209 protein-coding genes and 4 tRNA genes (1 of these 213 only partly in view) are annotated in these 230686 nt (G+C 38.2%); 108 read left to right on the top strand and 105 right to left on the bottom strand.

Annotated features, from left to right (window positions below; genetic code table 11):
* Positions 1 to 29: 29 nt before the first annotated feature.
* The 14 genes from ABD676_RS05580 (at position 30) to ABD676_RS05645 (ending at position 7789) form a co-directional block, all read left to right on the top strand.
* Entirely contained in the window at positions 30 to 908 is an 879-nt protein-coding gene (locus tag ABD676_RS05580; protein WP_344673606.1) for a Ppx/GppA phosphatase family protein, read from the top strand.
* 56 nt (positions 909 to 964) lie between these two features.
* Positions 965 to 1048: transfer RNA gene (locus tag ABD676_RS05585), tRNA-Leu, on the top strand.
* 324 nt (positions 1049 to 1372) lie between these two features.
* Positions 1373 to 1921: a DUF3885 domain-containing protein gene (locus tag ABD676_RS05590; protein ID WP_344673607.1), complete on the top strand. Its 549-nt coding sequence runs from the start codon at positions 1373 to 1375 to the stop codon at positions 1919 to 1921.
* Positions 1922 to 1964: 43 nt separating this feature from the next.
* On the top strand, positions 1965 to 2570 hold the full coding sequence (locus ABD676_RS05595) for a hypothetical protein (protein ID WP_344673608.1): 606 nt from the start codon (positions 1965 to 1967) through the stop codon (positions 2568 to 2570).
* Positions 2571 to 3127: 557 nt separating this feature from the next.
* Positions 3128 to 3451 (top strand): hypothetical protein, encoded by a 324-nt coding sequence (locus tag ABD676_RS05600; protein WP_344673609.1) that lies wholly within the window; start codon positions 3128 to 3130, stop codon positions 3449 to 3451.
* A gap of 158 nt (positions 3452 to 3609) precedes the next feature.
* Complete coding sequence (locus tag ABD676_RS05605) at positions 3610 to 3915, top strand: hypothetical protein (protein ID WP_344673610.1); 306 nt, start codon at positions 3610 to 3612, stop codon at positions 3913 to 3915.
* 10 nt (positions 3916 to 3925) lie between these two features.
* Positions 3926 to 4525, top strand: a complete 600-nt coding sequence (locus ABD676_RS05610) for a hypothetical protein (RefSeq protein ID WP_344673611.1) — start codon at positions 3926 to 3928, stop codon at positions 4523 to 4525.
* 31 nt (positions 4526 to 4556) lie between these two features.
* Positions 4557 to 4946 (top strand): hypothetical protein, encoded by a 390-nt coding sequence (locus ABD676_RS05615; RefSeq protein WP_344673612.1) that lies wholly within the window; start codon positions 4557 to 4559, stop codon positions 4944 to 4946.
* A 199-nt stretch (positions 4947 to 5145) separates the two neighbouring features.
* Entirely contained in the window at positions 5146 to 5451 is a 306-nt protein-coding gene (locus tag ABD676_RS05620) for a hypothetical protein (protein WP_344673613.1), read from the top strand.
* Positions 5452 to 5520: 69 nt separating this feature from the next.
* Positions 5521 to 5973: a NucA/NucB deoxyribonuclease domain-containing protein gene (locus ABD676_RS05625; protein WP_344673614.1), complete on the top strand. Its 453-nt coding sequence runs from the start codon at positions 5521 to 5523 to the stop codon at positions 5971 to 5973.
* Positions 5967 to 6278, top strand: coding sequence for a hypothetical protein (locus ABD676_RS05630; protein ID WP_344673615.1), 312 nt, complete (start codon positions 5967 to 5969; stop codon positions 6276 to 6278). Before ABD676_RS05625 ends, ABD676_RS05630 begins: the two co-directional genes overlap by 7 nt.
* Before the next feature lie 52 nt (positions 6279 to 6330).
* Positions 6331 to 6804, top strand: a complete 474-nt coding sequence (locus ABD676_RS05635; RefSeq protein WP_344673616.1) for a hypothetical protein — start codon at positions 6331 to 6333, stop codon at positions 6802 to 6804.
* Positions 6805 to 6883: 79 nt separating this feature from the next.
* Positions 6884 to 7357, top strand: a complete 474-nt coding sequence (locus tag ABD676_RS05640; protein ID WP_344673617.1) for a hypothetical protein — start codon at positions 6884 to 6886, stop codon at positions 7355 to 7357.
* A 75-nt stretch (positions 7358 to 7432) separates the two neighbouring features.
* The gene (locus ABD676_RS05645; RefSeq protein WP_344673618.1) at positions 7433 to 7789 is read left to right on the top strand and encodes a hypothetical protein; all 357 of its coding nucleotides are present in this window, start codon (positions 7433 to 7435) and stop codon (positions 7787 to 7789) included.
* Positions 7790 to 7942: 153 nt separating this feature from the next.
* Here ABD676_RS05645 and ABD676_RS05650 read toward each other — a convergent pair whose 3' ends face one another.
* A complete protein-coding gene (locus tag ABD676_RS05650) occupies positions 7943 to 8113 on the bottom strand; it encodes a helix-turn-helix domain-containing protein (protein WP_344673619.1) in 171 nt (56 codons plus the stop codon).
* Positions 8114 to 8696: 583 nt separating this feature from the next.
* Between ABD676_RS05650 and ABD676_RS05655 the strand changes: the two genes are divergently transcribed.
* Positions 8697 to 9683, top strand: a complete 987-nt coding sequence (locus tag ABD676_RS05655; protein WP_344673620.1) for an alpha/beta hydrolase — start codon at positions 8697 to 8699, stop codon at positions 9681 to 9683.
* 125 nt (positions 9684 to 9808) lie between these two features.
* Here the strand turns inward: ABD676_RS05655 and ABD676_RS05660 are convergent, their stop codons facing one another.
* The 3 genes from ABD676_RS05660 to ABD676_RS05670 all read right to left on the bottom strand — a co-directional run bounded on the left by ABD676_RS05660 (position 9809) and on the right by ABD676_RS05670 (position 13661).
* Entirely contained in the window at positions 9809 to 11401 is a 1593-nt protein-coding gene (locus ABD676_RS05660; RefSeq protein ID WP_344673621.1) for a sulfatase family protein, read from the bottom strand.
* A 160-nt stretch (positions 11402 to 11561) separates the two neighbouring features.
* Positions 11562 to 12356: a (Fe-S)-binding protein gene (locus tag ABD676_RS05665; RefSeq protein ID WP_344673622.1), complete on the bottom strand. Its 795-nt coding sequence runs from the start codon at positions 12354 to 12356 to the stop codon at positions 11562 to 11564.
* Between the two features lie 12 nt (positions 12357 to 12368).
* Positions 12369 to 13661 (bottom strand): 4Fe-4S dicluster domain-containing protein, encoded by a 1293-nt coding sequence (locus ABD676_RS05670; RefSeq protein WP_344673623.1) that lies wholly within the window; start codon positions 13659 to 13661, stop codon positions 12369 to 12371.
* Positions 13662 to 13960: 299 nt separating this feature from the next.
* On the opposite strand from ABD676_RS05670, the gene ABD676_RS05675 reads away from it, so the two are divergent.
* The gene (locus ABD676_RS05675) at positions 13961 to 15652 is read left to right on the top strand and encodes a GMC oxidoreductase (protein WP_344673624.1); all 1692 of its coding nucleotides are present in this window, start codon (positions 13961 to 13963) and stop codon (positions 15650 to 15652) included.
* 68 nt (positions 15653 to 15720) lie between these two features.
* Here the strand turns inward: ABD676_RS05675 and ABD676_RS05680 are convergent, their stop codons facing one another.
* The 6 genes from ABD676_RS05680 to ABD676_RS05705 all read right to left on the bottom strand — a co-directional run bounded on the left by ABD676_RS05680 (position 15721) and on the right by ABD676_RS05705 (position 22226).
* Positions 15721 to 16290 (bottom strand): OmpH/Skp family outer membrane protein, encoded by a 570-nt coding sequence (locus ABD676_RS05680; protein WP_344673625.1) that lies wholly within the window; start codon positions 16288 to 16290, stop codon positions 15721 to 15723.
* 91 nt (positions 16291 to 16381) lie between these two features.
* Positions 16382 to 16915: an OmpH/Skp family outer membrane protein gene (locus ABD676_RS05685; RefSeq protein ID WP_344673626.1), complete on the bottom strand. Its 534-nt coding sequence runs from the start codon at positions 16913 to 16915 to the stop codon at positions 16382 to 16384.
* A 64-nt stretch (positions 16916 to 16979) separates the two neighbouring features.
* On the bottom strand, positions 16980 to 19553 hold the full coding sequence (gene bamA / locus ABD676_RS05690; RefSeq protein ID WP_344673627.1) for an outer membrane protein assembly factor BamA: 2574 nt from the start codon (positions 19551 to 19553) through the stop codon (positions 16980 to 16982).
* A gap of 121 nt (positions 19554 to 19674) precedes the next feature.
* On the bottom strand, positions 19675 to 20412 hold the full coding sequence (gene uppS / locus ABD676_RS05695; RefSeq protein WP_344673628.1) for an undecaprenyl pyrophosphate synthase: 738 nt from the start codon (positions 20410 to 20412) through the stop codon (positions 19675 to 19677).
* A 212-nt stretch (positions 20413 to 20624) separates the two neighbouring features.
* Complete coding sequence (locus ABD676_RS05700) at positions 20625 to 21518, bottom strand: NAD kinase (protein ID WP_344673629.1); 894 nt, start codon at positions 21516 to 21518, stop codon at positions 20625 to 20627.
* Between the two features lie 45 nt (positions 21519 to 21563).
* On the bottom strand, positions 21564 to 22226 hold the full coding sequence (locus tag ABD676_RS05705) for a CBS domain-containing protein (protein ID WP_344673630.1): 663 nt from the start codon (positions 22224 to 22226) through the stop codon (positions 21564 to 21566).
* 414 nt (positions 22227 to 22640) lie between these two features.
* On the opposite strand from ABD676_RS05705, the gene glsA reads away from it, so the two are divergent.
* The 6 genes from glsA (at position 22641) to ABD676_RS05735 (ending at position 33404) form a co-directional block, all read left to right on the top strand.
* Complete coding sequence (gene glsA, locus ABD676_RS05710; protein WP_344673631.1) at positions 22641 to 23474, top strand: lyso-glycine lipid O-acyltransferase GlsA; 834 nt, start codon at positions 22641 to 22643, stop codon at positions 23472 to 23474.
* A 3-nt stretch (positions 23475 to 23477) separates the two neighbouring features.
* Positions 23478 to 24443, top strand: coding sequence for a glycine N(alpha)-acyltransferase GlsB (gene glsB / locus ABD676_RS05715; RefSeq protein WP_344673632.1), 966 nt, complete (start codon positions 23478 to 23480; stop codon positions 24441 to 24443).
* Between the two features lie 1491 nt (positions 24444 to 25934).
* A complete protein-coding gene (locus tag ABD676_RS05720; protein WP_344673633.1) occupies positions 25935 to 27077 on the top strand; it encodes an Sb-PDE family phosphodiesterase in 1143 nt (380 codons plus the stop codon).
* 20 nt (positions 27078 to 27097) lie between these two features.
* A complete protein-coding gene (locus ABD676_RS05725) occupies positions 27098 to 30331 on the top strand; it encodes a SusC/RagA family TonB-linked outer membrane protein (RefSeq protein WP_344673634.1) in 3234 nt (1077 codons plus the stop codon).
* 11 nt (positions 30332 to 30342) lie between these two features.
* On the top strand, positions 30343 to 31863 hold the full coding sequence (locus ABD676_RS05730; protein WP_344673635.1) for a SusD/RagB family nutrient-binding outer membrane lipoprotein: 1521 nt from the start codon (positions 30343 to 30345) through the stop codon (positions 31861 to 31863).
* 17 nt (positions 31864 to 31880) lie between these two features.
* Positions 31881 to 33404, top strand: a complete 1524-nt coding sequence (locus ABD676_RS05735) for a DUF5689 domain-containing protein (protein ID WP_344673636.1) — start codon at positions 31881 to 31883, stop codon at positions 33402 to 33404.
* Between the two features lie 628 nt (positions 33405 to 34032).
* Here ABD676_RS05735 and ABD676_RS05740 read toward each other — a convergent pair.
* From ABD676_RS05740 to ubiE, 4 genes are read right to left on the bottom strand one after another with little or no spacing between them, the layout of a single operon-like run.
* Positions 34033 to 34485 (bottom strand): GNAT family N-acetyltransferase, encoded by a 453-nt coding sequence (locus ABD676_RS05740; RefSeq protein ID WP_344673637.1) that lies wholly within the window; start codon positions 34483 to 34485, stop codon positions 34033 to 34035.
* A gap of 10 nt (positions 34486 to 34495) precedes the next feature.
* Positions 34496 to 34951 carry a GatB/YqeY domain-containing protein gene (locus ABD676_RS05745; RefSeq protein WP_344673638.1) on the bottom strand — a complete coding sequence of 152 codons (456 nt, stop codon included), beginning with the start codon at positions 34949 to 34951 and terminating at the stop codon, positions 34496 to 34498.
* Between the two features lie 14 nt (positions 34952 to 34965).
* Entirely contained in the window at positions 34966 to 35727 is a 762-nt protein-coding gene (locus tag ABD676_RS05750) for an SDR family NAD(P)-dependent oxidoreductase (RefSeq protein WP_344673639.1), read from the bottom strand.
* A gap of 39 nt (positions 35728 to 35766) precedes the next feature.
* Positions 35767 to 36504 (bottom strand): bifunctional demethylmenaquinone methyltransferase/2-methoxy-6-polyprenyl-1,4-benzoquinol methylase UbiE, encoded by a 738-nt coding sequence (gene ubiE / locus ABD676_RS05755; protein WP_344673640.1) that lies wholly within the window; start codon positions 36502 to 36504, stop codon positions 35767 to 35769.
* Positions 36505 to 36908: 404 nt separating this feature from the next.
* Between ubiE and dnaB the strand changes: the two genes are divergently transcribed.
* Complete coding sequence (gene dnaB / locus ABD676_RS05760; RefSeq protein WP_344673641.1) at positions 36909 to 38495, top strand: replicative DNA helicase; 1587 nt, start codon at positions 36909 to 36911, stop codon at positions 38493 to 38495.
* 318 nt (positions 38496 to 38813) lie between these two features.
* On the opposite strand, the gene ABD676_RS05765 is transcribed toward dnaB, so the two are convergent.
* The 3 genes from ABD676_RS05765 to ABD676_RS05775 form a co-directional block, all read right to left on the bottom strand.
* Complete coding sequence (locus ABD676_RS05765; RefSeq protein WP_344673642.1) at positions 38814 to 39425, bottom strand: OmpA family protein; 612 nt, start codon at positions 39423 to 39425, stop codon at positions 38814 to 38816.
* Positions 39426 to 39427: 2 nt separating this feature from the next.
* Positions 39428 to 39976 (bottom strand): hypothetical protein, encoded by a 549-nt coding sequence (locus ABD676_RS05770; RefSeq protein ID WP_344673643.1) that lies wholly within the window; start codon positions 39974 to 39976, stop codon positions 39428 to 39430.
* Positions 39977 to 40074: 98 nt separating this feature from the next.
* Positions 40075 to 40755: a M15 family metallopeptidase gene (locus ABD676_RS05775; protein ID WP_344673644.1), complete on the bottom strand. Its 681-nt coding sequence runs from the start codon at positions 40753 to 40755 to the stop codon at positions 40075 to 40077.
* Between the two features lie 223 nt (positions 40756 to 40978).
* Here ABD676_RS05775 and ABD676_RS05780 point away from each other — a divergent pair, with 223 nt between their 5' ends.
* From ABD676_RS05780 to ABD676_RS05805, 6 genes are all read left to right on the top strand, one after another.
* Positions 40979 to 43255 carry an ATP-dependent helicase gene (locus ABD676_RS05780; protein ID WP_344673645.1) on the top strand — a complete coding sequence of 759 codons (2277 nt, stop codon included), beginning with the start codon at positions 40979 to 40981 and terminating at the stop codon, positions 43253 to 43255.
* Positions 43256 to 43304: 49 nt separating this feature from the next.
* Positions 43305 to 44042 carry a DUF4290 domain-containing protein gene (locus ABD676_RS05785; RefSeq protein WP_344673646.1) on the top strand — a complete coding sequence of 246 codons (738 nt, stop codon included), beginning with the start codon at positions 43305 to 43307 and terminating at the stop codon, positions 44040 to 44042.
* Between the two features lie 185 nt (positions 44043 to 44227).
* Positions 44228 to 45553 (top strand): UDP-N-acetylglucosamine 1-carboxyvinyltransferase, encoded by a 1326-nt coding sequence (murA, locus tag ABD676_RS05790; protein ID WP_344673647.1) that lies wholly within the window; start codon positions 44228 to 44230, stop codon positions 45551 to 45553.
* 107 nt (positions 45554 to 45660) lie between these two features.
* Positions 45661 to 46290 (top strand): YceI family protein, encoded by a 630-nt coding sequence (locus ABD676_RS05795; protein WP_344673648.1) that lies wholly within the window; start codon positions 45661 to 45663, stop codon positions 46288 to 46290.
* A 109-nt stretch (positions 46291 to 46399) separates the two neighbouring features.
* Positions 46400 to 46873: a 23S rRNA (pseudouridine(1915)-N(3))-methyltransferase RlmH gene (gene rlmH, locus ABD676_RS05800; RefSeq protein ID WP_344673649.1), complete on the top strand. Its 474-nt coding sequence runs from the start codon at positions 46400 to 46402 to the stop codon at positions 46871 to 46873.
* 54 nt (positions 46874 to 46927) lie between these two features.
* Entirely contained in the window at positions 46928 to 47059 is a 132-nt protein-coding gene (locus ABD676_RS05805) for a hypothetical protein (protein WP_344673650.1), read from the top strand.
* Positions 47060 to 47384: 325 nt separating this feature from the next.
* Here ABD676_RS05805 and ABD676_RS05810 read toward each other — a convergent pair whose 3' ends face one another.
* Both ABD676_RS05810 and ABD676_RS05815 read right to left on the bottom strand, forming a co-directional pair.
* Complete coding sequence (locus ABD676_RS05810; protein WP_344673651.1) at positions 47385 to 47846, bottom strand: NUDIX hydrolase; 462 nt, start codon at positions 47844 to 47846, stop codon at positions 47385 to 47387.
* 89 nt (positions 47847 to 47935) lie between these two features.
* The gene (locus tag ABD676_RS05815; protein WP_344673652.1) at positions 47936 to 48673 is read right to left on the bottom strand and encodes a hypothetical protein; all 738 of its coding nucleotides are present in this window, start codon (positions 48671 to 48673) and stop codon (positions 47936 to 47938) included.
* Between the two features lie 139 nt (positions 48674 to 48812).
* On the opposite strand from ABD676_RS05815, the gene ABD676_RS05820 reads away from it, so the two are divergent.
* The gene (locus tag ABD676_RS05820; protein WP_344673653.1) at positions 48813 to 51230 is read left to right on the top strand and encodes an alpha-ketoacid dehydrogenase subunit alpha/beta; all 2418 of its coding nucleotides are present in this window, start codon (positions 48813 to 48815) and stop codon (positions 51228 to 51230) included.
* Between the two features lie 38 nt (positions 51231 to 51268).
* Here ABD676_RS05820 and ABD676_RS05825 read toward each other — a convergent pair whose 3' ends face one another.
* The 5 genes from ABD676_RS05825 to ABD676_RS05845 all read right to left on the bottom strand — a co-directional run bounded on the left by ABD676_RS05825 (position 51269) and on the right by ABD676_RS05845 (position 56499).
* A complete protein-coding gene (locus tag ABD676_RS05825; RefSeq protein ID WP_344673654.1) occupies positions 51269 to 52138 on the bottom strand; it encodes an ROK family protein in 870 nt (289 codons plus the stop codon).
* Positions 52125 to 53210, bottom strand: a complete 1086-nt coding sequence (gene aroC, locus ABD676_RS05830) for a chorismate synthase (RefSeq protein WP_344673655.1) — start codon at positions 53208 to 53210, stop codon at positions 52125 to 52127. Before aroC ends, ABD676_RS05825 begins: the two co-directional genes overlap by 14 nt.
* 63 nt (positions 53211 to 53273) lie before the next feature.
* Positions 53274 to 54524: a 3-phosphoshikimate 1-carboxyvinyltransferase gene (gene aroA, locus ABD676_RS05835; protein WP_344673656.1), complete on the bottom strand. Its 1251-nt coding sequence runs from the start codon at positions 54522 to 54524 to the stop codon at positions 53274 to 53276.
* Position 54525: 1 nt separating this feature from the next.
* The gene (locus tag ABD676_RS05840; RefSeq protein WP_344673657.1) at positions 54526 to 55632 is read right to left on the bottom strand and encodes a chorismate mutase; all 1107 of its coding nucleotides are present in this window, start codon (positions 55630 to 55632) and stop codon (positions 54526 to 54528) included.
* A gap of 36 nt (positions 55633 to 55668) precedes the next feature.
* Entirely contained in the window at positions 55669 to 56499 is an 831-nt protein-coding gene (locus tag ABD676_RS05845; RefSeq protein ID WP_344673658.1) for a prephenate dehydratase, read from the bottom strand.
* 907 nt (positions 56500 to 57406) lie between these two features.
* Here ABD676_RS05845 and ABD676_RS05850 point away from each other — a divergent pair.
* The 3 genes from ABD676_RS05850 to ABD676_RS05860 are packed head-to-tail and all read left to right on the top strand — an operon-like array spanning position 57407 to position 59726.
* Complete coding sequence (locus ABD676_RS05850; protein ID WP_344673659.1) at positions 57407 to 58261, top strand: EamA family transporter; 855 nt, start codon at positions 57407 to 57409, stop codon at positions 58259 to 58261.
* Complete coding sequence (locus tag ABD676_RS05855; RefSeq protein WP_344673660.1) at positions 58258 to 58875, top strand: IMPACT family protein; 618 nt, start codon at positions 58258 to 58260, stop codon at positions 58873 to 58875. Before ABD676_RS05850 ends, ABD676_RS05855 begins: the two co-directional genes overlap by 4 nt.
* Positions 58872 to 59726 (top strand): nucleoside phosphorylase, encoded by an 855-nt coding sequence (locus ABD676_RS05860; RefSeq protein WP_344673661.1) that lies wholly within the window; start codon positions 58872 to 58874, stop codon positions 59724 to 59726. The genes ABD676_RS05855 and ABD676_RS05860 overlap by 4 nt, the downstream gene beginning before the upstream one ends.
* 83 nt (positions 59727 to 59809) lie before the next feature.
* Here ABD676_RS05860 and rodA read toward each other — a convergent pair whose 3' ends face one another.
* From rodA to ABD676_RS05925, 13 genes are all read right to left on the bottom strand, one after another.
* Positions 59810 to 61081 (bottom strand): rod shape-determining protein RodA, encoded by a 1272-nt coding sequence (gene rodA / locus ABD676_RS05865; RefSeq protein WP_344673662.1) that lies wholly within the window; start codon positions 61079 to 61081, stop codon positions 59810 to 59812.
* 1 nt (position 61082) lies between these two features.
* Positions 61083 to 63059, bottom strand: coding sequence for a penicillin-binding protein 2 (gene mrdA / locus ABD676_RS05870; RefSeq protein ID WP_344673663.1), 1977 nt, complete (start codon positions 63057 to 63059; stop codon positions 61083 to 61085).
* A 21-nt stretch (positions 63060 to 63080) separates the two neighbouring features.
* The gene (gene mreD / locus ABD676_RS05875; RefSeq protein WP_344673664.1) at positions 63081 to 63608 is read right to left on the bottom strand and encodes a rod shape-determining protein MreD; all 528 of its coding nucleotides are present in this window, start codon (positions 63606 to 63608) and stop codon (positions 63081 to 63083) included.
* Complete coding sequence (gene mreC / locus ABD676_RS05880; RefSeq protein WP_344673665.1) at positions 63601 to 64437, bottom strand: rod shape-determining protein MreC; 837 nt, start codon at positions 64435 to 64437, stop codon at positions 63601 to 63603. Before mreC ends, mreD begins: the two co-directional genes overlap by 8 nt.
* A gap of 81 nt (positions 64438 to 64518) precedes the next feature.
* Positions 64519 to 65541: a rod shape-determining protein gene (locus ABD676_RS05885; protein WP_344673666.1), complete on the bottom strand. Its 1023-nt coding sequence runs from the start codon at positions 65539 to 65541 to the stop codon at positions 64519 to 64521.
* A gap of 151 nt (positions 65542 to 65692) precedes the next feature.
* Positions 65693 to 67360 carry a M1 family metallopeptidase gene (locus ABD676_RS05890; RefSeq protein WP_344673667.1) on the bottom strand — a complete coding sequence of 556 codons (1668 nt, stop codon included), beginning with the start codon at positions 67358 to 67360 and terminating at the stop codon, positions 65693 to 65695.
* Positions 67361 to 67374: 14 nt separating this feature from the next.
* Entirely contained in the window at positions 67375 to 69039 is a 1665-nt protein-coding gene (locus tag ABD676_RS05895) for a DNA polymerase/3'-5' exonuclease PolX (protein WP_344673668.1), read from the bottom strand.
* 320 nt (positions 69040 to 69359) lie between these two features.
* Positions 69360 to 69683: an SdpI family protein gene (locus tag ABD676_RS05900; RefSeq protein WP_344673669.1), complete on the bottom strand. Its 324-nt coding sequence runs from the start codon at positions 69681 to 69683 to the stop codon at positions 69360 to 69362.
* Positions 69684 to 69825: 142 nt separating this feature from the next.
* Positions 69826 to 71148: an NAD(P)/FAD-dependent oxidoreductase gene (locus ABD676_RS05905; protein ID WP_344673670.1), complete on the bottom strand. Its 1323-nt coding sequence runs from the start codon at positions 71146 to 71148 to the stop codon at positions 69826 to 69828.
* Between the two features lie 189 nt (positions 71149 to 71337).
* Positions 71338 to 71667 (bottom strand): 2Fe-2S iron-sulfur cluster-binding protein, encoded by a 330-nt coding sequence (locus tag ABD676_RS05910; RefSeq protein ID WP_344673671.1) that lies wholly within the window; start codon positions 71665 to 71667, stop codon positions 71338 to 71340.
* A 3-nt stretch (positions 71668 to 71670) separates the two neighbouring features.
* Complete coding sequence (locus ABD676_RS05915) at positions 71671 to 72675, bottom strand: NAD(P)/FAD-dependent oxidoreductase (RefSeq protein ID WP_344673672.1); 1005 nt, start codon at positions 72673 to 72675, stop codon at positions 71671 to 71673.
* A 2-nt stretch (positions 72676 to 72677) separates the two neighbouring features.
* The gene (locus ABD676_RS05920) at positions 72678 to 73115 is read right to left on the bottom strand and encodes a MarR family winged helix-turn-helix transcriptional regulator (protein ID WP_344673673.1); all 438 of its coding nucleotides are present in this window, start codon (positions 73113 to 73115) and stop codon (positions 72678 to 72680) included.
* 230 nt (positions 73116 to 73345) lie between these two features.
* Complete coding sequence (locus ABD676_RS05925; protein WP_344673674.1) at positions 73346 to 74338, bottom strand: acyl-ACP desaturase; 993 nt, start codon at positions 74336 to 74338, stop codon at positions 73346 to 73348.
* 219 nt (positions 74339 to 74557) lie between these two features.
* Here ABD676_RS05925 and ABD676_RS05930 point away from each other — a divergent pair, with 219 nt between their 5' ends.
* A complete protein-coding gene (locus ABD676_RS05930) occupies positions 74558 to 75781 on the top strand; it encodes a SufS family cysteine desulfurase (RefSeq protein WP_344673675.1) in 1224 nt (407 codons plus the stop codon).
* 17 nt (positions 75782 to 75798) lie between these two features.
* Positions 75799 to 76221, top strand: coding sequence for a SufE family protein (locus ABD676_RS05935; protein WP_344673676.1), 423 nt, complete (start codon positions 75799 to 75801; stop codon positions 76219 to 76221).
* Between the two features lie 59 nt (positions 76222 to 76280).
* On the opposite strand, the gene murI is transcribed toward ABD676_RS05935, so the two are convergent.
* Both murI and ABD676_RS05945 read right to left on the bottom strand, forming a co-directional pair.
* Positions 76281 to 77105 carry a glutamate racemase gene (murI, locus tag ABD676_RS05940; RefSeq protein ID WP_344673677.1) on the bottom strand — a complete coding sequence of 275 codons (825 nt, stop codon included), beginning with the start codon at positions 77103 to 77105 and terminating at the stop codon, positions 76281 to 76283.
* A gap of 63 nt (positions 77106 to 77168) precedes the next feature.
* On the bottom strand, positions 77169 to 78587 hold the full coding sequence (locus ABD676_RS05945; protein WP_344673678.1) for a glycoside hydrolase family 125 protein: 1419 nt from the start codon (positions 78585 to 78587) through the stop codon (positions 77169 to 77171).
* A 193-nt stretch (positions 78588 to 78780) separates the two neighbouring features.
* Between ABD676_RS05945 and ABD676_RS05950 the strand changes: the two genes are divergently transcribed.
* Together ABD676_RS05950 and aroQ are read left to right on the top strand one after the other, a co-directional pair.
* Positions 78781 to 80421, top strand: coding sequence for a gliding motility protein RemB (locus tag ABD676_RS05950; protein WP_344673679.1), 1641 nt, complete (start codon positions 78781 to 78783; stop codon positions 80419 to 80421).
* Positions 80422 to 80454: 33 nt separating this feature from the next.
* Positions 80455 to 80874, top strand: a complete 420-nt coding sequence (gene aroQ, locus ABD676_RS05955) for a type II 3-dehydroquinate dehydratase (protein ID WP_344673680.1) — start codon at positions 80455 to 80457, stop codon at positions 80872 to 80874.
* 69 nt (positions 80875 to 80943) lie between these two features.
* Here the strand turns inward: aroQ and ABD676_RS05960 are convergent, their stop codons facing one another.
* Together ABD676_RS05960 and lgt are read right to left on the bottom strand one after the other, a co-directional pair.
* The gene (locus tag ABD676_RS05960) at positions 80944 to 82149 is read right to left on the bottom strand and encodes a multidrug effflux MFS transporter (protein WP_344673681.1); all 1206 of its coding nucleotides are present in this window, start codon (positions 82147 to 82149) and stop codon (positions 80944 to 80946) included.
* 44 nt (positions 82150 to 82193) lie between these two features.
* Positions 82194 to 83048, bottom strand: coding sequence for a prolipoprotein diacylglyceryl transferase (gene lgt / locus ABD676_RS05965; RefSeq protein ID WP_344673682.1), 855 nt, complete (start codon positions 83046 to 83048; stop codon positions 82194 to 82196).
* Between the two features lie 93 nt (positions 83049 to 83141).
* On the opposite strand from lgt, the gene ABD676_RS05970 reads away from it, so the two are divergent.
* The 3 genes from ABD676_RS05970 to ABD676_RS05980 all read left to right on the top strand — a co-directional run bounded on the left by ABD676_RS05970 (position 83142) and on the right by ABD676_RS05980 (position 86290).
* Complete coding sequence (locus tag ABD676_RS05970; RefSeq protein WP_344673683.1) at positions 83142 to 84257, top strand: M42 family metallopeptidase; 1116 nt, start codon at positions 83142 to 83144, stop codon at positions 84255 to 84257.
* Between the two features lie 18 nt (positions 84258 to 84275).
* Positions 84276 to 84596, top strand: a complete 321-nt coding sequence (locus tag ABD676_RS05975) for a DUF3467 domain-containing protein (RefSeq protein ID WP_344673684.1) — start codon at positions 84276 to 84278, stop codon at positions 84594 to 84596.
* A gap of 185 nt (positions 84597 to 84781) precedes the next feature.
* Positions 84782 to 86290: a carbon-nitrogen hydrolase family protein gene (locus ABD676_RS05980; protein WP_344673685.1), complete on the top strand. Its 1509-nt coding sequence runs from the start codon at positions 84782 to 84784 to the stop codon at positions 86288 to 86290.
* Between the two features lie 790 nt (positions 86291 to 87080).
* On the opposite strand, the gene ABD676_RS05985 is transcribed toward ABD676_RS05980, so the two are convergent.
* Positions 87081 to 87818 carry a 3-keto-disaccharide hydrolase gene (locus tag ABD676_RS05985; protein ID WP_344673686.1) on the bottom strand — a complete coding sequence of 246 codons (738 nt, stop codon included), beginning with the start codon at positions 87816 to 87818 and terminating at the stop codon, positions 87081 to 87083.
* A 76-nt stretch (positions 87819 to 87894) separates the two neighbouring features.
* Here ABD676_RS05985 and folB point away from each other — a divergent pair, with 76 nt between their 5' ends.
* The 7 genes from folB (at position 87895) to ABD676_RS06020 (ending at position 95824) form a co-directional block, all read left to right on the top strand.
* Positions 87895 to 88263 carry a dihydroneopterin aldolase gene (gene folB, locus ABD676_RS05990; RefSeq protein WP_344673687.1) on the top strand — a complete coding sequence of 123 codons (369 nt, stop codon included), beginning with the start codon at positions 87895 to 87897 and terminating at the stop codon, positions 88261 to 88263.
* Between the two features lie 223 nt (positions 88264 to 88486).
* Positions 88487 to 88930 carry an Hsp20/alpha crystallin family protein gene (locus ABD676_RS05995; RefSeq protein WP_344673688.1) on the top strand — a complete coding sequence of 148 codons (444 nt, stop codon included), beginning with the start codon at positions 88487 to 88489 and terminating at the stop codon, positions 88928 to 88930.
* A 168-nt stretch (positions 88931 to 89098) separates the two neighbouring features.
* Positions 89099 to 89725, top strand: a complete 627-nt coding sequence (locus ABD676_RS06000) for a TetR/AcrR family transcriptional regulator (protein ID WP_344673689.1) — start codon at positions 89099 to 89101, stop codon at positions 89723 to 89725.
* A 32-nt stretch (positions 89726 to 89757) separates the two neighbouring features.
* A complete protein-coding gene (locus ABD676_RS06005) occupies positions 89758 to 91119 on the top strand; it encodes a TolC family protein (RefSeq protein WP_344673690.1) in 1362 nt (453 codons plus the stop codon).
* Positions 91120 to 91124: 5 nt separating this feature from the next.
* Positions 91125 to 92180 carry an efflux RND transporter periplasmic adaptor subunit gene (locus ABD676_RS06010; protein WP_344673691.1) on the top strand — a complete coding sequence of 352 codons (1056 nt, stop codon included), beginning with the start codon at positions 91125 to 91127 and terminating at the stop codon, positions 92178 to 92180.
* A 14-nt stretch (positions 92181 to 92194) separates the two neighbouring features.
* Positions 92195 to 95269 (top strand): efflux RND transporter permease subunit, encoded by a 3075-nt coding sequence (locus ABD676_RS06015; RefSeq protein WP_344673692.1) that lies wholly within the window; start codon positions 92195 to 92197, stop codon positions 95267 to 95269.
* Between the two features lie 51 nt (positions 95270 to 95320).
* Positions 95321 to 95824 (top strand): PepSY-like domain-containing protein, encoded by a 504-nt coding sequence (locus tag ABD676_RS06020; RefSeq protein WP_344673693.1) that lies wholly within the window; start codon positions 95321 to 95323, stop codon positions 95822 to 95824.
* Between the two features lie 146 nt (positions 95825 to 95970).
* Here the strand turns inward: ABD676_RS06020 and ABD676_RS06025 are convergent, their stop codons facing one another.
* Positions 95971 to 98586, bottom strand: coding sequence for a valine--tRNA ligase (locus ABD676_RS06025; protein ID WP_344673694.1), 2616 nt, complete (start codon positions 98584 to 98586; stop codon positions 95971 to 95973).
* Between the two features lie 172 nt (positions 98587 to 98758).
* On the opposite strand from ABD676_RS06025, the gene ABD676_RS06030 reads away from it, so the two are divergent.
* The gene (locus ABD676_RS06030) at positions 98759 to 100639 is read left to right on the top strand and encodes an LTA synthase family protein (protein WP_344673695.1); all 1881 of its coding nucleotides are present in this window, start codon (positions 98759 to 98761) and stop codon (positions 100637 to 100639) included.
* An 11-nt stretch (positions 100640 to 100650) separates the two neighbouring features.
* Entirely contained in the window at positions 100651 to 102576 is a 1926-nt protein-coding gene (locus ABD676_RS06035) for an LTA synthase family protein (RefSeq protein ID WP_344673696.1), read from the top strand.
* A 2-nt stretch (positions 102577 to 102578) separates the two neighbouring features.
* Here ABD676_RS06035 and ABD676_RS06040 read toward each other — a convergent pair whose 3' ends face one another.
* From ABD676_RS06040 to ABD676_RS06055, 4 genes are all read right to left on the bottom strand, one after another.
* Positions 102579 to 103550, bottom strand: a complete 972-nt coding sequence (locus ABD676_RS06040) for a hypothetical protein (protein ID WP_344673697.1) — start codon at positions 103548 to 103550, stop codon at positions 102579 to 102581.
* A gap of 141 nt (positions 103551 to 103691) precedes the next feature.
* Positions 103692 to 104930: a 2-oxoglutarate dehydrogenase complex dihydrolipoyllysine-residue succinyltransferase gene (gene odhB, locus ABD676_RS06045; protein ID WP_344673698.1), complete on the bottom strand. Its 1239-nt coding sequence runs from the start codon at positions 104928 to 104930 to the stop codon at positions 103692 to 103694.
* Between the two features lie 66 nt (positions 104931 to 104996).
* Entirely contained in the window at positions 104997 to 107735 is a 2739-nt protein-coding gene (locus ABD676_RS06050; protein WP_344673699.1) for a 2-oxoglutarate dehydrogenase E1 component, read from the bottom strand.
* A 204-nt stretch (positions 107736 to 107939) separates the two neighbouring features.
* Complete coding sequence (locus ABD676_RS06055) at positions 107940 to 109169, bottom strand: deoxyribodipyrimidine photo-lyase (protein ID WP_344673700.1); 1230 nt, start codon at positions 109167 to 109169, stop codon at positions 107940 to 107942.
* 257 nt (positions 109170 to 109426) lie between these two features.
* On the opposite strand from ABD676_RS06055, the gene ABD676_RS06060 reads away from it, so the two are divergent.
* From ABD676_RS06060 to asnB, 3 genes are all read left to right on the top strand, one after another.
* Entirely contained in the window at positions 109427 to 110251 is an 825-nt protein-coding gene (locus ABD676_RS06060; protein WP_344673701.1) for an SDR family oxidoreductase, read from the top strand.
* 60 nt (positions 110252 to 110311) lie between these two features.
* Positions 110312 to 112150 (top strand): UbiD family decarboxylase, encoded by a 1839-nt coding sequence (locus ABD676_RS06065; protein WP_344673702.1) that lies wholly within the window; start codon positions 110312 to 110314, stop codon positions 112148 to 112150.
* Positions 112151 to 112836: 686 nt separating this feature from the next.
* Positions 112837 to 114531 (top strand): asparagine synthase B, encoded by a 1695-nt coding sequence (gene asnB, locus ABD676_RS06070; RefSeq protein ID WP_344673703.1) that lies wholly within the window; start codon positions 112837 to 112839, stop codon positions 114529 to 114531.
* A 93-nt stretch (positions 114532 to 114624) separates the two neighbouring features.
* Here the strand turns inward: asnB and ABD676_RS06075 are convergent, their stop codons facing one another.
* From ABD676_RS06075 to ABD676_RS06095, 6 genes are all read right to left on the bottom strand, one after another.
* Positions 114625 to 115380 carry an SEL1-like repeat protein gene (locus ABD676_RS06075; RefSeq protein WP_344673704.1) on the bottom strand — a complete coding sequence of 252 codons (756 nt, stop codon included), beginning with the start codon at positions 115378 to 115380 and terminating at the stop codon, positions 114625 to 114627.
* Positions 115381 to 115453: 73 nt separating this feature from the next.
* Positions 115454 to 116122: a lysoplasmalogenase gene (locus tag ABD676_RS06080; RefSeq protein WP_344673705.1), complete on the bottom strand. Its 669-nt coding sequence runs from the start codon at positions 116120 to 116122 to the stop codon at positions 115454 to 115456.
* Between the two features lie 11 nt (positions 116123 to 116133).
* Positions 116134 to 117570, bottom strand: a complete 1437-nt coding sequence (locus tag ABD676_RS06085; protein WP_344673706.1) for an amino acid permease — start codon at positions 117568 to 117570, stop codon at positions 116134 to 116136.
* 195 nt (positions 117571 to 117765) lie between these two features.
* Positions 117766 to 117912 carry a FeoB-associated Cys-rich membrane protein gene (locus ABD676_RS18190; RefSeq protein WP_425565271.1) on the bottom strand — a complete coding sequence of 49 codons (147 nt, stop codon included), beginning with the start codon at positions 117910 to 117912 and terminating at the stop codon, positions 117766 to 117768.
* The gene (gene feoB, locus ABD676_RS06090) at positions 117913 to 120015 is read right to left on the bottom strand and encodes a ferrous iron transport protein B (protein WP_344673707.1); all 2103 of its coding nucleotides are present in this window, start codon (positions 120013 to 120015) and stop codon (positions 117913 to 117915) included.
* On the bottom strand, positions 120015 to 120254 hold the full coding sequence (locus ABD676_RS06095) for a FeoA family protein (RefSeq protein WP_344673708.1): 240 nt from the start codon (positions 120252 to 120254) through the stop codon (positions 120015 to 120017). Before ABD676_RS06095 ends, feoB begins: the two co-directional genes overlap by 1 nt.
* Before the next feature lie 109 nt (positions 120255 to 120363).
* Between ABD676_RS06095 and ABD676_RS06100 the strand changes: the two genes are divergently transcribed.
* On the top strand, positions 120364 to 120837 hold the full coding sequence (locus ABD676_RS06100; RefSeq protein WP_344673709.1) for a MarR family winged helix-turn-helix transcriptional regulator: 474 nt from the start codon (positions 120364 to 120366) through the stop codon (positions 120835 to 120837).
* Here ABD676_RS06100 and ABD676_RS06105 read toward each other — a convergent pair whose 3' ends face one another.
* Together ABD676_RS06105 and ABD676_RS06110 are read right to left on the bottom strand one after the other, a co-directional pair.
* Positions 120838 to 121701 (bottom strand): ZIP family metal transporter, encoded by an 864-nt coding sequence (locus ABD676_RS06105; protein WP_344673710.1) that lies wholly within the window; start codon positions 121699 to 121701, stop codon positions 120838 to 120840. It abuts the gene before it with no gap.
* The gene (locus ABD676_RS06110) at positions 121694 to 122299 is read right to left on the bottom strand and encodes a phosphatase PAP2 family protein (RefSeq protein ID WP_344673711.1); all 606 of its coding nucleotides are present in this window, start codon (positions 122297 to 122299) and stop codon (positions 121694 to 121696) included. The genes ABD676_RS06105 and ABD676_RS06110 overlap by 8 nt, the downstream gene beginning before the upstream one ends.
* Positions 122300 to 122558: 259 nt before the next feature.
* Here ABD676_RS06110 and glmM point away from each other — a divergent pair, with 259 nt between their 5' ends.
* The 4 genes from glmM (at position 122559) to ABD676_RS06130 (ending at position 126432) form a co-directional block, all read left to right on the top strand.
* Positions 122559 to 123941, top strand: a complete 1383-nt coding sequence (gene glmM / locus ABD676_RS06115; RefSeq protein WP_344673712.1) for a phosphoglucosamine mutase — start codon at positions 122559 to 122561, stop codon at positions 123939 to 123941.
* Positions 123942 to 124164: 223 nt separating this feature from the next.
* Positions 124165 to 125112, top strand: coding sequence for a hypothetical protein (locus ABD676_RS06120; protein ID WP_344673713.1), 948 nt, complete (start codon positions 124165 to 124167; stop codon positions 125110 to 125112).
* A gap of 155 nt (positions 125113 to 125267) precedes the next feature.
* Entirely contained in the window at positions 125268 to 125771 is a 504-nt protein-coding gene (locus ABD676_RS06125) for an RNA polymerase sigma factor (protein ID WP_344673714.1), read from the top strand.
* Positions 125761 to 126432: a hypothetical protein gene (locus ABD676_RS06130; RefSeq protein WP_344673715.1), complete on the top strand. Its 672-nt coding sequence runs from the start codon at positions 125761 to 125763 to the stop codon at positions 126430 to 126432. Before ABD676_RS06125 ends, ABD676_RS06130 begins: the two co-directional genes overlap by 11 nt.
* On the opposite strand, the gene ABD676_RS06135 is transcribed toward ABD676_RS06130, so the two are convergent.
* The gene (locus ABD676_RS06135; RefSeq protein WP_344673716.1) at positions 126429 to 127235 is read right to left on the bottom strand and encodes an SRPBCC family protein; all 807 of its coding nucleotides are present in this window, start codon (positions 127233 to 127235) and stop codon (positions 126429 to 126431) included. The two genes, ABD676_RS06130 and ABD676_RS06135, sit on opposite strands and share 4 nt — an antisense overlap.
* A gap of 251 nt (positions 127236 to 127486) precedes the next feature.
* Here ABD676_RS06135 and rplU point away from each other — a divergent pair, with 251 nt between their 5' ends.
* A complete protein-coding gene (gene rplU / locus ABD676_RS06140; protein ID WP_099367640.1) occupies positions 127487 to 127798 on the top strand; it encodes a 50S ribosomal protein L21 in 312 nt (103 codons plus the stop codon).
* A gap of 43 nt (positions 127799 to 127841) precedes the next feature.
* The gene (gene rpmA / locus ABD676_RS06145) at positions 127842 to 128105 is read left to right on the top strand and encodes a 50S ribosomal protein L27 (RefSeq protein WP_344673717.1); all 264 of its coding nucleotides are present in this window, start codon (positions 127842 to 127844) and stop codon (positions 128103 to 128105) included.
* A 264-nt stretch (positions 128106 to 128369) separates the two neighbouring features.
* Here rpmA and ABD676_RS06150 read toward each other — a convergent pair whose 3' ends face one another.
* The 8 genes from ABD676_RS06150 to ABD676_RS06185 all read right to left on the bottom strand — a co-directional run bounded on the left by ABD676_RS06150 (position 128370) and on the right by ABD676_RS06185 (position 137270).
* Positions 128370 to 128843 (bottom strand): hypothetical protein, encoded by a 474-nt coding sequence (locus ABD676_RS06150; RefSeq protein ID WP_344673718.1) that lies wholly within the window; start codon positions 128841 to 128843, stop codon positions 128370 to 128372.
* Between the two features lie 227 nt (positions 128844 to 129070).
* Positions 129071 to 129541 carry a hypothetical protein gene (locus ABD676_RS06155; protein ID WP_344673719.1) on the bottom strand — a complete coding sequence of 157 codons (471 nt, stop codon included), beginning with the start codon at positions 129539 to 129541 and terminating at the stop codon, positions 129071 to 129073.
* A gap of 9 nt (positions 129542 to 129550) precedes the next feature.
* The gene (locus ABD676_RS06160; RefSeq protein ID WP_344673720.1) at positions 129551 to 130261 is read right to left on the bottom strand and encodes a hypothetical protein; all 711 of its coding nucleotides are present in this window, start codon (positions 130259 to 130261) and stop codon (positions 129551 to 129553) included.
* A 92-nt stretch (positions 130262 to 130353) separates the two neighbouring features.
* Positions 130354 to 131187: a helix-turn-helix domain-containing protein gene (locus ABD676_RS06165; RefSeq protein WP_344673721.1), complete on the bottom strand. Its 834-nt coding sequence runs from the start codon at positions 131185 to 131187 to the stop codon at positions 130354 to 130356.
* Positions 131188 to 131397: 210 nt separating this feature from the next.
* Positions 131398 to 131471: transfer RNA gene (locus tag ABD676_RS06170), tRNA-Ala, on the bottom strand.
* Positions 131472 to 131503: 32 nt separating this feature from the next.
* Positions 131504 to 133411 carry a DUF3857 domain-containing protein gene (locus ABD676_RS06175; RefSeq protein ID WP_344673722.1) on the bottom strand — a complete coding sequence of 636 codons (1908 nt, stop codon included), beginning with the start codon at positions 133409 to 133411 and terminating at the stop codon, positions 131504 to 131506.
* Positions 133408 to 135372: a transglutaminase family protein gene (locus tag ABD676_RS06180; RefSeq protein ID WP_344673723.1), complete on the bottom strand. Its 1965-nt coding sequence runs from the start codon at positions 135370 to 135372 to the stop codon at positions 133408 to 133410. The genes ABD676_RS06175 and ABD676_RS06180 overlap by 4 nt, the downstream gene beginning before the upstream one ends.
* A 125-nt stretch (positions 135373 to 135497) precedes the next feature.
* The gene (locus ABD676_RS06185; protein ID WP_344673724.1) at positions 135498 to 137270 is read right to left on the bottom strand and encodes an ABC transporter ATP-binding protein; all 1773 of its coding nucleotides are present in this window, start codon (positions 137268 to 137270) and stop codon (positions 135498 to 135500) included.
* A 149-nt stretch (positions 137271 to 137419) separates the two neighbouring features.
* Here ABD676_RS06185 and ABD676_RS06190 point away from each other — a divergent pair, with 149 nt between their 5' ends.
* The 4 genes from ABD676_RS06190 to yajC are packed head-to-tail and all read left to right on the top strand — an operon-like array spanning position 137420 to position 140280.
* Entirely contained in the window at positions 137420 to 138490 is a 1071-nt protein-coding gene (locus tag ABD676_RS06190; protein ID WP_344673725.1) for a Glu/Leu/Phe/Val family dehydrogenase, read from the top strand.
* Positions 138491 to 138537: 47 nt separating this feature from the next.
* Positions 138538 to 139488, top strand: coding sequence for a transcription antitermination factor NusB (gene nusB, locus ABD676_RS06195; RefSeq protein WP_344673726.1), 951 nt, complete (start codon positions 138538 to 138540; stop codon positions 139486 to 139488).
* 10 nt (positions 139489 to 139498) lie between these two features.
* On the top strand, positions 139499 to 139939 hold the full coding sequence (locus ABD676_RS06200; RefSeq protein ID WP_344673727.1) for a DUF1573 domain-containing protein: 441 nt from the start codon (positions 139499 to 139501) through the stop codon (positions 139937 to 139939).
* Positions 139940 to 139965: 26 nt separating this feature from the next.
* The gene (gene yajC / locus ABD676_RS06205; RefSeq protein ID WP_344673728.1) at positions 139966 to 140280 is read left to right on the top strand and encodes a preprotein translocase subunit YajC; all 315 of its coding nucleotides are present in this window, start codon (positions 139966 to 139968) and stop codon (positions 140278 to 140280) included.
* A 78-nt stretch (positions 140281 to 140358) separates the two neighbouring features.
* On the opposite strand, the gene rlmF is transcribed toward yajC, so the two are convergent.
* A complete protein-coding gene (rlmF, locus tag ABD676_RS06210; protein WP_344673729.1) occupies positions 140359 to 141243 on the bottom strand; it encodes a 23S rRNA (adenine(1618)-N(6))-methyltransferase RlmF in 885 nt (294 codons plus the stop codon).
* Between the two features lie 41 nt (positions 141244 to 141284).
* Here rlmF and ABD676_RS06215 point away from each other — a divergent pair, with 41 nt between their 5' ends.
* A complete protein-coding gene (locus tag ABD676_RS06215) occupies positions 141285 to 142886 on the top strand; it encodes a Na+/H+ antiporter (protein WP_344673730.1) in 1602 nt (533 codons plus the stop codon).
* Positions 142887 to 142983: 97 nt separating this feature from the next.
* Here the strand turns inward: ABD676_RS06215 and ABD676_RS18195 are convergent, their stop codons facing one another.
* The 3 genes from ABD676_RS18195 to purL all read right to left on the bottom strand — a co-directional run bounded on the left by ABD676_RS18195 (position 142984) and on the right by purL (position 147970).
* On the bottom strand, positions 142984 to 143232 hold the full coding sequence (locus ABD676_RS18195) for a PLDc N-terminal domain-containing protein (protein WP_425565272.1): 249 nt from the start codon (positions 143230 to 143232) through the stop codon (positions 142984 to 142986).
* Positions 143233 to 143360: 128 nt separating this feature from the next.
* Positions 143361 to 144227: an aminoglycoside 6-adenylyltransferase gene (locus ABD676_RS06220; protein WP_344673731.1), complete on the bottom strand. Its 867-nt coding sequence runs from the start codon at positions 144225 to 144227 to the stop codon at positions 143361 to 143363.
* A 68-nt stretch (positions 144228 to 144295) separates the two neighbouring features.
* Complete coding sequence (gene purL, locus ABD676_RS06225) at positions 144296 to 147970, bottom strand: phosphoribosylformylglycinamidine synthase (RefSeq protein ID WP_344673732.1); 3675 nt, start codon at positions 147968 to 147970, stop codon at positions 144296 to 144298.
* Between the two features lie 170 nt (positions 147971 to 148140).
* On the opposite strand from purL, the gene ABD676_RS06230 reads away from it, so the two are divergent.
* Genes ABD676_RS06230 through ABD676_RS06240 form a run of 3 tightly spaced genes read left to right on the top strand, consistent with a single transcriptional unit; the run spans position 148141 to position 150658 of the window.
* Entirely contained in the window at positions 148141 to 149088 is a 948-nt protein-coding gene (locus tag ABD676_RS06230) for a YbbR-like domain-containing protein (protein ID WP_344673733.1), read from the top strand.
* 1 nt (position 149089) lies between these two features.
* Positions 149090 to 149677: a dephospho-CoA kinase gene (gene coaE, locus ABD676_RS06235; protein ID WP_344673734.1), complete on the top strand. Its 588-nt coding sequence runs from the start codon at positions 149090 to 149092 to the stop codon at positions 149675 to 149677.
* Positions 149678 to 149689: 12 nt separating this feature from the next.
* Complete coding sequence (locus ABD676_RS06240; RefSeq protein WP_344673735.1) at positions 149690 to 150658, top strand: MBL fold metallo-hydrolase; 969 nt, start codon at positions 149690 to 149692, stop codon at positions 150656 to 150658.
* Between the two features lie 1487 nt (positions 150659 to 152145).
* Here ABD676_RS06240 and ABD676_RS06245 read toward each other — a convergent pair.
* Positions 152146 to 152218: transfer RNA gene (locus ABD676_RS06245), tRNA-Phe, on the bottom strand.
* 377 nt (positions 152219 to 152595) lie between these two features.
* Between ABD676_RS06245 and ABD676_RS06250 the strand changes: the two genes are divergently transcribed.
* Entirely contained in the window at positions 152596 to 153078 is a 483-nt protein-coding gene (locus ABD676_RS06250; RefSeq protein WP_344673736.1) for an HAD domain-containing protein, read from the top strand.
* 320 nt (positions 153079 to 153398) lie between these two features.
* Here ABD676_RS06250 and ABD676_RS06255 read toward each other — a convergent pair.
* A tRNA-Phe gene (locus tag ABD676_RS06255) sits at positions 153399 to 153471 on the bottom strand.
* A gap of 186 nt (positions 153472 to 153657) precedes the next feature.
* Between ABD676_RS06255 and mnmA the strand changes: the two genes are divergently transcribed.
* Positions 153658 to 154758: a tRNA 2-thiouridine(34) synthase MnmA gene (gene mnmA, locus ABD676_RS06260; RefSeq protein WP_344673737.1), complete on the top strand. Its 1101-nt coding sequence runs from the start codon at positions 153658 to 153660 to the stop codon at positions 154756 to 154758.
* 64 nt (positions 154759 to 154822) lie between these two features.
* Here mnmA and gap read toward each other — a convergent pair whose 3' ends face one another.
* Genes gap through pfkA form a run of 3 tightly spaced genes read right to left on the bottom strand, consistent with a single transcriptional unit; the run spans position 154823 to position 157663 of the window.
* Positions 154823 to 155821 carry a type I glyceraldehyde-3-phosphate dehydrogenase gene (gene gap, locus ABD676_RS06265; protein ID WP_344673738.1) on the bottom strand — a complete coding sequence of 333 codons (999 nt, stop codon included), beginning with the start codon at positions 155819 to 155821 and terminating at the stop codon, positions 154823 to 154825.
* Between the two features lie 5 nt (positions 155822 to 155826).
* Complete coding sequence (locus tag ABD676_RS06270; RefSeq protein ID WP_344673739.1) at positions 155827 to 156675, bottom strand: hypothetical protein; 849 nt, start codon at positions 156673 to 156675, stop codon at positions 155827 to 155829.
* Positions 156676 to 156679: 4 nt separating this feature from the next.
* The gene (gene pfkA, locus ABD676_RS06275) at positions 156680 to 157663 is read right to left on the bottom strand and encodes a 6-phosphofructokinase (protein WP_344673740.1); all 984 of its coding nucleotides are present in this window, start codon (positions 157661 to 157663) and stop codon (positions 156680 to 156682) included.
* Between the two features lie 140 nt (positions 157664 to 157803).
* Here pfkA and ABD676_RS06280 point away from each other — a divergent pair, with 140 nt between their 5' ends.
* From ABD676_RS06280 to ABD676_RS06310, 7 genes are all read left to right on the top strand, one after another.
* A complete protein-coding gene (locus tag ABD676_RS06280; RefSeq protein ID WP_344673741.1) occupies positions 157804 to 158466 on the top strand; it encodes an NUDIX hydrolase in 663 nt (220 codons plus the stop codon).
* 148 nt (positions 158467 to 158614) lie between these two features.
* Positions 158615 to 159217: a TetR/AcrR family transcriptional regulator gene (locus ABD676_RS06285; RefSeq protein ID WP_344673742.1), complete on the top strand. Its 603-nt coding sequence runs from the start codon at positions 158615 to 158617 to the stop codon at positions 159215 to 159217.
* A gap of 4 nt (positions 159218 to 159221) precedes the next feature.
* Positions 159222 to 160559, top strand: coding sequence for a TolC family protein (locus ABD676_RS06290; RefSeq protein ID WP_344673743.1), 1338 nt, complete (start codon positions 159222 to 159224; stop codon positions 160557 to 160559).
* Between the two features lie 13 nt (positions 160560 to 160572).
* Positions 160573 to 161631 (top strand): efflux RND transporter periplasmic adaptor subunit, encoded by a 1059-nt coding sequence (locus ABD676_RS06295; protein WP_344673744.1) that lies wholly within the window; start codon positions 160573 to 160575, stop codon positions 161629 to 161631.
* Positions 161632 to 161657: 26 nt separating this feature from the next.
* On the top strand, positions 161658 to 164828 hold the full coding sequence (locus ABD676_RS06300; protein WP_344673745.1) for an efflux RND transporter permease subunit: 3171 nt from the start codon (positions 161658 to 161660) through the stop codon (positions 164826 to 164828).
* 159 nt (positions 164829 to 164987) lie between these two features.
* Entirely contained in the window at positions 164988 to 165572 is a 585-nt protein-coding gene (locus ABD676_RS06305) for a hypothetical protein (RefSeq protein ID WP_344673746.1), read from the top strand.
* 70 nt (positions 165573 to 165642) lie between these two features.
* Positions 165643 to 166617, top strand: a complete 975-nt coding sequence (locus tag ABD676_RS06310) for a YihY/virulence factor BrkB family protein (protein WP_344673747.1) — start codon at positions 165643 to 165645, stop codon at positions 166615 to 166617.
* Positions 166618 to 166694: 77 nt separating this feature from the next.
* Here the strand turns inward: ABD676_RS06310 and ABD676_RS06315 are convergent, their stop codons facing one another.
* The 3 genes from ABD676_RS06315 to ABD676_RS06325 are packed head-to-tail and all read right to left on the bottom strand — an operon-like array spanning position 166695 to position 170356.
* Positions 166695 to 167723, bottom strand: a complete 1029-nt coding sequence (locus ABD676_RS06315) for an ATP-grasp domain-containing protein (protein WP_344673748.1) — start codon at positions 167721 to 167723, stop codon at positions 166695 to 166697.
* Between the two features lie 28 nt (positions 167724 to 167751).
* A complete protein-coding gene (locus ABD676_RS06320; protein WP_344673749.1) occupies positions 167752 to 169584 on the bottom strand; it encodes a peptidase MATCAP family protein in 1833 nt (610 codons plus the stop codon).
* Positions 169568 to 170356: an N-formylglutamate amidohydrolase gene (locus tag ABD676_RS06325; protein WP_344673750.1), complete on the bottom strand. Its 789-nt coding sequence runs from the start codon at positions 170354 to 170356 to the stop codon at positions 169568 to 169570. The genes ABD676_RS06320 and ABD676_RS06325 overlap by 17 nt, the downstream gene beginning before the upstream one ends.
* A gap of 207 nt (positions 170357 to 170563) precedes the next feature.
* Between ABD676_RS06325 and ABD676_RS06330 the strand changes: the two genes are divergently transcribed.
* Together ABD676_RS06330 and ABD676_RS06335 are read left to right on the top strand one after the other, a co-directional pair.
* A complete protein-coding gene (locus ABD676_RS06330; protein ID WP_344673751.1) occupies positions 170564 to 171973 on the top strand; it encodes an alpha-L-fucosidase in 1410 nt (469 codons plus the stop codon).
* 96 nt (positions 171974 to 172069) lie between these two features.
* Complete coding sequence (locus tag ABD676_RS06335; protein WP_344673752.1) at positions 172070 to 172516, top strand: DoxX family protein; 447 nt, start codon at positions 172070 to 172072, stop codon at positions 172514 to 172516.
* A gap of 86 nt (positions 172517 to 172602) precedes the next feature.
* Here the strand turns inward: ABD676_RS06335 and ABD676_RS06340 are convergent, their stop codons facing one another.
* From ABD676_RS06340 to ABD676_RS06390, 11 genes are all read right to left on the bottom strand, one after another.
* Positions 172603 to 174051 carry a multicopper oxidase domain-containing protein gene (locus tag ABD676_RS06340; protein WP_344673753.1) on the bottom strand — a complete coding sequence of 483 codons (1449 nt, stop codon included), beginning with the start codon at positions 174049 to 174051 and terminating at the stop codon, positions 172603 to 172605.
* Between the two features lie 11 nt (positions 174052 to 174062).
* A complete protein-coding gene (locus tag ABD676_RS06345; protein ID WP_344673754.1) occupies positions 174063 to 174908 on the bottom strand; it encodes a multicopper oxidase domain-containing protein in 846 nt (281 codons plus the stop codon).
* A gap of 44 nt (positions 174909 to 174952) precedes the next feature.
* Positions 174953 to 175801 (bottom strand): DUF3347 domain-containing protein, encoded by an 849-nt coding sequence (locus tag ABD676_RS06350; protein WP_344673755.1) that lies wholly within the window; start codon positions 175799 to 175801, stop codon positions 174953 to 174955.
* Between the two features lie 86 nt (positions 175802 to 175887).
* Complete coding sequence (locus ABD676_RS06355) at positions 175888 to 176229, bottom strand: hypothetical protein (RefSeq protein WP_344673756.1); 342 nt, start codon at positions 176227 to 176229, stop codon at positions 175888 to 175890.
* 155 nt (positions 176230 to 176384) lie between these two features.
* Positions 176385 to 176594, bottom strand: a complete 210-nt coding sequence (locus ABD676_RS06360; RefSeq protein ID WP_344673757.1) for a hypothetical protein — start codon at positions 176592 to 176594, stop codon at positions 176385 to 176387.
* Positions 176581 to 177183, bottom strand: coding sequence for a methyltransferase domain-containing protein (locus ABD676_RS06365; protein ID WP_344673758.1), 603 nt, complete (start codon positions 177181 to 177183; stop codon positions 176581 to 176583). Before ABD676_RS06365 ends, ABD676_RS06360 begins: the two co-directional genes overlap by 14 nt.
* A gap of 156 nt (positions 177184 to 177339) precedes the next feature.
* Positions 177340 to 177942, bottom strand: a complete 603-nt coding sequence (locus tag ABD676_RS06370; protein ID WP_344673759.1) for a hypothetical protein — start codon at positions 177940 to 177942, stop codon at positions 177340 to 177342.
* A 5-nt stretch (positions 177943 to 177947) separates the two neighbouring features.
* On the bottom strand, positions 177948 to 178424 hold the full coding sequence (locus tag ABD676_RS06375; protein ID WP_344673760.1) for a GNAT family N-acetyltransferase: 477 nt from the start codon (positions 178422 to 178424) through the stop codon (positions 177948 to 177950).
* A 3-nt stretch (positions 178425 to 178427) separates the two neighbouring features.
* Positions 178428 to 179507, bottom strand: a complete 1080-nt coding sequence (locus ABD676_RS06380) for a DUF695 domain-containing protein (RefSeq protein WP_344673761.1) — start codon at positions 179505 to 179507, stop codon at positions 178428 to 178430.
* 217 nt (positions 179508 to 179724) lie between these two features.
* Complete coding sequence (locus ABD676_RS06385) at positions 179725 to 180129, bottom strand: DUF5606 family protein (RefSeq protein WP_344673762.1); 405 nt, start codon at positions 180127 to 180129, stop codon at positions 179725 to 179727.
* 15 nt (positions 180130 to 180144) lie between these two features.
* On the bottom strand, positions 180145 to 180603 hold the full coding sequence (locus ABD676_RS06390) for a peptidylprolyl isomerase (protein ID WP_344673763.1): 459 nt from the start codon (positions 180601 to 180603) through the stop codon (positions 180145 to 180147).
* 151 nt (positions 180604 to 180754) lie between these two features.
* Between ABD676_RS06390 and radC the strand changes: the two genes are divergently transcribed.
* Both radC and ABD676_RS06400 read left to right on the top strand, forming a co-directional pair.
* Positions 180755 to 181441 carry a RadC family protein gene (radC, locus tag ABD676_RS06395; RefSeq protein ID WP_344673764.1) on the top strand — a complete coding sequence of 229 codons (687 nt, stop codon included), beginning with the start codon at positions 180755 to 180757 and terminating at the stop codon, positions 181439 to 181441.
* A gap of 87 nt (positions 181442 to 181528) precedes the next feature.
* Complete coding sequence (locus ABD676_RS06400; protein WP_344673765.1) at positions 181529 to 182239, top strand: pirin family protein; 711 nt, start codon at positions 181529 to 181531, stop codon at positions 182237 to 182239.
* A 293-nt stretch (positions 182240 to 182532) separates the two neighbouring features.
* Here the strand turns inward: ABD676_RS06400 and ABD676_RS06405 are convergent, their stop codons facing one another.
* Complete coding sequence (locus tag ABD676_RS06405; protein WP_344673766.1) at positions 182533 to 182796, bottom strand: hypothetical protein; 264 nt, start codon at positions 182794 to 182796, stop codon at positions 182533 to 182535.
* 282 nt (positions 182797 to 183078) lie between these two features.
* Between ABD676_RS06405 and ABD676_RS06410 the strand changes: the two genes are divergently transcribed.
* Positions 183079 to 183441 (top strand): single-stranded DNA-binding protein, encoded by a 363-nt coding sequence (locus tag ABD676_RS06410; RefSeq protein WP_344673767.1) that lies wholly within the window; start codon positions 183079 to 183081, stop codon positions 183439 to 183441.
* A 675-nt stretch (positions 183442 to 184116) separates the two neighbouring features.
* Here the strand turns inward: ABD676_RS06410 and ABD676_RS06415 are convergent.
* The gene (locus tag ABD676_RS06415; RefSeq protein WP_344673768.1) at positions 184117 to 185529 is read right to left on the bottom strand and encodes an alkaline phosphatase; all 1413 of its coding nucleotides are present in this window, start codon (positions 185527 to 185529) and stop codon (positions 184117 to 184119) included.
* A gap of 137 nt (positions 185530 to 185666) precedes the next feature.
* On the opposite strand from ABD676_RS06415, the gene ABD676_RS06420 reads away from it, so the two are divergent.
* Entirely contained in the window at positions 185667 to 187004 is a 1338-nt protein-coding gene (locus ABD676_RS06420) for an OmpA family protein (RefSeq protein ID WP_344673769.1), read from the top strand.
* Between the two features lie 205 nt (positions 187005 to 187209).
* Positions 187210 to 187521 (top strand): hypothetical protein, encoded by a 312-nt coding sequence (locus ABD676_RS06425; protein ID WP_344673770.1) that lies wholly within the window; start codon positions 187210 to 187212, stop codon positions 187519 to 187521.
* Here ABD676_RS06425 and ABD676_RS06430 read toward each other — a convergent pair.
* Positions 187496 to 188065 (bottom strand): lipocalin family protein, encoded by a 570-nt coding sequence (locus ABD676_RS06430; RefSeq protein ID WP_344673771.1) that lies wholly within the window; start codon positions 188063 to 188065, stop codon positions 187496 to 187498. The two genes, ABD676_RS06425 and ABD676_RS06430, sit on opposite strands and share 26 nt — an antisense overlap.
* A 90-nt stretch (positions 188066 to 188155) precedes the next feature.
* On the opposite strand from ABD676_RS06430, the gene ABD676_RS06435 reads away from it, so the two are divergent.
* Positions 188156 to 188617, top strand: coding sequence for a DUF4268 domain-containing protein (locus ABD676_RS06435; RefSeq protein WP_344673772.1), 462 nt, complete (start codon positions 188156 to 188158; stop codon positions 188615 to 188617).
* A gap of 10 nt (positions 188618 to 188627) precedes the next feature.
* Positions 188628 to 189419, top strand: coding sequence for a S1/P1 nuclease (locus tag ABD676_RS06440; RefSeq protein WP_344673773.1), 792 nt, complete (start codon positions 188628 to 188630; stop codon positions 189417 to 189419).
* 90 nt (positions 189420 to 189509) lie between these two features.
* Here ABD676_RS06440 and ABD676_RS06445 read toward each other — a convergent pair whose 3' ends face one another.
* Together ABD676_RS06445 and ABD676_RS06450 are read right to left on the bottom strand one after the other, a co-directional pair.
* Positions 189510 to 189878, bottom strand: a complete 369-nt coding sequence (locus ABD676_RS06445; protein WP_344673774.1) for a hypothetical protein — start codon at positions 189876 to 189878, stop codon at positions 189510 to 189512.
* The gene (locus tag ABD676_RS06450; protein ID WP_344673775.1) at positions 189871 to 190533 is read right to left on the bottom strand and encodes a hypothetical protein; all 663 of its coding nucleotides are present in this window, start codon (positions 190531 to 190533) and stop codon (positions 189871 to 189873) included. The genes ABD676_RS06445 and ABD676_RS06450 overlap by 8 nt, the downstream gene beginning before the upstream one ends.
* A gap of 83 nt (positions 190534 to 190616) precedes the next feature.
* Between ABD676_RS06450 and ABD676_RS06455 the strand changes: the two genes are divergently transcribed.
* Together ABD676_RS06455 and ABD676_RS06460 are read left to right on the top strand one after the other, a co-directional pair.
* On the top strand, positions 190617 to 191855 hold the full coding sequence (locus ABD676_RS06455; RefSeq protein ID WP_344673776.1) for an MFS transporter: 1239 nt from the start codon (positions 190617 to 190619) through the stop codon (positions 191853 to 191855).
* Between the two features lie 632 nt (positions 191856 to 192487).
* Positions 192488 to 194491, top strand: coding sequence for a M13 family metallopeptidase (locus ABD676_RS06460; RefSeq protein WP_344673777.1), 2004 nt, complete (start codon positions 192488 to 192490; stop codon positions 194489 to 194491).
* A gap of 115 nt (positions 194492 to 194606) precedes the next feature.
* On the opposite strand, the gene ABD676_RS06465 is transcribed toward ABD676_RS06460, so the two are convergent.
* The 3 genes from ABD676_RS06465 to ABD676_RS06475 all read right to left on the bottom strand — a co-directional run bounded on the left by ABD676_RS06465 (position 194607) and on the right by ABD676_RS06475 (position 196044).
* Positions 194607 to 195023: a hypothetical protein gene (locus tag ABD676_RS06465; RefSeq protein WP_344673778.1), complete on the bottom strand. Its 417-nt coding sequence runs from the start codon at positions 195021 to 195023 to the stop codon at positions 194607 to 194609.
* Between the two features lie 227 nt (positions 195024 to 195250).
* On the bottom strand, positions 195251 to 195583 hold the full coding sequence (locus tag ABD676_RS06470; RefSeq protein ID WP_344673779.1) for a YegP family protein: 333 nt from the start codon (positions 195581 to 195583) through the stop codon (positions 195251 to 195253).
* A 77-nt stretch (positions 195584 to 195660) separates the two neighbouring features.
* On the bottom strand, positions 195661 to 196044 hold the full coding sequence (locus tag ABD676_RS06475; protein WP_344673780.1) for a YchJ family protein: 384 nt from the start codon (positions 196042 to 196044) through the stop codon (positions 195661 to 195663).
* Positions 196045 to 196214: 170 nt separating this feature from the next.
* On the opposite strand from ABD676_RS06475, the gene ABD676_RS06480 reads away from it, so the two are divergent.
* Both ABD676_RS06480 and ABD676_RS06485 read left to right on the top strand, forming a co-directional pair.
* A complete protein-coding gene (locus tag ABD676_RS06480) occupies positions 196215 to 196739 on the top strand; it encodes a lipocalin-like domain-containing protein (RefSeq protein ID WP_344673781.1) in 525 nt (174 codons plus the stop codon).
* Positions 196740 to 196847: 108 nt separating this feature from the next.
* Positions 196848 to 198758 carry an amidophosphoribosyltransferase gene (locus tag ABD676_RS06485; protein WP_344673782.1) on the top strand — a complete coding sequence of 637 codons (1911 nt, stop codon included), beginning with the start codon at positions 196848 to 196850 and terminating at the stop codon, positions 198756 to 198758.
* 132 nt (positions 198759 to 198890) lie between these two features.
* On the opposite strand, the gene ABD676_RS06490 is transcribed toward ABD676_RS06485, so the two are convergent.
* Together ABD676_RS06490 and ABD676_RS06495 are read right to left on the bottom strand one after the other, a co-directional pair.
* Entirely contained in the window at positions 198891 to 199679 is a 789-nt protein-coding gene (locus ABD676_RS06490) for a murein L,D-transpeptidase catalytic domain family protein (RefSeq protein WP_344673783.1), read from the bottom strand.
* Positions 199680 to 199745: 66 nt separating this feature from the next.
* A complete protein-coding gene (locus ABD676_RS06495; protein ID WP_344673784.1) occupies positions 199746 to 200786 on the bottom strand; it encodes a L,D-transpeptidase in 1041 nt (346 codons plus the stop codon).
* Positions 200787 to 200937: 151 nt separating this feature from the next.
* On the opposite strand from ABD676_RS06495, the gene ABD676_RS06500 reads away from it, so the two are divergent.
* Positions 200938 to 201351 carry an NUDIX domain-containing protein gene (locus tag ABD676_RS06500; protein WP_344673785.1) on the top strand — a complete coding sequence of 138 codons (414 nt, stop codon included), beginning with the start codon at positions 200938 to 200940 and terminating at the stop codon, positions 201349 to 201351.
* 86 nt (positions 201352 to 201437) lie between these two features.
* On the opposite strand, the gene ABD676_RS06505 is transcribed toward ABD676_RS06500, so the two are convergent.
* Positions 201438 to 202028 carry an outer membrane beta-barrel protein gene (locus tag ABD676_RS06505; RefSeq protein ID WP_344673786.1) on the bottom strand — a complete coding sequence of 197 codons (591 nt, stop codon included), beginning with the start codon at positions 202026 to 202028 and terminating at the stop codon, positions 201438 to 201440.
* A gap of 383 nt (positions 202029 to 202411) precedes the next feature.
* Here ABD676_RS06505 and ABD676_RS06510 point away from each other — a divergent pair, with 383 nt between their 5' ends.
* Complete coding sequence (locus ABD676_RS06510; RefSeq protein WP_344673787.1) at positions 202412 to 203623, top strand: MFS transporter; 1212 nt, start codon at positions 202412 to 202414, stop codon at positions 203621 to 203623.
* A gap of 51 nt (positions 203624 to 203674) precedes the next feature.
* Here the strand turns inward: ABD676_RS06510 and ABD676_RS06515 are convergent, their stop codons facing one another.
* Positions 203675 to 206569: a heavy metal translocating P-type ATPase gene (locus ABD676_RS06515; protein ID WP_344673788.1), complete on the bottom strand. Its 2895-nt coding sequence runs from the start codon at positions 206567 to 206569 to the stop codon at positions 203675 to 203677.
* Between the two features lie 132 nt (positions 206570 to 206701).
* Here ABD676_RS06515 and ABD676_RS06520 point away from each other — a divergent pair, with 132 nt between their 5' ends.
* On the top strand, positions 206702 to 207994 hold the full coding sequence (locus tag ABD676_RS06520; protein ID WP_344673789.1) for a Gfo/Idh/MocA family protein: 1293 nt from the start codon (positions 206702 to 206704) through the stop codon (positions 207992 to 207994).
* On the opposite strand, the gene ABD676_RS06525 is transcribed toward ABD676_RS06520, so the two are convergent.
* Positions 207991 to 208593, bottom strand: coding sequence for a PH domain-containing protein (locus ABD676_RS06525; protein WP_344673790.1), 603 nt, complete (start codon positions 208591 to 208593; stop codon positions 207991 to 207993). The genes ABD676_RS06520 and ABD676_RS06525 overlap by 4 nt on opposite strands.
* A gap of 6 nt (positions 208594 to 208599) precedes the next feature.
* Complete coding sequence (gene panB / locus ABD676_RS06530; protein WP_344673791.1) at positions 208600 to 209415, bottom strand: 3-methyl-2-oxobutanoate hydroxymethyltransferase; 816 nt, start codon at positions 209413 to 209415, stop codon at positions 208600 to 208602.
* A 119-nt stretch (positions 209416 to 209534) separates the two neighbouring features.
* On the opposite strand from panB, the gene ABD676_RS06535 reads away from it, so the two are divergent.
* The 5 genes from ABD676_RS06535 to ABD676_RS06555 all read left to right on the top strand — a co-directional run bounded on the left by ABD676_RS06535 (position 209535) and on the right by ABD676_RS06555 (position 213158).
* The gene (locus tag ABD676_RS06535) at positions 209535 to 210278 is read left to right on the top strand and encodes an RluA family pseudouridine synthase (RefSeq protein ID WP_344673792.1); all 744 of its coding nucleotides are present in this window, start codon (positions 209535 to 209537) and stop codon (positions 210276 to 210278) included.
* Between the two features lie 2 nt (positions 210279 to 210280).
* Positions 210281 to 210880, top strand: a complete 600-nt coding sequence (locus ABD676_RS06540) for a TlpA family protein disulfide reductase (protein WP_344673793.1) — start codon at positions 210281 to 210283, stop codon at positions 210878 to 210880.
* Between the two features lie 2 nt (positions 210881 to 210882).
* Positions 210883 to 211716, top strand: a complete 834-nt coding sequence (pyrF, locus tag ABD676_RS06545) for an orotidine-5'-phosphate decarboxylase (protein WP_344673794.1) — start codon at positions 210883 to 210885, stop codon at positions 211714 to 211716.
* 85 nt (positions 211717 to 211801) lie between these two features.
* Positions 211802 to 212554, top strand: a complete 753-nt coding sequence (locus tag ABD676_RS06550) for a hypothetical protein (RefSeq protein WP_344673795.1) — start codon at positions 211802 to 211804, stop codon at positions 212552 to 212554.
* A 1-nt stretch (position 212555) separates the two neighbouring features.
* The gene (locus ABD676_RS06555) at positions 212556 to 213158 is read left to right on the top strand and encodes a hypothetical protein (RefSeq protein WP_344673796.1); all 603 of its coding nucleotides are present in this window, start codon (positions 212556 to 212558) and stop codon (positions 213156 to 213158) included.
* A 110-nt stretch (positions 213159 to 213268) separates the two neighbouring features.
* On the opposite strand, the gene ABD676_RS06560 is transcribed toward ABD676_RS06555, so the two are convergent.
* From ABD676_RS06560 to ABD676_RS06570, 3 genes are all read right to left on the bottom strand, one after another.
* The gene (locus ABD676_RS06560) at positions 213269 to 215512 is read right to left on the bottom strand and encodes a TonB-dependent siderophore receptor (RefSeq protein WP_344673797.1); all 2244 of its coding nucleotides are present in this window, start codon (positions 215510 to 215512) and stop codon (positions 213269 to 213271) included.
* 162 nt (positions 215513 to 215674) lie between these two features.
* Positions 215675 to 216817, bottom strand: coding sequence for a PepSY-associated TM helix domain-containing protein (locus ABD676_RS06565; protein WP_344673798.1), 1143 nt, complete (start codon positions 216815 to 216817; stop codon positions 215675 to 215677).
* Between the two features lie 585 nt (positions 216818 to 217402).
* Positions 217403 to 218539 (bottom strand): acyloxyacyl hydrolase, encoded by a 1137-nt coding sequence (locus tag ABD676_RS06570; RefSeq protein ID WP_344673799.1) that lies wholly within the window; start codon positions 218537 to 218539, stop codon positions 217403 to 217405.
* 110 nt (positions 218540 to 218649) lie between these two features.
* Between ABD676_RS06570 and ABD676_RS06575 the strand changes: the two genes are divergently transcribed.
* From ABD676_RS06575 to ABD676_RS06615, 9 genes are all read left to right on the top strand, one after another.
* Complete coding sequence (locus ABD676_RS06575; protein ID WP_344673800.1) at positions 218650 to 219564, top strand: AEC family transporter; 915 nt, start codon at positions 218650 to 218652, stop codon at positions 219562 to 219564.
* 101 nt (positions 219565 to 219665) lie between these two features.
* Positions 219666 to 220631 (top strand): formylglycine-generating enzyme family protein, encoded by a 966-nt coding sequence (locus tag ABD676_RS06580; protein ID WP_344673801.1) that lies wholly within the window; start codon positions 219666 to 219668, stop codon positions 220629 to 220631.
* A 43-nt stretch (positions 220632 to 220674) separates the two neighbouring features.
* A complete protein-coding gene (locus tag ABD676_RS06585) occupies positions 220675 to 221988 on the top strand; it encodes a Gfo/Idh/MocA family oxidoreductase (RefSeq protein WP_344673802.1) in 1314 nt (437 codons plus the stop codon).
* Position 221989: 1 nt separating this feature from the next.
* Positions 221990 to 222997, top strand: coding sequence for an FAD:protein FMN transferase (locus ABD676_RS06590; RefSeq protein WP_344673803.1), 1008 nt, complete (start codon positions 221990 to 221992; stop codon positions 222995 to 222997).
* A gap of 85 nt (positions 222998 to 223082) precedes the next feature.
* Positions 223083 to 223952, top strand: a complete 870-nt coding sequence (locus tag ABD676_RS06595; RefSeq protein ID WP_344673804.1) for a hydroxypyruvate isomerase family protein — start codon at positions 223083 to 223085, stop codon at positions 223950 to 223952.
* A gap of 98 nt (positions 223953 to 224050) precedes the next feature.
* A complete protein-coding gene (locus tag ABD676_RS06600; RefSeq protein ID WP_344673805.1) occupies positions 224051 to 225304 on the top strand; it encodes a nucleoside permease in 1254 nt (417 codons plus the stop codon).
* Positions 225305 to 225315: 11 nt separating this feature from the next.
* The gene (locus ABD676_RS06605; protein ID WP_344673806.1) at positions 225316 to 227001 is read left to right on the top strand and encodes a GMC oxidoreductase; all 1686 of its coding nucleotides are present in this window, start codon (positions 225316 to 225318) and stop codon (positions 226999 to 227001) included.
* Positions 227002 to 227019: 18 nt separating this feature from the next.
* Positions 227020 to 228444: a Gfo/Idh/MocA family protein gene (locus ABD676_RS06610; protein ID WP_344673807.1), complete on the top strand. Its 1425-nt coding sequence runs from the start codon at positions 227020 to 227022 to the stop codon at positions 228442 to 228444.
* A gap of 11 nt (positions 228445 to 228455) precedes the next feature.
* Positions 228456 to 229025 carry a gluconate 2-dehydrogenase subunit 3 family protein gene (locus ABD676_RS06615; RefSeq protein ID WP_344673808.1) on the top strand — a complete coding sequence of 190 codons (570 nt, stop codon included), beginning with the start codon at positions 228456 to 228458 and terminating at the stop codon, positions 229023 to 229025.
* Between the two features lie 88 nt (positions 229026 to 229113).
* Here the strand turns inward: ABD676_RS06615 and ABD676_RS06620 are convergent, their stop codons facing one another.
* Positions 229114 to 229848: an acyl-[acyl-carrier-protein] thioesterase gene (locus ABD676_RS06620; RefSeq protein WP_344673809.1), complete on the bottom strand. Its 735-nt coding sequence runs from the start codon at positions 229846 to 229848 to the stop codon at positions 229114 to 229116.
* Between the two features lie 108 nt (positions 229849 to 229956).
* On the opposite strand from ABD676_RS06620, the gene ABD676_RS06625 reads away from it, so the two are divergent.
* A complete protein-coding gene (locus tag ABD676_RS06625) occupies positions 229957 to 230223 on the top strand; it encodes a hypothetical protein (RefSeq protein ID WP_344673810.1) in 267 nt (88 codons plus the stop codon).
* A gap of 67 nt (positions 230224 to 230290) precedes the next feature.
* Positions 230291 to 230686, top strand: the 5' end (the start) of a protein-coding gene (locus ABD676_RS06630) for an NAD(P)H-hydrate dehydratase (RefSeq protein WP_344673811.1). 1107 nt of this gene lie beyond the right edge of the window; 396 of the gene's 1503 nt are visible here — the first part of the coding sequence; its start codon is at positions 230291 to 230293; its stop codon lies beyond the right edge, outside the window.

Below are 230686 nucleotides of genomic sequence, written 5' to 3' on the forward strand. Positions count from 1 at the left end.
ACATTGTTAAACTATTCAAATTACATAACGTGAGATACGCTGCTATTGATATTGGCTCAAACGCTGTCCGTTTGCTAATCGCTGATATAATTGAAAGAGAAAACGAAGTCGGGTTTAATAAAAACACTTTATTACGTGTTCCATTGCGTTTAGGGGACGACGCATTCATTCATCAACATATTTCTGAGGGCAAATTTGAGAACATGGTAAAGACCATGTCGGCTTTTCGGAACCTGATGGATGTTTACCGTGTATCGGATTATATGGCATGTGCTACTTCAGCCATGCGCGATGCAGACAATGGAAAAGAAGTTGTTGAAGCTTGTTCAAAAGCGGGAATAGATATTAAGATTATCGATGGTGCTGAAGAAGCCCAGATCATTTATAATGTGCATAGCCACACCAATATGGATAAAAACAAGGTTTATTTGTATATCGATGTAGGTGGTGGTAGTACAGAAATCTCTTTGTTTGCCAATGGTGAGCTTGTTGCTTCCAGGTCATTTAACTTGGGTACTATCCGTATTTTGGACAATCAGGATAGTCCAGAGACTTGGGACGATATGAAACTTTGGGTGAAGAACATCACCAAGAGTTATAAAACGATCTATGGTATTGGTTCTGGGGGTAACATTAATAAATTGTCTAGAATGGCCAATGAGAAAGCGGATAAGCCGATTTCCTATGCTAAACTAAAAGCAATGTATGTGTACCTGAGTTCTTATTCCTTAAAGGACAGGATCAATGTGCTGGAATTAAAACAAGACCGTGCCGATGTTATTATTCCTGCTTCAGAGATCTTCTTGACGATTATGAAAGTAGGGCATTTAAAGAATATTATGGCACCTCGGATTGGTTTGGCAGATGGTATTATTCAGACCTTAATCAATAAGAATTTTAATAAATAAGATCAAAAAAAATACGTTGTAGGATTCAAAATAAAGCGTATTTTTGCGGGGTCTACGCCCAGGTGGCGAAATTGGTAGACGCACCATCTTGAGGGGGTGGCGCCTGTACAGGTGTGGCAGTTCGAATCTGCTCCTGGGCACTAAAAGAGATTCTATTTGATAGGGTCTCTTTTTTTTGTGTGTTCAGTGTGGGTAATAACTATAAAATAAGTCGGATCTTGTACAAAACAGAATTACAACCCATTTGGGAAGACTAAGACACTTGTAACTGGAGGTGATAATCGATATCTTTAAGATGGCAAGGAAGTTCAGAAGGACCTGGGTGATGAGTTGGATTACGGGGCGAGGATCGAAGCTTGTCCAGAGTGCCAACGAAAGAATGCGGTGATAGGCAGGTGGAACGGGAAGGAGGCATTCTTAAGAGTTTGGAAAGCAGATGAGAATCTTAATATATTCAAAAATTAATGGAAATTAAGAATAAAGCTGATTACGACAGGATATTTCTTGATAGGTTCGGTGATATAAGCCATAATACTTTGAGGAATATCAAGGAAAATAGAATAAGAATTGATTTAGGAGAAGATCTTGAAGATGAGTCTAGAGTAAAACAGGCATTAAAAAGAAGCAATTCTATTTTGGACAGCTTTTTTAAAGGAAAGGGAATATGGTTACAGATAATTTTGTGGGATGATGAAGGGTTGAAAGCTTTAAAAGATGCAGGTCTGAATCCTGATATGGCGGATAAGAGGTTTGAATGGAATAGGGGTAACTGTAATGTAATATGTCTGTATTATAAACAATACTCTTTTCAGAAAGTATTGCCTTTAGCTTTGTCCGTCATAAATTATGAAATGGCTTTTACACCATCTGCTAATATCACGTGTTACTTTGTAGACTTTGAGGAGCCAGCGATTGTAAATATTTATGATGATAGAGGTTGTGATATTTATTCGCCGAATAGGGAATTTGTGGATGTTATTAATGCTCGTTTCTCTTGTTGGTTAAATCAGTAGGCCTCACTTAAATGATGGTGAACAACAAAATTCCTCAAAAGAAATGAAAAAAATATTTTTGATTTTGACAATTTCTTGTTTGATTTTTTCATGCAATGCAAATGAAAAAAAAGAAGAAAGTAACAATGTTGCACAAAAAGATAGTGTTTCAGATACGAGAATAGAGAAACTTAAACAGGCTTTCGAAAAGGACGATTATGTAACATTTTTTAAACTATTTCCAGATACATACAGCGAGCTTATAGATTTTTATGGTTTTGATGATGAAACAGGAAAAAAACCTTTGTATGATTTTTATGAAACTCACATATATTATTTTTTTAAGAGTAAAGAAAAAATTAGTTTTAAAACTTTTGTGAGTAAAGTGTATAAAATTGCAAAAGACGGTGTTTGGGAGGCAGACGGAATTGGACTTTTTCAGTCAAATTTATCTGAATTAATAATCAGTAAGCCAAACATTTTTTTAGAAATTCTTACAATGAAACCCAACAAAGAAATAACAAGTTTTTGGCATTTTGTTTTTGATGGTTCGGGAAAATATGATTTACAGAACAAAGAAAAATTTGAAACTATTTACAACAAAATCAACACACTTGATAAAAAACAAGGCAGGTTATTGAAAGATGAATTTGAAAGAATGTATAAATAAAAATCAAAGCCCCGAAAAATCAAAAATCAGAACAGCCGACAGAACCGACAGAATAGAGCCGATTTTTACAAATGGTTTCATGATGAAACTGCTAGTCGAGGGTTTGAAACTCAACGGGCAGGTGCAGCTGCATCGACTGTTGATAAGTTGAAAATCTTATTGGAATGGTGAGCGACCTTGACAGGATATTCCAATGACGAGATAAAGAGTTTCGTTAAATCTGGTAATAAAATGATAATGGATGATGTATGGGGCGGCTTACAAAGTTTGTGCAATGGTAGTCCTCTCAAAGGAGATGCAGCACGTGTTTGGGATGGAGAGCAGTTGTTAAGAGAGCAAAAGTTATAAAAGGTTCTTATTGGAAGTTGTCAAATAATTCATTGAATAGTATAGAAAACTCTTTAAAGAAGAAGTACTTTCTATCAAAATTTATTCCTGGGCCTGTATTTAATGGGTCTATAATGAGTATTACAGATCGTTGGAAATGCGGAATGGGAATGATGGGGAATAGAAATCTTCCACCAATAAGTCCCAAAAACAAACAGCAATAACATGTTATGATCAAGTTTCTCGCTGAAAAATATTATTATCTGGCTGCATTTACGGTACTTCTGTTTTTCTTGAACTTCTTTAAGGAGACATTGTTAAGTAGGATATTTGGCAGCGATTACTTTCACACAATTGAAGTGTTCAGGAATATTGTGGTTTACTCCCTTTATATTTGCTTGGTGGTTTTGTTCTCTGCATCAATTGCTCTTCTCTTTGCAAAAGGAAGCACTGTACCTATGGCTGTTTTAATCATTGTTCCATTGGTTGTTTTTGTGTTACTGTTGCTTTTGTATATGGTGTTTGGCAAAAACAACATGTTCCCATTTTTATGATACTTATAGCCCGATCTGTTTAGGTCAGGCTTTTACTTTAGTATGGCCTGCATCTTTGCGAGGAAGGCAACGAGCAGGGCAAATACGTGATCCTTTCCATCATCGTAGCAGCGATTAACGTTATGAGCAGAACAAGTGTCTCATAAGTTTATGATGCCATGGGAACCAAGCTGACCAAGAACTCCACAGTAAATGGGGTCATGAGTAGACAGGACTATGTAGGAGGGATAGAATATTCAGCTCCAAACGTAATCGAGCGAATAGCTACAGAGGAAGGTTATCTGTTGAACTCGAACGGCACCTATAGTTTTCATTACTATCTGACGGATCATCTAGGCAACAACAGAGTGGTTTTGAAGAAAGGAACAAGTCTGACCGTTCCTGAAATCATCCAGAGACAGGATTACAATGCATTTGGGAAGACCAGAGCCCTTGTAACAGGTGGAAACAATCGCTATCTTTAAGATAACAAGGATGCTCAGAAGGAGTTGGGCGATCAGCTGGATTACGGTGCGAGGTTCGAAGCTTGTCCAGAGTGCCAACGAAGGAATGCGGAGATTGGTGGGAGAAGCTGGTGCATTTCTTGCTTCTGCAATAGATCCTAATCCAGCGGCACAGTATTCAGTTGGTGCAGGTGATGAATTAGGCAAAGCCGTTGGTGCGACTATAAGAAAAGGTAGCGGCGTATTGTTGGACTTTTTTGGAGGAGCTAAATCTGCATACAAAAAAGGAATAAGTATAGACCCGAAAGCAATAGACGGTTTTAAAGGAACTGTAGGAGAATTTGCGGAGCAGTTTGCTGGATCTAAAGTAGGACAGATTGTTGCAGATAATCCCCAAGCGACATTTTTGTCGGAAGCAACTCAGTTATTGGAAGGAGGAGGAACTCTGACGGTTAGAGGTACTATGTCTAATAAATATTTTAACTCTATTGTTAATGGGAAAGCTGATGGATTAGACGGCTTTAAGGTTATTCAGAGTGTTACAGAAGTATCAGGCAAAGGCTTTTCTAGGACGGATGGGCAACCGATACAAGGAAAGATGTTTGAGATAATCCTCGAAAGAAATAGATAAGCTAATGGATATGCGTCGGTTTGATAAAGGGATGGATGAAATAGACACATTCAATTCGTATATAGGTGATATAAGGATTGAGGGAGATGTTCTATCAATACTCTTTTTTAATATAGGAGTTAGTAATCACGTTCTAAATGAAGGTGAAAATATGAAGTATATAGATAGGTCTGTAATGGTGTTTAATAGGGTTTCATCGTTTATTGAAGACTATTCTTTAGATGTCGTGGCTGATACAGGGGTACGCCCCTATTACGTTGGAGGGTATTTAATGAAGGATGGTGTGCATAAGGAGTTCCAAGTATTATGTGCTGACGCTTTTCTGAAAGTTCCAGATGACTTCCGTATATCGGAAAATATGTGGAATCCTTACAATATGACAAAAAGTGTTGTACGGAAGTTTCTAGAAAAACATGAGTAATTGAGGGGGAAACGTAATTTATTTTTTGTTTGTAACAGCCCAATCTTTATCGGATTGGGCTTTTTTACATTAGGATCACGTAATTGCCCTGCATCTTTGCGAGGAAGGCACCGAGCAGGGCAAATACGTGATCCTTTCCATCATCGTAGCAGCGATTAACGTTATGAGCAGAACAAGTGTCTCATAAGTTTATGATGCAATGGGAACCAAGCTGACCAAGAACTCCACAGTAAATGGGGTCATGAGTAGACAGGACTATGTAGGAGGGATAGAATATTCAGCTCCAAACGTAATCGAGCGAATAGCTACAGAGGAAGGTTATCTGTTGAACTCGAACGGCACCTATAGTTTTCATTACTATCTGACGGATCATCTAGGCAACAACAGAGTGGTTTTGAAGAAAGGAACAAGTCTGACCGTTCCTGAAATCATCCAGAGACAGGACTACTATGAATTTAGGAAGACCAGAGCCCTTGTAACCAGTGGAAACAATCGCTATCTTTAAAATGAAAAGGAAGATCAGGAGGAACTAGGTGATCAGTTGGATTACGGTGCTAGGTTCGAAGCTTGTCCAGTGTGCCAACGAAGGAATGCGGAGATTGGTAGATGGCATGTCGTGGATCCGCTGGCTGAGAAGCACAGAAGATGGTCTACTTATAATTATGCTATTAATAATCCAAGTAGATTTATCGATCCGGATGGAAGAGATATTTTTAATATAAATGGAGGTGTAAGGTTTACTGGGGAGGATGCTAAAATAGCATTCGTAGCATTTAAAAGGCAGGCAGAGAATAACAAGCCCTTGAATGTTCATCTAGTTAAACAGAAAGATTCCCCAAATATATATGCGCATACATTGAATGCTTTTAGACATGGTAAACCACAGGTTCTTCATTATGATATAGATAAAAAAAATAGGGACAAAAGAAGATATGAAGCAACAAAAGGAGTTCGTACGATTGATGGCTATCAGAGAGATGAATATCCCTATGCTTCGACATTTGAGGGAGGTAAGGGGCAATGGTAGCACATGTTCCTTGGTACGAAAATAATAAGCAAGGTCAAGATCTGAAAAAATTATATAGGAATATGCAAAGTGGTGAAGCTTTTTTAGTACTGCCGGTTCCAATCGATAAGGAGCCTAGTCCAGTGCCTGAACCTAGCCCGGTGCCGGTCTTTCCTTTAGTACCCTTGCCAAAAATGGCTCCTAGAGTTCCATCAGGAAGTATATTGTCACCGATATTGAACAGATTGCTGATACCTTTTATGCTTCCGATTTTGGTTCCACCATCTTTTCATACTGGTAATTATGAGTTTGATAATCAAGGATAGTTTTGTGTTGTTTGTTTTATTGATTTTATTAAATCTTAGCTCCTGTAAAAATATGAATTATGAGGACGTATACCCTTTAGATTTTTATACCCAGTATAATCAATTTTATATAGTAGATAGTGAGTATAAAGACTCAGAAAAGGATATTTGGGCAGATTCAGCTTTAGTGAATAGATTGGGTGTAAATGAGAACTTATTAGCTGTTTTTACAGGAAGTTATGGTCCAATAAAGGGACAGTTGGAAATAAAGAATGATGGATCTAATATTGGAAACTTAGATGAGTATGATCATGTTGTTGAAGGTAAAATCGATATTGATACAGGTGTTTTACAAGTTCAGGACTGTCCTACATCAAGTGTAGTTCAAGAAGTTGAGTTACCATCGGGGTTGTATAGTGTTCGGGTTTATTCAAAAGGATTGACAACTGTTCAGGGGGATGAAGGAAATGATTTTTATCGTATAGTTATTTGGCCAGCTATGAATAATGATAAGAAAGTAAAGGTCTTAAAACAATATATTCCGTAGTTTCGATATTACAGAAGACTAGTATATAAACAGTGGTACCAATCTTGAAAAAGGTTGGCACTATTGTTTTATTGCGCATATGTTTTCCTGGCCTTGTAATCTCATTGATTTCAGAGGGAATTATACCTTGGAGGGTGATGCTGTTTTAGGTGCTGCTTTAGACATTGTTGGAATAGTTGATCCTATTGGAGTAGCCGATGGTCTAAATGCAGGCTTGCAAATTAAAAATGGCGATTGGTTTGGTGCTGCGATAAGTGCCGCAGGAATTATCCCGGTTGTTGGTGATTTGGCAAAAGTAGGGAAAATCAGCAAGGACGTTAAGATTATTGATAAAGCTATTGATGGGACAAAGGCTATGAATCTTTCAGAAGCTGCTGAAAAAGGAATATCAAAAAGTCAGCTGGGTCAAAGTGGAAAGCCTAAAATACATACAGTTAGTAAGCCTAACCAAAAACAGGCAAAAGATGCAGCAAGAAATAATTCAAAATCAAACACAAGCCCTGTAAAGCATTCAAGTGACAAAAGGGCAAAAAATGCATTATCATTCTACTAAGAATGGAAAAAAGCTAAGGGGAAAGGATAATATCCATTATGAGAATCGATCTTCAAAAAGAAATCCAGATTAAAAATGGCAAATAAAAAAAGCTTTAAAAATACTTGGCTAGCTTTTGTGAACATTAAAGCTAAAAATAATTTTGAGTTTAGTAATTTAATAGACTTTGAAAATGAGGAATTGAGAATAAATTATTCAGGAGCTTGGGCAAATATAATCGTCAAAGCAGATAGTATTAATGAAGCTGTTGAAATTATTCCTCTAGGGTTAAATGAGTTAAATTTTGAGGTCGTTTTTATTGATAAAATTGAAAATATAGAATCTCTAATTGAATATGACGAAATGAATGAAGATGTGAAGTCTGAAGTTGCGTGGTTGTTAAAAAGCAAATTTGTATTCAAAATCAGTGATAAACTTTTTCCATATGAGTGAAATTTTGACTCGTAAAAGCACAATTAACAATTTAAGTCCCCGGTATTTGCGGGGTTTATTATTTTAGAAACGCTTGTAATTTACTTTTAGCAAGATAAGCATTGAGAAAGAAAACACACATTCTTTGTCTTTTTCTGTGAGCTGGTTAATCACTTAAAATCTCTTCAACAAAGTAGGGTCTTTTAAAAACTGGGCTTCTTTAGTTTCGCCAATCAAATAACCAACGGTAGTTCCGAGTTCATCGGCTAACCTTTTAACCACGTCAATAGAAGGCGTCACCTCGTCACGTTCGTAGCGGCCAATGATATCCCCCGAAGTCCCCACTTTCTTGCCAGACTTGATGGAAGTTACAGCTTCCCTACGCTCGTACTTGCCGATGATTTCACGGGATGCCTTAATCTGCTTCGAAAGATCGAAACGGCGATAAGCACACTCGAGCGCTTAGGAACTGGGGAAGGATATCTATTGAACTCGAATGGAACCTATAGTTTTCATTACTATCTGACGGATCATCTGGGCAATAACAGGGGGGTATTGAAGAAAGGAACAAGTCTGAACTTATTAAACAGGTTATACAATGTCTGTTTCTTGTTTTCTTAAAGCTTCTCAGGTTTTTGGACGAGATCCAGCGTACGCTTAACATAATCCTTATTCGAAGCTGAACCCACAAGATCAGACTTTGAGATCCTAAAGGTTCTTTTTTCATAGAAGCCCCCAATTCCAACCCTAATTAGAACTTTTAAAAAACGCTTTCTCCAAATACTTGTTATATCTATACACGCATTAACTTCAATCTCCATCAAAGAGATTAATGATTATTAGAATACATTATTTCAACCTTAAAAGGGTATAAATTCTTTATTATAAACAATCATTCACAAGAGTTAATCAAGAAAAACAAGATACTATGACACAGCACATGAAAGCAGAAAATGACCCGAAAATTTTAGTAGAAATACGATCGTTTTTAGAGCAACTTAATAATGCTGGTGATCCTCCATTGGAAACACTAAGTCCAGAAAAGGCAAGACAGGTTCTGGTAGATGCACAGAAATCGGTTGATGTTGACTATTCCGGAATTGAGGAAAGCGAGCGTGAAATTACCCAAGACGGTATCACCGTCAATATTCATATTGTTAAACCCGCAAATGCAAATTCTGATAAGTTACCGGTATTTATGTTTACTCACGGAGGAGGATGGATATTAGGAGACTATCCAACGCACCGAAGACTAGTTCGTGATTTGGTGGTCAACAGTGGTGCAGCAGCTGTATTTACGGATTACACACCATCACCGGAGGCTAAATACCCGACTGCCATCAATGAGATTTACGCCGCATGTAAATGGGTGTCAGAAAATGGAGCAGAAATAGGTGTTGATGGAAGCAATATGGCAGCTGCTGGAAACAGTGTAGGAGGAAATATGACCTCGGTACTTTGCTTAATGGCAAAAGATAAAGGCGGACCAGATCTAAAATTCCAATTGTTATTATGGCCAGTTACCGACGCTGATTTCTCACGGGATTCATGGAAGAAATATGCTGATGGAAGATTCCTTACAGCCAATATGATGAAGTGGATGTGGGATAACTACTTACCAGATGAACAAAAACGAAAAGAATATTATGCTACCCCGTTTAATGCCAGTAAAGAGCAATTATCCGGACTTCCTCCAGCTTTAGTGCAATTGGCAGAAAACGATATTCTCTTTGATGAAGGCTTGGACTATGCGCGAAAATTGGATGAAGCAGGTGTTCCAGTGACCATTCAGACCTTCAATGGTTTTATACACGATTACGGATTGTTGAATCCCCTGAATCATATAGAAGCAGTTAAGGATTCTGTAGATCAAGCTGCACTGGCATTGAAGAATGCCTTGTTTCCTAAGAAATGATGCAGTTAAATAAATCTGTTCAAGAATATTTATAATATGGAACAAGGTCAGCGATTTGCTGACCCTGTTCTGTATTCATTTTATTAGGATTCTTTATTTCTATATCGACTATAAAACCCTTTCACTTATTTATTCTTGATTTGACTGATGAATCGCTGATTGTTTTCATTAGAATCTTTGTATTCTTTACGAATCTTATCGAGTTTCTTGTGCATTTGAGATCTGATCTTACGATAAGCAGGGTCTGAATATACATTGTGCATTTCTTGCGGATCTTTTTCTAGATCATATAGCTCCCATTCATCGGCATCATAATAAAAGTGAATCAGTTTATATCGATCGGTCCGGATACCATAATGCCGCTTGACCATGTGGATGGAAGGGTACTCGTAATAAGTGTAATAAATAGCATCTCTAAACTTTTTCTCCTTTCCATTCATGATTTTCCGAAAAGATTTTCCTTGCATCTCTTTAGGGATTTCAACACCTGCATAGTCCAATATAGTAGGTGCAAAATCTAGATTTTGTACCAAAGCATCGGATTTACTTCCTGCAGTAATTTCCTTTGGGTAACGGATCAATAGGGGAGTTCGTAGTGATTCTTCATACATAAATCGCTTGTCGAACCAACCATGCTCACCTAGGTAGAAACCTTGATCAGAAGTATAAATGACGATGGTATTTTCATCTAGATTATTTTCTTTGAGAAAATCCAGTAATCTTCCGACCCCATCATCTACAGCAGCTACCGTTCCCAGGTAATCTTGCATATAACGTTGATATCGCCAGCGCATCAAATCCTCTTGGGACATATTTGGATACTTTGCTTTAAATTCTTCCATAATGGGATTATAAACACTGTCCCATGCAGCACGTTCTGCTGCATTCATGCGTCCGAGGTTGTTATTGAAAGCTGCCTTATCCCAAGTTAAAAAGCTCTTTAATCCGAGTTCATCCACCATAGCCGGTGGGACTTTATTATCACCTGCCCAGCTCATGTGCTTTAGGATGTTCATTTCAGCGGTTTTAGCTGCAGTACCACGGTTGGAAAAGTCATCAAATAAGGTAGCAGGCTCTTTGAAAGTCTGTGCTGTATAGGACTTAATATGTCGCAATGCAGGTAACCATTCCCGATGAGGTGCTTTCTGATGATAGAGTACACAGAAGGGTTTATTGGTATCGCGATGAGCAATCCAATCCAAGGTCATATCCGTTGTCAGGTCGGTTACATAGCCTTGAAGCTGTTGCTTTTCACCATTGATGATAAAATTAGGATTGTAATATTCGCCTTGGTCAATCAGCACAGCAGAATGATCAAACCCCTGTGGAATACCATCCATATGGATTTTGCCAATTAAAGCTGTCTGGTAACCATGCTGCTGTAAAAGCTTAGCAAAGTTGTCTTGATCCCAATTGAATTTCGCTTCGTTATCAATCTTTCCATTGATGTAACTGTGCTTTCCGGTAAGCAATACCGCACGGCTTGGGGCACAAAGGGAATTTGTTACGGTGGCCCTATTGAAAAGGATGCCCTCTTTGGCAAGCCTATCGATATTAGCTGTTTTATTCAGCCCATAACCATATGCACTGATGGCTTGGTAACCATGGTCATCGCTCATGATATAGACGATATTTGGACGCTTAGCACTGCCTTGTTTTTGCGCATGACTTAAGAAGCCAAATAGTAATGCCGTAATTATTAAATAAAATCGAATCATAACAGGTTGCTTACGTGGGCGATATCATAAAATCTAGATGAAGTTAATCATATGCCCATGAGTAAACAACAAGTGGTACACAGAATAGTTTACTGAACACAAAAAAGAGGACCAACTGGGTAATTGATCCTCTAAACTTAAAACTTTATGTAAATAAACTTTATAGGTTATTTGCTTTGACGGTTATCTCGGCAATGTCGAGCACTTGGATTTCTTGTTCCTTTTCTTTGACTTTAACCCCATCGCGAAGCATGGTCATACAGTATGGACAAGCAGCAGCAACGATTGTTGCTTTACTTTCTATCACATCTTCTATACGTTCTACGTTGATATCTTTATCGCCTTTTTCAGGTTCTTTGAACATTTGAGCACCACCGGCACCACAACATAGACCATTGGATTTGCATCTTTTCAACTCCACTAAGTCGGCGTCCAATACTTCCAAAGCCTTTCTTGGCGCTTCATAAACATCATTTCCACGGCCTAAATAACAAGGGTCATGATAGGTAATGCGCTTACCCTTAAAGGCATGACCATCTGCAGGTCTTAATTTTCCTTCATCGATTAAGGACTGTATTAATTGCGTGTGGTGAATGACTTCGTAATGTCCACCTAAGCTAGGGTATTCGTTTTTTATGGTATTGAAGCAATGCGGACATGCTGTAACGATCTTTTTGATCTCATAACCATCCAGTACCTGGATGTTCATCATCGCTTGCATCTGAAATAGAAATTCATTTCCAGAGCGTTTTGCCGGATCGCCAGTACAACTTTCTTCTGTTCCTAAAATAGCATATTTAATGCCTACATGTTGCAAGATTTTGCAGATATCACGGGTTATGCGTTGCGCTCTTTCATCGAAACTTCCTGCACAACCAACCCAGAATAATAAATCAGGGCTTTCTCCTTTAGCCACTAACTCGGCAACAGTAGGTATATGAATTTGATTTTCCATGTTGTTTTTAAATTATTGATTTGTCCAATTAGCGCGATCTGCTTGGCTATATTTCCAAGGCGCGCCATTATTTTCCAAATTGGAAAGCATGTTATTGATACTTGCCGGTGCCTGTGATTCTTCCATAACCGCATACTGACGTAAACCAATAATAATTTCCAATGGATTGATGTTAACTGGGCATTGCTCTACACAAGCATTACAGCTTGTACAAGCCCATATTTCCTCTCGAGTGATATAAGTATCCAACAAAGACTTTCCGTCATCCTGGAAGCTCCCATTCTTGTCGATGTTCTTGCCTACTTCCGATACACGGTCGCGGGTATCCATCATGATTTTACGAGGGGATAGAAGCTTACCTGTGATATTAGCCGGACAAGCAGAAGTACATCGACCACATTCGGTACAGGTATAAGCATCCAGTAAATTCTTCCAGTTTAAGTCTTGAACATCCTTAACTCCAAATCGACTTGGCTCACCTGTAGGAGGAGGAAGGGAAGGATCTAGCATTACTTTCACCTCTTCCGTAACAGAAGCCATATTGCTGAACTCTCCTTTTGGATTCAAATTGGAGAAGTAAGTATTCGGGAATGCCAATAAAATGTGCAGGTGTTTGGATATCACCAAGTAGTTTAAGAAGGCCAAAACTCCTACAATGTGGAACCACCAACAGAATCGTTCAATAAAAATTAAGCTATTGATGGACTCAGGAAGCCACTGTGCAATGTATTGTGAAATAGGGAATGAACCAACGGCATGGTAATGTTCCGCACCCAGACTCTGTAATTTGAAATCTGCAGCATTCATGGTCAAGAAAGCAGCCATCAACAGAATCTCTGCAGTCAAGATTAGATTCGCATCTGTCTTTGGCCAGTTGTTCAATTCCGCCTGATTTAAACGCTTTACCTTAATGACATTTCTACGAATCGCAAAAATCACACAACCCAATAAAACCAGGAAGGCTAATATTTCAAATGAATAGATCAGGAAATCATAAAAACCACCCAAGAAAGAAAATACACGATGCGATCCAAATAATCCATCAATGACAATTTCCAACATCTCGATGTTGATAATCACGAATCCTACATAGACAAATAGATGCAGTAGGGCAGGAATAGGTCTCTTGAACATCTTTTTCTGTCCAAAAGCTACCAATAACATCGTCTTGAAACGTTCAGCTGGTCTGTCCGTTCGGTCTAATGGTTTCCCAAGTTGAATATTTCTGTATATTTTTCGGGCATTCTTATAAAAAAGAAAAATAGCCCCAATCAGTAGTACGGCAAAAATAACTTGACCTATCATAGTTTATAAATTAGGTTAACAAATATAATTAATCTTAATATACTATGCATGCATATTAAATTATTTAGACCGATTAAAAACTAATTCACCTTTTTGATCAATCAGTTTCTCGATAAGCATATTTGCATTTGAAATTAGGGATAAAATTTGATAAGACAAAAGGTGGAAAACCCTCTTGATTTTGTAAATTGCAGATTAAATCAACCTTTGGGAATTCAATTCTTCTAATTTTTAGAAAGTAATACCTTAATTCTTTTGAATAGAGAGCAGTAGAAGAATTCCCCTACGAAAACAAAACTATGAAAGACAGTACAAACCGCTTTGATGTCATTGTCATTGGCTCAGGGATTTCTGGGGGATGGACCGCCAAGGAATTCTGTGAGAAGGGTTTAAAAACATTGCTATTGGAGCGCGGAAAAGATGTAAGACACATTAAGGATTACCCTACAGCTTATAAAGACCCTTGGGAGTTTGATCATCATAATCGGGTGAGCTTAGCAACAAGAAATGAGAATCCTATTGCCTCTAAATGCTATGCCTTTCAAGAGGATGCCATGCATTTCTTTACTTCGGACAAGGAACAGGAATACATTCAGGAGAAACCTTTTGATTGGATACGGGGATATCAGGTAGGAGGGAAATCTTTGACCTGGGCACGACAGGTACAACGGTGGAGTGACCATGATTTTGAAGGGCCTGCTCGTGATGGCTTTGCGGTAGATTGGCCTATTCGATATGCCGATATTGCGCCTTGGTACAGTTATGTGGAGCGATTTATTGGCGTATCGGGAAATATGGATGGACATCCGGCCATGCCTGATGGAGAATTTCTACCAGCTTTTGAATTAAATGCGGTGGAACGAATGATTCAGGATAAACTACCTAAGAAGTATACTGACCGACGAGTGATTGCAGGTCGCTGTGCGCACATTACAGACCCACAGGAAGTCCATGTGCAGCAAGGAAGGACGAAGTGTCAGAACCGAACGTTATGCCAACGTGGCTGTCCCTTTGGAGGTTATTTTAGTTCCAATGCTTCCACCTTACCTTGGGCAGAGAAAACAGGCAACCTAACACTTAAGTCAAACAGCTTGGTGGAGTCCATCATCTATGATCCCAATACCCACAAGGCAAAAGGAGTTCAGGTCATCAATACAGCAGATAATTCTACGACTGAATACTTTGCTAAAATCATTTTTGTCAATGCTTCGGCATTAGCCAGCAACCTTATCCTATTAAATTCTACATCCGACCGGTTTCCAAATGGTCTAGGTAATGATGCGGGTGTTTTAGGGAAATATATTGCCTTCCATAATTACCGAGGATCCCTTGGTGGTAGTCTCGAAGGATTTGAAGATTTCTATTATTATGGTCGCCGACCCACTCAGCCATTGATTCCTAATTTTAGGAATGTCAAAAAACAGGAGACTGATTTCTTACGTGGCTATGCTAGTTTTTTCTCCGCATATCGACCAAGAGGTATTTGGACAGAGGAGCAAGTAGGAGCGAAGTTTAAAGATAGCTTAACGGAAGTAGGCGGATGGGGAGTAGGTATGATGATGCAAGGGGAAACCATTCCAAAAGAAAGTAATCATGTCCGCCTGAGTACTGAATTGAAAGACAAATACGGCTTGCCTCAATTGATCACTTCGGTTGGCTACGATGAGAATGATGACAAGAGTACCCAGGACTTTCTGGAACAAGGAGCCGAGATGTTAGAATACATTGGAGTGAAGAATATCTACACCCATACCAGTCAGCAAAACCCCGGATTGGATATACACGAGATGGGTGGTGCTCGTATGGGTAATGATCCGAAGACCTCAATCTTGAATAAATGGAATCAAGTTCATAGCTGTAAGAATGTATTCGTAACGGATGGTGCTTGTATGACATCTACCGGAACCCAAAACCCATCCTTGACTTATATGGCCTTGACGGCTCGAGCGGCAAATTTTGCCATGGAAGAACTGAAGAAAGGAAATTTATAATCGAATGGATATAAAATAAAAGAGGCTTCCAATTTGGAAGCCTCTTTTATTATTCGTTCTGTGAATGCTTATTTTTTAGCAGGAGTAGTAGCAGGTGCTGCGGTAGCAGATACGCCTAATTTAGCTTTAACGTCTGGAGATAAATCATCGCCACCAGCAAAGTAAGCAACTGCACCAGTTGCTAAGTCTAAGATATAAGAATATCCTTTTTCTTTAGCTACTGCATTGATTGCATTGATAACTTTTGTTTGGATCGGTTGAAACAATTCTTGTTGTTTCTTCATTAATTCTTCTTCAGCAGCCTCTTGGTTTTGTTGAAGACGGCCTTCCATTTCACGCATCTCCGTTACGATTTTGTTTGCCTCAGCATCAATCGTCTCTTTGTTTGCTTCACTTCTATTTCTAGCCTTATCATTTAACTCTGTTTGCTTTTTTTGGTATTCTGCAAACATATCACCCAATTGCTTATCCTTTTCCGCTTTTAACTTCTGTAATTGTTCTGATGCATTTTTGAATTCGGTAGTCGATGCCATCACTTCTTGTGAATTAATATGACCGATTTTTTGCTGTGCATTTACAGCGTTTGATGCTAAAAGAAGTCCAGATGCGAATACTACACTTTTCAATAAATTTTTCATGCTCTTTTTGTTAGTCTTATAATTTTAAAATATAAGTTTTTTTATTGTGTTAATTGTTTTAATAATCTAAAATGCAAAATAATAAAAAAAATTAGTTCGCTAAAGCCGGATTAGGCTTAAGACCTAGTTTTGTAATAACTTCATTACTCTTATCCATCTTTGGATTCGCGTAAAGGAAGGATACTTCACTACGGCGATCTAAAATAAAATCCAATTGCTGAGCAGTTGCAATATCTTGAATTGCTTTACTTACGCGGTCTTGAATAGGTTTCATCAGGGCTTCACGTTGTTTGATGATCTCACCATCATAACCAAACTTTCCACGTTGATATTCTTTAACTGCTTTTTCTTTGTTCACAATCTCATCCTCACGACGTCTGCGCATATCCGCATTTAGATTCGGTTGATCATTCTGATATGCCTGGTACATGCGTTCAATCTCTGCATATTGCTTGTCCACCTCTTTCTGCCATTGGTTGGAAAGATCGTCTATTTTCTTCTGTCCAGCGGTGTACTCAGGAATATGTTTCATGATATACTCGGAATCAACGTACGCTAATTTCTGAGCAAATGAAATGCCTACCATAAAGGTTAGCATGAGGGCTGTGGTTAAAATCTTTTTCATTGACATATCAATATTTCTTTAATTCTACTTTTTAAGACAAATAAAAATATAAAAAGTTTAATCATTAAAATCCACCCATGTTCTGGATGATACTGAACGTAAAGTTTTGTTTCCACTGGTTTGACTGCAAACCTGGGATAGGGTCTAAGGCATGACCGTAGTCAATTCCTAACATACCGAAGATCGGTAAGAAGATACGCGCACCAACCCCTACAGCACGACGAACCTTGAATGGGTTAACTTCAGAGAATTTATTCCAAGTATTACCTGCCTCAGCAAATGCTAATGCAAACACAGTAGCTTGGTCGTTTAACAAGATCGGGTGACGTAATTCCAATTGATATTTCGCATAAATCGGGCTACCTGAACTTGCAGCACGGTATTGTTGTCCTGAACCTGTAGAAGCCGGAATAACGTATCCATTCGAATAACCGCGCATCGCAATGATTTCAGATCCTTGTAAGAAGTCAAATCCTTGCATACCATCACCACCTAATTTGAAACGCTCAAATGGTGAAGTTGGTGTCTCGTTGCCATAAGTTCCTAAGTAACCGAATTGTGCTTGTGTTTTCAAAACCAATTTACCTACAATCTTCGTATACCACTGCGAATCAAATTTCCATTTGTGGTATTCTGTCCATTTGTATTTCTGGTTATCTGGTGCCGTAGCATAATTGATGTTGTTCATCAAGGAGTATGGCGGCGTCAATTGTACACTTAACTTCAAGTGAGAACCTGAAGTAGGATAGATAGGCACGTCAACCGAGTTACGGCTAATCTCTTGCGTAAAGTTGATGTTATACGACTCTCCATCTGAGAAGATGAAATATCCAGCATAGTTCTCCAAATAGTAACGTTGGTAGGATAGGGAACTGTTAACTTGGAAATAGTTATCTGGCCATTGCAGACGTTTACCTAAGGTTGCAGTTACCCCGTGCATTTGGATTTTAGGGTTGTTTGCATAACCTTCATAACGCTGTGTCTGGAAGTTATAATACTGCTGTTGCGAGTTCGAGATATAAGCACTCAATCCGAAATAGACAGGTTTCTTACCACCTAACCAAGGTTCCGAGAAAGAGAAGCTATACGACTGATAACGCTTGCCCGAAGTCTGTCCACGAATACTCAATTTCTGACCATCTCCACGCGGTAGTGGTTTCCAAGAATCCTTCTTGAAGAAGTTCGAAGTAGAGAAGTTATTGAAGGTTAAACCTAAAGTACCAATTACCTGACCAGCACCATAACCTCCGGATAACTCCACCTGATCTGAAGGCTTTTCAGCAACTGTAAATTCAATATCGGTTGTTCCTTCCTCAAAGTTCAAGTTGATCGGTGCAGGTTGTACTTTCTGCTCGTCAAACATACCTAACTGAGAAATCTCACGTACGCTTCGAACCAATAATTCACGAGAGTATTTTTGTCCAGGTTTCGTATAAATAGAACGCAATACTACGCGGTCATTCGTTACGTCATTACCTTTCAAGATCACGTTATTAATCGTGTATTGTTTACCTTCCGACATTTGGATCTCCAAGTCAATCGTGTCTTTATTGATACGTTTGATGATCGGTTGAATGTTGAAAGTTAAATAACCATCATTCTGATAGATCGCAGCAATATCATCGGAGTTACGCGTAGGACCAGTCAACTTAGAAGTTAATTTCTCCTCGCTATATACATCTCCTTTTTTAATACCTAACAAGATATTCAATACCGAATCCTTGAATTTGGCGTTTCCAGACCATGAAATATCACCTACGTAATATTTAGGACCTTCATAAACTTCCATATCAATAGCTACCTCGTTATTATCATAACGATACACCGAATCTTTAATGATTTCCGCATCACGGTACCCTTTATCCTGAAGCTTAGCGATCATTTTCTCCTTAGCCTCTTCATATTTGTCCTCTTTGAATTTACCAGGGCCAAATACGCGGTACCAAATTCTTGGTTTTACACCTTTTAAGTATTTCTGAAGTTGTTTATCGGAGAACTCCTCATTGCCTTCAAAACTTACATGGTGAACTTTGATTTTCTTGTTTCTTTTGATATCTACTTTCACCACCTCATTGTTCGATTGGGTCGTATCTTTTTCGGTCGTGATTTTGATTTCTGGATATAAATAAGATTTCTCTCTTAAGAATTTCTCGATAGTAGTGCGGGTAGTTAATAATAAGTTATCATTAACAATTTTACCTGAAGAAGTATTTAAGCGCTTGCGAACTTCTTCTGTTTGACTTTTGCTCAATCCTTCAATGTCCACTCTTGTTAAACGAGGACGTTCTTGAACGCGGATTTCTAGGAATATGGTTCCCCCTTCGATTTTTGTAGCATATAATTGTACATCTTCAAATAGGTTCTGAGCCATTAAATTCTTAATTACATTGGCTGTTTGCTCACTAGGAACTTCAATGTAATTCCCAACGACTAAATTCGATAGGGTGATCAATACATCGGTATCCAAATATTGGGCACCTTTTACTGTTACCCCGCCAATAATATAGTTTTTAGGGTCGTTGTAATCAATTTCGTCTGGGTCATTTACGTTAATTGGTCTTCCTCCAGGTACCTGTGCCTGGGCAAAATTGCAAATTAAGATGGTCAGAAAAATAGAAAATTTTATGATATGCTTCATCTACTTTTTATTATTGTCTGCTAAAGTACAGCAAAGTCTTGTTAATTTTTGTTAAATGGAAATATTACGGATTTGGGCAATAACGTCGCCAAAATCAAAATGTTGCAAAAGTAATGATTTCTTATAATTGTTCACTAGTTTTCCCAAATCTTCTTTCTCGATTTTGAAATAAATAGATACACTCGTAGAAATGCTCTCTTGAAAACTCTGGCCACATGATCGGTAGAAAGAATAATTCGGAATAGGCAATTTGCCAAAGCATGTAATTGCTAATCCGCTCTTCACCAGAGGTTCGGATAAGGATATCCGGATCCGGCATGTCATGGGTGTACAGATGTTGTTTCATAGTCTCCTCATTGATATCCTCAATTTGGAGCTCATTATTTTTCACTTTTTGCGCAATAGCCTTTGTAGCATCCAGTATCTCTTGGCGCGAGCCATAACTTAATGCCAAGGTCAGTGTGCAACCTGTGTTGTTTTTTGTTTGTTCTATAGTACTTGCCAAGGTCACTTGACAGTGATCCGGAAGATCTTTGGTATTCCCGATGCTATTAACCCGGATGTTGTTGGATTGAAAGGTAGGTAGCTCTTGGTTGAGGGAATTGACGAGCAACTCCATTAAGGCATTTACTTCAAATTCTGGTCTATTCCAGTTTTCCGTGGAGAAGGCATATAAGGTTAAGTAGGATACGCCGATCTCTACGGCTGCTTCCATGGCCTCCCGAACAGCAGTTACACCATTCTTATGGCCGAAGACCCGAAGCTCCCCTTGTTCTTTTGCCCATCGGCCATTGCCGTCCATAATAATGGCAATGTGTTTAGGCAGGTTAGTTTTATCTATTTTATCTTTATAATTCATTGGATTAATTTCGATAAGTAGCTCTGGAAAACCGCTGATGCTCGACAAGTTAGCCCATTTCTTAAATGGTATTCCTGTAAAGCAATAAATCCTTCAAAAGGAGCAACGACTATGGATATTGGTTTCAAGATATTCCAGATTTTGCGTAAAGATACAGGTTTTCAGATAATCCTATCGTATTAAATAGTGTTAAAACCGCAATTGAATAGCTGTTAGTAGTTGCGAACATCTATTCCCCAGAGTAGTTTCTCCCGTAGAATACTGAAATATTGATCATTTTCTAATCGAATCAGGTTGATATTAAAGGGTGCTTTCGAGATGGTAAGTGTCGTTTTTGTGGATAATGTATAGCTTTTGGAGTCGCAACTAAGGATGTACTTTTCTGTTCGGCTTTCAATATCCAGCTTCAACTTCATGTTTTCATTTACCACGATCGGGCGCACGTTCAGGTTGTGCGGTGAAATTGGTGTGATCACAAAATTACCACTTCCCGGCATGATAATCGGGCCACCACAGCTTAGGGAGTATGCCGTTGAACCCGTAGGAGTGGCAATGATCAATCCATCAGCCCAATAGGAGTTCAATAGCTCATTATCCAAAACAGCATGTACTGTAATCATTGCAGATGAATCCGAACGAAAAACGGTCACATCATTCAGCGCGATGTTCTCACCCTCCGCTAAGGAACCATCCGATGTTTCTACTTGTAATAAACCTCTTTTTTGAATTTGGTATTTATTGGATAAAATCTGATCCAGTGCCTCTTCGATATTGTTCTTGGAAATATTAGCCAGAAAGCCTAGTCGACCAAAGTTGATCCCTGCAATAGGAATTCCGGAGTCTTTAATTAAGGTTGCCGCAGCAAGCATGGTTCCATCACCACCTAAGCTCAGCATAAAGGAGATGTCCTTTGGGAGATCTTTATAGGATTTGAACTTCTTGAATTTGAAGTCAACCTTGCAAAGTTTTTTCAAAAAGTTATGGAAATCACTGTAAATGTAGACTTGAACGTTCCGTTCCCGAAGATAACTGAATAGTTCGACCACATAGCCTATGACCGATTGATTGAATTCGCGTCCGTATACTGCAATGGCGAGCTCTTTCATGTTAATGTTTAAAAATTTTGCCCAAAGATGGGAAATTCTCTGAACTTATAGGTTCAAATAGTTCATTAAAAGGTTATATCGTTCTTGAATATCATTCTGGTCAGAGCCATCATTAAAGGTCGCTTTAACCACATAATCATGCCGCCAAAGGGATGCCAATACCGATGAAATATTCGTTTTATTTAGTTTGATCGTCAATTCAACTTTACTTGAATCCTCCAATAGACGTATTCCAGTATGAAGGATCTTACAATTTTCAGACTCAATAATGTTGGCGATATGAGTCAATGAATTATCCCTTTCTTCCATTTCCAAGACTATAATGGCACCAATTTCTTGGTTAGACATGGCCTGGTTTTGTGCTAAGAGTAATTCCTTTGGTGTGATGACACCCAGGTATTGTTTCTGCTTATTTAATACCGGTAAGACATCAAATTGATAGGTTTCCAAAAATTGAAGACCATCAAGGATGTGTTGGTAATCGAAAATATAAATAAAGGGAAAGCTAAATTTAAGGTCCTTTATCAGCATGGTTTCATCATCCTGCGCTAATAAGTCCTCCTCAGTGAGCATGCCTAAGTATTCTTTACCTTTTACGATGGGAATTTGTTGAAGGTGAAGTTCATTGATGCGGTCAAGCGCCTTAGCAACCGTGTCGTTTGGACTGATCTCTGTGAAGAGTGTAGATATGTTTTCACCTATATACATGAACCCGTTTTATATATTAAACCCTAAATTTGAGAAAACGTTTAAATCAGGGCTAATCTTTCTTTCCTGCTAAGGTATAAAAAATATTATTTTAGCCATCGAAACCTTCAAATAAAATTTTAACTGCAAATTTATGTATGTTTTAAGTGTAGAGTTGCAACATTCTTTACTTTGCCACAGATAATTTACTTAAGGTCAAATTTAATCAATTTCAGTGGAAATAGAGGATGCATAGGTATGTGGATTTACGTGTAAACGATTGGTTATTAGTTTATGATGAAAAATGATGAAAAAATAGTCGTCGATTATTAGGTGAGTAATTACTTATCGGATTGTAATAAAATAAAAAGTTGTTTTACGCTACTTAAAACTAATTGTGTAATTTTACGCTACTTTTAAAAGAGCGGTTATTATATGGACTTACTAGAGCATGAGAAGTTTATACAGGTTCGTGAAGTCATTCACAAGAAAAGTCCAAATTTAGCCAAGTGGATACCCAAACCATTAATTTCTTATTTAAAGCGTGTGATACACGAAGATGAGATTAATTATATCATGACCAAATATCATGATGATCTTGGGTTGGATTTTGTAGATTCCTTGTTGAAGGAGTTAAAAGTGAATGTACATCTGCATGGGGTGGAGAATATCCCCTTAACGGATCCTGTAATTTTTGCGTCTAATCATCCTTTAGGAGGATTGGATGGTGTTGCCTTTATGCATGCCATTGGAAAATATCGAAAGGATGTAAAGTTTTTGGTGAATGATATTCTGATGAATATCCGTAACCTAGAACCTTTGTTTGTTCCGGTTAATAAACTTGGCGGTCAGAGTAAATCAGGTATCGCTGCGATTGAGCAAGCCTATGCCTCAGATCAGGCTTTGTTGGTGTTTCCAGCTGGTTTAGTTTCTCGAAAAGTACATGGTCAAATTGTTGACCTGGAGTGGAAAAAAAGCTTTATAAATAAGGCAAAGAAATACAAAAAGGACATCGTTCCTGTTTATATCGAAGGCAGAAACTCGAATTTCTTCTATAATTTAGCTAGAATTCGTGCCAAACTGGGTTTAAAAGCTAATATTGAAATGTTATATTTACCTGATGAGTTATTTTCTCAACGTGGAAAAGACATCGTCATTCATGTGGGTAAACGGATTCCATACACACATTTCGACCAGAGCAAGAACGAACGGCAGTGGGCTGAGGATGTAAAACAGCAAGTTTATGCGATGGCCAACCGTAAAAAATAATATATGCAAGAAATAATTCAACCTGTTGATCGGGAATTAATCAAAAAAGAACTTACCAAAGATGCCTTTATCCGTTATACCAATAACGGCAATAATGAGGTGTACTTGGTAAATTACCATACTGCTCCAAACATTATGCAGGAGATCGGCCGGTTGAGAGAACTTACCTTCCGTGGTGCTGGTGGTGGGACTGGATTGCCCCTAGATATTGATGAGAATGATACCAGCGAGCATAATTATGATCAGTTAATTGCCTGGAATCCGGAGGATGAAGAAATTATCGCTGGCTACCGTGTCATTAAATGTGACCAAGCAGTTGGTGAAAATGGTGATGTGCACCTTTCAACTGCGCATTATTTTGATTTTTCAGAAGACTTTAAAAACAAATTTTTACCAAAGACCATCGAATTGGGTCGTTCTTGGGTGCAACCGAAATACCAACCAGCAATCGATAACCGTAAAGGATTATTCTCTTTGGATAACCTTTGGGATGGTTTGGGTGCCGTAGTGCTTTTAAATCCGGAGATAAAATATCTTTTCGGCAAAGTGACCATGTATCCGCATTATAATGAAGAGGCACGGGATCTGTTGATCTACTTCATGAACCATTATTTCCCAGATCGGGACAATCTGGTTCATCCTGTCGATGAATTGTACCTAGGTTATAAAACTGATATCTCTAAGTACAACGGGATTTTTGATGGCTTGGAATATAAAGAGGGGTATAAAGTATTGAATACACGTATTCGCGAATTGGGTGAGAATATCCCACCATTGATTAATACATATATGAATCTTTCGCCAACCATGCGCGTATTTGGAACCGCTAGGAACAATGAATTCGGAGAAGTGGAAGAAACTGGGATCTTGATCAGCTTAGATGATATCTATCCGGCAAAAAAGGAAAGACACATGTCTACTTTTGAAAGAGATCGTCATTATGGCGAAAGACCAGTCAAAGCAAGATAAAATAGTATTTAACGATATCAGGAAGAGCAATGGAGTAAAAATCTGTTGCTCTTTTCTTTTATTTCAAGTTTTGTGAAAACATATCTTTTCCATAGCAGTCTTATATCGGAATAAAATAAGCTCGACTTTTGGTCGTATCTGCTGTAGTATAAACTCGTGTTAAGTACCATATTGCTTCGAGACTCTCAAGGAATTTCTAGGGATCTGATAGGGATCTTGTTCGGATCTCGTTCGGTCGGAACCGAACGAGTTCCGAAGGAGATCCGAACAAGTTCCGAAGGAGATCCGAAAGTGTCTCGAATGAAACCCCTGTGAGAGACTTATAGACAACAGACAAAAGACATCAGAAATAGATAGGAGATATGAGACCGCTTCGCTATTAGATGTGAGAAAAAACGATGAGACAACAGACGAAAGACACCAGATTTTAGACTTATTGGCGGGATTGAATTTATTGAATTTTGTATAACGGTCGAAGCATGCTTCGACCTTACAGTTATGTGGGTTAGGAACAATTAAATCACGATTGTTTGTAGGGGCGATGCATGCATCGCCCGCTAATTAAATTTACATTCACCATTTCCAACTCAGAGCGAAGCGAAGAGTCTCACTCACCCTCCCTATGACTCGTCATCTTCCATCAAAGGTGGAAGATCTTTAAACTATGCAAATCAGAAATAGTTAATTTATTGGATGATGGATTTTGAAACGGTCGAAGCATGCTTCGACCCTACAGTTATGGTGGTTTGGAACAACAAAATCACGATTGTTTGTAGGGGCGATGCATGCATCGCCCGCTAATTAAATTTATATCTTCCATTTACAAACAGAACGAAGTGAAGAGTCTCACTCACCCTCCCCATGACTCGTCATCGAAGCTAGCTGAGTGATCTTCTAACTATGCAAATCAGATAAAGAAAATAAGTTGAAATAGATTTTTGCAATGGGCAGTCGAAGCAGGCTTTGACCCTACAGTTATTGGGGTAGGAACTATAAAATCACGATTGTTTGTTGGGGCGATGCATGCATCGCTCGCTAAATAATAAATTCTTAAATCCACAAGTTTAGTATCGGTCTATGCTTTAGACCAAAGACAGCAGACCTCCAGGTAAATTATCCTCCTGCCGATAACAACTCTCCTAGATTTTACTTGTATTATTCAACCTCATGATACAATCCCCTATTCACTTAATGATTTCTTAACATTGGATTTTCTTAATCAAGGTAATTTTCTAGTTGAATCTGTTTTAACCAACGGTGTGTGATTATGTTGTTTGGGTTATTAATTATTTTCTTTTTTGCGTTTTGTAGCATGTTTACCTTTTATGCTAGTTTATTTGTTTTGCTTTATAATTTCTGTTTTAACAAAGAGTTTTTAAGAGTTTTTTATTTAAATAGCTTTTAAAATGTTAAATCTTATCAATTATGCAATAATTTGTTAACATAAAATTTATATCTTGAATGTAGTTTTGTTCCATAATTTAAGAGACTATGAAGAAAGCTGCAATTATAACCTGTTTTGTTTTAGGCGTAAGTACCTTATACGGTCAAACCGAGGAAACTGTAATTCGATTAGACGAATTTAAATTACCTAGTAAGCGTAACATCATACATATACCGAATGTCAATGGGCATCAGGTATTGAAATGTGATTTTCATATGCATACGGTATTTTCTGATGGTCATGTATGGCCAAATGTACGTGTCCAGGAGGCTTGGCAGGAGGGGCTTGATGCCATATCCTTAACTGAGCATATGGAATATCAGCCGAATAAGGACAATGTATCAACCGATCATAACCGCTCTTATGAATTAGCAGTAAACCTAGCTAAGGAAAATAATCTTTTATTGATTAAAGGAACTGAGGTTACCCGTAATACACCTCCGGGGCATTTTAATGCTTTATTTATTGGGGATGCCAATAAATATGTCGATGTGCGTGACGAGAATCTGGATCAGGAGTCCTTGGATCGTGTTAACAAGGATGGGGCATTTGTATTCTGGAATCACCCGGGATGGAAGGCTTCCCAAATCAAAGGTTCCTACGAGTGGTTGCCTTTTATAGAGAAGCAATATCAAGAAAAAAAGATACAAGGCATCGAGGTGGTTAATGGATTAGGTTTTCATTCTAAAGCTTTGGACTGGGGGTTAGATCGAAACTTAACCATTATTGGAAATACCGATATGCACAACCTTATGGCGCATAGTTATGATTTGGGACGTAATGGTGTGCATCGCACCATGACCTTGGTTATGGCTAAAGAGCGTAGTCCAGAGGGAATTCGTGAAGCATTGAACAGCGGTAGAACCGTAGCTTGGTCCAGTAAATACTTATTTGGTAAAGAAGAGCATATTAAAGCAATCTATGATGCATGTGTAAGCTTGAGCCCAGTTTATCATGAGAAATCTAATGCTAAGGGTGCCGTGACCAAATATTATGAGATTCGTAATAATTCGGATTTATATTTTGAATTGAAACTAAAAGAAGGAAAAGGGACGAAGAGCATTATTCTTTATCCGGAGTCCGCACAGATACTTACAACAGATGCGAAGCAAAAAGCGTTGACTTATGAGGTCGTATCAACCTATATCCGTAGTGATAAACACCTATCAGTAACTATTAATTTAAACTAACAAACCTAAACAGATTATTCATGAGTCGATCGAAGAAGATGAGCAGAGTTGGCCTACTCTTATTGCTGGGGCTAACCTGTACGGCAGAATTTCCGTTACACGCTGCTTCCGAGCCGCTAAAGGGGCAATTCGCACAAGAGTTGATCAATGTCCGGATTACGGTATTGGATCAACAATCTGGCAAAGCGTTGGACGGGGTTAGCGTTGTGGCGAATAACCGTGCAATAGGCGTGACCAACAGCCAAGGAGAATTTCGTGGTTCGGTCGTTAAAGGGACAACCTTAGTGTTGAAACTTATCGGGTATAACCAAACCAGCATTAAAGTAGAAAAGGACACTTATTCTATTCGGATGGGTACTTCTGATGAGGCTATCGAAGAAGTAGTTGTTACGGCATTGGGGATTAAGCGTGAAGAGCAGGCCTTAGGTTATGCTGCTAGCACCGTGAAAGGAGAGCAGTTGACAGAAGCCTTGTCGAACAACTGGATGGATGCCTTGTCAGGAAAAGTCGCAGGGGTAAACCTTATGCGCTCAAATGCAGGACCTGTAGGATCGACCAAAATAATTCTACGTGGTGAAAATAACCTGACTGGTGAAAATGAAGCATTGATCGTAGTTGATGGGGTAATTGTAAATGGTGGTTCCGGTCGACGTTCTGCCCTAGGTTCTGATTCACCTTATGGTACTGGATCGGATAATATGCCGGTGGATTATGGTTCAGGTATGGATGATATCAATCCCGAGGATATTGAGAGTATTACAGTATTAAAGGGGCCTGGTGCGGCAGCATTATATGGTTCCCGTGGTGCTAATGGTGCCGTAATTATAACTACTAAATCAGGTTCTCAAAAATCAAAAGGAATCGGTATTACAGTAAATTCCAATGCATCTTTTGAAAGCATGAACCGTTCGCCAGAATTGCAGTACCAATATGGCCAGGGATTGGATGGATCGGCACATTATTCTTTTGGAACATCGGTGGACGGCCCAAGTACCAGTGGTACGAGTTCGGCTTATGGTCCTAAATTCGATGGTCAGGAATTCTTTCAATACGATCCTTTATTGCAAAAAGTAGGGGATAAGCGTGCGCCATGGCGTGCCTATGATGGTAAAGACGGCGTGAATGGTTTCTTTGATGTTGGCCGAACATTTACCAACTCTGTTTCTATTGATGGAAGTACCGATAAAACAACCGCAAGATTCTCCTTTTCGAATGTGCAGAACAAATGGATTGTGCCGAATACCGGATACAAAAGAAATTCCATTGCGCTTTCCGTAAATTCAAAAGTCAGTGATAAATTAACCATCAATTCCAAGGTTAATTACAATAATAGATCCTCTGATAACTTACCCGGTTCGGGATATGGTAACCAGTCCTTGATGTATTGGTATATATTCTGGCAACCAAGTGCGGATATTAATTGGTTGAGGGAATATTGGGTTAGAGGTCAGGAGGATAAAAAGATATTCTATCCGTTCAGTACCTATCCGGAGAATCCATATGCTATTTCTTATGAGTTTATCAATGCGAATAATCGCCATGTGATCAACGGAAATGCGCAAGCTTCCTATCAGTTTTCAAAGAAACTGAAAGCACATGTTCGTGCAGCAATGGATTTAGGAATTGAAGATAGAAATCAAAACAGACCATTTGATGCTGGTTCGAAATTAAACGAAGGGTCATATCGTAGTCAGTCTATATTCTCCAAAGAGACAAACTTAGATTTCTTGATCAGTTATAACGATAAAATCAATGATGATTTTGAATATTCGGTAACTGGAGGTGGAAATACCTTGAGAAATGAATACAGAAGAGACGAAATGGCTTCTGATGGTTTGTTTTATCCTGGTGTGTATAACCACAACAATTCCAAATATGGAGTTAAAAACAGACAGATCATTGAGCGTTATGAAATCAATAGTTTTTATGGGCTTGCTACCACTTCTTACAAGGATTTCTTATTCTTGGATGCTACCTTTAGGGTAGACTGGTCGAGTACATTGGCATCGCCAATGCGTGCGAAAACCGACCCATATTTCTACCCTTCTATAAATGGTAGTTTTGTATTCTCCAAACTTTGGGATTTACCAGAATTTTTCAGCTTCGGTAAATTTAGAGCCTCCTATGCAGGTACTGGTTCAGGTGTGCAAAAACCATATCAAACAGACAATTATTACGAAAATCCGAATCCATTGTTAGGCGGAGCATTAGCGAATTCATCAACCTTATCCAATCCGTTTATTCAACCCTTAAGTACCTCTTCTTTGGAGTTTGGTACAGATTTGAGATTCTACAAGAATCGTTTTAAGTTGGATGTAACCTGGTATAAGGGGAATTCGAGAAACCAGCATTTATACCGTCAGGTTGATCCAGCATCAGGAGCTAGTCGGTTCTTAGTGAATTTTGGTGAGGTTCAGAATTCGGGAGTAGAAATCGGAATAAACACAGATAACATTAAGAAGAAGGATGGCTTTACATGGTCTACCTTGGCAACTTATACCGGAAATAGAAATACCATCAAACAATTGACTGATAGTTCTATCGTATTACAGCAACGTTCTGTAGGTTCGGGCCAAATTGTTGGTTTGGTTGGCGGAAGTTTAGGTGATCTTTATGGTATAGGCTATTTACGTTCTCCAGATGGACAGGTGATCTATGATGAAACAACTGGTTATGCTAAGCTATCCAATAGTGTTGTCTATTTAGGAAATACCATTCCAAAAGGGAAAGCGAGTTTAGGGAATAACTTTAGCTATAAAAATATTCGCTTAAACCTCTTGTTTGATGCACAATGGGGCGGAGTAGGGCATTCATTGACACATTATAAATTAGCGGAACAAGGTAAAACTGTCAATACCCTTCCAGGTCGATACAGCAGTATTATCGGTAATGGTGTCATTCAGAATGCTGATGGTACATTCCGTAAGAATGATGTTATTGCGAAGAACATTGATGAATATTACCGTTCGCATTTTGGACAAGATAATGCCGAGGGAAGTACCTTCCGTACGGATTTCATAAAATTCCGTGAAGCGCGTATAGATTATTCCTTGAATAAGAACATTACGGATCGTTTAGGAATAAATCGTGCTACCATTGGTGTTTATGGACGTGATTTGTTTATCTGGACAAAATGGCCAGCCTTTGACCCCGAATTTGGAACATTGGACGGCGGTGATATTGTTAAAGGATTTGAGATTGCGCAATTCCCATCGACAAGGACATTTGGATTTAACTTAATTGTAGGATTCTAAATTAGGAAATCATGAAATTGAAAACGAAAATATTTGTGGGATTGCTAGCCATGATTAGCCTAGGGTCCTGTAATAAAGGGTTCTTGGAGTTAAATACAGATCCCACCAAAACAAAGGATGCTTATCCACAACAATTGATGTCGAATGCCCTCATTCAATCGACTTCAATCAACATGAACAGAAATCGAGGTTTTAATAATGAATTGATGCAGGTTTCGGTTTCTATAGGGGATGGTGAATATAAAGTGTTCCGTTATGACTTCAGAAGAAGTTGGTCGGATTACCTATGGAGTGGACACTTTCTGAATATGGCAAACTACAAGGATATGTATAAGAAGGCACTTACAGAGGTTGCTTTTAATACTTCCTACCAAGGGATTTCCATGATTCTTCAAGCTTGGACCAATTCTATCCTGACAGATACCTATGGCGATGTACCATATTCACAAGCGACTTTAGGTCGTGACTCCTTATTGTTTGAACCTAAGTTCGACAGACAACAGGATATCTATATGGACATGTTGCATAAATTGGATTCTGCAAATACCCTATTAAAAGTTAATACTTCAATCGACCCATTGCACGATCCTGTTTATAAAGGGGTTACTGCTAACTGGCGTAAGTTTGGAAATTCCTTGTACCTACGTTTGCTATTACGAGTAGCACACAAAGCAGAAACTAAGGATTACGCACAAGCAAAAATCAAGGAAATTTTAGAGACCAATAAGTCGAATTATCCTATTATCTCCAATAATGAGGAGTCGGCTATATTACGTTGGACAGGAGAAGGGGCCTATATTTCGCCATTTATGACCACACGTGTTCAGGATTTCCGTGCTACTGCTTTAGCCAAATTCTTTATCGATTTCCTACGTGATTCCAATGACCCACGTCTTAATATTCCGGAATATGGTACTAATGGAATTAACCGGTGGGGAATAGCGCCAGTTTCGGGGAATTTTGAAGGTGTTCCAAGTGGTTATGCAGCAGGGAATGAAGATTATTCGAAAATGTCTTATTTCTATTCTGCCGATCAAAATGCCGGTGTAAATAGTATGCAAAAGGAACCAATGACTGGTATGATCATGAACTTTGCCGAGGTGGAGTTTATTAAAGCAGAGGCTATGTTGAAAGGGTATATCAGTGGAGATCCATCTGTTCCATTTTATTCTGGTGCGGAGAGTTCCATTAAATTATGGATTCCAACTTGGCCAGGGGTTATTAAAGATCATTTGGCAGCTTCAGATATCGACTGGGATAATAACGATACATTCGAGGGTAAAATGGAGCGTATTCATAAACAGAAATATTTTGCTTTATTCTTGGTTGACCTTCAACAATGGTTTGAGTATCGTCGTACGGGACACCCGGTATTGCCAAAAGGGGACGGATTAAAGAACAATGGGGAAATGCCTGCGCGTATGCAGTACCCTGTTTATGTACAATCATCCAATCCGACCAGTTACAAGGATGCGGTTGCTCAACAGGGACCAGATGCAATTAACACGAAAATGTGGTGGCAGAAGCCTTAATTTAAGATTTTACAGCAATGAAAAATAAATTTATAAAATGGTTTGGATTCGCTTTGTTGTTAGCTACAGTAGCTGGCTGTGCAGAGTCCAATTACCCTGGTGGAGAGATAAGTCCTTACATCGGTATTTATGATGTTCGTAATTTATATAAAGGTTCAGCAGTAAACCTGAATCTTGAGACTTTGGAAGGATCAAGTAACTTATCAGCAACGGTGATTTCGGATCACTCCGGCGGTAATTTACCTGCAGGGATGCTATTTGTACAAGATGCTAGACGATTAGGGTTTCTTCGTGGATTAGCTATTCCAGTAGGTGATATAGCTAAGGATTTTAAACCAGGCGATTCTGTTTTGATAAACATTGAAGGAACGGTTCTTAACCGCGTTGATGATATCCTTCAAATACAAAATGTCACCAAGGAAAAGATTACCAAGGTTGCCTCCCAACGTCCGATTTATGCCACATTAACCAATTCGGCAAAGATCGCTGCAAAACCGTATGACTACGAAAGTACATTGGTAGCTATTGTAAAGGGTGGGTTTGAATATACTCCTGAGCCAGGACAGGTAATTTCAGGTGATCAGACAATCAATGATGGTTTTGGAACTATAACGGTAAAGACAGAGGCAAGCTCTTCTTTAGCAAATCTTCCACAATATACCATGGCGAATTATTATGGTATTGTCTTTACACAAACACAGACCGATACAGTTCTAGCCTATCAACGCCTTCGTGTACCAAGTGATTTAGTGGAATTGAAATCCGTTTATAAGGTGCCAAAGATTATTATCACTGGTTGGAATAATGATCCGAAAGGTTCTGATTCCAATCATGAGTATATGCAGTTCATGGCGACAGAGGATATTGATTTCGCCCAAACGCCATTCTCTGTAGTTACGACTAACAATGCGAATGCTTCTACACCAACAGGTTTCCCGCAGAAAGGATGGGCAACTGGAGGTATCCGTACTTATAAAATTAATTTAACAAAAGGTACAGCTAAAAAAGGAACACTTTTTTATGTGGGGGGATCGAATGGATTAATTCTTAGTACCGGATCGACGAGCATTAAACATGCAAATTGGATTGCTGCATATAACTATGCTTCCAATGATGGACAAGGTTTTGGAACCAAGAGTGCCAACTTATTGGCTAATAGTGGTAATGCTTATGGTATTGCAGTTTTCCAAGGTACCGATGTGACCGAAAAATCCATTCCTGAGGATGTGATATTCGTGGCAACTGGTGGTTCCTTAGTAGGGAATGGTTTTGGATACCGTATCGCGAATACAGACTTCTACGATATCATTAATCCGATTACCTTAAAAGAACAGCCTTTCTACCGTTCAGGAACTAATACCAATAATATTACTTACAATACACCATCGGATGCTGGTCTCTTTAACTACATGGGTGGCGAATATAACATCAAGCTGAAGCGATGGACTAAAGCTCGTGTTAAGAATGCTTACCAGCTTCAAAAAGAGTCAACACTGGAAGAGATTGAAAATCCAGAGTTCACCACCAAGCTGGTACAATAACCTGCACTATTGTTAATATTATATATGAAAGGGCATCCGTATTGGGTGCCTTTTTTTTAGTATTTAGTATTAAGTATTTAGTATTTAGACCGTTGTTTGCTAATGATAGGGGTGTGAGATTTGAGATTGAAAGGGTGTTAAAGAGAAAGGTAGTGTTTGAATTTTTAGTGATTTGAGATATGAGAATAGAAATAGAAAGAGGGACTATTTACAACTCCGAGCGAAGCGAAGAGTCTGAGCCCTACGGGCGGTATTTAGTATTAAGTAGTTGGTATTTAGATCGTTGTTTGCTAATGATAGGGGTGTGAGATTTGAGATAGAAAGGGTGTTAAAGAGAAAGATAATGTTTGAATTTTTAGTGATTTGAGATATGAGAATAGAAATAGAAAGAGGGACTATTTATAACTCAGAGCGAAGCGAAGAGTCTGAGCCCTACGGGCGGTATTTAGTATAAAGTAATTAGTAGTTAGACCCGTGATGTGATAAAGATAGGGGTAGTTCACAGTTAGTTTTATCAAGTTTATTAAAACAACTTATACCCAAAATAATATCTCATATCTAATAGCGCAGCGGTCTCACATCTCACATCTATTAACCTTTCAACGGTCTAAATACTAAATACTAACTACTAAATACTACCATAGTATGTCATCTCCAAATGGGGGATATCATCTTCTAAGTAAGGATCGCTTTCGGTTTTGAAGCCGAGGTTATTGTAGAATTTTTCGAGGTATTGTTGTCCGGAGATGCGGATTGGGTAGTCTGGGTAATCCGCTAAAAGGGATTTCATGGATTGTTCCATGATTAGTTTTCCGTAGTCGAGGCCACGGTAATCGGGATGTACGGCTACTCTTCCGATGGAGCTGCAGCCAGGGTAAGAGATCTCTGGTGGGAGTATGCGGGTATAGGCCACACATTTTTCACCTTCTAAGGCAAAGACGTGCTTGGCAAATAAGTCTTTATTATCGCAATCCCGGTAAAGGCAGGTTTGTTCCAGGGCGAAGACCTCTTCTCGGAGCTGTAGAATTCGATACAATTCCAAAGGGCTTAATTCGTCGAATGATTTAACCTGCCATTCCATATTGAATATTTTAATTGTTGCTTAATAATGCTTTTACAACTTCTGAGATGGTTCTGCCATCTGCTTTTCCTGCTAATTGTTGGTTAGCAGCCCCCATTACCTTACCCATATCTTTGATTGAGCTTGCGCCAGTAGAAGCAATAATTCCTTTGATTGCTTCTTCAATTTCAGCACGGTCTAATTGCTTTGGAAGATAAGCTTCAATGACTTCTTGTTCTTCCACTTCAATTTGATAAAGATCTTTGCGTCCTTGCTGTTGGTAGATTTCAGCGGACTCTTTACGTTGTTTAACCAGTTTCTGTAGTACCTTGATTTCGGTATCTTCAGTCATTTCTTCAACTTGACCTTTTTCTGTTTTTGCTAAAAGGATTGCTGCTTTGATGGCTCTTAAACCTCTTAAACGAACATTATCTTTCGCGATCATTGCCACTTTAATATCTTGGTTGATTTGTGTTTCTAATGACATGCTATTCTTATCTATTAATTTCTATTGATTATTGTTCCATTTGCTTGAACCGTCGGCATCACCAAAATGTCATTGATATTGACATGTTTCGGTCTGGAAAGAACGAAAGATACAATATCAGCAATGTCCTTTCCTGAGAGAGGTGTCAAACCTTGATATACAGCTTTTGCGCGATCCTTGTCTCCATGAAAACGAACTTCGGAGAATTCTGTTTCAACCATTCCCGGATTTATTGCTGTAACTTTTATTCCTTTCTGCAATAAATCAATGCGCATGGCTTTATTTAAGGCATCTACGGCGTGTTTGGTGGCGCAGTAGACATTTCCATTCGGATAGACTTCTTTGCCCGCAATGGAGCCTAGATTGATGATGTGGGCATGCTCACTAGCCGCCATCATTGGGACTACATACTTGGTTACATAAAGTAGACCTTTCACATTGGTATCAATCATTCGATCCCAATCGCCAATATCACCATCTTGAATTGGATCAAGACCTTGGCTAAGTCCTGCGTTATTGATTAGGATATCCACCTGTTTCCATTCTGCTGGTAGATTACCTAAAGTTGTTTCCACCTCATCCGCATTGCGTACATCCAATTTGAAGGTATGTACTTCGGTTTGTGGATTTATGTGTTTTATTTTTTGCGTCAGTTCATCAAGTTTCTCGACTCTTCTGGCGCATAACAGTAAGCGGAAGTTTTGTTCGCTTGCCAATTCCAAGGCACAAGCTTCACCAATTCCTGAACTTGCACCTGTAATTAAAACTGTTCTCATGTTATTGTGGTTTATGCTAATCTAAATTTGAAAAGCGCATTATTTCTGGCACTCATAAATGGTGCTGAATCCGAAAGTCTGCGGACGTACCTTGCAGCTTTGGAAACCAACAGTCTTACAGATTGCGGCGAATCGTTCTCCATCAGGGAATTTAGCCACAGATTCTGGAAGATATTCATAGGCTCTATTGTCCTTTGAGATCAATTTACCCATAGCAGGAGTGACCTTATGGAAATAGAATTGAAATAATTGCTTAATCGGAAATGCAGTAGGATTGGAAAGTTCCAAGATTATTGCTTTACCTCCGGGTTTTAATACGCGACGAATATCGCTTAAGCCTTGCTCTAGATTTTCAAAATTACGAACCCCGAAAGCAACGGTTACTGCATCAAAGGTTTCATCCTCAAAAGGTAATTTTTCAGAATCGCCTAAGCATACTTCAAATTGATGCTCCAATCCTTTTTTCTTAATCTTTTCCTTGGCAACATCTAACATTCCTTGGGAAATGTCTACACCAATGATTTTCTTAGGATTTAGAATGCGAATAGCATCTAGCGCAAAATCACCAGTGCCGGTTGCTACATCTAAGATCATTTGTGGGTGAATGCTTTTAAGGGATTTGATGGCTTTTTTACGCCATATCGTATCAATCCCCATAGTCATAAAGCGATTTAATAAATCATAAGTCTTCGAAATGTTGTTAAACATATCGGCCACTTGTTCCTTTTTACCGCCTTCGGGATTGTAAGGTTTTACTGTAGATGCATCGTTTGACATGACACAAAGATACAACAAAGTATAGAGAAAATATTCTTCTAACACCGACAGTTTTAAACAGTTGCAAGAATTGAAATTACTTAACTCCTTGACAATGAATTTGAAGTAGAAATCTTTCCTAATTAAGCCTGTGTAAGGTTTAGCTGTTTTAGGTTCTTAACAATGCTTTATCTTATTAACATTTATCTAAGTTACTGATAATGAGTGGTGACAAAAACTTACCAACAGCTTACTAACAATGGTTGTGGAATACTAGGGCTTGAATTTCAATCAGTATTGTATGATTGTTGCTGCACCTAAATAGGCTGTTCAAAACTTTGGTTATAGGGGAGTTTTATTTTCCTTACATTTGTTACCCTATCATTGAAAACTTAATGATCAAGCCGTAATAAAATAAAATTGAGATGTCAGAAAACGAATTCACAAGTAACCAGTCAGGTCAGACCAATCGTCCAAATTTCAAGCAGAAGCGGACAGGTGTGAGCAATCTGATTAGTGGTTTGGGTAAGATCCCTCCTCAAGCTTTGGATTTAGAAGAAGCTGTGTTGGGAGCCTTGATGCTGGAAAAGAATGCCTTAAGTGAAGTTATTGACATTCTAAAGCCAGAGTCATTCTATAAAGAGGCGCATCAAAAGATTTTTCAGGCCATCTATAACCTGTTTCAAAAAACCTCACCAATCGATATCTTAACTGTTATTGCAGAGCTTCGTGGTATGGGGGCATTGGAAATGGTAGGTGGTGCTTATTACATTACGCAATTAACAGACCGTGTGGTTTCAGCAGCAAATATTGAATACCATGCGCGTATTATTTCGCAGAAATATATTCAACGAGAATTGATTCAAGTGTCGACCGAGATTATCAATGCTTCTTATGATGAGACGAGTGATATCTTCGATTTGTTGGATCATGCGGAGAAATCCTTATTTGATATTGCGCAGAACAATTTACGACGTGATTCACGTAAGATGGATGATATTATGCGTGAGGCTATAACCAATTTAGAGTCTTTACGCGATCGTACCGACGGATTAACAGGTATCCCATCGGGTCTTACGGCATTAGACCGGATGACCTCAGGTTGGCAGCCTTCGGATTTGGTTATTATTGCGGCTCGTCCTGCAATGGGTAAGACGGCATTCGTATTATCTGTGGCTCGTAATGCAGCTGTAGATCACCAACGTGCTGTTGCTGTGTTCTCACTAGAGATGTCCTCGGTACAGTTAGTGAATCGTTTGATTGCTGGAGAGACAGAAATTGAGCAGGAAAAGCTTAAGAAAGGAAATCTTGCGGATCATGAATGGCAACAATTGCACTCTAGGATTGGACGATTAACTGAAGCGCCATTGATTATTGATGATACACCAGCATTGAACGTATTTGAATTCCGTGCGAAATGTAGACGTTTAAAAGCACAATACGATATACAAATGGTAATTGTCGATTACTTGCAGTTGATGCATGGTAAATCGGATGGAAAGGGTGGAGGAAACCGTGAGCAAGAGATCGGTAGTATTTCTCGTGCCTTGAAATCAGTTGCTAAGGAGTTGAATATTCCAGTATTGGCCTTGTCACAGTTGAGTCGTGCGGTGGAGTCACGTCCTGGAAACTCGAAGAGACCAATGTTATCCGATTTACGTGAATCGGGTTCTATTGAGCAGGATGCGGATATGGTATTGTTCCTGTATCGTCCAGAGTACTACGGATTGCTGGAAGATGAGGAAGGACGTTCAACCGTTGGAGTCGGGGAGGTCATCATTTCTAAACACCGTAATGGTGAAACAGGTATTGTTCCTCTACGTTTCGTGGGTAAATATGTGAAATTCGTCGATCTTGAAGATGACTTTTCCGGAATGGGAGGGGACAGCGGTGGAATGAATGATTTCGGAGCGCCTTCAGCAATGCAGCCATCCAGCAACTTTGGAGATTTCGGCGGTGGTATTACCATGCCTTCCAGAATGAACGATATGCCGGATGATGCGCCGTTTTAGGGGGGAGATGTGAGATATGAGATATTAGGGGGGATGGAAAATAGACGATAGACAATAGATATCAGACACCAGATATCAGACACCAGATTTTAGACACCGACAGAAAGGATAGTAATTAAGGTTTATAATCTTAGTTATTTACGATAAAAAAAAGCGTATCAAGTTTAAATTGATACGCTTTTTTGATTATTGAAATATCGAGTTTGATTAATATTCAACCCACACTAGATTTTTAGATAGACTTATTTTTTATTTGAAGATATACTATCTCATGTCTCCTATCTAATAGCGTAGCGGTCTCCAATCTCACTCATCGTCTCATTTAGATATACTGGAAGACCCTAGGTATTTCACCTCAACTCTGCGGTTTTTAGCTCGTCCTTCGGGGTTATCTTGGCCATTTGCTAGGCTATTCTCAGCTATGGGTTCCTTTTCACCCTTTCCTACAGCATAAATGTCGTTTTTCAAACCGTAGGCAACAAACCAGTCTCTGACCGCTTCAGCACGCTTTTGAGATAACTTAAGATTGTAGTCATCATTTCCTTTGGAGTCAGTATGTCCTGTTATTTCTACTCGTTCTTTACCGGCTTTTTGCAATTCTTCAGCAGCATGTTGAAGTGCTGTTTCCGCTTCTGGTTTAAGGGTTGCTTTATCGAAGTCGAAGAGTTGATCAGCTGCGAGTTGAATATCCACATTTAGTCCGCTTTGTTCAGCAGTTAATGAGCTTCCTTCAGATGTAAGGTTTCCTGACTCCGTGCTTACAGTTGAACTCGTAGTACGTAACGTGTCTGGTCCTGTTGGCTGTTTTTCTTCAACCTGTATATGCGTGCCTGAAGCCGAATCCTGGATTGGCTTTTCCTTAATTCCAGATTGGCAGCTCAAGAATAACAAACTGGATAAGGCAAAGTCGAAATGATGGAATCTTATCATCCTTATCTCGTTATTGGCATGCCATCAAAGCTTCCATATTTTCCAATCGATAAACTGATTGTTTTGCTATCTGCAGGAGGAGCAGCAAATTTTAAGTTCATCAGAATAGGATTATCATCTCCCGTCACTCGAAGTCGATCACCAAAAGAATTTACAGGGCTGAGCATTAATTTTCCAGCATCGTCTTTTAGGATGCTGTTTTTCTTAGCTGTGGCGTCATCGATGTAATAGATATCGCTGCCTGGAATATTGATATCAGCAAGTTTTTTCTCTGGATTTTGAATCACCAGGTCAATACTTAGAATGCTGCCTACGACATGAGCCTTAGTAACAGCAAGTGTTCCTTCGTCAACTTGTTTGCTAGCGATGGACGTAATTTGAGGAGCTGTTTCTTCTTTTACCGTTTCTTGAACAATTACCGTATCGGGCTGCGTAGAGACGACAACTGTGTCATTGTCACTCGTAGAATTGTCCTTGTTTTCGGTGTTGTTTGTACAGGATGCGCCTAATAATAAGGCTAATCCCACTAAAGGAATTAATTTTGAGTTCATAGGAGGTTATTTTAATTAACAATTTGTGTTAATACCAGAGCTTCAATTACTATACCAAAGTGGGATTTTAGCGAATTGCTTTTAGCAAAGTAAGGCGATTATTGTATAGGAAAGTCGAAGTAGTTGTCTTTAAAAGGTTCGTTTTTAAGCGTATAATGCCACCATTCTTCATCAATAGCCTTAAAACCATGTTTCTCCATAATGTTTTTTAGTTTCTTCCGATTAGCTTTCTGTTGTGTGCTGATACTTGGATAATTATGATGTGAGATCTCTCCAAAGTAATCGAAGTTACTACCCATATCCAATTCTTCTTTACTTTTTAGGTTAATGATGGTAAGGTCGATAGTGCTTCCACGGCTATGACCAGATTTCGCTGCGATATATCCCAATTTAAATAAATCTCTTTTATCAACATCAGGATAAAATTCAGCTTTATTTAATGTGTCGGCAATATCTTTTGCCCACGATTGAAAATGATCTACTGCACGCTGAGGACGGTATGCATCGAAAACCTTAAATCCCAAACCTTCTTTAAGAAGTTCATTTTGCGCCTGTAAAAGGGCGAAAGCAGCCTCTTTGCTGGCATATAATTTCTCTCGATCATACCCTTTAATAGGTCTACCTATAAAATTATGCTGTCCAAAATAACGTAGATCAATCACCAATTGTGGAATATAGGATGAGAGGTCAACAAAAGTGCTAGGTACATTTTGTTTAATACTGCATGATAACAGGAGGTATGTTAGGGGAATTAAGAATATAAAACGCAAAGATTTCATAGGTTTAGTCCATTTGATTCACTTAAAACTAAGCAAAACTTAAAAGAAATGTTAATGGATTGACATTATTTAAATAAATAATATTGCATAGAGTATGATAGGGGCAGAAAGGTGATTTCAATATAAGCATGCTGCCTATTAGCTGTTGTCTCCTACTGCTATTTTTATTATTTTTGGTCTCCCCAATAATAGAGGCATTACATAATTAAAATTAGGAGAGATTTTGGATTTTTTAGCAGGATTGAATCCATCCCAACGCGCAGCGGCAGAGCGGACTGAGGGTCCAGTAATGATTGTTGCTGGTGCGGGATCAGGAAAGACACGTGTTATTACCTACCGTGTGGCACACTTGATACAGAAGGGTGTAGATCCATTCAATATATTGGTTTTGACTTTTACCAATAAGGCAGCAAAGGAAATGCGCGAGCGTATTATGAAAGTAGTAGGATCTGAAGCCAAGAATATTTGGATGGGTACTTTTCACTCCATTTTTGCTCGTATTTTACGCGTGGAAGCAGAATTGATCGGCTATCCAAAGAACTTCACCATATACGATACAGATGATACAAAAAGTTTATTGCGTACAATCTTGAAAGAAATGGAGCTGGATGATAAACTATATAACGTGAATCATGTATATGGAAGGATTTCTTCTGCAAAGAACAACTTGATATCACCACAAGAATACAATAAAAATGAAGCTATCCTAGCTGAAGATAATTCGAATGGGAGAGGACAATTAGGACAGATCTATTTAACCTATGCCCAACGTTGTTATCGAGCAGGTGCAATGGATTTTGATGATTTATTGTTCAAGACCAATGTTTTGTTAAATAAATATCCAGAGGTGCTTTACAAGTATCAACATCAGTTTAAATACTTGATGGTAGATGAGTACCAGGATACTAACTTTTCACAGTACCTAATCGTAAAACGATTAGCTGCGGTGAATGAAAACATTTGTGTAGTGGGTGATGATGCGCAGAGTATTTATGCTTTTCGCGGAGCCAATATTCAGAATATTCTGAACTTCCAGAAGGACTATCCAGATGTGAAAATCTATAAATTGGAGCAGAATTATCGATCGACTAAAATGATCGTAAATGCTGCGAATAGCATTATTGCGAATAACAAAAACCAGCTGGAGAAAAATGTCTTTTCGGACAATGAGGATGGCGAAAAAATTAAGGTTAGCCGTGCATTCTCTGACAATGAAGAAGGAAAGATTACCGCTGAGGCCATTATACAAGAAAAGTCCTTAAAGGGATTGAATTATAAAGATTTTGCGATCTTATATCGTACGAATGCCCAATCGAGATCATTAGAGGAGGCTTTACGTAAATTAGGTGTTCCCTATAAGCTTTATGGGGGTACATCCTTCTACCAAAGAAAGGAAATCAAAGACTTAATTGCTTATTTCAGATTAACTTTCAATCCGAATGACGAAGAAGCTTTAAAACGGGTGATTAATTATCCACGTCGAGGAATTGGAGATACGACTGTTGACCGGATTATGGTAGCTGCCGATCAGAATCAATTGCGATTATGGGATGTTGTTGCTAATGCGCAGATGTTCCTAGATGGCCGCAGTGCTGGTTCGGTGACTAATTTCGGTATCATGGTACAAGGTTTTCAAGCAATGGCTAAAACCAATACCGCATTTGATACCGCGATGTATATTGCGCAGCATTCAGGAATTCTGAAAGATCTTTACGAAGATAAATCGGTAGAAGGGTTAGCACGCTATGAGAATATACAAGAGCTATTAAATGGTATCAAAGAGTTTTCGGAAAGAGAAGACTTGGAAGAAAAAGGATTAGATGTCTTTATGCAAGACATCGCATTGTTAACGAATGATGATAATGACAAAGATCCTAATGCAGATACGGTATCTTTAATGACAATTCACGCATCGAAGGGTTTGGAATTCCCTGTCGTGTTTATTGTTGGGCTGGAGGAGAATTTATTCCCTTCCCAGTTATCTTTAAATTCCAGGTCAGAATTGGAGGAGGAGCGTAGATTGTTCTATGTTGCAGTGACACGTGCCGAGAAAAAGTTACATTTGTCTTATGCGACATCGAGATATCGCTGGGGTACTTTGAATAATTGCGAACCTAGCAGATTCTTAGATGAATTGAATCCAGCTTGTTTGGATTTGGACTTCAAACCTCGGTCAACCCCATCTGGGAATGAGGATTTTGGTTCAGAGCGTGTAGCTTGGCAACGCAAGGAATCAGGTGATACTTTCTCTAAACCAAAGCCAAAACCGATGAAAACAACATCGATTTTACCTAAAGCTCACGTGCCGACTGCAGGATTTGCCCCATCAGACACGTCGGGCTTACAAGTAGGCATGGAAGTTGAGCATGAAAGGTTCGGATTTGGCAAGGTAATTAACCTAGAAGGCAATAAAGGAGATATTAAAGCAACTATTTTCTTCAAAGAGTTGGGACAGAAGCAATTGTTGCTTAAATTTGCTAAATTGAGAATTGTGGAGTAATCCCAAATAAAACAAAAATAAATTGCCACCTAGGCAAATCTAAAAATATATGATTTTTGACTACAACAGTACACGACCTAAATTAATCCTAGCAGAATATGGTAGGAATGTGCAAAATATGGTGGATTATATCTGTACGCTGACCGATAGGGACGAGCGCAATCGCCTGGCACAAGTGGTTATTGATATGATGGGTGTTTTAAATCCTCATCTTCGTGATGTTTCGGATTTTAAACATAAACTATGGGATCACCTGTATATTATTTCTGATTTTAAGATTGATGTCGACTCGCCATATCCTATTCCAACAAAGGAAAATGTTCATCACAAACCTGAAATATTAAATTACCCTAATCACCAGATTCGGTTTAAACATTATGGATATACCGTAGAGGAGATGATTCGTAAAGCGAAAGCAATTCCAAATGATGAGGCTAAAGCAAAAATGACTTTGGGAATTGCCAATTTTATGAAGATGGCATATATGACCTGGAATAAGGATTCAGTTTCTGATGAGCAGATTTTAAGTGACCTAACAGCATTGTCAGGTGGTGAACTTAGATTGCCTGCAGATACTACACTAACTAAGGTTGATTTCAAAACTCCTCCTCCGGGGAACCGCATTAAGAGCAACAACCCGGGTGGTTCAAGCAGCAGCAATCAATCGTATTCAGGGCAAAAGAAAAACAATAACAACAACAATAATAACAACCATAAGAAATCACCTTCTGGTAAAAGGCCCATGAATAACAATAACATGAATAGAAAGAATAATTATCAAAAATAATTGATGATTAGTGGGGTGTTCTGCAGAACAATTTACTCTTTTGGAGTTGAATTTGCTAGTGGATTACCGTTTAAAAATCTTGATTCATTACACGAAGTAAATCTTCTATAAACAATACGGAATACCAAGAAGAAGAGCTGTTGAACAGCCCTTCTTTTTGGTTTACAAGTGACGCTAAACAGAATATGAACGCATTTGAAATACATGGTGGTAAACCACTAAAAGGGGAGATTGTCCCTCAAGGAGCAAAGAATGAAGCATTGCAAATTCTATCTGCAGTATTATTGACAGAAGAAAAAATGACTATCAGTAATGTTCCAAACATTAAAGATGTCAATAAGCTGATCGATTTATTAGCTGCCTTAGGTGTAACAGTAAATCGTCTTAATGAAGATACATATGAATTCGAGGCGAAAAATATCAATATTGATTATTTCCAGTCGGAGGAATTCAAACGTCAAGGTGGAGGATTACGCGGGTCCATTATGATTGTAGGTCCTTTATTGGCTCGTTTCGGGAAAGCGGCAATTCCAAAACCAGGTGGTGATAAAATTGGTCGAAGAAGATTGGACACACACTTTTTAGGCTTTGAGAAACTAGGAGCTAAGTTTGTTTATGATGCTGAAAACCATTTCTTCAATGTAGATGCTACGCAACTAAAAGGCACTTATTTATTGTTGGATGAGGCTTCAGTTACTGGAACAGCAAATATTGTAATGGCTGCGGTTTTGGCAAAAGGAACCACGACGATTTATAATGCTGCTTGTGAGCCTTATTTACAACAACTTTGTAAGATGTTGAACCGTATGGGAGCTAAAATTAGTGGTATTGGTTCGAATCTACTAACGATCGAAGGTGTTGAACGTCTTGGAGGTACAGAACACCGCATGCTGCCTGATATGATTGAGATTGGCTCTTTCATTGGTTTGGCAGCCATGACTGGTTCTGAAATTACCATTAAAAATGTTTGTTTCAATGAGTTGGGGATTATTCCAACAGTATTTTCTCGTTTAGGAATTAAATTTGAATTGCGTGGTGATGATATTTTTATCCCTGCACAGGAAAATTATGAGATTGATACTTTTATTGATGGGTCCATCTTAACAATTTCTGATTCTCCATGGCCAGGATTTACGCCTGACTTATTAAGTATTGTTTTAGTTACTGCCATTCAGGCGAAAGGAAATGTGTTGATTCACCAAAAAATGTTTGAGAGCCGCTTATTCTTCGTGGATAAATTAATTGATATGGGTGCTCAAATCATTTTATGTGATCCACACCGTGCAACCGTAATAGGCTTGAATAAACAAAATAAACTGCGTGGAATTGAGATGACCTCTCCTGATATCCGTGCAGGGGTTTCATTATTGATTGCTGCGCTATCAGCACAAGGAAAGTCTGTAATTTATAACATTGAGCAAATCGAGCGTGGATATCAACATATTGAAGAAAGATTAAAAGCTTTAGGTGCAGATATCCGTAGAATTGAAGCACAACCTTTAGGGCATTAAACTTTAAAGAAATGTCTGCATATTGTTAAAAAAATAATGTAGGGTTGTCAATGCAATTTGGCAACCCTATTTTTGTGTCAATATAATAAATGTTCAAACATATAAAAATGAAAAAAATCACATTACTATCAGCCATCGCGGCAATCGTTCTAGCATCATGTGCTGGAAACCCAGAAGGTAAAAAAGCAGAAACGAAGGATTCAGTAGCAACTACAGCTGAAGTTGTTGGATCGTCGTACAGCTTAGATACTGCTGCTTCTAAATTAGTTTGGAAAGGAACTAAAGTAACTGGTGCTCACACTGGAACAGTAAATTTCAAATCTGGTTCATTAAACGTAGATAATGGAAAATTAACTGGTGGAAACTTTGTACTTGATATGACTTCAATCAGCTCAACTGATTTAGAAGGTGAATACAAAGAGAAATTGGATGGCCACTTAAAAGCTGACGATTTCTTCGCAGTAGATAAAAATCCTGAAGCATCATTTACTGTTACTGAGGTTAAGCCAGGTGCAACTGATCAAGATGTTGTGGTTTCTGGAAACCTAGTTATCAAAGGAATCAGCAAAAACATTACTTTCGACGCGAAAGTAGTTGAAGCTACTGAAGCAGCAATCAAAGCTACTGCAAACTTCAATATCGAACGTGCTGAATGGGGTGTGAACTACACTGGAAAAGAAGATGATTTGATCTCTAAACAAATCAATTTCGACGTAACTATCGCTGCAAAGAAATAAAAATTGTTTATAAATTAATTGCCCTTGGTTCTTGCCAAGGGCTTTTTTTGTGACTAATCAAGCGCAATTGACCATTTTTATTAATTTTGCTGCTTAACTCTGCAATTAAATGAAAATCACTTTAGTCTGTATCGGTAAAACAGATGATAAACATATTCTTGATGGAATCGAAGTTTATACAAAGCGTCTGAAACATTATTGTACTTTTCAGCTATTGGTGATTCCAGATATTAAAAACGTTAAGAATTTAAGTCAGGAACAGCAAAAGGAAAAAGAAGGGCAACTGTTACTTAAAAACATAAGTAATCAAGATTACGTTATTTTACTAGATGAGCGTGGGAAAGAGTTAAGTTCAATGGAGTTTTCAGGCTTTCTAGAGAAGCAAATGGTCAATGGGGTGTCTAACCTTGTATTATTCGTCGGAGGGCCTTACGGCTTCTCAGAAGAGGTTTATTCAAGAGCTAATTATAAGCTCTCCTTGTCACGAATGACTTTTTCTCATCAAATGATCAGGATGTTCTTTGTGGAGCAATTATATAGAGCATTTACGATTATGCGGGGAGAACCTTATCATCATGAATAATTTTATGTAAATTGTATGATATTTGCATCTATATAATATAAGAAGGAGGAGAAAATGGATTTAGATAAATTTAAAAGAGATTATAAGTATAAGAGTCAGGAGGGTGCTCATGGTGCTGATGTCAATAAATGGATCATCATCATCGGAGGGGCTATCGTCATATTGTTAGCTTATTTATTCACATAAGAAGCGTTTTAATTAAAACAGGTGAAGACCTCAGATTAATAGTTCGTATTGTAACAAGAACTATTAATCTGAGGTCTTGTTTTATGTGTGTATTTGTGGAGTAATTTTTTGAATTTTTGAAAAGAAGATTGTTTGTGTATAAGAAAAAAATAAGGCGATACGGGGAGTATCGCCTTAAAATCACACTAACTATTAATAAAACCCTATAGAACTAGGTGTTTTCAAAACATAGATCTTGGCGATGAATTTTCATCTTATTTCCAAGACCTAATGTAAAAGTAAAAACCTTTTATTATAAAATCAAATAAAAGTTGCAACATTTATATTATAATTGAATTTTGTCAGCTATTTTTAAAAATTCAACCCACGCAACTTTGTCGGTTTTAAAGGTAAGCTCCTTTTCTTGAAGTTTTTTTATTGGAATTAAGCGAAATGCCTGTAACTTACCTTCAATAGATTTTTCTGTAAAATCAAAACAAATTGAACGGATATTAAGATTGATTTGTGTTAAATTCCGCACAAGATAGTAAATAGAAATTATCTGGCTTTCATTAAAACTCGATTTCTCATAAAAATCCGTTGTATAAATATGTTGAAGAACTTCGATTTCCATTCCAGTCTCTTCCATAAATTCTCTTTTAAGAGCATCTATTAGACCTTCACCATACTCTAGACCTCCGCCAGGAAACTTGGTGAATGAAACATTTTCAGTTCGCTCATCACTAATTAAAACCTCTCCATGTTCATTTATTAAGATTCCATATACACGGACATTAAATAGAAACATACTTTTATTTTATAGTTTTATTAGGAATTGGAAAGGATAATATTACCCTTTCCAATTCCTAAATAATAATTTTAAATTCTTCGGATGATTTATAAAGGTTGGAAACCGTTTTCAATAGCATTTTCATCCATACCCACTAAGGAGTAATGTCTTGGTAAAAACCAAGAAATGGTATTCATAGCGTGACGATACTCCTTTTCATTTGCAAAGTTCTTAGGAGTCAAGTTGAGTACCAGGTCTTGACTTACTTTTTCTTCATCGGTGTAATTTCTAGCAATTAGCATGATTAGTGGGTTGTGTACCCCTGAAAATTGTAGAAAGTCACGCATATGTTGTCTCACAAAAGCAGGAAGAATTGTTTCCGAAGGTTGGCCAGTAAGGATCTCCTCTTGGCTACCGATAGCGAAATCGTCCGTGTTTTTGGAGAAAAAATGTTCGTCTGTATAAAATTCCCCATTTAGCTCTAGGTTTAATAAATCACCATAAGTAAACATCCAATCCGGTTGTTCTTTTTGGGTGTTTATAGCAACACCAAATCCGTTTTTTAATATTAAAGGCAATTTGCTTTTGATAACGAAAGCTTGGAAATTTTCTCCGTTTGCAACATTTCGTAAATTGAAATAGGGGAAACCATCATTACTCATGATAATTTCAGGCTCAGCTACAGCAAGGTTTGCTTCAGATATCTGCGTAATAAAATCAGCTATCCACTGGGAATCGCGTTCTTCTAAGGGAATGCTCAATAAATTGTTGATCGCAATGGTCTTCTCTAAATCTCCTAATGGCTCTGCACCACTGCTTGCATCAAAAAAATGAATATTACTCATATGAATTTCAAAATACGGCTAAAAGTAGTGAATAATTGCTAATGTTAAGTGTTTAATTCAAATTTACTTGCTAAAGATTTGGCAGAATTAAGATATACAGGTTTATTTTATTACTTTTGTTAAAAAAGGAAACACTTTAATGTCAGATTTAAACACGACAAGACCAGTGCAATTTAACTCAGAAAAAATTAGTTATGAGGAATTCCGCCAGGTACTCATAGACGATTATAAACTAGCCGTTGAAAGCCGATTTGTAAGTTTGTTAGGAAGAAAGGAAGTGCTAACGGGGAAAGCTAAATTCGGTATTTTCGGAGATGGTAAGGAGCTGGCACAAATTGCTTTAGCTAAGGTTTTTAAGCCTGGCGATTGGCGCTCAGGTTACTACCGTGATCAGACGCTAGCCTTTTCTTTGGGTATTAGTTCAATTTATCATTTCTTTTCGCAATTATATTCCAATCCTGATCTTGAAGCTGATACTTCTTCTGGAGGACGCCAAATGGTTGCTCATTTTTCTACGCGCTTATTAGATGAAGATGGGGAATGGCTAGATCAGAATGCGCAGGTGAACTCCTTTTCTGATGTTTCCACTACTGGTGGGCAAATGGCTCGTATTTTAGGGCTGGGTTTAGCATCCAAATTATATAAAGAACATCCTGGTCTTTCTCATCGTGAAAAGTTCACTAAAGAGGGGAAAGAGGTCGTGTTTTGTACCATTGGTAATGCATCGACTTCTGAAGGCGTGTTTTGGGAAGTTGTGAATGCTGCAGGTGTAAAACAAATTCCTGTGGTGATTTCCATTTGGGATGATGGTTATGGCATTTCTGTGCCAAACGAAGTGCAAACTACAAAAGGTGATATTTCTTCCGTTCTTAGAGGTTTTCAAGAGGATGAGAAGGGCAATGGCTACCAGATTTTTAAGGTAAAAGGATGGGATTATGCCGGCCTTTGTGAGGTGTATGAAAAAGCCGCTGATTATGCGCGAAATGAAGGTAAACCTTGTATTGTGCATGTGTATGAAATGACACAGCCTCAAGGGCACTCCTCATCTGGTTCGCATGAACGTTATAAAACAGCAGAACGATTAACTTGGGAAAACGATTTTGATTGTAATGCAAGAATGCGTACTTGGTTATTAGAATCAGGAATTGCTGAAGAAGAGGAATTAAACGAAATAGAATCCGATGCAAAAGATCTCGTTCGTCAAGAACAGAAACGTGCATGGGTAGATTATAAAAAGACATTACAAGTTGACTTGTCAGAAGCCATAGAACTTCTGAAAGGAATAAACCACCATGCTGTGGAAATCCCTTTAAAGACTTTACTCTCCATGACCGAACTTTCTTTAAAGGAAGTTTATGTGAATGTTCGTCGGGTGATCCGCGAGCTTCGAGGGATAGAAGTTGAAGGGAAGGAAGCCTTATTGGAATGGTATAAAGGCAGTAAGGAAATTAATCATTCCAGATTCAACGATAAGTTATTTACCGACTCTAAATATTCGCCATTACGTGTTCAAGAGGTTTCTGCAGAATACGATCAAGATGCAGCCATAGTTGATGGTCGTGAAGTTTTGAATGCATGTTTTCGAGAAAACTTTCATAAGGATGCTCGATTATTAGCATTTGGTGAAGATGTTGGAAAGATAGGCGATGTAAACCAAGGATTTGCTGGTCTACAAGAAGAATTTGGTGTTGAACGTATATTTGATACAGGTATTCGCGAGACTGCTATCATAGGTAAGGGAATAGGCTTAGCTGTAAGAGGGTTTAGACCAATTGCGGAAATCCAATATTTAGATTATTTGATTTATGCTTTCCCGGTTTTAAGTGATGATTTAGCTAGCTTAAGCTACCGAACAAAAGGGCAACAGAAGGCGCCTTTAATTGTGCGTACGCGTGGACACCGACTTGAAGGTATTTGGCACTCAGGTTCGCCGATGTCCGTTTTATTAGGTGGATTAAGAGGTGTACATATTTGTGTTCCTCGAAACATGACACAGGCAGCAGGAATGTATAATACCTTATTGCAAGGTGATGAACCTGCCTTAGTGATTGAATGTTTGAATGGCTATCGTTTAAAAGAGAAAATGCCTAATAACGTTGCTGAATTCACCGTTCCTATTGGAAAGGCAGAATTACTACGTGAGGGATCTGATGTTACAGTTGTGTCTTATGGCTCTACCTTGCGTATAGTTCAAGAGGCTGCCTTAGAATTGGAAAAAGTAGGTATTTCTATTGAAATTATAGATGCCCAGTGTTTACAGCCTTTTGACAGGGATCAAATCAGTGCATTATCCTTGCAGAAAACAAATCGTCTATTAGTAGTGGATGAGGACTTCCCAGGAGGAGCTTCTTCATATTTAACACATGAAATATTGGAAAAACAAGGAGGATATTACTTCTTAGATTCCAAACCTAAAACATTATCAGCAAAAGCACATCGTCCTCCTTATGGTTCAGATGGTGATTATTTCACTAAACCAGCAGTCGATGATGTTGTAGAAGCTGCATATCAGATTATGTCTGATAGCAATCCAAAAAAATATCCTCCTTTGTTCTAAGGAGGATATTTCCATTTATTTTTAGCTTACGATTTATCTTATTCTGAGAATAATGCTGCAGCACCTATGATGGCAGCATGTTCTTGATATTTACCGATTTCAATTTGATAATCCGCTAAGATGCTTTTATCTGTAAAGATCTTGTCCCAAGCATTTACAATGTTTCCTCCAATGACGAAATATTTACATTGATATTTCTCGCTGAAAAACTTCAAGAAATTAGCTAGATTTTCACTGTATTCCTGGAGTAATTGCTTTGTTTCATCTTTGTCCGGGTAATCTGCTAAAATTTCTTTTAATCCCTTTTCTTCAATTCCAGTCAATTCTTTGAATCTTCTGACAAACCAACGTGTCACTAAATACTCTTCAAAAATAGAATCTTGGTAGGGGGTATCCCAAAGATTAGCATCAAATGCTTTTTCTCCATTCCGCCATACTGCTGATCCTAATCCAGTACCTAAGGTAACACCCAAAATACATTCATGATGATCTAGGCCACATCCAAAAACTTCCCCTTGAAGGAAAGCTGCTGCATCATTGATATAGCGAATGGACAACTCTTGTCCTAAACCTTCTAAGATTGGTTCAGTTACACAGATATTATAAAGGCTGTCATATTTGGATTGACCTTTCATTAGCGCAATTCCATGATCATAATCAAAGGGTCCTGGAGCAGCTATTCCTACTTGATTAATACTATGATTGAATTTATCTAAACAGGCTTTCATGTTGTTTGTCCAAGAAGAGAAAATCGTTTTAGCATTTTCTAATGAATTAACGCTAGATCTTGTAATTGTTTCCTCCACAATGGTCCAGGTGGACTTCTCCACTACTGCTGATGTGATATGTGTTCCCCCGATATCACAAGATAGGATATAATCGCTTTTAGGCATTTTATTTATAGGCATTGAACTTCAGGAGGTGATCAGCAATCACTAAAGCTGCCATAGCTTCCACAATAATTACTGCTCTAGGTACAACGCATGGGTCATGTCTTCCTTTCCCCGAAATCGTTGTGTCTTGGCCTTCTTCGTTGATGGTTGCTTGGTCTCTCATAATGGTTGCAACAGGCTTAAATGCTGTTTTAAAGGTAATGTCCATCCCATTGGATATCCCACCTTGAATACCACCTGAAAAATTGGTTAACGTCTTAACTTTCGAATTCTCATTGACAAAGATATCATTATGTTCCGAACCCTTCATAAAAGAACCTTCAAAACCAGATCCATATTCAAAGCCGTGTACTGCATTAATGCTCATCATTGCTTTGGCTAAATCTGCATGAAGTTTATCAAAAACAGGTTCTCCTAATCCTACAGGAACATTTCTGATTACTGTCGATATTCTTCCTCCAACGGTATCTCCATTCTTGCGAATACCATCGATAAACTCAGCCATTTCGTTCGCTGTTGCAGGATCTGCACAACGAACAATATTGTCCTCGCGGATTTGTAATAAAGCATTTAAATCAGCTGAGTCAATGTTTGGTGCTTCAATATGACCTACTCCTGAAACATGAGCAAAGATTTCAATGCCATGTTTTTTCAAGAACAATTTTGCAATTGCACCTGCAGCTACACGAGCTGCTGTTTCCCGAGCAGACGAACGTCCGCCTCCGCGGTAATCACGAATACCATATTTCTGCTGATAGGTGAAATCAGCGTGGGAAGGTCTGAATTTGTCTTGAATATGCGAGTAGTCCTTTGAGCGTTGATCCTCATTGGGGATAATTATAGCAATAGGCGTTCCGGTAGATTTTCCTTCAAATACACCAGAAAGGATTTGTGCTGTGTCGCTTTCTTTTCTTTGTGTCGTGATTTTTGATTGGCCAGGTTTCCGTTTGTCTAATTCTGATTGGATAAATTCCTCATCAATTTCGATCAAAGATGGACAACCATCGATAATTACACCAATTGCTTTCCCGTGAGATTCGCCGAATGTTGTAATCTTAAAAATATCGCCAAAAGAATTTCCTGCCATAATGCTATAATGCTCGTAAATATATGAATTTGATGTTAAATTTAATATGCCTTGCGCAAAAGATTAACCGTGAATGTGGAATCCTTGTGCTTTTAGATGTTCCCAATATGTCGGATAGGATTTCTCGACAACCATAGGTTCTTCAATGATGACTTTTGGAAATACCAATGCTAAAGGAGCAAAGGCCATTGCCATTCGATGGTCTTCGTAAGTCCCAAAAGTAATTGTATCTGGGGTAATTACAGAAGCTGTTTTTAAGTGATAAACCTCATTGTCTTCGATTAACTGAGCACCGAATTTTCCGATTTCAGTTTGTAGGGCCAATATACGATCAGTTTCTTTGATCTTTAAAGTTTCTAACCCCGTGAAAGAAACATCTTTTTTCATAGCAGAGGCAATAACTACTACCGTCTGCGCCAAATCTGGACATTCTTTAAAATCGAATAAAGTCTTGTCTGATTTCGTATCTACCTTTTTAAGATGAAGGCCATCCTTTTCAAAAGAAGATTCTACTTGGAAATGCTTCATGATCTCCACAATGGCCATATCACCTTGAAGGCTGTGCTCTTTTAATCCGGGTAATACGATATGTCCGTTTTCTGAAAGAGCTACAATAGAATACCAATATGAAGCAGCACTCCAATCCGGTTCTACGTAAATCGTATTTTCTTGATAATCTTGCTTAGCAATGCTGATTTGATTTTCTGTGAAATTGTAATCTATTCCACATTCTTTCAGCATTTCCAGTGTCATGGTCACATATGGACGCGATGTTAATTCGCCTTGGATATTGATTGTGAGACCTTTTTTAAGATTTGCAGCAATCAATAGGAGTGAGGAGATGTACTGACTACTGACATTTCCCTGAATAGCGATACTGTCTTTTCCTTGGATCATTCCACCTTCAATTTTTAATGGCGGATAACCAGATTTTTTCTCATAGTGAATATCTGCACCTAAATCCTTAAGGGCATCAACTAAAATCCCGATTGGTCTTTGTTGCATGCGTTCAGTACCAGTCAGGATAAAGTTTCCCTTAACCAAGTTAAGGTAAGAGGATAAAAAACGCATAGCTGTACCTGCAGGACCAATGTCAATTAAATTATCACCGTCCTGAGGGTTTGCAGCTTTCTTCAATGCGGCCTTTAAGGTAACTGTATCAGCTGCTTCAGAGAGATTCTTAACTTGAACCAAGCCTTTGCTCAAAGCTTGGATAATTAGAGCACGGTTGCTCTCTGACTTTGAACCTGTCAACTGAACCGTGCCCTGAATATTTTTTGAAGGATGTGTTATTTCAATGCTTTCCACCGACATCTTAAGCCTCCGCTACTGTTTTAGCATTCATCACTTCATTTTGCTTACGAATAGACTCGTTGTGCAACAACTCTAAGTATTTTACGGTGAATTCCTCACTTAGGTTCAAAACATTTGCCAATTGAACACGTTTCTGAACAATTTCATCCCAACGACTAACTTGAAGAATCGTTACATTATTATCACGTTTGAACTCTCCGATTTTCTCGGCAATTTTCATACGGTCAGCGATTTGTTTGATGATCTGATCATCCAATTTGTCGATCTGTCCACGTAATTCTGTTAATTTATCTTCGAAAGCTGGGTTATTAGACTCCGGCTTACGAACTGAAATATTATCTAAAAGCTCAGATAAAGCAGCAGGAGTAACCTGTTGTTTAGCATCTGTCCAAGCTACTGATGGGTCTATATGTGATTCGATAATTAAACCTTGCATATCCATATCCATAGCTTTTTGCGTCACGTATGGGATTAACTCACGATTACCACAAATATGGCTAGGGTCATTAATGATAGGCAAATCTGGTGCTATTGTTTTCAATTGAATAGCTAAATCCCACATTGGCTCATTTCGGAATGCTGTTTTCTCATAAGAAGAGAAACCACGGTGGATAGCACCTAATTTCTTGATACCAGCTCTATTTACACGCTCTAATGCACCGATCCATAAAGAAAGATCTGGATTCACTGGGTTTTTAACTAAAACTGGAACATCTACTCCTTGAAGGGCATCAGCGATCTCTTGTACGGTGAATGGGTTTGCTGTGGAACGAGCACCAATCCATAATACATCTACACCTGCAGCTAAAGCTTCCTCCACGTGTTTTGCTGTTGCTACCTCAGTAGCGGTCAACAAACCTGTCTCTTCTTTAGCACGTTTCAACCACTCTAATCCAATGCTTCCAATACCTTCGAATTCTCCTGGACGCGTACGAGGTTTCCAGATACCAGCACGTAGAACATTCACCTTACCCGTATTGGCTAGTAAATGTGCAGTGGATACCAATTGCTCTTCTGTCTCTGCACTACAAGGTCCCGCGATGATTAATGGTTTATCTCCTGTATCTAACCAAGATTTTAAAGGAAGGATGTCTAATGAATGTTTCATTTTATGTTTTTTTTAATAGTTTCTAATGATAATAAATTATATTTTTTCGTTTTTGATGTACTCGCCCATGATGCTGAAATTCACCGTATGTTTAAGTACTTTTCGGATCGCTGCATCATAGTCAGCTTGTTTCTTCCATTCGACGTCTACATAGAAATCATACTCATTTCTACGTCCTACGACAGGCATGGATTGAATCTTGCTCAAGTTTACATTCTGTTCTGCGAAGCATTGAAGTACAGAAGCTAGGGCGCCAATAGCATGTGATGTTTGAAAAGAAAGGGAAGCTTTGTTCGCATTCTTTTGTTCTTCTAATTCATTGGATAAAATCAGGAAGCGTGTCGAGTTCTTTTTATTGGTTTCAATACGTTTTTCCACGATTTCCAATCCATATAGTTTAGCTGCGGCCTCACTAGCAATTGCCGCGGTATGGGTTAGTTTTTCTTCTTTAATTTTTTTTGCGCAAGCAGCTGTATCCATTCCTTCCTTAATTGTCCATTCAGGATGATCTGATAGGAATTCATCACATTGGCGGATGGCTATAGGATGAGATTCTACAAATTGAATATCCGTCAATTTCACACCTGGCAAGGCCAATAAATGTTGTTGAATGTTCAAGTGAACTTCTCCAATGATGTGGAATCTATAATCTCTTAAAAGGTTGTAATTTGGAAGGATGCTTCCTGCAATCGAGTTCTCTATTGCCATCACCACATAATCTGCCTTGCCTTGTTTCAGCATTTCGCAGGTTTGCTTGAATGATGCACATTCTAAGGTTTCAATATCTCTTCCGAAATATTTATATGCTGCTTCCTCATGAAAGGAGGCTTTTACACCTTGGATAGCAATTTTAATTTTCTCACTCATATTATCTTGTTGTACAATTTTTAAATGTCAAAAAAAAGGTCCCTAACTTTTCAGCAGGGACCTCATGTATCTTTACCAATACCATATACTAGTCCCTGCTCTTATCATAAAAATAAAAGAACCAGAAGTTGCTATATGTATATTGCTTTTGCATTTCCCGTTTAATTTGTTTCAAATATAGGGCTTCTTGTTATAAGTGCAAAATATTTTTTAAAAGTAAAGTAAAAAAACATTGTTTAAACCTGAAAAATATTGTAAAAAAATGAAAAAATATACGTTAAAAAATACTTAAAAAAACCATATATTTTGCTCGTTATTTTTGTTGTTAAAATCATTAAAATATCATTTTAAATGATTTAAATAATGTTTTTGTGAATTTATGAGTCAATTTTTGTTATTTTTTTATGATTAAAACCTATTGAAAATAGTCATTTTTTTTGTTAAAAAAACGTGTGAAAAATTGTCTTATTTTATGTGTTTAAAATATTGAATATTTAATATGTTTTTAACATAAATTTGGGTGTTAAATCATAAAATTATTGAATTTGCCAATCATATTTATGGAAATTCAAGACTTCAAGACTCTTTAATTTAGTCTTGAAAGTTTAATATTATGATAAAATCTATCACTTTTCAGTTTATGACTGTATTGCTCACCTTGATAACTTCGTGTTCATATAATCTCGATCATGATAAACAGAAGGTTGTACAGGAAATAAGGAAAACAGCAAATCCAAAAGAGGGTTTGGATACAGTGCAAGTTATAATTCCAAAACGATTGATATTATGTACAGGAAATCGAGCTAGACTATTACAAGGTTTAAGTGCTGTTCCACCTCTAGAGAAGACTGATTAATTAGTTTTGGATATATTTGTGCCATTCAATGGATAATATACCCAAATAGACATGTTATACGTCCTACTCAGCGTGCTCTGTTCAGTTACAGTTGCTGTAATTATTAAGTTTGCAAAACAAAGGCAAGTCAATTACCTTCAGCTCCTAGTTTGGAATTACCCTATGGCTCTGCTGATGACTTACCTCATCTTAAAACCTGAATTGGTTGAATGGAACAGTGAACTTCCATGGAAGCTCTATATTGCATTAGGATTTTTACTTCCCAGTATCTTTATCTGCATAGCTATGTCCATACGCTATGGAGGTATTGTTAAAACTGAAGTTGCTCAAAGATTATCCTTATTTATTCCTTTATTGGCGGCTTTCTTTTATTTCGGGGAGCAATTACAACCTACTAAATTTATTGGTATTGCAGTTGGTCTAACAGCTATTGTGTTTTCTATTGGTTGGAATAAGAAGCAAGATGCTGAACAAAAAGGTACTTGGATCTTTCCTTTAATGGTATTCATCGGCATGGGTATTATTGACGTAATGTTTAAGCAGGTTTCTAAACTTGTCGGTATCACCTATATGTCCTCCTTATGGATTGTATTTGTATTGGCCTTTTTCTTTGCCTTTCTATTTTTAATGTATCTTCTATTCATAAAAAAGCAAAGATTTGATAAAACAGCAGTTGTATATGGTCTAATATTAGGTCTTTTTAATTTCGGGAATATCGTTTTTTATATGAAAGCTCACCGAGCTTTACCAGACAACCCATCCATTGTATTTACAGGAATGAATATCGGGGTAATTGCTGTTGGAGCATTGGTTGGGGTGTTAATATTTAAGGAGAAACTTAGCAATTACAATAAAATAGGGGTATTTTTGGCACTTATATCAGTTTTATTAATAGCATTTCTGTGAGTTTATTTGAAGATACATACCGTACTATTGATACATCAGTTGAGGGGATTTTCCGAGATAAGGGGTCTAAATTTATTGCCTACGCCTATCCCTTTCAAGATGAGGCTAACCTCAAGGATATTATTGCCGACCTTAAATCCTTACATCCCAAAGCAAGACACCACTGTTGGGCCTATCGCCTTACGCCAGATCGTTCTGTATTTCGTGTAAATGATGATGGGGAACCATCAGGAACAGCAGGACGGCCAATCCTCAATGTGCTGTTATCTCAAGACATTACCAATATTTTAGTTGTGGTGGTTCGCTATTTTGGTGGAACACTCTTAGGAGTACCTGGACTTATCAATGCTTATAAAACAGCAACACTAGAAGCTTTGAAAGAAGCCAATATCATGGAATGTACAGTCAATGATGTCTACGAGCTGACGTTTGACTGTGTTCAGATGAATGATGTTATGCGCGTCATGAAGGATGCTGAATTAAATATTTTGGGTCAAGATTTTGATACCAACTGCAAATTGCAATTTGAAATCCGTAAATTACAAGTGAACGAGGTGCTCGGAAGATTGGAAAAGATCGAGGGCATTAAGATCGCTTATTTACGAACCATATGATTAACGATTCTGAACTTATTATCAATGCAGATGGTAGCATTTACCACCTCAATCTAAAGCCTGAAGATATTGCCGATACCATTATTTTTGTAGGAGATCCCGATCGAGTACCTGAGGTATCCAAATATTTTGACCGTATCGAACTGAGAAAAGGAAAGCGGGAATTTATTACCCATACTGGTTATGTAAAGGATAAAAGGATAACCGTCATTTCTACGGGTATAGGTACAGACAATATTGATATTGTGCTTAATGAATTAGATGCTCTTGTAAATATTGATTTCCAGACACGTAGTTTAAAACCTGAAATCAAATCATTAGATATTATTCGAATTGGAACCTCTGGTTCAATTCAAGGAAATCTTGCTATGGGTACTATCTTGGCAAGTGAATATGCCATAGGTTTTGACTCGCTTATGCAGTATTATAAAAAAACGTATTCCACTCAAGAAAGCGAAATTCAGCAGGCTGTTCTTCAAACATTTGATGACCTTAGTTTCAAGCCTTATATCGGACATGCTTCCCCTGAATTGTTGAAGAAGTTTGCATTTGACTTACCAATGGGTATAACCATGACGGCTCCAGGATTCTATGGTCCCCAAGGTCGTCAACTTCGCACGCAAAATGTTTATCCTAATCTCATCCGACAAGCAAATGCCTTTCAAGTGAACAACCGTCAGATTACCAACTTGGAAATGGAAACAGCAGGAATCTATGCCCTAAGCAATTTGTTGGGTCACCATGCCTTATCCATAAATGCCATATTAGCAAGCCGTGTAAAAGAAACCTTTGCGGAAAATCCTCAAGAAATTGTAGACAAAGCCATTCAAATGGTCCTTAGCAGACTGTAGGAATTTTGTTAGATGCGTATTATCTGGAAAATCAAAGTCTGTTGTCTGTTATCTATTGTCTCAAAGCGTAGCGGTCTCACCACCTAACTAACCGTTCCTTTTCTTGAAGAATCAAATCGTAAAAGGATAAATAGGAGTATGGTAAATGACCAAAGCGATGAACCTCCATAACTAATAAAAGGCAATGGAATCCCGATTACCGGTACTATCCCAATCGTCATCCCAATATTAATAAAGAAGTGAAAGAATAGGATAGAAGCTACACCATAAGCATAAATACGTGCGAAGGCCGTACGCTGTCTTTCAGCAATATTGACGATTCGAAGGAGTAGAGCGAGGTATATAGAAATTAGGACCACCGATCCTACAAAACCCCATTCCTCACCGATGGTACAGAAAATAAAGTCGGTACTTTGTTCCGGTACGAAATTGTATTTAGTTTGTGTTCCTCGAAGATAGCCTTTACCAAATAACTGTCCAGAACCAATAGCTATTTTTGATTGATTTAAGTTATAACCTTGGCCCTTTGGATCATCCATTTTACCTAGAATGATGTCAATACGATTTCTCTGGTGAGGTTGAAGAATCTTTTCGTAGGCAAAATCAACGGATAAGACATACACAGAAGAAACGACAAAAAGAACCACCATATTGATTACATTCTTTCGTTTCTTACGCATCATAAAGGCTAGGAAACCACAGATTACAGCAATAATACCTATTATCAACCATTGAGGAATTAATAGGGCCATAACGAAAAGGAAAATAGCTAAGCCTGCAATGATTAAAAACCCTGTACTTAAATAACCCTCTCTATAGAATACAAAAGTTAAAGAAAAGAACGCTAGGGCTGAACCTGTATCAGGTTGCAACATAACCAATCCTACTGGAAATAAAACGATTGCAGCACCAATGAATAAGGTCTTCATATTTGGTGTTTTATTCGTTTGATTGCTCAGGTAATAGGCTAAGAGTAAACAGGTGGCAAGCTTTCCAAATTCAGAAGGCTGAAGCCTAAAGCTGCCTAAGGGTATCCAAGCTTGATTTCCCCCTACATTCCTTCCGACGACCAGTACGGCTACCAATAATAAAACCACGACGGCATAAATAATAGGAGCTGAGGACATAAAGAACCGAGAATCTATAATCAATATACAGATCCCGATGATTAATGCTGAAAGTATATAGATGGATTGTTTGCCATAATTCGTTGCCAAGTTAAATAAACCTGGATTCTCAGGGTCATAAACTGCAGCATGTATATTGAACCATCCAATCAAGCAGAGGGTTAGCCACAGACCAATGGTAATCCAGTCAATACGTCCAAAGAAACTTCTGTTATTTAAATTGTTCATCTTATCTCTTCACTTGACTATGGTGTACCAATAGGGATGCTGCTTGTGCTTGTTTTTTCGGCTCAGTAGCCGTGGTTTTCAATGTCTGTTGTGTTTTGTTTTTGGTGCTGTCTTTTTTAACCTTTTCCGGTACTTTCTCTACTTTCTTTTTAGGCTTTGGAAGTAAGACCCCGTTATAAATACGGTCTTGGATATATTTTGGTAAAGTGATGGTATCCTTCAAATACTTTTCAACCAACATACTGGCTATTGGCGCTGCCCATGTTCCTCCATATCCCGCGTTCTCTACAAAGACAGCAATGGCAATCTTAGGGTTGTCTCGAGGAGCAAAAGCAAAGAATACAGCGTGATTATCTCCATGTGGGTTTTGTACTGTTCCAGTTTTACCACACATCTCAATTCCTGCAATTCTCGAAGCTGCACCCGTACCCCCTTGATTAACCGCCTGACTCATACCTTCGATAACAGGCTCGTAGTATTTTGCATCAACACCAGCAAATATCTTTTCGGTAAACTCTTCTTTCGCAATTTGTTTCTCTCCAATCCCTTTAATCAGGTGAGGACGGTAATAAAAACCTCGGTTCGCAACAATTGCCATAATATTGGCCATTTGTAAAGGCGTAATACCCATTTCTCCTTGACCAATCGATAAAGAAATATTATACCCTGATTTCCATTTATTACTACCCAAACGTTTGGTGTAAAAGCTGGATGTTGGGACCAAACCTGGGTTTTCTCCTGGAAGATCGATACCCAATTTAGTGCCAAGGCCAAATTTCTGTAAGCCATCACGCCAAAGATCATACGCCTTATAGCTTTCCATCCCACGACCATCAATCATCTTGGCATATACATAGCCGTAATAAGTGTTGCAAGACATTTTAATGGACTTCACCAAACCCGTTGCTCCATCCACGTGAGTACAGCGCATAATCGCACGGCCACCACTGTATCGGTATCCACCACCACAGTAAAATATGGTCTGATCATTTATTACTCCCGCTTGTTGTGCTGTCAAGGCAGAAACTACCTTAAATACAGAGCCCGGAGGATAGGATGCCTGAATTGGACGAATAAACATCGGCTTAGTTTCATCGTGCAACATTTTCATGTAGTTATTGCCCTTTTCTCGCCCTACCATCTTATTGGGGTTATAACCTGGACTACTTACAAAGGTCAAAATCTCACCAGTAGAAGGTTCAATAGCTACTACAGAACCTAGCTTATTCTTCATCATCTTCTCGGCTAGGATCTGTAATTCCTTGTCAAGAGATGAAACTAAACCATCACCAGTAACAGCCAAGGTGTCGTATTTACCTTCCATAAACCTTCCTTTAGGTCTATTTAAAGCATCGACCATCATATTTCGAACTCCACGTTTTCCTCTTAAGAGATCTTCGTAAGCACGTTCAACCCCTGAAGCTCCAATATAATCCCCAGGACGATAGAAGCCATTTGAACGTTCAATATCCTTTTCGTTTACCTCTTGGATATAACCCAAAAATTGGGCAGCAATACTGTCTGGATAATTTCTGACCGTACGGTTTTGAACATAGAAACCCCGAAATTTATATAGATGCTCCTGAAGTGTAGCATATACAGAAGAGGATATTTGCTTCATGAATTGCGAAGCCCGATATGGAGAATGCGCACGAGCTTTCTTCATACGCTCATCAAAATCAGCTTTCTCAATACTTAATAGATCACAAAGTAAGAGGGTGTCGATGTCTTTAACTTCTCGAGGGGTAACCAATAAATCATATACAGGTTCGTTTTGAACCAAGATCTTCCCATTTCGATCTAAGATAACCCCACGTGCAGGGTAAATGATCTCCTTCCGCATCACGTTGTTGTTGGCAGATAAAAGATACCTATCGTCAATGATTTGCAGAAAAAATAACCTTGCAATAATCACTAACGCAATAGCAATAAAAATCCCCTGAATGACGAACTTCCGATTGAAGAAACTATTGTTCATGAAATGAACCCCCTAATTTGTTTAATTGCCTAATAACCTCGACTTCCTCTTGTAAATCAGTAAACTGATCAGTAGTGTTAACAAGATAGTAAAAATACTGCTCAATAGAATACTGAATAAGGTACTTAAGTAATTAGAAAAGCTGAAATATTCTACATGGAATAGTACAATGTGGTGTACCAATGTTCCTATAGCTGCATAGGTCAGAAACCATTTTGATCCCATGATGCCTAAGGAAGGTGTTTCAAATGAATTTTGAACATCCACATCTAAGGTAATCTTGAAAAAGAATAAACGGAACCAAGCCAAGGCCACACAGGCCGCAGCATGTACGCCTATGGAATCATAAAATGCATCCACTGTTAATCCTGTTGCAAATGCCAATACGAATAAGATAAAATTCGGAATGTTTATAGGTAGCAACAATATGATTAGGATATAAGGAAATGGCGTAGCTAGGTTATAATAACCAATATTTTTGAATAATACCACCTGCAAAGCAATCAATGCCACAAAACGAAGTAAGTTGAAAATAATAACTCTACCCATTGTTATCCTCCGTTTGTGTCTCTAATTGATTTTTCTCTGCTTCATACAAGTCCTTGACAACATATACGTGGTTTAGATTGCTGAAATTCGTTCTAAGTTTAATTTTTACATCCAAAAAGCTTTCTCCAGAGGTAATACCTGTTTCGGCTACTGAACCAATTTCAATTCCTTTTGGAAACAATGAGAATCCAGATGTGTAGACTTTCTGTCCCTTAATTACTTTGACATGGTTCGGGATGTCCCTCACTAATGCATACTGTGGATCAATACTATTTCCCCAAACCAAGGATCCAAATACATTGGTTGTATCTAAGGTCACGGAAATACGGGTGTCGGGATGTAGAAGTGATTGTATGGTACTAAAGTGTTGAGATACATTTAGTACAATTCCTACCACACCATTGGATGTAATCACACCCAATCCCTTTTCAACCCCATCCAGAGATCCTTTGTTAATGGTGATGAAATTACTCTTCTGGTGGATACTGTTATTGACTACCTCTGCCATAGTGAATCTATAGCGATTCATTTCAATGGAATCCTCTACACGAACAGAATCCAAGGTATCAGTCAATAAATAATGTTGAAGTTGTTGTCTCAGTTGCGAATTCTCCTGTGCTAAATTCTTATTGGTTTCCTCTAAGGCTAAATAGCTTTTCCACGAATTTAATTTGTCATAGAATGAGCCGACCAATACATTGGATGAATTTACAAAGGCAGAACGTTGAAAGCGATTATTTTGGACAACTAACAAAAGCGAAACGATAAAGAACAACATAAACCAGAAGAAGGCGTTGTATCTTACCAAGAAAAGCCAAAGGTTTTTCATTCTAAATCGCTTTTAATAGGTACGCGATATACGGTTTGGAGTAACAGTATATCGCGTACGAAATAAATTTTGTTCATTTTATTACTGCATTAAGAACTTGAATCGACCAATGTTCTTTAATGCGATACCTGTACCACGTACTACAGCGCGAAGCGGATCTTCAGCTACATGTACTGGCAATTTTGTTTTTGCTTGAATACGTTTATCTAATCCACGTAATAAGGCGCCACCTCCAGTTAAATAGATACCGGTTTGGTAAATATCTGCTGAAAGCTCTGGAGGAGTAATCTCCAATGCTTTAAGAATTGCCTCTTCAATCTTTGAAATAGATTTGTCTAAACAGTGTGCAATCTCGGTATAAGAAACTGTAATCTGCTTAGGAATACCAGTCATCAAATCACGACCTTGAACGGCAAAATCCTCTGGTGGATCGGTTAGTTCAGGAAGTGCCGCACCAACTTCAATCTTGATCTTCTCCGCAGTACGGTCTCCGATCATGATGTTGTGCTGACGACGAATATATTGAACGATGTCTGAATCAAAGTTATCTCCAGCAACTCGGATAGATTGATCACATACAATACCTGATAGGGCAATAACGGCAATCTCCGTTGTACCACCACCGATATCAATGATCATGTTTCCAACCGGCTCCTCTACATCAATCCCGATACCAACAGCTGCTGCCATAGGTTCATGGATTAAGTAGACTTCTTTTGCTCCAGCGATCTCTGCTGAATCGCGTACCGCACGCTTCTCCACCTCAGTTATACCTGAAGGGATACAAACTACCATACGTAAAGAAGGGAAGAATAAGGTTTTTCCTTTATTTATCAATCGTACCATCCCACGTATCAAATGTTCTGCAGCCGTAAAGTCTGCAATTACACCATCGCGAAGTGGCCTAACTGTTTTAATATCATCATGTGTCTTACCCTCCATCTGCATCGCCTGACGACCTATGGCAATTACCTTATTCGTCTTGCGGTCAAATGCCACGATAGATGGCTCGTCAACTACTACTTTGTCATTATGAATGATCAGGGTGTTAGCTGTACCCAAGTCTATTGCAACTTCTTGCGTAAACCAATTAAAAAGCCCCATTTAGTTGTGAAAGTATGTTATAAAATTTAAATGCAAACCTAATGAAAAAAAATGGTTTTTATATAAAGCCAAAAAGATAATTCTGTAGTAAAATTCCTTTAGCTTTTTATTTTTTTCGACATATGGTATTGCTAACGTTTATCCTTGTAAATTATTGTATGCTAACCCCAATATAATAGTTAAAGGTGTCAGGTTTTATGCTCTCCTTGGTCAATCCTTCAAAGCTATGCGTAGTCCATCTGCTCGTCGCTTGAATTCGTATTGCCTTGCCATCTTTATCGAATATATGAACCGGCATTTTAAAGTTGTCGACCTCTGAAATCCAACGGATTAAGAATGTTCCTGCTTTTGGTGTTTCTTTGATTTCTAAGGTAGGGATTCCTTTATGACGGACATACTGATCAAACACTTTTGTCAGGTCGATTCCGGTATGTTCATTCATGTAGCTTAAGATGTCGTTATAATCTACTGTTTGATGGTAAAATTGCTTGTTCATGCCTCTCAATAAGTCACGCCACTTATCATCATCTTCCAGCATCGTGCGAATCATATTGTGTAACACGCCGCCCTTGTTATACATGTCCCCAGAACCTTCCTTATTGACACCGTATGGACCTTGTAATGGACTGTTGTTTTGGATGGCAGTACGGTTGCCATTAACATAAGCTTGTGAAGCTTTCTTGCCATAGAAATAATCAATAAAAAGAGCCTCCGAATAATTAGTGAAACTTTCATGAATCCACATATCTGCCAGATCTTTTGCGGTAATATTGTTCCCGAACCATTCATGTCCTGACTCATGAACTACGATAAAGTCCCATTTCATGCCCCAGCCAGTGCCAGAACCATCGCGTCCCAAATAACCGTTCTGAAACTTGTTTCCATAAGCAATGGCACTCTGATGCTCCATGCCAAGGTGGGAAGTCTCAACCAATTTATAACCGTCTTCATAAAAAGGATAAGGACCAAACCAATGCTCGAAAGCTTTTAGGGTTTCGTTGGCATTTTTCTTTAGGAAATCAATCTTACCAGCATTTTCCTTTAGCACATAATAGTCCAAGTCCAACTTGCCCTTTTCACCTGCGTAGGTCTCTTTAAAATGGGCATAGTCACCTATATTAAGTGCCACATTATAGTTGTTAATTGGATTTTTTACTTGCCAGTGGTACTTGGTATATCCATCCTTTAATTTTTCTGTTTTAACCAATCGACCATTGGAGACATTCATTAAGCCATTTGGTACTGCAACTGAAATCATCATGCCTTCGGGTTCATCCGATTGATGGTCTTTGTTTGGCCACCAAACACTGGCTCCCAATCCCTGACATGCCGTAGCAACCCAAGGCTTACCATTGCTGTCTTTTTTCCAATCAAATCCACCATCCCAAGGTGCACGAGTGGCCTGAATGGGATTACCGGAATAATAGACTGTAAAAGAGTCCTCTTTCCCTTTTTCGATATACTCAGGGAAATTGACAAAAACCGCATTGTACTCTCTGCTGAATTCTAAGTTTTTACCTTTATATACGACTTTATCAACCGAAAGGTTGTCAAATAAGTCAAATTGCAATTTATTGAATCGATCTACAGCTTTGAATTTGAATTCATTACTACCGGAGATGAACTTGTTATCTATGTCTACTTTAACATCTAAATGGTAATAAAGTACATCATAACAGGTTCTTAATGGAGTCAATTGTCCTCGTAAAGAGTCTGCCTTGTTGTAAATCTCTTTGGCTTTCATCAATTGAGCTTGTCCTTGCTGCAATCCTGCAAGCAATAAAAGTCCACTCAAGATAGCTTTTCCTTTGTTTATCATAATTAGGTGTTTGGTTATTTCTTTTTCTGGCTAAAAAAATCGGTAATGGCTTCTAGGTTAAAGGCATTAAGACACTTTTCTTTTGTCAATCCGCCTTTTCTTCCTACATAAACACCATATTCCATATCTAGGAATCCCTCTTTTCTATGGGCATCTGGATTGATGGATAATAAGACTCCCTTTTCCAAGGCATATTGATGCCAGCGCCAATCCAAATCCAATCGTAATGGATTTGCATTTATCTCAATAACCACCTGATTGGCCGCACATGCGTCAATAACTTTTTTATAATCTATCGGATATCCCGATCTAGACAAAAGTAAACGTCCAGTTGGGTGTCCTAAAATGGTCGTATATGGATTTTCTATAGCTTTGATTAATCGAGCAGTTGCCTTTTCTTCATCCATTTTCAAATTGCTATGTACCGAAGCAACAACAAAGTCAAACTTAGCCAATATCTCCTCTGGATAGTCCATTGAACCATCAGCAAGAATGTCTGATTCGATTCCCTTAAAAATCTTAAAAGGCGCCATCTTTTGGTTGAGAGCATCGATCTCTGCCCATTGCTGTTCTACGCGATCAATACTCAATCCATTCGCATAAACTGCAGTTTTGGAGTGATCACAAATCCCTAAGTACTCCAGTCCTAATTCCTCCTTACAGTAGGAAGCCATATCCGCAAGGCTATGGACCCCATCTGAGTAGGTGGAGTGATTGTGTAAACTTCCTTTTAAATCGGAATAGGTAATCAAACTTGGTAGTTGATTTGTCTTTGCTAATTCAATTTCATTGCCACCTTCTCGCAGCTCTGGCTCGATATAAGCTAAACCAAGGGATTGGTAAATGGCTTCTTCAGAGTTTAAACTGCCTATTTCTCCTATTTTAGATAAAGCTTCAAGATGTTCTTTAGATCCCGTGCTTATTAACAAGTTTTTTGCAAAGTCATTAGCATTGCTTGCTTTCAAGACAAATGAATATCCATTAGCGTCCTTAAAGCGAACCTGAGAATGCTCTTGATCTACATTTAACTCATATTTTAATCCTTCAACCATGCTAGTGGCATCAGCTTGGTCAGCCTCAATTAAAATAGCGACCTCTTGTAAGATCTCCATTTTACGGCGATAATCTCCTGTAAAGGATATCCGCTTATTCACCGCTTGTTTTTGTAACTGTATAAATACTTCTTCAGCAAACGGTTTTACCCGTGCATATAGGAACCATCCTTGACTAGCAATGCTGAATTCAATGGCTTTTTTGATGTCCTCCTGTGTTTTAAGTCCAAAACCCTTGGCTTCAATTAAGCGGTTCTCATTGCAAGCATAATACAATTCCCCAACAGATTCAATCTCTAAATCTTTCCATATTATTTGAACTTTCTTAGGACCCAAACCTTTGATTTTCATCATTTCAATAATTCCTTCAGGTGTCTTTTCAATGAGTTTATCCAACTCAGGAAATGTTCCTGTAGTAACCACTTGAATGATTTTTTCTGCAGTACTCTTGCCAATATTGGGTTGTTCGCTAAGCTCTTCTAAATTGGAATCTGCCGCAGAAAATGGAAGTTTTTCAATTCTAAATGCAGCAGTGGTCATTGCCCTCATCCGAAAGGAATTCTCATTGTGCAATTCCATTAATTGACCACATAATTTGAAAACCTTTGAGATGTCTTTGTTTGTCATGATGTATCGTGTTTGTATTGAGGTTCTCAAAAATACGAAATATTGGGAGAGAGGCAAGGATGCAGTAGAATAGATACAATTGGAAGATTATAAGGATAGCTCCAATAAAAAAATCCTGAGGTGGGGAACCTCAGGATTTTACCAAACCAATTATTAACCTAAATTATGAAATTATTTTACTCTTGTTACTCTTTTGCTTTCTTTAATACTAAAACGCAAGCCTCGTGCCTTTCGTGTGTAAAGACATGAGAGTTAACATTTTTTAACAATAATAAGGGTGTATATAAGGTTATTAGGTATAATATGTTGGGAAATCGCTATTATTTATTGTTGTTAATTCTTTTACGAAGTTGATTTTCTGTTAGGATTAGTGTAAGTAAAATACCCGAAAACAATAATCCTACAGCCAGTGGCTCAGCATAAAAGAATGGTGTAATTTTATGTACCACAATCAAGATAAAAGCTAATGCAATAAAGGGAGTTAGTAGTCGAGGAGCATAATTATTGGCAAATTGCCAATTCTCCAAGGATTGCATGGATAAAGGTGTTCTATAGCCAAAAATGGAATTAGGTTTTTTAGGTGGAAATACCAACCAATAAATACATACAAATAGGATTGTTCCGAAGGCTATTAACTCAACCATGCTTCTGCTAATAAATTCAAATCTTAAAATAGGATTTTTTTATAAGATTCACATAATATTAACCTGAAAATTAAAAAAGAAAAGAGTGTAGGGAGATGAAATTAAAAACCCTATCCGATTTTGGATAGGGTTCTCTTTTATTTTAATTTGTTTTAAGGTTTTGCAGTTCTTCGTTTGCCTTGATTGTCTCAGGCCTGTGGTATTTATGAATGATTAAGCGAATACCGGAGTTCTTCGTTAGGAATTTAATGCTCCAGTTTACAAAAGTTACCACACGGTTTCTAAATCCAAATATGGAAACCAAATGCACAAACATCCAGGTTGCCCATGCTAGAAATCCTTTCATATGAAAACTACCCATATCTACTACCGCACGATTTCTTCCAACGGTAGCCATAGATCCTTTATCAAAGTATTTGAAATCTACGGTCTCTTGATTATTTAATATATTCATGATATGCTGAGCCACATATTTACCTTGCTGTTGCGCTACTGGAGCAACTCCTGGTAAACCACGTGGGTTTTCTTCCGATATCATTGCTGAAACATCTCCAATGGCATAGACGTCTTTTAATCCCTCTACCCGGCATTGTTGGTCGATACGGATACGGTTTCCACGCTCGATAATCGCTGGGTCAATGCCTTCTGGCATTTGCCCCATAACGCCTGCTCCCCATAAAAGGGTTTTTGAAGGAATTTGCTCTCCGGAGGATAAGGTTACTGTATTGCCATCATATCCAGTTACTACAGTGTTCAAAGTAACTTTAACACCAAGCTCATTTAAATAACGTTCGGCATCTCGGGACGACTTCTCAGATAATGCACCTAAGATTTTACCAGTACCTTCTACCAAATACACTTTCATGTCGTAAGTAGAGAGCTCAGGATAATCTTTCTTAAGCATATGTTGTTGATATTCCGCAATCGCTCCAGAAAGTTCAACTCCTGTTGGACCTCCTCCTACGACAACGAAATTCAAATATCGCTGGCGATCTTCTGAATTCTTACGTAATACTGCCTCTTCTAAATTCTGAATCATGTAAGAACGAATATTCAATGCCTCAACGATATTCTTCATAGGTAAGGAATATTTTTCTACTTCTTTATTTCCAAAGAAATTACTTGTTGCACCTGTTGCTACTACCAGATAATCGTAATCGTAGTCGGCTACCGAAGTGTGTACAATTTTCTGCTCCGCGTCAATGCGTAACACTTCAGCCAAACGGAAACGGAAATTATCTTGATTCTTAAACATCTTACGTAGAGGAAAAGATATGGAATCTGATGCCAACGTACCTGTAGCTACTTGGTACATCAATGGCTGAAAAGTGTGGTAATTATTTCGATCAATTAATAAAACCTCTACTTCTTTATTCTTTAAGCGGCGTGCTAATTCAACACCACCAAAGCCTGCACCTATCACGATAACTCTTGGGAAATTTCTCTCAGAACGATTTAGTAACATAATACTTTTCTCTTTGTAAGAATTTTAAAATAAGGCACAAATATCTGACATTTTCCTGCATTATTTAGTAAATAATTGCATTAAATTTAGATTAAGAGCCATTTTCTTAATTGAACAATCTGCTATCTTCTTTGTTCTCAGTGGGTTAATTCTACCTTGCTAAGTGTTAAAAGTACACTATATTTTCTTTTATTGTAAACTACCCTTTATTTTCACAAATAGGCCTTCGTTTTGAGGACCTAATCGTAACTGACAGGCTAGTCGACTGTTAGCATCTGCATCGGGTAAAGTATCGAGCATATCCAACTCCTGATCTTCAGCTTCATGTAATTCTTCCATTCCCGCCAAAACCTCCACATGACAGGTCGCACAAAGTGCCATTCCGCCACAAGTGGCCAATATATCGTACTCCGAAGCCTTCAGTATTTCCATCAAGCTCAAATTGATATCCGTAGGCACTTCCACTTCCTGAATACTGCCATCTCGATCTTCTACTTTTATGGTTATAATATCTTCCATAGCTTAAAATGCATTAATCCCATTTACGGTGGTGTATTTAAAACTTAATTTCTGATCCGGATAAACATATTTAAAGGCACTTTGCGCCATCAATGCAGCTTCATGGTACCCACATAAAATTAACTTTAACTTACCTGGATAGGTATTGATATCCCCAATGGCATAAATACGTTCTATATTGGTCGAATAATCAAATGTGTTGACTTCAATCGCATTCTTATCGATCGTTAATCCCCAATCGGCTATAGGACCTAATTTTGGGCTTAATCCATACAGTGGGATAAAGTGGTCCGTATTCACCTGAACTTCTTCCTTGTTTTTATTACTCAAGGAAATGCTTTCCAAGTGACCATTTCCATTTAAGGCATGTAAATTATGCGAGAGTAGAAGGTTAATCTTACCTTCCTGTGCAAGATGATAGACTTTTTCTGCAGAATCAGGTGCTCCACGGAAGCTATCGCTTCGATGCACTAAGGTTACTTCTTTGGCTACTTCACTTAAAAAGATGGTCCAGTCCAATGCAGAGTCTCCTCCTCCTGCAATCACTATACGTTGATCACGGAAATTCTCCGGATTTTTAACCATGTAGTGAACTTGCTTACCCTCATAATTCGCTAAGTTTTGAATCTCTGGTTTTCTAGGTTCAAAACAGCCTAAACCTCCAGCAATAACCACAACTTGACAGTGAATTTGGGTGCCTTCAGACCCAACCACGATATAACTGCCGTCTTCTTGCTTCTCCAAGCCATCCACACGTTCCCCTAAGCTAAAGGTTGGCTTAAAGGGCTCAATTTGTTTCAATTGATTATCGATCAACTCCTGAGCCGTTATGCTCGGGTATCCCGGGATATCGTAAATTGGTTTATGTGGATAGATTTCGGATAGTTGTCCTCCAATCTGGGGTAGGGCATCAATTAAATGACAGCGCATTTTTAATAATCCGGTTTCAAAAACAGCAAAGAGACCGACAGGTCCAGCTCCGATAATGCAAATATCTGTTGTTATCATAGCTATATAGTATCTAAGTTTGAATAGATTTGATTTAATATTCTTGTAAAATGTTGGAAATCCTCATCCGAGAGATTCTCCCATGCCTTCATACGAAATTCCTTAACCATAGGTGCCAAATTTTTGACTTGTTGCTCACCACTCTCTGTCAGTTGAATATGTAAGCTGCGGCGATCTGTTGGATTCTCCACCCGTTGTGCCAAACCTTTCTTCAGCAATAAATCTATAATTCGAGTCATCGTTGGTTGATCCTTTCCACAGTTCTCCGCAAGTTCCTTATGCGTTAAATCCTTCTGCTCATAAAGGGTCTTTAAAACCGACCATTGATCAACCGTCAAATCAATCCCATTACTAGAAAATGATGACTGCGCATATTGCTTTACCTTTCGGGCCGTACGGTCCAAAATGAAGGAATATTGATTGAATTGTTCTTTTAGCATAACAATTATTAGTATGACAAGTAAATATACACAATGTTTAGATGTAATAACGAATTTCCGAATAAAAATGACGGTATAATTACCTATAAGATACCTAATCAGTTTGATAGCTTAATGTTGCTGTAAAAGAGTAACTTAGGTTGTATAATATTATATATTTACAACTAATATTTAAGCATTAAAAAAGGCGTTCCTCTCGAAACGCCTTTTTCTATTTTAATTCAAATGAATTAATAAATCCATTTAAAGTTATATTGTTTTTCAGGGATCTTCATACGATCGGCTAATCGTAAAAGACGGTCTGGAAGTTTCATCAAATAATCACGAGCTTTTTCACCTTTTTCGTTTAATCCAGAGATTTGATCGATTTTCCATTCTTTGATCAGCTCTTTAAGGATATCTACATAGTCAATAGCGGTGTAAACCTCTAAACGTTGTGCAGCATCAGAGAAGTGTGCAAAGGCATCACCTTGTGGCTCACCAGATTCTCTTAAGAATTGTGCAGGCATCACGATTTTTTTCTTCATCATGTCTTCAAATGCCAACATCACCTCACTAGGATCGACTACAAAGGCTTGAGAAATAAAGGACATATAAGCTTTAGCATGTCTTGCTTCATCTGAGGCAATCACACCACACATTTTTGCTAATAATTTATCTCCTGACTTCTTCGAAAGAGCAGCAACTCTTCTGTGCGAAACATTGGTTGCTAATTCTTGAAAGGAGGTGTAAACAAAATTTCTGTATGGATCTGCTCCCGTACCAATATCAAAACCATCTTTGATCAAATACTGTAAGGAGATTTCGAATTGACGCATATCAATTCTTCCAGAAAGGTAAAGGTATTTATTCAGCAAATCACCATGGCGGTTTTCCTCTGCAGTCCAAGCTCTAACCCAACGCATCCATCCACCTTGCTCATTCTTATCTACATCATCAACCATGGTCAACCAAGACTCATAAGTAGGGAGTGCTTCCTCAGTAACCGTATCACCAATTAATACTGCCACTAAATCATATGGTAATTCTTTTGCACTTTCCTGTAAATCCCGAATTTCTTCGAAAAAAGTGTCTCTTGATGCATCTGGAAGAAAGTCAGCCGGTTGCCACATCTCTTCCACAGGTTTTAAGTATTCGGACATTTCATTTAACATGAATGGTTCCAAATAGGCCATCACCTCTTTTCTAGAGCCTTCTGGGATATTTAAAGGTTGTTCTTGCATAATTAAACAAAGATAATTAAAGTATATTTAATATAGGTTTAAATTTTAGGATTTACCTTTCCCAAATAAGAGATTATTTTGCATTTTCTTTCTTTTCCACCATTCATGGTCATTTTAACATCACAATGGCAGCAATAAATCCCCTGAATTAACGTAAGGATAGCCCGATTGTTTTTATTATATATTAACTTTGTAGAACTTTTATCAAAACAACGAAAATTGAACAACTTAGATATACAAGCAATCCGTCAATCCTTTCCGATCTTAAAGCGTGAGGTGAATGGAAAGCCGCTCATCTACTTAGACAACGGTGCTACAACTCAAAAACCACAAGCTGTTATTGATGCTATTATAGCTTATTATACCGACATGAACAGTAATGTGCACCGCGGTGTACACTACTTGAGCCAGATTTCAACAGATGCCTTTGAGGTAACACGCCGAAAAGTACAAGAGTTTATTCACGCTGCACATGATTATGAGGTGATCATCACGAAGGGTACGACCGATAGCATTAACTTGGTAGCCACTTGTTATGGTGAAGCTTTTGTGAATGAGGGTGATGAAATCATTATCTCCGCCATGGAGCATCACAGTAATATTGTGCCTTGGCAAATGCTTTGTGAACAGAAAAAAGCCGTGTTGAAAGTTATCCCTATGAATGAAGCCGGTGAACTGGATATGCACGCTTACCAAGCATTATTGAGTTCCAAGACCAAAATGGTAGCTGTGAATTATGTTTCTAATGCTTTAGGAACAATCAATCCCATTAAGGAAATCATAAAACTGGCACATCAGCAAGGTGCAGCAGTCTTAGTCGATGCAGCCCAAGCTGTACAACACATTAAGATTGATGTTCAAGAATTAGATGTTGATTTTTTGGTGTTCTCAGGCCATAAAATGTACGGTCCTACAGGAGTAGGCGTGCTTTATGGTAAAGAAAGCTGGTTAAACCAAATGCCTCCTTACCAAGGTGGAGGAGATATGATCAAGGATGTAACCTTTGAGAAGACAACCTACAACGAGCTTCCTTTTAAATTTGAAGCTGGAACTCCAAATATTGAAGCGGGTATAACCCTAAATGCTGCCATTGATTTCATCAACGAATTAGGCATTGAAAATATCAAAGCTTATGAGGATGAATTGTTGGCTTATGCTACCGAGAAACTTAAAGAAGTTGATGGCCTTCGTATGATTGGTACTGCAAAAGAAAAATCTTCCGTGCTATCCTTTGTGGTCGATGGTACTCACCCTTACGATATCGGTGTCATCCTGGATAAATTGGGTATTGCTGTTCGAACAGGGCACCATTGTGCTCAACCGATCATGGAGCAGTTTGAAATACCAGGTACCGTACGTGCTTCTTTAGCGGTCTATAATACCAAGGAAGAAATTGATGCGCTGGTAGCAGGAGTGAAACGAGCAGTGGCCATGCTGGTCTAATAATTACAAAAGAACTTATGACAATAAACGAAATACAAGACGAGTTAATCGATGATTTTGCTTTTTATAACGATTGGATGGAAAAGTATGAGTACATCATTCAGTTAGGAAAAGAATTGCCTTTGATTGAAGAGTCTAATAAACAAGATCAATACATCATTAAAGGCTGCCAATCCAAAGTATGGTTGTATCCCGAAATGAAAGATGGCAAATTAGAATTTACTGCAGATAGCGATGCGGTCATTACAAAGGGATTAGTAAGCTTAATGGTGAAGGTACTTTCGGGGCATACACCAAAAGAAATTGCCGATGCAGAACTTTACTTCATCGAACAAATTGGATTGAAAGAACACCTTTCCCCAACCCGTGCAAATGGATTATTGGCAATGGTCAAACAAATGAAACTTTATGCTTTAGCGCTACAAGCAAAAGGCAATTGACATAAGAAAAGCTACTTTTTAAGTAGCTTTTTTTTATAGTCGTTTCACTGAAATAACGCTTAAACCTTAATAAAATTTGAGGCTATTTTCCGATCAAAAAAGATCTCCGCTTTATTGTTAAAATCCAATGGGTCATCTGTCGTAAAGAATTGTAGACTTCCTGTTTGACTACATTGGCTCTCCACCTCCGGGTGTCTCTTTAAATAGTCAATAAGGCTTGCTGCAACGATTTCACCTTGCGAGATAATGTTGATTCCCTTTGGGGTGTATTTTTCGATTAGAGGCAATAATAAAGGGTAATGCGTGCAAGCCAATAGGATGGTGTCCATATCCGGCGACTTTGCCAAAAGCTCCTTGATATCTTGTTCTACAAAGAAGTTCGCTCCTTCACTGCTTAATTCATTGTTTTCCACCAGAGGTACCCAAAAAGGACATGCATGTTGAAAGACTTCCATCTGTGGATGGAACTTGTTGATTTCAATTACATAGGACTCCGAATTAACCGTCCCAGGAGTCGCTAATATCCCCACTTTATTGGTTTTACTAAATTTATCTACAACTTCAGCAGTAGGGCGGATAACACCCAATACTTTCTTGCCTTCTGGTTGGTCATGCTGCTGAATACTGCGCAAGGCTTTTGCAGAAGCGGTGTTACAGGCCAAGATTACCAAATTACAACCCAGGTCAAAAAGTTTGAATACACATTGTTTCGTGAACTCATAGACCGTTTCAAAGGAACGGGTACCATAAGGCACACGGGCATTATCCCCTATATAGATGTAATCATATTGGGGTAGTTGTTTATAGATTTCCTTGAAAACGGTTAGACCTCCATATCCGGAATCAAATATTCCAATTGGGCCTGCAGGGTATGTTGTCGACATTGTAAATAAAAATAGCACTAAGAGGATTCCCCTTAGTGCTGAACATGCAAATTGGGAAATCCTTTATTTAAGCAAAGATGGTTTTTCTTTGTAAATTTTCCATAATAGTTCGCCAAATAATGTATTGGTCCATGCAAACCAATGGCGCGTAAATTTCTTCGGATCGTCTTTGTGGAACGACTCATGCATAAAACCTGTGTCTCCATGCGTTCTTTTCAACGTTTGTACACATTCGCGAATTTCTTCATCATTGGTTGAAGTCATCGCACGCATAATAATGGACATTGGCCAAATCATGTCACGACCGATATGTGGACCACCAATTCCTTCTGCAAATTTCCCTTTGAAAAAGAATGGGTTCTTGTCCGATAATATATAGTTTCTGGTGCGCTGGTAAACTTCATCATTTACATCCACAGCTCCTAAGTATGGCAAAGCCAATAAGCTAGGTACATTCGCATCATCCATCATCAGGTAGCTGCCAAAACCATCGACCTCAAATGCATAAACTCGTCCATGCGTAGGGTGATCTACAATACCATATTGTTTAACTGCAGCCTCTACTTCATTTGCCAAAGCTTCCATCTTAGAAGCCAATTCTGTGTTGTTTTTTACTTTTCTTAAGATCTCAGCCGATTGTCTTAAACTGGTTATAGCAAATAAATTTGATGGTATTAAAAAAGGAAAAACACTACTGTCATCCGATGGACGGAAACTCGAAACGATTAGTCCAACAGGTTTTACAGGATAACCATAGCCATCTACCTGTAAGGTATCTGAACCTCTGGAGGTTGTGCGACTAAATTGGTATGGTCCTAAGCTATCTTTACGTTGCTGTTCGATAAAAGTCTTTAAGGTATTTTCTTGTGCCTTTACCCATACATCATCAAATGGTGTTTTATCATTGGTTTCTTTCCAATAATGATAAGCCAAACGAATCGGATAACATAGTGAATCAATTTCCCATTTACGCTCATGGATTCCGGGCTTCATCGCCGTATGGTCAGAAAACCATTCCCCTTTTTTCGTTGGGTCATTGTAAAAGGCATTTGCGTATGGATCAATATTGATGCATTCCGATTGTTTGTTAATCAATCCTAAGATCAGATCCTTTAACTTCGGATCTTTTTTCATAATAGGGAGGTATGGCCATACCTGAGCACTACTGTCCCTAAGCCACATGGCATCAATATCACCTGTAATTACATAGGTCAGCTTACGATTTCCTTTTGTTTCGTCATAAATGGTCGTATCTAAGGTATTTGGCAAACAGTTGTTGAATAACCAACCTAATTCTTTATCGGCCACATTCTTTTGAAATTCTTTGATCATATCCTCAACAGCTTTGCTGTTGAAATGACGGTCTTTTAAAGGGACACGTACCGTAGGAAATACCGTCTGGAAGTCAGCAAATGATAATTTGCTGGCAAACATACCGGCACCTAAAAGGGCTGAATTCTGTAAAAAAGTTCTTCGCTTCATATGGTTCTTTATGGGTTATTTATCGATTTATTGTCCCAATATACAAATTGTATGGCAAATATTATAGCAAGAATAAACGTTTTAGCTACTTATTTAACTAAAAATGATATTGCCTGTCGGAATAAACGTACCTTTGAGAACTTTTAGGAATAGAATTTGATAGTATAGCCCAAATAACTCGATTAATTTATTTATGAAGCAGACCGTATCCTATGTAATAGGCGGATTACTGACCCTCGGGTACCTCAGTCCATTACATGCACAAGTCAAGAATCAACCATACTCTTATCAACATTATCAGAAATACGATGAGGAATTATACTCAACGGAAACCCGTTATCATACTTCTTCTAAACCGTATCTGTTTAAGGGACGCTTGTTGGAGAAGATGGATTCTATACAATCTTTAAATCCAACTTCTTCAGACAATTGGTTCATGCGAAAAATCTTCAATGAACATTTGGTTCAGGTAGAAAAAGAAGACCATAGTTTTTATCTAGATGTCTTACCAGACTTTTTGATAGGGAAGGAGTTAATCAATGAAGATAAACGTTCGACTTGGTTGAATACTCGTGGTGTTCAGGCAGGTGTGACCATCAAAGATAAATTTACATTCTACGGTAATTTCTTTGAAAACCAAGCTGTATTCCCACATTATATTGATGAGTATGTGCAGCGATCCATGGTTGTTCCAGGACAAGCAGCAGTGAAAAATCAAATGAACAGAGAAAAGGATTGGATGTATGCTACGGCCAATGCAACCTATGATTTTTCCGATTACTTGCAAACAACATTAGCATACGATAAAAACTTTATTGGAGACGGTTATCGTTCGGTACTGCTTTCTGATTTTTCTTCCAATTATGCGCACCTAAAAGTGACTGGTAAAGTTGGTAATGTGCAGTATACGTCCATTTGGGCCTACATGAACGATCCTCGCAACCCACGTACGGATTCACTGAATTCGGGTGGTCGCTATGGTGATGGTATTAAATGGGGAGCATTTCAATACTTGGATTATAATGCTACAAATAGATTATCCATTGGGTTCTTCCAAGCGGTAACTTGGGCTAATAAAACTCAAGCTGGAAAACGTGGTTTTGATTTTAATTATTTGAATCCGGTAATGTTTTTGCGTGCTGTAGAAAATGCCAATCGTACTTCTCCAGACAAGATGTTCCTAGGTTTAAATGCCAAATATAAAGTCTTAAAGAACGCGACTGTGTATGGTCAGTTTTTGTTAGGGGAGTTTACAGCCAAAGAATTCTTTTCAAATAAGGGATATAAGCATAATAAATGGGGTGCACAGCTAGGTGCAAAAGCATTCAACATATTTGGTGTACAGAATTTAAATATTCTTGGTGAATACAACCTTGTACGTCCTTATACCTACCAGCATTTTGTGTCTATCTCCAATTACTCCAATCGAGGGGAACCTTTGGCGCATCCTAGAGGAGCGAATTTCCGTGAATTGATTGGTTTGGCGAATTATTCCTGGAACCGCTTTGATTTCTCTGTACAAGGACTTTACAGCAAATTCGGTACAGATCCTAGCGATGGTATGGGTGGATATATTAATTACGGAGGTGATATCTTCCAATCATACAATACCGCGCCAAATGTATATGGAAATAAAATTGGACAAGGCGTGAAGAATGAATTATTCTTTGCGGACTTTAAAGCTGCCTATGTCTTAAACCCAAAATATAATTTACGAGTAGAATTGGGCTATACTCAACGCTATAACAGAATTGAGGGAAACCCAACACAAAAATCCGGTGTGATTAACTTCGGATTGCGTTCTAGTTTCCGCAATTTCTATGGAGATATGTAGGATAATGCTATCTTTAGAGCCTAATTCAAACTGATGAAAAAGATATTAATCCTCAATGGTCCAAATTTAAATCTCTTAGGGGTAAGAGAAAAAGGTATCTATGGTGATCAATCTTTCGAAACTTACTTTGAAGAGTTGAAGTCCCAATTTCCAAATTTGGAGCTTAGCTATTTCCAGAGTAATTCGGAAGGATCATTAATCGATAAACTGCATGAGGTTGGTTTTTCTTGGGATGGAATTGTATTTAACGCAGGTGCTTATACCCATACTTCGGTCGCATTAGGAGATGCCATAGCAGCCATCAATACACCGGTAGTAGAAGTGCATATTTCCAATGTTCACCAAAGAGAAGCCTTTAGACATCAATCCTATCTTTCTAAAAACTGCAAAGGAATCATCGTAGGTTTTGGATTAGACAGCTATCGCTTGGCGATAGACAGCTTTACGAAGTAACAGCAATTAATCATATAAAAAAGGCTTGGAACATCTTCCAAGCCTTTTCTATTTGCTTTTATTATTCGATTAAAAATCGGTATTCGTCTTGACATATCGACGCACAAAGCCGTGCAGCATAAGTGATGCCACCGCACCAGCGCACATGACCGATAACATGGGCCAAGCAGTCTCATTGTGCAAAAGGCTGACCACTGCAGATGCCAAAGCACCGATAGCCATTTGAATACAACCCAATAGGGCAGATGCACTACCGGCTAATGCCTTAAATGGTGATAAGGCAATGGCTGACGTATTGGGAAAGATGAATCCATAACCAAATAGAAACATAAAAATCAAAATCAATAATACGGGGAAACTTAGCATATCTAATGCGATAGCCAGTATCATCAAGATTCCTACAGCAGCCTGCCAAATATTAGCAATCCTAGATATCTGAGCCGATGACCAGCGCTTTAGAAACCATCGGTTTAATTGGGTGGCTATAATCATCGCTGATGCTACAAACGCAAAGGCTAATCCATATTCCGATTTACTTAAACCAAAAATGGACTGCATGATATAGGATGAACCCGCTAAGTAGGCATAGGTGCCTGCCGAAGAAATAGAGCCTATTAAACAATAGGATATAAAAGTCCTGTTGGAAAGTACCTCCCAGAAATTCTTTAAGATGGAACTTGGTGCCAATGAAAGATCCTTATTGCCCGCATAACTTTCCGGTAGAAAGAATTTTGTTCCTACCAATATTAGAGCTGCTAGGATGGTCAAGAAAATAAAGATGAAATGCCAATCAAGATGCTGCAACATAAACGCACCAATACTTGGAGCTAAAATAGGCGATACCCCAATCACCAGCATCAATAAACTGAATACTCGGGCAGCTTCTCGGCTGGAGTAATAGTCCGTCACCATCGCTCTAGCGCCGACCATACCACCACAGCTACCTAATGCTTGTAAGAAACGCAGTAGAATCAAATGGTTGATATCGCGGGTAAAAGCACACAAAATGGAAGCTACTACATATATAGCTAATCCAACCAATAGGGGCTTTTTACGGCCATATTTGTCAAGCAAGGGACCATAAATAATCTGCCCAAAAGCTATCCCTACAAAAAAGGAGGTAAGAGATAATTGTACATTTTCAACCTGTGTATTGAAATCATGTGCAATCGTGTCAAATGCTGGTAAGTAAAGATCGATGGAAAAGGGACCTATTGCAGACAATAGGCCGAGAATAAGTAAGGTGAGTTTAGTGTTTGATTTTGTAATGGACATAGTAGCATGTATGAAAAAAGCCCTGCCAAAAGGCAGGGCGAATATTATTTTTTCTGTGGGGTTTCACTTGGCTTTCTAAATAGCAGAAAGACACCCACTAGAATAAATGGAATACTTAAGATTTGTCCCATATTCAATAGCATACCTTCTTCAAATGCTACCTGATCAATTTTTACAAATTCGATCAAGAATCGCGCACTGAAGGCAAGGATTAAGAAAATACCAAATAGTTTACCTGGACGTGGATTGGAATTCTTATTGTAAATTACCCATAATATAATGGCAATTAAGGTATAAGCCAATGCTTCATACAATTGTGCCGGGTGACGCGGAATAGTATCCACCACTCCTTGCGTGATAGCACCTTCTTTACTGAAGATCATGGCCCAAGGAAGGTTGGAAGGATTTCCGATCATCTCCGAATTGAAGAAATTACCAATACGGATAAAGGCACTGGCAATCGGTACCACCAACATTAAGCGGTCTGCAATCCACATGAAGTTCGTCTTCGTATTACGCGAAAACAACCATAGCGCAATCAGGATACCCACTGCGCCACCATGACTTGCCAATCCTGTAAAACCTGTTAAATGCCATTCCCCGTTAATTTGTTGGAAGGGAATGAAGATTTCTAAAAAATGCTTCTTGTAGTACGCCCAATCATAAAATAAGCAATGCCCTAAACGAGCTCCTGCTAAGGTACCTACAAAAATATAAATAGTAAGTTTGTCTAAGAGTTCCTGTGATTTTCCCTCGCGCTTAAACACCTTTAACATAAAGTAGTAGGAAGCAACAAATGCTAACAACCAACATAAAGAGTAATAGCGGATTCCGAAGGAGCCAATCTTGAATATTTCGGGTTCAGGGTCCCAAGTAATAAAACTTAAAAAATCGATCATACGGTAATATTAAGGTTCGTAAAGATAAGGTTTCGGTTTTTATTTTTGCGAAAATTCAAGAAATACTTATTTTGTGCCGAATAAACAAAGGCTATGGCTAAAAAATCAAATATCGTACAAGAACCAGCACGTGTGGTCAACTCCGAGTCGCTGAAATTCTTTGAAAAATATATCAATAACCCCTCTCCAACAGGTTTTGAATGGGCAGGACAACGCATGTGGTTGGATTACCTTAAACCTTATGTGGATGAAACATACATTGATAATTATGGAACTGCAGTGGGGATCATCAACCCGAAAGCTACTTATAAGGTAGTTATTGAGGCACATGCCGATGAAATTTCCTGGTTTGTGAATTACATTTCTAAAGATGGTCTTATCTATGTGATCCGTAATGGTGGCTCTGACCATCAAATTGCGCCTTCTAAACGAGTGAACATTCATACGGATAAAGGAATTGTAAAGGCCGTTTTCGGTTGGCCAGCAATCCATACACGCTCAGGAGAAAAAGAAGAAGCGCCTACTTTAAAAAACATCTTCCTGGATTGCGGTTGTACTTCGAAAGAGGAGGTGGAAGAATTGGGCATACATGTGGGCTGTGTCATTACCTATGAGGACGAGTTTATGCTGCTTAACAATCGTTATTACGTAGGCCGTGCTATGGATAACCGTGCCGGTGGTTTTATGATTGCTGAAGTAGCTCGTTTACTTAAGGAAAATAAAAAGAAACTGCCATTTGGTTTGTACATCGTCAACTCTGTGCAGGAAGAAATTGGTCTTCGTGGGGCTGAAATGATTGCACAATACATTAAACCAAATGTAGCGATCGTGACGGATGTTACGCATGATACCAATACGCCAATGATCAATAAGATTACCCAAGGCGATTTGACCTGCGGGAAAGGGCCTGTCGTATCTTATGCACCTGCGGTACAGATTAATTTGAATAGACAATTGATTGAGGTTGCTCAAAAGAATAACATCCCGATTCAAAGGCAAGCAAATTCCAGATTCACCGGAACAGATACAGATGCATTTGCTTACTCCAATGGCGGTGTGCCTTCTGCTTTGATCTCTCTACCGCTTCGTTATATGCATACGACAGTGGAGATGATCCATATGGATGATGTGGATAATGTCATCCGATTAATCTACGAAATGGTACTTTCCATTCAGAAAGACCAGGACTTCAGAACGTTTAGTAAATAAAAACAATCATACAAAACCATGGATAACCAGAATCAAGATTTGCCAGAAAATCAAGAAATTAGCATTGAATTAACAGAAGATATGGCAGAAGGTGTTTACTCAAACTTAGCCATTATCACGCATTCACATACCGAATTTGTATTGGATTTCGTTCGTTTGATGCCCGGAGTACCTAAGGCAAAGGTAAAATCACGCGTGATCTTAACCCCTGAGCATGCAAAACAATTGTTGAAAGCATTACAGGAAAATATTCAACGTTTTGAAGGACAAAACGGAGCGATAAACTCAAGAGATATTCCTTTTCCGTTAAACTTTGGCGGAGCCAAAGGTGAAGCGTAAAATCATTTCAATTACCCAAAGGAAAGCCAGTTTGATGAAAACTGGCTTTTTTTTGTCGGTATTGGGTAATTAATTTGGAAATAATGCCCTTCACATAGCCTTTACTTACCTTTGTACCGTAAAATTGGAATGGGATTTGATTATTTAAGTATATTGTCGTCTCCGGCATATTAAGCAAAAAATATATGGATATTAAAGTAAGGACCCTTACGAAAAAAGATTATAAGGATTTAAAGAAGTCTATGGCTGAAGCCTATTCAGGTTTGGGCGATGTATGGACAAAAGAGAATATTGTTGACCTCATTGATATTTTCCCGGAAGGACAAATAGCTGTCGAGGTGGATGGTAAAGTGGTGGCTTGTGCATTATCCATTATTCTGAATTCCCAAAAAACCAATATTTACGATAAATATTACAGCATCATAGATGATGGAAAGTTTGAGAAACACGATTATGAGGGGGATACGCTTTATGGTATCGAAGTTTTCGTGCATCCGGATTTCCGGTCCCTGCGTCTAGGTAGAAGGTTGTACGATCAGCGTAAAGAGCTGTGTGAGGAAATGAACTTGCAACGTATCATTGCTGGTGGTCGTATTCCGAATTACCACAATTATGCGGATAGCATGACCCCAAGGACTTATATTGAAAAGGTAAAGCGTAAGGAGATTTACGACCCGACCTTAACCTTTCAATTGTCCAATGATTTTCACGTCAAAAAGATCTTAAAGAACTACTTGCCTGAGGATACAGAATCCATGGAAGTAGCTACACTATTGGAATGGAATAACATCTATTACGAGCCATTAGCTAAATCATTCTCGGCCTCAAAGCAAACCATCCGATTGGGCTTGGTGCAATGGCAGATGCGTCATTTCAAAGACCTGCAGGAGTTCTACGATCAAGTAGAATTCTTTGTAGATACCGTTAGTGATTATGGAACAGACTTTATCATGTTCCCGGAGTTTTTCAACTCGCCATTAATGAGCCCTTACAATGAGCTTCCGGAGCGTTTAGCTATGGAGAAATTAGCAGAACATACCAAGGAAATTATTGAGAAGATTCAGCAATTCGCCGTATCCTACAACGTGAATATTATCGCTGGTTCCATGCCGATCATTGAACGTGGTAAATTGTATAACATCTCTTATCTATGCCACCGAAATGGTAGCTTGGACTCTTATAAGAAAATTCACATTACCCCGAATGAATTCAAATACTATGGTTTGGTAGGCGGTAGTGAAATCAAGGTGTTTGACACCGACTGTGGTAAAGTAGGTTTGTTGATTTGTTATGATGTGGAATTCCCGGAAGTAAGCCGTATCCTTGCCGATCAAGGAATGCAAATTCTATTTGTTCCATTTATGACCGATACGCAAAATGGATATATCCGCGTTCGTTCTTGTGCACAGGCTCGTGCCATCGAAAATGAATGTTATGTGGCGATTGCTGGTTCGGTAGGTAACTTGCCGCGTGTCAACAACATGGATATTCAATATTCGCAATCTGCCGTATTTACACCATCAGATTTTGCTTTCCCTAATAATGCCATTAAGGCAGAGGCAACTCCGAATACGGAGATGGTACTTATTGCCGATGTAGATTTAACCGCATTACGTGATCTACATGAATACGGTACGGTCAAAATTTTGCAAGACAGACGTAAAGACCTTTATTCCGTGAACCTATTGAAATAAAGATCATAAATTTTATAAGACTCAAAAGATCCAAGCCAAATAGGTTTGGATCTTCTTGTTTTTAGATAGTTCTCCTTGTAAGAATTGTCCTGCTATGGAATAACTTTTTCCAATATGCTGTTTATTGTTTTATAACCTTTGAATAAGTCTGTGATGACAAGTTACAATCTGAGGTGCTTTGTTAATATTTCATTCGTATGAAGTCGGGTTTTCACTTGGGTTGAGTTCGAGAACCCTAGGGAATTTTCTTGGATCTGATAAGGATCTCGTTCGGATCTCGTTCGCTTCTAACCGAACGAGATCCGAACGAGATCCGAACAAGTTCCGAAGGAGATCCGAAAGAGTGTCGAAGGAAACCCCTTTGAAATAGTATTTAGTATGGAGTAGTTAGTACCAAGACCTATAGCGAATTATGGTTTTAATAGTTATGGTTTTGAATGCATATTTGATGCGAATTCTAACCTTTTTATAGCAAGCTTTCTGCTACTTACAACTCAGAGCAGAGCGAAGAGTCTCCATCACCCTCCCAAAGCACGTCATCTTGCACCGAAGGTGAAAGATCTTTAAACTATTCAAATCCTTTTTAACACAAGATTTATTACCATAAAATTAAATGGTCGAAGCGTGCTTCGACCTACAGCTATGGTAATAATTGCCCATATTTTCACGATTGTTTGTAGGGGCCATGCAGGCATCGCCCGTCTTTGCCCTAACTTCATAACAGCTTAAAAGGTCTAGTTGTCTTGTGTCTATCATCTGTTGTCAAAAAAACGGGCAGACATTCCGTTCGTTACTTCAACTCCCTGATCCAAATGTTTCTAAAGGATACGGGGTTGCCATGGTCTTGAAGTATGATGGGACCTTTTCCATGAGGGATCATTTTAGGCATTCCAATGTATTCAGTGGTTCCTTGCAATTCGGTGTTGTTTTGAACCAATACCCCATTGTGCAATAGCGTAACTATTCCTCTTTTTAGGAGTTGACCATTCTCGTTGAATCGTGGTGCTGTATAGATAATATCGTAGGTATGCCAGCCGGTATCTGGTTTTCGGACTTCAACCAATGGCGCACTTTGTTTATAGATGCTTCCGGCTTGGCCATTTACATAGGTTTTGTTGTCGTCATTATCCAGGATCTGTATTTCATATTTCCCTTGTAGGAATACGCCGCTATTACCCCGACCTTGTCCTTCGCCTTTAATAACTTCCGGGCTTCTCCACTCCAGGTGCAGTTGGAAATCTTCAAACTCCCGAGTTGTACGAATGGCACCAGCTCCGGGTTTTACCGTTAGGATGTCCTTGTTGATGGTCCAGGAGGCTGCTTGATCTTTCTGCTTGTCACTTTGCCATTCGTTCAGGTTACTGCCATCAAATAGAACGATCGCGTCACTTGGTGCAGCATGAGCCGAAGTCTTGACGGAAGGAGGGACGGGGCTATAAAATTCGGTGTCCTGTGGTAGGAATTTTGTTTGTGCATGACTGCTTAGGGATAAGGCTAATAAGCCTAGAATTAGGAATTGCTTGGACATAGGTTGAGTTTTTTATTTGTATTAATATAAGAATATTGATTATTTTTATTTAACAATCATCAAAACTTTACATAAAATGGCACAGATTATTCAAAAGGTATCCTTAGAAGAAGTTCGATTTTATTCCCCAATTGGGTTTTATGAAGAAGAACAAATTTTAGGAAATGAATTCTTTGTGACCGTATCAGTAAGTTTCCCATTTAAGAACCCAGATGCTGAGGATATCAGCAATACCATTAATTACGAAGAGCTTTATCGGATATTGGTGGAGGTCATGAGTCCAAGGCGTAAATTGTTAGAATCGGCAGCAGAGGATATTTTGAATATGCTGATAGAATCCTATTCCTTCGTCCAAGAAATTGAAGTTAGAATTCGTAAGGTAAATCCGCCTTTCGGTGGCGATGTTGCCAATTCTGTAGTCTCCCTATATTATAAAAAAGATTAATTAAAACCATTTTTCCTTTATACTGTTGCTTTCATGTAAAGCCTTAATTGTCATGTGGATATAATTCTATCTATGACAATATGGCTTGGTGTTAGCGTCCTTATAAGACAATTTGTCTTGTAAATATCAATTTTTTGCATTGGTACGTTGATTGAATAGAGGTAGATATAATTGAATAAAGAAAACGATAAAATTTAAAAAAATAATAAGGAGGAATAATAACATGGCATTAATTAAATTACCTGGAAAATCTTACAACACTGATGCAGTGAATCCATTTGTAAACAATGTATTTGATAATCTTTTCAATGATTCATTCATCACAGACCGTTTAGTTACTCGAGTACCTGCGGTAAACATTACAGAATCCCCAGAGTCATTCAGCATTGAATTAGCTGCTCCGGGTTTACAGAAATCTGACTTCAAAATCAATGTTGACAAGAACGTCATGAGTATTTCTGTAGAAAAACAAGAAGAAAAAGTAGAAGACGGAAAAACATATAGCAAAAAAGAATTTAGCTATACTTCTTTCTCCAGATCATTTACCCTTCCAGAAGTAGTAGATTATTCGAATATCGACGCTTCGTATGAAAATGGTGTCTTAGCCATTACAATTGGTAAAAAAGAGGAAGCGAAAATAGCGAAAAGACAAATAGAGGTGAAGTAAAATTAGTTGTGGTTAGTTGATAAGGGTAGCATGTACATGCTGCCCTTTTTTGGTTTTTAGAAGGTAGCATATAAACGTTTAATTGTCATTTAAATGTCTTTTGTTTAAATTTAATAAGAACTACTTAACACTGTTAAGTAGTTTTGTTTTGAAAATATTAGAAATAGGGTGAAGAAGCAAAAACCAAAAGAAGATTTAAAAGTACTGATACTAGAAGCTGCAAAAAAGCTTTTTGTGCAACAGGGATATGAATCTACCTCGATTCGTAAGATTGCGCAAGAGATTGGGTTTAGTCCAACGAGTATTTATCTACATTACAAAGACAAGAACGATTTAATTTATAACCTGCATCAAGTTGGATTCGGATTACTACGAGACCGCTTTATGCCCTTGGTTGTGGTGGAAGATCCATACGAAAGGCTTAAGGCAGCTGGTAAAAACTACATTGAATTCGCATTGGATAATCCTGAATATTATGAGGTTATGTTTATGATGCGGGAACCAATGGACTTCTTAAACCATAACTGCGATGAAGAGCATTGGCTGGAAGGGGAGCGTGTGCTGGACTTTCTCCGAAATACGGTATTGGAATGTCAATCGAAAGGTTATTTTCAAGGCATGCAAGCCGAGGATGTTACCTTACAAGCTTGGGCAACGGTACATGGTTTAGTATCCCTATACCTGACTCAGCATTTGGATCATGTGATTGATGTGATCGGTGCAAAATCAAGCAGCAAAGAGATGATTTATTCTTCTTTTCAAGTTTTATTGAAATTAATGCTAGACGCAAAATAAAAAATTTTAAACACTTACTTAACACTGTTAACATGAAGATACCCCAACGTTTAGTTAGTCTATTAATTCTGTTCCTTCTCATCATAGGGCAGGTTAAGGCTCAGGACCAGGTATTGGAAACATATATCCGACAGGGTCTGGATAGCAACCTACTACTAGTTTCCAAGAATCTTTCACTCAAACGAGCAATGAATGGTTTGGATGCTGCAAGAACCATGTATTTACCCAATATATCCTTTGAGATGACTTATTCCCATGCCGATGGAGGTCGTTCCATTGATCTTCCAATTGGGGATATGTTAAATCCGGTTTATACCACCTTAAATCAGCTTACCCAAAGTCAAGCTTTCCCACAGATTGAAAATCAACAAATCAACTTCTTGCCTCAGCATTATTACGATGCAAAGATTAGAACCGCTGTTCCGATTATCAATACCGATATCAAACATAATAAGCATATACGGGAACAAGTGGTTAAAATGAGCCAACAGGAGTTGGAGCAATATCAGCGGGAGTTGGTAAAGGATATTAAGATTGCCTACTTCAATTACCTGAGTGCATTAGAAGCTAGAGGTATTTATGAAAATGCGAAGATCCTGGCGCAAGAGGGCAGACGGGTAAATGAGAAATTACTGGAAGCTGGAAAAGGATTGCCGGCCTATGTCATCCGTGCAAATGCGGAACTGGCACAGCATGATGCTAAGATAGCTGAGGCTGACCAACAGGTCAAGAACGCGAAATATTATTTCAATGCCTTGTTGAACCGTGATGCGGAAAGCCCAATAGAACAAGTTGAAACTAAGCAGCAGGCAAATGGTATTCAAGCTCTAGGCTTGGAGGTAGATGTGAAAGAACGCGAAGAACTCAAAGCATTGGATTATAACATTGCCATGCAGGAGTCTATGATTCAGATGAATAAGCAAGTCTTTATTCCGAAGCTAAGTGCTTTCTTAGATTTAGGTTCACAAGCTGAAGGAATGAAAGTCTCCAGGCAGTCCCAGTATTATATGATAGGTGCACAATTGACCTTTCCCATATTCAATGGTAACCGCAATAAGCTGAAGATACAGGAGAGTCAAATAGCCGTTGAAGAAGCCAAGAATAAACTGGATATGGCAAAGCAACAATTGGAGCTATCTGCAAAGGTTTCGAAAAATGAACTCTTGGCTGCTCAAAAGAATTATGAAAGTTCCAAAGTGCAATTGGAAGCTGCAGGTAGTTATCAACGCTTAATCCTTCGCGGATTTAACGAAGGTGTAAACAGCTACTTGGAAACAATAGATGCACGATCGCAGTACACCAATGCGCAACTAGCTAATAATATAGCTGCTTATAAATTATTATCGGCTCTAGCCAAATTTGAACGAGAAAATGCCACTTACCCCTTAAAATAAACAACATGAAAACGATATATTCCACGCTAATCCTAGCCGCCGCAATGACCTTGCTGTTCTCCTGTCACCAAGAGGAACGAACTTCGGCTATTCCAAAACAAGATACCATTCCTGTTAAGCTAATGGACCTGCAGTCCTATGGTGCAGGCAATACGATTGAGGCTACTGGTGTGTTTACCACAGATGATGAAACCATCTTGGGTTTTAAAAATGGTGGTGTCATCTCCAAGATATTGGTTAAAGAGGGCGACCCGATTCGTAAGGGTCAATTATTGGCGTCTGTGCTGAGTTCAGAGGTAGATGCAAAAGCAGGGCAAGCATCCTTAGCTGTGGAGAAAGCGCGTAGGGATTATGATAGAGCCCTAAAACTCTACCGTGATTCAGTGGCTACCTTAGAACAATTACAGAATGCAAAGACTGCTTTGGATGTGGCACAACAGGATGTAAAATCGGTTAATTTCAATCAACAATACATGAATATCTATGCACCGGTTTCCGGGTATGTATTGGCAAAGCTAGCGAATGAAGGACAAATAGTAGGTCCAGGTACTCCGGTATTGCAGGTGAATGGTGCCAATCAATCCAATTGGAAATTGAAGGTTGGGGTATCCGATCAGCAATGGACACAGATTAAGGTTGGAGATGCCGCAAAGATTACAACCGATGCGATGCCCAAGGATACCTTAGTGGCTTATGTGTCCAAGAAATCGGAAGGCTTAGATCCACAATCAGGAACTTTCAGCATCTTTTTAGAGCTTCGCAATAAACCATCGTATAAATTGGCATCTGGTATTTTTGGGCGCTCTTGGATTCTCTCACATAGCAAAGGAACCGATCCTTATTGGCGAGTGCCATACAGTGCTTTGCTGGATGGAGATGGTCAAGAGGGCTATGTATTTATCACCTTGGATGGTAAGAAAGCAAAAAGACAAAAGGTCAAGATTGCGAAAATTGAAAAGGATATGGTGCTGATTTCTTCAGGATTGGAGAATGCACAGGGGCTTATAGTCTCTGGGAGCGCCTATTTGCAGGACGGAACAGCCATTCAAATCATTAAGTAAAATCAAGAACTATCATGAGTTTAATTAAGTATCCGATTCGGAATTACCAATTTACCCTGACCATGGTCTTGATGATCATTGTGGTTGCGGTAAGTGCTATTCTGACCATGCCTAGGGCAGAGGATCCCGATATGAAACCTGCGAGTTTTCCAGTATTGGTTATCCATCCGGGGACCAACCCCAAGGATATGGAGCAGTTAATTGTCAAACCCCTTGAGGCTCGATTCTACTCTTTGGACAATGTAAAGAAGATTCATACCACCATCAATAATTCGGTGGCCTCTTTCTTTGTGGAGTTTGAATATGGAGCTAACTATGACGATAAATACCAAGAACTGGTAAGAGAACTGAATGCTGCACGACCTGAATTGCCAGCAAACCTATACAGCACTGAAGTGCTGAAAATTGATCCGACGAACACCTCGGTGATACAGGTTGCTATGGTTTCTGCTAATGCCTCCCAAGCTACATTGAAGCAATTGGCAGATAAGCTAAAGCAAGAGCTGGAGAAGATCAAGGCATTAAAGAATGTGGAGATTTCAGGACTTCCTGATCAACAAATTCGTATCGATGTCGATCAAGCTAAGCTGGCGGAGTTGAAGATTCCATTAAATCGAATCATACAATCGGTACAGGCGGAAAATCAAAATATTCCTGCGGGTAGTGTAGAAGCTGGGACACAGACTTTCTCGGTAAAAAGTTCGGGCAATTATCAAAGTATTGACGATGTTGGCAATACCATTATCTCAAGCATGAATGGTAAAAACATCATGTTGAAGGATGTGGCGAAAGTATATCCAACTTTTGGGACTGCTAGTCATACCACGCGATTAAATGGTTATCAAGCTTTATTGATAAATGCCGCACAGAAGGAAGGAATGAATATCTCTGATACACAAAAAGAATATCATGCGGTATTGGATAAGTTCAAGGAAAGCCTGCCAAAGAATGTGGATTTAATCTTGAGCTTTGATCAGGCAGAGAATGTCAATAAGCGTTTGAGTGGATTGGGTATTGACTTTGCCATTGCCATTACCTTGGTGTTATTTACCTTATTGCCATTGGGGACTCGAGCTTCTGCGGTCGTGATGATTGCTATACCGTTATCCCTGGGGATTGGGGTTATTGTATTGAATAGCTTTGGTTATTCGTTGAATCAGCTGAGTATTGTGGGCTTTGTGGTTGCACTAGGTTTGGTGGTAGATGATAGTATTGTCGTTGTAGAAAATATAGAACGTTGGATGCGCGATGGGTATAGTCGGTTTGAGGCTGCTATAAAAGGAACGGAGCAAATCGCGCTAGCTGTTGTGGGATGTACGGTGACCTTGGTGATTGCTTTTCTACCCTTGGTATTTATGCCGGAAATGGCGGGTGAATTTATTCGAAGCATGCCTATTGCCGTTATTGCATCAGTTGTAGGATCTATGCTCATTGCTTTATTGGTTGTTCCATTTTTGGCGAGTAAGCTATTAAAGCCACATGAACATGAGGGTGGTAATGCTATTTTACGTGGCATGCAAAATATCATCCATAAGAGCTATGGAGTGTTTTTGGACAAGGCCTTAAAGCATCCAGGTCGGACAACCATCATAGCTGCCGTTATTTTTGCAGGATCATTGGCCTTGATTCCAGTAGTTGGATACTCTTTATTTCCACCATCAGAGAAACCGCAGTTCATGATTCATGTCAAGAGTGCGCTGCAATCCAACATTCATTATACAGATAGCATAACGCGTAATATAGAGGCAGAATTAAAGAATATGCCCGAGGTGAAGTATTACACCTCCAATGTTGGAAAAGGTAATCCAAGGGTCTACTACAATATGCAACAGGAGCGGGAGAAACAAGCCTATGCCGATATTTTTGTGCAACTGCATGATGATATCAAGTATAAGGAAAAGGTGGCCTTGATTGAACATTTAAGGGATAAATGGACACCATATTTGGGTGCAAAGATTGAGGTTAGGGATTTCGAGCAAGGTGTTCCTGTCATATCGCCGGTTGAGGTAAGGGTGTTTGGTGAGAACTTAGATACCTTGCAAGCGTTATCTTTTAAGATTGAAGAACTATTGAAGAATACCGAAGGGACAGAATACATTAATAATCCGATCAAGAACAATAAGACGGATATTCGGGTTCACATCAATCGGGATAAGGCAATGGCCTTAGGAGTTCCCACTTCGGCAATAGATCAGACTATTCGGGTAGCTTTGGCTGGATATTCCGTAGGTACTTATACCGATCCAAATTCCGATGATAATGAATACGATCTTTTGGTTACTGTTCCTCGCGGAAAAGATGCCGACCTGCAAACTTTAGAGCAAGTCTTTGTGGATAATGTAGCGGGTACCGCTATTCCATTAAGCCAATTGGCAAGCTTTGAGTTTGAGATCTCACCATCCAATATTTATCATCAGAATAAGGTTCGTATGGTTGCTGTCAATTCCTTTGTGAAGAAAGGATACGGCAATGATGAGGTTATTCAATCGGTTATTAAGCAGATGGATGCTTTCCAGTTACCGACTGGTTATAGCTATGCAATGGGCGGAGAGGTGGAAAGTCGTGAAACGGCGTTCGGTGGATTCGGAACCATTATCATGATTACGGTGTTTATGTTTATTGCTGTATTGATCTTAGAATTTAAAACCTTCAAGAGTACTTTAATTGTCTTGTCGGTTATTCCTTTGGGTATAGTAGGAGCAGTATTAGCGCTATTGGTAACAGGAAATACCTTGTCCTTTGTGGCAACGATAGGTATTGTGGCCCTAGCGGGTATTGAGGTTAAGAATACCATTCTATTGGTAGACTTTACCAATCAATTGCGTAGAGAAGGTATGGCATTAAATGAGGCAATTGAGAAGGCTGGAGAGATTCGTTTCTTGCCTATCATTTTAACTTCTTTGACAGCAATTGGTGGTTTATTGCCTATTGCTTGGTCTTCTAATCCATTGATCTCACCTTTAGCAACGGTAATGATTGGAGGATTGATCAGCTCGACTTTATTATCTCGTATTGTTACGCCGGTGGTGTATAAATTGATTCCACCTAAGATTGAGGTAGAAAAGGCTGATGAGGAGGCTAAGGCTTAGTAAATAAAACAATATCCTAGTTAATCTGTTAGTTGATTAAAGAATTTAGATATGAAAAGATTAAGTATACTTGGTATTACCTTGATGTTTATGGCATGTAATAATCAGCCAAAAGAAGTGACGGGTAGTCCGACTGCATCAGGACCAGCTACGGAATCTACTGATACGAAACCTGTAACTGATCCGAATGTTGTTCCATTGCCTGAAGCTGCCAATAAGTTTATTGCAGATCACTTCGCAGGAACAGCAATCGTCAATACCGATCAAAAGATGTCTCCATCTGCTGATGGAACTTTTTTCGAAACTCGTTTAGCGGATGGTACTGAATTGGATTTTGATAAAGAGGGTAATTGGAAGGAAATATCCGTTAAAGATCAGCAGAATGTACCTGTATCGGCTATTCCAGAGCCCATACGCACACATCTTTCGACTAATTATCCAAATATTGCCGTGCAGGTGATAGATAAGGAATCTACAGGTTATGAGCTAGAGTTAGCTAACGACGTGGATATATACTTCGATTTAGATGGTAAATTCCAACGTGAGGAAAAATAGCATTTTCTATTAAACGCAAAATATGGTTAAAGCTCTGGAAGTTAATCTTTTGGAGCTTTTTCCTTTTTATAACAGATAGGTTATTCATAAAAAATAAAGCCGTTGAAACTCTTCAACGGCTTTATTTTGGTATTGTTAAGCTATGCTTATCCTAAGCTTTTTAAGCTTTCTTCTAGGATATAGATTTTCGCAATAGCATCATCCTTTTTATTTTGCTCATTCTGAACAATTTCAGGTTTTGCATTTTGAACAAAGCGCTCATTAGAAAGTTTCTTTTCTACCGATGCTAAGAAACCTTTTAAGTATTCGATCTCCTTCGCAATACGCTCTTTCTCGGCATCTACATCAATATTGTTTTCTAAAGCTACATAACATTCGTCTTTGCCAGCTAAGAAACTCACAGCACCACTTACTTTCTCTTTAACAAAGCTTAAATCTTCGATATTAGCCAGCTTTTTAATGCTGTCTTGGTATTTGCTGTAGTCAATATTTGTCGCGTTTATAGCCAATGGTAATGCCACTTTAGGGGAAATACCTTTTGCATTACGGATGTTTCTTACTTCAGAAATAATCTGCTGAACAATTGCGAATTCCTTAATAGCTAGCTCATTAAAGGCTTGAGCTTCCGGATATTTTGCTACGATAATACAATCTTGTTCATCGCGATTGCCAAATAACTCATCATGCCATAGCTCTTCTGTTAAGAAAGGCATAAATGGATGTGCGAGCGTTAAAATCTTTTGGAATAGTCCTTTTACAGTAGCTAAAGTTTCTGATTCAATTGGTGCTTGGTAAGCTGGTTTTACCAACTCCAAATACCAAGAACAGAAATCATCCCAAATTAATTTATAGGTTGCCATTAAAGCATCCGACAAGCGGTAGTTTTCAAAATGCTCATTGATCTCAGTTAAAGTCTGGTTAAAGCGTTGTTCAAACCATTCTGCAGCAATCTTCTGTGATGAAGTAGCTGGAGCTTCAACAGATTCCCATCCTTTTACAAGACGGAACGCATTCCAGATCTTATTGGCAAAGTTTCTTCCTTGCTCACAATAAGAAACATCAAACATTAGGTCATTACCAGCAGGAGAGGATAACAGCATACCCACACGAACACCATCTGTACCGTATTGTTCCATCAACTCAATTGGATCTGGCGAGTTCCCTAGAGACTTCGACATCTTTCTACCCAATTTATCGCGTACAATACCTGTTAAGTACACATTGCGGAATGGTGGCTTCTGTGTATAATCGTGTCCCATGATAATCATACGAGCTACCCAGAAGAATAAAATCTCTGGTGCTGTAACTAAATCATTGGTCGGATAGTAATATTGGAATTCTGGATTCTCTGGATTGCGAACACCATCAAATACCGATAATGGCCATAATCCGGAAGAGAACCAAGTATCTAAAACATCATCTTCCTGACGGATAGACTGTGTAGATTTACCTGCTTTTTCAAACTCAGCAATTGCTTCTGCTTCAGTTTTTGCAACAACAAATTCATTCTTTTCGTTGAACCAAGCAGGGATTCGCTGACCCCACCACAGTTGGCGAGAGATACACCAGTCCTTCACGTTCTCCATCCAATGCTTATAAGAAGCAAAGAATTTCTCAGGAATCAACTTAATAGTACCATCTTCTACGTATTCTAATGCTGGCTTCGACAACTCATCCATCTTCAAGAACCATTGCATAGATAACTTAGGCTCAATAGCCGCATCTGTACGTTCTGAAAACCCTACTTGAGACTTGTAGTCTTCGATTTTCTCAATTTGTCCAGCTTCTTCTAATAATACAGCGATTTTCTTTCTAGCAGCAAAGCGATCTTCACCAATAAGAATCTCCGCCTTCTCATTTAAAGAACCATCATCATTTAAGATGTCGATAACTTCAAGATTATGTTTTTGACCTAACTCATAGTCATTCAAATCGTGTGCAGGTGTAACTTTCAAGCAGCCGGTACCAAATTCCATCTCCACATATTCGTCTTGAATAATTGGGATTTCACGGTTAATCAAAGGAACTAATACGGATTTACCTTGAAGGTGCTTATAACGTTCGTCATTTGGGTTGATACAGATTGCTGTATCGGCCATAATGGTTTCCGGACGCGTAGTCGCAATAATCACATATTCGTTGCTATCCTTGATTTGATAACGGATATAGTAAAGTTTTTGATTGACTTCTTTACGGATTACCTCTTCATCAGAAAGAGCTGTTTTTCCTTGAGGATCCCAGTTAACCATACGGATACCACGATAGATATATCCTTCACGATAGAATTTGATAAAGGTGTCAATTACGGCTTCTGATAAATCAGGATCCATGGTGAATTTAGTTCTTTCCCAATCGCAAGAAGCACCAAGCTTCTCCAGTTGTTTTAAGATGATACCACCATATTTCTCTTTCCATTCCCACGCGTACTTTAAAAACTCTTCACGGGTAATGGATTTCTTATCAATTCCTTTTTCTTTTAGCATAGCGACGACCTTCGCTTCCGTAGCAATGGAGGCGTGGTCTGTTCCTGGTACCCAGCAAGCGTTTTTACCTTGCATACGGGCACGACGAATTAAGACATCCTGAATAGTGTTGTTTAACATGTGACCCATGTGCAATACACCAGTCACATTCGGTGGAGGCATTACGATGGTATAAGGTTCGCGCTCATCTGGAACAGAACGGAAAAAGCCCTTATCCATCCAATAGGAATACCATTTGTCTTCCGCTTCTTTCGGATTGTAAGTCTTTGCTATGCTCATTGTTTATATGGAATATCTAAAATGAGTACAAAAATACGCAAATATGTGCTCAATTCCCACCAACAGAACAGAAATATGCAAGTTAAGCTGCTGGAAATGCTAAATTTATGTTAAGAATAGGTTACCTAAAAATTATTAAACGTACATTTGGCCGATAAATTTGAATTAGGGCATGCAGCGTCTTGTCAATGAATTAAATATTTTTACTCGGTATTTTGCCTTTTGGTTGTTCATCTGTTTCTTAGATCGAGCAATTTTTATTGCTTCTTTCTTTTCTAAAATAGGTGCTGACAACTGGACGGAGGTATTTAGAATATATTACCATGGATTGGCATTAGACTTTTCTGTTGCTGCTTATATCTGTGCGCTTCCATTTTTATTTTATTTCCTATCCTATTATATCCCGAAAATCCGATTAGGAAAAAAGGCCTTGAATATCTATACCCTTGTTATCCTGGTCCTTTATATAGTGACTTCCTTTGTGAATGTCAATATCTATAGGGAATGGGGAGATAAGATTTCCAAGCGTGCCATAGATGCAGTATTTGAAGATGCTATAGGTGCTGCAGCATCAGCAGAATCAACTCCAGTGGTTTTACCTATTCTGGGTATGTTGGTGGGTATCTGTTTGAGTTATTGGCTGTATTTGAAGCTGATGAAAGGACTGAATTATCGTAATCTGAATAAGCCTATGGCGGTCAGCATGCTCTTTTTGTTGGGAGCTATACTGATGTTCACCTTTATCCGTGGTGGATATGGTCGTGCACCATTAAACCCAAGTAGAGCATATTATTCGCATGAAGCTTTTAATAATCATGCTGCGGTAAATACGCAGTATGCTTTGTTGAAAGAGTATTTTAGTTCCAGTCGTCGTAAGAAATCGCCATATCGCTATTTTGAAGAAAAAGAGGTTCGGGAGAAGTTAGTGCAACCCGTATTTGCAGCAAATCCAGATTCTGCAATTCATGTATTGACGACTAAAAGACCGAATATCGTCTTGTTGGTTTTGGAAAGTTTTGTGGGTGATCTCATTGAATCTTTGGGAGGCGAGAAGGGTGTTACGCCTAATATGGAGAAACTGATTCAACAAGGGATTCTATTTGATCAGATCTATGCTACCTCCGATCGCTCTGATAAAGGTATCATCGGCGTGTTTTCAGGCTTTCCCGCACAAGGACCGGAGAGTATCATCAAATACATCGATAAACATGAGAACCTTCCTGCCATGGGCCAAGAAATCCACGAATTAGGATACCATACGGCATTTTATCATGGTGGACAGAGTGAGTTCTACAATATGAAATCCTACATGCTAAGCCATGGGATTGAACGTATTACAGATAATATGAATTTTGGTCCATTGGAAGAACGCTCTTCCTGGGGTGTTTATGATCATGTGGTATTTGGTGAAATGGCTAAGGATATCAAAAAGGAAAAGCAACCTTTTTTCTACAGTTTATTTACCTTGAATAATCATGAGCCGTTTACTCTAAATAATGGCTATAAATTCGGAAGTGATAATAATGCAAATCGGTTTAGAAGTACGGCTTATTATACTGATTCTGTTATCATGGACTTTATTGAAAAGGCAAAGAAGGAAGATTGGTATAAGAATACGCTTTTTATATTGGTTGCAGATCACGGTCACCGCTTACCTACTGAAAAGTTTGATATTACCCACCCTCGGAGATTTCATATACCATTGATCTTTTTCGGTGATGTGATAAAACCTGCCTATCGTGGAATGAAAGTGAATCGAATTGGAAATCAAAATGACATGGTTGCCACACTCTTTCAACAAATGGGAATACCTGCTACAAATTACCGTTGGAGTAGGGATTTATTGAATCCTTCTACAGCACAGGTGGCATTTTATAATTCCAAAAATTCCTTTGGTATCATCACACCTGACCAAAGTGTTTCCTTTGACCACATCGGTAATTCAGTGAATTACCTCGCCAATAAATCGTATTCTTCCACAAAAACCGATAGCTTATTAAATATCGCCAAAGCCTATTACCAGGAAGTCTACGAGGATTTTATGAAATATTAGTTACTACCAGTATGATTAAGTTGACAGGATGGTTTGGTCCCTATATGAATATATTCCTACGGATTATCTATTTGCTTTTGATTTATGCGATCTTACGTATTGGATTTTATTGGATCAACATAACCCAATTCCCAGGTGTAAGTGCTGCTGAGTTAATGAAAATGATGGCCGGAGGGATACGATTTGATATCGTTGCCTTATTCTACTTAAATATCCTGTACATTCTGCTGTACGCTTTGCCATTGCCGTTTAAATATAATCTGGGTTTTCAGAAGTTTTGTAAAATACTATTTGTTGGGACTAATGCCTTAGGTATTGGTGCTAATTTGATTGATTTTGCTTATTTCCCTTTTACCTTAAAACGCACAACAGGCACAGTTTTTAGTCAGTTTTCCAATGAAGACAACCTATTCAGTTTGTTCTTTGATTTCCTATTGGACTATTGGTATTTGCTGATTGTGTTTGTTCTGATTGTTTGGGGCTTATGGCGCTCTTATGATTGGATAAGGTTAGTAAAAGCCAAATCCCTGGGCTGGCAGTTTTATGCAAGTCAAACCTTGGGTTTACTTTTGGTAGCTTTTTTATTTATCGGAGGCGTTCGTGGGGGATGGGCACATAGTACCAGGCCAATTACCTTAAGCAATGCGGGTGATTATGTGAAATCTCCAGAGGAGATGAATATCGTGCTGAATACGCCTTTTTCCATTTTGAAAACACTTCGAGCTTTCAAATTGAAGGAAGTAAATTATTTTTCGGAAGCAGATTTAAATGTGCAATATCCAGTTATTCACCAACCAAAGGATTCAGCAGAATTTAAGAAACTAAATGTTGTTTTCTTAATCCTGGAAAGCTTCGCTAAGGAGCATATTGGTGCATTTAATAAAGAACTTCAGGCAGGAACCTATAAGGGCTATACACCTTTCTTAGACTCCTTGATAACCGAATCCTACAGCTTTACCCGTTCCTATGCCAATGGGCGTAAGTCCATTGATGCCTTGCCGTCGGTTATTACCGGTATTCCATCCATTGGAGAGCCCTTCGTGCTTTCCATCTACTCTGGAAATAAAACAACCAGTATTGCCAAGCTTTTAGGTGATAAGGGCTATGAAACAGCATTTTTCCATGGTGCACCAAATGGAAGTATGGGATTCTCGGCATACATGCAATTAGCAGGTATCAAACATTACTTTGGAAAGAATGAGTATAATAACGATGCTGATTTTGATGGGATGTGGGGGATCTGGGACGAGCCTTTCATGCAATATATGGCCAATGAGATGGACCACTTGAAAGAACCATTCTTTAGTAGCTTCTTTTCCTTGTCTTCACACCATCCTTTTAAAGTTCCGGAAAAGTATGCTGGTAAATTTCCGAAAGGAAAATTGCCATTACATGAGCCATTGGGCTATGCTGACTACGCCCTAAAACAATTCTTTGAAACAGCCAAAACCAAACCTTGGTATAAGAATACCCTATTTGTTATCTGTGCTGATCATGCCAGTATGAGTTATTTTGAAGAATACCATACTTTACCTAATTCATTTGCTATCCCTATCATCTTTTATTATCCGGGTGGAGAATTAAAGGGTAGCTCAGATAAGCTGGTACAACAAATCGATATTATGCCTACGGTATTGAACTATTTGGAATACGATAAACCATATTTTGCATTTGGTTTCGATGCCTTCTCAGCAGATCGAAATAACTTCGTGGTGAGTAATATGGGTGGATCCTATAATTTCTTCCTGGGCGATTACTTCATGACCTATGATAGTCGAGAAGTGACCTCCTTGTTCAATTTAAAGACCGACAAGCTCTTAAAAACTAATTTGAAAGGGAAAGAACATCAAATCGAAGGACCTATGTTAGAGCGCCTGAAAGGCTTTATACAGCAGTATAACGATCGAATGATCCATAACAAATTGACAGCGGAATAAGCTTAGAAATCCTTTCCAAATCGATAGCGTAGAATAAACTGCTGCTGATTATCAAAATATCCATCGGATACATGAAAGGAGGCCGTGAATTTTCCTTCAATACGATCGGTTTTGAAAGGTATCCATCCGATGTCAATACGATCATATCCGGAGCGATGATAATAAGAATCGCCATTCGGAAGGTTTAAGGCTTTACCTAAATACAGGGTATTCGCTAAAAAGAATCTTTTATAACCCAAATAGATATTGGATATAAAGCCTGGAGCTTTTTGCATCTCATATACTGAGCGAACGCGGTCAAGACCATAGCTTGCACCTGCATCTATGGTTAAAGAATCTAAGGCAGTCTTTTTACTTAAATCCACACCCAAGCGTAACATAACCAAAGCATTATCTTGTATATGTTCATCAATGCTGTCGTTGGAAGTTAAAGCATTGTGGTAAAGCATACCTTCATTTTGAATATAGAAGAGGCCTTTTTGATATTTACCAGATAATCCCACGATAAATCGTTCTCTATTACTGAATCCCTGTTTACTTGTCCAATCAATAAACAAAGCTTGTTTGAAGCCTTTATTTTTATATTGGAAATACATTCCTTCCAAGTTTGGTCGATCGTATTGAAACGTATCAGCCAATACCATGCGATGTATATCCTTTGTTCTTTCATACCGTGGAATAAAACCGATTGCAAAATCGACCTTATCTGTTTGGTAGTTATAATATGCAATGGGGTTGATACGACTTTGATTCTCTTTATTAATCCCAAACTCTTGATTAAAATGAGCACCCCCATACAAACGGTGATTATTCTCCAATTGAAAATAAAGATTAGGGGAGATGTTTGCACCGAAAAATGTCTTTGGAATGGTGTATGGGGCTTGATATTCGCGGTTATCCGCATAACCAAGGAAATCAATTTTAAGTCCGATTTGTTGCGCGTTTAACTGACCTATAAAAACTAGGGTAAACAAGCCGAGAAGGGTAAATAATTTTCGTAAAGAGAGATGCATATGCCTCACAATATAGGTATAATTTTAAAGTTCTTCTCAAAAATAGAAAAGGCTGCCTGTAATTTGTATACGGGCAGCCTTTTACAGGATATTTTATATGGATTATACTTCCAACAATAGACGAGCTGGATCTTCCAATAATTGTTTAACACGTACTAAGAAGCTTACTGACTCGCGACCATCGATGATACGGTGATCGTAAGATAAAGCGATGTACATCATTGGGCGGATAACCACTTGACCATTCTCAGCAACAGGGCGTTGAATGATGTTGTGCATACCTAAGATCGCTGATTGAGGCGCATTGATGATAGGAGTAGACATCATAGAACCGAACACACCACCGTTGGTGATGGTGAAAGTACCACCAGTCATTTCATCAATTGTCAATTTGTTATCACGAGCTTTTACTGCTAATTCAGCGATAGCTTTTTCGATTTGGTATAAAGCCATTGACTCTGCATTGCGGATGATAGGAACTACCAATCCTTTAGGAGCAGAAACAGCGATAGAGATATCTGCGAAATCAGAATAAACGATTTCGTTTTCTTCAATACGTGCATTTACTGCAGGCCATTCTTTCAATGCTGTAGTTACTGCTTTTGTGAAGAAAGACATGAAACCAAGACCGATTCCGTGTTTTTCTTTGAATGTATCTTTATATTTAGCTCTTAGATCCATGATAGGCTGCATGTTCACTTCATTGAAAGTAGTCAACATAGCCGTTTCATTTTTCACAGCCACTAGGCGTTTAGCGATAGTTTTACGTAGGGAGCTCATTTTCTCACGACGTTCTCCACGTGCACCAGCTACTGCAGGTGCAGCAGCAGGAGTAGCCGCTGGAGCAGCAGGTTTAGCTTCTGTCTTTGCAGGAGCTGCTTGAGCTTTCTCAGCATCCTCTTTGGTGATTCTACCGTCTTTACCAGTTCCTTTGATAGTCGAAGCATCAATACCTTTTTCTCTAAGGATTTTTGCTGCAGCAGGAGACGCTGTTCCTGCAGCATACGTGTCAGGATTCTCATCTGCTGCTTCTGCTTTCGCAGGTGCTGCAGACTCTTCTTTTGCTGGAGCCTCTTCTTTTTTCTCGCCGCCAGCAGCAGGAGCATCGCCTTCTTCAATTGTACATACAACAGCACCAATTTCTAAGGTATCACCCTCTTGAGCAATGATACGTAAGATACCAGCTTTCTCTGCTGGCAACTCAAAAGTTGCTTTGTCTGATTCCAATTCGGCAATGTTCTCGTCCATTTCAACGTAATCGCCATCTTGTTTTAGCCATTGGGCCAAGGTTACTTCGGTGATCGACTCTCCAACCGAAGGGACTTTGATTTCTAAGCTCATATAGTTCTTTTTTAAAGACGTCCGTTATAGTTCTTATTCTATATAACGGACGGCTTAAGATTTTGTTTATTCGAATGATTTGTTAATTATAGCTTCTTGTTGTGCCACATGTTTTTTCATGTAACCTGTAGCCGGGCTACCACTTGCTGTACGCGCAATATAATCAGTAAACTCGATGTCTGTTTTGCGTAAGGTACGGCAGTAATATGGCCATGCACCCATATTCTCGTTCTCTTCTTGAACCCAAATGAATTCCTTCGCGTTCTTATAACGCTTATGAACCGCTTGAATCTGTTCAATTGGAGCAGGATATAATTGCTCTAAACGAACAATCGCTACATCAGTACGCTTATCTGCTTGTTGTTTCTCTAATAGATCGTAATAGATTTTACCAGAACAGAATAGTACACGTTTTACGGTTGTAGGTTTTGCGTAGCTATCATCGATCAACTCTTGGAAGTCTACCTTCGTGAAATCTGCCAATGGAGAAACCACTTTCGGGTGACGTAATAAGCTTTTCGGTGTAAATACCACCAATGGCTTACGGAAATCGCGAGTCAATTGACGGCGTAATAAGTGGAAGTAGTTCGCTGGCGTAGTACAGTTTGCAATAATTAAATTGTCGTTTGCACATAGCTCTAAGAAACGCTCAATACGACCTGAAGAGTGCTCAGGACCTTGACCTTCCATACCGTGAGGCAACATCATTACCAATCCGTTCGAACGCTTCCATTTTGTTTCTGCACTCGACAAGTATTGGTCAACGATGATTTGTGCACCGTTGTAGAAGTCACCAAATTGTGCTTCCCAAATGGTTAGGGATTGTGGGTTTGCTAAAGCATAACCATACTCAAAACCTAATACAGCATATTCGGATAATAAAGAGTTGTAGATATTGAAACGCTCGCCACCATTAACATTTGCCAATGGGATGTATTTCTCTTCAGAATCTTCTAAAGTTAATACAGCATGACGGTGCGAGAAAGTACCTCGTTGAACGTCCTGTCCGGAAATACGAACGCGCTTACCTTCATTCAATAAAGTAGCATAAGCCATTAATTCGCCCATTGCCCAGTCGTAGCTGTCGTTTTTAATCATTGCAGCACGATCTTCGAACAATTTAGAAATCTTACGGAAGAACTTTTTGTCCTTAGGTAGGGCGGTGATTTCTTTTGCTAAAGTCAAGAATTCTTTATCAGATACTTTGGTGTTTGAATTACCAAAGATCTCACTTTTCTTAGCGGCGTGTAATCCTTTCCAAGCACCACCAAACATAGGGATTTCATCCTCAATGCTCTCTACTTTCTTAGCTGCCTCTAATTGCTCTTGCAAGTAATCTTTAAATTCCTTCTCAGTTGCCTTGGAGTAATCTGCATCGATGGATTTCTCATCGATCAATTTCTTCGCATAGACATCCTTAGGGTTCGGGTGTTTCTCAATCGCTTTGTACAACAATGGCTGAGTGAATTTAGGCTCATCCGCTTCGTTGTGTCCATAACGACGGTAACACAATAGATCGATGAATACATCGGTCTTATATTTTTGACGGTATTCAACCGCTAAATTAATTGCATAAACTAAAGCCTCAACATCATCACCATTCACATGGAATACTGGAGACGAAGTGATTTTTGCAACGTCTGTACAGTAAGTACCTGAACGGGCATCTTTGTAGTTGGTTGTAAATCCTACTTGGTTGTTAACCACGATGTGGATAGTACCACCAGTACGGTATCCCTCCAACTTAGACATTTGAGTAACCTCATAAACTACACCTTGACCAGCAATAGCTGCATCACCGTGAATTAGGATTGGTGCAATTTTAGAAGAGTCACCATCATATTTCATGTCAATCTTAGAGCGAACAATACCTTCAACGATCGGGTCAACAGTCTCTAAGTGTGACGGGTTAGGAGCTAATGAAAGGTGGATGTGTTTTCCATCTTCTGTAGTTACATCAGAAGAATAACCTAAGTGGTATTTCACGTCACCACCAAATTGCAATTCAGGATCTTCCTCTACATACATCTTACCTTCAAATTCAGAGAAGATGGTTTTGTAAGGTTTACCCATTAAGTTGGCAAGTACGTTAAGACGGCCACGGTGAGCCATACCAATCATAAACTCTTGTATACCTAGGCTAGCGCCTTTTTCGATAACAGAGTCTAAAGCTGGAATTAAACTTTCTGCACCTTCCAGGGAGAAGCGTTTTTGTCCTAAGAATTTTGTGCCTAAGAAAGATTCAAAAACAACCGCACGGTTTAATTTTTTGAAAATACGTTTCTTCTGCTCAATGTTATAGTGAGGTTGGTTTCTGTCCGCTTCCATGCGGTCTTGCAACCATTTGATTTTTTCAGGGTTACGGATGTATTTAAACTCCGCACCGATAGAACGGCAATAAGTGTCCTCGATTAATTGACGGATATCACGTAGTTTGGCAGGGCCTAAACCAACTTCAACACCTGCATTGAATACAGTGTCCATATCCGCTTCGGAAAGTCCGAAAGTCTCTAATTCTTTACCAGGATAATATTTGCGACGTTCGCGTACCGGGTTAGTGTGTGTAAATAAGTGGCCACGATCTCTGTAGCCATGGATCATGTTCAATACATCGATTTCCTTCAAGGCATGCTCCGGAACATTTTCAGCTTCAATCGTTCCAGATCCTGCACCTTGACCAAAATCAAATCCTTCAAAAAACTTCTGCCACCCGAAATCTACGGAATTCGGATCTGCCTTGTATGATTGATATAATCCGTCGATATAACTCGAGTCGGCATTACTCAAATAGGTCATTTTGTCCATGTCGGTACGTTAGATAAAATTTTGCCAAATTTAGCAATAATTATATGAGTTTTCCTTATTAAATGTTGATAAAATACAATGTTTTAGCCTTTTTTCCTAGCCTCCCGGTGGATTAATAAATATTAGACCTTATTTAATAATAGTTCTGCCAGTCTAATGTGAAATAACGTTAAATTTTTCAACGCTTTCCTATTGGTTAATATATTATGCAGAGAGTTTTTTTCTGAACTCTTCCCAGTCGATACTGACATTCTCTTTTGGACTTGTTCCTACACCTGCCATGTGCGACCAAAAACCATAGGTCGTTGCCGGAGCATAATCTAGTAAATATTCCTCGAAAAAGGAAGCCCCAATCAACCAATTTGACGATACTTGCTGGGTAAAATAGCGTGCTAACATTCGACGAACAGCATAGGTGATATTGCCGCAGGTTTTTAATGCCTGAATAGCCTCATCAATTTGTTGCTCACCAGTTTCTCCTGCCTTCCATTTGATTAACAAGTCTTCGTTTAAAAATGCTTCCGAATCGTCTTCCGTAAATAGACCTTTCGATTTGAAAAATACATTTGGGTATTTCTTCAGCATAAATCGAAAGTAATCCCGCCACAATAAGGAGGTCATCAATCGATCATATCGACGTTTATTTTGGGATAAATCTGATTGACGCATTCGGTCATAGATATAAATCGGTGAAAGTGCGCCAATGGCAATATATGGAGAGATATGGGTGTAATTCTCCAATCCGGAATATTGTGGGTCTAATAATAGCTCCAAACTAGCGATAGCCTTTTCCTCACCTCCTTCAATACATCTGTTCTGATTTTCTGCTAAATCCTCTTCGGAATAGCCTAATTCAAGTAATGATGGTAATTGTGTTTGCTCCAGATGGGTAGGATAGGGAATGCTTTGCGGAGTTTCAAAAGGTTTCCGAACGGCCGATTCCCTTTCAATCTTCTTTTTGAAGATATTGAACTTATCAGGAATATCCTTGATTGGGAAGGGGAGGTCTTCCTTATGAAAGAGGGTATGGCCGATAAAATGGCGTAAATTAATCTTCTGCTCCCATAAAGCCGCTTCTACAGCTTCCGAAATTTGTGTTTCTCTAGTGGCTACTTCGCGGTGATGATAAACCTCATCGATTTCATATTTCACACAAAGCTTAGGTAAAATCTCCTCAGGATAACCAACGAAAGTCATCAAATCGGCATTAATACCTTTAAGTTCATTTTTAAGATGGGCAACGGTATCCAGCAGGAATTGAGCGCGGTTGACACCGGTATTGTATTGGTTGAATTTGTTTTTGGAGAAATAGCGAGGGTCGAAACAATAGACAGGAATAATTAAATCTGCACGATTCAAAGCTTCCGTCAGAACCTCGTTGTCGTGCAATCTTAAATCATTTCTAAACCAAACAAGAACTACTTTTTTACTCATTGTACTAATTCCCCAATATGCTGTGTTAGCAAATATAATGCTTTGGGGATGCCTATAGAAGGGTATACATTATTTTTACATGCCGTAGACAATGCGCGTTTTTTGTGAAATATTCATTTCATTTGTAAAAAAATCAAAAACATTAAACATAACATTCTATTTACTGTTTGTTAATGTTAAAAGATGTTCACTAAAAAGAAGGAGGACTGATGGAAGTGCTTTTATCAGGTCTCAATTCATATTTGGGGAAGCGTGCTATGAGTAACCTGAATAGAGGGGAATTCCACGTGCATGGTATTGCAAGGGATTTGGATCTGTTTCGGGCGAAAATGTTAGATGAACCTACAGGCTCACTTGATAAGGTTGATTTGTTGCGTAAGGGAGCTGAATTTGAGACTTTTAAAATACACGGTGGGGTGCAATTGGCGATTTATATTACTCATGTCCCCACTTTAGGTGAAATGGTTAATTTAAATTTGGAATTAATCACCCTGAAAAATTTTATACTGTTAGCAGAACGTAATGGTTGTAAACGAGTCGTTTATATCGCTCGATTAATGGACAAACCCTATATGGGATATATCCAGAAGGTCTTGATTGAATCGGGCTTAACCTTTACCATTGTGCTCAAGAACCTAGCTATTGGAAAGGGCAGTGTATTGGATAAATACATGCACCAAGTCATTAATTCCAAGTATTTACCTTATGATGGCGACTTTGCGAATATTAAGTTTAATCCGATTTCAGCATTAGATCTTATCCGTTGGATCTATAATGTTGATTGGGAAAAGAACTTTCAGAATGAGTTAATTGAAATCGGTGGACCCAATACAGTAACGGTTCGAGACATTTTCCGATTGTATAAAAAGAATCTTTATCCAGAAGCTACAGTAAAGAGCTTTCAGGTACCTGGAATATTTATGAAGCTTTGGTTTAAAAAGTTATATAAAATCAATAAAGAAGATTTAATTGAATTTAAACGACTAATGACCATGGAGTATCCCATTGACAATACAACCTGGAAAAACATTATGCTGTTTTCATTCACACCTTTGGATCAGGTGATCCGATTAGACCAATAATTGACTAACTTTCAATATTGCCTTCTTTCCATTACATTTGTAGCTATTTGAGCATACAATATGGGATATAAAAGTTTACGCGCTTGTGTTGACGATCTAGAGCAGCACGGGCATCTGATCCGTATCAAGGAAGAGATAGATCCTTATTTGGAAATGGCAGCTATACATATGCGTGTTTATGATGCGCAAGGCCCTGCTTTATTTTTCGAAAATGTTAAAGGTTCTAAATTTCCTGCAGTTTCCAACCTTTTTGGAACCTTAGATCGATCGAGATTTATGTTCCGTGACAGTTTAGATCATGTCAAAAAATTAGTTGATGTTAAAATGAACCCTATGTCCGTATTGAAAAATCCTTTTCAATACGTAGGTTCTTCTATGGTCGCTTTAGGTGCTTTACCATGGAAGAAGAAAGCAGGGGCGCCCATCCTGTATGGGCAAACAAAGATTTCAGAACTCCCACAAATTGTTAACTGGCCTATGGATGGTGGTCCTTTTGTGACCATGCCGCAGGTATATACGGAGGATATCAGCAAACCTGGAATCATGAATGCGAACCTAGGCATGTACCGAATTCAGCTTGCTGGTAATGATTATATTCAAGACCAGGAAATAGGTCTACACTATCAATTACACCGTGGTATTGGTGTACACCAGACTAAAGCAAATCAATTAGGTAAGCCATTGAAGGTCAGTATTTTTGTTGGTGGTCCTCCATCACATCCGCTTTCTGCGGTTATGCCACTTCCAGAAGGATTATCGGAGATGATCTTTGCCGGTACCTTAGGCAATCGTAGATTCCGATATTTTTATGATGAGGAAGGATTTTGTATTTCTGCTGATGCCGACTTTGTGATTACCGGAACGGTCTATCCAAATGAAAATAAACCAGAGGGACCCTTTGGCGACCATATAGGTTATTACTCCTTGGTTCACCCATTCCCTTTGATGAAAGTGCATAAAGTTTACCACCGTAAAGATCCAATCTGGTCATTTACCGTCGTTGGTCGACCACCACAGGAGGATACTAGTTTTGGTGCCTTGATCCATGAAATCACAGGCAATGCCATTCCACAGCAAATACCAGGACTTCATGCAGTGCATGCGGTAGATCCGGCAGGGGTGCACCCTCTGTTATTTGCTATCGGTAGTGAGCGATACACCCCATACCAAAAGGTAGAACGTCCGCAAGAGGTATTGACGATTGCCAATGTGATTCTTGGTACCAACCAATTAAGCTTGGCGAAGTTTTTATTTATCTCTGCATTTGAGGACAATCCAAAATTGGATATCCACGATATTAAAGGCTTCTTTACCCATATTTTTGAACGCATTGATTTAACGCGTGATTTACACTTCTTGACCAATACCACCATCGATACCTTGGATTATACCGGAGATGGACTGAATTCAGGTTCTAAAGTGACTTTTGCTGCCGTGGGTGATAAAAAACGAGAGTTAATCACTGAATTGCCTGCAGATTTAGATTTACCAAGACCATTCCAGCATGCGAAATTGGCATTACCGGGGATCATCGTTGTTGATGGAAAATCTTTCAGCTCATACCAAGAAGAAAGCCAAGCGATTGAATATTGGGCAGAAGCGGCAAAAGACCTGAATTGGGAGGGCATTCAATGTATTGTCCTTGCTGATGATGCCGAATTCGTTGCTGCCAATGAAAACAACTTTGTTTGGGTAACTTTCACCCGCAGTAACCCTTCTCATGATATACATGGAATCGGTAGTTTCACCAACTTCAAACATTGGGGATGTACCGGTCCGGTTATCATCGATGCACGAAGTAAGCCACATCATGCACCTGATTTGATCAAAGACGAAGCGGTAGAAAGTCGCGTAGATCAGCTTGCTGCAAAAGGCGGTTCTTTGCACGGCATTATTTAATACCAGAATGGATTAATCTCCCAATCCGACCCGAGATATTGATGGGTATTCTAAAACCTTCCTTGTAAGCTTTTAGAATACCCATTTTTTATACATTTAAAAATTAGCTTCCTGAGAATTTTTTGGATTATTTTCTTTCTTTTTCCATTCTTTCCCAACCTCTTTTCATAGCTTTCTGTCTCTACACACAATACTTTTTGCATCTTTTTCAGATGTCTTTTGTCTGGTGTCAAACCGTCTCTCACAAGGGTTTTCTTTGACACTCTTTCGGATCTCCTTCGGAACTCCTTCGGATCTTGTTCGGATCTCGTTCGGTTCCGACCGAACGAGATCCGAACAAGATCCGATTTAGATAGGGAGAAAATCCGTTAGAATATCGAAGGAATATAGTCCCAAAATAGAAGTTGATACAACCTTATATCGAACAAAGCAAAAAGCAGAAATAGAAATAAAGTTCTGTTTGCTAAAATTTGAAATTGTGTTATTAGATAGTTTGAATCGCAAGATGCAGGATGTTAAAATATTAATCAAATGGAGTTTTCGGTGAGTGAATTGCAATATATAAAATATTTTATTGATAAATATTCAATAAAAATTAAATAAAATTATGAAATTAATTATTTAATGATTTACTTTGTGTCATTATATCAACAAAAGGATTAAAACATTAGCAAATTTTAAATATTATGTGTGGAATAATAGGAGCATTTGAAGTAAAGCAGCCCATATCGACATTAAGGTCTCAAGTATTAGAAATGGCGAAGCGTATTCGTCATCGCGGACCCGATTGGTCAGGTATCTATAGTTCAGAACATGCGATCTTAGCTCATGAGCGTTTAGCGATCGTAGATCCAAAATCAGGCAGTCAGCCGTTATTCAGTCCATGTGGACAAGTGGTTTTGGCAGTAAATGGAGAGATCTATAATCATCAAGCCTTACGAAATTCACTTCCACACTATGACTTTCAAACAGGTTCAGATTCAGAGGTTATTTTAGCTTTGTATCTGGAGAAAGGTCCTGCATTTGTTGAAGAATTGAACGGTATATTCGGATTTGCGCTTTATGATGCTCGGGAAGATGCTTATTTCATTGCACGAGATCATATGGGTATTATTCCCTTGTATTGGGGTAAGGATGAATGGGGACAGGTATTTGTTGCCTCCGAGTTGAAATCTTTGGAAGGATTTTGTACAGAAATAGCTCAGTTTCCTCCCGGACATTACGTGTATAGCAAAGAATCTGATCATCCTAAAAAGTGGTATCAGCGAGACTGGGAGCAATTTGCTGCCGTTCAGGACGCTAAAACAGATTTGGCTGTTCTACGTCAAGGATTAGAAGATGCTGTTCATCGCCAATTGATGTCCGATGTACCTTATGGGGTACTATTATCCGGGGGATTGGATTCTTCGGTCATTGCCGCTATCACCAAGAAATATGCTTCGAAACGTATCGAAAGTCAAGATCAGGAAGAAGCTTGGTATCCTCAATTGCATTCATTTGCTGTCGGGTTAAAGGGTTCACCCGATTTAATTGCGGCACAAAAAGCAGCTGATCATATCGGTACCATTCATCATGAAGTAAACTTTAGTATACAAGAGGGGTTAGATGCCATTCGGGATGTGATCTATCACTTGGAAACTTATGATGTGACCACTATTCGTGCCTCTACACCGATGTATCTCTTAGCAAGGGTAATCAAGTCCATGGGGATTAAAATGGTTCTTTCTGGGGAAGGTTCTGACGAGTTATTTGGAGGTTATTTATATTTCCATAAGGCACCGAATGCCCAGGAATTCCATGAAGAGACGGTTCGTAAACTGAAGAAGTTATACTTATATGATTGCCTACGTGCGAATAAATCTTTAGCCGCTTGGGGTGTGGAAGGAAGGGTGCCTTTCTTGGATAAGGAATTTATGGATATCGCGATGGGGATCAATCCACAGGATAAAATGATTAGCGGAGAGCGTATGGAAAAATGGGTTGTTCGGAAAGCCTTTGAGGATTATCTTCCAGAAAGCATCGCTTGGCGTCAGAAAGAGCAGTTTTCAGATGGGGTGGGCTATTCATGGATCGATACGCTAAAAGCACAGGCAGAAGAATTGGTGAGCGATACGGATTTTGAAGTTGCCGCTAGTCGTTTTCCGATCAACCCGCCAAAGAACAAAGAAGAGTATTTATACCGTAGTATTTTTGATCAACACTTTCCTTCAGACGCTGCAGCATCTACCGTGCCCTCTGTAAAATCGGTAGCTTGTAGTACGCCAGAAGCCTTGTTGTGGGATGCTTCATTCCAAAACTTAAACGACCCTTCAGGACGTGCAGTGGCTTCGGTGCATCAGGAGAGCTATGAAAAATCAAAAACTGAATTATATAGCAAATAGAACCTTAAATAGCATTAACTAATAAAATAAAAAAGGCTGATCAATATATTAGATCAGCCTTTTTATGGTTAATATATTGGTTTTTAAAATCGTTTATTTCATCTTTTTGATAATAGATTCAACCCGATTATAGGCTTCTTGAGCTCCGTCAAGCTTGTAACCAATACCTGCGGCATAATATTTTTTTGCTTTAAGAATATCTATGGAGTTAAATTTGGTCCCTTTCTCATACATACTTCCTAAGAGCATAACAGCGTCAATAATATCGGCATCATGTGCTTTTTCAAGCCAAACAATTGGGTCGTCTCCCGATTCACTTTTAATTAACATGACATAGGCTGTCATCAAATAGGATATCGGTATTTGTTTCAATCTTGCTATTTCAAGATAATTTCTTAATCTTTTCTGGTCTACTGCTGTACTATCCTCAAAGTATAATTCAGAAAGATATTGAATATCGAGAGGCGTTACAGACTGATACAAGAGTTCTTCAAGCTGTTGGGCAGATTTTTTAAGGTTTTTTGGTTCTCCATGACCTAAATAAGCCATCATAGCTAAGTTGGTTTTTGCTTCGGAATAGCCTGCATTTGAAGCTTGAGTAAACCACTTCTTGGCTTCCACATAATTGTTTATTTTATATTCTGGATAACTGTAAACGATGCCCAAAGCATCCATACTGGAAGCACAGTTCTTGGCAGCACCTTTTTTAAAGCCTATAATTGCCTCATTGATTTTTCCTTCTTTTAAGGCTTTTCTTGCGGCATTGCAATCTGAATGATCATCGACAACCTGGCTATAACCCATTGTTTGAATAAAGCAGACAAGAAAGAAAATTCTTAGATATTTCATACTAATATGCGTTAGGTTTAGTAAAGGTAGGGGCAATAGTAGTCTGGAAAAATACCCAAAATTGGGTATTTTGTTATGAAATCCGTGGCTGATGCTTAGTGGAGCCTACTGTTATGAGGTATTGAGCCAACATGTACGTGCTCATAATCATGAGCGCAGAATTGGGAACATAAGCCACGAATTTGTTAATGGCTAAAAGGGAGTCAGATGCAATAAAGAAAAGAGCACCTAAGAAGATGTATAGAAAACTCCAGAATGTGGTCTTATTTTTTCGGGTATAGGCGAATAAGGCCATTGTGGCAATCACCAGGATATAGGCAATCACTGGAATCTTTAAACTGCCTAGACTTGGCGATAAGACCTTGTAGAGGTTAAAGGAATATATGGCCAGAAAAGTAAGTATGACGATTACATATTTGTTTTTACTAATGTTTTCCTCACTATACTGGAGTAGAAATGCCCAAATATATAATATATGACCGATGAGGAAGCTGACCAATCCAGGGATGAATAGATCGTGCAGCATGAGAAAAATATCACCTAATAAACCAAAGACAAGCCCGAATGCGATAAGTCTATGAAACTTACTTTTTAATCCGGTATTGACAGATAAAAGGACAATTAAACAAAGACAAATAAGTGGTTTTGTGAAGAACCTGATATCATCCCAATACCAATAAATACTCGCCAAGTGGACGAGAAATATAGCCGCAAATAGGATGTGAAAAATCAGGTTCCTCATTCCAGAATTAATTAATTCGGGTTATTTTTCTGGTTGGCTCGATATGCCATAATAAACTTATAAGATATAAAAAGTAGGATCAACCAGATTGGGATAAGCTCCACGGATATTTTTAGTCCGGTAAACCACATCATAACCAATACACCCACTAAGAATAGTAAACTAAAGTAATTGCTAATAGGGTATAGGATGGTTGGGAATTTTGTTTTAACGCCTTCTTTATCCTTTTGTTTTCGGAAAAACATGTGTGTCAGCGTGATCATAATCCAATTGATGATAAGTGCTGATACTACCAGAGACATTAAGATCCCTAAAGCTTCTTCCGGGATTAGTTTATTGATCACCACAGTTATGGCAACGATCGCAGCAGACACCAAAATCGCAGCAATAGGTGAGTGGTTTTTATTCAGTTTTTTGAGGAAGCTTGGCGCATTTCCTTGCTCTGCCAATCCGTAAAGCATTCTAGAGTTTGAATAAACACAGGAGTTATATACAGACAGTGCAGCCGTCAATACGATGACATTTAAAACATTCGCGATGATATTGGTGAAATAAAAAGTACTGCCAAAGAGTTCAAATTGGAAGCCTTTAAGGGTAGCGAATACTTCCACAAAAGGGCTAGTATCCGCGGTAATGGAACGCCAAGGCATTAGGGAAAATAGGATGAATAGTGCACCGACATAGAATACCAAGATTCTCCAAAGAACCTGATTAGTGGCTTTAGGGATATTCTTTTCTGGGTTTTCCGCTTCAGCAGCTGTGATACCAACTAATTCGAGGCCTCCAAAAGAAAACATGATGATCACCAAGGCGGCCAGTAGACCGGAATATCCATCTGTACTATTGCCATTGAGCCAGCCATGGGGGAGGAATCCGCCATCATTGTATAAGTTTTCTACAGTAGCACGTTCCCCTCCATTTCCGGAAATTAGTAGGTAAGCACCGAAGATAATCATGGCTATGATAGCTACTACTTTAATAATGGAAAACCAAAATTCAGTTTCTCCATATACCTTTACCGAGGCCAGATTGATGGCATTGATGATGAGGAAGAAAAACAGCGAAGATACCCAGAGCGGGATATCGGGATACCAGAATTGCACATATTTGCCGATAGCGGTCAATTCGGCCATACTCACCAAGATGTATAGGATCCAATAATTCCACCCGGAGGCAAAACCTGCGAATGGTCCCCAATATTTATTGGCAAATGTACTGAAGCTACCTGAAACGGGCTCTTGAACGACCATTTCGCCCAGTTGTCTCATGATAAAAAATGCAACAAGGCCGGCAATGGCATAGCCCAGAATAACGGAAGGTCCTGCTAATATGGCTGCTTGTCCGACACCTAAAAATAATCCGGTGCCGATGGCACCCCCCAGGGCTATTAATTGAATATGGCGATTGCTAAGACCTCGTTTAAGTTCTTTCTCTTTGTTTTCTTGCACGCTAATTGAAGGTTAATTTTTGCTGTTTAATTTATGGTTTATGGACTGGATAATACGTGGTCCAAGTTATTTGAAAGCACAAGATAATTTTTTCCTTTTATATTTTTAGGAAAATTCCTGAAATAGGCGCTTTAAAAAAACACAAAGGCTCCCTACAGTACTTGTAAGAAGCCTTTGCAAAATTTTGCTATAGTTTTATTTCTTATCTGTACTTGTTTCACAACTGCCGCATCTGCTACATCCTGGAGACTTTTTGTTTTTGGAGAAAAAAGGCTTTGCGATGTAATAAACCGCCCCAATAAAGAGGATGGCAACGATGATGTATTGTATAGTTAAGTTCATTTATTTAATAAGTTGATAGGCTATTAATGCAGCAACATAAGCTAGCCCAGTCATAAATACTGTTTGAATTAGGGTCCATTTCCATGATCCTGTTTCTTTACGAACTACGCCAATGGTCGCCATACATTGCATCGCAAAGGCGTAAAATAGTAATAACGAAATTCCTGAAGCCATATTGTAAGCAGGTTGACCGGTATTGGCATTGACCTCAGAGCGCATTTTGTTTAATAGGGTATTCTTTTGTCCGTCGTCCTCAATGTCCACATCATCACCTAGGCTGTAAACCACAGCCATTGTTCCGACGAAGACCTCACGAGCAGCAAAAGAAGCAATTAATCCGATTCCCATTTTCCAGTCGTAACCTAATGGACGAACAATTGGCTCAATACCCATTCCTAAATACCCTAAGAAGGAATGTTCAAGCTTGTATGATGCAACTTCTTGATCAAAATGTTCGGCTTCTAATGTAGGATTAGCCTGCTGAACATATTCTTCGGCTTTATAGAATTTATCGTTCGGACCAAAGTTTCCTAATACCCATAACACGATGGAAATCATTAAGATAATTTTACCGGCATCAATAATAAATCCTGAAGCTTTATCCCATACATTCGTCACCACATTCTTCCAATCTGGTGTTTTATAAGTTGGCAATTCAAAGATCAAATAGGAGGTGCGAACGCTTTTAATCACTTTATTTAAGATCCAAGCAGATCCTAAAGCTCCGATGATTCCCAATAAATACATCCCAAATAAGGCCATCCCCTGCAAGTTAAAACCAAGGATTTTGGTTTCTGGAATGACTAATCCGATAATAACGATATAGATTGGCAACCTTGCTGAACAGGTCATAAAAGGTGTAACCAACATGGTCAATAATCGTTCTTTAGGGTTTTCAATGTTACGAGCGGACATCACTGCCGGGATAGCACATGCTGCACCTGACATCAATGGAATAACAGATTTACCATTTAAACCAAACGGTTTAAGCCATCTATCCATTAAAAAAACAACTCTACTCATGTATCCGGACTCTTCCATCAGGGATAGGAACAGGAATAAAATGACAATTTGAGGGATAAAGATGACAATTCCACCTATACCTGCAACCACACCGTATATGAATAAAGATGCTAATGGCCCATCGGGCAATACGCTATCTAAATAAGTGGTAATGTCTGCAAACAAGCCGTCAATGGAGTCCATTAATGGTCCTGACCAGGAGAATATGGCTTGGAAAATGATGAATAATAAACCGAAGAAAATCACATATCCCAATACTGGATGCATGAGTAGACGGTCTATTTTACTGGTTGTACTGAGGTTTTTGTTTTCTGATTTTTTTACAATCGCCTCTAGATCCCTGCTGATGCTATCATTACGGATTAGGGATTCCTCTTTCTGCATATCATGCGTTTTCAGCTGATATTTTTCGCGGATATCGCTCAGGTATTTTTTCTGTTCATCCGTAAGGGAAGAGACATTTTCCTGAGCAAGGAATTGCCAGGTTAAGTATTCCGTAGCCAATGGGAATAGGCGTTTAGCTTCTTCCAGAGGCTGTTTGTAATTTGTTGGGATATCAAAAGATCCAAAATAGGAAGGAGGTACCTGTTGAAAAGCATTGATCAGTTCTTCAATTCCTTGGCCTGTTCTTGCATTGGTTTTAAAGACTTTGGTCTTTAGGAAAGCCTCTAGTTTTGGAATGTCCAAGGTCATACCCTTACTTTCCATTTCATCGACCATGTTGATGACAAAGAAGGCGGGGATACCCAATTCACGCGCTTGTTGGTATAAGATAATTGATCTTTTGATGGTTGCAGGTTCTGCAACGACAAGCGTTAGATTTGGGTGATACTTACTGGATTTATCGCTTAGAATTTGGAATACGATTTCCTCATCCAGGGAATTCGGGAAAAGGGTATAAGTACCTGGAAGGTCAATGATGTGGTAACTATTGCCATGAGCTTTCAAGTTACCCTCGCGTTTCTCTACGGTTATTCCGGGATAATTACCAACCTTTTGGTTGAGTTTGGTAAGCCTATTAAAAAGGGATGTTTTCCCGACATTGGGATTCCCTAGTAATACGATATTAAGGTTTTTCATTAAATGTAAGCTGCTGTGATCAATTTGGCTTCGGCATGTCTAATGGCGATCAAGGAATTGTTTTCCAAGATGTTGAAACAAATTGGTCCTTTGAGGGGTGCTTTGTGTTTGATTTCGATGATAGACCCAGGATAGAAACCAAGTTCAAAAAACTTAGCTGGAATATCTATTGAGTCAATGGAAAGAATTTTTACGATATCACCTATTTTTAGTCTGTCGAGGCTAATATTGTTCTGCATTATGGGTTAAAAAATTAAGCAGTTTTCAAAAAAAATCATTATTAGCAAAGATAAATAATTAAAATCTTTTAAATTGCACATTAAGTCACACTAATGTATTATTAAAGTTATGCCAAAGATTGAAGAACTGGTTAGAGTGAAGCAATTCGCTAGTCCTTGGCATCGTGTTACCATTAACGTCATTTATACGAACAATTGGTTAAACGTGATGCTTGAAAAGAGAGCGGGGGCCAAGCAGATCACCTTGCAGCAGTTTAATGTGTTGAGGGTTTTACGCGGTCAGTTCCCCAATCCTGTCACCAACAACTTATTAAAAGAGCGTTTATTAACAAAAACGCCAGACATCTCTCGACTTGTTGACCGTATTGTCAGCAAGGGTTTGGTTTCTAGGACCAAGAACAGCGGTGATAAACGCGCCGTTGATCTATTGATAACAGAAAAAGGTATGCAGTTACTGCAAGAAATCGAACAAGATATGATGCTGGACGATGTGCTTTCCGAAAACCTTAGCATAGAGGAATGTATGCAACTCAGTGAGTTGTTAGATAAATTCCGCGGTTCTAAGGAGCATGTCGATTATTAATTAATGCTCGTGGTCATGGTCATGATCATGGTTATGGTCTGAATGGTCGTGATCATGATCATGCTTATGATCAGAATGCGGTTCCTCAGTTTGGGTAGCTGGGCCATGGTCATGATGGCTATGGTCGTGCGGGAACAAGAAATTTGCCATGGAAACCAATATTCCAGCAAATACAGCCAACATCTTTTTCTTATTGAAAGTATGGTGATCTGCTGATCCCGATTCAAATAAGATGGTGGTGGAAATGTGAAGGAATATACCGATTACTACCGCCATAATCTTATCGAAATATGCTCCGATATTTCCGATTTCTCCTGCACTAATACCCATACTTGTTAGGTATCCTAGCGGAGTCATAGCAGCGAAAATAGCAATAAATAAGGTGATGCTTTGGCGCTTTAACGTGGTGTTGATCAGCAAACTGCCTAAAGCAAATGCAGCAGGTATATGGTGGATAGCAATACCAAATACCAATTCATTACGGTGTCCCGAAGCGAGAGGGAAACCTTCTAAGAAGGCATGCAAACATAAACTGATTAAAATAGCAATCGGAAATGGATGTTTGTGTTCTCCCTTATGCTCGGTATGGATATGCCCATGCTCCACACCTTGAGAGAAGTGTTCCAAGATTAATTGGAAAATGAAACCTCCTAAGATATACATTCCAATAACTTCACCAGATGTTCCGCCACTGTGGTATACCTCAGGGATTAAATGTAAGACCGTGATGGCAAAAAGATACGCCCCACTAAAGGAAAGTATTAACTTGAGTAATGTGGTGTTGTCTCTTTTTACAAAGAAGACGCCAATACCACTGATTAAAGCCGAAAAGAATAAAATGGAGACAATTAGTACACTACTCATGAATTACTTGTGTTTTGTTTATTTGATTGTGTTCGAAAAATTTCGGGTAAAAACGTTTAAATAAATAACCTGTTCCCAAACCAATCAATGTGCCTAATATAGCTCCACAGAGAATATCTAATGGATAGTGCACACCGACATATATTTGAGAAAAACCTATTGAAGCCGCCCAAAGGATACATAGCCAAAGCGTATGTTTCCATTTTCTGCGGAATAAAACGATCCAGAAGAATGCCATTGCAAAATGATTGGTGGCATGAGAGGAGGTGAAACTAAATCCAGAACCGCAGCGAGCTCGAAGGTTGACCTGCTCTTTAAAGACTACATCATTACACGGGCGAACACGCTTTACCGACTTCTTAATTAGATGTGAAGAAGTAGCATCCGATATACCAAAGGTCGCTAATGTACAAGCAACGATCAGGACACCCGTTTTTCCGTAATGTTTGATGAAGAAAATAATTAAAAATAAGTACAGCGGAGACCAGGTATAAGGGTTACGTAGGATAGGCAATAACCAATCAAATACCGGATTACTTAAGCCTTGATTGATGGCTAAAAAGAAGTCTTGGTCGAAAGAAATGATTTTATCTAGCATATTTTACAATAGAATGGTCAAAATTAAACGACCAAATCTATAAAAAAACAACTTTGCATCCTAATACTTTAGCTTGGCTAAAAACCTCCAAAATAGTTGGGTTTATTGACAATGAGACTGTTATGTACTTGTTAACGTCAATTGTCTTATATAAACGAAACAATGTTGCAACAAAAGTAGTTAATATTTTTAAAAAAAGAATAAAAGTGGGTAATAATTATTTTAATAGAGTAAATTTACGGGCATTAAACAATTCAATATGGCATTAATAAAATCTATTTCAGGAATTAGAGGTACCATAGGAGGTAAACCTGGCGACAACTTGACACCGGTCGATATCGTAAAGTTTACCGCAGCTTATGGGAAAATAATAACAGCAAACGCTGCAAACAAAACTATTGTTGTAGGACGCGATGCGCGTATCTCCGGCGAGATGGTTTCTAATTTGGTCATCGGTACGCTTCAGAGCATAGGAGTTGATGTGATTGACTTAGGTCTTTCAACTACACCTACTGTGGAGATCGCTGTTCCAAAGTTAGGAGCTGCAGGAGGTATTATTTTAACAGCTTCGCATAATCCAGGACAATGGAATGCTTTGAAATTACTGAATGAGAAAGGTGAGTTTATTTCGGATGCTGAAGGCAAAGAAGTATTGGCCCTTGGTGAAAGTTTAGATTTTGATTTTGCAGAAGTGGAAGAATTAGGGTCAGTGACCAAGGATGATTCTTTCCTTCAAAAACATATTGAGGATGTATTAGCCTTAGAATATGTGGATGTTGATGCTATCCGTCAGGCAGATTTTAAAGTTGCTGTAGATGCGGTTAACAGCACAGGTGGTACATTTATCCCTGCATTGTTAGAAGCCTTAGGTGTGAAAACGGTTTATAAGATTCATTGTGAGCCTAATGGTCATTTTCCACATAACCCTGAGCCATTAAAGGAGCATTTAACGGATCTTTCAAAAGCTGTAGTGGAAAATAAAGCTGATTTGGGTATTGCCGTAGATCCAGATGTTGACCGTTTGGTATTTATGATGGAAGATGGTGAGTTATTTGGTGAGGAATATACATTGGTTGCAGTATCTGATTTTATTCTTTCTCAGAAGAAGGGAAATACAGTTTCTAACTTATCTTCGACCCGTGCATTGCGTGATGTTACTGAAAAGCATGGTGGTGAATATTATGCTGCTGCAGTAGGCGAAGTGAATGTTGTAACTAAAATGAAAGAGGTTGATGCTGTTATTGGTGGAGAAGGTAATGGTGGTGTAATCTATCCGGCATCTCATTACGGTCGTGATTCCTTAGTAGGGGTTGCTTTATTCTTGACGCACTTGGCGAAATTGGGTAAGAAAGTAACGGAGTACCGTGCGGAGTTACCACAATACTACATGTCCAAAAATAAGATTACTTTGACTCCAGGGTTAGATATTGATAACCTGTTGGCAAAGATGCAAGAGAAACATGCACATGAAGAGCATTCTACAATCGATGGATTGAAGATCGATTTTCCTAATGAATGGGTTCATTTGCGTAAATCGAATACTGAGCCAATCATTCGTATTTATTCTGAAGGTCCAACAGCAGAGGCAGCAGAGGCTATCGCTCAGAAAATCATGAATGAAATTCAAGAAATCGTAGGCTAGTCCTTTCGATAAGAAATACAGAATATTAAAACTCCCAAGATTCAGATCTTGGGAGTTTTTTTATTAGTTGTTTTTTGGTGCAATTAGTGATAGAATAAGTAGATATGTGGGGTGATTGCAGAAGGCTTAACATTTTATAACAGATAATATTAGATAACATTTGTTAACTTGCAAGATATTCTTGTACATATACGTTGTTTATTTCGTGTTATTTTCAATATTTATGCAGAGACTAGCAATCCTAAAGACCTCCTTATTTTTTACCGTTGTCGTTTTTTTATCCGGTATGATGACATCATGTGTTAAAGATGAATTTGATGCGGATCCTGATTTGGTAGACCCCGAAGTGAAAGAGCGCAAGTTGAATACAGGCTTTACAGATGATGTTATTGATATCAAGGCAGAGACATGGTCTATTCCTTATGTAAAAGGGGGTATAACTGGCGAGTTGTTGAAAGACAGCAATGGTGAGCCTTTTAAAGTAGAGGGAAATGATTCAATAGTTTTAGATCAAGGCTGGTTGTCGATGATGAAAACGGCAGATAACAAGTTGAAAATGACATTGAAGGAGAATTTCTCCGATAGCCCTAGGCATTTTATCATTGGTATAATTTCCGATAATAAGAAGGATGAATTTGCGATCATACAATCTCGTGGCGAAGCCTATGAGCTTGTGGATAAAAAAATTACTGAAGTTCCCGATAGTCGAAAAGTCTATAAAAGTAATGAGGGTTGTACAACCATTACCTTTGTAAATGATACAGATAAACCCAAGCAAGTGGTAACTTCAGAGGTTTTTAAAAATGTGAAGTATAGTTCAGAATTTAAAAGTCAGGATTATGGTGCCTTCGAATGGGTAAGAGGTCAAGATTCGTTGATTTTTATGGATGAGTTACTGCACGAAGGGTCTATTTACTGGACTAAACAGGTTCCTTACGTCAGTGGAACGACTTATGAGAACTACATTAAGCCAGATGGGTCAAAGGAAGAGCTAACGCTCAGACCTTTTGATACCAAAGTGGTTTCCGGAGAGATGACTTACATCGAAAGAACATGTAATTATACCTTTACGATTCGTAATAAAACCTCTGGTAATCGATTTGTGGTTTCTGGTACTTGGCAGCAGAAAGTTCCTATCATTTCACACACGCTCTTAAACGATCCCAAATAGGGGAGTTGTCAGTTATATAAAGATTTAAAGGAGAGATAAGTTATATATCTCTCTTTTTTTATGCTTCTTAATGATTGAATAGTAGAAAATGGAAAAATTTTGTAACATTCGCAAAACTGGTATACTAACCTTATAAAAAACACAAGCAATAGAATTTGGACTCCATCGAACAGGTATTTCTAGCGTCTATAGAAGAACACAAAGGTATCTTGTATAAACTTTCTAAGATTTATATGGATGATACATTGGATCAGGAGGACCTGTACCAAGAGATGGTGTTTCAGTTATGGCGTTCTTACGGAAGCTTTAAGGGTGATAGTAAGTTTTCTACCTGGATGTATCGGGTGGCTTTGAATACTGCCTTGGTTTATGTGAAAAAGGACCAACGGAAATTGAAAGCAGGATACTTGATGGAAAACCATGATGTGGCAGATGAATCAGACCATGAGCAAAAGGAAGAGCGTTTGACCTACTTCTATAAAGCAGTGAAGGAATTAAATGAAATTGAGAAGGCGGTTATTTTCTTGTTCTTGGAAGGCCTTTCTCATAGAGAGATCAGTGTGCAATTGGGTATTTCAGAAGGTAATGCTCGGGTAAAGCTGGCGAGGACAAAAGAGAAATTACAGGAAATCATTAAAAAGCAAGGTTATGAATTTTGACGATTTGAAAAAGGATTGGAAAGAAGAAAATACAGATAAGGTAGATCTAAGTATTAATCTTTCGCAGAAAAGGGAGGCTGCTACGGCTATTGATAAAATTCGGAAGCGTATGAAAAACGAGTACATAGTCAATGTACTTCTTACAGTTGTCGCAGTATTATTTGTTGGATATAAACTTGCGTATAACGATGTTAGGGTGTTTACCATACTGGTTGTTTTTATTTATATGGGTTCCTGGGCAATCTTGACAGCATTTTATTTAAAGAGATTTAAAGATTTTTATAATAAATCCTATCACTTGGAATACAGTTCCCTGGAGAATTTATTGTGGTTCTCCTATGAAATGCGACTGAACCTGGACGCTTATAAATTGTTGAGTTTTTCATCGGCTATTGTGGGCTTTGGCGCTGCGGTTATGTTTATTGGTCTCGAATTAAGCAATCAATATATGACAATGCTCAGTGAGGTAAACTTTAGTTCGATTGAAACCTACTGGCCATTATTAGCTATGGCAATATATTTCATTGTCATGGCATTCGTGGCTTTTTCACTAATTCGGATGGCGATTAGAGGATATGAGAAACCTTTTCAAAAGATTCAGCTATCCATTAAATACCTACAAGAGTTTGGGGATTTTGATAATGAAAGTGAGAAAGCTTAAGATTCTGCTCTTTTCTTTTCAACAGTAAGGATGTTTTGCTGAATATCCTTCATAATCCACTTGGCCCAAACACTAGCATAAAAATTAAAGGTGGTATTTAAAGTGAAATGGCTGTAGAGGTGTAAACGGTAATGATCTTTTCCCAGTTCCTCCAATTCATAAGTGCCGTTTAGGACATCAAAGAATTCACCTCCGACCACCACATGTTCATCTAAAGTCGTTGAAGGGATTTCATGTGGGTGAGCTTTGATATCAAAAGTCATCTTCTTTTGGTGTTCATAGGCTGTCACCGTTTCATGGAAGGCAAGTCCATTGGTGAAAATGGCTTTTCTGTATGCACCGACACCTTCGTAATTTAACACTGCTTCTACAGGTCTTGGGAAGCCTAATGCTTTATTTAACCATCCGGTATCATCAGCTTCATTAATTTTGCTTACGCGTGTTACAAGCCCCCAAATCTTCTCTGCGGGCGCATGGATATCGATGCTGTTGTAAGCTTTAAATGTTTCTTGTTTCCGAGCATATTGATTTTCTATTGGAGCCAATAAAAAAGGCAAAAGCATAGCAATACTTACATAAGTCTTTTTGTTCTTGTCTTTTCTGAATTGGGCTCCAATATAGCCACCAATGGAAGAGGCAAGTAAGAATAAAGGGGAGACCATCAACCAACATGCCCAACCTTCTAATTTTGTAATCATGGTGATCAAAAAGAAAATAAAGATGGAGATCCAAGGAACAAATATGATGTATGCTTTAGATTTAAGCGAATCCACATCGGAAAAATAAGTGCTGATATAGCCCATAATAAAAGGGCCTATAAAAAGAAAACTAAAGGACATGAGTCCAAAAACCTCGTGAAATTGATTAAGCTCGAATATCAATCTTAATAAGAGTCCATATAAAACTGGGAAAACAAAGATGCCTAGCCTTTTTAGGAGAATTGGATTTTTCATGTTCATTGGTTTGTTTATAAAAGTAAAAAAACAATTGGAGGAATTGAAAGAAAGTTTTATCTTTGCCGTTCATTAAATAATTAACAAATCATTAAATAACAATGTACGCAATAGTAAATATAGCAGGACAGCAATTTAAGGTTGCAAAAGACCAATATCTTTTTGTACACCGCTTACAAGGAGACGAAGGCGCTAGTATTGAATTTGACAATGTATTGTTAGCAGAAGACGGTGGTAAATTTACTGTAGGTACACCAAGTATCTCAGGTGCTAAAGTTTCAGCTACGATTTTGTCACATTTAAAAGGTGAAAAAGTAATCGTTTTCAAGAAGAAACGTCGTAAAGGTTACAAGAAGAAAAACGGTCACCGTCAACACTTCACTAAAATCCAGATCACTGGTATCAGTTTATAATCGAATTTTTTAATCGGACGCAAGTCATAAATTAAGATAAGAAATGGCACATAAAAAAGGTGCGGGTAGTTCCAAGAACGGTCGTGAGTCACATAGTAAGAGATTAGGTATCAAGATTTTCGGTGGTCAACAAGCAATCGCTGGTAACATCATCGTTCGTCAACGTGGTACTCAACACAACCCTGATGCTAACGTAGGTATTGGTAAAGACCATACTTTATACGCATTAATCGACGGAACAGTAGTTTTCCGCAAAAAAGCAAACAACAAATCTTACGTTTCAGTATTACCTGCTGAACAAAACTAAGAATTGAATGATACAAAGAAAGCCTCAGCATTGCTGGGGCTTTTTTTGTGTCTTATAAGGGATGTTAAAAAGTATTTGATAGTTAGACTTAGGGAAGGGAAAAAAGGGTTTGTATGGTTTTGATAATTATTAACACGCTATTGTGTCAGATTTTACTATTACCTCAAAATGGAACAAACAAATTTGATTTATGCGTCCATTATGAGGATATGAATAGGAGAAGAACCTTCAAGATTTGATAAGAAACATTTAAAAGAACGACCATCAAAGAACCTTTAGGATAAAGTTTCTCCAAAAATCTGTATTTGGAATTGTTAGAAAAAGAATAATCTCGGTTGTCCAACAGCAGAGAAAGAGAAAATAGGGGCTTTTAAGAATAGGTCTTCGGTGCTTAATCTTTTCAACGGATAGGATAGCTATAGGAATGACAAAGGGAAGTAAAATAGCAGCTAAAAGTCCGAGTCCCGGAATAATTTGATTAAATAAGCGTGACATCCCTGGGTTTAATACAACAAGCGTTGCGCCGATCAAAAAAGCAACATGCCAACGAACATTCTGCCTGTTTAACATGGCTATCAGATAGAACGTTGAAAAGGAAATCGCATCCAGTACACCTATAAATGAGGTAATAAATACATCACTTCTGGAGTTCATAATACCACTTTCGGCTTGTTGTTTTACGAGTATAAGAATGGTGGTCACCAATATCGGAGCAAGGATGTAGGATATTTTTCCCATCTGGCTGTGCAAATCATATTTCTTTAGCCTGATTAATATGGGTTGCACAATTAGCAAAATAAACCAACATACAAAAGCAGCGAAATGAATATGGATAACAAGAGGGAATTTTGCCTTATCGGGTAACAAGCTGATATAGGAATTGAAAAAACCTGCCAGCGACAAGAGAGCAACAAAAATGAAAAACACAATTAGCAGATTAAATCTTCTTTCCATATTAGTAGACTCTATTTTTCCACTATAGTTCCCTTATAACTACCCTTTACCTGGCCTTTATCTGTGGTAAACGCAAAATCAATATTATAGCTGTTTTCTTCTTTTACAATCTTTAAATTTTTATTTCTCACGGCATAAGCTGCATTTCCATTCGGGGTGATAATCACGCCACTAACTAATACAATGCCACCACTTTGGGAAAAGTTACCTTCAGGAACCTGATTGATGATACTGTTTCCTGATAGGAGAAAAATTATTTTATTATCGTTGTTCTGCCCTATAAAACGTAACGTTATTTGATTTGCCATAAACAGGTCTTCAAAAGTATACTCTGCCTTCATTATTTGAACACTTTGTTTATCGGAACCATCTTCATAGGTATAACTGTTTTGCTCTTCAATAGGATCTTCCACTTTTTCATCTTTTCCACATGCCGATAGGCAAAGTACGGCAAGGAAGAGGGTATAAATTCTAGCTTTCATACTATTGTTTTATTTTTTAATAAATACACCATGATAATATTGTGTGGGGTTGGAAACCCTGTCGATATAAGTTACCCTCAATTTGCCATCTACCAATATCATAAATTCCATATCGGCGGTCGTACTGTTGACTTTTTTTACATAAGCCGCGATATTTCCCAGAGATTTATAGACTTCGCCACGTAATGCAGGCTCATTTACTTTTAATCCTGCAGTAAGGGAAAAATTGTTTAGGGCAGAATAGCTGTAGAAAAAATTTTCATGCAATACCGTGTTATTAGACTTATAGTAGGTTCCGGTAAATGTATTACCTTTCAGCAGGTTGATTTCAGGTTTTTTGATCAGTTGTAATTCTGTGACTTCCCCGAATAATTTCCATTGCTTTATTACTGGTTTGCCTTTTTCAACAACGAATAATACATAATCGTTTAACCCCATACTGATCTTGACCGAATTATCCTCCATAACTTTTGTTGTCAAAGTATACAAGCCTTCCAGGCTACCTAATTCTGCTATGTTCCCAGTCTTAAAATCAAAAATAAAATCGGAAACAGTAGAATTTGGTACTTCCGGTGAAGCAACTCTTACATACAAACAGTATTGATCCAATTGCCCGATATCAAATGCAGGTGCCTCTGCAGCATCATTCTTTTTACATGCATATAGCAAGCACGAAATAATGAGAGAAATAAGGATAAATTTAAAATATCTTGTTTTCATAAATCTTGTTTTAATGACAGAAACACTTTTGCCAATTCTAAAACAAAATTAACCAGACTCGCTATATCAAAGTTTGTAAAAATCGGAGATTCTTATCTAGCAAGATAATCTATCTCGCACCAGTTATTAATATCCGCAGATAAAGCCGTGCCGAAATACGCTGATGGGGAGGTTCCAACAAAACGCGTAAAATCTTTATTAAGATGGGAGAGGTCGTGATAGCCGCACTGATAACCGATTTGAGAAAGTGAGCCGAAATGTTGAGTGTACAGTTTTACAAAACGGTTGAAACGGATAATATCTGCGTATTGCTTTGGGGAAAAGCCCACAAACTGCAAAAAAAGGTCGTGCAGATTTCGGCGACAGGTAAAAACATTTTCACTCAAAGAATTAATCGAGATGTTTCCATGACTTTTTTGAAGAATTTCAATTGCACCTGTAATCCTACCGAATTTATCGGGAATCTCCACAACTAGTTTTTTAACCAGATATTCTTGGATTATTTGCCATTTTGAAGCAAGTGAAGTGGCATAGCCAATTTTTTCATTCAAATTTTTATTTGTCTGATCCATATCCGTAAGATCGAACCTACCATTAGTAAAAATATTGGCATCATCATGAAATAAAATACGGCTAATTCCCGGGTGTAACATAACCAGAATAACCTCTAGTTCATTTACAACATCAAATCCGGCAGGAAGGTTTCCTACTCCAAAGGCATACACGGAATTGTTATTAAAATCAAGGATATCCCCTCCAAGATTTATCTTAAGATCTTGCTTCTTTCTAATCACAAAAAACAAAGTGGTAAAAATGCGGGGTACCATCTGGAACTGAAAAGCACTATTACTGTTATGGTTAAAATAAACAGCATTTGCGACATACTTGCTTAATGCAGGTGATATGGGAAGCAGTTGTTCAGTCATAGCTTAAATAGCTGTTTTGCTTTCAGTCAAATAAAGATAAATAAAAGCAAATTAAATTAACTGTTTCAAAATATAAAATTAAGATGAGTCGTTGAAAGAATCCATAAAATTCATACCCTATTCTTAGTGTTAGAAGGTACTAAAAGCTACTACTAAAGGGTGCTCAAATAAAAAGGCATTTATGGGTGTCATAAATGCCTGTTAATTAAGTGGAGAATACCGGATTCGAACCGGTGGCCTCTTGCCTGCCAGGCAAGCGCTCTAGCCAGCTGAGCTAATCCCCCATTAGGGTTGCCAAATATAGTGAAATGTTTTATTATTTATCTTTAATTGGTAAATTATAAAAAGTGCCGTCAAATTGATGGGCTTCCGCCATTAAATTGCTGAAAGATTCATAGCTTTCTGCTGAATATTCTCCCTCTTTTATCTGAATCTTTCGATAACATTTCAGGACCTTATTTTCTATTTTGGTAAGAAACTCATAGGTCCCCATATCTGTTTTGATCTCCTTTTTAGTAGGTAGTATCAGTGGAGTCACCTCGTCGGGTAATTCAACACTGATTTCTTCAATATCCGTATATCCGCGGTTAATAATAACCTTCTCTTGTCGATTTCGAATGTTAGGAATGGTAGTTGCAATATTAAAGATATTGGGTTTAATAGATAAGTGACTTTTACTAACAGTAGCATAATTGTCAATGCTGAATTTGATATTTTCCGTTAATGTCGGGTTCTTTTCAGTTTGAATAGCATAATTGAAGTCCGTGAATTCAATTCTGTTGATATTATACCACCTCTTGAGGTTTTCTAATTGCTTATCACGAATGAGGTCATAGTTAGCAAAGTGGTTGTCAAATTGAGTGCCCTTAAAGGTTGTTTCAATATCACCAGTTATTTTACCCTTGACGTCCAATTTAAAATTCATGATGCGGTGTTGTAGATTGTCAAGATAGGAATAGCTGGTCGTACGCATAACCTTTCCACCATCTTCTGTACAAGCTAGTACCAAACGGTCATCCGTAAAATCACCTAAGTAACCAAAAGGCATTTCCTGACTTGTACATTCAAGCCAAGTGGTGTCATTTTCGAATGGTAAGCATAAGATGATATGATTACCATCCAATATATTTGCGAAATCATTTATTACATCCTTTTTCTTGTCACCTGCTTCGACAATAGCATAATAGGAGGGTATTTCTACTACATCCAATAAAGCTTGCATATAGTTTACCAGAGCTTTACAATCGCCATATCCTAAACGATCTACATTTTCAGCTGGGAAGGGTTCAAATCCACCAATACCGACCTGAATACTGATGTATCGGGTTTTGTTTTGCATGTATTCATAAAGCGCCTTGGCCTTCTCTTTGTCAGTTTTAAGATCCTTAACTAATTCCTTGACTTTGCTAACCGTAGCTGGTGGTAAATTTTTCTTGTCTTTAAGTAAGGTTTGATTCATCCATAAGCCAAAGGTTTTCCAATCATCAAATTCTCCTTTATTTTTAAAGTATTGGAAAGTTTGTGGAACTACTAAAACTTGCATTCCGGTAATATCTCGATCAGGACTATATGGCTCCTCACGAATGGCATGGATGTTTTCAGCCTTCCATTGATAAGATTTGTATTTATCCTTGGATCCAATAACTGGTTCAGCGTTTAAGTTTTTGCTGTAGATTCTAAGTTTTTCCTCTGGATCAGTTAAGATAGTATAAACACTTTTCTCTACAGATACATTTTTATAGATGTCAGGTCGCCATGGTTCGATAACTAAATTCTGATTGGACCTTAACTCGTAGGTATAAGCGATGGTATAAGGGTAAGTAGTCACATTAGATTCAAAAACTTTAACCCGATAATCATCAAATAGAGAATATCCTGATACTGCACTATAATCATCGAAATCCTTTAGAGAGAATTTCTTTATTGTCTTTCCAAACTCATCTAATATTTCGCCTTTTACCTCTTTAACCTGTACAGATTTATTGTAATAAAAAAAGATATTTCCATGTAATTCCCCGCCATTATTATGGATGGTGACTACCTTTTTTCCTGTAGTCGTAACATCAGTTGGGGATTTAATGAGGATGGTCTTGTCATCTTCTCGAAAGGTTGCTGTTGCTCTGCCTAAAAGCGCTTTCGGGATATCCTGTACAGCATATTGTCCATATACCACGGATAGTGAAAGACAAAAGAATAAGGAAAAATAGAAATGCTTTAACCTCATATTTTTTTGAAATGAAAAGTTGAAGCTTGCTGCTCGATAATACGGGAGAAGAATTCTTTCAAATGGAAATACTCCTCAGGCGTATAAATCGGGTTATTTAAGTTTAAGGTTTGTTGAAGCATAAGTGTATTGTCTTCAAATGCTGATCTAAAGGTATATCTTGCGGCATTTTCTGGTAAAGCCATAGCCGAGTTCTTTGGTGAGTTACTCACTTGATAGCCAGCAGGAAACTTAATATTAATCTGGTAGTTGTCTACTAAGGAAGCTCCAAAATCAACATGGTAATTCCTCTCCTCTAATAAGAATGGATTTTTAGTCATCCGATCATAAATAAGCGGGTTGAAAACAAATTGATTCCCTTGCATGTTTCTTGAGGCATCCATTTCAAAGTCGATCAATTCAACCAGATCATTATTGTATTCCTCTAGATTCTCAAATTTTATCTTCACAATCTTCATGGAAGCACTATTCTCAGCTCGACGTTCTTCGTATTCCTCAATTGAAGGGAATGAATTAATCTCTCTACGCTTATCAAATGCACGCATTCCACTGCGTTGAATACGAATAGTTCCTTTTAGTTTACCTTCAGGGCTTAACTCAGCTAAGATGTTATAATTCGCTTTAGAAGGGATATCATTTGCTAATTGCACCCAATCCGATTTGCCTTTTTCATAAATAACACGACCACGGTCATTGATGGAACGAATGGATAATTGTCCAAAAGGAAGGTTTTTTTCGGTGGCATCTAATAAATAATCCTTGCCATCCAGCTTAACAAGACAGAGTACACCATTGAAGTCTGCGAGAACAGGGTAAATATAGCTTGGTATTCCTCTATCACGAGTAGCGAACAATACAGGGTAAGCCTCTATTTCAGCGGCTCTCATCGCGGCAATTAAGCTCAGGTTTACATCGGCGATGTTGCCTCTCTTGGTCGTCATGGATTTCTTAACGCCATTTTCAGCATACAATCCTCCAACATTATTCCACTGTATGTTTTTTTGAATATAATCATAGATAGCCATCGCTTTATCCATGTTGCTTGATTTGCCATTGATAATGCCTGGAACAATTTCTTTAAATGCAGATTTGTTTTTAAGTTGTCCTCCAAAGTTATTTTCATTCATTAATTCGGTGTCGATATCTTTCCAAGTTCTGGTGAAATTGGTTCTCGCACCAATATTATTGATGTAACTCTTCAGTTCAAATGTTATAGTAGAAATATAATTAACACGTGCTAACATGTAAGACTCTTCTTTGAATGCAGGGATATCCTTCATGATATATTGCATTTTTGAACAATCATTTCGTACTCCACCCAACAAGAAATATTTGGATAATAAGGTTGACTTTGTATCTGTTAATTGTAAGTGTCCTCTCAACGAAACATTGTATTCAAATGTTGCTGGAATTATCGCCACATATTCACTGTAAAGCTTGGGGATATCTGTTTGGAAATCCCACTTCTTATAGGTATTAATTCCTGGTGAATAGGTCTTGTAACTAATTTCTAATATGGAGTTATCTTTAATATTAGGTAGGGTGAATTTTACCTTTTGAAGGTACTCATGAGATTTCTCGTTAAATATGGCAGATTTCTGCATTTCTGTTTCTTCGATCTTGCCGTTGACTAAGTTGAAAGTGCTGGCTTCGATGTCCCGGGTAAACTCAAATTTACTTCCATATTTGTACAACGGTAATTCCACATTAGCGTACTGTGCACCATCCTTGTTAAAGATTTTATAGCGTACTTTTCGATGATGAACAACCATCAACGCTCTGTCAGATTCTATGTACTCTAATTCTGTACGACCAAGTTCATATAGTACAATTGCATTCGCAGAAGTGTCTATCTTTTGGTGATCTGTTGTAAAGTCCGATAGACTCAGTTTTGGAAACTCTTGGGCATGAACTAAATGTACTGCTAGAAATAAGCAAAGTACTGCAAAAAGTCTTTTCATAATGGTCGTTAATAATAGGTCAAATGTAAATAAATTACCTGAAATAACATGGTGGTTTATTTAAAATTAATATAATGCAGAGTGTTATATTAATTTTAGGAAGCATCCTTAAAACAAAGAAAATATTATGCTTCTAAAAGCTGTTTTTCGTACAAGGATGCATATTCACCTTCCAACTGTAAGAGTTCACTATGCGTGCCTTGCTCGACGATCTTGCCATCATCCATCACCAAGATATGATCCGCATTCTTGATGGTAGAAATACGATGGGCGATAATAATGGAAGTTTTACCATCCATTATACGATTTAGATTATGCAGAATTTCCTCTTCTGTCTTGGTGTCGACAGCAGAAAGACAATCATCAAAGATCAAGATCTGAGGGTCTTTCACCAAGGCTCTAGCGATGGATACCCGTTGTTTTTGACCTCCAGAAAGTGTAATCCCACGTTCTCCGATATGGGTTTCAAAGCCCTCATCAAAATCAACGATATTTTGGTAAACAGCAGCATCCTTAGCGGCTTGTTCTACAGCAGGCACATCTACAGCATCCAAACCAAAAGCTATATTTCTTGCAATGGTATCTGAAAACAGAAATACCTGTTGTGGTACAAACCCTATTTGTTCCCTAAGTGCTTGTAATTTTAAATCCTGTATGGCATGTTGATCATAATGTATACTTCCCTGATTGACATCATACATCCTTAATAATAAATTGGCAAGTGTCGATTTTCCAGATCCTGTTTTACCAATAATCGCCATCGTTTTGCCAACAGGAATTCGGAAGCTAACTTGGTCAATAGCTTTAATACCTGTATCTGGATAAGTGAATGAAATGTTCTCAACACGGATTTCACCATCTAGTTTAGGACTAAATTTTCCATCTGGTATTTCTGATTTGGTATGTAGGAATTCATTAATTCTTTTTTGAGAAGCTGCAGCACGTTGAACCAACGAAGTAACCCAAGCTAAGGACATGGCAGGGAAGGTCAATTGATTGACATAGATAATAAACTCTGCGATATTACCTGCAGATATATTTCCTTTGTTCACTTCCAATCCACCTACATATACTGTTACAATGGTACTGAACCCAACCAAGAAGATAATTAAAGGAAAGAAGATGGCCTGAACTTTTACTAAGTTTAGATTGATGTCCTTATATCGATCACTCTCCGTCTTAAAACCGTTCATCTTATCCTGTTCTCGAGTATAGGTCTTGATTACACGAATACCAGAAAACGTTTCTTGAACAAAAGAAGAAAGTTGGGAGAGCTGTCTTTGAATTCTTTCACTACGTCTATTGATGACCTTATTGACAAAGAGGATGATCACGGAAATAATAGGAATGGGTATCAATGCATAGGTCGCCAAGGTGGCATTGACACTATACATGGCATAAATGATCATCAAGGAAAGAACAACAGTGTTGATGGCATACATGATGGCCGGACCTAAGTAGTTCCTAACCTGATTGACATCTTCGGTTGCCCGATTCATTAAGTCACCTGTATTGTTTCTACGGTAGAAGGCAAAGTCTAATTGTTGGTAATGCTGGTAGATTTCATTCTTCATATCATACTCGATATGCCTTGAAGTCAAAATTAATGTTTGACGCATCATGAAGAGAAATATACCACGAAGAATGGCTAAAACAAGTACGACTGCACCAAAGAAAAGTAAACTATTGCCAAATATCTTGTAGATAAGGTCCTGTCTGTCGAATCCATCATACAAACGGTACAGGTCAATATTCTCTTTAACCAAATCAAACGCTTCGCGTATTACCTGGGCAGGTAGGATACCGAAATAGTTAGATATGATGACGAAAATGACGCCTGGGACAATCTTCCAGCGATATTTATAGAAAAACTTATTGAGGTAAGATAGTTCCTTCATTAAAGCAAAAGTAAGGTATAATTTTAAATATTAGCGGTGCAATATCCTTGTATCTGTCATGTATAAATCCTTTTACGATTATTTTAAGCCTTTTAGCCTTAGAAATAAATAATTTGTTAATTTTGTAGCTGTAAATTTTTGTTTAATCTATGCAGAAGGAATCTACCTCTCTATTTGATTTGATGCGTGTATCGGACCATCAGAATATCTTTATTTGTAATGATAAAGAAGTTGGCTTGAAAGCAATTGTCGCAATTCACGATACGACTTTAGGACCTGCCATTGGCGGTGTTCGCATGTTGCCTTATGCTACCGAAGCAGAGGCTATTGAAGATGCTTTACGTTTATCGAAAGCCATTACTTACAAGGCTTCACTAGCTGGATTGAACCTAGGAGGTGGTTCTGCAATCATCATTGGAAATAACCGTACCGAAAAATCAGAGGTGCTTATGCGTCGTTTCGGTCGTTTTATCAATGGTCTAAACGGAAATTTCATTGCATCTATTGATGTAGGTACTACCCAAAAAGATTTAGAGTACATTCATGCTGAAACAAACTATGTAGCGGGTCTTCCAACATCCTTAAATGGTGCTGGAGATACTACTGTATTTGCCGCTAAAGGTGTTTATTACGGCATTAAAGCTGCGATCAAGGAGCTTTATGGTGATGATAACCTTGCTGGTAGAAAGATCGCTGTACAGGGAGTAGGAAGCGTAGGGGAGCATTTAGTATCCTTACTACGTGCTGAAAACGCACGTGTATATGTTTCTGACATGACTGAAGAGCGTAAGATGAAAATTGCAGCAAAATACAAAGCAGAGCCAATTACTTACTCTACAAGTTTCGAATTGGATGCTGATGTATATGCTCCATGTGCATTGGGTGGAACTGTAAATCCAGATACGGTACCTCGTATGCGTTGTAAAATTATCGCAGGATCTGCAAACAATCAATTATTAGAGGAAGATCGTACGTTAGAGTTATTGAAAGAAAACAATATCCTTTACACACCAGACTTCTTAATCAATGCTGGTGCTTTAATTAGCTGTTTCTCGGAATTGGAGGGATACGGTGCTGACCGTACGGATCATTTAATCCGTTACATTTACACCATGACTCGTCACGTGATTCAAAAAGCCAAAGAAGAAAACATTTCTACGCATCAGGCTGCTAAAGAGTTAGCAGACAAGCGTATCAATGATATGAAAAAATTAAAATAAGATAGTATAATATCGTTCTTTATCACCAATCGTTCTTTTAAAACATTATGCTAAACAGAAGACACCTACGGGTTAAGGTCATGCAGACATTGTATGCCTACAGTTTGTCAGAAGACAAAAACATCGTCAATTTCGAAAAGGGATTATTGAGAAATGTCGAAGAAGTTGATGAGATGTACATTTGGACACTTAATCTATTGGATGAGGTGGCTGAATATGTCTTGATCGACGTAGAGGGAATTGCCAACAAATGGATTCCAACCGACAAGGATAAAACCTATTCTTCAACCAAACTGAACAACAATACCTTTGTTGATTCCCTACGTCAAAATAGAGAATACCTAGAAAAGGTAAAGCGTTATAAAGTGGACTGGAGTTATGATCCTGAAATTGTTCGTTCGATTTATAGTCAATTGAAAGACTCTGAAGCTTATTTGGCTTATCTGCAAGAAGAAGATCGTTCCATTGCTGTGGAAAAGGATATCATCAAGCATATCTTCAAGAAAATCATCTTGAAATCCCCAGATATTGAGCAGGCTTTCGATGAACGTTTTATCAACTGGCAAGTTGATAAAGAAGTTTTACAGGCTATGATTGCCAAGACTTTCAAAAACTTTAGCAGTGAAGTTCCTGCCAAGAATAAACTAGCAGATCTAACACCTAGTTGGGTGGAAGATAAAGACTTCATCCTTGACCTATTGAAATTGACCACCAAATATGGTAATGAATACCAAGAGATGATTGCCAGTAAAACTAAGAATTGGGAGTCAGACCGTATTGCCTTAGTGGATAACCTGTTGATGCGTATGGCCATCACCGAGTTGATTAACTTCTCGACAATTCCTGTGAAAGTGACCATCAACGAATACATTGAATTATCAAAATCCTTTAGTACCTTGAAAAGTAGTACATTTATCAATGGTATCTTGGATAAAATCTTAGCTGATCTTACTGCCCAGAAGAGAATCAAAAAAGAGGGTAGAGGATTGATCGCCTAATATTCAGAATATGAAAAAAACATTATTGAGCCTAGTAGTAGCATCAGCTTTATTTACTGCCTGTAATAATGCAGGAAGTAAAACCACTGATTCTACAGAACAATCCACAGAAGCAGGTGCTCCTGATTTACAGAATGCCGGAGTAATGGATTTTAAGGAAAAAGAATTTGATTTTGGAACAATCAAAGAAGGTGCATTGGTAAAACATACTTTCTCTTTTACTAATACCGGTAAGAGTCCAATCATTCTAGCTCAAGTTTCAGCAAGCTGCGGTTGTACAACGCCTACATATACCTCTGAACCAGTATTACCAGGTAAAACTGGAGAAATCAATGTAGAGTTCAACAGTGACAATCAAGTTGGTCAACAACAGAAGATTATTACCATCGCATCGAATGCAAACCCAAATATTTTGACTGTGCAGTTGAAAGGTACAGTTGATCCAAAATAGTATATTATCAATAAACATAAATAAACATGATCTCTACAATTTTATTGCAAGCAACAGGTAGTGGCATGATGCAGTTTTTACCGATGATCTTAATCATCGTGGTATTTTACTTCTTCATGATCAGACCGCAGATGAAGAAACAAAAAGAACACAAAAAATACATTGAAGAAATTGGTGTTAACTCTCGCGTTGTTACTACAGCAGGTATTCACGGAAGAATCGTTGAAGTAAGCGAAAAAACTTTTTTAGTTGATGTAGGTTCTGGTGTTAAGATTCGTTTCGACAAATCTGCTATCTCCTTAGAAGCTTCAAGAGCATTGAATCAAGAGAAAACAGCTTAAGCTGCTTTTCCTCTGAACATAAAACAGCCATGTGATGATCACATGGCTGTTTTTTTATACTAGTTGCTAAACCTTATGTTAGCTCAATCGCCAAGATAAAATCCTACTGATCTTTTTACCCTGGTGCATCATGGTTACTTGGATATCCTGAATTTTATGGTATTCTAAAATAGCCTTTAGAGGACGGATTGTTTCCTTGTTTGACACCAAACTACTGCAAACACCAATTTGATCCTTTAGATCCATGCTTTCATAGATCATTTGCGTAATAAACTTCTGTTCACCACCTGGAAACCACAACTCATTTGGTAAACCTTTAAAGTTGCTGGCAAGGCTATCCTCTGTTTCTTGGTGAAGTTTACTGTTCTTTTTGACTACCACGTTATGGTAATCCTCTTTTGATTTATAAAAGGGTGGATTACACATGATCGCATCAAAATATTCTCCAGGATGAATTACCCCTTTTAGGATATGTTCTGGGTTCTTTTGTTCCCTTATTTCAATCGTTTGACGGAATTCGGGGTTTTTGTGCAAGATATTCTTGGCTTGCTGAATAGATGGCTTGTGGGTTTCAGTCGCCACAAAATGCCAATCATATTCTTTTGCCCCCAATAATGGATAAATAATGGAAGAACCCGTACCAACGTCCATTACGCGTATAGGTTTTCCAGGTCTTCCCTTAAATAGCTCGGCTAAATAGTGGATATAATTTAATCGTCCTGGAATTGAAGGACAAAGACTATTCTCTAGGATTTCCCAACCTTTGATGTCATAACCAGAAGCCAAAAGGGCTTTATTTAAAAGAAATACAGCCTCAGGATCTCTAAAGTCTAAGCTCAAACGCTCATCAGGTAGTTTTTGAAGGTATTTCTTTAATTCCGTTACGCGCTTAGCCAAAGCCATAAAATCGTAATCTTGATTAAACTTATTGCGCGGATGTAGATTTTTCGTGTTTTTTTCCATTATTTTTACAATCTCACAAAGATATCTATTAATACCGAAAAATGATTGAATCGAATATATTATTGGTCATGCTGCTCTTTTTTTTCATGGCCATGCTGTTTGTTCTCAGCCAACGAATTAAGATTTCTTACCCTATTTTGTTAGTAATTGGCGGATTATTAATCTCCCTTATTCCCGGATTACCTGAGTTCAGTATTAACCCAGATATCGTATTCCTTGTTTTTCTTCCCCCTTTACTCTTTGAGGCTGCTTGGTATACATCTTGGAATAGCTTCTGGAAAAACAGAAGATCCATCATGATTATGGGCTTTGGATTGGTCTTTTTAACCTCCTTAGTAGTTGCCTATATTTCTGTCAGTCTTATACCCGGTTTCACCTTAGCCTTGGGGTTCCTCCTTGGAGGTATTATTTCTCCTCCGGATGCCGTAGCGGCCACTTCAGTCCTAAAAGGAGTCAATATCCCTAGACGTGGAATAACCTTATTAGAAGGGGAGTCCTTAGTCAATGATGCTGCTTCCTTGACCGTATTCCGTATGGCACTAGCCGTGATTATGACCGGTACTTTTACCATGGGTGAAGCGGTAGTAGGTTTCTTTACCCTCGCCATTATGGGAGTCTTTGTCGGCTTAATTATCGGCCATATTCTTTATATATTTCTGAAGCATGTGGCTAAAGCATCCAGTATTACGACTCCTATAACGATCATTGCCCCTTATATCATGTATACCGTAGCCGAGCATTTTGAATGGTCTGGTGTATTGGCAGTTGTGTCTGGTGGACTATTTCTGTCCTTCCGATCAAAGGATTATATGGATTACCATACGCGTATTCAGACAAGGGAGGTTTGGGAGACCATCGGCTTCTTGTTAAATGGCTTTGTCTTTATCTTAATTGGATTGGAACTTCCGATTATCATCAAAGGAATTGAGAGTGTATCGATGGAGTGGGCGATAGAAATTGCTTTAATGATAACAGGGGCTATCATTCTTGTCCGAATCCTATTTATGTTTTTGGCAACCTACCTGCCTAGGATGTTATTTCCTCCTATCCGTAGGAAGGAAGCAAGGCCAAGTTGGAAACTGTCTTTGATATTAGGCTGGGCGGGCATGCGTGGGGTTGTTTCCTTAGCTTCTGCCTTAGCCATTCCGCTTTACCTTAGCAAGGGCCATGCTTTCCCGCATAGAAATTTAATCCTTTTTATCACATTTATCGTGATACTGATCACTTTGGTTTTGCAAGGTCTTACTTTGCCTTGGTTAATTAAGGGGATTAAATTGGATGGGAAATCAGAAGAACTTCCGGATGATGCTCAAATTGAAGCCATCCGATATAAACTGGTGAAGGATGAAATCCACCTGCTCAAAACCAAATATGCCAAGGAGTTAGAAGAAAGTAATACCGTGAAAGCCATCAACCTTCAGTTGAAACGTGCTTTGGAATCTTCTGCAACCACCTTATCCAGTGAGGCTAAGATTAAAATCGCGAATGAGAAAGATCTTTATAAGCGCGTCATGCAAGACCTTATTGATGTCAGAAGAAAATCCGTATATGATATGATGAATGAGAAAATCTACGATGAAAAAGTCCTTCGTTCTTTGGAACATAACTTAGACTTGGAAGAGTCTAGGTTAAACAAAAGATAAGAGTTTCTCAAGTAATATCACGCAGACCATATTCCAAAAGAAAAAGCTCCTTTTTTGTCATTACAACAGAAAGGAGCTTTAACATTTTAGACTATTATTAATTCTGAACTATTGTTTTATGCAACCTATTGTTATAAATCAAGTAGCCAATACAGCCAACTATTGGGAATATTATCATGACCAAAACCCATAATGGCGTGCTAAATCCTTGAATTTTATGGTTTTTGGCTATATGGATAATACATCCTATCAGAATAATTAAATGGATGATGCATAACAGTTGCCAAAAAAAGAGATTAAAAGAAATGGATGAAGACAGCGCTTGAATTGTTCCAAATGATTTCATAATCTTAATTAAAGTGATTTCCCTTAAAATTAAGCGTTAGTTTTGAGTTTCCGAAATTTCTGAAAATATTTTTCAGAATTTAAAAATAAAATTAAGCCAAACTTTTATAAATTGCCTCGCTTCTTATTTTACGAGTATTCTTGTTTCGCCTGATTAAGATAGGTTCTTAATCTTTCAAACTTGGAACTTTCATAAGTAAAATCCAAATCCGTAGCCACAGTCGCCGCATATCCATGAAACAATTCCAACATCTTCCTGGCTGCTTTGTAGTTCTCCTCCATACTATCTGCAGCAAAAGTTTGTAACACATCAGTCCATTCCTGTTGACTAAGGTACTTAGGGAATAAACGACCATATTTATTGGTTGTAATCTCCCAATTGTGTTTAGATGCAATGAACCACTCCAACATGGGGATAAAGTATTCCACGCGAATTATATGCTCCATCATAAATTTCAGGTAGAAAATATCACCTCTTGCCAGGCATTTGGGTAAATAGCTCATATCCCAATAAAAATCATGCACGAGTTTATTGAACTGATCCTGAAAAGGTCTTTTGATGATACTGATGCCGTAGGTAGGAGGAGAAATGTCACTTGTTAAGTTATCCTTGTCCAATAGGATTTCATAACCTATATCCCAATCCTCTGGAAGAACTTCCGCTTGAGCCTCCTGTTGAAATTGCGAGATGGAGTAAAGCTTAAAATCAACCTTTACGCCATCCATGTATTGAACCATGATCATGCTGTGCTTGCCATCAAATGCTTCAGGACCTTCTTCATAATGGATCATGGGCGCACCAAACAAACCAATCCAGGAACTATCAGAAGAATAGCTACCTAGATTTTCAAAAACCAATTCAATATCCAGATCTGAGTAATCATCTACGGGGGCTAATGGATTCACTAGAGAACTGGTCAATAAAGCCGCTCGTATATCCTCATTGGAGGCTATCCAATCTTTGATTTGCTGTAGTTTTTGATCTCGCTTACTCATACACATGAATTAAAAAAGTCCCAATGTTTAAACATCGGGACTTCTCTAACGATAACGTTATTTCCAACTTATTTGTTTTTATTTTCTATCCATTTACGTGCATTAACAAAAGCCTCTAACCAAGGAGAAACCTCATCTTGACGATCTTTTGGATAATTTGCCCAGTTCCATTGGAAGGTTGAACGCTCAATATGTGGCATGGTCACCAAGTGACGTCCTGTACTGTCACACATCATCGCGGTATTGTAATCCGATCCATTTGGATTATGTGGATATTGATCGTAAGCATATTTCGCTACAATCTGATATTTGTCCTCTGCATAAGGCAAGTTGAATTTTCCTTCACCATGTGAAATCCATACCCCTAAGGTAGAACCTGCCAAAGTTGATAACATTACTGAATTGTTCTCCTGAACTTTCACGGATACGAAATTAGACTCGTGTTTCTGCGAATCATTGTGCAACATCTTGCCATGAATCTCATGATTCGGGTTGATCAATTCCAATTCCATGAATAACTGACAGCCATTACAAATACCTACGGAAAGCGTATCAGGACGAGAGAAGAACTTCTCTAAGGCACTTTTTGCTTTCTCATTGTATAAGAATGCGCCTGCCCAACCTTTAGCCGATCCTAACACATCCGAGTTGGAGAAACCACCTACTGCACCGATGAATTGAATATCTTCCAATGTCTCACGACCAGTAATTAAATCGGTCATGTGTACATCTTTTACATCAAATCCTGCTAGATACATGGCATTTGCCATTTCTCTTTCCGAGTTAGATCCCTTTTCACGGATGATCGCTGCTTTAGGACGTGCCTTTCCAGCTTCCACAACAGGTTTCTTTCCATCGAAATGTTTCGGGAATTCGTATTGTAATGGTTGATTTTTATAGTTTGCAAAACGAGCATCGGCAGTGCCGTTTTTCGATTGCTTTTGATCCAATAAGTAAGAAGTCTTGAACCAAGTGTCGCGAGTCTCCACAACCGGGAAGCTATAAGAATCCCCTTGATTTTTGATTTGAATGTCTTGACCGCTCTTAGCAACTCCAATTTTTACGGCATCTACACCTGCGGCTTTCATGGCATCCTCAAATACTTGGTCATTCTTCGCTTGAAGTACGACAGCAATATTCTCATTGAATAAAGCTTTAACGCTGTCTGCTTCCGATAGACCTGTTAAATCGTAATATGCTGCTAAATCTACATCAGCAAAACACATTTCCAATAGCGTTGTAACCAATCCACCAGAACCAACATCGTGTCCAGCAGCAATCTGATTCGCCTGAATTAAATCCTGAATCGTGTTAAATGCTGTTTTAAAGTAGTTGGCATCTTGAATAGTTGGAACCTCCGTACCAATCTTATTCAATACCTGTGCAAAGGTAGAACCGCCTAATTTGAAAGCATCTTTAGAAAGGTTAATATAATAAATGGATCCAGCGTCTTTTTGTAGAACCGGTTCAACCACTTTATTAATATCATTACAGTTTCCTGCTGCGGAAATAATAACCGTTCCTGGAGCAATGACATGATCCCCACTAGGATATTTCTGCTTCATGGAAAGTGAATCCTTTCCTGTAGGAATGTTTATTCCCAATTCAATAGCAAAATCCGAACAACCTTTTACAGCCTCATAAAGACGTGCATCTTCACCTTCGTTATTACAAGCCCACATCCAGTTAGCTGATAGAGATACTCCAGCTAGTTTATTATGAATTGGTGCAAATACCAAGTTAGATAAAGCCTCGCCAATTGCATTTCTTGATCCAGCGGCTGGATCTACTAAAGCCGTTAATGGAGAGTGTCCAACGGTGGTAGCAATACCTTCTTTTGATTTATAATCCAATGCCATGACACCCACATTGTTCAGGGGTAATTGCAATGGACCAACACATTGTTGTTTAGCAACACGACCACCCACACAACGGTCAACCTTATTGGTTAACCAATCTTTTGATGCTACAGCTTCCAATTGCAATACTTGATTCAAGTAGTTTGGAACTTCCTTCGCATCATACGATAATGCAGCGTAAGGTCTGTTCACCAATTTATCAGACATAATGGTCTTTGGAGAAGATCCGAAGAAATCTTCCAAAGCATAATCCATTGGTTTTTCACCAGTTTTTTCCGATTCAAACGTGAATCTATGATCGCTCGTCACATCACCAACGGTGTACATCGGCGCACGCTCGCGATCAGAAACAGTTTGTAATTTGGCAATATCTTCTTCTGAAATAACCAATCCCATACGCTCTTGGGATTCGTTTCCAATAATTTCTTTTGCGGAAAGGGTAGGGTCGCCTACTGGAAGTTTATCCAAGTCGATTAGCCCACCAGTGCTTTCTACTAATTCTGATAGACAGTTTAAGTGTCCACCGGCACCGTGGTCATGGATCGATACAATAGGGTTGTTATCTGACTCTACAAATGCGCGGATAGCATTGGCAGCACGTTTCTGCATTTCTGGGTTAGAACGTTGGATCGCATTTAATTCAATACCTGAACCAAATGCACCGGTGTCTGCAGATGATACAGCAGCCCCACCCATACCAATACGGTAATTCTCACCACCAAGGATAACAATTTTATCTCCTGCTTGTGGTTCATGCTTTTTAGCTTGGTCTAATTTTCCGTAACCAATACCACCAGCTTGCATAATCACCTTGTCATAACCTAATTTACGCCCAGCCTCTTCGTGTTCAAAGGTCAATACTGATCCGGTGATCAATGGTTGACCAAATTTGTTACCGAAGTCAGAAGCACCATTAGAAGCCTTGATCAAAATATCCATTGGTGTTTGGTACAACCAAGGACGTTCTGCCATGCCTTTTTCCCAAGGGCGGTCTGCCATAAGTCTGGAGTAAGCGGTCATGTAGATCGCTGTTCCTGCCAAAGGCAATGAACCTTGACCACCAGCTAGACGGTCGCGGATTTCTCCACCTGAACCTGTTGCAGCTCCTGAAAAAGGCTCTACAGTAGTCGGGAAGTTATGGGTCTCTGCTTTTAAGGAAATAACCGAGTCAAAATCCTTCTCTTCGTAAAAATCAGGTTTGTCAGCGGATTTTGGAGCAAACTGTGTCACCCTAGGGCCTTTCACGAATGCTACGTTATCTTTATAGGCAGAAACAATATCGTTCGGATTTGTTTCCGATGTTTTCTTGATTAATTTGAACAATGAGGTCGGTTTCTCATCACCATCAATCACAAATGTTCCATTGAAAATCTTGTGACGACAGTGTTCCGAATTTGCTTGTGAAAAGGCGAATACTTCAGAGTCGGTCAATTTGCGTCCAATCTTCGTAGCGAGATTATTTAGGTATTCCACTTCTTCGGAGCTTAATGCAAGCCCTTCTGATTGGTTATATGCTTCGATATCCTCCACCTCTTTGATAGGCTCCGGGCTGATATTGATGCTAAACATGTCCTGCGTCAAGGCAGAGAATTTCTGCGAGATCATCGGGTCAAAATCGTTGTATTCCGCATCTACTTTTTGGTATTCCTCGATACGGATAATTCCATCGATTGCCATGTTCTGGGTAATCTCTACCGCATTGGTACTCCAAGGAGTAACCATGGCAGCTCTTGGCCCAACGAAATAGTCGTTTAAAGCCTGATCATCCAGTTTTTTAGCATTCCCAAACAGCCAGTTTAATTTGGAGATATCTTCGGTTGATAAATCTTTAGGGGTTTGAACAGCATAAAATGTGTTCGATTGGTTCACAAAGAAATGAATCATTATTAAAGTGAATTTTGAATGTCCTTCAATTAAAGCACAAAGTTACGGAATATTTTAACAAATCATTCCCAACTAAGCGCATCTTTTGACCTTATCATTATAAAATTCTATCCATTTTTCCCTGACTCCTCAAAATGGGATATTTAGTTTCAAAATACTACATTTGTAACATGGCTTTAAGGCGAATTAATAAGGTGCAACGGCGTAAGCTTTCCATATTCTTACGATGTGTCATCATTTCATTCTTAGCATGGACGCTGTTTGCCATTTCCAGCGACTATAACTTCAGTAAAAAGGCAAGCATCACCTATGTAAACCTCCCTGAAAATAAAGCATTCCACCCCCTGCAGGCCGATACGGTTTCCGTAAAGATCAAAATGTCAGGTTGGAAAATGCTCATGGAACGCCTATATCCCGATACAGCCAAAATTCAGGTCGATCTAAGCGGATTGAAATCCAGAAATTTTATTGTCTTTGGAAGCCAAATCGGATTTATCAACCGTCAGTTCCCAAAAGATAAACAAGTCGTAGCTGTATCTCCAGATACGCTGTACTTTGATTTCTCGAAACAAACGCAACGAAAGGTGCCTGTTAAAGCCATTCATAACCTAAGTTTTAAAAAACAATATGGTATCATAGGCGCTACGCGTACCATTCCGGAATATGTCACCATCACCGGACCATTGGATGATGTGGCAAGTATTGAATTCCTGGAAACCGATACGATCAAAGGTAAGGATGTGAATACCGATGTAAGAACGGTGGCTTATTTGAATAGACAGAATAAAACAAATATCACGATTTACCCCACCTTTGCCGAGGTCATCATCCCGGTAGGGGAATTGACTGAAAAGGTAATCGAGCTTCCTGTGAAAGTCGAAAATAGTAAAGGATATACCTCTGTGCGCATATTGCCGTCGAAAGTTAAAGCAACTGTTCAGCTTTCCGTTAAGGATTACAATAAATGGTCATCTCGTGATTTTGAGGCTGTAGTGGACTTAGAAGCTTGGAAAGATCATGGCGTAACGAGTCTGCCAATCATTATGACCAAGGTGCCTGATTTTTGTCAGATCATCAGTCTTGAGCCGCAAAATGTAGATTTTTTTGTAAGAAAGTAATATGGGACTAAAAATTGGAATCACCGGTGGTATTGGTGTAGGCAAAAGCGTCGTTACGCGAATATTTAAAGTTTTGGGAATTCCAACCTACGATGCGGATAAAGAAGCAAAAGACATCATGGTGAAAAGTGATGCCGTTCGCCAAGCATTAATCAGCACATTTGGCGAAGAAACCTATTATCCTGATCTTACTTTAAATAGAGCCTGGTTAGCTAAAAAGGTATTCTCGGATGCGAAAGAATTGGCGAAATTAAACGCTATTGTGCATCCTGCGGTTATCAAAGATGCCGAAGACTGGGCTGAAGCACAAACATCCCTATATTCCGTAAAAGAAGCTGCTTTATTATTTGAAAGCGGATCCTATAAATCACTGGACTATACCATTTTGGTTACATCTCCTGAAGCTTTACGTATAGCACGTGTAATGAAGCGAGATCATGTTACCGAAGAAGAAGTTCGAGGACGAATGGCCAAACAAATGCCCGAGTCCGAAAAAGAAAAATTAGCTGATTTTATCGTCTATAATGACGATGAGCATAGCCTAATAGAACAAGTGATGAAATTGCATGAGCAATTCATCAAAGCATAGGAAAAACAGTACATGACAATCATTGAAGATTTTTTAATTCGTCGGGACAAAGGCTTTTATTGTGCCTATGGCGATTTTTATATTGACCCCTTATATCCGGTAGAGCATGCCGTAGTTTCGCATGCACATGCTGACCATGCCTCTCCAGGGCATAGAAATATCTATTGCACACAGCCAACTGCTGATATTATGCAGCTGCGCTACAGCAAACAGCCTATACAGAGTTTTAATATTATTGGTTTTGATCAATATTTTGAAATCAATGGGGTAGGGATTTATTTCTTTCCGGCTGGTCATATTTTGGGAAGTGCACAAATCCTCATGGTATTCAAAGGCGTTCGTTATTTGTATACCGGTGATTATAAATTGCAAGAGGATCCAACCTGCGAAGCCATTGTCTTTAAGGAAGCTGATGTATTGATTACCGAGACAACCTTTGCCAATCCGGACATTATCCATCCCGATCCCGTTTCAGAAATATTGAAATTGGCAGTACCCCACAATATTCTTTTGGGTTGCTATTCCTTAGGAAAAGCCCAACGATTGACCGCTATGCTGAATGAACACTGCCCTGAAAAGGAAATTCTGGTGCATCATTCTATCATGCCCATTCACCGTATTTACGATCGATATATTGATTTTCCATTGCGCTACGAGTTGTATAATAGAAAGTCCATGAAAGAGGCTGGTCAAAATAAAATCTATATGGTGCCGCCTTTGACCTTCTTTAGCTATAGAAGAGCAAAGAATGTTCTAAAGGCATTTGCTTCAGGTTGGGAACGCCTTCAAGCCCAAAATGACATCAGTCTTTATTTATCCGATCATGTGGATTGGAAAGATATTCTATATTTTATCGAGCAGGTAAAACCTAAGGCCATCTGGACAGTACATGGAGATGGAAGGACCTTGCATCAGCATTATCATGGGGATATTGAAATTCGGGATATCGATAGTCAAACAATTTCTCCTGGCTTTTGTTAATATTTCGATATTAAACAATTTGGAGAAAAGATATGAATAAGTTTTTTAGAGCATTAATCGCCGGATGGGGAGCTAAGAAAATGGGTCTTGGCTGTTTTGGGACCATCATTGTATTTATAATTATTTATTATCTATTGGGATATTTATAGGATAATTCCTTTAGAGAGTCATTAAAAAATAACGGCTAGAACCTAACGGCTCTAGCCGATTTTTTGTTTAACAAAATCCAGTTAACAGGTAACAATTGGCACGAGATTGCCAAATGGATTTTCAGAATGCGTTGGAATTAGGCTCTTCCATCGATTAGTATTCTGATGCCAATATACAGTATTTTATGATAATTTATCAAAGAATTAAAAAATGTATTGTGATTCTCATTGTGAACAACTGGGTTTTCTGCGATTTTACCTGATTTTATTGAGGTAAGGGCCTTTCTGTTACTTGAAGAACCTTTTTAATATGGTTAGGGATAGCTAGGTGATTCAAGGTATTTGGATCATTTTGTTAATGTATTAGGCTCCATATTGCTTCGAGACTCTCAAGGAATTTTTACGGATCTGATAGGGATCTTGTTCGGATCTCGTTCGCTTCTAACCGAACGAGATCCGAAGGAGATCCGAACAAGTTCCGAAGGAGATCCGAAGGAGTGGCGAAGAATACCCCTTTTTTATAGTATTTAGTATGGAGTAGTTAGTAGTTAGACCTAGGGCGAACTTAGTCTTTAAGAGGTCGGTAGTTATAGGTGAAGTTGATTTAAATTTCGATAGCGTTACAGTGATTCTTTCTGCTACTTTCAACTCCGAGCGAGGCGAAGAGTCTCTGTAGATAGACCGATTCGCTGTTAGAAATGAAATAGTGAATTAGGAAGGAAAAAAGAGGAAGTTGAAAGAGGGAAGGAAGGAGAAGATAAAGGAAAAGGAGGGAGAATTAGAGTTGTGCGGTAGATTCATGCATTTTATACTTTTCAACGGGCAGACATTTCGTTATACTCAGTACTGCCCCTACGCATGGCGGGATATTGGGCGGTTAGATATCTGTACAGGTAATACGTTCGGTAGGGGCAGTACTGAGCGAGTTTGAAGAGGGGTTTATCCCTGATGAAAACGAGCGGAATGTCTGCCCGTTTTATTGTATTGATAGACGACAGAATTCAGACTGCAGGAAATAGATTTGGAGTGAGTTTTTTGGTGTTATTTATTAACGGTCGATGCATGCATCGACTCTACAAACAACTGTGAAAATATAATCAATAATTATCCTAATTGTAGGGTCGAAACATGCTTCGACCTATATTCGTAATTCAAAATCCAATAAATTAACTAATTCTGATTGGTATAGTTTGAAGTTCTTTCGGCAGGCCTTATGGTGCGGACGGTGCATGCATCGACCGTTAATACGCTCATAAAATCTAACCCGCCATAGGTCTAAATACTAAATACTAACTACTATATACTAAAAAAGCTTGTCTTTCGACAAGCTTTTTTCTGTGGTGCCAGCTGGATTCGAACCAGCGACACAAGGATTTTCAGTCCTTTGCTCTACCAACTGAGCTATGGCACCTTATTTTTTAATAAGGTTGTTGTAGCATGATGTTTTGCTGACAACGCTACAAAGGTATAAAATTGACTTAATAATGCAAATAAATATGGTTTAAATAGATGTAAATGGGTTATTATCACCTTGATAAATTTTGTGATTGCTTGTGTAGGCACATTTACAATGAGCCTTAATTGACGGTTAATCTATATTTTATTGTTTTCCTGAAAAAAATATGTCCATAATAGAGTCCTGAAATAATTTGATATTTTCTTAATATAGAAAATTTAGAAATAAATAGGATGTATTAGGAACTTTGTTTGGCAAAGAAAAGCAGGGTAATATTGGAATAAATCTGATAAAATGAGAATTTATGTGTGAGGATAACAAAAAATAATTTTATGATTTTCTTTTTAGACATAGATGGTGTTTTAGTACATGCAAATCCTCATAGAAAGTTGGAATTGGAAATGTATGGATTTTATAAATTTAATCCCTTAGCAAGTGCTATATTAAAAAATACCATTTATAAAAGTAAGGATAAGATTGTTTTATCTTCTTCCCATAGGTATAGGTTTAGTTTAAGTGAATGGAAAAATATTTTTAAACGGCGAGGTTTGGATTTTCTTCATTTTTCAATATTAAATCCTAAGAAATCGAGTTATGACAGTAAAATTTCGAGAAAGCATGAATTGTTGATATGGATTGAGGATAACTGGCTATCCCCTGAAGAATTGGTGATTATTGATGATGATAAATCATTGAATGATTTACCAAAAGAATTTAAAGTACGCTTACTTCTTACAGACCCATACAAAGGTTTGGATACACAAATAGAATTGAAAAAATTACTTAAAAGAAGAGTAAAAAAGATCGTGAAATAAAGTGTGAAGTATTTATCAAGAATCTAACAGTCCAGGTATTGTTTTAAACTAGACTCTAAAAGTCTAATAATTATTACACTTTTCAGTCTCACATCTCCTATCTCACATCGCAAATCTAGTCTATCCGCCCTAGGTCTAACTATTACAATACTAATTACTGCCTGAAGGCTCAGACGCTGAGTTGTAAGGAACATAATCACCTTACTATCTCACATCTCCTATCTCACATCGCAAATCTAGTCTATCCGCCCTAGGTCTAAATACTAAATACTTAGTACTATATACTAAAAAAAGCTTGTCCTTTGACAAGCTTTTTTCTGTGGTGCCAGCTGGATTCGAACCAGCGACACAAGGATTTTCAGTCCTTTGCTCTACCAACTGAGCTATGGCACCTTTTAATTGCTAATCCGTTACCGGACTTGCGATGCAAATGTACCGTCTTTTTTTGAATTCCAAAACTTTTGAAATAAAATTTTTCATGCTTATCGGCAATGTCTTGATTTTGATTGAGATAAAATTACATGAAATAAACATTGGGAATAGCTAATTAACGGTATCTTTGCATTTCAATAAAATACTATGAGTAAAAAGGGAAGAGTTTTGGTAGCCATGAGTGGGGGAGTGGATAGCTCCGTTGCCGCAGTCATGCTCCATGAACAAGGATATGAGGTCATCGGGATAACGATGAAAACTTGGGATTATGCAAGTTCTGGGGGCTCTTCCAAAGAAACGGGATGCTGTAGCCTAGATAGCATTAACGATGCACGTATGCTAGCTGTAAACTATGGTTTCCCACATTATATTCTTGATATCCGCGATGAATTCGGTGACTTTGTAATCGATAATTTCGTGGATGAATATATCGCTGGAAGAACGCCTAACCCATGTGTATTGTGTAATACCCATATCAAATGGGAAGCATTGATGAAACGTGCCGATAAATTGGATTGTGAATTTATTGCTACAGGACATTATGCCAATATCCGTTTGCATGATAACGGTCGCTATGTAATCTCTAAGGGTAAGGATGAACATAAGGATCAGTCCTATGTACTTTGGGGAGTATCTCAAGAGAATTTGGCAAGAACCCAATTCCCTTTGGGCAGTTTCGCTAAATCGGAGATTCGTCAAATGGCATTGGATATGGGACAAAAGGAATTGGCCAATAAATCGGAGAGCTATGAGATTTGTTTTGTGCCAGATAACGACTATCGCTCGTTTCTAAGGCACAAACGTCCTACATTGGACCAAGAGATTGGGCCTGGTAATTTTATCCTCTCAGACGGGACCGTAGTGGGTCAGCATATTGGGTATCCGTATTTCACGATTGGACAACGTAAAGGTTTAGGGATAGCGCTAGGAAAACCAATGTTTGTAATTCAGATTTTACCGGAGAGTAATTCGGTAGTTCTGGGTGAGGAGCATGAATTGGAAAGAACCCAAGCTTTTGTGAGAAATATTAATTTGGTAAAATATGCTTCATTAGAAGAACCAATGGAAGCAATCACCAAGATTCGTTACAAAGATCCGGGAGCCCTTTCAACTTTGACCCAACAAGGCGATATTATGAAGGTAGATTTTAGCCATCATGTAAAAGGAATTGCCCCTGGACAGTCAGCTGTCTTCTATGAAGGCGATGATTTGTTAGGCGGAGGATTTTTAATGAAAGAAGTGCTTTAATCAGCTTATTACTAGAAATAAAAAAGGGGATTTCAATTGAAATCCCCTTTTTGTGTTTTATAACTTAGGAAAGTTTTGCAACTTCTTGCGCTAAGTCGATGATTTTGTTGGAGTAACCCCATTCGTTATCATACCATGATACTACTTTCACGAAGTTATCGTTCAAGGAGATACCAGCTTTAGCGTCGAAGATAGAAGTACGCGCATCACCTAAGAAGTCAGTAGAAACTACATCATCCTCAGTGTATCCTAAAATACCTTTTAATTCACCTTCTGAAGCGTCTTTCATTGCTTTCTTGATTTCTTCGTAAGAAGCACCTTTTTCCAAACGTACAGTTAAATCAACTACAGAAACATCAGGAGTAGGAACGCGTAAAGACATACCGGTTAATTTACCTTTCAATTCTGGTAATACTAGACCAACTGCCTTTGCTGCACCTGTAGAAGAAGGGATGATGTTTTGGTAAGCACCACGTCCACCTCTCCAGTCTTTCGCTGAAGGACCATCCACGGTTTTCTGAGTTGCAGTAACCGCGTGTACTGTTGTCATTAAACCTTCCACGATACCGAATTTATCGTTTAATACTTTAGCGATAGGAGCAAGACAGTTTGTTGTACAAGATGCGTTAGAAACGATGTTGTATTCTGCTTTTAATTCTTTATGGTTTACACCCATTACGAAGGTAGGCGTGTCATCTTTTGCTGGAGCTGACATAATTACTTTTTTCGCACCTGCTTCGATGTGTTTCTGTGCTAATTCTTGCGTTAAGAAGAAACCTGTAGATTCGATGATTACTTCTGCACCTACTTCGTTCCATTTCAAGTTTGCAGGATCTTTCTCCGCTGTGATACGGATTGTTTTTCCATTAACAACCAAGTTACCATCTTTTACTTCTACGGTTCCATCGAATTGCCCATGCGTAGAATCGTATTTCAACATGTATGCTAGGTAATCAGGTTCAACTAAATCATTAATACCCACTACCTCAATATCACTGCGTTTTACGGCAGCTCTGAATGCTAAACGGCCAATACGGCCAAATCCGTTAATTCCAATTTTCATTTTGACTAATTTTTATTTAAATAATATTTTAATAGGTTTTGTACAGGTTCCCGAATAATCGTCCCGATCGTAAGATGGTGATCTTTTACAATCTGTCTTAACCAGTCGGCATAATTATTCGCAACAGAGCCTGTGAAGTTGATTGTTGCATCTGGGTATGCTTCGGAAAGCGGAACCAGATAAGTTTTTACATAGATCTCCAATCCCTTCTTGATGATGCCCTCCATGTACGGATCGTCCTTGTTTTCTAGGATGAAATCCGCAAATGATGTCAAGAAGATATTTGGATTAGGTGTATTATATGTTTTATCTAATATTGTTTTACGGTCGATGTTATGTTTTCGAACAAATTTATCACGGAATCCTGCTGGCATGGCTTCTGTCAAGAAATCTTTTAAAATCTGTCTTGCCTGCCAATTGGTGGATGCTTCATCCGCCAGGATATAACCTAGTCCGTAATTGTTTTCCATGATTTTACGTCCGGTATAATAAGCTGCATTGGAACCTGAACCAATTATGCCTATAATGCCCTTTTCATTGCCGAAGGTGGAGATGGCCGATGCTAATACATCGTGGCTAGCCTTTACTTTGGCGTTTTTAAAGAACTGATTGAATGCTTTCTCGATTTTCTCCTGTCTTTCTTTAGAAGAAGCCCCCGCACCGAAGAAATAGATCTTACGGATTCGTTCTGCATTGTTGATCAGTTGGGTGTTTTTGTTCAGTAGTTGTTGGATAAAACGCTCATCCTGGATATATGGATTTATTCCTGTTGTTCTAAAACCATGAAGGATTCTACCTTTTTCAGCCAAACGCCAATCAGCGTATCTGGATCCACTAAAAACTACTGCTATCATAGACTTATATGTTCATTACTTGGGAAATGGTCACGAGTTCCTCATCCAATTTGAATTCTTTTCCACGGAGCGCCTCTTCTAGCGTTGTAGAAATGATCTTACTTCCTCGGATGCCTACTGTTGCACTTCTGTTACCTTTTAATAGTTCATTAACAGCGAAATATCCCATTCGGGTGGCAAGCACTCTATCAAAACTGCTTGGGGAACCTCCGCGTTGTAAATGTCCTAATATACTAACTTTTGTGTCAAAATAATCAAATTTTTCGTTGACACGCTGTGCTACATGGTAGGCTCCACCATTCTTATCGCCTTCTGCAACAATCACGATCATGGAGGTTTTATTTTGATCTTTTGCAGTCTCCAACATGTCGATTAATTCATCGATTGCAGTATCTTTTTCAGGAAGTAGTATTGCTTCAGCTCCACCAGCTACACCGGCATTTAATGCAATACAGCCTGAGTCTCTACCCATTACTTCAACAAAGAATAGTCTATTATGCGAAGCAGCAGTATCTTTTATCTTATCGATCGCATCAATGACCGTATTGTTTGCTGTGTCAAAGCCCAAGGTATAGTCTGATCCATAAAGATCATTGTCTATGGTGCCCGGGATACACATCACTGGGATATCGTATTCTTTCGAGAATATATCAGCACCTGTAAAGGTACCATCTCCACCAATAGCTACTAAGGCATCTATACCCGCTTCTTTCACATTGTCGTAGGCTTTCTTACGTCCTTCCGGTGTGCGGAATTCAGGGCAACGTGCAGATTTTAGAATGGTTCCTCCTTTCTGCAGAATGGAGCTTACCGAACGGCTAACCATTTCTTTAAAGTCACCTTCGATCATTCCTTCGTAACCGCGATAAATACCAGTTACTTTAATGTTATTATAGAGTGCAGTTCTTACCACGGCTCGAATGGCAGCGTTCATTCCTGGAGCATCTCCTCCAGATGTATATACACCAATCCGTTGTATTTGCTTCATTAGGTTCTTTCGTTTTTGAAATACGAATATAATGTGTATTTCTTACACTATTAAATTTTTTTGGTAAATTATTTGTTTAATTAGTAATATTGTTGATAAATTCATATTACTATATTAATCAGTTAAATTAAAGAAAAGCTTTGCAGACTCATTTTACGATTGATTGCGTTATTCTAACCTTTGATGAAGGGAAGTTAAAGGTTCTATTAGCGGAGAGGAATGAATATCCATATAAAGATTGGTGGGCACTCCCAGGATATTTTGTGAACAAATATGAGGAGATGGAAGATGCTGTTGCGCGTATTCTTTTTGAGATGACTGGTCTAAAAGACATCTATATGGACCAATTAGCGGCTTTTGCAGGGGTAAAAAGACACCCCGAGGGCCGTATTCTTACCGTCGCCTATATGGCATTGGTGCAAATGGAAGAGGTAAAGAATAAGATTGCATCACTTACCAGCTATATGCGTCAATTGAAATGGTTTTCCGTAGATGAGCTTCCAGAATTAGCTTTTGACCACCGTGAAATTATCGATCTATCCCTAGACCGATTGAAAAAAACGATTTCATTTTCTACCACACCTTACGAACTATTGCCAAACAAATTTACACTTACCCAATTGCAACAAGTTTTTGAAGCACTTCTGAATAAGAAACTGGATAAGCGAAATTTCCGTAAAAAAATAAATAACCTAGGTTACTTGAAGGAACTTAATGAAGTTCAAAAAGGAGTTTCCTACCGAGCAGCTAAGCTGTACTCTTTCGATAAGAAAAAATTCCAAAAACAATTTAGTCAAGACTAATGATCCTGTAAAAGATCTCATAAAACCATTTAGCTATGTTAAGAAAGTGTTAATTATCACTTTTTTGACATGGCTGTGATATTATTTGCTATCAATTCTTTACTTTTGAACAATTTTTAGAAAAAGTCAGAAATAATAAAAGTAAAAAATGGAAAATCGTAAGGATCAAATCATAGAGGTTGCCTTAAAGCGTTTTGCTCATTTTGGTTTTCATAAGACCACAATGAATGAGATTGCTGATGATCTACGGATCACCAAGGCGAATCTTTATTATTATTATCCGGACAAACCTTCTTTGATTTTGGATGTTTTGTGCAAGATTGCAGCTGATCTAAATGGTGGAGAGGTAAAGATTGTAAATAAGTATAAGGATGATTTATTAAAGACGATCAATGAGATTATCGATCTACGATCTAAGTTTATGCGTAAATATTATGTCTTCCACATCAATGAGAATTTAGATTGGATAAAGGGCATTGATTTAGCAGAAACCGTAGAACAATTTTATAAACGAGATGTAGAAGTGATCAAAGCTCTTTTAAATAAGGCAGTCACTTCTGGAGAGTTAACAATTTCAAATATTGATGAAGCGGCTATATCCTTGGCGGAAATCCAAAAAGGCCTGAGCTTACTACACACGGTATCGGATGTGATCACAGGCATCCCTAACGACAGTAATGTTGATAAGATTGTTGCGAGCCAAAAACGCGTGACAAAGTTAATATTTGAAGGTAAATTAAATCGCATTTAACACAATGAGAAACATAAAAGTAATCGCACTAATGGTATCCGGTATCTTTACCGGTTCCTTATTACATGCGCAGGAAACCTTGACTTTGCAGGAGGCGGTCAAGTATGCGCTAGAAAACAAAGCGGAGGCTAAGAAGGCAAAATTGGATGTGGAGAATTCCCAGTACAAGATTGACGAAGTACGAGCAGGCGCTTTACCGCAGATCAATGGCTCGGGATCATTGACATATAATCCCTTGATTCAGAAGAGTGCCTTGGATGGAGCTTTGATGGGTAAACCAGGTGAAACCATTATGGTAGCCTTTGGTCAACCTTGGCAAGCAAATGCTGTGGTTCAGGTAAGTCAACAACTTTTCAATCAGTCATTGTTTACTGGATTAAAAGCAGCTAAGTCAACTCGTGAATTTTACCAAATAAACAATCAATTGACCGATGAGCAATTGATCGAGAAAGTGGCGAATGCTTATTACGAAGTTTATCAATCGGATATGCAATTGCAAACCATTGATAATAACTTACAAAATACAACCAAGACAAGAGATGTATTAAAAGGTTTGGTTGAGGCAGGGTTAATGAAAAAGATTGACCTTGACCGTACAGAAGTAGCGATCAACAATCTATTGGCACAAAAACAACAAATAGTAAATGCGCAAGAGCTTCGTGAGAATGCCTTGAAATTTGCGATTGGAATGCCAATTCAAGAGGATATCGTGTTGCCTAAGGAAACATTCGATGTGAATGCGAGAATGATAGCTGAGGAATTCAATGTGGAGAACCGCACGGAGGTTAAGCTACAAGAAAAGCAAATTGAATTATTAGAGTTCAATAAGAAAGCTATGATCTCTGCTTATTATCCAAGTTTGTCTATGACTGGAAATTTAGGTTATATGGGTTTTGGTCAGAAGTTCCCAATCTTTAATAATGATGCAAATTTTGCACCATATTCGGCAATTGGTCTTAACCTGTCTATTCCGATTTTCAACGGCGGATCGACAAAAGCTAAGGTAAATCAAGCAAATGTTGCCATTTCCAAAGCTCGTGTAGACTTAGAGGATTCCAAATTAGGATTAAACTTAGCCTCTGAAAATGCGAAATCACAAATCAAAAACAGTTTGCTAACGGTAGACAACAACCGTCGTAACGTTCAATTGGCAAAAGAAGTGATGGACAACACCCAGAACAACTATAGAAATGGACTAGCTACTTTAACAGAATTGTTGGATTCTGAGAATGCATATGCAGATGCTCAGAACAACTTAAACACATCATTATTGAACTATAAAGTAGCAGAAATTCAATTGATCAAAGCAAACGGTAATTTAAAATCTTTAGTAAACGAATAATTAACACACCAAAATGAAACGCGCAATAATTATTATCCTCGTTATAGGCCTAGCATTAGCTGGTATAGTCTATAAATTAAATAAGAACAAGGCAGAAGTCGCTCAAGAGACTGCTATAGTAGCAGAGAAGAATGCAGCTGTAACTGTTCGTATCGATACTGCTAGAACACAATCTATGAATTTAGCATATCAAGCAAATGGTACGTTCATGCCTAAACAAGAAGTAACTGTAGCTGCTGAAACTGGTGGACGAGTTGTTCGTGTATTAGTAGATGAGGGTTCAAGAGTTGGTGTTGGTCAAACATTAGCTATCGTTGAAGGCGATAAATTAAATGTAAATGTATCCAATGCACAAGCTGCATACGATAATGCCCGCACAAACTTACAACGCTATGAAAGTGCTTTAGCTACTGGCGGGGTTACCCAAGCACAAGTAGATCAAATGCGTCTTCAATTTGAAAATGCAAAGAACAATCTAAAAAGCGCTAAGCTAACAGCTGGAGATGTAACCATCAAAACATCTGTTGCTGGTATTGTAAATGCGCGTAAGATTGAGCCTGGAGCTTATGTAAGCCCAGGTACACCAGCATTTGATATCGTGAATGTAAGCACGTTAAAATTACGTGTAAATGTAGATGAGAAGAATGTCGCTACTTTACGTGTTGGACAGAATGTAGAAGTTTTGGCGAGTGTTTATAGCGATAAGAAATTCTCTGGTAGAATTACTTTCATTGCTCCTAAATCAGATGGTAGCTTGAACTTCCCAGTGGAAATTGAAATTGCTAATAACCCAAATAACGACCTACGAGCTGGTATGTATGGAACTGCTGTATTCGGTGGTTCAGGAACAGCCAATGCTTTAGTTGTTCCTCGTACAGCTTTTGTAGGATCAATTTCTGATAACAAAGTTTTCATTCTTAAGAATGGAAAGGCAATTGAAACAAAAGTACAGTCAGGTAGAAGTTTTGGTGACTTGATTGAAGTAATCAGCGGTTTACAAGCTGGTGATCAGGTAATCATTTCCGGACAAATCAACTTAATGGATCAGACTCCAGTTGAAGTTATTAAATAATTTGTGCTAAGTACGACAATTCTATTATGAAGATTACTGAAATATCGATAAAACGTCCCAGTCTGATCATCGTATTATTTATAATACTGACATTGGGTGGGATATTCTCATATTCCCAATTGGGATATGAGTTGGTGCCTAAGTTTGAGGTAAATGTAATTACCATTCAAACTGTATATCCAGGGGCATCACCAACAGAGGTTGAAAATACCGTAACCAAGAAAATTGAAGATGCGGTTTCCTCGTTGGAGAGTATTAAAAAATTGGAATCTACTTCCATGGAAAACGTTTCTGTGGTCATGATCACCTTAAATGATGGAGCAGATGTCAACTTCCTGTTGACAGATGCCCAACGTAAGATCAATGCCATCTTAAACGACCTTCCAGATGATGTAGATGCACCATCTTTGAATAAATTCTCCTTAGATGATGTGGCCATCATGAGTTTGGCTGTAACATCAAACCTATCTGAGAAGCAACTTTATGACCTATTGGACAATAAGATCCAACCGATCTTTGCTCGTATCAATGGTGTAGCGAAAGTTGACCTGATCGGGGGTGAAGAACGTGAGATCCAAGTAAGTGTTGATGCCGAGAAATTAGAAGGTTATGGTCTTTCTATTGGTCAAGTGCAACAAGTAATTGGTCAATCGAACTTAGATTTCCCTACAGGTAATGTTAGTACTCGTGAAAACAGGACGACAATTCGTCTTGCCGGTAAAGTAACGACAGTAGATGAATTAAGAAATCTACCAATTACAACTCCGACAGGAACAACGATTTTCCTACGTGATATTGCTGACGTTCAGGATGGTATCAAGGAAATTGAGAAAATCGCACGTTTAGATCAAAAGAATACCATCATGTTACAGGTATTCAAACAATCAGATGCAAATGCGGTAGAGGTTTCCAAATTGGTTAAAGAAACCATTACAACAGTAGAAAAGGATTATACCAAAGATAATGTAAAAGTATTATTGGCGAATGACTCGACTGATTATACCTTGAACGCAGCGAATAATGTAATGCACGATTTGATGATTGCGGTTGCTTTGGTAGGTTTCATTATGTTGTTCTTCTTACATAGTTTGCGTAATGCTGCAATTACGATGGTGGCTATTCCACTTTCCTTGATTGCTACATTTATCGGACTATTATTGATGGGTTACACCTTAAACTTAATGTCCTTATTAGGTCTTTCCCTAGTGGTAGGTATCTTGGTCGATGATGCAATCGTTGTAATCGAGAATATTCACCGTCACATGGAAATGGGTAAAAATAAGGTTCGTGCAGCTTATGACGGAGCAAAAGAGATTGGGTTTACTGTATCCGCTATTACTTTGGTAATTGTGGTGGTATTCTTGCCTATTGCGATGTCTTCAGGACTTGTTGCTAATATCTTAGCACAATTCTGTGTGACTGTAATTATCTCGACTTTACTTTCCTTATTAGTATCCTTTACGGTAGTGCCTTGGTTATACTCCAGATTCGGAAGATTAGAGCATATTAATCCTAATTCATTCTTTGGAAAGATTATCCTTGGTTTTGAAGCTGGATTAACCAAATTTACTCATTGGATTACTGGTATCTTAGAGTGGTCATTAAAAAGCAGATGGACCAAATTGGGAACATTAGGTATTGCCTTATTCTTGTTTGTAGGTTCATGTAGCTTATTACCTTTAGGATATATCGGTTCTGACTTCTTCCCATCCTCGGATAAAGGCGAATATCTAATGCAGTTGGAATTAGAAAAGGATGCTTCTTTAGAGAAAACAAACTTTTTAACGCAAAAAGCAGAGGCCATCATCAAAGGCAAGCCTGATGTAGAGCGTGTTATTACGACTGTAGGACAATCATCTGATGGGGTTATGTCTGTTGGAGGTTCTCGTTATAAATCGGAGATCCACGTTATCATGAAAGATGAGTACAAAGGAAACTCTAAAGTTTATGCTGCGATTTTACAACGTGAGTTGGAGAAAGAGTTAATCGGAGCAAAAGTGAAATTCGTTAGTATGGGTCTGATGGGGGCTGAGCAAGCACCATTAAAATTAACCGTAATAGGTTCTGATCTTAATGATGCTGCCGAATTTGCTGGACAAGCGGCAGATTTATTACGTAAAGTTCCTGGAGCTACCAACGTGAAGTTATCTTCTGAAGGTGGTAATCCAGAGATCAATGTGAAAGTAGACCGTGAGAAAATGACCTCTTTAGGCTTGAATGTAGCAACAGTGGGGATGACCATGCAAACTGCATTCTCTGGTAACAATGATAATAAATTCCGTGCTGGTGATAATGAGTATGATATCAATATCCGTTTTGATGAGAAGAGCCGTTCCAATATTTCTGATGTTAGAGGCTTGAAATTCATTAACAATCAAGGAACACCTATTTCATTGGAACAGTTTGCAGAAATTGGATATAGTTCTGGACCTTCATTGTTAGAGCGTCGTGATAAATCACCGGCAGTATCTGTTCAAGCTTCCATAGTAGGTCGTTCTTTGGGGGATGTAGCTAATGAATGGCAAGCAGAATTTGAGAAATTAGAAGTAAAACCTGGGGTAGCTTATATCTGGGGTGGTAATATGGAGAACCAACAAGAAGGTTTCGGTACTTTAGGAGTGGCTTTATTAGCTTCGATCTTGTTAGTTTACTTGGTAATGGTTTCCTTATACGATAGTTTCTCAACACCATTTGTCGTGATGTTCTCTATTCCATTATCCTTTATCGGTGCTTTATTATTATTAGCATTGACAGGACAATCCTTGAACATCTTTACAATCTTAGGTATCATCATGTTGATTGGTTTGGTTGCTAAGAATGCGATTTTATTGGTTGACTTTGCTAACCACCGTAAGGAACATGGTGATAATACACATGATGCCTTGGTAGCTGCCAACCACGCTCGTCTACGTCCAATCTTAATGACTACAATCGCGATGGTATTTGGTATGATTCCTATTGCCATGGCAACTGGTGATGGTGCAGATATGAACCGTGGTCTTGCAATCGTAATTATCGGGGGTTTATTATCCTCTTTATTATTAACCTTGGTTGTAGTACCGGTAGTATATTCCATCTTCGATAGTATTGGTCGTCGTTTTGGTAAAAAACAAAAGACCGATTATGCAACTTTAATCGATGCAGATTATGTTCCTAACGAACATTATGTAGACGAAATGGAAGTAAAACATAATTAACATTTTACCTATGATTCCATAAATTGGGGCCATATTTTAATATAATTTTAGGGCTGATCATGATTCATGATCAGCCTTTTTTTATGGCAATAGGCTTACGATTGGGATTATTACATCTAGAAAAAAAATCTTATCTTTCGCTCATATTTACAAAGGCAAATGAAACCCTTACTAACTATTGTTTGTTTACTCTTGCTTGTGAGTTGTAAACAGCAAAATGAAAAGACCAATACCCATAAGCCAGAGCAGGAAGAAGTGGTAGCTGAAAAGCAAGAAGTAGTAAAAAACACGAAAACAACAATTCCTGAACTCGAGGAGCTATCCTTGAAAGAATTCCCCTTTGTAGATTCCACTAATTTCGATAATGACGATAATAAAGGATTGAAAGATGCTGACCTATTAAAGCGAATTAACTTTGATGTAGAAGACGTTAATTTAAAGCAAGTACGTCTCCGTTATAAATTAAACTATTCGCCAAACTATTATAGTGTAGTTCTAACTTATCCATTAGGAGAACATGAATTGATCACAACCTTGTTTACCATCAATAAAAGAGGTAAAATCCTTGACTTCTTGGATATTGCTTATGATGAAATAGCAGAGTCAGCCTTCCGAAAAGAGAGTTTGTTGAAAAAGAATGAAGTTATCTTGACCGATTGGAATTACATGTCAGAAGAGCCAACTAAAACTGTCACCCGATACAGTATTAATGAACAAGGAAAATTTGAGGAAGTAGGAGAGTAATATCTATTTTCAAACCATTTCTATCCTTTTCTGTTTAAAATATTGGATTAACATAATTGATTAAAACAGTATGGAAGAAAAGAAGAAAGGGAATTTCTTTAAGGACACATTTGCAATTTTAAAAAACTCAGTATTAGGTTTTATGAATGAGGATAGCATGAAATATAGTGCTTCCTTGGCCTATTATACCATCTTTTCCCTAGGACCAATTTTGGTTTTAATGATTTCCCTTGCTGGGATTTTTTATGGAGAGGAAGCTATAAAGGGAAAAGTATTTGTGGAATTAAATGGATTAATTGGTCGAAGTGCAGCAAGGCAAGTTCAAGAGATTATCAAAAACTTAGAATTGTCGGGTAAATCCTCAATGGCTCTGATCATCAGTTTGGTAACTCTTGTTATTGGTGCTACGACTGTATTTGGTGATATTCAAAATTCCATTAATAAGATTTGGCATGTTCGGGCAAAACCTAAGAAAGGTTGGTTAAAGTTGATCATGGATAGGTTGCTTTCTTCTTCATTGATAATTGGACTAGGCTTCCTGTTGGTTGTTACCTTGGTTGTGAATGGGTTGATTTTAGCATTTACAGACCGTCTAATGCGATATTTTCCTGATGTAGCAGTTCATTCCGTCGATATTGTTAACTTTCTTCTGACCTTCGGAATTACCTTTATTTTATTCTCGGTAATATTTAAGGTTTTACCCGATGTGGAAATACAATGGAAACCAGTTCGTGCTGGAGCCTTGTTTACAGCTATATTATTTGTATTTGGACGCTTGGGAATAGGGTTTTACTTGTCAAAATCGGATACAGCTACTACATACGGTGCTGCAGGATCGATAATATTGATATTGCTCTGGGTCTATTATACGGCTGCTATACTTTATTTTGGCGCCATATTTACCCGGGAATATGCGACTTATAAGGGTTACCCAATAGAGCCCTCAACTTATGCTGTTCATGTTGAACTTAAAGAAATTGAAAGAAATGTAAAGGAGATCCCCCCAGCTCCCTTAAACAGCGATGACACGGTCATCGAGAAATAGAAAATTAATATAGTATAAAAAAGCCTTCACTTATCAGATTATTAAGTGAAGGCTTTTTTAAGATATACGATTTGTATTTACTTCTTTTGGGTTGATTTTTTTACTCGTTGAAACGACCGTACTCTTTTTTCTAAATCTTCGATCACTAGATCAGAGAAGTCAACTTCGGTAATATGGCTAATATGTCTCAAAGCACCAGGGCTAAAGACATTGATCTCCATGATTTTATCGCCTACGATATCCAATCCTACCAGGTACATGTTATCATCTCTTAATTTCTTAGAGACTTTTTTAACCAGTTTAAGAATGTCTGCGGTAATTTCTGCAGGTTCAGCAGTTGCACCCTGATGTATATTGCTTCGTATTTCATCAGCTGATTGTACGCGTCTTAAGGCTGCGTATTTGCCGTCTTTCTCCAATGGATTACCATTGATTAGGAAAAAGCGAATATCTCCTTTAACAGCTTCAGGTAGGTATTCCTGAGCAATAACATAACCATCACGAGCAATAGCTTCTACCGTTTGTTTTAAGTTTCGTGTTTCGTTGGATTTTATAAGAAACACATTTTTTCCTCCAGATCCTTTTAATGGTTTTAAGATTATTTTATCTCCTTGCTTCTTCAAGAATTTTAAAACATCCTCATGATTTCTTGTTACTAGGGTTTTTGGTCTGACCGCTTTAGGGAAATTCTCTAAATACAGTTTGTTATTTGCTTGGATAAGATTGTCTGGGTCATTAATAACAAATCCCCCATTACGTTTTACCAATTGGGCAAATTGAATACCAGATGCTGCTGCCCAAGGTCTACTAATCATATCAAGCGTTGGGTCAAATCGCAACCATAAAACGTCAATATCTGCCATGTCTGTTAGAACTTTCGAGCTTTCTCTTAGTTGTTTTAAAAACCTAGCAGCTGTAGGAAGTTTTTCCCCTGGTTCATACACTCGACAATGTGCTAAGACCGTCAGTTCATCTTGATATACAAAGTCGGCAAGACCGATATAGAGAACAGTATGCCCACGTTCTAAAGCTTTTAAAGCAAGTAGGGTCGTCGTGAATTTATCTTCTTCTTTGTGTGTCTGATTAATTAAAAATGCAATTTTCATATGTTGCTTTTGCTTTAAAGAATGTGTTCTAATGTGTCAATTTAAAAATAGATGCTTTCGTTTTTACTTCTTTCCATTTCTCTAAGTATTCTGGAAATAGATAGCGTGGGGTAATAGCGGGAGGGATGAGGATCTCCCTTTGTAACAGGTCTTTAATAATCGGTAAATAATCCTTACGTATCTTACCCATCATCAATAAATGAACATTATGGCCTTCGTGTAAATATTGAATTAATTCCATTATCCCTTTTAAATAAAGGGCATCTTTTGTTAATCCACCTCCTCGATAAACACGCATTACAATTTGAAAAGCTGATTCAGGTCTAAAACCAAATTGATCGACCAATAAGGTAAAGCATTCGGTGAAGGAATTCCCTAATAACATATGTTGAACTGCAATAACTCGTGCAGCAATAATGCGAAGACGATTATTATTTAAGCCACCAACAATATATTCCGATAATACAGCCAAACCTTCTTGTAGCTCCTCATAACCTGGTACTCCAAGACTGAATAAGTTTAAAGGTTGCATACGGCCATTAAAATAGGTGACGACATGGGTTCCAACCTCATGTTGTATCAATGCCTTAGCGCGATTTAACGTCAATTTATATTCTTTACTGATATTTAAAGCGCCACGGTTAACCATGACCCCAGAGATGTCCTCACGAATACGAATTGGACAGTTAAATTCAGCATTTTGCTGTTGTAAGAATCGAACCTCCTCTCTTGCCATTTTAGCAAATTCGGCAGGGCCTATCCATTCTTCTGATTTATTGGACATATTTTCCGGCTCAGTCATCATCAAAATGGCCAAGGCAGAATTATATAGCTTCTCTGACACGTTTCCAAATACTTGTAAACTTCCATGAAGGAAATCTTCCTTTCCTCGATCTGCTAACATCGTAATCATAGAGTCTAATTCAGATCGTTTATCACGGAAGATATAAGCCATGGTTGGATCATATATATCTTCTATCCGAAGGTTGTATAAACGCCTTTTCACTAAATCCGGATCCACATGCATGGGTCTGTATAGGAATTTCGGTACTTTCCAATATTTGTCCTTTTTGAATTGCAACCAAGCTTCATGAGCATTCAGTGGGGTTACCATCAATAGGAAATCAAATTTCTTACTTTCTTGAGCTAAGGCTTGATCAATTTCATTCATTAAGGGAGTTAGCTCTTGCTGAAAATTAATTTTCTGTGCAGTTGCATTTAAGTGGGTATAGACACGTAGAAATTCAAAGAACAGACGAGACAATGACTTTGCTAATGTTTCTCGGAAGGTACGCATTAGCAAGGGCAAGATATTCTCTTCATGGTCATGATAGCGATCATTAATAGAGATACCCATTAATAAGATTTGCTTATTCTGCAGGTACTTTTTTCCAAAAAGCGCAGGCATCTGATCAGGTTTAGGAATATTCATATCCTTTTCTATAGTTACAGATAGCTCTAGTGCCTCCATTCGGATGTTACGTTCAAGGTATTGCGCCAAAGGTAAAATATCCTTTTGCCCAATATGGAGCATAACGTCGTGTTTTTGTGGTTTTTCAGCAACCCATACCTCAATTAATAAGCAAGCCCCAAATTCTTGAGCCAAATTTTCGGCAATTGGCATAATCCATTCCTCAAGTGGAAAAGAGTCGGCTTTACAAACAATGCTTGCATTCTCTGTTTTTGCCAAGTCTGCAATCATTTTATCCTTTTTTCCAGAAGCGGGAATTCGGTAAATGAAAATATAGGGTACTATTTTATTAAAGATAAACTTCCCAACATTTGGAATCTGATAATGTATTGGGTTTCGTTTATTGATTGCATTTAAAATACGTAAAAGGGGTTTATTCTTTTCCGTCATAATAGAAATATTGATTTAATATTGTTAAGGCCTTCATCATTAATTGCTTGTAAGCTTCTACATGATGCGGCACAGGAATTCCTGTCCACTCATCCATAAAATCCTTTCGGAATTCTATGGCAAATACAGCACCATACTCTCCAAACAATTGATTAATCACCTTGGATAAATATCCTCCTTTGAATTTGATATTCTCACGAATGTCCAAAGGTTCTCCATTTACTTTTTCCTTCCCTAATTCATACATCAGTCGCTCCAATAAGGGATGCCATTTGGCATTTAAATGCAAGGTTCCAATATTAATTTGCGGATCGGTTTCTGTATTGATTTCCTGCTCGGGACCTTCACGGCGCGCATTGTAACTGTGGATATCTAAAATGACAAAGTATCCATATTTGGATATGGTTTGTTGGATATTAGATTCAATTATTGCGTAGATAGCTTCGTGATCCAATCGTAATTGATTTACTAACTCTTCTGGTACATCCTTGCGCCATACGTCCAAACCCCATGCTTGATCAGGTCGAAGATAAATGGCATCTTCAATTCCCCTATTAATATCCAGTTGAAACCTGGAGGTTTCCATAATGAAACGATTGCAAGGAAGTTCAGCAATCAGTGCTGTAAAAGGATCTTCCTCGCGCATGCGATCTTCCTCCTTCAAAAGTTGATAGGGGAGAACCCGAGGATCGATATGTTGTCCGTCATGAATGGCAAATGTCCAGAACGGACTGTCTGCCAACTTCATGGTATATTTACTAAGTAATGGCATTGCTTTTATTTTTTGTATTATCTTATTAACTAACAATAAATTGATCAAAAAGTTTGGTTTGAATCTTATGCTGCCGTGGTCGATAATTTATAATTGCAGGTCGTTTTTAACCCTGAAATGGATGGTAAATATTTAATGATTTAAGGATTAAAGCTCTCCTAATCGGTTTATTTTTCTTAATTTCCGAGAATATTAAAATTTAACCTAATGAACCTTAATTCCCTAAACCCTAATTTTAGAAAAGTAGGCTTTGCCCTATTAATCTGTATTTTATTTACTGGAAATGTATTCGCTCAATCAAAAGATTGGAAAGAGAAATCTATTGAGAACAAAGAAGAGCGTATGCAATGGTGGAAAAATGACCGTTTTGGCATGTTTATTCATTGGGGATTGTATGCACTTCCTGCTCGACATGAATGGGTGCAACAGCGTGAGCAAATAGACCATGATACTTATAAAAAGAAGTATTTCGATTTATTCAATCCGGATTTATATCATCCAGAGGAATGGGCTGCGGCAGCTAAAGAGGCTGGAATGAAATACGTGGTACTAACGGCAAAACATCATGAAGGTTTCTGTTTATGGGATACCAAGACTTCCGATTTTAATGCTGCTAAAACACCCTACGGCAAGGATTTAATTAAGCCATTTGTAGAAGCCTGTCGTAAAAATGATCTGAAGATTGGTTTTTATTTTTCAGTGATTGACTGGTATCATCCAGATTTCTTGATTGATAATACACACCCCTTACGTAATAGTAAAGATGCGAGGTCAAAAAACAAGGACAAAAATATGGATGTCTTTCGTAAGTACTTAAAGGATCAACTTCGAGAATTATTGAGCAATTATGGAAAGATCGATTTGTTATTTTGGGATTTTTCTTATCCAGGTGAGGATGGCAAAGGTCATCAAGATTGGGATAGTGAGGGCTTGGTCAAAATGGCTAGAACCTTACAGCCCAATATTATCATGAATGATCGTCTGGACTTAGGATCAGATGCATGGGGATGGGATTATAAAACACCAGAGCAATTTATGCCTCAAACATCGCCAACAGTAAATGGGGTAAAAGTACCTTGGGAAACCTGTCAGACTTTTTCGGGTTCTTGGGGTTACCATCGCGATGAGAATACCTGGAAATCCAGTAATCAATTGATTGCCATGTTGATTGAGGTTGTCAGTAAAGGAGGTAATTTACTGTTAAATGTTGGTCCAACAGCAAGAGGGAATTTTGATGACCGTGCCATGGAACGTCTTCAAGAGATGGGAAAATGGATGCGCTTAAATAGTAAAGCCATCTATGGTTGTACAGAAGCGCCTGCAGGATTTAATAAACCTGATAATAGTATGTTAACCTATAATCCGAAAACAAATCGTCTCTATGTACATTTATTGCAATATCCATTTAAGACACTCTATCTGCCAGGATTCAAAGGAAAAGTTAAATATGCCCAATTCTTACACGATAATTCGGAGATAAAATATAGCTCGCGCAGTTCGGCTAAAGATGGAGAACACATGACTATTACAGCTGGTGAAAATGACCTTATTGTTGATCTTCCAGTAGTAAAACCGGATGTTCAGATTCCAGTTATTGAATTGATATTGAATGATTAATATTTTCAATTCTTGAAAAAAAAATCTTTAATTAACACAATATGAGGATGTTGTAATGCGTTGAGTTTATATAACCAATTTAAAAAGGAGGTCATTATGAACCTAATTCAACGCATTGAACATTGGGGAGATCATCATCATCCACGTTGGATTGATTTTGTTAGAATCGCACTTGGTATATTAATATTTGCCAAGGGGGTCAGTTTCATTATGGATAGGGATTCCGTAGCAACATTAATTGAGCGAACGCATTTCCAACTTTCCATTTGGGGTGCAGTACACTATGTTGTATTTGCTCATTTGGTTGGTGGGATATTTATCGCACTAGGCTTTGTGACTAGATTTGCTTCATTAATCCAGATTCCAATACTGATCGGAGCGGTATTTTTTGTCAACATTACCCAAGGTTTTAGCTTCTTAAATTCAGAGTTCTGGTTATCACTAATCGTGTTGCTATTACTTTGTTATTTTGTAATTGTAGGCTCAGGTCCTATGTCATTAGATAAAATGATGGATAAACCTGGATACAAACGAGATATTTAAGAAAATTTAAAGTTCTTGTTCTTTTAAATGATTAAGGCCTCCAAGCGGAGGCCTTAATTTTATTAATAGTTGTGTGTAAAGTTCCTTTAATAATTGACGGAAAGTCCAATTCCATATCCCATATCAGAATCGTAATGACCACGGATTCCAAGGTTTCTAGTTAAGATATACCGTAAATCAAGCATATATTCCTTATCTGTATTAACCATAAATCCCCCTCTTAATCTTTTTGATAAAGGAATGTCCTCACGCATTAATCCTAACCGAACGGTACCATCGTGATACACCTCTGCTTGAAAGCGAATTAGCATAGGAAGGGTATAGGCAAATCCAGCACTAAATAGCGCCCGTTCATCCTTGCTGTTCTTTTGACCAAACAGGTTTTTCTCCACTTCATTATGCTCCATCTTTCGGTATCTCCAATCGAAACCAATGAATGGCATGAACCATTGCATTTTATCCACATAACGACCTAAATGAGTTTCTACCTCATAACCATGCATGTTTTGATAACCCAATCGCCATTCAGAGGTCAAGCTCCATCGGGTATTGTGCAGCATGAGTTCACCATCATTACCATTTGTAGCAAAATCATTTTGGATCATAAAATGCGGCATATTGCTTTCTCTTTGCAATTTCTTATATGCCCAAGCCTTGTCTGGTAAATGTGGGTTTGGAGGTTGGTTTTCCGTGCTAAATACACGATTCATTCCCGCCATCATATGATATAAGATGTGACAGTGGAAAAACCAGTCTCCATCAACGTTAGATTCAAATTCTATAGTATCAGTCTCCATTGGCATGATATCCAATACATTCTTCAAAAGGGCATATTCACCTTGGCCATTTATGACACGGAAGTCGTGACCATGTAAATGCATAGGGTGCCTCATCATGGAATTATTATAAAGTGTAATCCGTAGTATTTCTCCTTTCTTGATGAGGATCTTATCGGACTCTGCCAGCACCTTATTATCCATGCTCCATACGTATCGACTCATGTTTCCGGTTAATTCGAAATGGAGTTCTCGAACTTTGGCATCCTTTGGCAATGTCGTTTTCGTTGGAGAACGTAACATGCCGTAATTTAAGGTTACTATTTCAGCCCTTTGGTTACTGTTGCCAGCCATATTATGTTGTTCATGACCAGTATGTTCCTTGTTGGCTGAATTTTCTTGATGATTTTCATGTTTGGAGTTTTCCTTATCAGGCATTTCCATTCCCTCTACATGTTGATGCGATTCTTTACCTTCCATTTCCGGATACATCACAGTATTCATATCCATTTTCTGAAGACTCATTTTCATACCCATATCATCGAGGTCTCCATTCATCTTCATCATGTCATTCATCATTTTCATGCCCTCAAAATATTTGAGTTTTGGTAGGGGAGAAACAAGTTGTTTAACTCCGTTACCTAGATAGATGGATACATGGTTTGTTCTATCTTCCGGAGTAGCCATAAATTCATAAGCAAAACCATCTTCAGGGATTGTGACTACAACATCGTACGTTTCAGAAACTCCTACTAGCAATCGGTCAACTTCTACAGGTCAACATCATTGCCATCATTGGCGACAACCGTTATTTTTCCGCCTGCATAAGTAAGCCAAAAGTAGGATGATGCTCCAGCATTGATAACCCTAAGCCGAACTTTATCACCTGCCTTAAATTGAGAATGCTGTTGCTCGCTAGAGCCATTAATTAAAAAGCGATCGTAATAAACATCACTTACATCCATGGCAAGCATACGCTTCCATTCATTGGTTAGTTTAGTTTTAAAATGACCTGCCTTGATGGCCTCGGCGTAACTTTGTGTTGCATTTTTCTTAATCGCAAACCAATCATTGGCATTGTGCAACATCCGATGCACATTATCTGGATCTAAATCGGTCCATTCGCTTAGAACCAAGGGTATACTAGGTAAGTCATCAATTCCCTTACGGAATGTTGGATCATTTTGTTTTTTATGGAGTATGAAAGCCCCATACATTCCTATTTGTTCCTGCATTCCAGAATGACTGTGATACCAATGGGTACCGTTCTGGATGATGGGAAACCTATAGACATAAGGTTCCTTTGGTTTAATGGGCATTTGTGTAAGAAATGGGACCCCATCTTCTTCATTAGGAAGGAATATTCCGTGCCAATGAAGGGAAGTTCCTTCTTTCAATTGATTGTGTACATGGATTTCTGCCGTATCGCCTTCTGTAAAATGTAAAGTAGGCATAGGTATTCCCCCATTAACAGCAATTGCAGGCTTGGTCTTTCCGCTATAGTTTACAAGTGTGTCTTTCACATATAAATCATAGCGAACAACCTGCTGCCCCTGAACCCATAGACAAATGAGTAAGAATATAGCCGTCAGACTATATTTTAAATGATATTTCATGTTTTCCCTCTTTACTTTAATAATAATTGCGTTGTGATTTGGTTTTAGATTTTCTCTACAACAGATCCACAAGTGAGCATTTTACTGCCGTAATAAGGGTTTTTAATATTTTCTTCTGTACTTAACCAATTAGCACCTTTATTCTGATTTGCCATTGGGCAATGCTGCCAATAAAGTGTCTTGCCATAATTAGCGACCTTTGAAAGGGCATACATGTTTTCAGATAGCTGAATAAAGGATTTCCTTTGGTTGTCTATTGACTTATCTTTTGAAATGGAAGAAGCTTGCTGTTCCAGTTGTTTGTAAACCTTCATCCATAACTGATGTTCTTTATCAGCTAGCTTTTTCATGTCTACTGCTTGTATGGCTTTGGCTAGCATTTCAGCGTGCTGTGTTGCTTGTTTACCATTGCTGGCTACCAAGGCATCCTTTAATGCCAAGTAATGGCCAAATAAGCTGTTTAGCTCATTAGCTGCTTGATTGTCCGAGCTTTGGGAAACTTGGTGATCACTGTGATTACTATGATTTTCTGTAGGCTTAGTTGCAGGAGTTTGATGATCTCTTTCATACAAACAACATTCATGTAGTTTTGCATATACATCATCTGGTGCACGGAAAGATTCATTATCATATCCCGCCTGAGCAATCTTTTTTAGAATTGCTTCCTCATTTGTCTTATTGGGATCAAAGTTAATAGTTGCAGTTTCGGAGTCTGCATTCCATACTACGGATGAAATGTTTTTTTCATTTCCTGCATTTTCAATGGTTTTCTTGCACATACCGCAATTACCTTTCACTTTGGCAGTAACGGTCTTTTGATTTTTAATTTGGGCTTGGCCATGGTTCATACCAAAGGCAAACAACAAACCCAATAAAAGAATGGATCTTTTCATTTTTATCTAAATAATAAATACATAAAATAGCAGCTAAGCTCTGGAAATAGCAGAGTAGCTTAAATAAATACTTTTTTGAGAAGGTATTACGCTATTTTAGGAGGGATAAAAATGCTAAAGAATCCTGAGGCTATTAAAGCAGGACTTAAAGTCTGATAAACTTTCTCCTCTGTTGGAATAATAGTGGAGAAATCATATTCAAAGCTGATTAAGCAGCAGTTTAATACATGGGGAACAACACAACAGCAAGCTCCATTTTCTGAAGAACATTTGCCAGCATGGTCTTTATGTTCTTGCGGATGATCTTTGCAACAAGCATGCTCATTCTCTTGTTGTTTTTGTTCATCTGGTTTATGACAACTTTTTTCTGTTGTCTCCAAGTGCTTTTCACATGCTGACACTTGCTTTGGTGCGAATGAACAAAGCATGATGATTAGCGGTATGTAAAGCCATCTGAACATAACTGTATAACTGCTAATTTACATAAATGTTTAATTTCTAAAAGGATAAAATGTATTTTGCAAGTAAAAATGTTCAGATAGCTTATATAAATAGACTAACTGTATTCGATAAAAGGGTTGTTTTATTGTTCCCTTCTTCTCTGAGGAACATCACAGGAGCCATTGGCACCACAGCCCCTGTTGAATAGAGGTAATGCTGTAAACATAATTCCTAATCCTGTAATAATCCATTGACCGGATTTAATTCCTTGGATAGTGATTACAATCCCCATAACAAGTCTTAAAATACGCATGATGCTCCATTGACTTAGATAATTTTTAATTCTGTACATCTTTCTTCTTCAATTTGATAAATAATTCAGAACCTTTTCGTTCAGGAATGCTATTCCTGCAAGGCTCCATAATTTGAAGTTCAAATGATTTTTCGAAAGCAGAATGATATTCTTCTTCATGACCACCGAATGGAGGCCCAGGACGTTGGAAATGAATGTTGAACAATACACCAGCCAATAGTCCATTTTCATTTAATAGAGAAGCTGATTTACTGATGTAAGCTGGACGTAAAGTAGGATCAATGGCGCAGAAAAATGTCTGCTCCAGAATCAAGTCATATGAGCCCTCATGGTCAAAGAAATCCCCTAATAACACCTTGATATTGGCTTTGCCTTCCAGTCTTTTTCTGACATCTTCCACTAATTTAGGTGCAATGTCGATCAGCGTAATGTTGGTAAATCCTTGATCCAGTAAATAATTTGCTTCATAGGCATTGCCACATCCAGGAATCAGAATAGCTGCATCCTTATTCTCGTAGCCATCCATGAATTCGACAATAGGGGTAGAGGCATATCCAATATCCCAACCCATTTGACGATTTTCCCATCGCTCATTCCAATATGCTTGATTCAATTGTTGTTTTTCCACGTCCTTGTCGATAAATCTTTTCCTTTTGCTTTCTACTTTCTTTTCATTTGAATCTATTCAAAGATGCATGAATTAAAAGGAAGTACTTGTAACTTGTGTAACAGAGAAGGTTATTATTCGTACTTATTAACCGAAATTCTAATTAGCTGAGAATTATTAATTAATTGGATGAGCCTCTTCTATCAATTCTAACTTTATGTTGTGTACTTTTCCTCGAGCACTAGATATTTTTCCATCGAAATAACCTCCAGAAAGTACGTTGTTAGGATTACTTCTTCGACCGGAATATACATTTACTGATACGTCAAAATCTCTATTTTCCAAAAGATCTAAATCTGCTTTGGCAATTTTCATTCCATGCACAATGGCAAAATCCTCTTGCAATAACTCTATATCCTGACTAGCAAGGGCCATCTGACCATCATTTTTATAGGCTGAGGAATTCTTATCGGCCGGAACACCCAACAAATAGGTGCTAATAATTACCGACTCTTGTGTTTCTTTGATTAGCTTTTTAGATTTTTCTGAAAACTCCAGTTTAATGGCAAACTCAGGAACTTCTAATGAGTCTCCTAAATCTTTCCAAGCCGTATCTAATTTTAGTTCCGTAGTATTTGAGTCTACCTGTTTTTCAGGTAAAGAATCTGTAGTCGAATCCGTTTCTTTGGTCTTACTATTCTGTTGACAGCTGCTGCCAAAAATTAAGCTTGCTGTTGTTATTAATCCAATTGAAAGGATTTGTTTTTTTGAAATAATCATAGTTTTTAAATTATGGGTTGGAATTCCATGCTTACTAAATCATAGCCTTCGGCCCAATAGTTTTTTTGACGATCAAATTCTTGGAAGCCATGTTTTCCATAGAATTGATCTGCGAATTGCGAAGTCCTTACGGTGATTTTCTCTATAGAAGGTTTGCTTCTGATACAAGCTAACCTATGAATCAACAATCGAGAACCTAATCCTTTCTTGTGGTACTCTGGATGTACGATATCCCAACTTATTTTTGCGGTATGTCCATCCTCATCATAGTTAATTCCTCCTGAAGCAAGTAAATTAGAATTTACCTCCAGTACGAAATAATCTTCCGTCTCCTTGTCAAGATAATTTGCTAAATCTTCCAGCTCATTTGGGTGGAAATAGGTTGGAATATTTAAACGGAGCAAATCTAATAGCAGCTCTTTATCCTTATTTTCATAAGGTCTAATTTGAATATCCATGGATTTTAAATCTTCTAATTCCATAAGTTAGAAATTAAAACGCTCAAGTGCTTGCCAATATTTATCCTTAAAGATATCAATTGTGATGTTCAATTTGTCTTTATATTCTGCTACTATCCAATCGGCAATTTTTGAAGCCATTCGGTAATCTTTACAAGCATAATAAATATCACACTGAGAATCTCCCAATTCACGACCGAGGTAAATGTTTCCTTCAAGGATAGGCAGTAACTGATAGGCTTGGTTATCTAAGTCACTCAAAAGATTGTATTCTTTTTCAGTAGGGAATCCTACTTCATTTACTTCCTCAAAATGTAGCGTTATAAAAAACATCCACGGGTGTGAGGCTTTATGGTCCCATTTCATGGCTCCTGTATTGATGGTCGAGATAATTGGTGTTCCATCTTCTAAAGTAGCTTCATACCCCGCGTATTGTTCCTCACTAAGGTCAAAGGTTATGTCTTGATACTTCTCGACAAATTCTTTTTCTCGCCAATCAATATAATCCGGTAGTTTTTCAACTGGAATTTCCTCAGGAATATCATCCCCAGGACCTCGAACCTCCAATCGGTCTATTCGATCGATCATAGTTTCCTCACCCAAAAAATTATCTAAGAAAATGAAAACACCATTGGTAATTTCATCTGCAAATTCCTCTTGAAATGGTCGATAAATCATGACCAAATCTATTTCATCTGGATAGGAGGGATTGATTCTTGGGTAAAAGCTTATTTTATCCTTATCAAACTCCAGGTCCAACATTCGAATGGAAAATGAACTAACATTAGTTGGCGGTTTCAATGCCGAGAAACGCCAATAAGGGACTTCAGGAGCTGTAGCAACCAATTCTTCTGCAAGATAAACCTTGCGGACATTGCCATCCGGCGTGAATACCAGTTTCGCAGAATTCTCTTCTAAACCAATTAAAAAATATAGTCCCAAGTCTAATTCAGTGACTTTAGGAGCTAACAGCGATATTAAATCCTCTTCGACCAACTCGCCTTTCTGCAATGTCTCGTAAAAATCTTGACTATGTTCTTTAAACCAATCCCAAAAAGCTTGGTAATTGGCTTTTTCTAATAAAGGCAGTTCGTAGTTTAAACTCATAGATGTGTTAAAATATTTTTATTAACTGATTTGGCTCGAAATACCAATTTTCAGCTATTCCCTAAATATAACAAATGCTATCCGAATAATTAAAGGCTATCTGTGCTATATTAACAAGTCTGGAAGTAAATGTTTTCCTGAAAATGAAAAAAGCTCCATCAATTTTTGATTGATGGAGCTTTTCTATGTTTTGTTTTGTTGTGTACCGTTTCAGTAATTATACTAAAGGTGCAGGTGCTTCTTCGTCAAATAATGGAAGTTCCTTAATGATATTGTACCAAGTAATAACTTTTTTAATATCAGATGAATAAACACGGTCTTCATCATGACCAGGAGCAACCTCACGGAAGAAATTACGTAAGGTAGTACCGTCAGCTTTAGGGTCAGGAAGTTCTGTAGAATTAGTTTTGATAGTCTCAAAAACATCTAACAATCGGATTTCTTCCTCTTCACCATAAATAGTGATATCTTCTAAAGTAGCCATTTTTGTGGTCGAAAGATTAACTACTGACTTCAATTTAGCCGCATCTAATGTTTCTAAAACAAACCCACCTTTGTTCTGTCCAATTAATTTATATAATCCTGGTTTTCCAGTTACAGATACTAATCCTCTTAAATTCATGCTTTCTGTTTATTATTAATCCTCGATTACTTCAATTCCTAAAATGCGGTCTCCTTGACGAATATCATCTACTACATCAACATTTTCTACAACCTTACCAAAGCAAGTGTGGTTTCTGTCTAGGTGAGCAGTATTATTACGGCTATGGCAAATAAAGAATTGAGATCCTCCCGTATTGCGACCAGCATGTGCCATTGACAATACACCACGATCATGGTATTGGTTTTCTCCTGTTAATTCACAGTCAATCTTGTATCCTGGACCACCAGTACCCGGTACACCTGTAGCACCTTCGCGTGTATTTGGACATCCACCTTGAATTACAAAGTCATTAATTACGCGGTGAAATGTTAAACCATCGTAGTATCCTGATTTAGCTAATTTAATAAAGTTAGCTACGGTATTTGGAGCATCTGCGTTGTAAAATTCCACAGTCATGTCGCCTTTTTCTGTCTTGATAATTGCTTTACTCATAATATTCAAACCTTTTTGAAATGTTTACAAAGATAAGGTTTCTGTATAAAATCTAAAATGATGTCGTTAACATATTGATAATGAGTTTTATATATGCTTTTTTCTTGTTATTTTTAAATAGAAATCGAAGAATACGTTAAAAAGGAATTATATGGAAAAAATGGTCATTCGCGAATGGGCAGAAGCAGATAGACCTCGAGAAAAACTCTTATTACATGGACGAAGATCAGTATCTGATGCCGAATTATTAGCCATTTTAATTGGCTCTGGAAACAGAAATGAATCTGCAGTAGAATTGTGCAAAAGATTACTAGGAAGTGTAAATCATAATTTGTTAAGGCTTTCCAAGTTAGAGGTAAATGATTTATGTCAGTTTCGTGGGATTGGAGAAGCTAAAGCCATCAGCATCATCGCTGCTTTAGAGCTAGGCAGAAGAAGACAAGATTTTCAGGAAGAAGTAAGGGATATTTTAAACAGTAGTAAGCTTGCATTTCAATACTTAAAAGATCAACTCCAAGACCTACCTCATGAAGAATTTTGGGCAATTTATTTAAATACCGGTTGTAAGGCCATAGATCGGCAAATGATTAGTAGGGGTGGTCAGGACTTTACACCTGTAGACATCCGAATCATACTGCGCTATGCGCTTAGTAATAAGGCCCATTCTATTATTTTGGCTCATAACCATCCCTCTGGCACATTACGTGCAAGTGAACCAGATAAGCAATTGACCAAGAAAATTGTTCAAGCTGCTCAACTGATGGATATCCAAGTATTAGATCACTTGATCTTCACGGATTCAGGATACCTGAGTTTTAAGGATGAAGGTCTACTTTAGTAGTGTTTTTCTTATCCTACATCAATGCTTAGAGAAACATTTCTTTTCAACTTTGTGTTATAACTAAATAGGAAGGAAAATATTAAGATGGCAAAATACAGTTTACACCTAGCAGATACGCGTGGCGATGCAAACCACGGTTGGTTACAATCAAAACACTCATTCAGCTTTGCTGAATATTATGATGCTGAGCGCATGAACTTTGGTGCTTTACGGGTATTAAATGATGACCAAGTAGCCCCAGGAATGGGCTTTGGACGTCATCCGCATAGCAATATGGAGATTATTTCCATTCCATTAGAAGGAGAGTTGGCTCATACGGATAGCATGGGTAATTCTTCCGTAATCAAAAAAGGGGAAATACAAGTCATGAGCGCAGGAACTGGCGTTGAACATAGTGAATACAATCAATCCGAAAGTAAGCCTGTAGAATTTTTACAGATATGGATTATTCCTGATGAGCAAAATGTTGAACCTCGGTATGACCAACAAAAGATTGATTTTGACCAAGCGCATAATAATTTCCTCCAAATACTTTCACCAAATGCAGATGATGGCGGCGTATGGATCCATCAACATGCTTGGATTCATTGGGCAGATTTTACAGCTGGTTTTTCGCGGGAATATGTTTGGAAGGACAAGAAAAATGGATTATATGTATTCGTAATTCGTGGTGATGTAGAAGTGGGAGGCCAAAAGTTACAAACTCGAGATGGATTGGCCATACTTGGTGAAGAGCATGTAACCATTAAAGCAGATACCAAGGCAGAATTTATTTTAATCGAAGTACCTGTTTAAAGCTGATCCCTTAGTTAGAAATTACCTTCTTCTACACGATAGGAAAGCATGAAAACAGCAAATATTTATGGCAACTTATTTATAAAATATGAAGTGCAGAAGATTTATTTATAACATATAATGCTGTCTAGGACATTTAGGCAGCTTTTTTTATTTTTCCCTTAAGGGGTATAGATAATAATGGCAACACGCATTACTCCTTGGGATGATAAATTGAATGGAATTAATATTCCAATCAATAAAAAAGAGCTGAAAGGATTTTCAGCTCAAAGAAAACAGTTGACAAAAAAGGTTTAGGTATTTGCATTGAGGACTTTTTGTTGTTTGAGGTTTTTATTGTTCTTGACAATTAAAAGCAGACCATTTTCAATTTCTAAAAATCCATATTCATAACAGAAGAAATACGTTTGTCCTTTGTTTGTCAGAATGGTATGCGTGTGAAAATCAAGGGTAAATCCTTCGGTTAAAAGCTTGAATTTATTCACCTTAATCATTTTTTCTTCACCAAGATATTCCTGAAGAATATTTCTGTTCCTACGGAGTTTGCGGTTGATCATCCGCAAAACATTATCCTGACTACTATTCTTCCTGTTGTTATAGGCATTTCGGCAATTGTCATCACAAAATCTTTTATCTGATCGCCCGCGAATTATTTTTTGGCATTCATTACATGTTTTGTCTGGCATAGTACTATTTCTATTGTTTTAATCATTTATAATCACTTATAATCACCTATAACCAATTGGTATACGAATGATTTTTAAGGAACTACTGAACTTTGAATTGTGTTTAGAAGCCCTATGGTGGTTAATATAATAAAACAAGATAAAGTTATGATTATGAGTTCATTAAGAAATTCTGTACAGTTGCTAGGTCGATTAGGTACAGATGCACAAGTAAAAGTTAGTCAAAATGGTGTTGCCTATTGTATAATAAGGTTTGTGACGAACATCACCTACCTAGATAAGGACAATAAGCAAGTAACTAACTCCCAATGGCATACTCTAAGTGTCTGGGGAAATTTAACAAAGCATTTGGAAAAGAAAGGGCAGAAGGGAAGCCTATGGTTAATTCAAGGAAGGCTAGTACACTCCAAATACACGAATAGAAATGGAGAAGAAAAGCAAAGTACTGAAGTGCGTGTAGATCGATTGTTATTTCTTTCTGGAAAGGGAGAAAGTAGTCCAGCTATGGCTACTTAAATGAATGTCCATAAAGGTTTTCAAAAGAGTCAATATTACTTCAAATCTGTGACTTTATTGTTCCTTTGATTATTTAAGATGGAAACAGATTAATTGCTGTATGGTCTGGGCATACAGCAATTTTTTATTATTTGATAAATCGCTTAATAAGCCAAATCACAAGAATCAACAGAACTAAATCCAAGATTAAATTAATAGGAGTAAAAGATAATGAAAAACCAGTATTTACATTTGAATCAAAAACAGCACGTTGAAAATAAACCTGAGGAAACCCAAATAAGTTGAATTTTCCATTAAATATACTACTTGTAGGACCAAGGAAAATAATACAACTGACTATGTACAAGAAGATCTTAAAAGCTTTCATATTAGTGGGATTTGTCTTATTTAATTGGTTAATAGTTCGCTTATGTACTTAAAAACATAAATGGAAAACATCATTATTGTCTATTGAATATACTAATAATAGCAATCTAAAATTAAAGCATTTGTAAATTATTAAAAACAATATTTTAAATCCTTTCTATTGGAATATAGAAATCATATATGTCTTTCAGAATCCTTTTATCAGGAATATTGAATCAAAAAGTAATAAATAAAAAAAAGACATGATTTCTCATGCCTTTTCCATTTTTGAATATGAAATCTAAACCAAAAAAATACTTATTATATGATTTATGGAATATTCCAGCCAGCGATTTTTGCGACAGTTCTAGGGATATCAACATTATCCATTTTATGGTTAAATTGATCTGCACCTACTCCAATAGCAAAAACCGGGATATAAGCTGCTGAATGGCCACCTGAGGCCCAGCTTAATGAACTTACTTTATTTACTGCATGTACAGCCAAAGAAGCAATTTTGTCGTTTGTAGCGTATAAACTCTTCTCTGTTTCGTTCTGATGATTTACAAAACTCTTTTCGTAAGCAGCGAAAATTTCTTTTTCTTCTTTCTCTGCAACCTTAATAGCTTTCCATAATCCTGTATGTAGGCTTAAAAGTTCTTTTACTTGATCCCAACTTGCTGAAGGATTCTTGGTTCTGAAATCGTTAATAATGCCGGATAAAGCACCTTGAGATATTTTTTGATTGGCAAGGTTATTCAAGCGTAATGTTGAACTACCATTCCCTACTGCCAAACCTCCAGTTTCATGGTCAGCCGTAACGATAATTAAAGTTTCTTCTGGATGTTTCTCATAGAATTCATAAGCTTTGTTAACAGCTGAGTTGAAGTCTAGAACCTCATGAACAGTAGTTGCACCGTCATTTGAATGACAAGCCCAATCAATTTTACCACCTTCAACCATTAAAAAGAAACCATTTTTACTGTCTTTCAATGATTCTATCGCAGCTTCAGTGATTTGAGTCAAAGTTAGGTCGCCAGGTTTTTGATCTATGGCATAATTTAAGGATACTGCATCAGCACCTTTATTATTCATCAAGATGGTTTTAGCTTGTTTGTTTTTAGCTTGTTTGTATTCATTAATTCCGTGGAAAAACTGATAACCCGCTTTCTCTAATTGGGGAATTAATGAAGCTACTTCTTCTTTTTTAGCATTGGTGGTAGGTTTTAAGAAACCAGATCCACCAAAGAAATCGAAATTTGATTTGATGATATCCAGACCAATTTCATAATACATATCACGGTCTGGTTGATTGGCATAGAATGATGCTGGAGTAGCATGGTCAATACTTACCGAAGTGGTAATCCCAACCTTCATGCCTTTTTCTTTTGCTAAATAGGCAATGCTTTTATAAGGTTTTACGCCGGCACTATCCATGGCAATAACACCATTTTTTGTTTTGTAACCAACAGCTAAAGCAGTACCTCCAGCCCCAGAGTCGGTTACTCCATGTGATAATGAATAGGAGGTTGCGAAGGTTGCATGTGGAAATTTACTAAATACTAATGGGACTATAGCATGTTGTTTCTTTTGTGCCGCTAGAAATAATTCCGCTGAATTTACTTGGCTCAGACCCATTCCATCTCCAATTAAAAAGAAAATATATTTGGGTTGTTTCTGTGCGTATGCAAAACTTGTAAAGAAGGCTAGGGCTAAAATTAATACAGATAACTTTTTGTTCATTTTAAAATAAGTTGATTGATATCCTCTGCTACAAAATTAAGGTTCTCTTGTTAAGATAGTATTAATTTAATTATAAGTGCAATTGCAAACAAAATATTACATCGCTTGTTTGTAGATTATCACTAATAGCATTTATTATGGAAAACCGATTGCTAAACGCTGCCCGCTCCTTGATAACAGGAGAAAGCATTGACCGCCTAGCGGCAAACGAGGGTATGACAAATGAAAAAGTACAACAAGGCCTTGATGCCTCATTACCTGCACTATTCTTAGGCTTGCAACAGCAACCTGAAGGTGCTCTTCAAGGCATATTAGATCGTTTCAAAGGTATGTTTACCGGAACGAATGAACCAGGGCAAGATATTAATGTCCCACTTGACAATCCTAACTCTGGTTTCGGAGAACAGGTACAAGGAATCATCGGACAATTGTTCGGTGGTAAGCTAGATTTTGTTCTCGAAAAACTTTCTGGATTCTTAGGAACGAATTCCGGATCGGTAATGAACATTTTAAAATCTGCAATTCCATCTGTTATTTCAGCGATTACCATGAATGGTGTCAATTGGGATGCTAATCGTATTACGGGAGAGTTGAATGAACAAAAATCTGGATTTTTATCAGCTCTACCTGCCGGCCTTTCCTTAGGCCTATTTGGAGATGCCGCGTCCAATGTGGGACATGCCATCCCGAAACATACAGAACCAGTTGTTGATCCAGTTAAAGACGTTCTAGTAGAAGACTCTGTAGTGCCAATGCGTGAACGAGTTGATCCAGTTGGACCTATCCGTAACCCGAACGAACCTGTCGTTCATCAGGAAGAACGTAAAAAGGGTGGTGGCCTTTGGTGGTTATTGATACCCTTACTGTTATTGTTATTATGGTTCCTGTTTGGAAAGAACTTCCGAAATGACGATAAGGACAATGTAGTAGACTCAACAGCTATGATGACTCCTTCGGATACCATGACCGTAGATAATTCTGCTGCAACCTCTGCAACTCCTGTGAGAGAGTCAATAATGGTTACTTTGCCAGATGGTAAAACTCTGAACGCTTATAAAGGTGGTATTGAAGATCAATTGGTACAGTTCATAAATGCAGGATATAGCAACATGACTGAAGAAGAACTTAAAAACCGTTGGTTTGATTTTGATAACTTGAATTTCGAAACAAACACTTCGAATATCCTACCGGAAAGTCAGGTACAAGTGGAAAATATTGCTGAAATATTAAAAGCTTATCCAGATTTGAAAATTAAAATCGGAGGATATACCGATAAAACAGGTGATGAATCGTATAACAAGAAACTTTCCAACGAACGCGCGGTTGCGGTTAAGAATGCTCTTGATGCAAAAGGTGTAGGTGGTCAGGTGATTGAGACAGAAGGCTATGGTTCTGAATTTGCGAAATTTGATGCTTCTGCTCCAGAATCTGATCGTGTACAAGATCGTCGAGTTTCGGTATCTGTTCGTAAATAGGCTTGGTTAATCGAAAAAAACCTAAAGCGTTTTAATTTGACGCTTTTATATACAACCATAACGCTAGACTTCGTGTTTAGCAGATTAGGGATAGGAAATCAATCGAATTGATGGACTATCCCTAATTCTTTTTGTAGCAAAACCAACAGAAATCTTCCATAGAAATGGATGTTGAAATTAAGATAAGCTTTAGTACTTTTGTGCCATGCTAAATCCTGTCCAAAAAACCATGCTTCAAGATGACTTTGAGAAATTTTTAAAAGCTCTTCAACAAAAGGGGAGTAATTTGGATTTTTCCTTATTTGGAATCTACGCAGGCTCTATCCTAAACTTCTATGTTGGAAGTGCTGTTATTGCCATTGAGGATAAAAAGGAAGCAGCCCTTCATTTGTGTTCTTTGTTTAATTCCGGCCTAGGAAATGTGATTAGTAAGGCTGATCTTAAAGAAATGGCAGAAGCCATTTCTCAAGATACGACCATAGACTATTCTGTTATTCAACCGGTATTTGGCCTGTAGTTTCGAGGATATCACCTTGATCGGTCCAAGTCAATTTAGAAACATCGTAGCCGCATGCAGTAGCATAATCTAAATAAACTTTTTTGCGATCCTCTGAAAGCTCTTTTGTTCTCGAAAGAATCCATATATAATCCAAATTGTCGCCAAATATTAAGGCATCTTCATAGTTTGGATTTAACTGAACAATGTTATAACCAGAGTAGAAAGGGCCAAAAAAGGATACTTTTAAAGCACCTTCCGTTTCACTACCTACAAATTTTGCTTTTCCGATACTTTGCTTAACCTCGCCAGTGTTTTGGTCAATACCCTGATTGATCACTTTTACAGTTCCGTTATCATTGAGTTGGTATTCTGCAGATACGTTACGTAAATTTTTCTCATGTTTAAAATCCAGACGGGCAATCTCATACCAATTTCCAAGGTACCGTTTGATATCAAAGTTGCGAACAACCTCCACATTGGATTTTACGGGTTTTAAATAATTATAAATTACCGAGCCTAGGGCTACAGCAGAAAGGGCGATCAGTGATTTTTTCTTATCCATTGTAATTTTTTAATATAAAACTGTATATAAAACAACGTAAAGGCCAGAAAAGTTTAAGGAGATTCCTAGCTTTGCCTTAAAATTAGTGAATTGTACTCAAGAGAAGAAGCGAAAAGGATAAAGGAAAATTTTTGGACAAGCTTTGGGCAGTATATGTCCGTCGTCCCAAGTTCGGATGGTACTAAGGTCACCTGGGTAAATTACAAAACTGGAATACGCTATCTTTTCTTTCGTATGGAAGCTAGCAATAAGGTCGCACAAATCGCTATTGAGATTGCCAATCCTGATGAGGGAATCCGGGCTTTGATATTCGAACAATTTCAACAGTATAAAATGCTCTTAGAAGAAGAACTAGGAGAAGAGTGGATCTGGGATTTGGATTTTTATGACGAATACGGCAAAGCTAAAGCCCGAATATTTACCGAAATCCGAGGAGTATCGGTTTTCAAACAAGAAGATTGGCCAGATTTAATCTCATTCTTTAAACCAAGAATCATGGCATTAGACAGTTTTTGGTCCACAGCACAATATGGATTTGATATTTTTAAATAATAAACAGTATATGAAATTAGTAGCTAGAATTCTTGTATTCTTTACCTTCTTGACCGCTAGTCAGGATGTATTAGCTTGGGGCACAACAGGGCATCGTGTCATCTCGGAGATTGCTGAAAAACACCTTAGCAGAAAGGCAAAAAGAAACATTGAAAAACTTATTGGCCATCAAAAATTAGCCTATTGGTCGAACTGGGCAGATTTTATTAAGTCTTCTCCTGATACTCTAATTAACCGGACAGGGACTTGGCACTTTTTAAATACGCCAGGGAATTTGACCTACGAACAGTTTCTTGTAGCATTACAAAACTCGCCTGAGGAAAACCTCTACAAAGCCTATAAACGTGTTAGACAACAAGCAAACGATAAAAACCTAAGCCTAGAACAAAGACAGCAAGCTTTATATTTTGTGGTTCACCTTTTAGGCGATGCTCATCAACCCATGCATGTGAGTAGGGCTGAGGACCTTGGTGGAAACCGAATCCCTATTACTTTCTTTGGTCGTGAGGGCAATATACACCGTGTTTGGGATAGTGACTTGGTGGATAATGAGAAATGGTCTTTTACTGAATATGCTCGCGTATTGGACTATGAAAAGGAATTCTACAAACAATACAGCAATTCAACTTTTGAAGAGTGGTTGTATGAATCGCATAATTTGGCGAATGTAATTTATGATGATGTAGCGAAAAACAATAAGCTTTCTTACGATTACATTTTCAAATTTAAGTCTCCAATGGAAGCATGTCTTTTAAAAGCGGGCTTGAGATTAGCGAAAGAACTTAATGAAATATTTGGTTAATTGAATTGAAATAACTATAAAAGAAAAGCGCTCTGAATAATGATTCAGGGCGCTTTTTTGCTGTTTTATAAAAAGTGCTTTTGTAAGAATTTAATTGGATAATGTCCAATCAAAATATCCGCCTTTAGCCTGAAGCATTCCGTCCTCAACCTGAAATTGAAAGTCGATATAATCTGCTGAACAGCTATCCGTATCCGAACAGCAAAATCGTCGGTCAATTAAAAACTGCAAGCGAAACGAACCTTTTCGATCTGCTTCTACATATTTAAAATGCTTGATTTCTATCTCAGCGACTTCAGGGCTTCCATCTTTATCCTTTAAGTTATCAAAAACAAAGTCCTGTAATTCCTTGATGACTTCCTTATCAATTAATTTCGCTAGGTCCTTGGGATTTTCTTTGTATCCCTTCAAGGCATGCTCATCAACTTTAAGCTCAAATCTAAATTCTTTACTATCCATGTTCTATAATCTTTTCTATCTGTTGTTGCTCTGCAAAATAAGCTTGTAAGTGTTTATTTGTTTTTGTTCGATCATTAAATAAACTTAAAATAGCCTTGCAGACCATATAATCATTAATCCGCTTTGTAAATTGTTTATTGTTTTTGTTGAATGTAAGGTCGGAATTCTCCTTTTTTAAACTAAAATGCTGTCTTTGCATTTTTCTAAAATGAATTTCTCCAATTAACACATTCAACTCTTCCTCCCAATAGGAAACGCGATGTTGTATAAATTGTTCAAATAAATGATCAGCTATTTTTTCCTGAATGATATCATTCCCCATATCCATTCGATTTGGGAGACTACATGTGGCCATATCTCCTTTCCAGAAACAGGAAAATTTTGGTGCCCGTACTATTTTAACAGCCACTTTACTGTCAAATATATTGATTTGCAAGAATTCAAGATTGGATACAGGGGAGGTTTGAACAAATGGATTTGGTTTTTTAAATGCCCTTACAAAGGATTTTACCTGATCTATGCTTTGTAATGGATGAGCATAAATAATTGGAAGTTCAGGATTTTTAAAATCAAGACTAATACCTGCTTCTGAGGAGCTGATTAATTCATAGCCTTGGCCATCGATTTCCAAATACATATCCTGCAAAATAACCATTTTTAATCATAATATTTACCAAGCCTACAAATCTTATATTTTACCTTTTGGGCGTTTTCTTCAAATTATGTTCTATTTTTATCATGACTATTAATGAAAGTACACATATGATATTTAGCCGTTACGAAGCCATTTTGGTTGCTATGTTGACCATTGTTCAGTTTACTGTAGTTCTAGATTTTGCTGTCATGGCACCTTTAGGTTCGCAATTGATTGATGCATTAGATATCACCACTCATCAATTTGGTATATTGGTTTCGGCCTATGCCTTGAGTGCGGGCGCATCAGGCTTTCTATTAGCAGGTTTTATTGATCGATTTGACCGAAAGAAAATCTTAATGATGATGTATGTCGGATTTTTAATCGGTACCATCTTCTGTGCTACTGCTCCTAGTTACTATTTCTTAATGGGAGCGAGGGTGGTAGCGGGGGTATTCGGTGGTGTTATGTCTGGGATTACCTTTGCGATTGTAACCGATTATTTTCGATATGAAATTCGAGGGAGAGTAATGGGCTTTATACAAATGGCATTCTCAGCCAGCCAGATTCTCGGAATTCCTTTAGGCTTATACTTAGCCCATAAATGGTCTTGGCATGTGCCATTTTACCTGGTAGTCAGTATTGGACTTATAAACCTCATCATGATTAAACGGATTATGCAACCTATCCCTTCTAAGTATAATCCTGAATTATCCAAGTCTTATTTTCAAGTAATCAAACGGATTTTCTCCAATAAAAAATATTTGGTTGCCTTCTCCACAACATTCTTTTTAGCTACTGGAGGATTTTTATTGCAGCCTTATATAACACCACACTTAGTGTTTGATCTGAACTATTCGGAGGAACAATTACCTTACGTATTTTTTAGCGCGGGTATTGCCACACTGATTGGTTCGCCTTTCTTTGGAAAACTAAGTGATTCTTGGGGAAAATATAAACTCTTTGTTTTAGGAAGTATCATGGCAGGGATCTTTATGCTGTGGTTTGTCAATGTGCCTGCAGGAAATATCTTTATGGTGGCTGTTGCCTTTAGCGGTATGATGTTGTTTGTTTCCTCCCGGATTATCAGTGCCACAGCTATGATTACAGCCATACCTGAAGCCCAGGAGCGTGGTGCCTTTATGAATGTAAACTCCGCAATTCAACAATCTAGCGGTGGAATAGCTTCCATATTAGGTGGAGCGGTTTTGGTAGATGCCGTGGACGGAAAAGGATTTCAGAATTTTAATCTTTTAGGCATTATAACCTTTATTAGCATTTTAATCTGTATTGGCCTAATGTACCGTGTGCACCGTATTGTTCAACAGAAAGTGGTAAAATAGACCTTCTTTTCCAGATCTATTCATAGTAGATATCATGAAAGCAGACAAAAACAGCTCCTTTTTCTTGTATTCCTAAAATCAAAATTATTTCCATCCTATTTTATTATCAAATAGCTACCGTCCAACACCTCCAGTTCTCTTATTAATTTCTAGGTTGACAACCCAAATTTTCTTTTAAAGTCTGATGTCTTTTGTCTGTTGTCTAACCGTCTCTCACAAGGGTATTATTCGTCACTCCTTCGGATCTCCTTCGGAACTTGTTCGGATCTCCTTCGGATCTCGTTCGGTTCCGACCGAACGAGATCCGAAGGAGATCCATATCAGATCCGTTAAAATTCCCTTAGAGTCACAAAGCAAAATGAAACAATGGGGTATCGTAGTTGGGGTTGAATTCATACGACATTTAACATTAAGCCATTTTAAGCTAGCTATTGAATTACTTTAGGAAATTAGCATCTGGATTAGAGGATTATTACTATATCGGATTTTTCTAAATAGGAGGATGGTTATGGCCTTTAAATTTGCTTTTCTTTTTTATATATAAAATAGTTACTTCTTGATATTTCCTAGAATCCTTATGTTTGCATAGGAAATTATAATTCCTAGATTATTTTTTTACTAATAAGTCTAATATGAAGCAATATGTATTTATGGCTGCCTTGCTTGCTGGTACAAGTTTAAGCTATGCGCAAGAAAATCAGGCCATTAATCTGTCTTATATGGATAAGACGGTTCGTCCGCAGGACGATTTTTACAATTACGTGAATGGTAACTGGATGAAAACTGCACAGATTCCTTCAGATAAAGCGAGCTGGGGATCCTTCAATCAATTGGGTGAAAATACCGATGAAGCAAGTTTGAAAATATTGAAAGAGTCTCTAACCAAGAAGTTTGAAAAGGGTTCTGACGGTCAAAAAATTGCTGATCTATACCGTTCGTATGTAGATTTTGATACACGTAATAAGTTAGGTGTAAAACCTATTCTCCAGCAATTGAGCGATATTGATAAGGTTCAGGATTTGGCTGGCCTTTATAATTATTTCTTAAAATATGGTCCAGTAGGTGGAAATCCATTCTTCGGTGGTTATGTATATGCCCACATGAAGAATAGTAACATGAATGCAGTTTATTTAGGTGGTGGCGGATTGGGTTTAGGGCGTTCTTATTATCAAAAAGTAGATGAGAAGAATACTGAAACCTTAGGTAACTACCAAAAGTACATCAATACTTTATACAGTAAAGTTGACCAAAAGACTCGCGATTTAAAAGGACCGAAAGTTGTTGCCTTTGAAAAGGAAATTGCTTCTTTCTTAAAAACTGTTGAAGAGCAACGTGATGCTCAAAAAAGCTATAACCCCGTTGCTGTAAATGATTTGGGTAAGATGGTTAAGAACATGGATGTTGCGAAATACCTAAAAACCGTAGGTTTCAAAGCAGATACGGTTATTATTTCCGAATTGAAGTATTACCAAAACTTAGATAAGATCCTTAACAAAGAAAACCTTCCTGTAATCAAGGAATACTTAAAATTTCATGTTATGGATGATGCAACTGGTTATTTGACTAAAGAATTGGATGAGTTGTCGTTTGACTTTTATGGACGTACTCTTCGAGGACAAAAAGAACAGCGTGCTTTGGATAAACGTGGTTTAGCGTTTGTAAACAGCAATGTTGGTGAGCTTTTAGGAAAATTATATGTAAAGGATTATTTCCCAGCAGAAGCAAAAGCAGCTTGTGAGGAATTGGTGCAATACTTAATCAAATCATTCCGTGTTCACATTCAGGAGTTGGCTTGGATGTCGCCAACAACTAAAGAAAAAGCATTAGAGAAATTATCGAAGTTTAAAGTGAAAATCGGATATCCAGATAAATGGAAGAATTATTCGACTTTAGCGATTGGTAATTCATTAATTGATAACATCCACGCGATGCAGTTATGGAGTTTCCAACAAAACTTGGCAAAACAAGGAAAACCTGTAGATAAATCGGAGTGGGGTATGTCGCCACAAACCGTAAATGCGTACTACAGTCCATTATTCAATGAGATTGTTTTCCCAGCTGCGATTTTACAACCTCCATTCTATGATTACAAAGCTGATGCTGCGGTGAATTTTGGTGGTATTGGTGCTGTAATCGGACATGAGTTGTCACATGGTTTCGATGATTCAGGTTCGCAGTACGATGGCAATGGAAATTTGAACAACTGGTGGACCGAAGCTGACCGTGAGAAATTTGAAAAAGCTGCTGACGCTTTAGTAGCACAGTTTGAATCTTACGAGCCGGTACCTGGAGTATTTGTTAATGGTCGCTTTACCTTAGGGGAGAACATTGGTGATCTAGGTGGTACTTCAGTAGCATTTGATGCTTTACAAATGTACTTGAAAGACAAAGGTAATCCAGGTTTAATTGATGGTTATACACAAGATCAACGTTTCTTCCTTTCTTGGGCTACCATTTGGAGAACAAAAACTACCGATGAGTATGTGGTGAATCAGGTGAAAACCGATCCACACTCACCAGGTCAATACCGTGCAATAGGTCCAATCATTAATTTGGATGCTTTCCATAAAGCATTTGATACCAAAGAAGGGGATAAGCATTATTTACCGAAAGATAAACGTATTGTTATTTGGTAAACAATAATATAAAATAAAAAGTCCCGATCAACAATCGGGACTTTTTATTTTAAACCGGTAGAGCATACTTGTTCGAGAATGCTTAGGTATAGTAATAACTTGAAAGCATGTCATGTTACTTATTGGCACTTTCTTCCAAATAGTGGACGACTTCGTTTACAGGTATGGCAAAATATCCTGCTTTGTCCTCGTCGAATGCATGTTTCCAACGTACATACCCAAATTCATAATCAGGTAAATCACAACGATCATTCTTTATGCTCGTAATGCTTTTTAGTAAGGCATCTTCTGTAATGGGAATGTGAGTAGCTTCTGATAGGAATTCATTAGGGAATTGGGGATGCTTTACTTTTAAATCTAAAATGGAAATATGTATGATTTTCCCAATATTTTCATACTGTTCGATTTTAACGATTTTTAAAGTTGAGCTTTCTTCAAGTTTACGAGTTTGATAATGCCATTCCTGACCAACTTGGATTGTTGATACGCTGTCTTCCTTTTCTGGCTTGTTAAAAAGATTAAATAGACCCATAAGACGTGATTTAAAAAGGTTATTAGAGTTAATTTGGTTTTTACGTGTTATGCTTATTGATTAATGATAAAATGAAATACCATGATTTTGGAGTATTCGTCTATCTAAAGATAAGTTAGGAATAAATTTGGGGAAAATAAAGCGATTGAATTAGGTTCAATGGTATTGGTTGAGATGTTCATTAAATAAAATAAAAAGTCCCGAATGAGGTTCGGGACTTTTTATTTTTAAACTGTGGTATCTTCTACAGAAGCTTCAGGGGCGTTTTCTTGCACGGATTTTATTCCATTGGTTCGTCCGGAGTCGCTTTCGTACATTTCACTGGTTCCAATAATTTGACCATTTCCAGCTTTTAGGTTGAAATAGAATTTTCCATTTTTAGCTGTCAACTTGTCGAATTTGTTCACATCAACAGCATTTTTCTTCACAGAAGCGATGCCATTTTCGCAGGCAGCTTTGCTTGAATAACCTTCACTCGTTAAAATAACCTGTCCGTTGGAGGCTTTTAAGTTAAATTGAAATTCTCCATTTTTTCTGGTAGATACTACGAATTTTCCCATAATTTTTTAGTTTTATTGTCAGTATTCTAATTTACTAAAATTCAATAAAAAGCTAACTATGATTATGAAATTATTAATTATAGAAATAGTTTTCCATCTACATAATACCAGTTTCCATTCCATTTTTTAAAATTGGATTTTTCATGATGTGTTTGTAAATCTAAGTTTTGGTCGAGATAAAAAGCTTTGAATTCTACCGTAGACTCGGTTGTTTTAACAATTTCCAGTCCTTGCCAGTGCGAATTTCTACTCCAATTTTCAATGTCTGATCGTTTTTGAAACCTTCGGGTTTGTGGATGGAAGGTTTGATAAATAAAATCAATGTTTTGTAACACGAATGCTGAATATCGCGCACGCATTAATTGTTCTGCCGTTTGAGCATAGTTAAGATCAGTATGTATAGGTTGGCAGCAGGAGGAATAAGGACGCGCATTTCCGCAATAACAATTATCACTCATCATCAAGGGGTTAAATTATATTAAATTTCCATGACTAAACTTGGTCTGGAACTTGTGTAGCGAAGATATAAAGGATATTTCTGTCATGGAAATATCTATAAAAGGAATGTTACACAGGATTACAAACTATTAGAGAAATTTTGCCGTTATTGAGGTAAACAACATAACCCTAAATGACTACATTGAAGAATGAATTAATCGGCACATGGTTGCTGTTATCATATATAGAAGTTCCAGTAAATGGAAATGATTCCAATTTTCCAATGGGAAAAAGCCCGAAAGGTAGTTTAATTTATGGACCCGATGGACATATGTCCGTGCAAATATCAAGTTCAGAACGATGTAATTTCAGTTCCAATGATCGCTATTTAGCGAATGATGAGGAATTGATATCATGTGTCAAAGGATTTATTGCTTTTGCTGGTTCCTATCAAATTGATAATTCCACTGCAACCGTGCAGTATTCCATCCACACCTCTTCGTATCCGAATTGGGAAGGTCAGATGCAAGAAAGAAAGATTGACTTTGAAGGGGATATATTGTATTTAAAATCTACAGAGCCTATATTGTCGAATGGTCAATATGTGAACAGTTATATGACATGGCAACGGGTAGAGAAAGTGGAGATGCAATCGCGACGCGATCGATTTATAAATTACAGCAATCAGAAACAAGCCGAAGGAGCTTGGGAGGATTAGGTATATGGACCCGCGAATAGCGGGTCTATTTTTACGATAATTTTTTACACTAAGATGTATCGGAGATTTTTTTAAAATTCCGTACCTTTGCAGCATCAATTCAAGCAAATGAGTGACGCTATAAAACACGAGTGCGGAATTGCACTCATCCGACTGTTAAAACCCCTGTCTTATTATCAAGAAAAATACGGAACGCCTTACTACGGGATCAACAAATTGTACCTGCTTATGGAAAAGCAGCACAATCGTGGTCAAGATGGTGCTGGTATTGCGACGATTAAATTTGACGTAAAACCAGGTAACCGTTACATCTCTCGTTACCGTGCGATGGGTTCATCTGCCGTATCCGAGATCTTTGAGTATGTACAGAAGAAGTTTGCAGCCGTACAAAAAGCCTTCCCTGAGGAGTCTAAAGACACCCAATGGTTGAAGGATAATGTGAGTTTTACCGGAGAAGTGCTTTTAGGGCACCTACGTTACGGAACTCACGGAAAGAATAGTATCGAGAGTTGCCACCCTTTCCTTCGTCAGAACAATTGGATGTCCAGAAACTTGGTGGTTGCTGGAAACTTCAATATGACGAATGTTGATGAGTTATTGCAACAATTGTACGACCTTGGTCAGCATCCTAAAGAGCAAGCTGATACCGTTACGGTATTGGAGAAAATTGGTCACTTCCTGGATGAAGAGAACCAGAAATTATTTGATAAGTTTAAACAAGATGGATACTCCAATATTGAGATCTCTGCGCAGATCGCCAAGAACTTGGATGTTTCCAAAATATTAACCCGTTCAGCTAAGACTTGGGATGGTGGTTATACCATCGCCGGAATCTTTGGTCATGGTGATGCATTCGTAATGCGTGACCCTGCAGGTATCCGTCCAGCATTCTATTACCAAGATGATGAAGTCTTAGTCGTAGCTTCTGAACGCCCTGTAATCCAAACTGCTTTTAATATTCCATTGCAAGCAGTGAAAGAGATTAAACCAGGACATGCCCTGATCGCTAAGAAAGATGGTACTGTATCAGAAGAAATGTTCCGTGAGCCAGTTGAGCAAAAATCTTGTTCATTTGAACGTATCTATTTCTCGAGAGGATCTGATGCTGATATTTACCAAGAGCGTAAGTCCTTAGGACGTTTATTATGCCCGCAGGTATTGGATAGCATTAACAACGATATTAAGAATACGGTATTCTCCTTTATTCCAAATACAGCGGAGGTTTCTTACTACGGTATGATGGATGGAATTAACGAATACGTTCGTAAATGCCAAAAAGATATCCTATTGAAACGTGCTGATAAAGTTACGGATGAGGAAATGGATGAAGTATTGAGCATGACGCCACGCTTTGAAAAATTGAACGTGAAAGATGCAAAATTACGTACCTTCATTACACAAGATGCAGATCGTCAAGATATGGTTCAACACGTATATGATACGACTTACGGTATTGTGAAGGATCATGAGGATACCATCGTAGCGATTGATGATTCTATTGTACGTGGTACAACCTTAAAGCAAAGTATTTTAACCATCTTGGATCGTTTGCATCCTAAGAAGATTGTTATTGTATCTTCTGCGCCTCAGATTCGTTATCCTGACTGTTATGGTATCGATATGTCGAGAATGGGCGAGTTCGTTGCATTTGAGGCTGCTATTTCCTTATTGCGTAAGAATGGCTTAGCACATATCATAGATGAGGTATATCAAAAGTGTTTGGCTTCAACCACCATGCCTAAGGATAAAATTGAAAACTATGTAAAAGCAATTTATGAGCCCTTTACAGATGAAGAGATCTCCCAAGAGATTGTTCGCATCATTAAGCCTCATAATTTAAATGCAGAATTAGAAGTTATCTTCCAAAAATTAGATAATCTGCATATTGCTTGTCCGAACCACAAAGGGGACTGGTACTTCTCCGGAAATTACCCAACTCCAGGTGGAAACAAAGTAGTTAACCGTGCATTTATGAACTGGATGGAAGGTAAAAATGTGAGAGCATACTTCAGCAGTTAAAATAAATTGTTGAATAACATAATAGTAAAAGAGAAAGGCTTGAATCACATGATTCAAGCCTTTCTCTTTTGATTAGACTCTTGCAGTCTATATCGTATGATTTGTCTAACCTTTCGCAGTTAGTTAAATTTATTAGTTCATAATCGCTTTGCCATGCGAAGTTTCTTCTTCTTGTTGCGCAGCAATCATGGTATTCTCCGGTTGGTTAGGAGTAATCTTTTTGATCATTTTACTGCTGGCAATGTATTCTTTATTCTGCGAATAAATGTACAATAATGTTCCACCTTTAATGCTGTTGATGATAGGTTTAGTCAATTCACGAGGTAGAGCAGGACAGCCATAACTTCTTCCTAAACGACCTGTTGACTTAATAACATCTGTACTGCAATAATCAGCACCATGAATTACGATAGCACGAGGTCTAGCTTGATCATTGATTCCTTTTTCTAATCCATTCAGACGTAACGAGAATCCATTTCCACCATTATAGGTTTCTTGAGTTAAATAGAAACCAAGAGAGCTTTGGAATGATCCGTGTTTGTTGGAGAATGAAGTCGCGTATTTCTCACCAGAGTTTCTTCCGTGTGATACGATGTTATGGAATAATAATTTCTTAGCTTTTAAATCGAGTACAAACATACGCTTCTCGGTAGAAGGTAGCGTGAAGTCGATTACTGTAATGATGTCTTGATTTTTAGGATGAATTTGATTGTAGCCTTGCATTGCTTGTTCAAAAGCTTCAAACTTTAAAACATTAGACAATTTCATTTCATTATAAAGCTCCCTAATAGGATCTTTAGTTACCTCAGTTTTCGAAATGTTTTCTTTTTTTGTTTCTTTAACAGTAGTGGGTTGGTCTAGGTTTACACTTAATGCAGATGTTGCAATCGCCCACAGAGAAAATAACAATAGTTTGTTCATAAGCACTTTTCCTTTTCGTCGGATACAAAATTAGGAAAAAATTGACAATCAAAGTGTTAAAAAACATTAATCGATTACTACAACCACCGATTGGAAGGGTTTGAAATTGTCATAAACATACTTGGCATGTGAGCTGGCATTTCTCACACACATGTGGGAGCGGGGAGTAGTTCCTAGCGACCAACTGTATTCGATGATTTTTCCTTTCGGGTTATTCACCGGAACACCATGAATATAGGCTCCATTAGTGAATCGAGTGGCATATGGGGCAAATCCTTCAATACTTGTTGTACCATCTTTATAGTAAAACATCTTTGCTTTTTGCTCCTGAACAAAGAACATTCCTACCGGAGTTTCCATCGCATGTGGAGGTTTATGACGGCCAGATGTAGCAGGGTTCATAGAGCGAATTTTCCACTCATTTTCACCAGTTCTCTCTACAACACAAATATTTTGGTTTGTAACATCTACAAAGGCTACATGCTCAATTTTTATCGAATCACCCTTTGTTTTTACATATCTTTTTGGTACAAACCAAGTTCCCTCAAAGGAAATCCCAGTTACTTTAACCATATCCAACGTGTCCGCACTTTCGATTCTTACTAAAGATCCATCACGACCATAGATGCTTGGTTTTTTACTATTTTCTTCGCGGTATAATGGTGCAGATTGATAACGCTCGTTTCCAAGCGTATCTGAAACCCTTTTATAGGCATTTCTGACATAATTTTCGACTACAGGAGCTTCACGATTACGGTTCTTATAGTTTTGCAGTACCCCGTAATTGATTTTTTGAGCTTGAAAGGTCTCTATATAAGCTAACCTTTCTTTTATTTTGTCAAATTGGAATACGCGGGTGGTGTCCTCATAAGGATAAGTGTCCTCAAGGTTATATTTTTCGAATTTAATATCTTTATCTAATTTGATATCTGCTGCAGTCCTAGGTCTAGTCCTTTCAGCTTCACGGGCTTCTTCTTCAGCTTTCTTAACCTTCTCTAAGGAATCTTGTTTCCTACGTTCGGCAGCACTGGTGTTTTTAGACGTGTTTTTACAAGCGACTGTCAGCAAGATTGCAAACAGGGGCAAGAAGAAAGCAATTTTTCTCATCTGTTTATTCTGAAATTTCTATAGGGTTTTATATCAAATAGTTGCAAAAATATCAATTCTTTTGATACTTTATTCATATATATCTATTTAGATAGTCTTAAAAATCATTCCAAGATTCTTAAATTAGCTTAAAATACCCTTTTTTGTAGTTATGGAGCTATCACAATATATTAAAATTGCTGTTGCCATCATTTTGAATGATCAAAATGAACTATTAACAGTACGGAAGCAGAATTCCATTTATTATCAATTACCAGGAGGTAAGATTGAAGGTGAAGAACGCCCGGTGGATACCTTGTTGCGCGAGCTAGAGGAGGAATTGGGTTTAAAGCTTAATGAAGATCAATTTGAATTTTTAACAGTTCATGAGGCGCAAGCAGTGAATGAATATGGGAAAACCGTGCGTGGTTATGTATTCAAAAGCAAACTGCCTATTATATTAAATGATCCTCAGCCAAAAGCAGAGTTAGAAGAGGTGAAATGGGTGAAGGAGTCGGAAGTGGAAAGGGTTAATTTAGCCAATCTGTTAAAACAAGTCGCCATACCTATATGGTTGACGACATAAAATATCTGAACAATAATTCACATTAAAAAAGGCATGGTCATTGAATATGACCATGCCTTTATATTTGACTTTGAATCTAGAAACGATTAAAAGTGGAAAGTTACGCCTACTGTTGGAGTTAATGAACTAGCATTTAATCCGTAAGTGCTAACAGTAGTTTTTTCACCACCTGTTGGCTCAGTATTGTTACTGTTGAAGTAAAGACCTTTTACTCTGAAGTCAATACCGATGTTGCTAGTAGGGAAGAAAGCCAAACCTGGAGCTAATTCCACACCGTATTTTGCAGTAGTTCCTGTTTTATCACCATCAACTTTAGTAGTACCCCAAGACATTGGAACGCTTAATTGACCGTAAAATTTAACTGGTCCATCGTTTTGTGAATAGATACGACCAAATGGTGCTAATTGAAATGCATTGTTCGTGTTTTTAACACCTGCATCACTTTCAGTCTCTGCCCAGTTGTAACCAATACCAGTACCTACTGCAATGTTATCTGCTACGAAATATCCTAATTGAGGAACAATAGCAAAACTATTGTTTTTTGCATCGCTATCTTTAATAGTAGTTCCTTCGTAACTAACTGAACCACCTACTAAGAAAGTACCTTTTGATGTTTGTGCATTTGCTGCTAATGATAAAGCTGAAACAGCTGTTAGAGTAAGTAATAATTTTTTCATGATATAAATTTTAATATTTGACTAAATTGTCATGTACGGTCAAATATTCAATACCTGTGCCAATTCTACATGCCAAACTTTGGAATACAGTAAAAGAAAAAGTGAAATATTTGTATAATGCTGGTTTGTAATGAATTAATTTCAGGACTAGTTAATCTTACCTTAATTTAATGACATTATACAAACAATGGCTAAATGGCACGAATGTCTTAGGAATATTTATTTCTTTAAAATTAGTCAAGTTGTCAGTCTTATATTGTCTTAAAACCTGCCATAAATGAAGTTAATCTGCCAATAGCCTAGTTCCATGGGATATTTATTCTTGGGAATTGCTGATTAAAAAGAATTCTCTTTACTACCTTAGTCTCGGAATCAAACTAACAATGCAAATCGATCAAGAAGCAAAATTAACGAAACCCATACTGTGGTTAATGACTATTGTATCTGGTATTGTTGTAGCTAACAATTATTATAGCCAGCCACTATTGGCCATGATAGGTGAGGAATTGGGTATATCCGAATCTGCAGCCAGCAGTATCACTGTATGTACACAAGTTGGATATGCCGTTGGTCTGCTGTTTATTATTCCTTTGGGGGATAAACTATACAAAAGGAAGCTGATATTGACCGATTTGATCTTAGTGTTTTTGGCCTTGATTGGCATGGCACTTTCAAAAAACTTGCATTTGATGTACTTGATGAGTTTTTTGATCGGTTATTTTTCTGTTATTCCACAATTGTTTGTACCTATGGTTGCTGCCTTGGCTAGACCAGAAGACCGAGCACAACAAATCGGTATGGTTATGTCGGGTCTTTTGATGGGTATTCTGTTGTCCCGCTTTATAGGAGGTATAGTAGGTGATCTTTGGGGTTGGCAAAGTATCTATTGGGCAGCTGCCTGTTTCATGGTTATTTCCTGGGTTTTTGTTTATAAGATGCTACCTGAGGTTCGACCTAATTTTAAGGGGAGCTACGGGTCTTTAATGGCTTCTGTATTTAATTTGGCAACTTCACAACCAATCCTTCAATTGGCTGCTTTTCGGGGTGCTATGGGTTTTGCTTCCTTATGTGTGGTTTTTACAACTTTACCTTTCCATTTGGAGGAAGCTCCCTTTCATGCAGGACCTTCAGTGGCAGGAAGCTTTGGATTGATCGGCGCAGTTGGTGCCTTAGCTGCTGCATTAGTAGGCAAGGTGGATAAGAAAATGAGTCGTAAATCCATCATCATGATTGGGCTCTTGTTTATTCTGCTAAGCTGGATGTTTATTTATTTTAGTGGAAATAGCTATTGGGGGTTAATCGTAGGGATTATTCTGATTGACCTCGGATTGCAATCATCGCATATTATGAATCAGGCAGACTATTTTGCTATAAAAACAGATGCTACCTCGCGTTTGAATACCGTCTATATGGTATTGTACTTTATTGGTGGTTCTTTAGGCTCTTTATTAGGTGGATATGGATGGCAGCATCATGGTTGGTTTGGTGTCTTTCTATTTGGGGCTGGTTTTGCTGTATTAGGATTGCTTGCACATCTACTCTTTTATACAAAGGTGATGAAAGCACAACAGCTTTTGGATAGACAGCATAAATAAAAAAGGGTTGAGTGCAATACCCAACCCTTAATTTTATCAAGTAAATCTTCTTTATAGCTTCACGGTATTTAATCGTAAAGAGTTTACAATTACCGATACAGAACTTAAGCTCATTGCTGCTGCTGCAATCATTGGTGACATTAAAATACCTAAGCTGCCATACAGTATCCCTGCAGCAATCGGAATTCCAATAACATTATATAGAAATGCAAACAGTAGGTTTTGCTTAATATTACTGATCATAGATTTACTAAGGTGATAAGCTTTGTGCACACCTCTTAAATCACCTTTTACTAAAGTAATTTCAGCACTTTGTATCGCGACATCTGTTCCTGTTCCCATGGCTACACCAATATCAGCTTGGGTTAGGGCAGGAGCATCATTAATACCGTCACCTACCATGATTACCTTTTTATCTTCAGCTTGGAGCTTTTTAATACCTTTTAATTTATCCTCTGGTAATAAGCCGGCATGAACATGTTTGATTCCAGCTTCCTTTGCGACTAGCTTGGCTGTGTTCTCATTATCTCCAGTGAACATATAAACTTCAATGCCTTCATCTTGGAACTTTTTAATGACTTCAATGCTGCTATCCTTTAGGGCATCAAATGCAGCTACCAGACCTGCGAACTGATTATCTATTGCCAATACAGAAACAGAATTTCCTTTTTTCTGTAATTCTTCAATTTGCCTCTCCTGTTCTGGACTAATGCTGATGTTCTGTTCCTTCATTAAACGTGGCGTACCTAAAAGGGCCTGCATGTGGAATATCTTGCCTTTTACACCTTTTCCTGAAATATTCTCAAATTGGGTGACGTCCAATAGCTGCAAGTTTTTCTCTTTGGCTTTATCCAACATAGCTTGCGCTAATGGGTGGGTACTGTTTTTATTGACTGAAGCAGCAATTTGTAAAATATCATCTTCTTTAAATTTTGGATTATCAGTAGTAACCTCCGATACGCTAGGTTTTCCTTCTGTAATAGTACCTGTTTTATCAACAATAAGCACATTAGCTTTCTCCATCTTTTCCAACGCCTCTGAATTTTTGATGAGGATACCATTCTTAGCACCTTTTCCTATACCGACCATAACCGACATAGGCGTTGCTAGACCTAAAGCACATGGACAGGCAACAATTAATACAGCAAGCATATTTGAAAAGGCCATGGCCGTACTGTTCGGAATATCCATGAACATCCAGATGATAAAGGTAAGGATGGCAATGGCGATGACTGTAGGTACGAATATTTTAGAAACTTTATCTGTCAACTTTTGAATAGGGGGTTGAGAGCGACTGGCATCATTTACCAACTGAATAATCTGCGCTAATAAGGTCTCACTTCCAATTCGATTTGCCTTCATCAATATCTCATGATTACCATTGATCGTCCCTGCAATCACCTGGTCTTCGGGACTCTTCTCGACAGGTATCGGCTCTCCCGATATCATAGACTCATCTATTGAAGTGCTTCCTTCCGTAACCTCACCATCCACCGGTATCTTATCACCCGCGCGAACTCTTAGTATATCACCGACCTTGACGTCATGAATAGATACTTTCTTCTCTTGGCCATCTTTCACTAAAATGGCTTCTGCAGGAGTTAATTTTATGAGTTCCTTAATAGCAGAATTGGTTCTGGAGTGAGCTTTTGCCTCAAGTACTTGCCCTAATAATACTAAGGTTAAGATGACAACAACCGATTCAAAGTACAAGTGTACTTCGCCATGGTGGCCCTTTAATTCTGCTGGGAATATTTGAGGGAAGAAGAATGCCAATAGACTGAAAATAAAAGCCGCTGCAGCACCTAAGCCAATCAAGCTAAACATATTTAAGTTCCAGGTCTTAAAAGAAGTCCACGCACGCTCAAAAAACATCCAACAGGTATAGAATACCACAGGTAGAGTCAAGACTAATTGAATCCATGCATTGATGTGGTAAGGAATGATTTTACTGACCGGTTGCCCTGGAAGCATATCACCCATGGATAAAATAAATACAGGTACTGTACATGCCACAGAGATCCAGAATTTACGTAGTAAATCCCTATAGTGCTGATCATCTTCCTCACTGACTTGATTAGCGACTAATTCCATTCCGCATATAGGGCAATCCCCAGGATGATCTTGGACGATCTCTGGATGCATAGGACAGGAGTATTCTACCTTTAAGCTGGTGTCAGGGATTTTTTCGAGGTTCATTCCACAGACAGGGCATGAACCAAATTTATCATATACCTTATCGCCTTCACACATCATCGGGCAGTAATATTTACCCGCATTTTTAGCTGTAGGTTTTGGTGCTTCCACATGTTGTTGGTGTGAGGGGGCATCAAAATCAACCTTTTCTACAGGTCTCAAGTGCATGTTGCAGACAGGACATCTTCCAGGTTCATGATAAATCTTATCCTTTCCTTCACAAAACATGGGACAGATGTATTGTCCACTTTCGGATATTTCCGGTTCTTTATTCGTATGCTGATGCGAATGGCTTGAGTTAGTACTATTGGACTTGGAATGAATATGGTAATGACCACCCAGTTCAGTTAACTTCTGATTTAAGATTTCCTCCGATGGCTGTTCCTTTGCATGAATAGTAGCTTCTCCTTTTTCCAGATTGACCGCTGCATGCACACCTGGGATCTCATTTAATTTCTTTTCCACATTGCTGCGGCAACCGTTACAAGTCATGCCCTGCACATCAAACTTATACTCTTGAGGATTAAGATCAATATCCTTAGATTCAATCTCATAATGTCCCCCAAGTTCATTTAATTTCTCCTGTAGGATTACATCCTCCGGTTGATGTTCAGCATGAATGATCGCTTCACCCTTTTCAAGGTTTACTTGTGCATGTATGCCAGGAATTTCGTTGAGTTTTTTCTCTACGTTGGTCCTGCAGCCATTACAAGTCATGCCATTAACTCGATATATATATTCTTTGCTCATGGTTTCTCCTTCAATTTATATACAAATGTCGGCTTTGTTGGGTTTGAAATTGTTACACAATTTCCATAATAAGTTATAATATTATTGGATTTGGTCTATTAACTTTAGTATTTTAGATCTAAACCACAAATTATGACACTTTCGAGAAGGGATTTCATCCAAAAATCAGCTTTATTAATTCCAGCATTACATTTTGGCTCTTTATATGCCTCCAATAGATCCTCTGATGGAAAAATCAGGATTGGAGCCATAGGTATTAAAGGTATGGGATGGTCCAATTTGAACTCCCTTTTGAAGAATCCAGATGTCATATGCACGGCAATATGTGATATCGATGATCAGGTTATTGAAGAACGATTAAAGAAACTTCAAGAAATGGGTCAACAGCCCAAAGTTTATAAAAAGCATGAGGATTTATTAAAGGATGATCAAGTGGATGCCGTTATGATCGGTACCCCGGATCATTGGCATTGCCTCATGATGGTTGATGCGGTCAAAGCCGGAAAAGATGTATATGTGGAAAAGCCTATTGGGAATTCCATTGTGGAATGTAATGTCATGCTTGCTGCTAAAGACAAATACAAGCGAATTGTACAAGTTGGACAGTGGCAACGATCGCAAAAACACTTTAGAGATGCCATTGATTTTGTCCATTCCGGGAAACTTGGGAAAATACGTTTAGTAAAGGCTTGGGCTTATTTAGGATGGAAACAACGTGTGCCCGTAGAACCAGATGGACCAGTTCCAGCAGGAGTAGATTATCAAAGGTGGTTAGGGCCAGCAAAAACGCAGCCTTTTAATCCCAATCGTTTTCATTATAATTTCAGATGGTATTGGGACTTTGCAGGTGGCTTGATGACCGATTGGGGAGTCCATTTACTGGATTATGCTTTAATGGGTATGAAGGTTTCCGATCCGAAGTCAATTATGGCTGCAGGAGGTAAGTTTGCTTATCCTGATGATGCGGGTGATACCCCAGATACCTTGACTACGGTTTATGAATTTGACCAGTTCAATTTGCTTTGGGAGCATGCAGCCAGTATTTCAGGTGGGCCTTACAACCGAGAACATGGGATTGCATTTATTGGGAATAATGGAACGCTAGTGGTAGATCGTAATGGTTGGGAGGTCATTCCGGAAGGGAAGAAGATGGAAGCAGTACCTTTGCAAAAGAAACAAGATGTGGGCTTGGACTTGCACACCAAAAACTTCATTGAGGCTATTCGAGCAAAAGATGCTGGCATCTTAAATGCCCCACTAGAAGTAGGAAGTCATATCGCCAAATTATCCCAGATGGGAAATATTGCCTATCGCACCGGCAAGAAAATCTATTGGAATAAAGAGAAACAAAATTTTAAAGAACCTGAAGCAAATAAACTGCTTGCAGCAGAATACCATAATGGCTATAAGATTCCGAAGATCTAAATTAAAGGAAATAGAGTCGTTTTTCCTTTAATGCTATAATTGTCTTTCAAGGTCTTAAAGAACCTATTATTGACTTGATTCTCTTCAATAATTAAAGGAAGAAACAATTGGTTATTATGAACGATGATTTCATAATAACCAAATTGTACTTGATTATTTTTCTGAACTGCTTTTACAGTTCTTATTTGTTGAATATCTCGAAGAAGATTAAACTGCACTTTCTGTCCGCTTAACCATTCCACCAAAACATCGTTATTAGCAGGATTAAACCAAATCTGTTGATCTTTGGTATATTTCAATTGATTATTTAATAGAAACAATTGTCCGATTAAGTAAAGACTAATAGGTAACATGATCAATAAGATCTTTACCTTCATTGCCAATACCAAGGTAATAACCAGTAAGACCACACCTATTCCAACAGAAAAGAGGGTGTTCTTAATGACCTTGTTGACAACTTGAGACCCAGCATCAACTAAAATATAGCCTTGTTTGGCTTGTTTTTGAACAGCTAAACTTTTCCCTACAGCCTGGAGCTTTCTAGATATAAAGTAAATCAAGACACCCACCAGAAGCAGGATCAACAATAATTTCTGCATGTACGATTAATATTGTTCCGATTCATTTGGATAATCACCCGACTTCACATCTGCAACATAAGCCTGAGCAGCCCTGGTAATTTCATCAAATAAATTGACGTATTGACGTAAGAATTTCGGTTTGAACTCTTGCGTAATTCCTAACATATCGTTTACCACTAAAACCTGGCCATCACATCCATTACCTGCGCCAATACCAATAGTCGGGATATCCAAAGATTTAGAAACTTCAGTAGCCAAGCTCGCTGGGATTTTTTCTAAAACGACAGCAAAACATCCAGCCTCTTGAAGTGCTAAGGCATCTGCTTTCAATTTTTGGGCTTCCGCATCCTCTTTAGCACGAACGCCAAAATCACCAAATTTATAAATTGATTGTGGAGTTAATCCCAAGTGTCCACAAACAGGGATACCGGATTGTACGATCTTTCTGATGTTGTCAATAATTTCCTCACCACCTTCCATTTTCAAGGCATGCACCCCAGATTCTTTCATCATCCGAACAGCAGCTTTGTAAGCATCATCTGTGGCACCTTGGTACTCACCAAATGGTAAATCGGCAATAACCATTGCACGGTGTGCTCCTCTGGCTACGGCAGAAGCATGATAAATCATGTTGTCCAACGTGATGGGCAAAGTGGTTTCAAAGCCTGCAAAGACATTTGCCGCCGAATCACCAACCAATAAAATCTCTACTCCTGATTGATCTAAGATTTTTGCTGTGGAGTAATCGTATGCCGTAAGCATGCTGATTTTCTCTCCTCTATGTTTCATATCACGAATAGTAGATGTCGTGATGCGTTTGATTACCTTGTTTACTGACATGGGTTAAATGTTTGTTACAAAATTAACTTTTTTTGTTCGAGTATCAACCTGAATGTTAACCGATTGCTTAAATGGTGCTGAATCATAGAAAATTAGCCTATAATTCTTATTTTTGCAAGATGATTCAACAAGAACAAAATCTTTTTAAATACCCGAAATTCCAAGATTTAATTATTCACGAAGATGATAATTTAATCGTGATTAATAAACCACCTTTTATTCCATCCCTTGATGCACGCGAAGGAGGAGAGGTTAATATTCTGCGTTTAGCAAAAAAATATACTCCTGATGCGCAAGTTTGTCACCGTTTGGATAAGGATACTTCCGGTATCTTGTTGATTGCTAAAAATCCGGAAACCTATCGCTTAATGTCTATTGAATTTGAGAAAAGAAGGGTGGATAAAGTTTACCATGCTATCATTGCGGGTACTCATGTATTTGAAAACCTGTTGGTGGATCTTCCAATCTTGAATCAAGGGAATAAGAATGTGACCATCGATCGTTATAATGGTAAACCTTCGGAGACCATTTTCAATAGCATTCGCTATTTTAAACATTATACCTTAGTAGAATGTAAACCTATTACAGGTAGAATGCACCAGATTCGTATCCACTTAGCTACCCAGCATGCTGCGATTGTTGGAGATAGCATGTATCGTGGTAAACCAGTTTACCTTTCACAGATTAAAAAGAGAGGTTATACCTTATCTAAGGATCAAGAAGAGCAACCAATCATGAAACGTTTTGCGTTGCATTCCAAGTCTGTTCGATTCACATTGAACGGTCAAGAGTTCAGCTTTGAGGCCGATTATCCAAAAGATTTCGGTACTTTGTTGAAACAGTTGGAAAAATTTGACTCCTAAACATGACAGAAAAAAAGAAATCAAAGAAGAATCTTATCTCCAATATCATCTTTGTTGTTCTCATTGGATTATTGATCTGGCCTACTAGCCGTTCATATATCCACCAAGGGATGATGAAGATTGGTTTTTTTCGTCCCAATGTTGAAAAGGGACAAGTGAAACCCGAAGAGCTATCTTCTATGGAAGCAAATCCTGAAAGTATGCTCATTACGGATGCACAAGGAAAACAAATCAACACAACCGATCTGAAAGGGAAAGTAGTGTTTGTAAACCTATGGGCAACCTGGTGTGGTCCATGTCGAGCAGAAATGCCTACCATCCAGAAGTTATATGATAAATATAAAGATAATGATAAGGTTGCATTTGTGCTCCTAGAGATTGAAGGAAATAAAGACGGTGGGTTAAAATTCATGCAACAAGAGCAATTGACCTTACCAATTTATTTTCCGGCAAGTGAATTACCCAAAGGTTGGACCAGTGACCAAATTCCCGTTAGTTTAGTTTTGAACAAGAATGGTGTCCGTGTTTTTAAACATGTGGGAATGGCCGACTATTCTACTAAAGATTTTGAAGAATACATCGTTAAGTTAATCAACGAATAATAATGACCAAACAAGAACTGATCGAACAGATCAAACGCAAGAAAAGCTTTTTATGTGTAGGCTTGGATACAGACCTTAACAAGATCCCTGAACATTTATTAGATGAAGAGGATCCTATCTTCGCTTTTAATAAAGCTATTATTGAAGCGACTTCAGATCTATGTGTTGCCTATAAACCCAATATCGCTTTCTACGAAAGCTATGGTGTAAAAGGTTGGGAAGCACTGCGTAAAACCTCCGAAATACTTCCAAAAGATTGTTTCAGCATTGCCGATGCTAAGCGTGGGGATATTGGAAATACCTCCAAAATGTATGCACAAGCGTTTTTTAATCCTGAAGTATCCGGTTTGGATTTTGATTCCATTACTATTGCACCTTATATGGGTGAAGATTCGGTAACTCCATTCTTAGATTTTCCAGGTAAATGGGCAATTGTCTTGGCATTGACTTCTAATCAGGGAAGTTTGGACTTCCAAAATTTCAGCAATCCAGCAGGAAAGCAGTTATTTGAAGAAGTTATCGATAAAGTGAATACTTGGGGAACATCTGAAAACATCATGTATGTAGTTGGAGCAACCCGTGGTGATGCTTTCTTAAAGATCAGGGAACATGCACCAGATAGTTTCTTATTAGTGCCTGGTGTTGGTGCACAGGGAGGTTCCTTAGCCGATGTTTGTCAATATGGAATGAATAAGGATTGTGGTCTTCTTGTCAATAGTACTCGCGGTATTATCTACGCTTCGAAGGGCAAAGACTTTGCAGAGAAGGCTAGGGAAGAGGCTTTAGTCTTGCAGAAAGAAATGCAAGAAGAGCTTGAAAAGCATGCTGTTATTTAATTAATTCTAAAAGAAAATCTTACTTTTTGTTAAAATCTACAGGTTTGGCATAATAATTTGTAGGTAATTGCTGACTAATATCAACATGAAGAAAGTAAGCAGAATATATTCTTGGGCTGGTTTATTAATAGGTGTAGGTATCATGAGCAGTTGTAGCTCTGTTTATTTGCCAAATGTACCAGCCACCCCCATGTTCAATAATAAAGGTGAAGGCTATTTAGGAGCCCATGTTAATCCTAAAGGTAATCTGAGCGGAAATGCCGGTATTGCCTTTACGGATAATTTGGCTTTGATAGCCAATGGTTCATATATGGACTACAAGTCCGATAACCACGATTTTAAACAATACCTCTACGAGGGAGGTCTTGGTTATTACACCTTGGTGGGCAAGAACAAACGTAGTGTTTTGGAATTTTATGCTGGTTATGGTCTAGGGGCAACCCAAGATGCCGATAAACGTGCTAGTACTACGGGTGCCGATCCTGTAGAATCCAGGGATGTGGAATTCAACAAAATATTTGTGCAAGCGAATTTCTCTTCCACCCGTAAAAACAAGATTAATCTTTTTGGTAAGAAACTTACCTTAAATTATGGTACAGCCATTCGATTAAGCCGTATTAAGATGGATAAGTTCGAATTAAACAACGAAGTTCATCCTCTGGAAGAGAATTTATTTATTGAGCCTATCTTCTTTACTCGATTAGAAATGAGTAAAGGTTTACAATTACAATTGACAAATGGATGGAACATTGGTCTAATGGATAATCAGTATTTAAAGCCAGGTAATGCTGTATTTACGCTTGGCTTGGTTTATAATTTTGGAAGAAAGAATAAATAATATGAAAAAATTATTGGGATTAGTAGCGGTATGTACCGTATTGCTACTTTCAGGATGTCAAATCAATAAAAAAGCACAGATTAAAGCTTTAGCAGACTGTGAATACGATGTAGAGTCTGTAGAACAAGTGAGGTTCAATGGTAAGAAAATAGAATCTTACAAAGGAGCAGATGGTAATTATAACATCTCCTCTTTAGCTGGTTTAGCTGTAGCTTTATTTAGCAAAGAACTTCCATTGGAGGGAAAGGTGAACTTGAAAATTACGAATCCGGAAATTAAAAAGGCTGCTTTTAATTCTTTCAAGTACATCATTGAGATTCAAGGATCACCATTGTTTGAGGGAAAAGTAGACCAAAACGTGAATCTTTCACAAGGCGAAAGTGTTATTGTTCCCATGACATTTAAAGCTAATATATTCAATAAGGCTAAAGAAAATGGGTTTGAGCGGTTCTTCGACGAGATGTTTAATAAGAAATCTGAAGGATTCTTAGCTTTAAAGATAAAGCCGTCTATCAACATCGCCGGACAAAATATTTACTATCCATCCTATATTACGGTAGATAAAAACTTTGGTAAGAAGCTTTTTGATTTATTCGGGAAATAGAATCTGAAAACAATTAAAAAATCTTGATATATAAAAAACGCCGATAATTGCTATCGGCGTTTTTTATTTGTAACCAATTTTAACTGAATTCCGCTTTAAAATAGAGCTTATTAAAATTTATAAGTTACTGTTGCAAGTCCATTCATCAGCTTCTGAGGATTGGCTGTTGTATAACCAATCCAAGACTTCTGATTCGTTAAGTTATCTAATTTAATTCCAAAGCGGTAATGACGAGTTTCATAATAAGCATTAGCATTCACAATGAAATACTTAGGTAGAATGAATATGTTTTCCGATGAAGTCGCAGAATTCCACTCATTCATAATTTTATTATCACTTGCATAGTTGCCTCCGATTCCAAAGCCTAGACCATTTAATTGACCACTCGAGAACAGGTAGCTCGCATAGAAGTTTGCCTGAAAAGGTGCTGCTGCGATATTTGGTCTTCTACCTTCCACATTCGCTGCTGCTTTCAAGTATTTGCTGTCATTATAGGATAACCCACCTAAAACGGAAAATCCTTTGACCAGATACGCATTTATTTCTAGCTCAACCCCTGTGCTCCTAAGTTTTCCAGTTTGATCTTGAATAGCAATGGACGTGTTAGGTACAAGGGCGCCGGTATTCAATAGGGTGTTTTTTACTTGAATATGGTAATAGTTTATGGTGGCACTTAAGCGATCTGAGAACAGAATGGACTTTATTCCACCCTCAAACTGATTGGCCGTTTCCGGATCTGATAATTTGGTGTTGCCTAAGTTATCCGATACATAATAACCATTGCTCTTGAAGCTGTTTTGGAAATTTCCAAAAACTGATAATTTATCTTTTATGAATTCATAAGTTGCACCTAACTTAGGGGACCATGCCGATTGGGTATAACCTTGCACCTCATTTGTTCCGAGAGTAGATTTATCTGCTTGATTACTTTCATATCGAAGCGCGGTTAAGATGTTCAAATTTGCTATTGGGCTAATAACATTTGATACATATGCGCTATAGGTATTCTTGATACCGATCTGATTCCATCTATTCATTTTGTCAAAATCGTAATCTGGTTTATTCTTTAGCGTTTCATAAACGTTCGTAATTGCAGAAGCATTCATGGAGCTGTAATCTCCATTTTTTAAGGGCTGCCAATCAAATATTGTAAAGATAAAATGCAGGTCATTGTCAGTACGCATATAGTCAAAGCCCAATACCGTGCGGTTGTGGACTGATCCCCACAGATAATCGAGATTAAAGTTTTGCTGGACTTGGAAGATATTCAGTTTGCTATTCTCTGTAGACTGATCAGCTCGGGCAATTCCAATTTCTGTATCCGCTTGGTTTCCGCTAAACATTCCTTTTGGTGCCAGAGAAAAATAGGGGTTGTAACCTTTTGATGAGGAAATGGAATTATTAATGTGTGTATTTGATTTAAGTCGATCAGAAATGTCGTATGTCATGTGGCCAAAAACATTGTGAATGTTTGCTGTGGTATATAAGCCATCACCCGTATACGATTGACGGTAGTCGACCCCTAATAGCTTATATAATTCTTTCATGTTATTTGCGCCAAGCTGCGGACTCAGGTAAAAGAACAATTGTTCAGGCTGTGCTTTATTGGCATAAGCTTCGTAATCAATTGCCAATTTTAGTTTTTCATTTGCTTGATAGGTGAGGGAAGGGGCAATTGCTAAATAGCTGTTTTTAGCATCCGGTTTCTGAAACAGACCTTCATTTGTATACGCCGCATTTAATCGGAACAATAAGGAATTGTTTTTGGTAATTGGGCTATTAAAATCGATTTGTCCTCTATAGTAATTGTTATTTCCACCAATAATAGAGATCTGCGTGGCTAAACTATCAAAGGGTTGCTTGGTAACCCGATTAATCACGCCTCCATATGATCCTGCATTACTACCAAACAAGGTAGCAGAAGGCCCTTTTAACACCTCTAGTTTTTCCAGATTAATTGCGTCTATATTTGAAGTAACTGGTGAGATCAGGCCATTTCTCAATGGATTATTAATAAGGAATCCGCGAAGGGAAAGATAGGTGCCTCCATCACCAGCTCGATGTGTGGAGTTCCATAATTTTTGAAGACCTGGAATGTTACGGTAGCCATCGTCCAGTGTATAAACATGTTGGTTCTGTAGAAAGATCTTGTCGATAGTAGAATATACCTGTGGGTTTTCAATGGCACGTAAGGGCATTTTATTGCTGAATTCACTATCCTTTTTTATGAATGTTCGGATCTGGACTTCATCTATTTTCTTTGTTTTTAAGGTATCTGCAGTAGTGATTTCTGCTTGTTGGGCATAGCTCATTTGAAGAGCTAAAACAAAGAATAGGGTTATTTTAATTTTCACGATGTATGTTTGGTTTTGAAATATTTATAGAATAGAATTATCAGAGGAATGCCTAGGGATATCCAACTTAGTGCATCCCAAATAATCTCGGTTCCGGCTAATGCGGCGATTAGGCCAAACAAAGAGATTATTACTAAGAGTATGGGCATTCCCCAGACTTGTTTAAATTTCTTTAAGTTCATTTTCTAGGGGGCTTTTTTCTTTAAATTGAAGTTTGGCTTTTCGTCTTGCCAGCCAGAGGTAAACTCCGGTAATTAAAATAACAATAGATGCGAGGTCAAAAATTGTCCAGATAATTTTCAAGGGTAGTCCGCCGTAATCGCCAAAATGTAAAGGTTGACTTAAAAAGAGGACATTCACATACCAGGGCATAGGTCTAGCATCGGTGAACTTTCCTTTTTCAGCATCGATTAATACTGGTTTTAAAAGCTTTGAGGTCATTTCTGTTGTTCCTCGCATAAAAACCGCATAATGATGTTTGCTGGAAAACATAGTACCCGGAAAGGCTACTAATACCACTTTCATAGAAGGATCTTTCTCTTCTGAAATTTTTAGAGCTTGATCAACTGAGCTGTATTTAGTTTTAATGGCGGGCAAATCTTTATATGGAGCGGTCATTTCAGCCAATTGCCCTTGCTGCCATAGCCCAACAACGACATCTGAAAGGGTGTTAATTACTCCCGTGAATCCAACGACAACAAGCCAAGCTAAGGTGATAATACCTACGATGTTATGTGTGTCTAGCCACTTGAGTCTCTTGGATTTGTGTTTTCGCACCATCCCAAATTCAAAATTCTTCATAATGGGGCCATATAACACGACTCCCGATACAATGGAAATGAGGAATAAGATACCCATCAAACCCATGAATAATTTACCTGGTATTCCTGCGAAAATATCCGTATGTAAACGTAACATGATGTATAGAAAACCTTCGTTTTTAGGCTCTATAAGTACTTTTCCATTAAATTCATTCATTAAGACATATTGGCTTTTTTCAAAGTCGTCGTCTGGATGAACGGTCAAATCAAATAATACTTGATTGGGATGCTCGTCGTAATCCCAGAAGGCATACCTAACCTTTTTTCCTGGATTCCTTTCTTCCGCAATTCTTATTAATTCATCCTGACTCAGTTTCTGCTCATTTGGGTGCTCATCCATGTGGATGTCCATAAGAGCATGTTCGATTTCCTCATGAAAAATTAATGGTAGACCCGTAAGACACAATAGTAAAAGGAAAACCGTACAGATTAAGCTTGTCCATTTATGCCAATTAAACCATCGTTTGGCTGTTTTGTAATGCATTTTAAAGAAAATAAGTAGCTATATAGTTAATTCGTTTTTCAAAACTAGGTTTATTTAGAATGTTTCCAAATAGATAGCGATACAAATTTCCCATCTCGTTAGTTTATTTTCTTATTGCGTTGTTTTTTGCGGCTATTTTTAGATTGAATGTTCCACGCAGGCTTTGTCGCTTTTATGAATTCATGTCGATTTCTGGAAAAAAAGCAATTGTAAAAGGGCTATGGTTTAGTTGAAATAATAAAGAAATTTCCTTGTGTAGTCACTGCTTTCTTTTGTCTTTGTACTATAGGTTGTCTTTTCCTTTTAACTTTTTCTTTTATACTTTCTGTTGTCTTTCGTCTGATTTCAAACAGTCTTTCACTGGGCTTTGCTTCGATACTTGTTCGGATCTCCTTCGGAACTTGTTCGGAACTCCTTCGGATCTCGTTCGGTTAGAAGCGAACGAGATCCGAATAAGATCCGTATCAGATCCCTAGAAAATCCTTTAGAGAATCGAAGCAAACCTAAGCTTGATACAAGGTATATACGAAGTAAACCTTAATGAATTATAAGGCAAGCTTGTTGGTGGGAATAATTTAATCTTCTTTATTTAGGTTCGCGGTTGAAGGTGTAACCGACAGTCCATTCGATGAAATCCGCTTTACCCATATGTGCTTTGATAGAAACTCCTGCATTGATGTTCTTATACACATAATAGCGAGCACCGGCACGTAAGAAGAATTTACGGATTTCGCCGTTGAAACGCTGGTTATGGATATAATAACCAACATTTCCATTCAGCACCAGGCGTTCATTTAGGATATGAGCAATGTAAAAGGAGGGGCCACCAGATAATTTGGATCCTATTTCTCCGGTTTTATCGCCAGCGATTTCTTGATCATTTCCTGATGAGGAATAGAAAAGATCGAGTCCTCCACCAAGTCGCCATTTATAAGACACGTGGCGGCTGGCATAGGCGCTCAAGGTTGTTTTGAAGAATCGATGATCTAAATCGTCTCTTAGTTGCTTGAAGCCAACACCATAGTTGACATGGTAGTATATCTTTTTGCTGTATGGTTCCAAGACAGAGTCTCTTACGATTTTTACATCAGGGTTGAACTGGTAGTTCACAGATAAAGTTGCCGGAACCAGGTTTACCCCTTTATTGGGCAAACGCATGGCACCATTCGAAAAATGGTGAAAGGCTAGTCCTGCACCTATTTTCCAATGATCCGTTAATTTATATTGTGCGCGAATACCCAAGTCAATAAAAACATTGTTTTTAGAGCCAATGACTAAATTTAATGGGTTTTGTTCTTCGTTATAAGGTTTGAAATTACCCGATAAACCTAGGCCAATACGATAATCGTATCCCCATCGACTGTTTTCTTTAGGAGATATGGGGGTTTGGACAAAGCCATAGATAGCAAAGGGACTTCCGATAATATCGGTATTGAAAGTGCTGGAATATAATCCGATACCGTAGGTTGGATAGTTGTAGACCTGATAGTATTGGTCTTTTTTTGCTCTTTGTTTCCAACCGATTTTAAAATTTAATCCATTGTAATAAGCACCTTCATAGGTGGTGTTTTTCAGTCCTTTTTGTTGTAAGATACCGCCATTCTCCACTTCAAATTCTAGGATAATGGGACTTTCCTTAATTTTCTCAGCGATTTCGGTCACTTGAGCCTGTAGGATGTGTGGAATTAAAATAGATAGTAATAGTGTGTAAAATAGCCTCACTCGAAAAACAATAGTTCTAAATTTTAAAAAGAGCTCAAAAATAGTAATAACTTTGTCCCATTAAACCCATCAAGTGTCATTTTTGTTTCATTTGATAAAGATCTTATAGTTTGTCCAATTTTATTCTCATTCTTTTCTGCTTAGCTGCAGGAGTTCTTAGCCGACGCATGAATTGGGTAGCCAAAGATGGTTACAAAGCTTTGAATGCTTGGGTTCTTTATTTTGGTCTACCTGCCATATCTTTTCGATTTTTACCTAAGTTGCAATGGGACAATAGTCTTCTTTTTACCATGCTTGCTCCTTTTGTAGTCCTTTTGGGTAGTATGGCCTTCTTTTATTTCATTGGGAAGTGGATGAAGCTTTCGCAAAGGACAACCAATACATTGATGTTGGTAGCTGGTTTAAGTAATACCTCTTTCGTTGGTTTCCCATTAATTAGCGCTTATTTTGGTGTAGAACAGTTGCCGATCGGAATTGTTAGTGATCAAAGTACCTTTTTTCTGTTATCAACAATAGGGGTAGTCATCGCCTTGAAAGGTTCACTGAAACCACAAAAGCATATTCCATTTAGTTTTATCCTTCGACGCGTATTTTCATTTCCACCCTTAATCGGTTGTATTTTGGCTTTGATTATCCCGAGATGGATCGATATGGCTCCACTGGATGAGTTCTTTGGTGTCCTTGGTGCCACAGTTTCGCCCATAGCCTTGTTTTCCATCGGTCTACAGCTTCATTTTGGCATCCAACGTAACGAAGTGCCAAATTTGATTTACGCGCTCTTATACAAGCTTATTTTAGGTCCTTTGTTGGTGTTTGGTTTAGCGATGTTGATAGGAGGTAAGGGGATGATTATGAGTATCTCTATTTTTGAAATGGCGATGCCCTCTTTGGTGGCAACCAGTATTGTGATCAACCAGTTTAAACTGAATTCGAAATTAGGAAACAGCATTATCGGATTGAGTATTCCATTAGGGCTTTTGAGTACTTACTTCTGGTATCAAATTTTAATTAATTTCATTCTGTAACACTAATGTTATTAATAAAATTGCGAGATTCTTTATCTTTATTGCAAATTAATCAATCTAAAACTGAGTATTTTATATTTTAAGGATTAGCGTCACATACTATGAAGACAGTACTATTCTTTGCTTTATTAGCAGGAATTCAAATTTCACATGCACAGACAAAGCATGAACGTTACACACAGAAGATAGATGGCACAAGTTTAGAATTCACGATGGAGGCAATTCCGGCTGGTGAGTTTAATATGGGCTCTGTAAAATCGGCTCAAGCGGATGAAAAGCCTGTACATAAAGTAAAAATTGACCCATTTTGGATGGGTACTTATGAAGTAACCTGGAATTTATTTGAACCATTCCTTTATAAGGATTTTGAAATCACAAAATCCGAAGGTGGACAAGTGCCTGCGAAAGTAGATGCTGTTACCCGTCCAACCAAGCCCTATTTGGATATGACCTTTGGTTTTGGCAAAGAAGGTCAACCAGCATTGGCAATGACCCATTATAATGCCATTCAGTTTTGTAAATGGTTATACGTGCGAACTGGTGTCTTCTACCGCTTACCTACAGAAGCAGAGTGGGAATATGCGGCGCGTGCTGGTAGCAATACCGAATATTTCTTTGGCGATGATGCAGCATCATTAGGTGATTATGCAGTTTTTAAAAGCAATGCAGATGGTAAAACGGCTAAAGTAGGAACCAAGAAGGCCAACCCTTGGGGATTATATGATATCTTAGGGAATGTGTCAGAATGGACTTATGACCAATACCAAGAAGATTATTACAAGCAATTTGAAGGCAAAGTTGCCAATAATCCGGTAAATGTACCGACACAATTATATGCCCATGTTGTTCGTGGTGGTTCATTTGAAAGTGAAGCCATCGACCTACGTTCGGCTGCAAGAGGGAAATCTGATCCATTCTGGAAACAATTGGATCCACAGATTCCTAAGTCCAATTGGTGGTTCCCAGAGGCCCCATTTGTGGGCATGCGCTTAGTAAGACCGGTCAATCAGCCTAGTCATGACGAGATCATGAAATATTATGATCAGGCACCTATTAAGGATTTTTAATCAACCTCATAAATTTAAATAACCTCAACTTAGATCTTTAAACATGGAAAGTTTAAAACGTAGAGATTTTATCAAATCTTCGTCTGCGCTTGTGGGTGCTGCTGCGATAACTAGCAGCTCCGTAGGACAGGTATTTGCTGCTGGCAGTGATGTCATTAAAGTAGCATTGATTGGATGTGGTGGTCGTGGGACCGGAGCTACATTCGATGCCTTTAATTCTGGCCAAAACATTCAATTGGTGGCCATGGCAGATGCATTCCAAGATAATTTGGATAATACCTACAAAACATTAAAAGAAAAATTTGGTGACAAGGTGAATGTGCCTGATAGCCGTAAATATGTAGGCTTTGACGGGTACAAGGCCGCTATTAAGGATGCTGACGTAGTCATTTTGACCACGCCTCCTGGATTTCGACCAATGCACTTTGAAGAAGCAGTAAAGGCTGGTAAACATGTGTTCATGGAAAAACCTGTCGCGGTAGATATTCCTGGTATTCGCCGTGTTTTAGCAGCAGCTAAAGAAGCAAAAGCAAAGAAATTAAACGTTGTAGTAGGCTTGCAACGCCGTTTCCAAACGAACTATCGTGAAGCTATTAAACGCATTCAGGATGGGGCAATTGGTGATGTGGTATCAGGTCAGGTGTACTGGAACTCCGGTGGTGTATGGGTAAGACCTCGTAAACCAAACCAAACGGAAATGGAGTACCAGATGCGTAACTGGTATTATTTCAATTGGCTATGTGGCGATCATATTGTTGAGCAACACGTTCATAATATCGATATTGCCAACTGGATTAAAGGAAAATATCCGGTTTCTATCCAAGGTACCGGAAGTCGAGCGCACCGTACGGGTAAAGAATATGGAGAAATCTATGATAACTTTGCTGTCGAGTTAACTTATGACGATGGAACAGTGGTTTATAGCCAATGTAGACATTTTGAAGGGATCTCTAATCGCGTAGATGAAACCTTCCAAGCTACTAAAGGTAGGGTTTACTTATCGGCTGGTAATCAGGCGGTTTTATGGGATCATCAAGGTAAAGAAATCTACCGCCACGATCCAAAAGGGAATCCTAATGCTTACCAACAAGAACATAAGGAACTCTTTGCTGCCATTGCGAATGGTGAATACAAATTTGATAATGCGGAATACGGTGCTTACAGTACCTTAACTGGTATCATTGGCCGTATTGCTTGTTATACAGGTAAAGTGATTAAATGGAACGATGCTATGCAGTCCAATATCGATTTAATGCCAGCGCAATACAGTTGGGATGCTATGCCTAAGATCGTACCTGGAGCTGATGGTCTATATCCAGTAGCTAAACCGGGTATTGACGTAGATAAATTTATATAGCGTGTTAAGGTCTATTTGTTTGATCTTAGGCCTATGGATTGGTTGCTTGGCGAATGCCCAGCAACCAATTTCTGCTTTACAGCGGTATGAGTTCTATGGTCAAGCACAAGGTACCGGATACACGATATCCTATTACCATAAGTCGCCAATCATTACACAAGTAAGTATTGATAGCATCTTTGAAGTTATCGACAAATCCATGTCCCTTTACCGCTGGGATTCCAAAATTAGTTCCTTCAACCTTTCTTCTACTAATCAGATTATTCTGGATCCCCACATGCAAAAGGTTCTTAAAAAATCCTTTCAAGTGCATAAAGAGTCCAAGGGATTATTTGATATTACCGTGAAGCCATTAGTGTCAATTTGGGGCTTTGGACCTGAGAAAACAGTTGGTATTCCTGATTCTTCAAGTATACTACAAACACTACAGTTAGTGGGGATGAATAAGCTGAAAATGAGTGGTCATAAACTAATCAAAATGACTCCTGGTATGCAGATTGATCTCAATGGGATTGCTCAAGGCTATACCGTAGATGTTCTGGCTGATTTTCTCAAAAGTAAGGCTGTAAAGTCCTTCATTGTAGAAGTTGGTGGAGAGATTAGAGCTGAAGGATATAAGCCAGGTAAGGAGAGCTATAAGGTCTTATTGCAAAGACCTGAGCAGGCGCAAGGTGTAAAGGAATCCATTATTGAATTAAAGAACATGGCTATTACGACATCTGGTAGCTATGAAAAGTTCCGTACTGTAAAGAATTATCGCTTCTCGCATCATATGGATCCTACAACAGGGTATCCATTGAAATCAAGCATTATTTCTGTAAGTGTCATTAGCAAGAAAGCAATGGATGCTGATGCTTATGATAATGTTTTTATGGCTATGAAACCACAAGATGCAATCGCATTTGCGAATAAAAAAAATAAAATGGATATTTATTTGATCTATCTGGATGAAGGAGTCGTAAAAGAAGCCTATTCCAAAGGATTCAAAAAATACCTAATTAGCAATTAACTACGCAGCATAATTATAAACTAAACCTTCGATGAAACGTTCAGACTTTTTAAAAAACAGCTCTTTATTAGTAGGAGCCTCGCTTATGACAAATTCATTAACTGCTTCAGAAAAGACTTCAGCAACTCTAGAGAGTGCTGCTGGTCAACCATTCAAATTAGATTATGCACCACATCAAGGTATGTTTAGCTCATCAGCAGGCAAGAATTTCTTGGATGAAATCAAGTACATGCACGACCTTGGGTTCCGCAGTATTGAAGACAATGGTATGCCAGGCCGTTCTGTTGATGAACAAAAGAAAATTGGTGATCTATTAGCCCAGTTAGGTATGCGTATGGGGGTGTTTGTAGTCCCTAAGGGTGGAAACGGTGCCAATAGTTTGGCGGCTGGTAAGCAAGATTTTGTGGATATATTTTTGAAGGGTTGTCGTGATTCGGTAGAGATTGCCAAACGTTGTCATGCGAAATGGGTAACTGTAGTGCCTGGTGATTATGCTAGAAACTTACCTATCGGAATTCAAACAGCCAATGTAATTGAAGGTTTAAGACGAGGGGCTGAAATATTTGAACCTCACGGTATTACCATGGTTTTAGAGCCGTTGAGTGATACGCCTGATCTTTTCCTACGATTCTCTGATCAGACTTATGAAATCTGTAAAGCAGTAAATAGCCCATCCTGTAAAATATTATTCGATGCTTACCACCAACAGAAAAATGAGGGTAATTTAATTCATAATATGAACCTATGCTGGTCAGAAATTGCTTACATCCAAGTAGGTGATAATCCAGGACGTAAAGAGCCTACCACTGGAGAAGTAAACTATAAAAACGTTTTTAAATGGTTACATTCAAAAGGATACAAAGGTGTTGTAGGGATGGAGCATGGTATGTCAAAATCGGGCAAAGAAGGAGAGAATGCCTTAGTACAGGCCTATAGAGAAGTAGATTCATTCTAAAGCTAAAGGGTTTTAGTATTGAAACAAATTCGTTATCTAGTTTTGATGTTGCCTGATTATTTTTAACTTTAATTAAATTACCTTATAAACCTTTATCAATGTCATCAACCAATAAATTTAAACTTTCTTTCATGATGTTCCTGGAGTTTTTCATCTGGGGAGCATGGTTTGTAACCTTGGGTAATTTCCTGGGGAATACGCTAAAAGCAGATGGACCAGAAACTTCCATGGTTTTTTCTACCCAATCGTGGGGAGCCATCATCGCACCATTTATCATCGGTTTGATTGCCGATCGGTATTTCAATGCGGAACGTATTTTAGGGGTTTTACACCTTATAGGTGCGGTCCTGATGTGGAAAATGCACAGCAGTGACACGGTCTCTAATTTCTATCCATATGTATTGGGCTACATGGTTCTTTACATGCCAACCCTTTCTTTGGTGAACTCCATCTCGTTCCGTCAAATGAAGGATCCGGAAAAGGAATTCTCTGTAATCCGAATGTTTGGAACGATTGGTTGGATTGTAGCTGGTTTATCCATTTCCTATTTATTCAAATGGGACTCCGATGCAGGTATTCAAGACGGTTTATTACGCAATACCTTTTTGATGGCAGCGATAGCCTCCTTAATTTTAGGGGTATTCAGTTTTACCTTGCCTAAAACTCCTCCAGTAAAATCAACAGAGAATACTGGAAAGGAAAGTATTGGAAAGATATTGGGGTTAGATGCCATCAAATTATTGAAAGACCGTAATTTCTTAGTATTCTTTATCTGTTCAATTTTAATCTGTATTCCATTAGCTTTTTATTACCAATATGCTAATCTCTTCCTTTCGGAAATTGGATTGGAAAACGCAACAGGTAAGATGACCATAGGACAAATCTCCGAAGCTTTATGTTTATTACTTTTACCTATTTTCTTTACCCGTTTTGGCTTTAAGAATACCATCTTATTGGGGATGCTATGTTGGGTATTGCGCTATGTGTTATTTGCGTATGGAAATGCAGGCGAGTTAACCTTTATGTTGATTTTGGGTATTGCTTTGCACGGTATCTGTTATGACTTTTTCTTTGTTTCAGGACAGATCTATACCGATTCAAAAGCTGGTAAGGAATTTAAGAGCTCAGCACAAGGCTTGGTAACCTTGGCGACTTATGGCGTAGGCCAATTAATTGGTTTCATCGTTGCAGGTCAGGTGAGTGAAATGTATATTAATTTGAAAGGAAACGACTTAGCCCAATACTGGCAAAACGTTTGGTTAGTACCAGCTGGAATTGCCTTGGCAGTCTTCTTTATATTCATGATTTTCTTCAAGAAGGAAACTGTGAAAAATCAATCTGAAACTATTTAAAACAAACAAAAATGGTAGATAATAATGTATATGATGCAATTGTTATCGGCTCTGGTATCAGTGGAGGTTGGGCAGCCAAAGAACTTACTGAGAAGGGTTTGAAAACAATTATGTTAGAACGTGGAAGAAACGTTGAGCATATTAAAGATTATCATGCGCAAAAGAATACTTGGGAATATCCACATCGTGGAGGTAGAACCAAGCAGATGGAGGCTGATTATCCGGTATTGAAACGTGATTATCCATTAAATGAGAAGAATTTAGATTTCTGGGTAAACGAGAAGGAGAGTCCGTATACCGAAGTCAAGCGCTTTGATTGGTTCCGTGGTTATCATGTTGGTGGCCGCTCCTTAATGTGGGGACGCCAGAGTTACCGTTTAGGCGATTTGGACTTTGAAGCCAACTTAAAAGATGGTCATGGCGTTGATTGGCCGATTCGTTATGCAGAAATAGCGCCTTGGTATAGCTATGTTGAGAAATGGGCTGGAATCTCAGGTAACCGCGATGGATTGGCAGTATTACCGGATGGCGATTTTCAACCTGCCATGGATTTTAATGTGGTGGAAAAGGATCTTGCCGAACGTCTAAAGAAACAATATGGTGGAAAACGTCACTTTATCATGGGACGTACAGCTAACATTACCAAACCGCATACTGGTCGTATTAACTGTCAATACCAAAACCAATGTTGGTTAGGTTGTGATTTCGGTGGCTATTTCAGTACACAGTCATCTACATTGCCACCAGCAATGAAAACTGGTAATTTGACATTGAGACCATTCTCTATTGTTACCAAGATTATTTATGATAAGGACACACAAAAGGCTAAAGGGGTAGAGATTATTGATGCGGAAACAAATGAAACATTTGAGTTTTTCGCTAAGGTAATTTTTGTTTGTGCATCTGCATTCAACTCGACTTGGGTTCTGATGAATTCGGCTACCGACGTTTGGGAAGGTGGATTGGGAAGTAGTTCAGGAGAGCTTGGTCATAACGCGATGGATCACCATTTCCGCTTAGGTGCTGGTGGTCGCGTAGAAGGATTTGAAGATAAATATATTTTTGGGCGTAGACCTACCGGTTTATATGTACCTAGGTTTGTAAACGTAGCGGATGATACCAAGAAGCGCGATTATGTGCGTGGATTTGGTTATCAGGGATCTGGTACTCGTGGTCGTTGGTCTGGTGAAATTGCCGAAATGTCCGTAGGTGGTGACTGGAAGGATGCTATGTGTGAACCTGGAAACTGGAATGTTGGATTTACTGCTTTTGGTGAAATCTTGCCATACCATGAAAACCGTATTTTCTTAGATAAAACCGTTAAGGATAAATGGGGATTACCTGTGTTATCCATGGATATGGAAATCAAGGATAACGAACAGAAAATGCGTAAAGATATGACGGAAGAGATGAAGGAAATGCTCGAATCTATCGGCGTGAAAGATGTTTACACCTATGATAATGGTTATAACTTCGGTATGGGTATCCACGAAATGGGTACTGCCCGAATGGGACATGATCCAAAATCATCTGTATTGAATAAACACAATCAGGTATGGGATGCGAAGAATGTATTTGTAACGGATGGTGCAAGTATGACTTCTGCGGGCTGTGTTAACCCTTCATTGACCTATATGGCATTGACAGCACGTGCTGTAGATTATGCAGTAAGCGAACTGAAAAAAGGTAATTTATAATCAACTAAACAGAATAAGATGAGTAATTCAAATTCTAGAAGAACGTTTATTAAAAATTCGGCTATTGCAGCTGCAGGGATCAGTATTGTTCCTAGACATGTTTTAGGGGGTACTGGATTTGTAGCACCGAGCGATAAGCTGGTTGTTGCTGGAATAGGTGTTGGAGGTAAAGGGGAGAGCGATATTAATGAATTCTACAAAAGTGGTAAGGCTGAAATTGCTTACCTGTGTGATGTGGATGATCGCCGCGCTGCAAACTCCGTAAAGCGTTTTCCAAAAGCAAAATATTATAAGGATTTCCGTGAAATGTTGGATAAGGAGCACAAGCATATTGATGCGGTATCTGTTTCCGGACCTGATCATAACCACGCATTGCATGCTTTACCAGCGATGCAATTAGGCAAACATGTGTATGTGCAGAAGCCTTTGACACATGATGTCTGGGAAGCTCGCGTATTAACTGCTGCTGCAAAGAAATATAAGGTAGTGACGCAAATGGGGAACCAAGGTGCATCTAATGATGGTCCTCGTGTAATCCGTGAATGGTTTGAAGCAGGCTTAATTGGTGATGTGCATACCGTATATTGTTGGACAGATAGACCTGTATGGCCGCAAGGTATTTCATGGCCTAATCAACCGGCTCCAGTGCCAAAAGAACTGGCTTGGGACTTATGGCTAGGAACAGCACCTCGCAAAGACTATGTCGAAAAATTAGTGCCTTTTAACTGGCGTGGCTGGTGGGATTATGGTACTGGTGCATTAGGCGATATGGGATGTCACTTATTAGAAGTGCCTTTCTCTGTATTGGGCTTAACTTATGTACAAGATGTTCAAGCTTCAGTAGGTTCAGTTTATGTGGATGAATTTAAACGTGGATACTTCCCTGAAAGTTGTCCTCCATCTAGTCATGCCACCATGACTTTCCCAAAAACTGATCGTACGAGTGGACCTATTACCTTACATTGGATGGATGGTGGTATTCAGCCGGCACGTCCTGAAGAATTAGGCGCTAATGAGATCTTTGGGGATGGAGGAAATGGTATCTTACTAGTAGGGTCAAAAGGAAAGATCCTTGCAGATACTTATGGTAGAAATCCACGCTTATTACCAACCACACGAGTAGAGCAAGTAGAACAGAAATATGCTCGAGTACCAAATGGCGAAGGTGGACACTATGCCCAATGGGTAGAAGCCTGTCTAGCAGGGTATGGAAAGAAAGAAGTTTCTGCACCATTCGAAATTTCAGGTCCATTGACCGAAGCCCTATTGATGGCTAACTTAGCTATCCGTGGAGCAGACTTGAAAATTGATGGTAAATATCCAGGACGTAGCTTGAAGCTATTATGGGATAATGATAATATGCGTGTAACTAACTTTGATGTCGTGAATCAATTTGTGAAGCGTCAATATCCAGCAGGTTGGGAAATTAATTATACATTATAAATTAAGCGATCATGAATAGAAGAGAAGCATTAAGAAATGTAGCTTTTATCGTTGGTGGTTCGGTAATTGGTGGTAATTTATTCTTACAAGGATGTACCAGACCAGCATCGAAAGATGTAGCTTCCCTATTTGAAGGGGATGCACCGGTATTCCTTGGAGATCTAGCGGAAGCTATTCTGCCAAAAACTTCAACCCCAGGTGCTAAAGAAGCTGGAGTAGGCGATTTTATTCCAGTGATGATTCGCGATTGTTACGACGAAAAAGACCAAAAGGCCTTTATTGAAGGTTTCAATGCTGTCGATGACCGTGTGCAAAAGGAATTCAAAAAAGGATTTAATGAATTGTCAGCAGAAGAAAAGTTGCAATTTGTAAATAATTACGATAAAGAAGCTAAAGAATACCAAAAGAACAAAAAAGAAGAGGATCCTAATCACTTCTTTACCATGTTAAAACAATTGACTTTAACTGGATTCTTTACCTCTGAAATCGGTATGAAACAAGCATTGCGTTTTGTTAAGATTCCTGGAAAATATGACGGGAGTTATCCATACAAAAAAGGAGATAAGGCTTGGGCCTTATAAACAAAACAAATTCATAAAAAAGGAGAGCGAAAAGCTCTCCTTTTTTTGTTATACCAGTTTTCAATTCAAGAACTGAATATTTGATGAGCTATCTTAAGCCTAGTTTCATTAGGAAATGTATCTTATCTTCTTTTTGGATGTTATACGTGACGGTTTCTACAGCTTTTTCACTTTCATTGATCAATACCACATCATTATACTTGAGTTCTTTCAGGAAGTTCATCTCCAAAGATTTTATACTGCCATTTAAGATAATTTTAGGGTCCATAGCATCAAAGCACCATTCCATGTATTTGACATTGTTGGCATGATTGACAATATCAAGGTCTGATAATTTAATTTTATACTCAGCAATAGTATGAAAAGGGATGGAACCATCTACTTTGGCAACTGAAGCATGTGTACTGGATCGGTCAGAAAGAATATCGTGGTATTGGGAATCGATTGCTATCTTATCCGCTCGACGAGTGGCCATATTGAACACAACCCATAAGCTAGAAGCACGCACTAAGACTTGGTCGTGTTGTAACACTTCAAAGTTACGCAAGGTTCTGGATCCTGTAAATTCTTGAATCCAAGTGCGAATGGTGATCTTCTCCATGTATCGAGGTAAGGAATCTACTTCGATGAGCATTCGGCTTAATACCCATGATTGTTTGGCTTTCAGCATGGTTCGATAGCCAAATCCGATGTTCTCTGCATGCTCACTAGCTGTTAACTGAAGGAGATTATTTAACTCACTAAATTTGATTTGTCCATTCGGATAGCATTGGGTGAAGTTCATCCAATAGTCCATTTGGAAAATCCCTTGTTCTACGTTCATATAATGCGAATGTAACTAAATTAATATTCTCTTAATATTCTCTGCGAAAATCTTGTCTAAATATACAGAAATGGCTAATTTAACGTTAGCTTATAAACACAAATTACCATGATTGGAACTTTAATACCGAAAGAAGACGTTGATAAATTTAAATTTGTCCCCGCCGAAATTGATAAATCCGCGCAATTTATGTCCAAATTGCAAAATGCATTACGACTGGGAAATGAGTTTAAATCCAAGACCTCTATTGTATTCAATACAGAGGATGGCCCTAAACGTATTGAAACTACCGTCTGGTCACTAACAGAACGATATATTCAGATAAAACATGGAATATTGATCCCTTTAAGATCATTAATCGAAATAGAGTACTAAAATTTATTTAAAGAGAGGTCTGCCTCTCTTTTTTATTAGGCCAATTAGTTTCTTTCCCACACGAACTATGAAGAAAATACTTACACCCAATCAATTGCATTTGGTTGATCAGCAAACGATCAATAAGGAGGGTATTAATTCTTTAGATTTAACTAAAAGGGCTTCTTCTGCAGCATTAATTGCTATGCTTGAGGATTTTACCGATCTCTTAAAGGATCCTGTAGTTCTAGTTTGTGGAAAAGGGAATAATGGCGCTGATGGATTGCAAATAGCTAAATTGCTCCAACAATTAGGGGCTAAACCTTTAGTTTATTTGTTACAATCTGCGGAATATTCTCCTGATAATTTAGCCAGTCAAAAGAGTCTTGCTGATATTCTTCCACTCAATCTGACAGAGGAGATTATTCTTCCGGAGCATGGATTTATTATTGATTGCCTCTTTGGGTTTGGATTAAAAAAAGAG

The sequence above is a fragment of the Sphingobacterium kyonggiense genome, assembly GCF_039536825.1.
In the GTDB taxonomy this organism is placed as follows: Bacteria; Bacteroidota; Bacteroidia; order Sphingobacteriales; family Sphingobacteriaceae; genus Sphingobacterium; species Sphingobacterium kyonggiense.

Coding starts and splice junctions, on each gene's coding strand:
- ABD676_RS18195 (WP_425565272.1), bottom strand. CDS start 143,232: ATGAAATCATTTGGAACAATTCAAGCGCTGTCTTCATCCATTTCTTTT.
- murA (WP_344673647.1), top strand. CDS start 44,228: ATGAACGCATTTGAAATACATGGTGGTAAACCACTAAAAGGGGAGATT.
- ABD676_RS06405 (WP_344673766.1), bottom strand. CDS start 182,796: ATGATCAACCGCAAACTCCGTAGGAACAGAAATATTCTTCAGGAATAT.
- glsA (WP_344673631.1), top strand. CDS start 22,641: ATGGACTTACTAGAGCATGAGAAGTTTATACAGGTTCGTGAAGTCATT.
- ABD676_RS05745 (WP_344673638.1), bottom strand. CDS start 34,951: ATGTCATTAGAAACACAAATCAACCAAGATATTAAAGTGGCAATGATC.
- nusB (WP_344673726.1), top strand. CDS start 138,538: ATGCTAAACAGAAGACACCTACGGGTTAAGGTCATGCAGACATTGTAT.
- ABD676_RS06290 (WP_344673743.1), top strand. CDS start 159,222: ATGAGAAACATAAAAGTAATCGCACTAATGGTATCCGGTATCTTTACC.
- ABD676_RS05605 (WP_344673610.1), top strand. CDS start 3,610: ATGGGAACCAAGCTGACCAAGAACTCCACAGTAAATGGGGTCATGAGT.
- ABD676_RS06285 (WP_344673742.1), top strand. CDS start 158,615: ATGGAAAATCGTAAGGATCAAATCATAGAGGTTGCCTTAAAGCGTTTT.
- ABD676_RS06175 (WP_344673722.1), bottom strand. CDS start 133,411: ATGAGGTTAAAGCATTTCTATTTTTCCTTATTCTTTTGTCTTTCACTA.
- ABD676_RS06445 (WP_344673774.1), bottom strand. CDS start 189,878: ATGGATAGTAAAGAATTTAGATTTGAGCTTAAAGTTGATGAGCATGCC.
- rplU (WP_099367640.1), top strand. CDS start 127,487: ATGTACGCAATAGTAAATATAGCAGGACAGCAATTTAAGGTTGCAAAA.
- ABD676_RS05670 (WP_344673623.1), bottom strand. CDS start 13,661: ATGATAGGTCAAGTTATTTTTGCCGTACTACTGATTGGGGCTATTTTT.
- lgt (WP_344673682.1), bottom strand. CDS start 83,048: ATGATCGATTTTTTAAGTTTTATTACTTGGGACCCTGAACCCGAAATA.
- ABD676_RS06110 (WP_344673711.1), bottom strand. CDS start 122,299: ATGCTAGATAAAATCATTTCTTTCGACCAAGACTTCTTTTTAGCCATC.
- ABD676_RS05785 (WP_344673646.1), top strand. CDS start 43,305: ATGATTTTTGACTACAACAGTACACGACCTAAATTAATCCTAGCAGAA.
- ABD676_RS06415 (WP_344673768.1), bottom strand. CDS start 185,529: ATGAACAAAAAGTTATCTGTATTAATTTTAGCCCTAGCCTTCTTTACA.
- mreC (WP_344673665.1), bottom strand. CDS start 64,437: ATGAAAAACCTTTGGCTTTTCTTGGTAAGATACAACGCCTTCTTCTGG.
- ABD676_RS06300 (WP_344673745.1), top strand. CDS start 161,658: ATGAAGATTACTGAAATATCGATAAAACGTCCCAGTCTGATCATCGTA.
- ABD676_RS06310 (WP_344673747.1), top strand. CDS start 165,643: ATGGAAGAAAAGAAGAAAGGGAATTTCTTTAAGGACACATTTGCAATT.
- pyrF (WP_344673794.1), top strand. CDS start 210,883: ATGACCAAACAAGAACTGATCGAACAGATCAAACGCAAGAAAAGCTTT.
- ABD676_RS05630 (WP_344673615.1), top strand. CDS start 5,967: ATGGTAGCACATGTTCCTTGGTACGAAAATAATAAGCAAGGTCAAGAT.
- ABD676_RS06625 (WP_344673810.1), top strand. CDS start 229,957: ATGATTGGAACTTTAATACCGAAAGAAGACGTTGATAAATTTAAATTT.
- ABD676_RS05795 (WP_344673648.1), top strand. CDS start 45,661: ATGAAAAAAATCACATTACTATCAGCCATCGCGGCAATCGTTCTAGCA.
- ABD676_RS06535 (WP_344673792.1), top strand. CDS start 209,535: ATGATTCAACAAGAACAAAATCTTTTTAAATACCCGAAATTCCAAGAT.
- ABD676_RS06050 (WP_344673699.1), bottom strand. CDS start 107,735: ATGGACAAAATGACCTATTTGAGTAATGCCGACTCGAGTTATATCGAC.
- ABD676_RS06505 (WP_344673786.1), bottom strand. CDS start 202,028: ATGAAAAAATTATTACTTACTCTAACAGCTGTTTCAGCTTTATCATTA.
- ABD676_RS06360 (WP_344673757.1), bottom strand. CDS start 176,594: ATGTACAGAATTAAAAATTATCTAAGTCAATGGAGCATCATGCGTATT.
- ABD676_RS06185 (WP_344673724.1), bottom strand. CDS start 137,270: ATGAAGGAACTATCTTACCTCAATAAGTTTTTCTATAAATATCGCTGG.
- ABD676_RS06015 (WP_344673692.1), top strand. CDS start 92,195: ATGAGTTTAATTAAGTATCCGATTCGGAATTACCAATTTACCCTGACC.
- ABD676_RS06150 (WP_344673718.1), bottom strand. CDS start 128,843: ATGGGAAAAATATCCTACATCCTTGCTCCGATATTGGTGACCACCATT.
- ABD676_RS06200 (WP_344673727.1), top strand. CDS start 139,499: ATGAAAAAAACATTATTGAGCCTAGTAGTAGCATCAGCTTTATTTACT.
- ABD676_RS06455 (WP_344673776.1), top strand. CDS start 190,617: ATGACTATTAATGAAAGTACACATATGATATTTAGCCGTTACGAAGCC.
- ABD676_RS06525 (WP_344673790.1), bottom strand. CDS start 208,593: ATGCAGAAATTATTGTTGATCCTGCTTCTGGTGGGTGTCTTGATTTAC.
- pfkA (WP_344673740.1), bottom strand. CDS start 157,663: ATGAAGCAAATACAACGGATTGGTGTATATACATCTGGAGGAGATGCT.
- ABD676_RS06480 (WP_344673781.1), top strand. CDS start 196,215: ATGACTACATTGAAGAATGAATTAATCGGCACATGGTTGCTGTTATCA.
- ABD676_RS06005 (WP_344673690.1), top strand. CDS start 89,758: ATGAAGATACCCCAACGTTTAGTTAGTCTATTAATTCTGTTCCTTCTC.
- ABD676_RS06180 (WP_344673723.1), bottom strand. CDS start 135,372: ATGAAAAGACTTTTTGCAGTACTTTGCTTATTTCTAGCAGTACATTTA.
- ABD676_RS06355 (WP_344673756.1), bottom strand. CDS start 176,229: ATGCTTTGTTCATTCGCACCAAAGCAAGTGTCAGCATGTGAAAAGCAC.
- ABD676_RS05805 (WP_344673650.1), top strand. CDS start 46,928: ATGGATTTAGATAAATTTAAAAGAGATTATAAGTATAAGAGTCAGGAG.
- ABD676_RS06410 (WP_344673767.1), top strand. CDS start 183,079: ATGAGTTCATTAAGAAATTCTGTACAGTTGCTAGGTCGATTAGGTACA.
- ABD676_RS06325 (WP_344673750.1), bottom strand. CDS start 170,356: ATGCCATTACTTAGTAAATATACCATGAAGTTGGCAGACAGTCCGTTC.
- ABD676_RS06425 (WP_344673770.1), top strand. CDS start 187,210: ATGCTAAATCCTGTCCAAAAAACCATGCTTCAAGATGACTTTGAGAAA.
- rpmA (WP_344673717.1), top strand. CDS start 127,842: ATGGCACATAAAAAAGGTGCGGGTAGTTCCAAGAACGGTCGTGAGTCA.
- ABD676_RS05665 (WP_344673622.1), bottom strand. CDS start 12,356: ATGGAAAATCAAATTCATATACCTACTGTTGCCGAGTTAGTGGCTAAA.
- dnaB (WP_344673641.1), top strand. CDS start 36,909: ATGTCAGAAAACGAATTCACAAGTAACCAGTCAGGTCAGACCAATCGT.
- ABD676_RS06065 (WP_344673702.1), top strand. CDS start 110,312: ATGGGATATAAAAGTTTACGCGCTTGTGTTGACGATCTAGAGCAGCAC.
- ABD676_RS05705 (WP_344673630.1), bottom strand. CDS start 22,226: ATGTATATAGGTGAAAACATATCTACACTCTTCACAGAGATCAGTCCA.
- ABD676_RS06620 (WP_344673809.1), bottom strand. CDS start 229,848: ATGAACGTAGAACAAGGGATTTTCCAAATGGACTATTGGATGAACTTC.
- ABD676_RS06390 (WP_344673763.1), bottom strand. CDS start 180,603: ATGAGTAAAGCAATTATCAAGACAGAAAAAGGCGACATGACTGTGGAA.
- ABD676_RS05850 (WP_344673659.1), top strand. CDS start 57,407: ATGTTATACGTCCTACTCAGCGTGCTCTGTTCAGTTACAGTTGCTGTA.
- ABD676_RS06335 (WP_344673752.1), top strand. CDS start 172,070: ATGAACCTAATTCAACGCATTGAACATTGGGGAGATCATCATCATCCA.
- ABD676_RS05900 (WP_344673669.1), bottom strand. CDS start 69,683: ATGGTTGAGTTAATAGCCTTCGGAACAATCCTATTTGTATGTATTTAT.
- ABD676_RS05970 (WP_344673683.1), top strand. CDS start 83,142: ATGGCTAAAAAATCAAATATCGTACAAGAACCAGCACGTGTGGTCAAC.
- ABD676_RS06550 (WP_344673795.1), top strand. CDS start 211,802: ATGAAGAAAGTAAGCAGAATATATTCTTGGGCTGGTTTATTAATAGGT.
- ABD676_RS05975 (WP_344673684.1), top strand. CDS start 84,276: ATGGATAACCAGAATCAAGATTTGCCAGAAAATCAAGAAATTAGCATT.
- ABD676_RS06350 (WP_344673755.1), bottom strand. CDS start 175,801: ATGAAAAGATCCATTCTTTTATTGGGTTTGTTGTTTGCCTTTGGTATG.
- ABD676_RS06400 (WP_344673765.1), top strand. CDS start 181,529: ATGGCAAAATACAGTTTACACCTAGCAGATACGCGTGGCGATGCAAAC.
- ABD676_RS06465 (WP_344673778.1), bottom strand. CDS start 195,023: ATGGGTCTATTTAATCTTTTTAACAAGCCAGAAAAGGAAGACAGCGTA.
- ABD676_RS06555 (WP_344673796.1), top strand. CDS start 212,556: ATGAAAAAATTATTGGGATTAGTAGCGGTATGTACCGTATTGCTACTT.
- ABD676_RS06520 (WP_344673789.1), top strand. CDS start 206,702: ATGACACTTTCGAGAAGGGATTTCATCCAAAAATCAGCTTTATTAATT.
- ABD676_RS05825 (WP_344673654.1), bottom strand. CDS start 52,138: ATGCCTATAAATAAAATGCCTAAAAGCGATTATATCCTATCTTGTGAT.
- ABD676_RS06055 (WP_344673700.1), bottom strand. CDS start 109,169: ATGAGTAAAAAAGTAGTTCTTGTTTGGTTTAGAAATGATTTAAGATTG.
- ABD676_RS05980 (WP_344673685.1), top strand. CDS start 84,782: ATGGATATTAAAGTAAGGACCCTTACGAAAAAAGATTATAAGGATTTA.
- ABD676_RS06495 (WP_344673784.1), bottom strand. CDS start 200,786: ATGAGAAAAATTGCTTTCTTCTTGCCCCTGTTTGCAATCTTGCTGACA.
- ABD676_RS05740 (WP_344673637.1), bottom strand. CDS start 34,485: ATGGAATGGCAGGTTAAATCATTCGACGAATTAAGCCCTTTGGAATTG.
- ABD676_RS06580 (WP_344673801.1), top strand. CDS start 219,666: ATGAAGACAGTACTATTCTTTGCTTTATTAGCAGGAATTCAAATTTCA.
- ABD676_RS06220 (WP_344673731.1), bottom strand. CDS start 144,227: ATGAGTAAGCGAGATCAAAAACTACAGCAAATCAAAGATTGGATAGCC.
- ABD676_RS05820 (WP_344673653.1), top strand. CDS start 48,813: ATGTCAGATTTAAACACGACAAGACCAGTGCAATTTAACTCAGAAAAA.
- ABD676_RS06385 (WP_344673762.1), bottom strand. CDS start 180,129: ATGAATTTAAGAGGATTAGTATCTGTAACTGGAAAACCAGGATTATAT.
- ABD676_RS06060 (WP_344673701.1), top strand. CDS start 109,427: ATGAGTAACCTGAATAGAGGGGAATTCCACGTGCATGGTATTGCAAGG.
- ABD676_RS05590 (WP_344673607.1), top strand. CDS start 1,373: ATGGAAATTAAGAATAAAGCTGATTACGACAGGATATTTCTTGATAGG.
- panB (WP_344673791.1), bottom strand. CDS start 209,415: ATGTCAGTAAACAAGGTAATCAAACGCATCACGACATCTACTATTCGT.
- ABD676_RS06460 (WP_344673777.1), top strand. CDS start 192,488: ATGAAGCAATATGTATTTATGGCTGCCTTGCTTGCTGGTACAAGTTTA.
- ABD676_RS06470 (WP_344673779.1), bottom strand. CDS start 195,583: ATGGGAAAATTCGTAGTATCTACCAGAAAAAATGGAGAATTTCAATTT.
- ABD676_RS06130 (WP_344673715.1), top strand. CDS start 125,761: ATGAATTTTGACGATTTGAAAAAGGATTGGAAAGAAGAAAATACAGAT.
- ABD676_RS05595 (WP_344673608.1), top strand. CDS start 1,965: ATGAAAAAAATATTTTTGATTTTGACAATTTCTTGTTTGATTTTTTCA.
- ABD676_RS05925 (WP_344673674.1), bottom strand. CDS start 74,338: ATGCAAGAACAACCTTTAAATATCCCAGAAGGCTCTAGAAAAGAGGTG.
- ABD676_RS06615 (WP_344673808.1), top strand. CDS start 228,456: ATGAATAGAAGAGAAGCATTAAGAAATGTAGCTTTTATCGTTGGTGGT.
- ABD676_RS06370 (WP_344673759.1), bottom strand. CDS start 177,942: ATGATTATTTCAAAAAAACAAATCCTTTCAATTGGATTAATAACAACA.
- purL (WP_344673732.1), bottom strand. CDS start 147,970: ATGATTCATTTCTTTGTGAACCAATCGAACACATTTTATGCTGTTCAA.
- ABD676_RS06605 (WP_344673806.1), top strand. CDS start 225,316: ATGGTAGATAATAATGTATATGATGCAATTGTTATCGGCTCTGGTATC.
- ABD676_RS06330 (WP_344673751.1), top strand. CDS start 170,564: ATGAACCTTAATTCCCTAAACCCTAATTTTAGAAAAGTAGGCTTTGCC.
- ABD676_RS06230 (WP_344673733.1), top strand. CDS start 148,141: ATGGCTTTAAGGCGAATTAATAAGGTGCAACGGCGTAAGCTTTCCATA.
- ABD676_RS06345 (WP_344673754.1), bottom strand. CDS start 174,908: ATGAAATATCATTTAAAATATAGTCTGACGGCTATATTCTTACTCATT.
- ABD676_RS06120 (WP_344673713.1), top strand. CDS start 124,165: ATGCAGAGACTAGCAATCCTAAAGACCTCCTTATTTTTTACCGTTGTC.
- ABD676_RS05620 (WP_344673613.1), top strand. CDS start 5,146: ATGGGAACCAAGCTGACCAAGAACTCCACAGTAAATGGGGTCATGAGT.
- aroC (WP_344673655.1), bottom strand. CDS start 53,210: ATGGCAGGAAATTCTTTTGGCGATATTTTTAAGATTACAACATTCGGC.
- ABD676_RS05720 (WP_344673633.1), top strand. CDS start 25,935: ATGAAGAAAGCTGCAATTATAACCTGTTTTGTTTTAGGCGTAAGTACC.
- rlmF (WP_344673729.1), bottom strand. CDS start 141,243: ATGGAAAAAAACACGAAAAATCTACATCCGCGCAATAAGTTTAATCAA.
- ABD676_RS05610 (WP_344673611.1), top strand. CDS start 3,926: ATGCTCAGAAGGAGTTGGGCGATCAGCTGGATTACGGTGCGAGGTTCG.
- ABD676_RS05920 (WP_344673673.1), bottom strand. CDS start 73,115: ATGCTAAAAGAACAATTCAATCAATATTCCTTCATTTTGGACCGTACG.
- ABD676_RS05910 (WP_344673671.1), bottom strand. CDS start 71,667: ATGGAAGATATTATAACCATAAAAGTAGAAGATCGAGATGGCAGTATT.
- gap (WP_344673738.1), bottom strand. CDS start 155,821: ATGAAAATTGGAATTAACGGATTTGGCCGTATTGGCCGTTTAGCATTC.
- ABD676_RS05640 (WP_344673617.1), top strand. CDS start 6,884: ATGTTTTCCTGGCCTTGTAATCTCATTGATTTCAGAGGGAATTATACC.
- ABD676_RS06600 (WP_344673805.1), top strand. CDS start 224,051: ATGTCATCAACCAATAAATTTAAACTTTCTTTCATGATGTTCCTGGAG.
- ABD676_RS06450 (WP_344673775.1), bottom strand. CDS start 190,533: ATGGTTATTTTGCAGGATATGTATTTGGAAATCGATGGCCAAGGCTAT.
- mnmA (WP_344673737.1), top strand. CDS start 153,658: ATGAGTAAAAAGGGAAGAGTTTTGGTAGCCATGAGTGGGGGAGTGGAT.
- ABD676_RS05770 (WP_344673643.1), bottom strand. CDS start 39,976: ATGAACTCAAAATTAATTCCTTTAGTGGGATTAGCCTTATTATTAGGC.
- ABD676_RS06490 (WP_344673783.1), bottom strand. CDS start 199,679: ATGAACAAACTATTGTTATTTTCTCTGTGGGCGATTGCAACATCTGCA.
- ABD676_RS06440 (WP_344673773.1), top strand. CDS start 188,628: ATGAAATTAGTAGCTAGAATTCTTGTATTCTTTACCTTCTTGACCGCT.
- ABD676_RS05890 (WP_344673667.1), bottom strand. CDS start 67,360: ATGATAAACAAAGGAAAAGCTATCTTGAGTGGACTTTTATTGCTTGCA.
- murI (WP_344673677.1), bottom strand. CDS start 77,105: ATGTCGACAACATACCCTGCAGGCCCAATTGGAATATTTGATTCCGGA.
- ABD676_RS06010 (WP_344673691.1), top strand. CDS start 91,125: ATGAAAACGATATATTCCACGCTAATCCTAGCCGCCGCAATGACCTTG.
- ABD676_RS06315 (WP_344673748.1), bottom strand. CDS start 167,723: ATGAAAATTGCATTTTTAATTAATCAGACACACAAAGAAGAAGATAAA.
- ABD676_RS06380 (WP_344673761.1), bottom strand. CDS start 179,507: ATGAGTTTAAACTACGAACTGCCTTTATTAGAAAAAGCCAATTACCAA.
- ABD676_RS06035 (WP_344673696.1), top strand. CDS start 100,651: ATGATTAAGTTGACAGGATGGTTTGGTCCCTATATGAATATATTCCTA.
- ABD676_RS06270 (WP_344673739.1), bottom strand. CDS start 156,675: ATGATAGCAGTAGTTTTTAGTGGATCCAGATACGCTGATTGGCGTTTG.
- ABD676_RS05985 (WP_344673686.1), bottom strand. CDS start 87,818: ATGTCCAAGCAATTCCTAATTCTAGGCTTATTAGCCTTATCCCTAAGC.
- ABD676_RS06585 (WP_344673802.1), top strand. CDS start 220,675: ATGGAAAGTTTAAAACGTAGAGATTTTATCAAATCTTCGTCTGCGCTT.
- ABD676_RS05730 (WP_344673635.1), top strand. CDS start 30,343: ATGAAATTGAAAACGAAAATATTTGTGGGATTGCTAGCCATGATTAGC.
- ABD676_RS05845 (WP_344673658.1), bottom strand. CDS start 56,499: ATGAGTGAGAAAATTAAAATTGCTATCCAAGGTGTAAAAGCCTCCTTT.
- ABD676_RS05735 (WP_344673636.1), top strand. CDS start 31,881: ATGAAAAATAAATTTATAAAATGGTTTGGATTCGCTTTGTTGTTAGCT.
- ABD676_RS06240 (WP_344673735.1), top strand. CDS start 149,690: ATGACAATCATTGAAGATTTTTTAATTCGTCGGGACAAAGGCTTTTAT.
- glmM (WP_344673712.1), top strand. CDS start 122,559: ATGGCATTAATAAAATCTATTTCAGGAATTAGAGGTACCATAGGAGGT.
- ABD676_RS18190 (WP_425565271.1), bottom strand. CDS start 117,912: ATGAACTTAACTATACAATACATCATCGTTGCCATCCTCTTTATTGGG.
- ABD676_RS05675 (WP_344673624.1), top strand. CDS start 13,961: ATGAAAGACAGTACAAACCGCTTTGATGTCATTGTCATTGGCTCAGGG.
- ABD676_RS05700 (WP_344673629.1), bottom strand. CDS start 21,518: ATGAAAGAGCTCGCCATTGCAGTATACGGACGCGAATTCAATCAATCG.
- ABD676_RS06165 (WP_344673721.1), bottom strand. CDS start 131,187: ATGACTGAACAACTGCTTCCCATATCACCTGCATTAAGCAAGTATGTC.
- ABD676_RS06030 (WP_344673695.1), top strand. CDS start 98,759: ATGCAGCGTCTTGTCAATGAATTAAATATTTTTACTCGGTATTTTGCC.
- coaE (WP_344673734.1), top strand. CDS start 149,090: ATGGGACTAAAAATTGGAATCACCGGTGGTATTGGTGTAGGCAAAAGC.
- ABD676_RS06515 (WP_344673788.1), bottom strand. CDS start 206,569: ATGAGCAAAGAATATATATATCGAGTTAATGGCATGACTTGTAATGGC.
- ABD676_RS05885 (WP_344673666.1), bottom strand. CDS start 65,541: ATGGGGCTTTTTAATTGGTTTACGCAAGAAGTTGCAATAGACTTGGGT.
- ABD676_RS05895 (WP_344673668.1), bottom strand. CDS start 69,039: ATGACAAACAAAGACATCTCAAAGGTTTTCAAATTATGTGGTCAATTA.
- ABD676_RS05860 (WP_344673661.1), top strand. CDS start 58,872: ATGATTAACGATTCTGAACTTATTATCAATGCAGATGGTAGCATTTAC.
- asnB (WP_344673703.1), top strand. CDS start 112,837: ATGTGTGGAATAATAGGAGCATTTGAAGTAAAGCAGCCCATATCGACA.
- ABD676_RS05635 (WP_344673616.1), top strand. CDS start 6,331: ATGAATTATGAGGACGTATACCCTTTAGATTTTTATACCCAGTATAAT.
- ABD676_RS05750 (WP_344673639.1), bottom strand. CDS start 35,727: ATGAGAACAGTTTTAATTACAGGTGCAAGTTCAGGAATTGGTGAAGCT.
- ABD676_RS05840 (WP_344673657.1), bottom strand. CDS start 55,632: ATGAAACATTCATTAGACATCCTTCCTTTAAAATCTTGGTTAGATACA.
- ABD676_RS06295 (WP_344673744.1), top strand. CDS start 160,573: ATGAAACGCGCAATAATTATTATCCTCGTTATAGGCCTAGCATTAGCT.
- radC (WP_344673764.1), top strand. CDS start 180,755: ATGGAAAAAATGGTCATTCGCGAATGGGCAGAAGCAGATAGACCTCGA.
- mrdA (WP_344673663.1), bottom strand. CDS start 63,059: ATGAACAATAGTTTCTTCAATCGGAAGTTCGTCATTCAGGGGATTTTT.
- ABD676_RS05685 (WP_344673626.1), bottom strand. CDS start 16,915: ATGAAAAAGATTTTAACCACAGCCCTCATGCTAACCTTTATGGTAGGC.
- feoB (WP_344673707.1), bottom strand. CDS start 120,015: ATGAAAAACCTTAATATCGTATTACTAGGGAATCCCAATGTCGGGAAA.
- ABD676_RS05995 (WP_344673688.1), top strand. CDS start 88,487: ATGGCATTAATTAAATTACCTGGAAAATCTTACAACACTGATGCAGTG.
- ABD676_RS06190 (WP_344673725.1), top strand. CDS start 137,420: ATGCAGAAGGAATCTACCTCTCTATTTGATTTGATGCGTGTATCGGAC.
- ABD676_RS05615 (WP_344673612.1), top strand. CDS start 4,557: ATGGATGAAATAGACACATTCAATTCGTATATAGGTGATATAAGGATT.
- ABD676_RS05775 (WP_344673644.1), bottom strand. CDS start 40,755: ATGAAATCTTTGCGTTTTATATTCTTAATTCCCCTAACATACCTCCTG.
- aroQ (WP_344673680.1), top strand. CDS start 80,455: ATGAAAAAGATATTAATCCTCAATGGTCCAAATTTAAATCTCTTAGGG.
- uppS (WP_344673628.1), bottom strand. CDS start 20,412: ATGAATTATAAAGATAAAATAGATAAAACTAACCTGCCTAAACACATT.
- ABD676_RS06025 (WP_344673694.1), bottom strand. CDS start 98,586: ATGAGCATAGCAAAGACTTACAATCCGAAAGAAGCGGAAGACAAATGG.
- ABD676_RS06080 (WP_344673705.1), bottom strand. CDS start 116,122: ATGAGGAACCTGATTTTTCACATCCTATTTGCGGCTATATTTCTCGTC.
- ABD676_RS06420 (WP_344673769.1), top strand. CDS start 185,667: ATGGAAAACCGATTGCTAAACGCTGCCCGCTCCTTGATAACAGGAGAA.
- ABD676_RS06320 (WP_344673749.1), bottom strand. CDS start 169,584: ATGACGGAAAAGAATAAACCCCTTTTACGTATTTTAAATGCAATCAAT.
- ABD676_RS06595 (WP_344673804.1), top strand. CDS start 223,083: ATGACAAATTCATTAACTGCTTCAGAAAAGACTTCAGCAACTCTAGAG.
- ABD676_RS06215 (WP_344673730.1), top strand. CDS start 141,285: ATGATTGAATCGAATATATTATTGGTCATGCTGCTCTTTTTTTTCATG.
- ABD676_RS06155 (WP_344673719.1), bottom strand. CDS start 129,541: ATGAAAGCTAGAATTTATACCCTCTTCCTTGCCGTACTTTGCCTATCG.
- ABD676_RS05815 (WP_344673652.1), bottom strand. CDS start 48,673: ATGAGTAATATTCATTTTTTTGATGCAAGCAGTGGTGCAGAGCCATTA.
- ABD676_RS06075 (WP_344673704.1), bottom strand. CDS start 115,380: ATGAAATATCTAAGAATTTTCTTTCTTGTCTGCTTTATTCAAACAATG.
- ABD676_RS05915 (WP_344673672.1), bottom strand. CDS start 72,675: ATGATAACAACAGATATTTGCATTATCGGAGCTGGACCTGTCGGTCTC.
- ABD676_RS06430 (WP_344673771.1), bottom strand. CDS start 188,065: ATGGATAAGAAAAAATCACTGATCGCCCTTTCTGCTGTAGCCCTAGGC.
- yajC (WP_344673728.1), top strand. CDS start 139,966: ATGATCTCTACAATTTTATTGCAAGCAACAGGTAGTGGCATGATGCAG.
- ABD676_RS06475 (WP_344673780.1), bottom strand. CDS start 196,044: ATGATGAGTGATAATTGTTATTGCGGAAATGCGCGTCCTTATTCCTCC.
- odhB (WP_344673698.1), bottom strand. CDS start 104,930: ATGAGCTTAGAAATCAAAGTCCCTTCGGTTGGAGAGTCGATCACCGAA.
- ABD676_RS05810 (WP_344673651.1), bottom strand. CDS start 47,846: ATGTTTCTATTTAATGTCCGTGTATATGGAATCTTAATAAATGAACAT.
- ABD676_RS06610 (WP_344673807.1), top strand. CDS start 227,020: ATGAGTAATTCAAATTCTAGAAGAACGTTTATTAAAAATTCGGCTATT.
- folB (WP_344673687.1), top strand. CDS start 87,895: ATGGCACAGATTATTCAAAAGGTATCCTTAGAAGAAGTTCGATTTTAT.
- ABD676_RS06020 (WP_344673693.1), top strand. CDS start 95,321: ATGAAAAGATTAAGTATACTTGGTATTACCTTGATGTTTATGGCATGT.
- ABD676_RS05950 (WP_344673679.1), top strand. CDS start 78,781: ATGAAGCAGACCGTATCCTATGTAATAGGCGGATTACTGACCCTCGGG.
- ABD676_RS06160 (WP_344673720.1), bottom strand. CDS start 130,261: ATGAAAACAAGATATTTTAAATTTATCCTTATTTCTCTCATTATTTCG.
- ABD676_RS05935 (WP_344673676.1), top strand. CDS start 75,799: ATGACAATAAACGAAATACAAGACGAGTTAATCGATGATTTTGCTTTT.
- ubiE (WP_344673640.1), bottom strand. CDS start 36,504: ATGTCAAACGATGCATCTACAGTAAAACCTTACAATCCCGAAGGCGGT.
- ABD676_RS06250 (WP_344673736.1), top strand. CDS start 152,596: ATGATTTTCTTTTTAGACATAGATGGTGTTTTAGTACATGCAAATCCT.
- ABD676_RS06540 (WP_344673793.1), top strand. CDS start 210,281: ATGACAGAAAAAAAGAAATCAAAGAAGAATCTTATCTCCAATATCATC.
- aroA (WP_344673656.1), bottom strand. CDS start 54,524: ATGTCGGTGGAAAGCATTGAAATAACACATCCTTCAAAAAATATTCAG.
- ABD676_RS05960 (WP_344673681.1), bottom strand. CDS start 82,149: ATGTCCATTACAAAATCAAACACTAAACTCACCTTACTTATTCTCGGC.
- ABD676_RS05905 (WP_344673670.1), bottom strand. CDS start 71,148: ATGTTACTAAATCGTTCTGAGAGAAATTTCCCAAGAGTTATCGTGATA.
- ABD676_RS06105 (WP_344673710.1), bottom strand. CDS start 121,701: ATGAGTAGTGTACTAATTGTCTCCATTTTATTCTTTTCGGCTTTAATC.
- ABD676_RS06095 (WP_344673708.1), bottom strand. CDS start 120,254: ATGCAGAACAATATTAGCCTCGACAGACTAAAAATAGGTGATATCGTA.
- ABD676_RS05655 (WP_344673620.1), top strand. CDS start 8,697: ATGACACAGCACATGAAAGCAGAAAATGACCCGAAAATTTTAGTAGAA.
- ABD676_RS05725 (WP_344673634.1), top strand. CDS start 27,098: ATGAGTCGATCGAAGAAGATGAGCAGAGTTGGCCTACTCTTATTGCTG.
- ABD676_RS05765 (WP_344673642.1), bottom strand. CDS start 39,425: ATGATAAGATTCCATCATTTCGACTTTGCCTTATCCAGTTTGTTATTC.
- ABD676_RS05660 (WP_344673621.1), bottom strand. CDS start 11,401: ATGATTCGATTTTATTTAATAATTACGGCATTACTATTTGGCTTCTTA.
- rlmH (WP_344673649.1), top strand. CDS start 46,400: ATGAAAATCACTTTAGTCTGTATCGGTAAAACAGATGATAAACATATT.
- ABD676_RS06375 (WP_344673760.1), bottom strand. CDS start 178,424: ATGGAATTAGAAGATTTAAAATCCATGGATATTCAAATTAGACCTTAT.
- ABD676_RS06565 (WP_344673798.1), bottom strand. CDS start 216,817: ATGCATTACAAAACAGCCAAACGATGGTTTAATTGGCATAAATGGACA.
- ABD676_RS05680 (WP_344673625.1), bottom strand. CDS start 16,290: ATGAAAAATTTATTGAAAAGTGTAGTATTCGCATCTGGACTTCTTTTA.
- glsB (WP_344673632.1), top strand. CDS start 23,478: ATGCAAGAAATAATTCAACCTGTTGATCGGGAATTAATCAAAAAAGAA.
- ABD676_RS06500 (WP_344673785.1), top strand. CDS start 200,938: ATGGAGCTATCACAATATATTAAAATTGCTGTTGCCATCATTTTGAAT.
- bamA (WP_344673627.1), bottom strand. CDS start 19,553: ATGAAGCATATCATAAAATTTTCTATTTTTCTGACCATCTTAATTTGC.
- ABD676_RS06305 (WP_344673746.1), top strand. CDS start 164,988: ATGAAACCCTTACTAACTATTGTTTGTTTACTCTTGCTTGTGAGTTGT.
- ABD676_RS05945 (WP_344673678.1), bottom strand. CDS start 78,587: ATGAAGCGAAGAACTTTTTTACAGAATTCAGCCCTTTTAGGTGCCGGT.
- ABD676_RS05600 (WP_344673609.1), top strand. CDS start 3,128: ATGATCAAGTTTCTCGCTGAAAAATATTATTATCTGGCTGCATTTACG.
- ABD676_RS06485 (WP_344673782.1), top strand. CDS start 196,848: ATGAGTGACGCTATAAAACACGAGTGCGGAATTGCACTCATCCGACTG.
- ABD676_RS06100 (WP_344673709.1), top strand. CDS start 120,364: ATGCCAAAGATTGAAGAACTGGTTAGAGTGAAGCAATTCGCTAGTCCT.
- ABD676_RS06135 (WP_344673716.1), bottom strand. CDS start 127,235: ATGGGCTATATCAGCACTTATTTTTCCGATGTGGATTCGCTTAAATCT.
- ABD676_RS05645 (WP_344673618.1), top strand. CDS start 7,433: ATGGCAAATAAAAAAAGCTTTAAAAATACTTGGCTAGCTTTTGTGAAC.
- ABD676_RS06510 (WP_344673787.1), top strand. CDS start 202,412: ATGCAAATCGATCAAGAAGCAAAATTAACGAAACCCATACTGTGGTTA.
- mreD (WP_344673664.1), bottom strand. CDS start 63,608: ATGGGTAGAGTTATTATTTTCAACTTACTTCGTTTTGTGGCATTGATT.
- rodA (WP_344673662.1), bottom strand. CDS start 61,081: ATGAACAATTTAAATAACAGAAGTTTCTTTGGACGTATTGACTGGATT.